This window comes from Streptomyces sp. NPDC033966 (assembly GCF_055575955.1).
In genome coordinates, this window is the sequence record NZ_JBVIRQ010000003.1 from 337,923 (window position 1) to 561,187 (window position 223,265).

The window sequence follows — 223,265 nt, forward strand, 5'->3', positions numbered from 1 at the left end:
GCACCCGGTACGACAACCCGCTCTTCCTCGGCATCACCTTCGAGGACTTCACCCCGGGCTACGACACCAACTCCGCGGTGCTCTTCCCCGAGACCATCGCCGTCCGCGAGGCCCCCGAGCGCTTCACCTGGGGCGGTATCTTCTGCGACCGCGAGGCGGCCCGCTACCGCAAGGTCACCGCGGCGGCCGTCGACATCCTCGGCATCGAGCTGCCCGAGGACATCGCCCGCATGGTCGAGGACCAGGAGCGCTGCGAGAAGGCCTTCGTCCTGTGGGACATGGTCCACGACCGCACCCACAGCCACGGCGACCTGCCGTTCGACCCCTTCATGATCAAGCAGCGCCAGCCGTTCTGGATGTACGGCCTGGAGGAGCTGCGCTGCGACCTCACCGCCTTCAAGGAGGCCGTGAAGCTGGAGTCCGAGGGCAACGAGCACGGCCGTGACGTGCAGTACGCCGTCCTCTTCGACCGGATGTTCCGCTTCCCCGTCTCCGGCGACCGCAACCGCAACTACGACGGCGTCGGCGGCCAGCTGCTCTTCGCGTACCTCCACAAGCACGACGTCGTGCGCTGGACGGACAACAAGCTGAAGATCGACTGGATGCGCGCCCCGCAGGTCACCAACCAGCTGTGCGCCGAGATCGAGGACCTCTACCGCGCGGGCATCGACCGCCCGAAGCTGGTCCACTGGTTCAAGGCCTACGAGCTGGTCTCCACCTACCTCGCCCCGCACCCGGGCTCCAAGTGGGCCAAGGGCCCCGACGCCCTGGACCTGACGCAGCCGCCGCGCAAGCTCGTGGACGACGTGCTTCCCGACGAGTTTCCCCTCAGCATGTTCTACGAGGCCCTCGCCAAGAAGCTCAAGGGTGTGATCGCCTCCACCAAGGGAATCACCCCGGCGAACGCGGACGACACCGAGCGGGCCGCCGCGTGAGCGACCGCGCACAGGAGGCTGTACGGATGAACGGCAATGGGACGCTCCATGGAGCGGTCGTGGCGGTGGCCGGGGCCGGCGGCCCCGCCGGCCGGGCCGCGCTGATGCGGCTCGCCGAGGCGGGGGCCACGGTCGTGGCCTCCGACGCCGACGCGGCGCGGCTGGCGGAGGCCGTCGACGCCGCCCGCTACGCCCACGGCGGCGCCACCGTCACCGGTGACACCGTCGACCTGCTCGACCTGGAGGCCACCAAGGCCTGGGCCGAGCGCACCGAGAAGGAGTTCGGCCGGATCGACGGCCTGGTCCACCTGGTCGGCGGCTGGCGCGGCAGCAAGACCTTCACCGACGTGGACCTCGCGGACTGGGACTTCCTGGAGAAGCTCCTCATCCGCACCGTCCAGCACACCTCCCTCGCCTTCCACGACGGGCTGCTGCGCAGCGACCGCGGACGTTACGTGCTGATCAGCCAGTCCGGCGCGCACAAGCCGGTCGCCAACAACGCCGCGTACAACGCCGGCAAGGCGGCCGCCGAGGCCTGGACCCTGTCCATGGCGGACTCGTTCCGCAAGGCCGGGGGCGAGGACGGGCCGCAGGCCGCTGCTGCGATCCTGGTGATCAAGGCACTGGTGCACGACGCGATGCGCGCCGAGCGTCCCAATGCGAAGTTCGCGGGCTTCACCGACGTCAAGGAGCTGGCCGAGGCCATCGCCGGCGTCTGGGAGCGGCCCGCCTCCGAAGTGAACGGACAGCGTCTGTGGCTCACTCCACAACCGTGAAGACCGATGCCCGCCGCCACCACGATCCGGCGGTCCGCGGTTTCGCGAGCGACAACTACGCGGGGGTGCATCCGGAGATCCTGGAGGCCGTCGCGCTCGCCAACGGCGGCCACCAGGTCGCCTACGGCGAGGACGAGTACACCGAGCACCTGCAGAAGGTCATCCGCAGCCACTTCGGTCCGTACGCGGAGGCCTTCCCGGTCTTCAACGGCACCGGCGCGAACGTCACCGCCCTCCAGGCGATGACCGACCGCTGGGGCGCCGTGATCTGCGCCAAGTCCGCCCACATCAACGTGGACGAGGGCGGCGCGCCGGAGCGGATGGCGGGCCTCAAGCTGCTCGCCGTGCCCACCCCGGACGGGAAGCTCACCCCCGAGCTGATCGACCAGGAGGCCTGGGGCTTCGAGGACGAGCACCGGGCCATGCCCCAGGTCGTCTCGATCACCCAGAACACCGAGCTCGGCACGGTCTACACCCCGGACGAGATCAGGGCGATCTGCGAGCACGCCCACGGCCTCGGCATGAAGGTGCACCTCGACGGTGCCCGGATAGCCAACGCCGCGGCCTCGCTCGACGTGCCGATGCGCACCTTCACCAACGCGGTGGGCGTCGACGTGCTGTCCTACGGCGGCACCAAGAACGGCATGATGTTCGGCGAGGCGGTGGTCGTGGTGAACCCGGACGCCGTCCGGCAGATGAAGCACATCCGCAAGATGTCGATGCAGCTCGCCTCCAAGATGCGCTTCGTGTCGGTGCAGCTGGAGGCCCTGCTCGCGAAGGACCTGTGGCTGCGCAACGCCCGCCAGGCCAACGCGATGGCGCAGCGGCTCGCGGCCGGTGTGCGGGAGACCGACGGGGTGGAGATCCTCTACCCGGTGCAGGCCAACGCCGTCTTCGCGAAGCTGCCGCACGAGGTGTCGCGCCGGCTCCAGCAGCGGTACCGCTTCTACTTCTGGGACGAGGCCGCCGGCCACGTCCGCTGGATGTGCGGCTACGACACCCGGGAAGAGGACGTGGACGGCTTCCTCCAGGCGCTCAAGGAGGAGCTGTCCCGCTAGCGGGGGCCTCTCCAAAAATGAATAGATATGCCTCCGACCGTAAAACTATTGATCTACGGTCGGAGGCATGCCTATGCTCCCGCCCATGCAGCTCATCCAACAGAACCCTGATATTCATGCCTACTTGGCCTCTGACGAGGCCATAGACCACTGGCATCCCCTGGTGCAGGAGACCGCCGAGGCCCTCTGGTCCGTCACCGGCGACGCATACTCATACGCCAAGGCGGCCTTCGAATTCGTCCGGGACACCATCCCGCACTCGGCCGACTCCGGGGACCCGCGCGTCTCCTGGCGCGCCTCCGACGTGCTGAGCACCCGCAACGGCATCTGCTACGCCAAGTCCCACGCCCTCGCCGCCCTGCTGCGCGCCCAGGGCATCCCCGCCGCCCTCTGCTACCAGCTCCTCGGCGAGGACGACGGTACGGGCCTGGTCGTCCACGGGCTCGTCGCCGTCCGGCTGCCCGGCGCCGAGACCTGGTCCCGGATCGACCCGCGCGGCAACAAGCCCGGCGTGGACGCGCGGTTCGACCTCGACCGGGAGCGGCTCGCCTTCCCGGTCCGCCCGGAGCTCGGCGAGATCGACTACCCCGAGCTCCACGCCTCCCCGCACCCCGCCGCGCTCAAGGCGCTCCAGGAGTCCGCGGACCGGCCGGAGCTGTGGCGGAAGCTTCCGACGGCTCTGTGACCCCCTCGGCCGGTACGGGCTTCCGTGCCGCCACCAGCGCGTGCAGCGCGGCAGCCGCGAGCTGCAGTACGGCGATCCCGAGCAGCAGCGTCCACGGCGGCGCGGCGGCGGCCAGCCCCACCAGGGCGGCGCCCGTCGAAGCCGCCGTGATCTTCAGCCCCGCCCCCAGCGTGAACACCTGCGGCCGCACCGCAGCCGGGGCGTGCTCCGAGCGGATCCGCAGCGTGGCCGTCAGCAGCGGCCCGTCGCAGAAGCCGGCCACCGCGAACGCCGCCGCCGTCAGCGCCACCGACGGCGTGAACGCCGCCACCGCGAGGGCCGCCCCGGTCCCCGCCATGCCCCAGCGGGCCAGCCGGCCCGGCGCCACACCCGTCATCCGGCCCAGCGTCAGGGACCCGGCCAGCGCGCCCGCCGCGAAGGCCGTCATCAGCACCCCGCCCGCGCCCGGACTGCCGAGCCCCGTCGCCAGCAGCACCGAGGTGGTGGTCAGCGACCCGATGCCCACGAAGGCCAGGGTGGTCGCCGAGGTGATGGCCCTCAGCTCCCGGACCCGCCACAGGGCCGCCAGCCCCGCCCCCAGCCCGGCGCGGGGTCCGTCCGGGGAGCGGCCCGCGCCCGGGTCCGCGTACGGGTCCGTGTACGGCAGGGACGCGGCCAGCAGCGCCGCCAGCGCCGCCGAAGCCGCCAGTACCGCCATCGCCGGCCCGGCCGAGAGCAGCGCCCCGACCACGCTGACCGCCGCCGGGGCCGTCACCGCCGCCGCGTTGTAGGTGGAGGCGTCCCATCCGTACGCCCGGTCCCGCGCGGGGCCCGCCGGCAGCAGCCCCGCGACCAGGCTGGAGAGCCCGCCGGTCACCACCGGCCCGCAGGTCCCGCCGAGCACCGCCACCGCGAGCACCACCGGTACCGGGGCCCGCCCCAGCAGCACCGACAGCGCCGCCACCGCCACGGTGAACCCCGCCAGCGCGCCCGCGTAGAACAGCCGGGGCCGCCGGGCCCGGGCCGCGGCGGTCCCCGCCAGCGGCGCGGCCAGCACGTGCGGCGCCAGCCAGGCGGTCAGCACGAACGCCCCGTGGGCCGCGCTGCCGGTGCGTTCCACGGCCAGCAGCACCACCGCCATGCCCATGCCCTCGGACGCGAAGCGCGCGGCCAGCGCAGCCGCCAGATACCGCCCGAACCCGCCCATCTGCGAACCCCCTCCGCGCCGGGTGACGTGTCGAACGGACAAGACGCTACGTCAGACGGGTGCAGGACGGCTGGAAGAATACGGGGCCCGTATCAGTTGGCCTCGCGCTCCTTGACCTGCGCGGCCGTCGGGGCGGTGCCGCCGAGGTGGGCCGGGAGCCACCACGAGTCCTCGGAGCCCTGCGGCTTGGCCGGGTAGGCGCTCTGCGCCGCGTCCAGCAGCTCCTGCACGCGCTCGCGCAGGCGGCGGGTGATCGCGCCCGCGAACTGGTCCTTCGGCGCCTCGATGGGCTCGCCGACGCGCATGGTCACCGGGATGTGGCTGCGCTTGAGGTTCTTCGGGCGGCCCTTGGTCCACAGCCGCTGCGTGCCCCACAGGGCCACCGGGATCAGCGGGACCCCGGCCTCCTGGGCCATGCGCGCCGCACCCGACTTGAAGCTCTTGAGGGTGAACGACTGGGAGATCGTCGCCTCCGGGAACACCCCGATGATCTCGCCGGAGCGCAGCGAGTCCAGCGCGTGCTGGTAGGCGGTCTCGCCCTGCTGGCGGTCCACCGGGATGTGCTTCATCGCGCGCATCAGCGGGCCCGAGACCTTGTGCCGGAACACCGACTCCTTGGCCATGAAGCGGACCAGGCGCTTCTGCGGGCGCGCGGTCAGGCCGGCGAAGATGAAGTCGAGGTATCCGATGTGGTTCGACACCAGGACGGCCCCGCCCTTGCGCGGGATGTTCTCGGTGCCCTTCATGTCGATCCGGATGTCCAGCGCACGGAAGAGGGTGTGCGCGGCACCGATCACCGGGGGGTATACGAGCTCAGCCATGATGGGGAGACCCCGCTTTCTGCCTGGGGAGGTGCTCCCGGCCGGAAGTTACGGCAGCGTAGGTACGCGGCCATGGGGATCGTGCCCCAAACGCGGCCCGCTGGCCAGCCCAGACGCTCACAGCGGGCGAGATTCTCGTCACGCGGGGAATGCCGCGCGCCGGACGGATGCTCGGATCAGGGTACGTACATGCGAACAGGGCGGACGGGAGCGGGTGTGCGCGGGCACGGAGAAGGAACGCGGGCGCCGGGCGGGCAGGGGCCCCTCGGCGCCGCCGAGCTGGGCCGGGAGCCGGGGGAGCGGGCCAGCCTGGTCCAGTTCTCGACCGCTTTCTGCCAGCCCTGCCGGGCCACCCGCAGGATCCTCGCCGAAGTCGCCGAAATGGTGGACGGCGTCGAGCACATCGAAATCGACGCCGAGCGCAACCTCGAACTCGTGCGCGCCCTCGCCATCGAGAAGACCCCCACCGTCCTCGTCCTGGACGCCGCCGGGCGCGTGGTCCGGCGCGCGGCCGGGATGCCGCGCAAGGCGGACGTGATCGCGGCTCTGGGGGCTGCGCTGTGACGGACGCGCCGGTGCGCGCACCCGCACGCAGCGTGACGCGTCTGACATCTGCCCGCTGCGGCTTGACTGTGTACGCGTGAGATCGCCACGCTGGCCGCATGCGGTATGAACTCCTGCTTCACGGGCGGCTCCACGTGGACCTCGTCCGCCATGCGAGCGCGCGCTGTCGGGACAGCTGAAGGCCCCCGTCCAGGCCCACCGGCCCCCGGTCCCCCTAGCGCGCCCGCGACCCCGCGGCAGAAGGAAGCATTCCCATGACGGCCCCGACGGCCCCGCCCGTATCCCTCGGCTCCGCCGACGACCCCCTGCCCGGCTCTCCCGAACTGCTCCGCTCCGTCTTCCGGCGGCACGCCGCGGGCGTCGCGGTGATCACCGCCGAGACCGGGGGCCGGCCCGCCGGTTTCACCGCGACCTCGCTCAACTCCGTCTCCGCGGACCCGCCGCTGCTCTCGTTCACCATCGGCACCGGCGCCTCCAGCTGGCCGGCGGTGCGCGACAGCGATCACCTCGGCGTCCACATACTCGGCGAGCACCAGCGGGAGCTGGCCGGCCTCTTCGCGCGCAGCGGAGCCGACCGCTTCGGGGCCCAGACCGAGTGGGCCCCGGGGCCGCACGGCGTGCCGCTGCTCGGCGGGGTGCTGGCGTGGATGGTGTGCCGGGTGGTGGCGCGGGTGCCCGCCGGGGCGCACCGGGTGGTCATCGCCGAGGCGGTTGCGGGGGACCCGGCCGGGGAGGGCCGCCCCCTGCTGTACCACCAGGGGCGCTTCAACGCGTTGCGGGACTGAATCGTCCCTGCTGGGGCGGGTTCGGGCGGCGTTGGACAGATCACAGTTCAGCGGCCTTGCAACCGGGGAAGACCCACTGTGTACTGACGAGTAACATTCCCTTCGGAGCGCGGGCCGCCCCGACCGGGACCCGCCCTACAAGGCGCCTATGCTGCCTGCACAAGGCGGTTTCAGAAAAAGACGATGCGGTAGGAGAGCCGGCGTGAGCCTGAGGATCGTTGTCTGTGTGAAGTACGTGCCCGACGCCACCGGTGACCGGCACTTCGCCGATGACCTGACCGTCGACCGCGACGACGTCGACGGTCTGCTGTCGGAGCTCGACGAGTACGCCGTCGAGCAGGCGCTGCAGATCGCCGACGAGGCGGACGACGCCGAGATCACCGTCCTGACGGTGGGCCCCGAGGACGCCAAGGACGCGCTGCGCAAGGCGCTGTCGATGGGCGCCGACAAGGCCGTCCACGTCGAGGACGACGACCTGCACGGCACCGACGTCATCGGTACCTCGCTGGTCCTCGCGAAGGCGATCGAGAAGGCCGGCTACGACCTGGTCATCACCGGCATGGCGTCGACCGACGGCACCATGGGTGTCCTCCCGGCGATCCTGGCCGAGCGCCTGGGCGTCCCGCAGGTCACCCTGCTCTCCGAGGTCAAGGTCGAGGACGGCACCGTCACGGGCCGCCGCGACGGCGACTCCGCGAGCGAGCAGCTGGAGGCCTCCCTCCCGGCCGTCGTCTCGGTGACGGACCAGTCGGGCGAGGCCCGCTACCCGTCCTTCAAGGGCATCATGGCCGCCAAGAAGAAGCCGGTGGAGTCCTGGGACCTGTCGGACCTGGACCTGGAGGCCGAAGAGGTCGGCCTCGAGGGCGCCTACACCGCGGTCGACTCCGCGGCCCAGCGTCCGGCCCGCACCGCCGGCACGATCGTCAAGGACGAGGGCGAGGGCGGCAAGCAGCTGGCCGAGTTCCTGGCCGGCCAGAAGTTCATCTAAGGACTTCGGTCACCCCTCTCAAGCCCCCAGACACTTCGCAACAGCAGGAGAGCAGTCACCATGGCTGAAGTTCTCGTCTACGTCGACCACGTGGACGGTGCCGTCCGCAAGCCCACCCTCGAGCTGCTGACGCTGGCCCGCCGCGTCGGCGAGCCCGTCGCCGTCGCCCTGGGCGCCGGTGCCGAGGCCACCGCCGCCGTGCTCGCCGAGCACGGTGCCGTCAAGGTCCTCACCGCCGACGCCCCCGAGTTCGCCGAGTACCTCGTCGTACCGAAGGTGGACGCGCTGCAGGCCGCGTACGACTCTGTGTCCGCCGCCGGCTCCCTCGCCGCCGTGCTCGTCCCGTCCTCCGCCGAGGGCAAGGAGATCGCCGCGCGCCTCGCCGTGCGCATCGGCTCCGGCATCATCACCGACGCCATCGACCTGGAGGCCGGTGACGAGGGTCCGGTCGCGACGCAGGCCGCCTTCGCCGCGTCGTTCACCACCAAGTCCCGCGTGTCCAAGGGCACCCCGGTCATCACCGTGAAGCCGAACTCGGCCCCGGTCGAGGCCGCCCCGGCCGCCGGCGCCGTCGAGGCGCTCGCCGTCACCTTCGGCGCCCTGGCCACCGGCACCAAGGTCGTCTCCCGCACCCCGCGCGAGTCGACCGGCCGCCCGGAGCTGACCGAGGCCGCGATCGTGGTCTCCGGCGGCCGCGGCGTCAACGGCGCCGAGAACTTCGCGATCATCGAGGCGCTCGCGGACTCCCTCGGTGCCGCCGTCGGCGCCTCGCGCGCCGCCGTCGACGCCGGCTGGTACCCGCACTCCAACCAGGTCGGCCAGACCGGCAAGTCGGTCTCCCCGCAGCTGTACATCGCCTCCGGCATCTCCGGCGCGATCCAGCACCGGGCCGGCATGCAGACCTCGAAGACCATCGTGGCCATCAACAAGGACGCCGAGGCCCCGATCTTCGACCTGGTCGACTACGGCGTGGTCGGCGACCTCTTCGAGGTCGTCCCGCAGCTGACGGGCGAGATCAAGGCGCGCAAGGGCTAAATCCCGCGCCCGGTCGCTGACCTGCGCATCTCTTGGCCTACGGGGCCGTGTGGTGATTGTCACCGCACGGCCCCGAGTCGTTTGTCCCACGCGGTGGAGGGACCATTGACTGAGCGGAACGCCGTGACTAAATTCTGCTATGCGGATCTAAGCTTCCGTGAAGCGGAAAAGAGGAGAGTGGCACGATGGGTCAGCAGGAGAAGGTGGCGACGAGCCTCGCAGGCGCGGTCAGCGAGGGCATCAGCGCCTCCCTCGCGCCGGTGGACGCGGAACTCGCGCGCCACTACCCGGGCGACCCCGGCACCCGTCAGCCCATCCACACCGTCTACGTCCCCGGTGACGTCTTCGCCGCCGACACCATCCGCTCCTGGGGCGACCAGGCCCTCGCGGCCATGGACGAGCACGCCCCGGACGCCGCCACCTTCGCCAAGGTACTCGGCATCTCCGACGAGCTGGCCGTACCGGTCTACGACCGCGTCCGCGCCAAGCTCGCCACCGAGCCCATCGAGGACCTCCGCGTCGACTTCGAGGACGGCTTCGGCGTCCGCTCCGACGAGGAGGAGGACCAGGCCGCGGCCCGCGCCGCCCGCCTGATCTCCGAGGCCTACTCCAACGGCACCAACGCCCCCTACATGGGCATCCGCATGAAGTGCATGGAGTCCAACGTCCGCGACCGCGGCATCCGCACCACCGACGTCTTCCTCTCCGGCCTGCTCGCCCACGGCGGTCTCCCGGAGAACCTGGTCCTGACCCTCCCCAAGGTCACCTACGCCGAGCAGGTCACCGCGTTCGTCGAGCTGCTGGAGGCCTTCGAGACCGCCCGCGGCCTGCGCACGGGCCGCATCGGCTTCGAGATCCAGATCGAGACCAGCCAGTCCATCCTGGCCTCCGACGGCACCGCCACCGTGGCCCGGATGATCGAGGCCTCCAAGGGCCGCGCCACCGGCCTGCACTACGGCACCTTCGACTACAGCGCCTGCGTCGGCGTCTCCGCCGCCTACCAGGCCAGCGACCACCCCGCCGCCGACCACGCGAAGGCGATCATGCAGGTGGCCGCGGCGGGCACCGGCGTACGCGTCTCCGACGGCTCGACGAACGTGCTGCCCATCGGCACCACCGAGAAGGTCCACGAGGGCTGGAAGCTGCACTACGGCCTCACCCGCCGCGCCCTGGCCCGCGCCTACTACCAGGGCTGGGACATGCACCCGGCGCACCTGCCGACCCGCTACGCGGCCGTCTTCACCTTCTACCGCGAGGGCCTGGAGGCCGCCGCCGCGCGCCTGAAGGCGTACGTGGCCAAGATCGAGGGCGACGTCATGGACGAGCCGGCCACCGCCAAGGCCCTGGCCGGCTACCTGGTCCGCGGCCTCGACTGCGGCGCCGTCGGCACGGACGAGGTCACCGCCCTCACCGGCCTGACCCGCGCCGAACTGGACGCCTTCGCCATCCCGCGCCGCTCGGCGACCCTGACGGCGACCGCCTGATCCACACGTCCCCGCACGGCCCGGCCCGGGATCACCCGAGCCGGGCCGTCGGCGCGTGCGGGGTCGGCAGGACCCAGCAGCGCAGGGTGCCGTCGTCCCCGGAGGAGGCCAGCAGGCTCCCGTCGGGGGAGAAGGCGACGCCCCGGACGGCGCCGGTGTGGCCGGTCAGCGGCAGGTCGGTGGCGGCCCTGCCCGATGCCGGGTCCCAGAGCTGTACGGTGCCGTCCGCGCCGGCGGTGGCGAGCCGGTGCCCTCGCGGGGAGAACGCGAGCTCGTACACCGGGCCGGCGTGCCCGGAGAGGCGGTGGGCGGAGGCGGCGGGGGCGAGGACGTCCCACAGCAGGACGTCCCCGTCGGCGTCGCCGGTGGCCAGCACGCCGCCGTCGGGTGAGAAGGCCAGGGTGCCGACGCTGCTCAGGTGGCCGTACAGCTCCAGGCAGGACCCTTCCGGGTCGGCCGGATCCCACAGCACCACCCGCTCGCCCATCGCGGCGGCCAGCATGCCTTCGCCCGGAGCCGCGGCGAGGGCGAACACGTCCGACACCCCGTGCGGCACGTGCCCGAGAAGACCGAGGCCGCTGGAGGTGTTCAGGACCAGAACCCGGCCCTCCGCCCCGATCACGGCCACCTGCCCGGTGGCGGGGGCACGGAACGCGACGTGCTCCACCAGGGACACGGGACGTCCGGCCGGCATGCCCGGGGTCCACAGCTTGGCCGCCCCGCCATCGGCGGGGAAGTCCAGCCCCCACGGGAACGTACCGGTCGGCGAGGGCAGGCTCTCGGACAGCATGAGGCGTGACGCCGGATCCCAGGTGAGGATCCGGCCGTTCTTGGCGCGGACCAGGAGACGGCTGCCGTCCGGGGCGAAGGCCAGCCTGCGCAGAGCGACTCCGTTCATGCTCGACAAGGGAGGCAGGGCCACGGCCTGATGCTTGCGCAGGGCGGTGTCGAGGGCACGTGCCGCGAGCGGCGGAGAGGACGAGGGCGCCGCGTGCGGTTCGTCGTGGTACACGACCAGAGTGTCGGCCTCGCCGCAGAGGGCGATCATGCGGCCGTCGGGGGACATGGCCAATCGGTCGAACGGGCCTTTGTGCTCCGCCAGGGGCGGGCCCAACAGGGCTCCGGTCGAAGGTTCCCACAGTCGTACGGTGCCGTGGTCACTCATGGTGGCCAGCAGGCGGCCGTCCAGGGAGAAGGCCATGGTGGCCCCGCTGCCGGCCGCTTCGGCAAGTCTGCACGCGACTGTGCCGGTCGCGGTGTCCCACAGCAGGGTTTCGCCGCCGTAGGTCGTGGCCAACAGGGCGCCGTCGGGGGAGAACGCGGCCCCGACCGGTCCATCGATGTCATCGATGAGGGGTCTGCCGACGCGCCCACCCGTCGTGGGATCCCACAGGCGCAGCGTCTGCGTGGTCCTGAGCGCGGCCAGGACACTGCCGTCGGGGCGGCAGACCATTGCCTCGATCTCGCCGATCAGAGGTGATCCGACGGGCTCCCCTGCCGCCGTGTCCCACCACTGGACGATCTCGTCATCGGCCGTGACCAATGTCCGGCCGTCCGCCGCGAAGACGACCACGTCGACGGAGCCGCGGTGGCCGGCCAAGGGCGGCCCTGCCCGCTTCAGGGTCGCGGTTTCCCACAGAGTCACCGTGCCCTCGCAGTCTCCGACGGCGAGGAGGTGGCCGCGGGGGGAGAACGCCAGCGAGAAGGCGAGGGGTCTGTCTTGGATATCGCTGACGAGGACTCCTCTGAGGGGATCCCACAGTTGGACCACTGGCTCGGCGTCGTCCGCCCCGGATACGGCGAGGAACCGTCCGTCGGGGGAGAAGGCCGCGCACCAGCTGTTGTCCGCCCGCATGGTGAGCACGTGGGCCAGCGTGAAGCGGGGCTCGTTGACGGGGACGGGCAAGTGCGCCTTCGCGACGGGCTCATGTACCCGGGAGCCCCGGACCGGCGCCAGGGCGGCCAGGCCGCGCCAGCGGCGGCGCCAGGGTTCCAGCTCGGGGGAGTTGTGGGGCGGGACGGGCCGTTCCTGCCCGAACTCGTCGTAGGAGAGGAGGATCCGGACCAGGCCCATCAGGTTGTCCAGCCTCGGAAGGCAGTCCCCTCGGAACGCGTCGCTCTGCGTGGCGACCGGAAGCCGGATCCCGGTCTTGGACTTCGCCGCACGCGCGGCCAGTTCGCGGTACGACCGGTGGCCGCGGTCGAGTCGCAGGCGGCGTAAGTCCGCCGCGAACGACTTCAGTTCTTCGTCGAATGCACGCACACCGTTCATCACCGCACAGGTTAGGGCCGGGCGGGGTGCGCCGCCGGACGATTCCGGACAGTGCCGGTCAGCGACGGTGTCCGGCACTGTCCGGCAGCGGTCCGGGTTCGTTCGGCGGGGGCGGTGCGCGGGCGCGGACGGCGCTGGAATCGGGGCATGACCACACCCCCGGACACCGATCCGCCCCTGCTGACCCTGCACGCCGCCGTCGTCCTGCTCGGCGCCGTGCTCGCCGGCTTCGTCACCGGCGCTCTGAGTCACCTCGGCGGGGTGCCGGCCGCGCTCGCGGTGCTCGCCGGGCTCACCGCCGCCGGCGGGGCCGTGCCCGTGCTGCGGACGCTCATCCGCTGACCGGCGGCAGTTCGCCCGAGCCGCGGGGGATGAGGCGGGTGGGGAGTTCGATGCGGGTCGGGGGGAGGGGGGTGCCCGCCAGGCGCTGGAAGAGGCGGTCCGTGGCCACCCGGCCCAGGGCCGCCGGGTCCTGCGCGACCACCGTGACGCCCGGGCGCAGCAGGTCGGCGAGCTCGAAGTCGTCGAAGCCGACCAGCGCCACCGGCCGGGGCAGCGCCGCGAGGACCCGTACGACCGTGACGGTGACCCGGTTGTTGCCGGCGAAGACGGCGGTGACCGGCTCCGGGCCCGCCAGCATCGCGCCGGCCGCCGCCGCCACCCGTTCGGGGGAGGTGGAGCCCAGGGAGACCCAGTCCCCGGACACCGGCAGGCCGGCCGCCCCCATCGCCTCGCGGTAGCCGCACAGGCGCTCCGTCGCCGTGTGGATGCGGGGGTGGTCGCCGATGAACCCGATCCTGCGGTGCCCGGCCGCGATCAGGTGCGCCACCCCGTCCCGGGCGCCGCCGAAGCTGTCCGACAGGACGACGTCCGCCTCGATCCCGCCCGCCGGGCGGTCCACGAACACGGTGGCCACCCCCGCCCGGATCTCGGGTTCCAGGTAACGGTGGTCGTCCCCGGCGGGGATCACGATCAGCCCGTCCACCCGGCGGGCGCACAGCGCGAGCGCCAACTCCCGCTCGCGGTCCGGGTCCTCGGCGCTGGAGCCGTTGATGAGCAGGGCGCCGTGGGTGCGCGCCACCTCCTCCACCGCCCGGTTGAGCGGACCGTAGAAGGGGTCGGCGAGGTCCTCCAGGACCAGGCCCACGGTGGCGGTGCGCCCCTTGCGGAGCACCCGCGCGCTGTCGTTGCGCCGGAAGCCGAGCTCCTCGATGGCCTCCTGCACCCGCCGCTCGGTGTCCGGGGTCACCCCCGGCTCGCCGTTGACGACCCGCGAGACCGTCTTCAGGCCGACGCCCGCCCGGGCCGCCACGTCCTTCATGGTGGGCCGGTTGCCGTAGCGGGGCTCGGACGGGTGGCGGGTCTGCGGCACGGCGGGGAAACCTCCGGAGGCGGCGGGCGGCGGGCGGTGCGGAAGGGCTCCGGCACCGGCGGTGATCTCGGCTCCGCCCCCGAGCATAAGCACTCGACCGGCGGGCGGGTTTCCATGGCAGGGTGGGGCGGGCAAGCCATCGGGGGGCTTCGGAGGCGAGCCACAGGGAGAGGGGTAGACGTGATTGTCTGGATCAACGGCACTTTCGGTGCCGGGAAGACCAGCACGGCCCGTGAACTGGCCGGACTCCTTCCGGACAGCAGCCTGTACGACCCGGAGCTCATCGGCGACGCCCTGCGCCGGCTGCTGCCGCCCAAACGCCTCGCCGAGGTAGACGACTACCAGGACCTCCCGAGCTGGCGGCGGCTGGTCGTGGACACGGCGGCGGCGATGCTGGCGGAGCTGGGCGGGGTCCTGGTCGTGCCGATGACGCTGCTGCGGCAGGAGTACCGCGACGAGATCTTCGGCGGCCTCGCGGCGCGCCGGATCCCCGTGCGGCACGTATTGCTCGCCCCGGAGGAAACGATCCTGCGGGAACGCATCGCCACCCGTCGGGAACCGGGGGCGCCCGAGGTGGTGGACGTACGGGTCCGCCAGTGGGCGTACGACCACATCCCGGCGTACCAGCAGGCACTGGGCTGGCTCAGTGCCGACGCGCACCTCGTCGACAACGGGCGCCTGACGGTCCGGGAGACGGCGCAGCGCATCGCCGACGCCGTACGCACCGGCACGGCGCCGGTCTGCGACATCGTGCAGACCCCGGAGCCGACGCGGGAGACGGTGGCGGCGGGGGTGCTGCTCTTCGACGACCGGGACCGGGTCCTCCTGGTGGATCCGACGTACAAGCCGGGCTGGGAGTTCCCGGGCGGGGTGGTCGAACCGGGCGAGGCCCCGGCACGGGCCGGCGTACGGGAGGTCGCGGAGGAGCTCGGCCTGACGCTGGAGCAGGTGCCCGGCCTGCTCGTGGTCGACTGGGAGCCGCCCCGCTCCCCGGCGTACGGCGGGCTGCGGCTGCTGTTCGACGGCGGACGGCTGTCGGAGCCGGAGATCGCGCGGCTGCGGCTGCCCGGCCCGGAACTGCGGGCCTGGCGCTTCGTCACCGAGTCCGAGGCCGCCGGCCTCCTGCCGCCGCAGCGCCGTGAACGGCTGCGCTGGGCCCTGCGCGCCCGCGAGCGCGGAAACCCGCTCTACCTGGAGTCGGGCCGCCCCACCCCGTGACGCGCCCGGACCCCGGTGCCGCGCACCGGGGTCCCGCCGTGCCCGGGGCCGTGCTCAGACCGCGGCCGCCCGCGCCGCCTCGTGGAGCACCTTCGCGGTGTCCTCGGTCCAGGGGTCGCCGTGGCCGAAGCAGGCCACGGAGGGGGCGAGGGCGGCCAGCCGGCCGAAGGAGGCGACGGCCTCGGCCCGGTCGACGTTGAAGACGCCCAGCATCACCTGGCCGACCCCCGCCACGCAGTCCCCCGTGAACAGGACGCCGTGCTCGGGCAGGTGCACGCCGATGCTGCCCGGCGTGTGCCCCGGGGCGTGGACCACCACCGCCCCGCCGCCGAAGTCCAGCACCTCGCCGTCCTCGAGCTCCCGGTCGACCCGGGTCGGCGGGGCCTCGGGGACCGTTATCCCGTGCGCGTAGAGCGGGACTTCCCAGTCCAGCAGCACCGGCTCGGGAACCGGCTGCTCGCCGCGCACCACCGGCGCGTCCAGCCGGTGCGCCAGCACCCGCGCGCCCCAGCGGACGGCGAGTTCACCGGCGGCGCCGACGTGGTCGCGGTGGCAGTGCGTCAGGACGATCCGCTCCAGCCGCTCGGGCTCCAGCCCGAGGGAACGTATCGCCTCCTCGATGCCGTCGGCGGAGCCGGCGTGCCCGGCGTCGATCAGGGTGAGGGCCCCGCCGTCCTGCCAGAGGTAGGCCTGGCCGATGGCGAAGTTCAGCATGTGGAGCCGGTCCGGGATGACTTCAACGAGATCCATGACGGCGACCGTAGACGCCCGGGCCTGCCCCGGGGACCCGTCTTCGCCGGGAGCGGAGTACGCCCAGGGCGGAGTGCGCCCTGGGCGTACGGATGGGGCTTCCCGAGGACAGGCGTCAGGCGGTCAGACGCTCTTGGACGCCGCGTAGTTCACCAGGAACAGGGCCTCGGCGACCGACAGCCGCTCCAGCTCCTCCGGGGAGACGCTCTCGTTCACCGCGTGGATCTGCGCCTCCGGCTCGCTCAGCCCGATCAGCAGCATCTCCGCCTCCGGGTACAGGGACGTCAGCGTGTTGCACAGCGGGATGGACCCGCCCATGCCGCTGATCTGCATCTCCTGGCCGTTGTACGCCTCGCTGAGGGCCGCCGCCATCGACGCGTACGCCGGGCTGCCGGTGTCCGCCTGGAAGGGCTGGCCCTGGCCGACGACCTCCAGCTCCAGCCTCGCCTTCCAGGGGGTGTGCGCCACCAGGTGCGCCTCCAGCAGCTTGATGGCCTCGGTGGTGTCCACGCCCGGCGGCACGCGCAGGCTGATCAGCGCGCCCGCGCTCGCGTGCACCGAGGGGGTCGCGCCGACCACCGGCGGGCAGTCGATGCCGAGCACGGTGACGGCGGGCCGGGCCCACAGCCGGTCGGCGATGGTGCCCTCACCGATCAGCTCGACGCCGTCCAGCACCTTCGCGTCGGCGCGGAAGTCGGCCTCCGGGTACTGCAGGCCCTCCCACACCGCGTCCGAGGCGAGACCGTCGACGGTCGTCGAACCGTCCTCGGAGCGCAGCGAGTCCAGCAGGCGGATCAGTGCGGCGAGCGCGTCGGGGGCGACACCGCCGAACATGCCCGAGTGCAGGTTGCCGCCCAGGGTGTCGAGCTTGACCTTGATCAGGGTCATCCCGCGCAGGGTGGCCGTCACCGTCGGCAGGCCGAGGCGGAAGTTGCCCGCGTCGCCGATGACGATGGTGTCGGCGGCCAGCAGCTCCGGGTTGGCCTCGGCGTACTGCTGGAGCCCGCCGGTGCCCTGTTCCTCCGAACCTTCGACGATCACCTTCACGTTCACCGGCACCCCGCCGTTGGCCTTCAGGGCGCGCAGCGCGAGCAGGTGCATGATGAAGCCGCCCTTGCAGTCCGCGGCACCGCGCCCGTACCAGCGGCCGTCGCGCTCGGTCAGCTCGAAGGCCGGGGAGATCCAGGCGGCGTCGTCCAGCGGCGGCTGCACGTCGTAGTGCGCGTACAGCAGAACGGTCGGGGCGCCCTCGGGGCCGGGCAGGAACCCGTACACGGACTGGGTGCCGTCCGGGGTGTCGAGCAGCGCCACGTCCTGGAAGCCCTCGGCGCGCAGGGCGTCGGCCACCCAGTTCGCGGCGGCCTGGCTCTCGCTCTGCGGGAACTGGGCCCAGTCCGCGACCGACTGGAAGGCCACCAGCTCGGTCAGCTCCGCCTTGGCGCGGGGCATGAGCGAGGCGACGGTCTCGGCGATCGGATTCTGGGACATGGGCACGCTCCTCGTGGGTGCGACGTTGTTGTGGGTGCCGGGGTACGGCGAATGCAAGGCGAAAGACTGTCACGATCCTCGCACAGAGGGACGAGGCGGCGGCTCGCCGTAGGATTTCCACGGCATCGGAGCAACCGGGTGATCAGGAGCAGCAGCACATCGTGAGCAGCGACGACGACGTGAACGGCGCAAGCGCAGAGCAGGCCGCTCGGGGGGCGGACGAGGGGACCCCGGCGGAGACGGCCGGGGAGACGGCCGGGGAGACGGCCGGGGGGACGGCCGGGGAGACGGCTGAAGGGGCGGCCGCCGAGAGCCCCGCGGAAGGCGCGGCGGCAGGCGCGGCGGAGGTGTGGGACGTCGTCGTGGTCGGCGCCGGACCGGCCGGGGCGTCGGCGGCGTACGCCGCGGCCTCGGCGGGCCGCAGCGTCCTGCTGCTGGAGAAGGCGGAGCTGCCCCGGTACAAGACCTGTGGCGGCGGCATCATCGGCCCCTCGCGCGACGCCCTCCCGCCGGGCTTCACGCTGCCCCTCAAGGACCGCATCCACGCCGTCACCTTCTCCCTGAACGGCAGGCTGGCCCGGACCCGGCGCTCGAAGAACATGCTGTTCGGGCTCATCAACCGGCCCGAGTTCGATGCGGCGCTGGTCGCGGAGGCCGAGAAGGCCGGCGCCACCCTGCGCACGGGCACGGCCGTGTCCCGGGTCGAGCAGCACGGCGCGGCCGTGCCGGACCGGCGTACGGTCGCCGTGGTGCTCGCGGACGGCGAGACCGTCCTGGCCCGCGCCGTGGTCGGCGCCGACGGCAGCGCCAGCCGGATCGGCGCCCACGTCGGCGTGGAGATGGACCAGGTGGACCTCGGCCTGGAGGCGGAGATCCCGGTACCGGAGACGGTGGCCGAGGACTGGAAGGGCCGCGTCCTGATCGACTGGGGCCCGATGCCCGGCAGTTACGGCTGGGTCTTCCCCAAGGGCGACACGCTCACCGTCGGGGTCATCTCGGCGAAGGGCGAGGGCGCCGCGACCAAGCGGTACCTCGACGACTTCATCGCCCGGCTGGGCCTGGCCGGCTTCGAACCGGCCGTCTCCTCCGGCCACCTGACCCGCTGCCGCAAGCCCGATTCCCCGCTCTCGCGCGGCCGGGTGCTCGTGGCCGGTGACGCGGCCGGCCTGCTGGAGCCGTGGACGCGGGAGGGCATCTCCTTCGCGCTGCGCTCGGGACGGCTCGCGGGGGAGTGGGCGGTCAAGGTCTCCGAGGCCCAGGACGCGGTGGACGCGCGCCGCCAGGCGCTCAACTACGCCTTCGCGGTCAAGGCCGGGCTGGGCGTGGAAATGGCGGTCGGCAAGCGGATGCTGACCGTCTTCGAGTCCCGGCCGGGGCTGTTCCACGCGGCGCTCACGGGCCTGCGGCCGGCCTGGACGGCCTTCGCCCGCATCACCCGGGGCTCGATGACGCTGCCCGATCTGGTCCGTACGTACCCGCTGGCGCGCAAGGCCCTGCACCTGCTGGACGACCGTCAGGCGCGCGGCCGCCGCGGGTAGCGGGGGGATTTACGACGAGCCGAGCGCCGGTTCCCGCGGGGGCCGGCGCTTCGCCGTACCCGGGGGCGGGAGGCGGGGCGGGGCGGGCCGGCGGGGGAGTACCGGGGGCCGGTCAGCGGGACACGGTGATGCGGAAGACGGGGTGGTCCCCGGCGGCCGCCCGGAGCTCGGAGTCGGTCGACCTGGCGGTGACGCCCTGGAAGAACCGGTTGACCTCCCAGCCCCACTTCTCCAGGTAGGCGCGCAGCACGGCGGCCTTCTCCGCCGGGTCGGTCAGCTCCTCGGCGGTGAAGGTGCGGACCTTGCGGCCGACGCGCAGCTCGCCCCCGCCCGCCACGCGCATGTTGCGGACCCACTGGGAGTGGCCGCGGGCCGAGACGAGGTACTGCTCGCCCTCGTAGGGGTGCGGGTTGACGGGGATGCGCTGCATCTTGCCGGAGGTGCGGCCGCGCACCGACAGCTCGGCCGTGCCGGCCAGGCTGATGCCGAGGCGGGCGAGCCTGCCGAAGAGGGCGTTGACGCGGACGTCGAAGCGGCTGACCTGGGCGTAGTAGGGGGTGGGCGCGTTCATGGTGGCCTCCGGGATGCGAAATTCCGAGAGCACTGCTCTCGCTTGAGATCAGTGTGCACGGATCGCTGCACCAAAACAAGAGCAGTGCTCTCTCAATGGATCGGCGCTCCTGTTTTTGTGCACTGCTCCAAAGGCATGGCACACTGATCCGCATGAGCACCGTGCGAGGGGCCAGGGAACGGGCCCGTACCGAGGTCACCGCCGCCATCAAGGACGAGGCGCGCCGCATGCTCGCGGCCGAGGGCGCCGCCAAACTCTCGCTGCGCGCCGTCGCCCGCGAGCTGGGCATGGTCTCCTCCGCCCTCTACCGCTACTTCCCCAGCCGCGACGACCTGCTCACCGCGCTGATCATCGACGCCTACGACGGCCTCGGCGCCGCCGCCGAGGCCGCCGACGCCACGGCCCTCGCCGCCGGCTCCGCGCCCCGCGCCCGCTGGACGGCGGTCTGCGGGACGGTCCGCACCTGGGCACTGGCCCACCCGCACGAGTACGCCCTCGTCTACGGCTCGCCGGTCCCGGGCTACAGCGCCCCCCGCGACACCGTCGGCCCCGCCTCCCGCGTGGCCAACGTCCTCATCGGCATCCTCCGCACCGCCTACGAGGGCCGCGGCATCGCCCTGCCGCCCCTGCCCGACGCCCTGCGCCCCGAAGCCCAGCGGATGACCGCCGACTTCGCCGAAGGCCTGCCCCCGGCGGTGACGGCCGCCCTGGTCGCGGCCTGCGCACAGCTCGTCGGCCTGGTCTCCTTCGAGCTGTTCGGCCAGTTCGACAACGTCGTCGAGGAGCGGGAGGCCTTCTTCGCCCACGCCGCCGGGCAGCTGGCGCACTCGGTCGGACTGTCCGCCGTGTGACCGGGCCGCGGTGACGAGTCGCTTGTCTGTTCCTCATACCGATCCGGGTGGTTCGGCTTTCACCGGATTGCCGCGCGTCTAGTGTTCCTCGGGTCCCCGCTCCCGCCGCAGCCGGAGGAACAGCCGTGGCTCCCGCCCGCGTACTGAAGGCCCTGTACGCCGTCGCCGTGATCGGGCTGCTCGCCGCACCGGCGCCGGCCGTACCCGCCTCCGCGAGACAGACGGAGCCGGCCCCGGCTCCCGCTCCCCGGATGCCCGGCGTGCGCGGCCTGGAGATCGGTGTCCCCGCCTACGTCGGGGCCGACGGCCCGATGCTGACCGCCGTCACCGCCACCACCCCCGCCCCCTCCGTGGTCGTCCTCAACCCCGGCAACGGCGATGCCCCCTTCGACGGTCCCTGGCGGGCCCGCGCCGACGCCCTGCGCGCCGGCACCACCGCCACCGGCGAGAAGACCAAGGTCCTCGGCTACGTCCACACCGACCACGGCAACCGGGACCTCGAGGCCGTCAAGGCCTCCGTGGACAACTACCTGAAGCCCGCGGGAGGAAGCGGAGGCCGGCTCCACGTCGACGGCATCTTCTTCGACGTCGTCAGTCGCGACTGCGGCCCCGGCAACGCCACCCGCGACCACTACGCCGCCCTGCGCCGCTACGTCCAGGACACCATGCGCGCCACGGACCCGGACGCGGACGACCTCGTCGTCGACAACCCCGGCACCGCCATCGCCGACTGCTACCTCGAACCGGGCCACCGCACCGCCGACGTCTTCGTCACCTACGAGGACACGTACGCGGCGTACACCGCGGGCGGCTGGCAGGGGAACGTGTACGACGCCCACGGCGGCTACCGCCCGGGCACCGAACTCGACCCGAGCGGCACCGCGTTCTGGCACCTCGTCCACGAGGTCCCGGACACCGCCGCGATGCGCGCCGCGCTGCGCACCGCCTTCGGCCGCGGCGCCGGGTACGCCTACGCGACGAGCGCGGGCATGCCCAACCCCTGGAACGCCAGCCCCTCCTGGAAGTACCGGCCCCAGACCGCCTACGCGGCCACCCTGGGCGGGCCGGACCCGTCCGGCTGACCGGTCCGGCTGACCGGTCCGGCTGACCCGTCCGGCTGACCCGTCCGGCCGGCCGGTCCGGCCGGCCCGGCCACCGCTACCGGCGGGCGTCCGGGGCAGCGAAGGGGCCGTCGGGCGCGAAGGCGCGGGCGGCGAAGCGGGTGCCGATGAGGCGGTGGGTCTCCGGGGCCGGGTGGAGGCCGTCGGGGAGGGGGAGTTCGGCGAAGTCGGCCCCGCCGTAGAGGCCGAGCCCGTCCAGGTGGTGCAGGTTCGGGTCGTCGGCGGCGCGCTCCCGCACGATGCGGGCCAGCTCCTCCCGGACGACCTTGAGGGTCAGCTTGCCCGCGGCCACCTCCGCCGGGTCTCCCGCGGCCCTGAACCGGAGCCTGCCGTCGGCGAGTTCGGAGAAGTCGGGGGCGCTGGGCCCCGGGGTGTCCTCGTGGACCGGGCAGAGGATCGGTGAGACGACCAGCAGCGGGGTGGCGGGGTGGCCCTCGCGCACGGTGTCGAGGAAGCCGTGGACGGCGGGGCCGAAGGCGCGCAGCCGCATCAGGTCGTGGTTGACCAGGTTGATGCCGATCTTGATGCTGATCAGGTCGGCCGGGGTGTCCCGCAGGACCCGGGCGGTGAACGGGTCGAGCAGGGCGCTGCCGCTCAGACCGAGGTTCACCAGCTCCACCCCGCCGAGGGAGGCGGCGAGCGCGGGCCAGGTCGTGGTGGGGCTCGCCGCGTCGGAGCCGTGGCTGATCGAACTGCCGTGGTGCAGCCACACCCTGCGGCCCGGGTCCGGGGCGGGCTCGACGGGAGCGTCGGTCCGCAGGGCCACGAGCTCGGTGACCTCGTTGTGCGGCAGCCAGATCTCCACGTCCTTGACCCGGTCGGGCAGGCCGGAGAAGCGGACCGTGCCGACCGGGCCGGGGATCCGCTCCGCCGATCCGGTGGCCATGTCGACCACCATGACGTGCCCGCCGGTCACCGTGCCCTGGCCGGCGGGCCGGCCGTCGACCAGCAGGTCGTACACGCCGTCGGGACGCGGCGGGGCTCCCCGGTAGGCCATTTTGGTGCGCACGGCGTCCAGTTCGACGGCCGTCGCCCGGGTGCGGAACACCAGCCGCACCCCGGAGGGCTGCGCCTCGGCCATGGCGAGCTGCCCGTCGGCGCACTGTGCGCGGGCCCGGGCGGGCAGCCGGTGCGGCAGCAGCCCGAGCGCGGTGCGTTCCACCTCCAGGGCGCCGCGCAGGAAGCGCTCTTCGACCGGGGTGGTGATCCAGTCGGCGGAGTCCGGGGAGTCCGGGGAGTCCGGGGAGGCGGGGGTGCTCATGGTGCCCACCCTGCCAAGCCGCTCGCTCCCCCGCACGCCCATTTCCGCCGGAAGCCCGCCGCCGGTGGCGCACCGTCAGATGCCCGCCGTCTCCTGCCACAGCCGCGCCAGGGACTCGTCCCCGCGTACGCCGGGACCGGAGAGCGGGGCCCGGTTCCACAGGGCCGCGTACAGCCAGGACGCCTCCCCGGTCACCTCGCAGTGCGGCTCCTCGCCGGTGTCGCCCCGCACCGTACGGGCCGGCTCCTTCGACAGGTGGACCGTCCACACCGCACCCGTGTCCGCGGCCCGCACCCGCAGCACCCGGGGTTCCTCTGTCCGCACCCGGCTGCTCGGCCGGGCGTGGAAGCCGCTCAGCAGCTCGTCCACCCCGTCCTCCGCGAACTCCGGGGCCACCTCCGAGAAGGCGATCCCCCGCGCCGACTCGGCGTCGAAGCGGTGCACGGTCGTCTCGTGCGCCTGCCGCCGGGCCCAGAACGCCAGCGGCGACGGCGGCGCCGTCGGCAGGAAGGTGAAGCAGGCCAGCCCCTCCGGCGCCTCCGCCAGGGTCCGGACCAGCTCCGCGTGCCCCTCCCGGAACCAGGCCAGCAGCTCTGCCCCCGCCAGTTCCGGCGGCTCCGGGAACGGCACCCGCTCCACCAGGCCGTCCCGCACGAACCCGGCGGCCCAGCGGTGCACCGCACCGGTGTGCCGCAGCAGGTCGGCGACCCGCCACTCGGGACAGGTGGGCACCAGGGCGTCCGTGCCCGCCTGCTCGGCCTGATCGGCGAGCAGCTCGCCCTCGCGGGCCAGGGTCTCCACATATTCGGTGATCTTCATGCCGCGAGTCTGCCAGCCGCCCCCGACAATGGGAGGGTGGACCGGGAACTCCCGCCGCACGGGGACTCGCCGCACGGCGAGCTCTTCCCGCGCGAGCGCGCCGAGATCGCACCCGGCGCCGTGCACCTGCCCGACTGGCTCGGGCCCCGGCGCCAGCGGGAGCTGCTCGCCGCCTGCCGGGAGTGGGCCCGCCCGCCCGCAGGACTGCGCACCGTACGCACCCCCGGAGGCGGGACGATGACCGCCCGGCAGGTGTGCCTGGGCCTGCACTGGTACCCGTACGCCTACGCGCGCACCGCCGTCGACGGGGACGGGGCGCCGGTCAAGCCGATGCCCGCGTGGCTGGCCGAGCTGGGACGGCGGGCCGTCACCGCCGCGTACGGGACGCCCCCGCCACCCGCGGAGGCGTACGACATCGCCCTGGTCAACTTCTACGACGGCGACTCCAGGATGGGCATGCACCGCGACGCCGAGGAGCGGTCGGCGGCCCCGGTGGTCTCGCTCAGCCTGGGCGACTCCTGCCTCTTCCGCTTCGGCAACACCACCTCGCGGGGCCGCCCGTACCGGGACGTCGAGCTGCGCAGCGGGGACCTGTTCGTCTTCGGCGGCCCGAGCCGGCTCGCCTACCACGGGGTGCCCAAGGTGCTGCCCGGCACCGCCCCGCCGGAGCTGGGCCTGACGGGGCGCCTCAACATCACCCTGAGGGTCGGCGGCCTCGACCCGTAGGCCAGGGCGGGAGGTGCCGCCCGATCATGCGAGGATCCCTTCATGAACGGCAACGGGGCCCCGCTGGGGGCGGGGGACGAGAGCACGGCGTCGGCGGCGTCCGCGAGAACCAGGCTGGAGCGCGGCCGCGGTGCACTGGGCCCGGCGCTGGAGCTCGTCCACACCGGCCGGGCCCCGACCCGGGCGGTGCTCACGGCCGAGCTCGGCGTCACGCGTGCCACCGCCGGAGCCGTTGCCGCCGAGCTGGAGGCGCTCGGCCTGATCCGCGTCGACTCCCGCCCCGGTGGCGCCGGCGGTACCCAGGGCCGGCCCTCGCACCGGCTCGCCGTCGACGAGAACGGCCCCGTGGTCCTGGCCGCGCAGGTCCACCCCGACGGGTTCCGGGCCGCGCTGGTCGGCCTCGGCGGGCGCATCGTGGCCACCGCACCCGGCAAGCTCACCGTCTCCGCGGACCCCGCGCAGGTGCTCGGCGCGGTGGTCGACGCGGGCGCCCGGCTGCTGGCCGAGTCCGGGCGGCGCTGCGTCGGCGCGGGCCTCGCGGTGCCCTCGGCGGTCGCGGAGCCCGAGGGGACGGCCCTGAACCCGCTGCACCTGGCCTGGCCGCCCGGCTCCCCGGTACGGGCCATCTTCGCCGAGCGCGTGAAGGCGGCCGGCATCGACGGCCCGGCCCTGACCGGGAACGACGTCAACCTCGCCGCGCTCGCCGAGCACCGGCACGGCGCGGGCCGCAGCGCCCAGCACCTGCTCTGTGTGGCCACCGGACACCGCGGGGTGGGCGGGGCGCTGGTGCTCGACGGCCGGCTGCACAGCGGCAGCGCGGGCCTGGCCCTGGAGGTCGGCCACCTCACCGTCAACCCCGAGGGGCGGGCCTGCCACTGCGGCAGCCGGGGCTGCCTGGACGTGGAGGCCGACCCGCTCGCCTTCCTCACCGCGGCCGGCCGCACGCCCGGCCCCGAGGTGTCGCTGCTGGCGCAGGCCCGCGACCTGCTGCGCGCCGAGTACGCGCAGCCGTCGGTCCGGGCCGCCGCCGAGGAGCTCATCGACCGGCTCGGCCTGGGCCTCGCGGGCCTGGTCAACATCCTGAACCCGGACCGGATCATCCTCGGCGGACTGCACCGGGAGCTGCTGTACGCCGACCCGGAGCGGCTGCGCGCGGTGGTCGCCGACCGCAGCCTGTGGGGCCGCAGCGGGGGCGTGCCGATCCTGCCGTGCACCCTCGACCACAACAGCCTGGTCGGGGCGGCGGAGCTGGCGTGGCAGCCCGTGCTGGACGACCCGCTGGGGGCGCTGGGCGCGGCGGCCTGAGCCGCGGACCGCGGACCCGGGGCGGGCCCGCGGGGGAGTCAGCCGGGCCTGGCGCCGGCCGTGACCGACGCCGGCACGCCGGTCACGACGGCCTGTGCGTCGACGGCGGCGAGCACCGGGCGCGCGGGTTTCCGTACGGTCTTCTTCACGCCGATACTGACCGTGCGCGCGGGCGCCGCCGGTGCGGGGGTGGCCCGCATGGAGAACCAGACCACCTTGCCGGGCCCGTCCGGCCGGTGCCGGGCCCCCCAGGCCTCGCTGACCGCCTCGACGAGCGCCAGGCCGCGCCCGCAGGTCTCCAGGTCATCGGCGACCCGGCGGACGGGCAGCCGTGGATCGCTGTCGTGGACGGAGACGGTCAGCCGCCCCAGGCGGAGTTCGATCTCGACCGTGCACACCTTGTCCGGCTGCGCATGGCGGTGGACGTTGCTGAGCAGCTCCGTCACGCCGAGCGCAGCCCGGTCTATGAGCGGGTCGAGCTGCCAGTGGCGCAGTTGCGCGGAGATGATTCTGCGGACCTGACCGATCCGCGCTGGCAGGGCCTGCAGTTCGACGACGCAGTGCCTGCGGGAATGACTGATCACGGCTGCGACTCCCCGACATCATTGTTACGGGTGCTGCACCCTCGGTGACGCAATCACCAGGGTCACCCACAGTGGCGCCGCTTGCAACCGAACGCCCGGGGATGCGACCGAAAGCGATCCGCATGGAAACCCAAAGTAATCATTTGTGCAGGTGAGGGGGGTACATTTCGAAAGGAGGGGGCTTTGGAAACGACAAAGGAGCAAGGCGCATGAGCACCACCGGCACCACCGGTACACCGGCTTCGAACACGGCCGGAAGTACGCCGGCGACGACGGTCGACATCGACCGCAGCGACGCCGACTACCGGGCCTGGCTCAAGGAAGCCGTGCGCAAGGTCCAGGCGGACGCCAACCGCTCCGCCGACACGCACCTGCTGCGCTTCCCGCTGCCCGAGGCGTGGGGCATCGACCTCTACCTGAAGGACGAGTCCACCCACCCGACGGGCTCCCTCAAGCACCGCCTCGCCCGCTCGCTGTTCCTCTACGCCCTCTGCAACGGCTGGATCCGCCCCGGCCGCCCGGTCATCGAGGCCTCCAGCGGCTCCACCGCGGTCTCCGAGGCGTACTTCGCGAAGCTGATCGGCGTCCCGTTCATCGCGGTCATGCCGAGGACCACGAGCCCGGAGAAGTGCCGGCTCATCGAATTCCACGGCGGCGAATGCCACTTCGTCGACGACTCGATGAAGATGTACGAGGAGTCCGCCGACCTGGCCGCCCGCACCGGCGGCCACTACATGGACCAGTTCACCTACGCCGAGCGCGCCACCGACTGGCGCGGCAACAACAACATCGCCGAGTCGATGTACCAGCAGCTGCGCCTGGAGCGCTACCCCGAACCCGCGTGGATCGTGGCGACGGCCGGCACCGGCGGCACCTCCGCCACCATCGCCCGCTACGTCCACTACATGCAGCACGACACCCGGATCTGCGTCCCGGACCCGGAGAACTCCTGTTTCTTCGACGGCTGGACCAACCACGACCCGCACGCGAGCAGCGACTGCGGCTCGCGCATCGAGGGCATCGGCCGCCCCCGGATGGAGCCGAGCTTCGTGCCCGGTGCCATAGACCGGATGATGAAGGTGCCGGACGCGGCGTCCGTCGCCGCCTGCCGCGCCCTCGAACAGGCCATCGGGCGCAAGGCGGGCGGCTCCACCGGCACCGGGCTGTGGAGCGCCTTGAAGATCGTCTCCGAGATGGTGGCGGAGGGCCGCAAGGGCAGCGTCGTGACCCTGCTCTGCGATCCGGGCGACCGCTACCTCGACAAGTACTACTCGGACGAGTGGCTGGCGGCCCAGGGCCTCGACATCGCCCCGTACGCCAAGACGGTCCAGACCCTGCTGGAGACCGGCGAGTGGCGCGAGCCCGAGGCCTGATCCGCGAGACCCCCCTAGGGGGCGGTGCGCGCCGCGAGGCGGAGGTCCAGGGCCCGCACGGCCGTACGGAAGGAACGGCCGAGGCCCGGGCGGGCCGCGGCCAGCGCCAGCCGGAAGGGGGCCGGGCCGTCGGCGGCGAAGGTCCAGCGGACGAGGGTCCCGGCGGCCTCAGGCCCCGGGGCCAGCAGCCACTCCTCCACGAGGGCGCTCACGCCGGGCGCGTTGGTCTCGTCGACCCGGTAGGCGTAGCGCAGCCCGGGGTCGGCGGCCACCACCGTCTCCCGGAAGCGGACCCCGCCCATCAGCCGTATCTCCCGGCCCGCCCCGCCCCCGGTCGGCCGGGCCAGTGTGACCGCGCGGAACCAGGCGGGCCAGCCCGTCACCTCGTCCGCGAGCGCCCGGTACACGGCGTCCGGCGGGGCCGCGGCGCGGACCGTGAAGGCCAGCCGGGCCGGGGCTTCGGCTATGAAGTCCAGCCCCACGGGGCGGAGTCGGCGGGCCATGGCGTTACCCCCTGGGGTGCGTGTGCGGCGCGGCGCGGATGCGCGGCGCCACCATAGTTGACCAACCGTCAGATGTCCCCGCCGGCCGGCGGATCAGCACTCCGCCGGCAGCGCCGGCAGGTCCTCCGCGAACAGCAGGGTGAGCTCGTCCGTACTCGGGTCGGCCAGCTGCGCGACCCGGCCCGCGTGCCGCTCCACCATCGCCTCGAAGGTCTGGCGCGCGGTCCGGCCGTTGCCGAAGGCCGGGCCCTTGGGCAGCTCCGTGAAGTACTTCAGCAGCGCCTCCCCGGTACCCTCGCCGAGCCGGTACTCGTGCTCCTCCGCCTGCTGTTCCACGATCCGCAGCAGCTCCTGCGGGCCGTAGTCCCCGAAGGTGATGGTGCGGGAGAACCGCGAGGCCACCCCCGGGTTGACCGTCAGGAAGCGCTCCATCTCCGCCGTGTACCCGGCGACGATCACCACCACCGCGTCCCGGTGGTCCTCCATCAGCTTCACCAGCGTGTCGATCGCCTCGCGCCCGAAGTCGCGGCCCGAGTCCTCCGGGGCCAGCGCGTACGCCTCGTCGATGAAGAGCACACCGCCCCGCGCCCGGTCGAAGGCCTCCTGCGTACGGATCGCCGTGGACCCGATGTGCTCGCCGACCAGGTCCACCCTCGACACCTCGACCAGGTGGCCGCGCTCCAGCACCCCGAGGGAGGCCAGGATCTCCCCGTAGAGGCGGGCGACCGTGGTCTTGCCCGTGCCGGGGGAGCCCGTGAAGACCAGGTGCCGGCGGACCGAAGCCGCCTTCAGACCCGCCTGCCGCCGCCTGCGCCCTACCTCGATCATGTCGGTGAGGGCCCGTACCTCGCGCTTGACGCTGTCCAGCCCGACCAGCGCGTCGAGCTGCCCCAGCACCTCGCCCGAGCCCCGGGCGGCCGCCGCGGCCGCCCCCGCGGCCGGGTCCGCGGCCGACGCGGCGGGGCTCCCGGCCGGGTCCGGCCCGTCCTCGGCCCGGGAGGCCGGCACCCGGTCCGCCGCATGCCCGGCGGGGCCCCGCCCGGCCGTTGCCGTACGCGGACCCGTGCTCCCCGGCCGCGCCCCCGCGAGCACGCCGTCCGCCGCCCGCGCCGCCGGGCCCGTACCGCCCTCGTCGCCGGTGCACCCCTCGGCCAGCGGGCCGTCCTCCGCGAACTCGTAGCCCCCGCGCGCGCAGCGCTCGGTATGACACCGGGTGAGGGTGGTGCGGCAGCCGTCGATGACGTGGAAGCCGAAACCGGAACTGCCCGTCACCCGGCAGGACGTGAAGCTTCCCCGGCCGCCCGCCGACACGTAGAACCCGGCCTCGGCGGCGGAGGTGACCGTGCACCGCTCCAGGACCGGATCGGCGCCCTTGGTGACGATCACGCCCGTCTGCACGGCGTCGATGGTGCAGTTGGCGAGGGCCCCGCCGCTGCCGTGGTCGCGGAACCACGCCCCGGTGCCCGCCTCCCGGATCCGGCAGTCGTCGAGCTGCGCGCTCGCCCCGTCGCTCACCGAGACGGCCGTGTTGCGCACCTGCGAGAGGTCGCTGTCGACCACGTCCACCCGGGAGCCCCGGTCCAGTACGAACAGCGCGTCCGGCACGTCGTGCAGCCGGCAGGAGTCCAGCGAAGCCGTGGCCCCGTCGCTGACCCACACCGCCGGATAGTCGCCCGTACTGTCGTGGATCTCGCAGGCCTCGGCATCGACCCGGGTCCCCGGATCCCACACCGACAGGCCGTTGCGCCCGAACCGGCGCACCGTGGTGCGGCTGAGGGTGAGCACCGAACGGGAGCGCAGGTCGACGGCGTTCTCCGGGATGTCGTGGATGTCGCAGCCGGCGAGCGTCAGCACCGCGTCCGTGTCGAGGGTGACCCCGTCGGCGGACGTGCGGTGCACCGAGCAGTCGGTCAGGCGGGCCGCGGCCCGCGCGGCGATCTGCACACCGGCGCCCTTGACCTCGTACACCTCGCAGCCCAGCGCCTCCAGCCCCGATCCCTCACCGGTGACCGCGATGCCCGCGCCGACGGCGTGGTGGATCCGGCAGCGTTCCAGGCGCGGGTGCCCGCCGCGCACCGAGACCCCGGCCTGCCCGGCGACGACCACCTCGCACTCCTCGAACACCCCGCCGCCGCCGTCCAGGACGGAGATCCCGATCCCGGCCGGATTCTCCACCGTGCACCGGCGCACCAGGGGCCGGGCCCCGCCGCGCACCTCGATGCCGGACGCCGAACGGGTGTGCACGCGCAGGTGGGTGAGCTCGGGCGAGCCCTCCTCGACCAGCAGCGCCGGCGCCGCCCGGTCCGCCCCCTCCAGGTACAGGTCCTGGACCACGGCCGAGGCGCGCACGGTCAGCGCGACCCCGTCGAGCGGGGCGATGCGCACCGACCCGGCCACCGCCCCCTCGGGCCCGCGCAGGGTTACGGCATGACGCAGGATCAGGTTCTCCCGGTAGGTGCCGGGGGCGATGGACAGCACGTCCCCGTCGCCCGCCGCGGCGAGCGCGGCGGTCAGCGTCGGATACTCCCCGGAACGCCGCCGCCACCGCGAGGTCCCGCCGTGCGTCACCTGGACCGTGCCCTGAGCCATCGTGCTGTCGTGCCCCCACCCTGGTATTCGCGCTGCCGGACCTGCGGAAGCGACTGAAGAGACTGGAGCGACCCGGCCTCCGGCTCCACGGTAGCGCGCGAGGGGCCGGTGAGTGGCCAGGTCAGCTGCCCGCGCCCGCCCGGCCCCAGTCCGGTCCCGCCGCCGCCCAGGCCCGGTCCAGACGCGTGTACCGCCGATGCATGAGCCGGCGTACGACCAGCCGCCGGACCGTCTCCGCCAGCGCCGCCGCGGTGAGCGCGGCGGCCAGGCCCGCGGCACCCGCGTGGAACGAGGCGGCGGTGGGGTCGAGCGGCTGCCCCACCAGCCGGCCCCGGATGTCGGTCCATATCCGGAACCGGTCGCCGGCCCGCGGCGGTTCCTCCGCCGCCGGGACCGTGCCCTCGTGGCTGCTGCCGTCGGGCGCGGTCCAGGAGGCCACGATCCGCGTCCGCTCGGGCGCCTGCCGCTGCGCCGACGGATCGGCGGCCGCGCCCGGCGCGGGCCGGACCACCACCGCCGGGACCAGGTACCGCTCGTGCCGCTGCTCGCGCGCGGCCCGCTGCAAGGTGCCGTCCACCTGGAGGCCCGCCACCCAGCCGACGGCCGGGGCCACCAGCAGTACGCACACCAGCGCGGCGAACGCCACCCACGCCTCGAAGAGATCGGTCGGCCTGCGCAGCGGATTGCGCCGCCAACGCCACACACCCATTGCTGTCCGCACGGTCCGGCTCCCCCTGCCCCATGCCCGGTCTACGTCTTCGTCTGCCGTCCTGAATGCTCCAACGGCCCCGCGCGGCCCGTTGGTTCCAGTGGACGCCACGAGCCCCTCGAAGGTGTCATTCCGTCTGCCCGCCGTGGTCAGCGGCGGGGTCGGGGACCTCCGGGTGCGGCGGCCGCGGTCACTCCAGGACGCGTACCTCGTCGCCCACCCGGACGGTGCCCGTGACGACCGGCACCAGCTGGCGCCCGAAGGCCAGCGACTTCCCGATCCGCCGGTGCCTGGCCAGGGTCTTCAGCGGTTCCCGCCCGCGCTCCGACGTCAGCTGGTCGGTGGTGGTCACGATGCAGCGGCCGCATTCGCGCACCCCGCGGAAGACCGCGTCGCCGATCGCGATGCGCCGCCAGCCGTCCTCGGCCCAGGCCGCGGCGGGGCCGCCGACCACCAGATTGGGCCGGAAGCGGTTCATGGGCAGCGGGCCCTCCTCCGGGTGGTCGCCCTGGGCGATCAGCTCGTTGAGGGCGTCCAGCGAGGAGCTGGTGGCCAGCAGCAGGGGGTAGGCGTCGGCGAGGCTGACGGTCTCCCCGGGCAGGGCGTAGTCGGGGTCCACCGGCCTGCGGACGGCCGGGTCGTCCATGTGCACGAGGCGCGCGGGCTGGCCGAGGTAGGCGGTGAACCACTCGGCGGCGGCGGACGCCGCGACCACCGTCTCGATCTTCTTGCCGAAGAGCACGACCGGCTCCAGCGGGCCGGGCTCCGGCACCTCCACGACGAGACCGGGCATGCCCGGCCCCGACAGCTCGATCCGCCCGCCCGGCAGCGGCCGCGCCGAGGCCAACGCCAGCCGCGCCTGCTGGCGTTGGGTGATGACCGCGCCCGTCGTGTCGACCACGGCCCAGCGGCGGTCCCCGGCCGGTCCCCAGGGCTCAACGACGATCTCGTCGGGAGCGGTCCCCGCCACCGACTTGACGGGATGGACGTGGAGGGACTGGATGTACAAGTTCGACATGGGGGCATTGTGACAGCTGCCCCCGCCGGCCCCCCCCCAACGGCCGTGCGCACGGCACACGGTGTGCGGGCCGCCGGCGTCACCGCCGGCGGCCCGCACACGGCCCGGCGGCGTCAGTAGGCGCGCTGCTGGTACTGGCGGCCGTACGGGTCCTCGTACGAGGGAACGCCCGCCGCGGACGCCACCGGCGCCATGGCCGGGTTCATCGGCGCCATGGGCGCCATGGGCGCCATCGGACGCGGGGCCGCCGGGCGCATGGCCTCGTACCCGGTGCCCATGGCGGCCGGACGCGGCTGCTGGTACTGCGGCTGCGGCACGTACCCGGCCCGGGCCGCGACCTGCTGCTGCGGGATGTACGGGGCGGGCGCGTGCTGAAGCGGAACCGGCATCTGCTGCGGCTGCGGCGCGGCCTGCTGCGGATACCCGTAGCCGTACGAGGGCGCCGGCAGCTGCGGCGCCGCGGGCGGCAGGGCGGGCATGGACGAGGCGAGGGCCGGCAGGAAACCACCGCTCGAATAACCGGCACTGGGGGAGTCGTAGGCGGCCGGAACGCGGATCGGGGCGATCTGCGGAGTGCCCCGCTCTGCGACGAGGGAGTCGTAGATGGGGGTGTCCGGGAAGGAGGGCGCGGAGTAGTAACCGCCGCCATAAGTGGAGCGGGGGGAGGTCATGGGAGACAAGTTAAGCCCACGACTTCACCGGGTCCATAGCCAGGTGTCGCCAACACCGCGCTGACCTGCATATTCCCAGGTCAGCGCCACAGCTTTCACTTGACGTTCACGTGCACGATTCGTCACTTCCGCCCCGTCTTGCTGCTACTCGTACTCGCCGGTTGGCCTTTGCACGCACTTCGCGCTGACGCACCGTCACAACGCGGTGACCTTGGATGACGTCTCCTCAGCTGGCGGAATTCCCCGTTCCTTCCGTCCGTCCGGTTTCAGGCGTCGCTCGGGCGGGCATAGGTACGGCCCTTCCAGGCGGCTCCGCGCCCCCGGTAGTGCTGGACGGCCGAGTCGACGGTCATCAGCAGGTAGAGCAGCGCGGTGAGCGGCAGCAGCGGGGCGAGCACGGCCGACTGCCGGTAGTAGCGCAGCATCGGCAGGTAGGTCCCCGCCATCAGCAGCCAGGCGAGCCCCCCGGCCCAGGCCGTGGCGGTGCTCCCGGCCGAGGGCGGACCCGCCAGCCCCGCGAACAGGGCCGCCGGCGGGACCAGGTACACCAGCGCCAGCCCCGCCACCGTCCCGGCCAGCAGCAGCGGCTGGTGGCGCAGCTGGGCGTACGCACTGCGGGACACCATCCGCCACAGGTCCCCGAGGGCGGGGTACGGGCGCACGCTGTCCACCCGCTCCGCCAGCCCCAGCCAGATCCGCCCGCCGGAGCCCTGGACGGCGCGCGCGAGGGACACGTCGTCGATGACGGCCTGCCGGATCGAGTCCGGGATCCCGGCGCGGACGGCCGCGCCGGTCCGCAGCAGCACGCAGCCGCCGGCCGCCGCGGCCGTCCGGGAGCCGGGGCGGTTGATCCGGCGGAAGGGGTACAGCTGTGCGAAGAAGTACACGAAGGCGGGCACGACGAGCCGCTCCCAGAAGCCGGCCACGCGCAGCCGGGCCATCTGGGAGACGAGGTCGAGGCCGGCGCTGGTCGCGGCGGCGACCAGCTCGCGCAGGCTGTCGGGCTCGTGCGCGATGTCGGCGTCGGTGAGCAGCAGGTACTCGGGCCCCGGGCCCGCGGCGGTGCGGGCGTGGGTGATGCCGTGGCGCAGCGCCCAGAGCTTGCCGGTCCAGCCGGGCAGGGGGTCCCCGGGGGTCACGACGGTGAGGGGGAGGCCGGGCTGCTCGGCGGCCAGGCGGCGGGCGAGCGCCGCCGTGCCGTCGGTGCTGCCGTCGTCCACCAGGACGATCCGGGCCTCGCCGGGATAGTCCTGGGCGAGGAGCGAGGGCAGGCTCAGCGGGAGCACCTCGGCCTCGTCCCTGGCCGGGACCACGATCGCGACGGAGGGCCAGTGGGCGGGGGCGGTGCGCGGGGGGAGGCGGACGTCGGTGCGCCAGAACATGCCCTGGGCGAGGGTCAGCCAGAGCCAGGCGGCGAGGGACGCGCAGGCGGCGATGAGGAGGCCCATGGCGGCAGTGTGGCCGAAGCGGCGGGGGCGTGTCCCGGTCTTCCGGGCGAGTCGGGGCGCGCGTCGGGAGTGCGCCGGCGGAGAGCGCGGAGGGCAGGGGGCGGGCCGGGGGGCAGGCCGGGGACAAGCCGGGGGTGGGCCGGGGGTGGGCCGGGGGTGGGCCGGGGGCGGGCCGGGGGTGGGCGGGGGACAAGCCGGGGGTGGGCCGGGGGTGGGCCGGGGGCGGGCCGGGGGCGGGCCGGGGACAAGCCGGGGGTGGGCCGGGGGCGGGCCGGGGACAAGCCGGGGGTGGGCCGGGGCAAGCCGGGGGGTGGGCCCGGGGCGGGCCGGGGAACAGGCCGGGGGCGGGCAGGGGAGGGTTCCGCGGGGCGGGGGATCGCGGGCGGGACGGGTACGTCGACTAAGGTGACCGGGTGAAGATCGCGCTCATGGACTCGGGAATCGGCCTCCTCGCTGCGGCCGCCGCGACGCGTCGGCTCCGGCCCGACGCCGATCTGCTGCTGTCCTCCGACCCCGACGGGATGCCCTGGGGGCCCCGTACGCCCGCCGACCTCACCGAGCGTGCCCGCACCGTGGCCCGGGCCGCCGCGGCCCTCGGCCCCGACGCGCTGATCGTGGCCTGCAACACCGCCTCCGTGCACTCCCTGGACACCCTGCGGGCCGATCTGGAGCCCGGCATCCCCGTCATCGGCACCGTCCCGGCGATCAAGCCCGCCGCGGCCGCCGGCGGCCGGGTGGCCATCTGGGCCACCCCCGCCACCACGGGCAGCCCGTACCAGCGCGGACTGATCCGCGACTTCGCCGCCGGGGCGCGCGTCACCGAGGTGCCCTGCCCCGGGCTCGCCGACGCCGTCGAGCACGGTGACGAGGACGCCGTCGCCCGTACCGTCGCCGCCGCCGCGGCACTGACCCCGGCCGACGTCACGGACGTGGTCCTCGGCTGCACCCACTACGAGCTCGTCGAGGAGTCCATCCGGGCCGCCCTCGCCGCCCGCACCGGGGGAGCGGAGCTCACGTACCACGGCTCCGCCGAGGCCGTGGCCGTACAGGCGCTGCGCCGCATCGGCCTCGAACCCGCGCCCGGGCTGCCCCGCACCGGCGGGCTGACCGTGCTGCACAGCGGGCGGACCTCCACGCTGTCCGACGCCGCCCTCGGCTACGCCGAAGGCCGGCTGCTCGCGGAGCGGGAGCAGGCCCACCAGCACTGATGCGGCGGGCGGCGAAAGGCGGTTACGCGGCCCGGCCCGGGCTCGCATACTGGGCCCGTGATTGCCTATGCCAAGCACCTTCCCGCCGGGGTGATACCGGCAAGCGATGTGCGGACATGGGGCGTTGAGGAGTCCGAGCGCTGGCGCAAGGCCCGGACCCCGGTCATCTTCGCCCCTGTTGCGGGGAGTTGGATCCTCGCTGTCCTGGTGACCGTCTCACTCGTGCTGATCCTCCGCGACGGGGGACCGGCCGGTCCGGTGGGCACGGCGTGGCGGTTCTATCCGGCGGCCGTGCTGCTGGTGGCCCTGCCCCTCTGGTACCGGTTCCTGCCCGGCGCGGCAGCGCCGGCCGCCGCCGTGCTGGCGGCGGAATCGGCCGCCGCGCTCTCCCGGGGTCCCGGGGCCGCCCTCGTGTGCCTGTCCGCCGCGTGGGCGCTGGCCGGGGCGCTGCTGCGGCTGCGGTCCCGGCGCGCACAGGAGCGGCTGGCCCTCGACGCCGCCGGGACGGCCCGCTTCCCGCTCCCCGACAGGCTGCCGCCCGGGCAGGAGCGGCGCGGGAACACCCGGATCATCGTCGGGGGCCTGCTCTGCCTCCTCGCCGCCGGGATCCTCGTGGACGGCCTGGTCGAGGACCTCGGGACCGCTCCCGGCGGCCTCCCCTACGACGCGGTCGGCCAGCAGCGCGTGGCCCTGGTCCTGCTGGTGCTCGGGAGCACCCTCCTGGGCCGGGGCTGGGCCGCCGACCTGGCCACCCGGCGGCTGTACGCCGACGACCAGCCCGTGCTGGTCGTCGGCGTACGGATCTCCCCCTCGGGGCACTTCTGGCTGCTGCCCGACGCCGACGACACGGCGGGCCGGCCGCTGCTCTGCTACCGCCCCGGCGAGCGGGACACCCTCAGCAGCGCGCGGCTGCTGGCCGCGGGTACGCAGGGCCTGCCGCGGGGCGGGCTGCACGACGTCGACGCCCGCGCCGAACCCTTCGAGGCGCTGCTGCACGGGGTGCCGCGCGAGGGGGCCGAGGTCGTGCTGGAGTACGCCGTGCACCAGGACCACGGCGGCATCTCCTGCCAGGTCACGGGCGCCCCCCTGCTGCCCCGCCGACGGCACGGGCTGGGCCCCTGGAGCCCGGCCGGGGTGTCCTACCGGGAGGCGACGCGCGGCAGCCGGCAGCGGGAGGAGGAACGCCGCCGGGAGGCCGAACGGCTCCGGAGGCAGGCCGACCGCCGGAAGGACGCCAAGCGGGCCACGGCCACCGGGACCGCCGGTACGACCGCGGCCGGCTGCGGCGGAGGCGGCGGAAGCTGCGGCGGCGACGGCTGCGGGGGAGGCGGCTGCGGAGGCTGCGGCTGCGGCTGACCCCCGGGGGCGGGACCGGCCGTGCTCAGCCCGCCTCCGCCTCCGCCTCCGCCTGGGCCTCCGCCTCCGCCCCGGCCAGCCGCCGGGCCAGGGCGCGCAGCGCGTCGGCGTCCAGTACCCGGCCGCCGAAGCCGGGCAGCGGTACGTGCAGCGGACCCGTCCACCGCTCCGGGACCGCCGCCTGCCCGTACACCGCGCCGGCCAGGGTCCCGGTCACGGCGGCGACCGTGTCGGTGTCCCCGCCCAGGTCCACGGCGGCCCGTACGGCCCCGGCGAACCCGGTGGTCGTGCGCAGCGCCCACACCGCCGAGCCCAGGCAGGGCCACACCGCCCCGTTGAACTCGGTGGCCAGGCCGGGGTGCCAGTCGGGGGCGAGGACGCGGGCGTACCGGTCGCGGTGGTCGGGGTGCACCGCGCCCAGCGCCCCCGGGAGCGCGGCCAGCGGATCGCCGCCGTCCAGGGCCACCCGCACCAGCTCGTGCAGCAGTGCGGTGCCCTCCCAGGCGGCCCGGTCGCCGTGGGTGAGGGCCGCGATCCGCCGGGCGGCGTCCATGGTGGCCTCCCGTCCGGCGGGCGCGAAGTACACCGCCGAACCGGCGGCCCGCATCAGGGAACCGTTGCCCGCCGCCCGCACGTTGTCCTGGAAGTGACAGGCGGCGGCCAGGTCCCACGGCAGGCCGTTGGTCAGCACGTCCTCGGTCTGGAGTCCGATGTCCTTGGGCTGTCCGGCGGCCCACCGCTGGAACCGCCCGAAGACGTCGGGGAGTTCGAGGCCGCCGTGCTCCAGCAGGGACTCGGCGACGAGGACCGCCATCTGCGTGTCGTCCGTCGCCTCCCCCGGATCCCAGCCGCCGCCCCCGCACATTTCCTCGCCCCGCGCGCTCAGCAGGCCCGCGGGCCCGAACTCGTACGGGGCCCCCAGCGCGTCCCCCGCGGCCGAGCCCAGCAGGGCTCCCACGGCCCGGTCCAGCCGGCTGACCGTCACGGGGTCCGCGTCCCCTCGGGGCACACGGCGGCCAGCAGGCCCAGCGCGAAGCCGTCGAGGTCGTCGAGCCCGGCCGCGGCCGATGTGCTGGGGGCGCCCGCCAGCAGGTGCGGGATCGCCCCGTGCAGCGCGAGGGTCAGGGCGCGGGTCTGCTCCGGCCCGGCCGGGAGGCCGGCTCCGGCCAGCAGGGCCCGGTGCGCGGCGAAGTCGCCGGAGGCGATCGGGTCCAGCAGCTCGGCCAGCCAGGGCCGCCGGGTGGCTTCGGTCTGGAGCTCCAGGTAGGCCAGCACGCGCGGCCGCCCCGGCCCGGCCACGTTCCGCAGCAGCCCGGCCAGCAGTGCCGCCAGGCCCGCCCGGTCCGAAGGCCCCGGACCGGCGCCCGCCAGGGTGGCGGCCACGGCCCGGTACTGCTCCAGGCAGCGTTCGGCCACGGCCCGCAGCAACGCGTCGCGGCTCGGGAAGTAGTTCTTGGCCGTGCCCAGCGGCACTTCGGCGGCGGCGTCGACGGCCCGGTGGGTGAGCCTGCGCCCACCCGCCTCGGCCAGCACCGCGACGGCCGCGTCGCGCAGCCGGTCCCTCCGGTCCTGATTCACCTTGCCAGGATAACCACAACCGTGGTACCACGGATGCGGTACCACGATTGTGGTGGTGCGGTGGTGGTGGCGGTTCTGCTTCGTCCGACGGATCGAGGGCACGTCATGGCAGACGACCGGTACGGCGAGAACAGCAGGAAGACGGACGACGGGAGCGGCACCCCCGGCACGGCCGTGGTCGTCGGCGCGGGCGTCGGCGGGCTCGCCACCGCCATCGGGCTCCGCCGCGCCGGCTGGTCCGTACGCGTCCTGGAGGGCCGTACCGCCCTGGAGCGGTACGGCACCGCCTTCGGCATCCACCCCACCGCCCAGTCCGCCCTGGACCGGCTCGGCCTCGGCGAAGCCCTCCGCGCGCGGGCCCTCCCGTACCGCCGGGCCCACATCCGGCGCCCGGACGGCAGGGTGCTCGCCGCCCTCCCCCTCGACCGCGTCGAACGCAAGGCCGGCCGCCCCGAACTGCTCGTCGCCCGGCCCCATCTGATCGACGCGCTGCTCGCCGGACTCGGCCGGCTCGGCGGCGCGGACGTCGAATACGGCCGGCGGCTCACCGACCCCCCGCACCCTCGACGCCGACCTCGTCGTCGGCGCCGACGGGATCAACAGCGCCGTCCGTACCGCCCACTTCGGCACCCGCAGCCGGGTGTGCGCCGTCGGCACCGTCGCCTGGATCGGCATCGCCGGCTTCGAGACCGGGATCCACGGGGAGACCTGGGGTGACGGCCGCTTCTTCGGGATGACCCCCGTCGAGCCGGGCCGCACCAACTGGTACGCCGCCGTCCCCGGCGCCACCACCGCCGGCGAACTGCGGGCCGCCTTCGCGGGCTGGCACGACCCGGTCCCGCGCGTGCTCGCCGAGACCGACCCCGCGAGCTGGATCCGGTACGAGATGCGCCACCTCCACCCGGCGCTGCCCGCCTTCGTCACCGCCGGCCAGATCGCCCTCGTCGGCGACGCGGCACACGCCATGACCCCCAACCTCGGCCAGGGCGCCTGCACCGCCCTCCTCGACGCCGAGGCCCTCACCCGCGCCGTCGCCGCCCACGGCCGTACGGGCCTGCCCGCGGCCCTGCGCGCCTACGACGCGGAGCGCCGCCGCAGCGCGCAGCGGGTGGCCCTCGGTTCCAGGACCCTGCACCGCTTCGTGACCACTCGCCGTCCGGCCCTCCGCGACGCCCTGACCGGCCTCCTCCCCGCGTAGGCCGGCGACACCGGCGGCCGCCGTTTGGGCGGACCGGGCGCGGGCAGGCGCAGCAGTGCGAGGGCGATGCGCCGAGTGGCGCAGAGGTGGTGGCGCAGATGCGGAACCTGGGTACGCTGCTGCTCATGACGGGTCACCCCCCAGGCCCCCTCTGGACGGGCCGGGCTTCCAACCGTGCGCAGTGGCTGCTGGCCGCAGTCGGGGCGGCCTGCCTGGCGTTGGGGGTGGAGCTGGCCGTCGACTACGCCTGGACCGCCGGGTTCGTCCCGCTGCTGATGTCCGTGATCGGCTGCCTCGCGGTCGGGCTGCTCATCCTCTACGGCACCCTCGCCTTCGTGCACGTGGCGGTCACCGTCGACGCGGAGGCGATGGAAGTGCGCTGCGGCCACATCGGACTGCCCCGCCGCAAGATCCGCCTCGCGGAGGTCGTCTCCGCCGAGTTCTGCCCCCGCATCACCCCCCAGCAGTGGGGCGGCTGGGGCTACCGCTGGCGTCCCGAGAAGGGCACCGCCGTCATCGTCCGGCGCGGCGAGGGCCTGGAGCTGCGGCTCGGCGACGGCAGGCTGTTCACGGTCACCGTCGACGACGCCGAGAACGCCGTCCGGGTCATCCGCACCCACCTGCGCGCCCTCGCGCGGTAGGGCGCGGCGCCTCCTTACCGGCCCTTGGGGCGCGGGGACGTACACTCCGCCAGATGAGCAGCAGTGTCACCCGCGCCGCCGAGAGCGAGCCCTCGCAGCCCGCCGGACGAGCGGCGGCCGTCGCCCCGTCCGAAGCCGCCGCCTCCCCGCGTCAGGGGGAACACAAGGCCGCCTGGCTGGTGCGCTCCGCCCTGGCCGCGGCCGCCGGGGTGCTGCTCTACCTCAGCTTCCCGCCCCGCCCCCTGTGGTGGCTGGCCCCCTTCGCCCTCGCCCTGCTCGCCGGCTGCCTGCGCGGCCGCCGGGCCCGGGCCGGCTTCGGGCTCGGCTTCCTGTTCGGGCTCGGCTTCCTGCTGCCGCTCCTCGTGTGGACCAGCGAGGGCGTCGGCCCGGTCCCCTGGATCGCCCTCGTCACCCTCGAAGCCCTCCTCATCGGCCTCACCTGCCTCGGCATCGCCCTCGTCGGCCGGCTGCCCGGATGGCCCCTGTGGGCCGCCGCCGTCTGGATCGCCGGCGAGGCCCTGCGCGCCCGGGCCCCCTTCGGCGGCTTCTCCTGGGGCAAGCTCGCCTTCGGGCAGGCCGACGGCGTCTTCACCCCGCTCGCCGCCGTCGGCGGCACCCCGCTGCTCTCCTTCGGCGTCGCCCTGTGCGGCTTCGGCCTCTACGAGGTCCTGCGCACCTCCCGCCGCGACCCCCGGCGCGGTGCCGCCGCCCTCGCCGCGCTCGCCGTCGCCGCACCGGTCGGCGCGGGCCTCGCGGCCCGCCCGCTGGTCTCCGGCGCCGCCCAGGACGGCACGGCCGTGGCCGCCGTCATCCAGGGCAACGTGCCGCGCGCCGGGTTCGACTTCAACGCCCAGCGCCGCCAGGTCCTCGACAACCACGCGAACCGCACGATCCAACTCGCCGAGGACGTCAAGGCCGGCCGCGTTCCCAGGCCGGACTTCGTCCTGTGGCCGGAGAACTCCTCCGACATCGACCCCTTCACCCAGCCCGACGCCCACGCCGTCATCGACAACGCGGTCAAGGCCGTGGGCGTGCCCACCGCGATCGGCTCCGTACTGGCACCCGAGACCGGGCCGCTGCGCAACACGATGATCCTGTGGGACCCGGTCAAGGGCCCCACCGACACCTACGACAAGCGCAAGATCCAGCCCTTCGGCGAGCGCATGCCGATGCGCTCCTTCGTCCGGCTCTTCAGCTCCGACGTGGACCGGGTCCGCCGTGACTTCGGCCCCGGCAAGGAGCCCGGCGTCTTCGACATGGCGGGCACCGGCGTCGGCATGGTCACCTGCTACGAGGCCGCCTTCGACGACGCCGTCCGCTCCACCGTGCGGGCCGGCGCCCAGGTCATCGCGGTGCCCAGCAACAACGCCACCTTCGGCCGGACCCAGATGACCTACCAGCAGCTGGCCATGGACCGGATCCGCGCCGTCGAGCACAGCCGCACCGTCCTCGTGCCCGTCACCAGCGGGGTCAGCGCCGTCATCCAGCCCGACGGGAAGGTCACGCAGCAGACGGAGATGTTCACCGCCGACGCCCTCGTCGCCGAGATCCCGCTGCGCGCCGGGCAGACCCCGGCCACCCGCCTGGGCCCGCTGCCGGAGTACGCGCTGCTCCTCGTCGCCGCGGGCGGGCTCGGCCTGGTGCTGACCCGCAGGGTTCGCGCCCGCCGGGCCGCATGACGACGGCTGCCGCGGCCGGCCCCCGTAGGGTCGGGGCATGACCACACCCGAGTACATCCGTGAGATCAGGGCGAGCGGCGCGGGCCACCGGCTGCTCCTGCTGCCCGGCGTCACCGCGGTCGTCGTCGACGACCGGGGCCGGCTGCTGCTCGGGCGCCGTGCCGACACCGGGAAGTGGTCCCTGGTCGGCGGGATAGCCGAGCCGGGCGAACAGCCCGCCGAGACGGCGGTGCGCGAGGTGTACGAGGAGACGGCCGTACGGTGCGTCCCCGAACGGGTGGTCCTCGTCCAGATGCTCGAACCCATCACCTACCCGAACGGCGACGTCTGCCAGTTCCAGGACATCACCTTCCGCTGCCGGGCCACCGGCGGAGAGCCCCGCTCCGCCGACGGGGAGCTGCTGGAGGTGGCCTGGTTCGCACCGGACGCCCTGCCACCGCTGGAGGCCTTCGCCCTGGACCGCATCCGGCGCTCCCTGACGGAGGAGCCGGCCTGGTTCGAAGCCCCGGGCGGGACCGACTAGTCGGCCGCCTCGCGGTACAGCTTCAAGGCCGCGGTGCCCATGACCGCGCTGTAGGAGACGTCCGGGACCGTGCCGCCGCCCTCGTGGCCGCCCAGCACCCCGGCCAGCGCGCCGCCCGCCAGCCAGGGGCTGCCGCTGGTGCCGCCGCTGAGGCCGGGGCAGTCGATCCGGCGCTGCGTGGCGGAGAACAGGCCCGTCGCGTTCGAACAGCGCAGCGGGGCCTCCTCGGTGCCGGGGTAGCCGACGACGGTCACCGTCACGTCCCCCGCCTGCCCGGCGGCGGCGACCGGGAAGCCGCCGACCACGTCCTCCACGTTCCCCGTCCGCGCGCCGTCCGCCGGGGCGACCGTCGCGAAGGCGATGTCCGCGTCCGGATCCTCCCCCCGGGTCCAGGCCGGGGCCGTGTACACCCCGGTGACCCGCCACAGCCCGTACGGGGCCTCCCCGTCCCGGTAGCCCGGGGCGAAGACCGTGCTGTCCGGGTGGCCCAGGCAGTGCGCGGCGGTGGCGATCACGTCGCGGCCGGCGCTGCGCACCACGGAGGCGGTGCAGAAGTGCCCGCCGTCCGTGCCGCCCGCGAACAGCGCGCCCACCCGGGCCGCCGTCGCGTCGGCGTCGGCGCGCACGGTCACGCCCGGCGGGGGCAGTGCCTCGGCCTCGGGGAGGTCCAGGCTCAGCAGGGCGGCCACCGAGGTCAGCGCGAGCGGGATCCGCGCCGCCCGCCGGGCGCGGGCGCGGGAGCGGGGGCGGCCGGCCGGTCGGGGAAGGGTGCGAGGGATCATGCGTCCGAGCCTTCCCGGCGAAACTGTGCCCGGAGCCCGGTGTCGCGTATGAATCAGCTGTGAATGTGTCGGAAACCCCGAAGACGGGCCGGTCCCCGGCGGGCGGCTTCGGCGGAAGGTACCGGTCTATGGACGCCACGGCGGACTTCCGGACCGGCTGTTGTGCACCGCGGTGCGTGAGCGCGGGGCCCGCCCGCCCCTAGCCTCGCCGCAGGAGCACGAACGAGGGGCGGTACCGAGTGAACTGGCTCATCCACGACTACCGCGAGAGCGATCTCGCGGCGGTGGTCCATCTCATAGACACCACGGCCGAACTGGGCCAGGAGTCCGTCTTCTCGCTCGCCGAGTGCATCAGCGCCCTCACCGACCGGCAGCCCTGCGTCGTCGCCGTCCACCAGGGCGTCCCGATCGGCGCGGCCCTCGCCTGCGTCACCGGCGAGCGGGCCTGGGTGATGCGGATCGCCATCGCCTCCGGCTGGCGCGGCCGGGGCCTGGCCAGCGCCCTCCTCGTCGAACTGGAACGGCGCCTGATCGCCGCCCGCGTCGGCCGGATCGCCTACGTCCTGCCCGAGGAGGACCTGCTCGGCGAGGGCCTGCTCAACGCCGGCTACACCCGGCAGCCCGCCGTCGCCTACTTCGAGAAGACCGAGCCCCTGCACGGGCCGGCGGCAGGCCTCCTCGACGACCTCGGCGGCCGCTTCCTGCCCAACGACCTGTGGGCCAAGGTCGCCGGCATGGAGAAGGAGAAGGAGCTCATCGAACGGCGCGTGGTCCTCCCGCTCGCCGAACCGGAGCGGGCCGCCGCGCACGGCGTCCGGCCGCCGCGCGCGATCACCCTCTTCGGGCCGCCCGGCACCGGCAAGACCACCTTCGCCCGCGCCATCGCCTCCCGGCTGGGCTGGCCCTTCGTGGAGCTACTGCCCTCCCGCCTCGCCGACGGGGGCAACCTCGCCGCCGCGCTGCGCGTCGCCTTCGCCCGGATCGCCGAGCTGGAGCGGGTCCTCGTCTTCATCGACGAGGTCGAGGAGATCGCGCCCGTACGCACCGAGCCGGCGCAGCCGGGCGGCATCCACGGCGTCACGAACGAGCTGCTCAAGCTGATCCCCGGCTTCCGGGAGGGCGACGAGCGGCTGCTGGTCTGCGCGACCAACTCCATCCGCTCCCTCGACCCGGCCTTCCTGCGGCCCGGCCGCTTCGACTACCTGATCCCCATCGGCACCCCCGACGCCGGCGCGCGCGCCGCGATCTGGTCGCGCTACACGGCCGGGCGGACCGGCGTGGACGTGGCGGCACTGGTGGCGGCGACCGAGCTGTTCACCCCGGCCGACATCGAGCACGCCGCGCGGACCGCCGCGCAGGTGTCCTTCGAACGGGACCTGGAAGCGGTGGGCGCGCGCGGTGCGGCGGCCGCGCAGCTCGGCGCCACCACGGAGGACTACCTGGCGGCCGTGGCACAGTGCAGGCCGACGGTCACCCCCGCGATGACCGGGGAGTTCCAGGCCGACATCACCGCCCACGCGCGCTTCTAGACCTCCGGACCGGGAGCCGTCCGGCGCCGTCCCGCCGGACGCTCCCCACGGACACCGCCCCCCGGTTGCGGCGGGGGGCGGGAACGCGAAAACGGCCCGCGGCCGCTCCCCGGAGCGGCCGCGGGCCTCCCGCGCGGACCCGGCACCCGTCCGGGACGGCCACGTTCCGTCGGGTGTCGCGTGCCGGGCACGGGCCGCGACGAGGAGGACGGCGCCCCGCCGCACTCCCGCGTCGACGTCGACGGCGGACGTGCCGTGAGCGGGCTCCCCGCTACCGGGGGCACCGGTAGGTGAACTCGGCCGCCGCCGTCCGCTCGACGGGCGAGATCAGCTGGAGCTCGGCCCGCGCCGGGTAGCTGCCCGTGCCCTGGAAGGTCCACAGCAGGTGCAGCGTGGCCTCCTTCCGCCCGGCGGGCACCCGTTCCGTGAGCTCCTCCGACCGGGTGCCGTCGCTGCGGACCCAGCGGTAGGTGAGGGTCCCGGGGCGCCCGTCGGTGCGTACGACGGCCACCACATCGGCGGCCGCGCCGCACTCGGGACCCCGCGGGTCGGTGGACACCGCCACCTCCCGCACCTCGACCGCCGGCCCGAACCGCTGCCAGGCCAGGTAGCCGAGCACCGCGGCCAGCACCACGGCCGCCAGGGTGTAGCGGCGCCAGCGCCCGCCGCGCCGCGCGGGCGGCCGCGGCCCGGGCGGCGGCCCCGGCACCACGGGGAACGGCGGGGCCATGGCCGCCGTCACCCCCGGCCCGAACCGCAGCACGGAACCCTCGACCCGGTCGGGCGCGGCGTCCGCCGGGGGCGGCGGGCCGCTGAACCAGTGGCTGCCGAGCACGGTGGCGCTGTACTCGTCGTCGGCGGGGTCCTGCGGGACACGGGGATCGCTCATCGCGGGACCTCCTGGTCCTGGCAGCGGTACAGCAGTGCGGAGGCGGCGGCCGAACCGTTCGCGGCGGCCGGCTTGGTGGTGACCCGGACCCCGCCGTAGCAGCCGTGGCCGCGGCTGAAGTCGTGCGCCTGGACCACGGGGGCAAGGGAGCCGGCCTGGACGACGACGGTGTCGGTGCCGTCGGGCACGGAGTACGCGCCCGGCGAGCCGCCGAGGAACCACTCCAGTACGACGGTGACGGGTCCGCTGCCCTGGGCCGCCAGCGAGACGGTCGCCTCGCCCCGGTAGACCCCGGGCTTGAGGTCGACGCCGAGCTTGGTCACCCGGAGCGTGGGGGAGGGCGTCGGGGTCGGCGAGTGGCTGACCGTCGGCTTCGGCGTCGGGCTCGGCGACGGGCTCCGGCTCGCCGAGTGCGAAGGGGTCGGGGTCGGGGTGGGCACCGGGGGCGCCGAGGCGCTCGGCGACGCCGACGCGGAAGGGCTCGCGGACGGCGAGTGCGAGGCGGTCGGCCCGGGCGCGGGCGACGCGGGTCCCGGCGTGGCCGGGTTCGTCGTGGCGAAGTCGCTGAGCGCCGAGGCCCCCGGCGGGGTACCGGCGCCCGCGTCCGTCGTGAGCACCAGCACCGCTCCCAGCACCAGCGCCAGGCCCGTCGCCAGCCAGCCGCCGCGCCCCGGCGCCCAGCCGGAGCCGCCGCCGACCGAGGTGGTGGCCACCGCCGTGGTGCCCGCCGCCGCGCCGGCCGCCGAGGGGAACAGCAGCGGCAGCAGGGCCGCCAGCGCGGCGAGCTTGCGCTGTCCGCGCTCCTCCCACTGGGGCCCGTACGCGGCCACCGCCACCGCTTCCAGCTCGGCCACGAACGCCTCGGCGTTCTCCGGGCGCTGCTCCGGCCGCTTGGCCAGACCCCGCCGGATGAGCGGGCGCACCGGCTCGGGGGCCTCGGTCTCCGGGACCGGGGCCTCGATGTGCTGGACGGCGAGCTCGGCGAAGCTCGCCCCGTCGTACGGCTTGCGGCCGGTCAGGAACTCGAAGAAGGTCGCGGTCGCCGCGTACACGTCGGCCGTCGGCGAGGCCGGCTGCCCCTGCCACTGCTCGGGCGCCATGTAGGCGGGCGTGCCCGCCACCCCCGGGGTGGTGCCGCGGCCCGCCGCGATCCCGAAGTCCACCAGCTTGGAGGAGCCGTCGGGCGCGACCAGCACGTTCTCCGGCTTGTAGTCCCGGTGCACGACACCCGCCCGGTGGGCCGCGGCCAGCCCGAGCAGGGAGCCCTTCAGTACGACCAGCGCGGCCTCGGCGTCCGCCCGGCCCGACTCCCGCAGCACGGCGCGCAGGGAGATCCCGTCGACCAGTTCCATCACGATCGCCGCGCCGGACGGGGCCTCCACGTATTCGTACAGCCCCACCACGTACGGCGACACGAGCCCGCCCAGCAGCCGGGCCTCGGCGCGGAACTCCCGGACGAAGGCGGGGTCCTCGCGCATCCGGTCGCTGAGGTACTTCACCGCGACGGCCGTGCCCGTGGCGTCGTGGAGCGCGAGCACGACCCGGCCGCTGCCGCCCGCGCCGAGCTCACGCACCTCGGTGTAACCGGGTACCGTCCAGCCGTTGCCCATCATGCGCCCCCGTCCGTGGCGTCACCGGCCGCCCGCGGGGCGGCCGGCCGGTCGTCCCCCGACCGGCCACCTCCTGGGACACTTTTCCGCCACGGCCGGTTCCCAATCCGGCGCGCGTCCCGGATGCCGGTCAGGCCGCCGCCGACACCGCCCCGATCATCGTGTGCAGCCGGTCGGCGGCGGCCCGTCCGAAGGCCGGGTCGTTGATGTGGGTGTCGTAGTCGTGGAGCCGGGCCGCACTGCCCCGCAGCCCCTCGCGCAGCGCCGAGAACAGCGCCTGGTCCGCACGCGGGTCGTGGTACGGGCCGCCCGGCGCCCCGAGCGTGGACAGCCCGCGCAGCGGGACGCAGACCGCCGTCGGCCCGGTCGCCGCGCGCAGCTTCGCGGCGACCCGCCGCCCGAGCTCCGCGCACTCCGACTCGGTCGTGCGGATCACCGTGATCGAGGGGTTGTGGACGCGGACGCGGCGGTAGCGGGCCCGTTCGGGCAGGGTCTCCAGCGGCCCGAACTTCACCATGTCCAGCGCCCCCAGGCTCACCACCTGCGGAACCCCGGCCCGCCCGGCCGCGCTGAGCCGGTCGGGGCCGGCGGTCAGGATGCCCCCGCACAGGTCGTCGGCGAGCTCGCTCAGGGTCAGGTCCAGCACCCCCGCGAACACCCCCTGCCCGGCGAGGGTCTCCAGGGTGCGGCCGCCCGCGCCGCTGACGTGGAAGACCAGGACCTCGTACCCCAGCTCCTCCAGCCGCTCGCGGGCCGCGTCCACGCCGATCGTGGTCACCCCCGCCATGCTCGCCGCCACCAGCGGGCGCGAGCCCGAGCCCAGGCGGGCCGGGCGGCTGCCGTCCAGCGCGGCGCGCGCGAACCCCTTCGCCATCCCGGCGACGGCCTCCACGGCATTGGCCAGCACCGGGGCCGAGACGCTGTTTATCCCGGCGATGTCCACCACGCTGTACATCATGGTGATGTCCGCCGAGCCCACGTACGGGGACACGTCCCCGGACGCCATCGACGAGACCATCACCTTCGGCACGCCCAGGGGCAGCGCCCGCATCGCCCGGGTGGCGATGGAGGTCCCGCCGCTGCCCCCGATGGCGAGCACGCCGTGCAGCCGGCCCTCGGCGTGCAGGCGTAACAGGGTCGCCTCGGCGCCCCGGGCCATCGTGGTCACGGCCGCGCCACGGTCGGCGGCCGCGCGCAGTTCCGACAGTTCCGTGCCCGCCGCCCGTGCCACCGCTGCGCGCGGCACGTCGGCGGGCAGCCGGGGTTCTCCCATGATCCCCGTGTCCACCAGCACCACTTCGACGCCGGCGCGCAGCAGCCTCTCGCGCAGCCAGCCGTACTCGACACCCTTGGTGTCCAGGGTTCCCACCAGCACGACGTTCGTCATATGTGCAATGTCCACGCAGGTGGGGTTTGTTGGCAAGTAAAGGTCAGGTCAATCCGCCAATAGCATCAACAATCGCTCCAGAAACGGAATTTGACCGACAATCAGCTTGTTCCGTGCGATCGGAGGAGTGAACCAGGACACCCGGTCCAGCTCGGGGAACTCGCGCTCCACCCCCGAGTGCGGGGGCCACTCCATCGTGAAGGTGCCCGGCACCGTCAGCGCCGGGTCCAGGTCCGCCTCCACCGCCCACACGGTCACGAGCTTCCCGCTGCTCAGCCGGACGTCCCCCAGCGGCAGGTAGTCCCCGTCCGGCGGGGGCACCCCCAGCTCCTCCGTGAACTCCCGGCGGGCCGCGTCCCGGGGCGTCTCGTCCGGCCCGTACTCGCCCTTCGGGATCGCCCAGCCCCCGGCGTCCCGCCCGGCCCACAGCGGACCGCCCATGTGGCCGAGCAGCACCTCCACCCCGTGCTCCGCGGTCCGGCGGAACAACAGCAGGCCGGCGCTCCGCCTGTACCTCTTCGCATCCGTCACGGGGGCCATACATGCCCCGCCGGAGCCCCGCTCAGTGATCGGCCGTCCGCAATCGGCCACCCGGGGCGGGCCGTCAGTGCGCGTGCGGCCCCTCGCGGTGCACCGGACCGTGGGCGTCCGCGCAGTGCGGGTCCGCGCCCCCAGGGTCCTCGCCCGGCCGGCCCACCGACAGCAGGGCGTCCTGGACGTGGTCCACCTGGAGGGTGGTGTGCGTGATCCCGTACTCCTTCGCCAGCAGCAGTTCCAGCTCCCGGCGCACCGCGTGGCAGTCGCCCGCGGGCTCCACCAGCACGTGCGCGGACAGGGCCGCCTGCCCGGAGGTGATCGTCCAGATGTGCAGGTCGTGCACCTCGGTCACCGGCACGTGGGCCACCAGCCGGTCGCCGACCGCGTCCGGGTCCACGTGCGCCGGCGCGGCCTCCAGGAAGATCCGCCCCGACTCCCGCACCAGCCCGTAGCCCGCCTTGACCATCAGCAGCACCACCACGAGCGTGGCGATCGCGTCGGCCTGCACGAAACCGGTCGTGAGCACGATCAGACCGGACACCGCCGTCCCGATGAAGGCGAACAGGTCGTTCAGGATGTGCTGGTAGGCGCCCTCCACGGCCAGCGAGGACCGGTTCGCCCGCGAGATGCACCAGGCCGCGCCGACGTTCACCACGATCCCCGCCAGCGCCGTCACCAGCACCAGCCCGCCCTCGACCGGCGGCGGGTCCAGCAGCCGCCGCACCGCCTCGTACGCCAGCCACACCGCCAGCAGGAGCAGGGTCAGCCCGTTGGCCTGCGCGGAGAGTATCTCCGCCCGCTTGAGGCCGTACGTGAACCCGCCCCGCGCCGGACGTGCCGCCAGCCGCATCGCGATCAGCGCGAGGACGATCGAGACGGCGTCCGTCAGCATGTGCGCGGCGTCGGAGATCAGGGCCAGCGAGTGGGCCATCACGCCGATGACCACCTCGACGGCCATGAACCCGCCGATCAGGGCGAGCGCGATCGCCAGCCAGCGGCGGTCGGCGTCCGGGTCCACGCCGTGGCTGTGCCCGCCGGGACCGTGGCCGTGCCCGTCGTGCCCGTGCCCGGCGTGGTCCGCCCCGGTGTGCTCGTGCGCGTGGTCGTGGTCGTGCCGGCTCATGGCTTCCCCCGTTTGTTCGGTTCCGACGCGTGAAGTGAAGCGCACCGCGACGAGATCGGCAAAGGCTGCAACGGGGACCGTTGTCATTCCCCATAAGAACCCTCTGACCTGCGGCGATGCCGCTTCTGCCGGTTGCGGCGGTTCATGGGAAAATCTGTTCATGGTCCAGCGGCCCGGTGCGGCGACCGCGCCCGAACTCGTCCTGGAAACCGCCATGGGCTCCACCGAGATGAGCCCGGGCCGGAGCTACCGCGTCGGCCGCGACCCCCTGTGCGAGATCTGCCTCGACGACGACCGCGTCTCCTGGCACCACGCCGTCCTGCGCCCCGAAGGCGACCACTGGACCCTGGCGGACGAGGGCAGCACCAACGGCACCTGGGCCGACGGCCACCGCGTCCACGAATGGGCCGTCGGCCCCGGCAGCGAACTGCGCTTCGGCAGCGCCCAGGACGGCCCCCGCGCCCTCCTCAGCAGCCGTACGCCCCCCAGGGCCGCCGCCTCCCGCCCCTCCCGGGTCGCCGACCCGGCCATGACCGGAACCTTCCGCAGCCCCACCAGCGTCCGTCCGCTGCCCGCCCGGACCACCGTCCGCATCGGCCGCGACCCGGGCAACGACCTCGTCATCGACGACCTCGTCGTCTCCCGCAGGCACGCCGAACTGCGCGCCCTCGCCGACGGCACGTACGAGATCGCCGACCTCGGCAGCCACAACGGCACCTACCTCAACGGCGCCCCCGTCGACGTGGCCCCCGTGGCCGACGGCGACATCGTCGGCATCGGCCACAGCGCCTTCTGCCTCGTCGGCGACCAGCTCCAGGAGTACACCGACACCGGCGAGGTCTCCCTCGACGTCCAGGACCTCGCCGTCGCCGTCGACCACGGCCGCAAGACCCTCCTCGACCACGTCTCCTTCCCCGTCGGCACCAGATGCCTGCTCGCCGTCGTCGGCCCCAGCGGCGCCGGGAAGTCCACCCTCCTCGGAGCACTCACCGGACTGCGCCCCGCCGACCACGGCACCGTCCTCTACGACGGCCGCGACCTCTACCGCGACTACGCCGAACTGCGCTCCCGCATCGGGCTCGTCCCCCAGGACGACATCCTGCACGCCCAGCTCACCGTCCGCCGCGCCCTCGCCTACGCCGCCGAACTGCGCTTCCCCCAGGACACCGGCAGGGCCGAACGCCTCGCCCGGGTCGACGAGGTCATCGGCGAACTCGGCCTGGAGCAGCGCGCCGACCAGCCCATCCACAGCCTCTCCGGCGGCCAGCGCAAACGGGTCTCCGTCGCCCTGGAACTGCTGACCAAGCCCTCCCTGCTCTTCCTCGACGAACCCACCTCCGGCCTCGACCCCGGCATGGACCGCTCCGTCATGCACATGCTGCGCAGCCTCGCCGACGACGGCCGCACCGTCATCGTCGTCACCCACAGCGTCCTCAGCCTCGACGTCTGCGACCGGCTCCTCGTCCTCGCCCCCGGCGGCCGCGTCGCCTGGTACGGGCCGCCCGGGGAGACCCTCGGCTTCTTCGGCTTCGACCAGTGGCCCGAGGCCTTCGAAGCCTTCGAGAACCAGCGCGACCGCGACTGGGCCGGCCAGTACGAGGCCTCGCCCCAGCACCGCACGTACGTGGCGGGCCCCGGCAGCCGCCCCCGCGCCCCGGACGCCGCACCGCCCGGCCCGGCCGGCTTCGCCGACCCGCCGCCCCAGGCGCAGAGCCGGCGCGCCCAGCTCTCCACCCTGATCCGCCGCTACGCCACCGCCCTCAGCGCCGACCGCACCTTCCTCGCCATCATGGTGGCGCTGCCGTTCGTGATGGGCGCCATGGCCCGCGCCCTGGCCGGCAGCGCCCTCACCCAGGAGACCGCGATCAACGCTCTGCTCATCCTGTGCGTCGGCGGCGTACTGACGGGAGCCGCCAACGCGGTCCGCGAACTCGTCAAGGAACGCGTCATCTACCAGCGCGAACGCGCCGTCGGGCTGTCCAGGGGCGCCTACCTGATGTCCAAGGTGGCGGTCCTCGGCGCGATCACCGTGGCCCAGGCCGTCGTACTGACCCTCGTCGGCCTGTTCGGGGTGCGGCTCGGACCGCCCGGCTCCACCGGGGTCTTCCTGCCGCGGCTCGCCGAGATCACCCTGGCCGTCGCCCTGCTGTCCTTCACCGCCATGATGCTCGGCCTGCTGGTCTCCGCGCTGGTCAGGAAGGAGGAGGTCACCATGCCCCTGCTGGTCCTCCTCGCCATCGTGCAGGTGGTCTTCTGCGGGGCGCTGCTCCAGCTCGACGGCGTACCCGTCATCGGGCAGCTGGCCTGGCTGGTGCCCTCCCGCTGGGCGCTCGGCGCCATGGCCGGCACCATCGACCTCGGCCGGATCGTCCCCGGCACCCTCGCCGACGACCCCCTCTTCGCCCACTCCGCCGGGGTCTGGCTGCTGGACGTCGGCATGCTCGCGGCCCTCTCCGTGCTCTTCGGAGTGCTCGTCGCCCGGCTGCTGCGGCGCCACGAGCCCGCCGTGATGCGGAAGTAGGCCCCGGCGATGACCGACTCCCCGGAGCCCGCCGCCGGCTTCCGCCCCACCCACGTGGTCCCGCAGGACGGGCTGCCCGCCTGGGAGGCCCCCGACGTCTCCCGGCCCACCGCCGCCCTCGACCCCTTCCTCCCCGTCCGGCTGCTGTCCCGGCGCGGCGAATGGGGGGAGATCCTGTGCGCCAACGGCTGGTCCGCGTGGGTCGACGGACGGCTGCTCGTCGCGGTGCCCCGGCCCCCGCCGACCGCCGGCCGGCCCCTCGAACGGACCGAGGACCCCGAACCGCTCCTCACCCGGACGGCCGACGCCCTCGACCGCTACATGCGGGCCCTGCGGGAGACCGTCCCCGGAGCCGCCGACGACGGCTTCCGGCAGGCCGTACGCGGCCTGCGCGCCGGGATCGTGATCGACGGCGAGTCCGTCTGGCTGTACGAGGAGGCGGCGGGACGGTGGATGTACTCCGACGGCGGCCGTCCGGCCACCTACGCGGTCGTCTCGGAACCGGGAACCCCGCCCCCGCCCGCGCCGGAGCCGGTGCCGGAGCCCCAGCCGGGGGAGACGGACACCGGCGCGGTGGCCGCTGTACGGGAGGCACCCCACGAGCCCACCCGCGTCGCGGACCGCCCCGACGGGGGAGGGAGCCGATGACGGACGCCGGACAACACGCCGGGCGCGCCTCCGAGCTGACCGGTACGCGGTTCGCCGGCTACCTCGTCGAGGACGAGATCGGGCGCGGCGGGATGGCCGTCGTCTACCGCGCGCGGGACCTGCGCCTGGACCGGACCGTCGCGCTGAAGCTGCTGGCCCCCCAGCTCGCCCGCAACGACACCTTCCGGCAGCGCTTCGCCCACGAGTCGAAGGTGGCCGCGGCCATCGACCACCCGCACATCGTGCCCGTCTTCGAGGCCGGCGAGACGGACGGCATCCTCTACATCGCCATGCGCTACGTCGCCGGGCAGGACCTGAGGGCCCTGCTCGACCGCACGGGCCCGCTGCCCGTGGAGACGGCCGCCCGGATCGCCGGCCAGGTCGCCTCGGCGCTCGACGCCGCCCACGCCCACGACCTGGTCCACCGGGACGTGAAGCCCGGCAACATCCTCGTCGCCGAGGGGACCGACAGCGAGCACCCCGAGCACGTCTACCTCACGGACTTCGGCCTGACGAAGAAGTCCCTCTCGCTCACCGGGTTCACCAGCGTCGGACAGTTCGTCGGAACGCTGGACTACGTCGCGCCCGAGCAGATCGCCGGGAAACCGGTCGACGGGCGCTGCGACGTCTACAGCCTCGGCTGCGTGGTCCACGAGATGCTCACCGGCGGCCCGCCGTTCCGGCGCGAGGACGACATGGCCCTGCTCTGGGCCCACCAGTACGACCCCCCGCCCCCGCCGAGCGAGCGCCGCCCGGAGCTCCCGGCGGCGGTGGACGAGGCGCTGGCCAAGGCCCTCGCGAAGCAGCCCGAGGAACGGTGGGACACCTGTCTGGAGTTCACCGGCGCGCTGCGCCGGGCGGCCGCCGGCGCACCGGAGCCGGGCCCACCGGAGCCGGGCCCGCCGCCTCCGCCGCCGCGGTGGGCGCTCCCGGTGTTCCGGGGGCGTCAGGGCTCTTAGGGCCCGTCCGGCGGATCAGGGTCGGACAGGCCCTAGGGGACCCGGCCCGGGTGGCGCAGCGGGCGGGCCAGGAGGGCGCCGAGGAAGCCGGCCACCGCGCCCCACAGCAGCGCGAGGCCGGTCGTGCGCCAGAGGTACGGGGTGAGCTCGACCCGGCCGCCGAGCCCGGAGACGTCCCCGAGTCCCAGCAGCGACAGCCCGAACCGGGCCCGGACCCCGGCCAGCAGGCATACCGTCAGGGTGGCCAGGCCGAGCGCCACCGCCAGGTGCACCGCGTGCTGCCAGGGCCGCACCCGCGCGGGGGAGCGTACGGCGGCCAGCACGCCCGTGCCGAGCAGCGCGACGGCGGCCACCACGACCAGCCACCACGCCCGGGAGTCCCGCTGTGCGAGCGAGGCCACGTCGACCGTGGACGGCACGGGGCCGCGCAGGGCCTGGTCCAGCAGCGGCGGCACCGGCAGCCCGAACGGCCCCTCGGCCACGCCCTGCCAGGCGCCGCCGAAGCCCGTGGTCAGGGCCAGCCAGGCCAGGTTCGGCAGTCCGAGCAGCAGCACCGCGAGGGTGCGGGCCGCGTGCCCCTGGGTGCCGGCCGCCACCAGGCCGGCGCCGATGCCGAGGACCACGTACGCCAGGAGCAGGACGGCCGTCGCGTGGGCGGCCGGCCGCACCGCGGTGTGGAAGCGGAGCAGGCCGGGCGGGAGCGGGGTGCGGCGGGAGACCAGCAGGGCGATCAGCAACAGGCCCAGGAACCAGAGCAGCCCGTACAGCAGGGTGGGCCCGAGTGCGGCCCGGAAGCCCACCGTCGGGGCGGAGTCGAGCAGTTCGCCGATCTCCCCCAGCGGGGATTCCCCGGTGGACAGGCCGAAGGTCTGGCGGGCCAGGAGCGCGAACAGGGTGAGCAGGGCCAGCCACAGCACCGTCGGCCGGCCCGCGCGGGCGAGCAGTTCGCGGGTTCCGGCCACCGCGCGGTGGCGCAGCGGGCGCAGGAACAGGCACCCGGTGGTGAGCGCTCCGGCCAGGCTCACCGAGAGCGGGAGTACGGACAGGCTCGCGTCGGCTCCGGCCAGGAACCCGGCGTCACCGGAGACCTCGACCGAACCCCCGGCCGCCATCACGACGACCGCGGCGACCACCCGTGGGAACGCCCCGCCGGGCAGGTCGCCGGCGCCGGCGCAGGCCAGCCCGGCGGCGGCCACCGCGGTCATCACCGCGAAGCCCGCCACGACGGCGACGAGGGCGTCCCGCCAAGCCCTGGCGTGGGTACGGCTCACGTGGCCACGGTGGCATCCCCGGCTTGCGGTCACCACCTGGACGGCGCACACAATGGTCGGCAAGGGTGCCGGAAATCCCCGGTATTCCTGGTATTCGCGCCATTTCCCCGGATGCATCCGCCTGGGAAGAGGAGCCCGTGACCACCCAACCCTCCGGCGAGCGGCCGCCACAGCCGCCACGGCCGCCACAGCCATCGCAGCCGTCACAGCAGTCCAAGCCTTCGTCCGGGCGGCCCACCGGTCCGCCGTCCGGTCCGCTCTCGGGCGGCGGCGGAGAACCCCCGCCGCCTCCCCCCGGCGGGCCCGGCGTCGGGGAGCCGCCCCGGGGGCCCTGGTGGCGGTCGGTGCCCGGGCTGGCGACGGTCGCCGTGGCGCTCGCCGCGGTGGTCACCCTGGTGGTCGTACTGGCCAGGCCCGGCGGCGGGGGCGGCACCCCGCAGCGGGCCGCGGCCGAGGTGTTCCTCCAGCCGGCCGCCGAGCCCGGGCGGGACCCCTTCACGGATTCCAGCGCGGCGAAGCAGGCCACCCCGCCGCCCGACACGCGGCCGCAGGGTACGGCCACGCCCGCCGCGGCGACGGGCACCCGCAGCGTCAGCGGTTCCTCGCCCGGGCTCTACGGCGGCACGAAGGACGTCGCCAGCTGCGACGTGGAGAAGCAGATCTCCGCCCTGACCTCGCAGCCCGCCAAGAACGCCGCCTTCGCCTCGGCCCTCGGGCTCCGGCCGGCGGCCGTCGCCGGCCACCTGCGGGCCCTCACCCCCGTACAGCTGCGGGTCGACACCCGGGTCACCAACCACGGCTACCGCGACGGCCGGGCCACCCCCTACCAGGCCGTGCTCCAGGCCGGGACCGCCGTGCTGGTGGACGACCGCGGGGTGCCGAGGGTGCGCTGCGCCTGCGGGAACCCGCTGGGCCCGCCGGTGGCGCTGAAGGCCGATCCGAAGCGCTTCGGCCGGCCCTGGTCCTCGTACCGGCCGGCGGAGGTGGTGGTCGTCGCCCCGTCGGTGACGGTCGTGAACAAGTTCGTCATCTACGACCACCACGACCGCCGCTGGCTGGAACGCGACCGCGGCGCCGCTCCCCGGCCCGACAGGCCCGTCAAGCCTCCGGTCGGCCCGCCCGCCGTCTCCCCGCCCGCCGTCTCCCCGCCGGTGGTATCGCCCCCGGTCGTGTCCTCGCCGGTGGTATCGCCGCCGGAGGTCCTCCCCCCGCCGCTCGTCGTCACGCCGACCGAACCGCCCCAGCACCCGTCCCGGACGGCGCCCCCGACCCCCACCACCTCGCCGCACCCGACCCCGACCCCGGCCCCCACCCCGGCCGAAACGCCGACCGGCGCGCGGACCCCGGCGGACACCGGTTCCCCGACGGACAAGGGCACGCCTCCGGCCCCGGCCACGCCCACCACGCACCGGCCCGCCCTGACCGGCGACCGGACGACCGCCCCGGCGACCGTGTCGAGCCCGCCCCCGGCCACGCCGTCCCCCTGAGCCGTCAGCCCGTGCGCGGGACGGCCGTCACGCTCTCGCATGCCGTGTGCGGGGGAACAGTGAGACCCTGGCTGCATGGACCAGCGGGGACGGACCCCGGAGGTCGACTGGCCCGCGCGGCCCGACCTGAGCCTCGCGCTCAACCGGATGGGCACCTTCGACTGGGACCTCGACAGTGGGCGCCTGTATCTGGACGCCACCGCCCTCGAGGTCCTGGGCCTGCGCCCGGAGCAGTTCGACGGGACCCCCGCCGGACTGCGCCGCCGTGTCGTGCCCGGCGACGGGGCCCGGCTGGACGGCCGGGTGGAACGGGCCCTGAAGGACGGCCGCAGCCACTACGGGGCGTACTTCCGCACCCTGCGCGAGGACGGGCCACCGCGCTGGACCCACCTCCAGGGGCGCGTCCTGCGGGACCCGCACGGCCGCGCGTACCGGGTGATCGGCATCCTCCGCGACGCCGACCAGGACCCCGGGGAGCCGGGCGCCGCGGGGGAGCGGGACGAAGGACGGCGCCGGATGACCGGGGTCGTCGAGCGGACCACCGCGATCCTCGCGCACGCCCGCACCGTGAACGACGTGACCGACGTCCTCAAGGACCCCGAGGCCCTCGGCCACCTCGGAGCCGTCAGCGTCATGCTCGGCGTCGTCGACGGCGGCCGGATCCACCTGGTCGCGGAGGGCCGGCTCGGCTCGTACGTGCCCGAGATCGAGTACACCCGCATCGACGCGGAATTCCCGATGAGCGAGGCCGTACGGACCATGCAGCCGGTCTTCCTCGCATCGCGCGAGGAGTTCCAGCGGCGCTACCCGCTGCTGTGGCCGTACATCGAGCCGCTGGCCGTGCGCAGCGGGGTCTACCTGCCGCTGATCGCGCAGGGCCGGCCCGTCGGCGCGCTCGGGCTGCTGTACACCCGCGACGGGGACTTCGACGCGGAGGAGCGCAACCTGCTGGTGGCGCTCGGCAGCGGGATCGCGCAGGGACTCCAGCGGGCCATCCTCTTCGAGCAGGAGCACGACCTCGCCGAGGGCCTCCAGCGGGCCATGCTGCCCCGGGCGATCCCGGAGGTGCCGGGCGCGCTGATCGCCGTACGCTACCGGGCCGCCCGGGTCGGTCGGGAGATCGGCGGCGACTGGTACGACGTGGTCCCCCTCGGCGAAGGCCGGGTCGGGGTGACGATCGGCGACGTCGAGGGCCACGACACGGACGCGGCGGCCGTCATGGGGCAGCTGCGGATCGTGCTCCGCGCCTACGTGCTGGAGGGCCACACCCCCGGCACGGCGCTGGCGCGGGCCTCCGCCTTCCTCCGCGACCTGGCGACCGAGCGCTTCGCCACCTGCACCTACGCCGAACTGGACCTCAACACCGGGATGCTGCACATCGTGCGGGCCGGCCACCTCGACCCGGTCGTGCGGCGCGGGGACGGCAGCTGCCACCGGATCCAGGTGGTGGGCGGGCTCCCCCTCGGCCTGCCCCCGCGCGAGCAGCAGGGCAGCGGCTCCGGCTACCCCGTCACCACCCTCGAACTGCACCCCGGGGACACCCTGCTGCTGTGCACCGACGGCCTCGTCGAACGGCCCGGCGGCGACTCCGACACCGGGATGCGGGAGTTCATGGAGGCGGCCGCGCACGGCCCGGCCGACGTCGAGGAACTCGCCGACGTGCTGTGCGACCTCGTCGGGGACGCGGGCGGCGGGGACGACATGGCCCTGCTCCTGCTGCGCCGGCGCGGCACCCCCGCCCCGCGCGACGGCGGACCGCTGCGCCAGCGCCTGGTACCGGGCGACGCCGACGGCCCGGCGATGGCCCGGCACCTGATCCGGGCGGCGGTGGCCGCCTGGGGCGCCCGGGACCGGGCCGACGAGATCGAGCTGGCGGCGGACGAGCTGATGACCAACGCCCTCGTCCACACCGAGGGCGGCGGGCAGGTCGCCCTGCGGCTGACCGCCGCGGGCCGGATCCGGATCGAGGTCGAGGACGGGAGCAGCGCCCTGCCCCGCCGCCGGGAGGCCGACGACTGGGCGGTGTCCGGCCGCGGCCTGCTGCTGGTCGAACGGCTCGCGGACGCCTGGGGCGTGGAGCCCCGGGGTGCCGGTAAGTGCGTGTGGTGCGAGTTCGCCGTACCCGTCCCCGCCACCACTCCCCGGACGCGGGCGTAGTCAGACGGCCGCGTACGGGCCCTGAACGGCCTTCACGTTCTGCAGGGCCGACAGCCGGCGGACGAACAGCACCGCGAGGACGGCCGCGGCGACCGCCGTCAGGTCGGTGACGACCCCGAGCACCGAGACGTCGCGCAGGCCCTCGGGGGTCTCGGCGCGGACGTACAGCACGCCGAGGACCCGGTCGAGGAGCAGCGACAGGACCCACACGAGCCACCAGGACGTCACCGGAGCCGCGGAGAGGCGGCGGTACGAGCCGTCCGGCGCGAGCTGGACGCTCGCCTCCCAGGTCTGCTTCGCCACCCGGTACGGCAGGAAGAGATTGCCGACGGGCACGAACCAGGAGCCGATGGCCCAGCCGCTCGCCAGGGTGAAGGCGTCGGGGCGGAAGACCTGGCCGTTGACGCGCACCCGGTGGAACCAGATGACGAAGACCACGGCCGTGACGACCAGGGCCAGCCACTGGAGGGCCGCGGCGACGCCGGTCAGCAGGTCGGACAGGTCGAGCGTCCCGTCCGGGACCGAGGAGGGGTCCGCGGCGACGTCCCGCATCAGCGACCACGTGAACGCGTTGGCGGCGGCGGAGAAGAGGTTGATCACGGCTGCCGCGCAGAGCAGCACCGTCAGCGCGGTCGCCAGGCCCTGAGGGGAGCGCAGCTGCTGCACGGGCGGCGGGGGGAACGGGAAGGACTGGCCGGGGTACGGGGTTCCGGGAAGCGGAGGGCCGGCCGGGTACGGGGCCGCCCCGTGCGGCGGCTGCGGGCCGGGGCCCGGCGGTGGCGGCGGCGATCCGGGCGCGCTGAAGGACATGGTGCAGGACCCCCCACGGGACGTGCGGAAAATGCGGTGGTGGACGGGACACCGGCCGGTTCGAACGCCGGTCCGTCCGGGCAGCGCTGAACATATGTCAGTGCCGTGTCCCGCGTCCAAACCGCCCGTCGGCCCGTCGGTCCGTCGGCCCTCCGGCCGGCACCGGCCATCCCGGCCGGACACCGCCTACAGCGGTACCAGCGTGACCTCGGTGGCCTTCACGCTCGTCCACACCGGCGCGCCGTCGGCCACGCCGAGCTCGGCGGCGGCCTCCGGGGTGATCTCCGCGACCAGGTCGGGCGCCTGGGCCGAGGCGACGAGCACGCGCAGCCGGCTGCCGGCCGAGGTGACCTCCCGTACGGTGCCCGGCCAGACGTTGCGGGGGCTGCCACCCGGGCGGTCCCGGTGCAGGGACACCGCCTCCGGGGCGATGATCGCCAGGGCCTGGGTCCCCCGCGCCAGCGTCTCCGCCACCACCAGCCGGCCGCCTCCCGCGAGCACGAGCCCGTCGGCGGAGGCGGTGCCGGGCCAGGCGTTGCGGCCCAGCATCCGGGCCACCCACGGCGAGCGCGGATGCCGGGCGACCTCGGCGGGCGGCGCGTCCTGGAGGGTGCGCCCGTCGGCCAGTACGAGGACCCGGTCGGCCAGCGACACGGCCTCGACGGGGTCGTGCGTGACGATCAGGCAGACCCCGCCGAAGCCGGCCAGGTGCCGGCGCAGGGTGTGCCGTACGTGCGCCCGGGTCGTCTGGTCGAGGGCGGCGAGGGGCTCGTCGAGCAGCAGCAGCCGGGGCCGGGCGGCCAGCGCCCGGGCGAGGGCCACCCGCTGCGCCTGCCCGCCCGACAGCTGCGCGGGCCGGCGCTGGGCGAGGTGGCCCACCCCGAGCCGGTCCAGCCACAGCTGCGCCTCGCGGCGGGCCTCGGCGCGCCCGACCCGGCGGGCCCGGAGTCCGTACGCGGTGTTGGCCAGGGCGCTCAGGTGCGGGAACAGCGCCCCGTCCTGCGGGACCCAGGCCACCTGCCGCCGGTGCGGGGGCAGTGCGGTGACGTCGGTGTCCCCGAGCCGCAGCTCGGCGCGGGCGCGCGGGGTCAGGCCGAGCAGGGCGCGCAGCAGGGTGGTCTTGCCGGCGCCGTTCTCGCCCACCACGGCGATGGTGGTGCCGGGTCCCGCGTCGAGGGTGAGCTCGTTGAAGCCGGTGACCTCGGCGTGCAGGGGCCAGCGGCCGCCATCGGCCCGGGCCGGGGCGAGCTCGGGGCCGGGGGTCTCCTCGGGGACGGCGGGGGCGGGCGCTCCGGGCCCGGCGGCGGGGGCCTTCGCGGCCACGGGCGTGCCGGTCCAGCGGCCGCGCAGGGCGATGAGCACGCCCATGGCGATGGCGAGCAGCAGCAGCGACACCGAGGTGGCGGCCTCCGGCTGGTCCTGGAGCAGCAGGTAGACCTGGAGGGGCAGGGTCTGGGTGGTGCCCGGCAGGTTGCCGGCGAAGGTGATGGTCGCGCCGAACTCGCCGAGCGCGCGGGCCCAGGTGAGGGCGGCGCCGGCGATCAGGCCGGGGGCGACCATGGGCATGGTGACCGTGAAGAACACCCGGACCGGCGAGGCGCCCAGGGAGGCGGCGGTCTCCTCGTAGCTCTGCTTCAGCCCGCCGAGCGCCCCCTCCAGACTGATCACCAGGAAGGGCATGGCCACGAAGGTCGCCGCGGCGACCGCCCCGGAGGTGTGGAAGGGCAGTGTGACGCCGAAGGTGTCCTCCAGCCAGGGTCCGAGGAGTCCGCGCCGTCCGAAGCCGAGCAGCAGCGCGACACCGCCGACGGTCGGCGGCAGCACCATCGGCAGCAGGACCAGTGAGCGGACGAAGGACTTGCCCTTGAACTCGACCCGGGCCAGCAGCCAGGCGAGCGGCACGCCCAGGAACAGCGAGAGCCCGAGCGCCCACAGGGACACCACCAGCGAGAGCTTCAGGGCCGTGACCACACCGGGGCTGGTGAGGTGGGCGCCGAGTTCGCCCCACTGCGTACGGGTGAGGATGCCGATGAGCGGCAGCAGCAGGAACGCGACGGCGAGCAGCGCGGGGAGCGCCAGCGTCACGGGGGGCCGGGTGCGGGTGCGGAGTCTGCTCATGGGGTGATGGGGGTTCCTGGTCGGGGCCGGGGAGGGATCCTACGGAGCGTACGGGCGCGGCGCGGGCACCGGACACGCCGAAAGGGGCTGCCCGTCCCCCCGGACCGGGCAGCCCCCTTCGCAGCCGTGTCGGCTAGGCCCTCTGGAAACCGGCGTCCTGGAGGATCTTCTGCGCCTCGGGGCTGCTCAGCCAGGTGACGAACGCGGCGGCGGCCTCGGGGTTCTTGGACTGCTTGAGGGTGGCGGCCGGGTAGGAGGCGACGGCGTTCTGCTCGTCCGGGATGTCCACGGAGACGACCTTGTCACCGGACTTGACGGTGTCGGTCTTGTAGACGAGGCCGGCGTCGGCCTCGCCCAGCTCGACCTTGCTCAGGACGGCGCGGACGTTGGGCTCCTGGGAGACCGGCTTCACCTCGATCTTCTGGGCTTCGAGGATCTGCTTGCTGTAGCGGCCGACCGGGACCTCGGGCGCCGCGAGCACGACCTTGATCTTGGAGTCGGCGAGGTCCTTGAGCTCGTCGACCTTGAAGGGGTTGCCCTTGCCGGTGGCGATGACCAGGCGGTTCTTCGCGATGACGGTGGCGTCGTCGGTCTCGGCCTTCAGGCCGTCCATGGTCTTGGTGTCGGCGGTGACCAGCGCGTCGGCGGGGGCGCCCTGCTTGACCTGGGCGGCGAGCTCCTGGGAGCCGGCGAAGGAAAAGGTCACCTTGGTGCCGGGGTGGGACTTCTCGTAGGCGGCCTTCGCCGTGTTGAACACGTCGGTGAGGGAGGACGCGGCGAGCACGGTGAGGTTCGCGGCCTTGGCTCCGGCGGAGGCGGGCGCGGCGTCGTCCGCCTTCTTCTCGTCGCCGCTGCTGCCGCAGGCGGACAGGGGTACGAGCAGGGCGGCGGTGAGCGCGGCGGCGGCGATGCGGCGGGTGTTCGGGGTGGCGGACATGGGCGGGCGCTCCTCGGTCGGGTCGGCGGCCGGCCGGGTGCCGGAACCGCGCGGTGGTGACCCGCGCCGGTGACGGGCGGAGCGGGTGGGGCGAGCGGACGGGACGACCGGGTGGGTCGGGGCCGGGTCCGGGGATGGCCGGTGGGCCCGGCTCAGGCGCGGTCGACGTGCGCGCTGGTCGACTTCACGCGGGCGGTGGCCCGCACTGGCCGAGGGTGTAGAACTGCATGTGCGACAAGGTAGGGGGAACAAACCTGCATGTGCAATTCGTTTGGCTTGATCTCTGTCGCATATGCCATGGCCCTTGTGGTATCTGCCAAATCCGTTCCGCTTCGGGGCCGCCGGATCGCTAGAGTCGGGGCATGGCTGACTCAGGGACGGAGGGACCGTTGACCGGTACGAGGACCACGGCGACGGGGGCGGCCCCGCTGGAGACGGGGACCGCGCGGGTGGACGCCTGGATCTGGTCGGTCCGGCTCACCAAGACCCGGTCCGTGGCGGCGACGGCCTGCCGGGCGGGCCACGTGAAGGTCAACGGCGAACGGGCGAAGCCCGCGCAGCAGGTGCGCGCGGGCGACGAGGTGCGGCTCTTCCACGCGGGCCGCGAGCGGATCGTCGTGGTCCGGCGCCCCGTGACGAAGCGCGTCGGACCACCGGTCGCCGCCGAGTGCTACGTGGACAACAGTCCGCCGCCGCCGACCCCGGTGGAGGCGGCGGTGACGGGCATCCGCGACCGCGGCACGGGCCGCCCGACGAAGCGGGACCGCCGCGAGATGGAGAACCTCCGCGGCCGCTAGTGCTGTGGCCGGGAAGGTGTGCCGGGTCGCGGTGTCCGGTGCGGTGCATCGCAAGGCGGAGGGCCGCGGCTCGTACTGGACGTACGTGCGCGGTCCGGCAACGCGGCGAGGTGCCGTGCCGGGCGCCGCGACCGGGTGGACCTTTCCGGGCACGGCACCAGCCTCCGGCGGTGCGGGGGATTCCCGGCCGGGCCCGTCCCGGATGCCCCCGGGGCGCGGGCCCCACGGGATGTCCGCCGCGCGGACGCCCTCCGGTCCTCCTGCCCATCCGGGCCCGGCCTGGTGCCCGGCATCGGCCGTCCCCGGAGCCGCCGTCCGAGGTCAGAGGCCGCCCGGCCCCCCGGCGGGAGGGAGGGCCGGGCCCCGGGCCACCGGCGCGGGACGCCGGCCGGGGATGCCAGCGGGCGCCCGGGCCGGTGGGGTCAGGACTTGCGGTAGGCGTACGCCTCCTCGGCCGCCGTCGCCACCGCCTCCAGGGGGGCTCCCGCCGAGGCGGCCACCACCGCCGCCACCGCGCCCTCCAGGAACGGGGCGTCCACCAGGCGGGACCCGGGCGGGAGTTCCTCGTCCTCCAGGAGGGCCTTCACGGTCAGCACCGAACTGCCCAGGTCCACCAGCAGCGCGACCCCGGCCCCCCGGTCCACCGCCGACGCGGCCGCCGTGATCAGCTCCGCGCTCGTGCCGAGCCCGCCGTCGGCGGTGCCGCCCGCCGGGGCCACCGGGGCCACCGCCCCGCCCGCCGCGATGCCCCGCGCCAGTTCCGCCACCGCCTCCGCGACCCCGGCGCTGTGCGACACCAGCACGATCCCGACCAGCGCCCCGCCGCTCACGCGGCCGCCTCCGCCGCGTCGGCCAGCGCGCCCAGCAGCAGGGCGGCCGAGGTGGCTCCCGGGTCCTGGTGCCCGACGCTGCGCTCCCCGAGGTAGCTGGCGCGGCCCTTGCGGGCCAGTATCGGCACCGTCGCCAGCGCCCCGCCCTCCGCCGCGTCCCCGGCGGCACGGTAGGACGTACCCAGCGCCGCGACCCCGGGGACCAGCGCGTCCAGCATCGTCTTGTCACCCGGGACCGCCCCGCCCAGCCGGGCCACCGCCTCCACCCCCGCGTCCAGGGCCCCGCGCAGCTCCTCGTCGGAGACCTCGGCGGCCTCCCCGAGTTCCTTGCCGGTGCGCCGCAGCAGCGTCCCGTACAGCGGTCCGGACGCGCCGCCCACCGTGGAGATCAGGGTGCGGCCGGCCAGCTGGAGCAGTGCCCCGGGCGCGGCCTCCGGGCCGGCCCCGGCCAGCGCCGTACGCACGGCCGTGAAGCCCCGCAGCAGGTTGGCCCCGTGGTCGGCGTCCCCGATGGGGGAGTCGAGCTCGGTCAGCCGGTCCGCCTCCCGTTCCACGGCCGCCGCGGCGGCCTCCATCCAGCGCCGGAAGAACTCCGCGTCCCGCATCCCGTCTCCTCCGCCTTCCCGTACGTCCGCCACGCGCTCAGCAGCCCCAGCGCAGGGCGGCCGTCCGCACCGGCGCGTCCCACAGCCGCAGCAGCTCCTCGTCCGCCCGGCACACGGTCACCGAACAGCCTGCCATGTCCAGGGAAGTGACGTAGTTCCCGACGAGCGCCCGGGCCACCGGCACGCCCCGCGCGGCCAGGACCGCGGCCACCTCCGCGTGGAACCCGTACAGCTCCAGCAGCGGGGTCGCTCCCATCCCGTTGACCAGCAGCAGCACCGGACCGCCCAGTGGTCCCGTCTCCGCCAGGTCGTCCAGTACGGCTCCCACCGCCACCTCGGCGATCTCCCGCGAGGTCATCATGGCGTGCCGCTCCCGGCCGGGTTCGCCGTGGATCCCCACGCCCAACTCCAGCTCCCCGTCGGGGAGGTCGAAGGTCGGACTGCCCTTCGCGGGCGTGGTGCAGGCGCTGAGCGCCACCCCGAAACTGCGGGAGGAGTCGTTGACCCGCCGGGCGAGGGCGGCGACCCGCTCCAGCGGCGCCCCCTCCTCGGCGGCGGCTCCGGCGATCTTCTCCACGAACAGGGTCGCGCCCGTGCCGCGCCGCCCCGCCGTGTACAGGCTGTCGGTCACGGCGACGTCGTCGTCGACGAGCACCCGCTCCACCCGCAGGCCGTCCTCCTCCGCCAGCTCGGCGGCCATCTGGAAGTTCAGCACGTCCCCGGTGTAGTTCTTGACGACGAACAGCACCCCCTGCCCGGCGTCCACGGCACCGGCCGCGTGCAACATCTGGTCGGGTACCGGCGAGGTGAACACGGCGCCGGCGCAGGCGGCCGAGAGCATCCCGGGCCCCACGAACCCGGCGTGCAGCGGCTCGTGCCCGGACCCGCCCCCGGAAACCAGCCCGACCCGGCCGCCGGCCCGCGCGTCCCGCCGCAGGACGACCTGCCGCTCCACGTCGACGTCGAGCTCGGGGTGCGCGGCCGCCATGCCGCGCAGCGCGTCGGAGACCACGGTGTCGGGTGAGTTGATGAGCATCTTCACGGAAACCTCCCGGTGCGGTGGAGTCGTGTCCTGTGACCTGCTGCCGACGGTATGGCAGAGGGTCCCGCCGGGGTGGCGGAACGCGGACGCGGCGCGGGGGAGGGTCTTGCTTCAGGCGCCCTGTTCGCGCAGGCGGCGGCTCACCTCGCCGAGGCCGTCGGCGAGGGCGTCCAGCTGTTCGGGGGTGAGGACGTCCACGAGGGCCTCGCGGACCGCCGTGACGTGGCCGGGGGCGGCTTCCTCCAGGCGAGCGCGGCCCGCGTCCGTGAGGACGGCGAAGACGCCCCGGACGTCCGAGGGGCAGCTGCGGCGGCGGACCAGGCCGGCCTTCTCCATCTGGCCGACCTGGTAGGTCAGGCCGCTCTTGGAGTTGATCAGCCCGTTGGCGAGTTCCGTCATGCGCAGTTCCCGGTCGGGCGCCGCGGCGAGCCGCACGAGGATCTCGTACTGGGGGTGGGAGAGTCCGGAATCGTCCTTCAGCTGCTGGTCGAGCCGCCGGTTCACCAGGGCGGAGGCGGCCAGGAAGCCCCTCCAGGCCCGCATCTCGCGGTCGTCCAGCCATCTCGGTTCAGCCATGGCGCCAGGGTACACGAGTTGTTCGAATTTGAATCAATGGCTATGGTCGGGCTCAAGCAGGTTCGAATTTGAACCAATCCCCTCGGGCCGCCCGACCGGAAGGACCCCCCATGAGCAGCGCCACCGCCACCGCCACCGCGACCAAGACCGCCGCCGCCCCGGCCGCCCCCGCCGCCGACACCTCCTCCTACGACGCCGGACTGCTCCTGCTGCGCGTCGTCCTCGGCCTCACGGTGGCCGCCCACGGCACCCAGAAGCTCTTCGGCTGGTTCGGCGGCGGCGGGATCGGCGGCACCGGCCAGTTCTTCACCGCCAGCGGCTACCCGGCGGGTGACGCCATGGCCGCCCTCGCCGGCCTGACCGAGACCCTCGGCGGCCTCGGCCTCGCCCTCGGCCTGCTCACCCCGCTCGCCGGGGCGGCCGTCACCGGCACGATGATCAACGCCCTGGCCGTCCACGGCACCGGCGCCTTCTTCGCCCCGAAGGGCATGGAGTACGAGCTCCTGCTCGCCGTGGCCGCCGCCGCCCTCACCCTGGCCGGCCCCGGCCGCCACGCCGTCGACCGGCTGCTGTCCGTCCCCGCCCTGCGCACCCACCGCCTCGCCCTCGGCGCCCAGGCCCTCGCCCTCGGCGTGGTCCTCGCCGCCGTGACGCTCTTCGTCCGCAGCTAGTGCCGTGCCCGGCCGTGTCTTGGGGGCGGCCGGCCGCACCTCGCCGACGGTGGGGAGGACGCCCGCGCCGCCGCCCAGCCCCGGGCGGGCTGATTGACCCCCGGAGTTTGCGGGAAAAGCGGATGAATGACACAACCCATCGAAGACTACGCACTCATCGGCGACCTGATGACCTGCGCCCTGGTCGGCCGTGACGGGTCCATCGACTGGCTGTGCCTGCCGCACTTCGACTCCGCCGCCTGCTTCGCCGCCCTCCTCGGCAACAAGGAGAACGGCCACTGGCGCATCGCCCCGGCCGCCGCCGAGAACGGCGAACGGTGCACGCGGCGGGCCTACCTGGACGGCTCGCCGGTCCTGGAGTCGTACTGGGAGACCGACGAGGGCACCGTCAAGGTCGTCGACTTCATGCCTCAGCGCGACGAAGCGCCCGACGTGATGCGGATCGTCGAAGGGGTCTCCGGCCGGGTCACCGTCCGCAGCACCCTGCGGCTGCGCTTCGACTACGGCCACGTCGTCCCCTGGGTCCGGCGCAGCGAGGGCGACCGGGTCGCCGTCGCCGGACCCGACTCGGCCTGGTTCCGCAGCGAGCCGCCCGTACGGACCTGGGGCGAGGACCGCAGCACCCGCTCGGAGTTCACCGTCGGCCCCGGCGAGAAGGTCGCCTTCGTGCTGACCTGGCACGCCTCGCACGAGCCGCGCCCCGAGCCCGTCAACCCGTACGAGGCACTGGAGCAGAGCCTCGCCGACTGGCGGGAGTGGGCCGCCCAGTGCCGCTACGACGGCCCTTACAAGGAGGCCGTCACCCGGTCGCTGATCACCCTCAAGGCCCTCACCTTCGCCCCCACCGGCGGGATCGCCGCCGCCGCGACGACCTCCCTGCCCGAGGAGATCGGCGGCGTCCGCAACTGGGACTACCGCTACTGCTGGCTCCGCGACGCCACCCTCACCCTGGGCGCCCTGCTGTCCACCGGCTTCCTCGACGAGGCACGGGCCTGGCGGGCCTGGCTGCTGCGTGCCGTCGCGGGCGACCCGGCCGACCTGCAGATCATGTACGGCATCGCCGGCGAGCGCCGCATCCCCGAGACCGAACTGCCCTGGCTGCGCGGCTACGCCGGCTCCGCCCCGGTCCGGGTCGGCAACGCCGCCGTGGACCAGCTCCAGCTGGACGTGTACGGAGAGGTCCTCGACGCCCTGCACCTCGCGCGGGCCTCCGGGCTGGCCTCGGAACGGCACGCCTGGAAGATCCAGCTCGCCCTCCTCGACTTCCTGGAGCGCAACTGGCACCGCCCGGACGAGGGACTGTGGGAGGTGCGCGGCCCGCGCCGCCACTTCACCCACTCCAAGGTGATGGCCTGGGTCGCCGCCGACCGGGCCGTACGGACCCTGGAGAACGCCCCGCACCTGCCGGGCGACGTGGAGCGCTGGCGGGCCATGCGGGACGAGGTGCACCGCGACGTCTGCGACAAGGGCTACGACCCCGAGCGGGGCACGTTCACCCAGTACTACGGCTCCCGCGAGCTGGACGCGGCCACCCTGCTCATCCCCCGCGTCGGTTTCCTCCCGCCCGACGACCCCCGTGTGATCGGCACGGTCGACGCCGTCCGGGCGGAGCTGGGGAGCAGCGGCCTGGTCCGCCGCTACAGCACCGAAGGGCCTTCCGTCGACGGACTGCCCGGGGACGAGGGCACCTTCCTGGCCTGCTCGTTCTGGATGGCCGACGCCCTGCACATGACCGGCCGGACCAAGGAGGCCCGCGAGCTGTTCGAGAAGCTGCTGGCGGTGCGCAACGACGTGGGCCTGCTCGCCGAGGAGTACGACACCCGCACCGGGCGCCAGCTCGGCAACTTCCCGCAGGCGTTCAGCCACGTCGGCCTGGTCAACACCGCCATCGCCCTGTCCGGTACCGAAGCGGCCGGCTGACCCCGCGCACACGGGCGGGGGGCCGCCGCGAACCGCGACGGCCCCCCGGACGACCCGCCGGAACGGTCAGGCCGCCGGCTCGTCCTCCGTGCCGGGGATGCTGACCAGCCAGCGCGAGTCCTTGTGCGGCCGCAGGTACAGCGCCCAGTAGAGGGTGGCCACGGCGGTGATGCCACCGGTCCACAGCAGGTACTGGGTCTCCTGCTGGGTCAGGATGTACGCGAAGACGAGGATCAGCACGATCGGCACGGCCGGCCACAGCGGCATCCGCCAGGCGGCCTTCTCCCCGTGCGCCCCGCGCCGGCTGAACAGCGCGGCCACCGCGACCAGCAGGTACATGCCGGTCACCGACACGCCGGTCACCCCGTACAGGGTGTCGAGGTTGACGAAGCACATCGCCGCGCCCGGCAGGCCGACCAGCAGCGTGGCCACCCAGGGGGAGCCGAAGCGGCCCAGCCGCGACAGGCCGCGGTTGACCGGCTCGGGCCAGGCCTTGTCGCGGGCCGAGGCGAACAGCACCCGGGAGTTCTGGATGACCATCACGATGCCGGCGTTGACGATGGCCAGGGCCACGCAGAGGCTGACGAAGGTGCCGACGGCCGAGTTCGACCAGGCCGTCACCATCGCGCCGAGGTCGCCGGAGGTCAGCGCCTCCAGGTCCGGGGCGCCCACGGTGATCGCGATGACCGGGACCAGGATGACGGCGGAGGAGATCGCGAGGGTCGCGAGCACGGTCCGCGGGACGTTGCGGCGCGGCTGCTCCAGCTCCTCGGAGAGGTAGACCGCGGTGGAGAAGCCCTGGGTGACGAAGAGCGCGATCGCCAGCCCGGAGACCACCATCATGGCCGTCACCGTGGAGACGCCGCCGCCCTCGGCGGCCACCGAGCCGTGCACCAGGGCGTCGGCGCCCCGCTCGCTGTGGGCGAAGCCGAGCACGGCGACCAGCGCGGCGGCGACCACCTCCAGCACGAGGAAGACGCCCGTGATCCAGGCGTTGGCGCGCAGGTCCAGCAGACCGGCGAGGGTGGCGAGCAGCATCACGCCGGCGCCGGCCAGCGGAGCCGGTACGTCGATCACCGGGGAGAGGTAGTCGGCCGTACCCATGGCGATCACGGGCGGCACGATCATCACCACGAGCAGGGACAGCACGAAGACGAGCCAGCCGGCGAGCCGGCCCGCGAGGGTGGAGACCATGGCGTACTCGCCGCCGGCACTGGGGATGAGCGTGCCCAGCTCCGAGTAGCAGAAGGCCACGCCCACGCAGAGCAGCGAGCCGATGGCGATGGTGAGCGCGGTCCAGGTGCCGAGACCGGAGAAGAGGTCGGGCACGACGACGAAGAGGGTCGAGGCGGGCGTCACGCACGACAGCGTGAGCAGGGTCCCGCCGACGACGCCGATGGAACGCTTGAGCTTCTGCGGGATGGGGCCGGTGGCCGGGGCGAGGGCCTGTGGTGCGCTGATCGTGTCAGTCATCGGTGCGAGGTTCCGATCGGCAGTGCGGTGAAGGAGTACGGGAGCGGTATCGCCTCCGGGGCGGTGGTGGGCACTTCGTTCGAGTGGCTCCCGGGCCGCTATGCAAGCTCCACGAGATCCGCAGGTCAATAGCTGTTCACCTGCGGAATCCATCGTGGATCACCCCTCCGGCTACCCGATTCCGGTGTCAAGGCCGCGTAAATGTTGCCCGGCCGGGGTGTGCGGGAACCGCAGCGAGATCCAATGAATTTCCCTCCGCTTTGCCCAGGGCCAGGAGACCTCCCGAGCCGGCCGGGTGGGAGCCGGGCGGGAGGTGTGGATGGGCCTGGGGGCCTATGCCGCATGCGCCGGGATCGTCCCCGGGGCCGATGGGCGCCCGGCGGCGGGCCGCGAGAATTCCAGGCACGAGATCGCGACGGCAGTACGCGGTCGGCTTCAACCTCCAGAAGTACCAGCGCCCGGACGCCGACGGCCGCCCCCTTCCGCACCCCGTCGACACGGCCCTCGGCGCACTCCAGGACCAGGCCCTGTGCCCGTCGGCCGCCGGGGCCCGGACCCCCGCCCCCGCGCCGGTCCCCGACCCGCAGGACCCGTTCCTCCTCAAGAAGGCCGCCCGGGCGCTCCGTTAGCGGTGCGGGAGGCCAGCAGCAGGGCGATGTCGTCCGGGCGGTCCGGGGTCCGGGCCGCCTCGGCGACCAGCCGGTCGGCCGTCTCCGCCAGCGGGGACGGCCGGGCCGCGGCCAGCGCCGTCCGCAGCCGCTCCACCCCGTCGTCGATGTCCGCCCCCGGGGTCTCCACCAGCCCGTCCGTGTACAGGGCCAGAACCTCGGCGGGAGCCAGCGCCAGCTCCGTCACCGGGTACCGGGCCCCGGGGTCGACGCCGAGCACCACCCCGCCCGCCAGGTCCAGCACCTCCGCCCGGCCGTCGGCGTGCCGCAGCAGCGGCTGCGGGTGCCCGGCGCGGGCGGCCAGGGCGCGGCCGGAGCCCGGGTCCAGCAGGACGTAGCAGCAGCTGGCGAACTGGCCCGGGTCCAGGTCGATCAGCAGCTGGTTCGTGCCCCGCACCACCTGGTCCGGGGTGTTCCCGCTGAGCGCGAAGGCCCGTACGGCGCTGCGCAGTTGGCCCATGGTGGCGGCGGCCGCCACCCCGTGGCCCTGGACGTCCCCGATGACCAGCGCCAGCCGGCCCCCGTCCGTCTCGATGACGTCGTACCAGTCGCCGCCGACCTCCATGCCGTCCGTCCCGGGCAGGTACCGGCCCACCGTGGTCACCTCCTCCCGCACCGGCAACCGGTGCGGCAGCAGGGCCGCCTGGAGCCCCCGGGCCAGCGCCGCCTCGCTGTCGTAGCGCCGGGCCCGCTCCAGGGCCTGCGCGATCAGACCGGCCAGCGCCGTGAGGACCGTACGCTCCTCGGGACTGAAGCCGCGCCGCTCGTCGAAGCCGAGGATGCAGGAGCCGACCGGGCGGCCGGAGGCGATCAGCGGCAGGAAGGCGCGGGCCCCGACATCGGCGTCCAGCGGGATCCCCGGATAGGCCGCGGCCAGGTGTTCCATCGACTCGAAGAACAGCGGCCGGCCCGAGGTCAGGGTCTCCACCCCCGGCAGCCGCTCGTGGAGCGAGACCCCGTCGAAGCGGCTCAGGAACCCCTTGGGGAAACCCGTCTCCCAGGCGAGGTACAGGTGCCGTTCGTCGAGCATGTAGATGGCCAGCTGCCGGCCGCCGAACGCGGGCAGCAGCTCCTCGGTGACCACCGCCGACACCTGGCGCGCGGTGACCGCCTCGGTCAGCGCGATGGCCAGGGCCACCGGCCGGTACAGGGAGGAGGCCCGGTCCGCGGGCGAACCGAGTCCGGCGCCGGGCCGGGCCACCGACCCCGGCGCGTAGGCGGGCGGCTCGGCGGCCTCCAGGGTCACCGTCACCCCCGAGGGGCCCGGGAACAGGCCCACCGACAGCCACTCGGCGGCCGGTCCGGCCCCGGCCCCGGCGCCGGCCCCGGCGCCGGCCCCGGTGTCCGGACCGGCGGGCACCCGCCGGGCCGTGAAGCGCACGGGCTCGCCGGAGACGAACACCCCGCGGAAATGGTCCTCGTAGGCGGAATGGCCGAGCCAGGGCAGCACCTCCCACAGCGCGCGCCCGTGCAGCAGGGGCGCGGGACGCCCGAGCAACTCCTCGGCGGCGGTGTTGGCGAAGGCGACGGCACCCTGCCGGTCCACGGACAGCACCGCCGTCCCGAGCCGGTCCACGGCCTCCCGGGCCTCCTCCGCACCCGTCGCGGGCAAGGGCACGCACAACGGGTCGCCGTCCCACAGCACCGCCTCCCCGGCGGCGCGCAGCGCGTCCAGCTCCCCGGCCAGCCCGGCGGCGGCCTCCCGCAGCCGCTCCCGCTCAGCGGCCCCGAGCACCGCCCCCGGCGTCGCCGGCCGCAGCACCAGCAGCACCCCGAACCGCTCCGGCCCGGTGCCGACCGGCTCGTAGAACGACCCGAAGGGGAAGGGCAGCCCGGCCATCAGCTGGGGGAAGCGCCGCATCGCCGCCTCCGCGTCCGGCAGGTGCACCGACTGCCCGGTGCGGTACGCCTCGGCGACCGGGTACGGCCGGTTCACCTGCATCCGCCACCACGGCCGGAACAGCCGCCCCGGCAGGCCCGTGACCACCGCCATCCGCAGCAGCCCGTCCGTGCCCGAGCGCAGGTAGACCCCGCCCGCGTGACCGCCGACGGCCTCCACGGCAGCCACCGCCGCCCGCGCGAGCGCCCGGTTCCTGGCGACGGAGGCCGGGCCCACACCGTCCGCTCTCGCCGTCACACAGTCAGGATGCGCCCTCGGCCCCGGCGGCTGCACCCGTTCGCCCCGGGCCGCTCCCGCGGTACCCCCGGACCACCGCCGCCGCGGCGGCGAGCAGTACGAACGCCACCGTGCGCAGTGCCGCCCCCATGGCGTCGGTGAAGGCGGCCGCCTGCGCGGGATCCGCCGGGTTCCCGTGGAAGCGGGAGGCCAGCACCGTGCCGACCACCGCCACGCCCAGCGCCGCGCCGATCTCCCGGGCGGCGGTGTTCAGCCCCGAGCCCAGCCCCGCCTGGTGCGGCGGCAGCTGCGCGACCACCGTCAGGGTCAGCGGGGGTGCGCACAGCCCGGTCCCGACTGACAGCACCAGCAGGTAGCCGCCGTACACGGCGTACGGGGTGCCAGCGTCGGCGGTGGACACCAGCAGCAGCCCGGCCGCGATCAGGAGCAGCCCCGCCCCGACCGGCAGCCGGGGCCCGGTCCGCTCGGTGAGCCGCGCGCCCAGCCTGGGCACCACCGCCATGCCGACCGTGAGCGGGACGATCGCCAGCCCCGCCAGGGCCGGCGAGAAGCCCTTGGCGTACTGGAGGTACTGGGCGTTGACGAAGAAGAGGGAGAACAGCCCGAAGAAGGCGGCGCCGATGCCCAGCGTCCCCGCCCGCAGCCCGCGCGAGGCGAAGACCCGCGGGTCCAGCAGCGGGCGGGCGGCGCGCAGCGCGTACCCGGTGAAGACGGCCAGCAGCACCGCCCCGGCCCCGAAGGAGCCCAGGACGCGGACCGAGGACCAGCCGTACGAGGGCCCCTCGATGATCCCGTGGACCACCGAGAACAGCGCCCCGGCCAGGACCAGGGCCCCGAGCGGATCGACGGCCGCGTCGGCGCGCGAAGGAGTGCGCGGCACCGCGACGGCCACGGCGAGGGCGAGCAGCGCGCCCAGCGGGACGACCCCCCAGAACAGGGCCCGCCAGGTGAGGAACTCCCCGGCCAGGCCGCCGAACACGTTGCCCGCAAGGCCCCCGAGGCCGGCGGACAGCGTCCAGGTGGCCAGCGCCTGCCCGCGCCGCTCGGGCGGGGTCAAGTGGACCAGCACGGACATGGTGGCGGGCATGACCAGCGCCGCCCCGGCCCCGGACAGCCCGCGTCCGGCGATCAGCGCCGCCGGTCCGGCGGCGAGGGCGCTGAGCGCCGCGCCCGCGGAGAACAGTCCGAGTCCGGCCAGCAGCGCGCCCTTGCGGCCGTACCGGTCGCCCAGGGCCCCGGCCGGGATCAGCAGCGCGGCGAAGACGATCACGTACGCGTCGACCGTCCACAGCAGCTGGCCCGGGGCCGGGCGCAGGGTGGAGGCGGCGAGCTCGGGGATCAGCAGGTTCACGGCGGCGACCATGCCCTGCGCGACGAGCACGCAGGCGCACAGCACCAGCAGGGCGGGGCGGGACAGCCCGGGGCCGGACGGTCCGGGCGCGGTGGCCCCTTCCGTCCCGCGCGGGGACTCGGTCCGGGCCGGGGACGGTGTGCGGGCATGGCGGAGCACGGCTCCTCCTCGGAGTCGGTGAAGGGTGGTGGAAGGGGGCGGGGGAGGGCCGGTCGTCCGGCCCGATCGCCCCGGGAACCACCGTAGGGTTGGCCCCACCTGCTTTCCAGTGCAAGTTCTGCAAGGGATGAATGCGCGTGACGCAATCCGGATCCGGGCTGCCCGGGGTGGACCTCAACCTGCTCGTCGCCCTCGACGTCCTCCTGGAGGAGTCGAGCGTCTCCCGGGCCGCCGCCCGCCTGCACCTCTCCGAGCCCGCCATGAGCCGGACCCTGGGCCGGATCCGCAAGGCCCTCGGCGACCCCGTGCTCGTCCGTGCCGGGCGCACGATGGTCCCCACCCCGCACGCCCTCTCCGTCCAGGGGGAGGTACGGGCCGTGGTGGAACGCGCCCGCGCCCTGTTCCTCACGGGCGGCCGGGTGGACCTGGCGACCCTGACCCGCACCTTCACCGTCCTGGCCCACGACTCCTTCGCCGCCGCGTTCGGCGCCGCCCTCTTCCGGCGGACGGCCCGCGAGGCCCCGGGGGTGCGGCTGCGGTTCCTCTCCGAGAGCCACGTCGACCTCCCGATGCTCCGCGAAGGGGTCGCGGACCTGGAGTTCGGCGTCATCGACACCCGTTCGCCCGAGGTGCGCACCGAGCACCTCTTCGACGACCGCGTGCTCGGCGTCGTACGCAGTGGGCACCCGCTGCTGCGCGGGCCGGTCACCGCCCGCCGGTTCGCCGCCGGGGAGCACCTGACCGTGTCGCGGCGCGGCCGGCTGGAGGGGCCGGTCGACGAAGCCCTCGCGGAGCGGGGCCTGGCCCGCCGGGTGGTGGGCAGCATGGCCTCGTTCTCGGCCTCCCTCCTGGTGCTGCGCCAGACCGATCTGATCGGCCTGGCCGCCTCCCGGACCGCCCCGCAGACCGAAGCGCTCGGCCTCGTCACCTTCGAGGTCCCCCTGGAGCTGCCGCCGCTGCCGGTCGGGCTCGCCTGGCACCCCCGCCACGACGCGGACCCGGCGCACGTCTGGCTGCGCGCCTGCGCCCGCGAACTGCTGCCGGGCTGATCCGGAAGACACGGCACCGGGAAGCGGCGATGCGCCGAACGCCTCCCCCGAAGGGGGGAACAGGCCGCCGCGCACGCCGTCGTCCGCGCCCCCGCCGGGGAGGCATCCGGCATGCGACACCAGTACGACGACACGCACCCGGCACCCCGCGCGGCGTTCACGGCCGCCGACGCCTACACCCTCCGCACCGCACTCGACGCCCTCGGCGGGGTCCGCGACCTCGACACCCTCGACGTGGCCTGCGGGCACGGCGGCACCGCCGCACTGCTGGCGAGCGGCGGCGCCCGGCGCACCGTCGGCGTCGACAACTGCCCGGACCGGGTCCGCCGGGCCCGGGCTTCCGCGCCCCCGTCCACCCCCGTCGAGTACGTGGTCGCGGACGCCGCCGACATGCCGCAGCTCGGCCCCTTCGACCTGGCCACCGCCGTCTACGTGTTCAGCCACGCCCCCGACCGGGCGGCCCTGCACGCCATGTTCCGCGGCATCCGCGCCAACCTGCGCCCCGGAGGGCGGCTGCTGACGCTCGTGCGCAACCCGGGGGCGTACCCGCGGGTGGACTGGTCCCCGTACGGGATGCGCATCCTCGACCGGGTGCCGGACGGTGACGCCCCGCTGCTGAAGGCGCAGTTCCTGACCGAGCCCCCGCAGCACTTCGAGTACCGCGAATGGGCGCACGCCGACTTCGCCGAAGCCGCCGTCGACGCCGGCTTCAGCACCGTCGGCTGGCAGCCCTCCCGCACCCCGCCCGCCGACGCCGCGCGCGACGAGGCGTACTGGACGGCGTACCGCGCCTGGCCGGTCAGCTCGCTGATGACGTGCACCGCCTAGTCTCAGTCCTGGTCGGCGGTCTCCCCGACGAGCTCGACGATCCTGTCCAGGGCCGCCCGCCCCTCCGGGACCGGCAGCAGCGGGTACGCGTGCGGCATCCCCGGCTCCTCGTGCCACTCCACCCGCGCCCCGGCCGCGCCGGCCCGCCGCCGCAGCTCGTGGCTGTCGGTGGCCAGCACGTCCCGGGTCCCGGTGAACACCGTCAGCGGCGCCAGCCCCTCGAAGGAGCCGTGCAGCGGGCTCACCCGGGGGTCGTCCGTCGCGAGGGTCCCCGCGTACAGCCGTCCCGCCTCGGCCAGCCCGGCCCGGGCCAGCACCGGATCGGCCGCCTCCAGCGCGGCCTGGCCCGGGTGGCTCATGCTCAGGTCGAGCCAGGGGGAGATCAGCACGATCCGCGACGGCTGCGCCCCGGTCCGCTCCCGCAGCCGCTGCGCGGCGGCCAGCGCCAGCCCGGCGCCCGCGGAGTCCCCGATCAGCACCGTCCCGCCGGCGCCGCCGCTCTCGATCAGACCGCTCAGCAGATCCGCGGCCACGGGGACGTTCCGGTCGGCGGTACCGCGCGGGGCGAGCACGTACGCCGGGACGACCACCCGGGCCCGGGCCCGGGTCACCAGGGTCCGGATCAGCGACCAGTGCGGCCGGACCAGCTCGTCGATGTACGCGCCGCCGTGCACGTACAGCACCCGTGCCACGGGCTCCTGCCCGCGCGGCGAGGCGTCGTACACCGGCCAGGCCCCGACGAAGGTCCGCGACAGTTCCGCGACCCGGCCCAGCGAGCGCGGCGGCAGATGCGAGGCGGGCCTGCGGGCCGCCTGCGCGACCGCCGCCCGGACCGCCTCGGCGGTCGCGAACCGTCTTCGCCGCCCCGTCGCCACCAGTGCGGCCGAAAGCGCCCTGCTGCGCAGACTCGGCACGCCCCTCACCTCCCCTTTTCCCCGGTGAGGGACCATAGCGCGGCTCCCGCCCCCGGGCCCCATCCCCGTCCAGGGAGGAGCATAGGCGTGAAGCTGCGCTGTCGACCCGCTTAAGAAAGTCTCGATGGACTGATCACCGCGACGATCGGCAGATTGGTGTCCGTCACCAACGCCACCCGCGTCCCAGCGGGATCGGCAACACCCCCCTTCGCATGCCTGGAGCCACCGCCATGAAGGCACTCGTCAAGCACAAGGCCGAGCCCGGGCTGTGGCTCATGGACGTCCCCGAGCCCGAGTACGGCCCCGGCGACGTGCTGATCAAGGTGCTGCGGACCGGTATCTGCGGCACCGACCTGCACATCCGTGCCTGGGACGGCTGGGCGCAGGGCGCCGTCAAGACCCCGCTCGTGCTCGGCCACGAGTTCGTCGGCGAGGTCGCGGCGGTCGGCGCGGACGTCCGCGACATCGAGACCGGCGCCCTGGTCAGCGGCGAGGGCCACCTGGTGTGCGGCAAGTGCCGCAACTGCCTGGCCGGCCGCCGCCACCTGTGCCGCTCCACGATCGGGCTCGGGGTCGGCCGCGACGGCGCCTTCGCGGAGTACGTGGTGCTCCCCGCGCAGAACGTGTGGGTGCACCGGACGGCCGTGGACCTGGACGTGGCGGCCATCTTCGACCCCTTCGGCAACGCCGTGCACACCGCGCTGTCCTTCCCGCTGGTCGGCGAGGACGTGCTGATCACGGGCGCGGGCCCGATCGGCATCATGGCGGCGGCCGTCGCCAAGCACGCCGGCGCGCGCAGCGTGGTCATCACCGACGTCAGCCCCGAGCGGCTGGAGATCGCCCGCAAGGCGGGCGCCACGCTCGCGGTGAACGTCGCCGAGTCCTCCATCGCCGAGGCGCAGACGCGGCTGGGGCTGCGCGAGGGCTTCGACGTCGGCCTGGAGATGTCGGGCCGCGCGGAGGCGATGCGCGACATGATCGACAACATGACGCACGGCGGCAAGATCGCGATGCTCGGCCTGCCGGCCCAGGAGTTCCCGGTGGACTGGGCGAAGGTCGTCACCTCGATGATCACCATCAAGGGGATCTACGGACGCGAGATGTTCGAGACCTGGTACGCGATGACGGTGCTGCTGGAGGGCGGGCTCGACCTGTCCCCGGTCATCACCGGCCGCTACTCGCACCGCGACTTCCAGGCCGCCTTCGACGAGGCCGCGACCGCCCGCAGCGGCAAGATCATCCTCGACTGGACGGCGTAGGCCTCCGGCGGCCCACCCGGGTGGGCCCCGCTCCGGCCCCGGGGCGGGCCGGTAGCCCGGCTACCCGGCCGGGACCGGCCCCGGAACCCCCGGCGCCCCGAGCCCGGGCCGGGTTTCAGGCCCCGGCCGGGGCCGGGCCAGGTCCCCGGATCCGGGCCCGGATCCGAACCCTGATCCAGGCCTGAGGCCTGGGCCTGAGTCCAAGCCCTGTGCCTGAGTCCGAGGCCCGGGTCTGAGTCCGTGCCCCGGGTCCGTGCCCCGGGTCCGAGCCCTGGATCCGGGTCCGTGCCCCGGGTCCGAGCCCTGGATCCGGGTCCGTGCCCCGGGTCCGAGCCCTGGATCCGGGTCCGTGCCCCGGGTCCGGGATCCGCACCTGGACCTCGTCCGGACCCCGGACTCAAGCCCCCCGGGCCCGGACCCCGGGCTGGGTTCCGGGCAGGCCGCCTGCTGTTCGCCTGCGCGCCGACCCGGGTCCGAGCCCCGGATCCGGACCCGGAACCCGGACGCGGAACCGGACCCGGACCCGGAACCCGGATCCGAGCGGGGTCCGGACCCGAGCGGGGTCCGGACCCGAGCGGGGTCCGGGTTCCGGGTCCGGGGGCCGAGCCGTGGACCTGCACCGGGGCCGGAGGCAATGGCGCCTCGGCCACGTACCGCAGGACCCCCGCCCGCGGCACCGGCAGCCGCTACCGTCGTCCCGGGCGGGAGCCCGCCGCCGCAACCACAAGACCATCTCCCTCCGGGCCGGGCCCCGCACACCCTCCCCCCTCCGCGGGGCCCGGCCCCTCCTCCCCGTCCGCCGGACGGCGATCCGCACAAGGAGAAACCGAAGCCCATGTTCGAGTCCGTACGCGAAGACCTCCGCACCACCCTCGACGAGATCCGCGCAGCGGGCCTGCACAAGCCCGAGCGCGTCATCGGCACCCCGCAGAACGCCGCCGTCGCCGTCACCGCGGGCGGCGCCCCCGGCGAGGTGCTGAACTTCTGCGCCAACAACTACCTCGGGCTGGCCGACCACCCCGACGTGGTCGCCGCCGCCAAGGACGCCCTCGACCGCTGGGGCTACGGCATGGCCTCGGTCCGCTTCATCTGCGGCACCCAGGAGGTGCACAAGGAGCTGGAGGCCCGCCTGTCGGCCTTCCTCGGCCAGGAGGACACGATCCTCTACTCCTCCTGCTTCGACGCCAACGGCGGTGTCTTCGAGACCCTGCTCGGCGCCGAGGACGCCGTGATCTCCGACGCCCTCAACCACGCCTCGATCATCGACGGCATCCGCCTCTCCAAGGCCCGCCGCTTCCGCTACGCCAACCGCGACATGGCCGAGCTGGAGGCGCGCCTCAAGGAGGCCACCGAGGGCGGCGCCCGCCGCAAGCTCATCGTCACCGACGGCGTCTTCTCCATGGACGGCTACGTCGCCCCCCTCCAGGAGATCTGCGACCTCGCCGACCGCTACGACGCCATGGTCATGGTCGACGACTCGCACGCCGTCGGCTTCGTCGGCCCCGGCGGCCGCGGCACCCCCGAGCTGCACGGGGTCATGGACCGCGTCGACATCATCACCGGCACCCTCGGCAAGGCCCTCGGCGGCGCCTCCGGCGGCTACGTCGCCGCCCGCACCGAGATCGTCGAGCTGCTGCGCCAGCGCTCGCGCCCGTACCTCTTCTCCAACTCCCTCGCCCCGGTCATCGCCGCCGCCTCCCTGAAGGTCCTCGACCTGCTGGAGTCCGCCGGCGACCTGCGCGAGCGGCTCGCGGACAACACCAAGCTGTTCCGCACGAAGATGACCGAGGCCGGCTTCGAGATCCTGCCCGGCGACCACGCCATCGCCCCCGTCATGATCGGCGACGCCGCCGAGGCCGGCCGGATGGCGGAGCTGCTGCTGGAGCGCGGCGTGTACGTGATCGGCTTCTCGTACCCGGTCGTTCCGCTCGGCGCGGCCCGTATCCGCGTCCAGCTCTCGGCGGCCCACTCGACGGCCGACGTGGAGCGCGCGGTGGCCGCCTTCGTGGACGCCCGCGCGGCGCTTTCCGCTGCTCAGGGCTGACATCATGGGGGTGTGATCGACCCCCGCCGGCTGCGCGTCCTGCGGGCCGTGGCGGACCACCGTACGGTGACCGCCGCGGCCGCAGCGCTGTACCTCACCCCCTCCGCCGTCTCCCAGCAGCTCGCCGCGCTGGAACAGGAGACCGGCCACGCGCTGCTGACCCGCAGCGGCCGGGGCGTACGGCTCACCGCGGCCGGGGAGATCCTGCTGGGCCACGCCCACGAGGTGCTGGCCCAGCTGGAGCGCGCCGAGGCGGAACTCGCCGCCTACGCGGGCGGTTCCGCCGGCGAGGTCACGGTGGCGGCCTTCGCCACCGGCATCGCCGAGGTACTGGCCCCCGCCATCGCCCGCCTCGCCCTGGAACACCCGGGGATCCGGCTGCGGGTCCGGGACGCGGAGGGCGACCAGAGCCTGCCGCTGCTGCTCGACGGGGAGGCCGACCTGGCCCTCGCGGTGGAGTACCGGGGCGCTCCGGGCGCCGACGACGGGCGGCTGTCGGTGCTCCCGCTGTACGCGGAGCCCTTCGACGCGGTGCTGCCCGCCGGGCACCCGCTCGCCGGCCTGCCCGCCGTGGCGCTGGCGGACCTCTCCGACGCGGACTGGGTCGGCCAGTACCCGGGCAACCCCTGCTACGACGTGACCCTGCTGGCGTGCGAACTGGCCGGCTTCCAGCCGCGCTTCGTGCACTCCTCCGACGACTTCCGGGCGGTGACCGCCCTGGTCGGCGCGGGCGCGGGGGTGGCGCTGGTGCCGCGTTCCGCGCTGCGCGGCATGGACCTCAATGAGGTCCGGGTACGCCCGGTCGCGGGCCCGGCAGCCACCCGCCGGGTCTTCGCCGCCACCCGCCGCGGCGCCGAGTCCCACCCGCTGATCGCCCCGGTCCTGGCGGCGTTGACCCGCGAGGCCCAGCGGGTCCCGGCGCACTGAGAACGCCCCGGCCGAAACCCGCTACCCACCGGGCGGGCGGCCGTCCTACGGTGGCGCGATGACCATTCGGATGATCGTTCTCAACGGCGCGTCCAGCTCGGGGAAGTCCGGGATCGTGCGCTGCCTCCAGGCCGAACTGCCCGAGCCGTGGCTGGCGTACGGCTGCGACTCCTTCGTCGACTCACTGCCCGCGAGGATGCGGGAGTCCGCCGGGGGGATCGTGTTCGCCGAGGACGGCGGCGTGAGCGTCGGGGCGGAGTTCCGGGCGCTGGAGGCGGCCTGGATGGAGGGCATCGCGGCGATGGCCCGGGCCGGCGCCAGGATCGTCGTCGACGACGTCTTCCTCGGCGGTGCCGAGTCCCAGAAGCGCTGGCTGCGCGCCCTGGAGGGCCTGAAGGTGCTGTGGGTCGCCGTCCGGTGCGACCCCGAGGCCGCCGCGGGCCGGGAGATCGCCCGCGGTGACCGCACCCCGGGCATGGCCGCCTCCCAGGCGGCCGTGGTCCACGAGGGGGTCTCCTACGACCTGGAGGTGGACACCACGCACACCGAATCCATGGCCTGCGCCCGCACCATCGCCGCCCGTCTCGGCTAGGCCCTGTCCGGCGGATCACGGCGGATCACGGCGGATCACGGCCGGGCCGGCCTGGGGGCGGGTGCTGTCGCGCACCGCCCCTCACCGGCAGGCTGGTCCCCGCACCGGTTGGTATTCTCCCGGGATGGCCGCGCAGTCACCTCCACCGCTGACCCTGGAAGTCGCCCGGGACCTTCAGGACATGATCCGGGCCGACATCGGGCCGGGCCTGAGCGAGCGGGAACTCGACGCGGTCGAGGCGCGGTTCGGCTTCACCTTCTCGGTGGACCACAGGGTCTTCCTCTCCGCCGGCCTGCCGCACGGGTCACGGGGCTGGCCGGACTGGCGTGACGGAGACCCCGAGGAGCTGGCCGATCGGCTCTCCCAGCCGGTCGACGGCGTGCTCTTCGACGTCGAGCGCAACGGCTTCTGGCACCCTGCCTGGCCCCCGAGGCCCGCGCGGACGTCCGACGCCCTCCAGGTCGCGAGGTGCGCGCTGGCCGCCGTACCGCAGCTGGTCCCCGTCTACGGCCACCGCTACCTGCCGGGCACGGCGGGGGAGTGGGGACACCCCGTACTGTCCGTCCACCAGACCGACGTCATCCTGTACGGGAACGACCTCGCCGACTACGTACGGCACGAGTTCACCGGCCGGGCCGAAAGCCTCTCGGCCCGCTCGACCGTCGGCTTCTGGTCCTACTTCGTCGAAAGCGGTTCGGGCACCGACCCCACCGCGCCCACCCCGCACAGCCCCTACGCCACCAGTGCGCAGGAGGCCGTCGAGTACCTGCGGATGCTGGCGCTGGAGCGCCTGATCGGCCGACGGCACCACCCGCACCAACTGGTCGAGGCAGGACTCACGGCCCTGGTGCTCGACGTCGGGACGGAGTCGCTTCCGCTGCTCGCCGGCTTGTCGCGGGCCGAGTACGACCGTGCCGAAACGCTCTTCGACCAGGTGCTGGGCGAGTCGGGTCTGTCGGACGGTCTTCCCGTGGACGACACCGGCATCCCCTGGGAGGCGGCCCGCTGGGAACTCGTGCGCTGGTGGCTGCGGCTGATCGTGAACGGGAGCATGGCTCCCGGGGCCGGTGGTGACGTGATCACCTACGAAGGCTGGGGCGCGTTGGACCGGCCGCCGGCGCTCAAGCCGCTCGTCGACGAGGTCGACGCGCACAACAGCTGGGAGGCGGTACGGAGCGGCACGCGGGAGCAGCGGGCGGGGGCGATCGTCGCGGAGGCCGAGCGGCTGCTGGCGGGTCCCTGGCCGCCGCTCGGCTGAGGCGCGCCGGGGTGAGCGGACTTCCGCGGAAGGGAGCACGCGCGCTCTTGCCGTCCACCGGCCCGGCCTGATCCGGAAGACGTGGCTTAGCCGGCCCGCAGCGCCGCGAGGAGTCCGGTGCGCAGGAGCCGTACGGCCGGGGAGTGCCGGTCGCCGTGGGCGACGAGGCCGAGCCGGGCGTGCGTGGCCGCGTCGGTGAGCGGGACCGTGCGCAGGCCGGCGCCCTCGGCGGAGGAGGCGCTGAGGACGGCGACGCCCGCGCCGCGCTCGGCGAGGCGGAGCAGGGCGGCGGGGGAGCTGGCGTCGAGGTCCACGCGGGGGTCCAGGCCGAGCCGGCGGCAGGAGTCCTCGTAGGCGGCGCGGATGCCGGTGCCCCGGGAGAGGCAGAGGACCTTCTCGCCCCGGAGGCCGGCGAGCCGCAGTTCCGCCCGGTCGAGCGGGTGCCCGGCCGGCACGACGGCGGCGATGGGCTCGTCGATGACGACGTCCGCCTCCAGCCCGGGGGCCGCCTCGCCCGCGTAGCCGATCAGGGCCAGGTCGAGGGAGCCGGCGAGGACCTGGGCCTGGAGGACGTCGGAGTAGTCCTCGTGCAGGCTGAGTTCGATGCCGGGGTGGGTGCGGCCGAGGTCGGCGACGGTGTCCAGGAAGGGCGGGATCGAGCAGCCCGTGATCATGCCGAGCCGGACCCGGCCGCGGACGGCGTCGGCGAACTCCGCGGCGGTGTGCCGGATGGCGTCGAGGGTGGCGAGGGCGGTCTTCGCGAGGGGGAGGACGGCCTCGCCGGCCGGCGTGAGGCCCACCCGGCGCCCGCCGCGGTCGAGCAGCTGCTGCCCCAACTCGCGCTCCAGCTTCGCCACTTGGGTGCTGATGCCCGACTGGCTGACGTGCAGGCGATGGGCGGCGCCGGTGAAGGTGCCCTCGTCCACGACGGCGGCGAAGTAGCGCAGCTGATGCATCTCCATGTCCCGTGATGATAGGTGGCATCGGATCCATCTGTTGGACGGATGGCGAGGCCGGGAGGGAGGGTGGGGGCATGACGACGACGAAGAGCGCGCGAGAGCTTGCCGAGACCTACTTCACCGCCTGGGAGGCGGGCGACTTCGAGACCATGCGGGGGCTGCTGGCCGAGGACGTCGACTTCGTCGGGACGCTGGCGACGGCGTCGGGGGTGGAGGAGGCGCTGGCCGGACTGAGGGGGATGGGCCGGGTGCTGGAGCGGATCGACGTGAAGGCGCGGGTGGCGGAAGGCGACGAGGTCATCACCTGGTTCGACATGTGCACCACCATCGCGCCGCCGGAGCCCACGGCGAACTGGATGCACGTGGAGGACGGGAGGATCGCCCGGATCCGGGTCACCTTCGACCCGCGCAGGCAGCTGGCGGGGTTCGGGAAGCAGGGCTGAGCGGGGAGCCGGGAAGGGGCTCCGTCAGACCCGTACGACTTCCACGCCCGCGTCCCGGAAGGGCCGGGCGGCGGCTTCCGTCAGGGCGGTGTCCGTCACCAGGACGTCCACGGCGGAGGTGGCGCAGATACGGGCGAAGGCGCGGACGCCCAGCTTCGTGGAGTCCGCCGCGACGACCAGGCGGCGGGCCCGCTCGCAGAGCAGGGCGTTGACGGCGGCCTCGTCCTCGTGGCGGGTCGCCGCGCCGTCGGCCGGGTCGAAGGCGTCCACGCCGAGCACGGCGGTGTCCATCGACAGCTGACCGAGCGTCTGCTGCGCCAGCGGGCCGGTCAGTTCGTACGACTGGGGGCGGGCCACCCCGCCCGTGAGGACGATCTTGAACTGCGGCCGGATCACCAACTCGCCCGCGATGTTCAGGGCGTTGGTGACCACCGTGAGCGCGGGCGAACCGCCGGCCGGCGCGGCGAGGTCGGGGCGGGCCGCGAGGGCGCGGGCGACCTCCGTCGTGGTGGTGCCGCCCGTCAGGCCGATCACCTCGCCCGGCGCGATCAGGGCCGCGACGGCCTCACTGATCCGGCGCTTCTCGGCGGCCCGGCGGGAGGTGCGGTAGCGCAGGGGGAGCTCGTACGAGACCCCGTGCGGCACCGCCCCGCCGCGCGTGCGGACCAGCAGCTGCTGCTCGGCGAGCTGGTCGAGGTCGCGGCGGATGGTCGCGGCGGACACGCCGAGCGCCCCGGCGGCGGCCTCCACCTCCAGCCCGTCCCGCTCCACCAGCAGGTCCAGCAGTCTCTGCCAGCGTTCCTTGCGGGTCATGGCGCCCCTCCCTGTCGTCCCCCGGCGTGCCGCCGGGCCCCGCCGTCGAGATTAGCCCAGCGGATCACCCCGTAGGTGCTTGAAGTTGCGCGAAACGGCCCGATACCTTGCAGGAACACGCAGGGAAGTCCGGTCGGTTCGCAGCCGACGTACGCATCCAACGCGCAAGGAGCCCGCATGAGTCACGTCGCGTACGAGTTGGCCACGCAGCCCGACAGCTGGGAACGGGCCGCCGAACTGGCCCCGGCCCACCGGGCGGTGCTCCCGGGGCCCGGCGAGCGTACCGCCGTCATCGGCTGCGGGACCTCGTACTACATGGCACAGGCCGCCGCCGTCCTGCGCGAGGAGGCCGGGCACGGGGAGACGGACGCCTTCCCCGCCTCGGAGTTCCCCCGCCACCGCCGCTACGACCGGGTCGTCGCCCTCACCCGGTCCGGGACCACCACCGAGGTGCTGGACCTCCTGGCCGGACTGCGGGAGGCGGGGATCCCGACCACCGCCGTCATCGGGGACCCGGACACCCCGGTGACGACCCTCGCGGACGACCTCGTCGTACTGGACTTCGCCGACGAGCGGTCCGTCGTCCAGACCCGCTTCGCCACCACCGCCCTCACCCTGCTGCGGGCCCACATCGGCGACCACACCCCCTCCGTGGTCGCCGACGCCCGCACCGCCCTCGACCTGCCGCTGCCGGCCGGGCTGGAGATGCGCGGCCAGTTCACCTTCCTCGGGCGGGGCTGGAGCGTCGGCCTGGCCCACGAGGCCGCCCTGAAGATGCGCGAGGCCTCCCTGTCGTGGGCCGAGGCCTACCCCGCGATGGAGTACCGGCACGGCCCCGTCAGCGTCACCGGCCCCGGCTCCGTCACCTGGTCGCTGGGCGGCACCCCCGACGGGATCGCCGAGCAGGTCCTCGGGACCGGCGCCGCATGGGTGGACGGGGAACTCGACCCGCTCGCCGAGCTGGTCCGGGCGCAGCGCCTCGCCGTCGCCGTCGCGGTGCACCGGGGGCTGGACCCGGACGCGCCCCGCAACCTCACCCGCTCGGTGATCCTCACCGCGGGCGAGGGGGCGGTCCGATGAGCCTCGCCCCCGCCGGGACCCTCGTCGCCGAGGCGGCCACCGCCGGCGGCGCCGTCGCGGCCTTCAACATCATCACCCTGGAACACGCCGAAGCCGTGGTCGAGGGCGCCGAACGGGCCGGCCTGCCGGTGATCCTGCAACTCAGCGAGAACGCCGTGAAGTTCCGCCGAGGAGCCCTGCTGCCCATCGCCCGGGCCGCCGCGGCCTGCGCGGAGGCCGCCCGGGTGCCCGTCGGGCTCCACCTCGACCACGTCAAGAGCCCCGACCTGCTGCGGCAGGCCGCGGACGCCGGGTTCGGATCCGTGATGTACGACGCCGCGCACCTGCCTTACGCCGAGAACCTGGAGTCCACCCGGTCCGCCGCCGACTGGGCCCACGCCAACGGGCTGTGGATCGAAGCGGAACTGGGCGAGGTCGGCGGCAAGAACGGGGCCGCGCCGCTCGACCCGCACGCGCCGGGCGCCCGTACCGACCCGGACGAGGCGCGGCGGTTCGTCGCCGACTCCGGCGTCGACGCCCTGGCCGTGGCCATCGGCAGCAGCCACGCCATGACCACCCGGACCGCCTCCCTCGACCACGCCCTGCTGGCCCGGCTCGCCAAGACCCTGGACGTACCGCTGGTCCTGCACGGCTCCTCCGGCCTGCCCGACGGGGAACTCGCGGCGGCCGTGGCCGGCGGGATCCGCAAGGTCAACATCGGCACCGCCCTCAACCTGGCCATGACCGGTGCCATCCGCACCCACCTCACCCCGGCCGACCCCCGCCCCTACCTCACCGCCGCCCGCACGGCGATGGCGGCGACGGCCGAGGCGATGATCGCGGTCCTGGCCCGGCCCTGACCCGCGGAGCCGGAGGGGGAAATCCCACTGAGCGGGAGGACGGCACCGCCGCCGTTGAAGGTGCGGCGCCCGCGGTGCCGGGTCGGACGGTGAAGGCTTCGCCGTCCGGAGGGGGCACCGCACAGCGGGGGAGCGGCTGCTGAACGCCCCGCCCCGCCCGCCCCGCCGCGTGAGCTGCGTGCGAGTACCGGGAGTTCCACACGGAACTCCCGGCCCTTCCCAATTCCTGTAACGGGTTCTACTCTGACCGCCGCCACCACAGCGACCGGCAGTGCCGCCAGACCTCCGGAGGGGCCGTGCACCTCGAATACACGCCTGAGCAGCAGCAGTTGCGCGCCGAACTGCGCGCCTACTTCGCCGAGCTCGTGCCCGAGGACGTCTACGCCCGCTACGAGGACCCCGCCGCGCAGAAGCGCTTCTACCGGGAGACCATCCGCCGCCTCGGCGCGGACGGCCGGCTCGGCGTGGGCTGGCCGAAGGAGTACGGCGGCCGCGGCATGTCGGCCATGGACCAGTTCATCTTCTTCGACGAGGCCGCGCAGGCCGTCGTCCCGCTGCCGCTGATGGCGCTCAACACGGTCGGCCCCACCATCATGCAGTTCGGCACCGACGAGCAGAAGGCGTACTTCCTCCCCAGGATCCTCTCCGGGGAGATCGACTTCGCCATCGGCTACAGCGAGCCCGACGCCGGCACCGACCTGGCCGCCCTCAAGTGCAAGGCGGTCCGCGAGGGCGACGAGGAGACCGGCACCTACGTGGTCAACGGCCAGAAGATCTGGACCACCAACGGCGACACCGCCGACTGGGTCTGGCTCGCCGTCCGCACCGACCCGGACGCCCCCGCGCACAAGGGCATCACCATGCTGCTCGTGCCGACCTCCGACCCCGGCTACTCCTGCACCCTGATCAACACCCTGGCCTCGCACGACACCACCGCCAGCTACTACGAGGACGTCCGCGTCCCCGCGAACCGCCGCGTCGGGCAGGAGAACAAGGGCTGGCGCCTGATCACCAACCAGCTCAACCACGAGCGCGTCACCCTCGCGGCCCACGGCACCATGGCCATCCGCGCCCTGCACGACGTGCAGCGCTGGGCCGCCGCGACGAAGCTCGCCGACGGGCGCCGCGTCATCGACCTGTCCTGGGTGCGCGGCCGCCTCGCCCGCACCCACGCCCGCCTCGACGCGATGAAGCTGCTCAACTGGCAGATGGTGAACGCCGTCCAGTCGGGCACCCTCACCCCGCAGGACGCCTCCGCCGTCAAGGTGTACGGCTCGGAGGCGCGCAGGGACGCGTACGCCTGGCTGATGGAGGTGGTCGGCGCGGCCGGCTCCCTCAAGGACGGCTCGGCGGGCGCGGTGCTGCACGGCGAGCTGGAACGCGGCTACCGCAGCGCCGTGATCTTCACCTTCGGCGGCGGCAACAACGAGATCCAGCGCGAGATCATCTCCTGGATCGGCCTGGGCATGCCGAGGGTCCGCCGCTGAGGGCCTGTGACGCACACAACGACAGTTGGCACACAACAGCCGTTGTTGTCACCGGACATGCGTGCGAACGCTCAAGTCACGCTGCTGCAAGCGGTGCGGAGGCTGCGCGCCATGAACGCGGACGCCGAGGTCATCGCCATCCGGCGCTGACCGCAGGGCTTGTTCGTCGCTGCGCTCCTCGTCGGTACGGGCTCTGCGCGGCGCCGTCCCGGCACGGCTCCGCGGTCGGACTTCACGCCTCGGCCGGTGCATCCAGTCGGCAGTGGACGTCGACGATGCCCTCGACGGAGTGGGCGAGGCGTTCGGCCAGGCGGATCAGGTTGCCGTCGCGGACCTGGCCGGTCAGAGTGGCGATCCCCTGGGCCACGGTGACCTTGACCGCTTCGTGGGAGAGGGGGAAGAGGCGGTCGACGACGGTGCGGCGGATCTCGGTGGCGAGTTCCTCGTCGGTGCGGAGGAAGACCTTGAGGAGGTCGGCGCGGCTGACGATGCCCTTGAGGGTGCCGTTGGCGTCGACGACCGGGAGGCGCTTGATGTGCCGGTCGGCCATGAGGCGGGCGGCCTGAGGGAGGGTGGCGTCGGGGCGGATCGTGACGGCCGGGGTGGTCATCATGTTCTCGGCGCGGCTGGAGCCGGCCTTGGCAGTGTCGCCGAGGCGGCGCATCTGTTCGATCAGCCCCGGGCGGTGCTCGTGGAACTCTTCCTTGGGCAGGAGATCGGCTTCGGAGACCACGCCGACGACGCGGCCCTCGCCCTCGATGACGGGCAGGGCGGTCACCTTCCACCGCTCCATGGCGGTGGCGATGTCCTTGAAGCCGGTCGAGGGGGTGACGGCGATGACCTTGACGGTCATGACGTCTGCGACGGTGTACGGGGTGGAGGTCATGGCGGGGTCCTCAGCGTGCGTAGGCGAGCGGGGTGCCGCTGCCGTGAGGGGCGAACAGGTCAAGGAGCCGGGTGCGGGCGGAGTCGAGCCGGTCGGCGATGACCGCGCCCGCGGCGACGGCGACGGAGCGACCGACGGCCGAGTCCGCGTTGCACAGCTGGCGTACGGCCGCTGCGTCGAACTCCAGGGCCCGCACCTCGTGGGAGACGGTGGCGCCACCTGGTGGGAGTGGGCGAGCAGGGCCTCGCGGGCTTCCGGTGCCATCGCTTCGAGGAAGGTGTGCACGGTGCTCATGGAGTGCCTCCAACCCTTCGCATCCACCCTGCTCGGTGGGCCACCACGTCCGGGAGGGCCTCGCGGTGCACACCGGGGGGACCGTCCGGCCCCGGTCAGCGGACCAGGACGGCCTCCCCGGACTTGGGTACGACGGCCGTCCATTTCAGCTCGTGGTCGATGCGGTCCCGCAGGGTTTCGGCGGCGGTCTCCTCGCCGTGGACGAGGTAGGTGGTGTGCGGGGCCGGGGCGGCGCGCAGCCAGTCGATGATCTGGTCGGCGTCGGCGTGCGCGGAGAAGTGCGGGACATCGGCGACCTCGGCTCGTACGGGGACGTACTCGCCGAACATCTTGAGCGTGCGGGCGCCGTCCACGAGGTCGCGGGAGCGGGTGCCGGCGGCGGCGAAGCCGACGATGACCACGGCGTTGCGGGGGTCGGGCAGGATGCGGTGGACGTGGTGCAGGACGCGGCCACCGGTGGCCATGCCGGCGGAGGAGACGATGATCGCCGGCCCGGTGGAGTTGTTGATGTCGATCGACTCCTGGACGGTGCGGGCGGCCAGGAAGGGTTCCGGGCTGATCGCCGCCTCGCCCTGGGCGAGGACTTTCGAACGCATTTCCGCAGGCCGGGGGCGGTGGTTCCGGCTGCCCAAGGGCTGACCGGCAGTCGCTGCATGCTCGCGTGGCGCTGTGTTCGTAATGCGCACACTGTGGATGTATCAGCCGTCGGAAGGACGAACGGAATGGACAGGCAGCAAGAGGCTCCGCGGATCGTGGTGGGCGTCGACGGATCGCCCTCGTCGCAGGCCGCGCTGCGCTGGGCGGTCCGGTACGCGGGGCTGGTGGGCGGGCGAGTGGAGGCGGTCGCGGCATGGGACCTGCCCGGTGCCGCATCATGGTCGGCTCCAGCGGTGGACACCACGTTCGACGAGGAGGAGGCCGAGCGGCGTCTGGTCGAGGAGGTCCGCACGGTTCTCGGTGAGGACGGCGCTTCCTCAGTGCACCAGCGCCTGGTACGCGGCAATCCGGTAGACGTCCTGGTGGATGCGGCAGACGGCGCGGACATGCTGGTCGTGGGCAGCCGCGGTCGCGGCGGCTTCAGCCGAGCCCTGCTCGGTTCGGTGAGCCATCAGACGGCGCTCCACGCACCGTGCCCGATCACCATCGTCCGGGCGGACATCCCCGTCGAATAGCCCCCCTCGGGCCGGCGCATAACCTCACGGAATGCTGCAGAGCACGGCGGCCCTCATGCCGAGATGGGGGCGGTGAAATCCGCCTTGACGTCGACCACGCCCGGTACGGTACTGGCGGCGCGTACGACGACGTCTACCATCGCCGGGTCCGGCAGCGAACCGTTGAGGTAGGCGATGCCGTGGGCGACGTGGACGTGCACCTCGACCGGACCGTGCGCGTGGACATGCGCTTCGGCGGGACCGTGCGGGACCAGCTGGTACATGATCAGTTCGCGGACCTCGGCACCGATGTCCTCGTCCGGCCGCAGAAAGACCTTGAGCAGGTCGCCGCGGCTGACGACGCCGACGAGGCGGCCGTCGCCGTCGACCACGGGAAGACGCTTGAGGTGCCCGCGGGCCATCAGACGCGCCGCGGCGGGGATGGTGGCGTCCTTCGTGACGGTCACTGCCGGGCGGGTCATCAGCTGCTCGGCGGTCGTGTCGTGGGCCGTGTCGGTGCCTTGGGGCTTGAGCAGCAGGTCGGCTTCGGAGACGACGCCGACCACCTGTCCGTCATGGGCCAGGACGGGGAGCGCGCTGACGTTCCACATCCGCAGCTCTTCCACCATGTCCTTGAACGCGGTTCGTCGGTCGACAGAGATCACGGCGTGCGTCATGACGTCCTCGACGTTGCGCAGGTGCTTCATGGTCTTCCTCCTCGATGGGAGTGCCGGTACTCGCGATGGCGTGAAGGGCGACCCTTCCGTGGGCAGGGCTGTCCGGGGCCCGAGGAGGTCCGGCCGGCCCTGGTGGGCACCGCCCAGGGGTGATTCCATGGAAGTGCGGAAAGGGTCCTTGCGAGGATGCGGAGAAGCGGCCGAGCGCCGTGCACCGCACAATCGGGATCCGCGAGAAGCGGGCGGACCCTTTCCGCCCTTGCTGCGTGCCTCGCACGGCCGTTCACCGGCTTCCGCTCGTTCAGTCGTGGGCGATGACGGCCACGGGGGCTGCTGCGTGGTGCAGGACCGCATGGGCAGCCGAGCCCAGGTGTGCACCGAGGGGCGAGCGGCGCACATGGCGCCCCACGACGACGAGTCCCGCGCCCTGCGAGGCACGGACGAGATGTCCGGCCGCCGATCCCATGAAGACGTTCTGGCTGACGTTCACGTCGGGGAACTTGTGCTGCCAGGGCAGCAGCGTGTCGTCCACCATGTGCGCGACGCTCCTGCCGATGTCCCGTTCGTTGTCCGGGTCGAAGAAGGGGACGTAGCTGTAGGCGGCCGGCATCTTCCAGCCGTGGACGGCCCGCAGCGGGCAGTCGCGCCGGGCCGCCTCTTCGAAGGCGAAGGCGAGTACCCGGTCGCACGCTTCGTGAATGTCGACACCCACGACGACCTCGGCCGCGAATCCGGTGCCCGGGCCGTCCGGGTCGTCGGCGATGCGAACGAGGACGACCGGGGTGTCGGTCGCGACCACAGTGGACAGTGCCACGGAGCCGACGATGAATCCGGCCAGGCCGCCCAGGCCGCGCGATCCCAGAACCAGCAGCCCGGCGTCGGCGGCCTCGGCCGCGAGGGCGGCGGCCGGCCGTGCTGTCAGGCAGCGGGTGGTGATCTCGAGCTGCGGGTGGCGCCCGTGCAGCTCCTGCGCGGCTTCGGTCAGGGCCTGATCCGCCCAGCGGTCCACGTCTTGGCGGCCCAGGCCGGGGAACACCGGGTCCAGGGGCCAGTCAACGGCGTGCACGAGACGCAGCGGCACCTGCCGCAGGACGGCTTCCCGCGCGGCCCAGCGTGCTGCTGCCCGGCTCTCGTCGGAGCCGTCGACTCCGACGGTCACGTGGTTCTTCATGGCTCCCATTCCCTTCGTGCGGTCCGGCGTTCATCACCACGGCAGTGCGTGCCGGGCATGGTCCGCGTGGGTTGCCGTGCCGTCGGTGCGGGCGGTGACACGAGATGCCACCGCGACGACCCCGTCGAGCCGTTCGACGAGGCTGAGAAGTGCGGGGAGCTGACTCCGGCGCTCGACCTGTCCGTCCAGAGCGACGACGCCGTCCACCACGTGGACGTCGACGTCACCGGCCGGCACACCGAGCACGTCCGTGAGGACGTCGTCATCAGGTCCGCCACCTTGAGGTGCTTCATGAGGCCCTCCTGTTCCGCCGTGCCGGGCGAGGCTGATGTCCGGTGAGGGGTGTGCCTCCAACCATCCGCCGGTGACCGCTGGGGATCGAGGGCCGAACGGTCCCTCCAGGGGGCCGGTAGGGGACCGGGGCGCGGGGCCATGATGATGGGGGACCTTTGGTCCCGTCTGCGGCCCCGGGCGGCCCTCTTCCCAGAGAGTCGACGCTGCCAGCGTGGGGGGTGTCCCTCATCGGCTTCTCGGTTGGGAGGAATCGTGGAAAATACATTCCGCACTCCGGACAGCAGCTCGGTCACGGTCGGCGTGGACGGCTCGGAACCGGCGCGCGTCGCCGCTCTGTGGGCGGCCAAGGAAGCCGTCCGCCGAGACCGTCCCCTGCACATCGTCTACGGCGCCGACACCGACGGCAGGGCCTTGTACCTGTCGGCGGAGACCATTGAACGGGTCCGCGCCAATGGCCGGGCGCTCCTGGACGACACGGCGAAGGCCGTGTCGGCCGAGTACCCCGGGCTGAACGTGACCACCGAGTTCAGCCGCGCGGGCGCCGTCGACAGCCTGCACCGCGCCGGCGGGCTCCACGGCACGGTCGTGGTGGGCAACCGGGGCCTGGGCGGTTTCAACTCCCTCATGCTCGGCTCGGTCGGCCTGGGCACCGCGGCCGTCGCCAGGACGCCCGTCATCGTCGTCCGCGGCATCGACGGGTCCGAGGAGACCGGCACGGTCCTCGCGGCGATCCGCGATGAGCACGATCTCCTGATCGCCCGGTACGCCGCCAAGGAAGCAGAGCTGCACAAGGCCTCCTTGCGACTGCTGCACGTGTGGAACGTGCTCCAGTCCGTCGGCGAGGTGGTCAGCATGCTCGACGGCGTGGACGAGATCGCAGGCGGGCACGCAGAGACCCTGCGGGCTGTCGCGGACGTGGTCCGCGGCGAGTTCCCCGACCTGGACGTGCAGGCCGATGCGGAGAAGAGCGTCTCCGTGGCCGGCGTCCTGGTCGAGGCGTCCCGTCACGCGGACCTGCTCGTCATGGGCGGCCGCCGGGTTCCAGGGCCCCTCGGGCTCGCCCCCAACCTGGCCAAGGCCACGCACAGCCTGCTGCACCACTCCCACTGCCCCGTCCTCCTCGTCCCCCGGACCGGCAGCGACTTCGGGAGCCGGTCATGACCAGCCGCCGGGCAGGAGCCCATGACATCGTCGTGGGCATCGACCCGGGCCGGGACTGGCACCTTGCCCTGGCGTGGGCCGCCGACGAGGCGCTTCGGCGCCGGCTCCCGCTGCGCCTGGTGCTGGCGGTACCGCCCCAGCACGACACCCATCACGTCGATGACATCCCCGGCCAGACGGCCCTGAGACAGGCCGGATCGGACCGACTCGAACAAGCGTGCAACTGGGTACGTGACCGCCACCCCGAGGTGAGCGTCACCGGTGATCTGCTCGGCGGCTTCCCGGCCCCCGTCCTGGGTCGTGCGGCGCGGGACGCCCGCATGATCGTCCTCGGCTCCCGGCACCTGAGCCGCACCGCCGAGTTCTTCAGTGCCGGCTCGCTCGTGGTCCCCGTCACCGCCCAGGCCGATTGCCCGGTCGTCGTCGTGGGCGACGCCGAGCACATCAGCCAGCAGCCGCCCTATGTCGTCGCGGGTATCGACGGCAGCGCATCCGCCACTGCCGCGCTGGCCTTCGCCTTCGACGAGACCGACCTCCGCGGGGCGGCGCTGCGGGTCGTCTGCGTGCGGCAGCCGCCGCTCGTCATGCTGGACGACGAGGGGGTAGCGCTGCAGGCACAGCGCACCCTGCTCTCCGAAGCCACCGCCGGCCTGTCGGAGAAGTACCCGGACGTCCATGTGACGCACGAGGTCCTCACCGGCCACCCCGTCGAGCAACTGGCCCGGGCCGCCGAGCACGCCCTGGCCGTCGTCGTGGGCCGCCGTGGACGCGGCGGATACACCGGCATGCGGATCGGATCCGTCGTCCACGGCCTCCTGCACCGCGCGCAATGCCCGGTGATCACAGTTCCCACCGGCTGAGTCCGCGATGACCAGCCGCACGACCGACACGCCTGCCGGCTCCCCGGCCCCGACGGGGCTGACGCAGGCCGAGGCCGAACGCGTCGCCGCAGTGCCGGAGTCCCTGCCCGCCGTGGTCACCCCCGCCCTCGCCCTCGGGGCCCGCCGCACGGCGGCCCGGGGCGCCCTGGTCCGACGCCTGCCGGCGGTCGAGACGCTGGGCTCGCCACCGCGGCAGCCCTCGCGGCATTCGTCACCGCCCGGCTCCTGCGCGGCGCATTCCACAGAAAGGCATGACCATGAACGCACATTCACCTGCCGACGGGCACGGGATCCACGCCGAGGTGGGCGACCAGATCGTCGTCGGCGGCTTCAGCGTCGGAATGCCCGGCCGTGACGGAGAAGTCATCGCCCTGCACCATGAGGACGGCACCCCGCCGTACGACGTGCGCTGGTCCGACACCGGCCGTACCACCGTCTTCTTTCCCGGCCCGGACGCCCACGTCCGGCACCTGCACGACGAGACCGGCACGCCGCGGCACGAGGAGAGGCCGAACGGCGCAACTGCCTCCCAGTGAGTGGGAAGGCCAGGCTCTCCGGCCGGGGATACCGTGGAAGTGGTGGTCTTCTCGCCATCATTTCCGGCCGGAGGCGGGCATGCGCACAGGGGAACAGCCCACCGGGAGCGGTGTTCCCCGACTGCGGCTCGACGAACTGCTGGACGAGCTGCAGGCGCGGATCGACGAGGTCAGGGGTACGCGGGACCGGCTGAACGGTCTGCTCGAGGCCGTCATGTCCGTGGGCCGGGAACTCGACCTGCCGCAGGTGCTGCGCGGCATCGTCGAGGCCGCCGTGGTGCTCGTGGACGCCGAATACGGGGCCCTCGGAGTCATCGGGAACGACAAGAAGCTGGCCGAGTTCCTTCCCGTCGGTATCAGTGACGACCTCCGCGCACAGATCGGAGACCTGCCCTCCGGCCACGGCATCCTCGGCGAGCTGATCCGCCATCCCGAACCGCTGCGGCTGTCGGAGCTGTCCGAGCACCCCGCCTCTTACGGGTTCCCGGACCACCATCCGCCGATGCACTCCTTCCTCGGTGTCCCGATCCGGGTCCGTGAGGAGGTCTTCGGCAACCTCTACCTGACCGAGAAGCGAGGCGGAGCCGAATTCGACGCCGAGGACGAATCGGTCCTGTCCACCCTCGCCGTCGCGGCCGGCATCGCCATCGAGAACGCCCGGCTCTTCGAGGAGGTCCGGCTCCGCGAGCGCTGGCTGGAGGCCAGCTCCGACATCACCAGCGCCCTGCTCTCCGGAGCGCCCGAGGAGGAGGTCCTCAAGGGCATGCTGGAACGGGCCAAGGACATCACCGGCGCCGACATGGTCGTCTTCTACCTGCTCGGCTCCGCCGGTGAACTGCGCGGCTCCCTCGCGCTCGGGGAGGGGGCCGAGGCGCACCGCGGGATCGTCCTGCCCAGCACCCAGGGCACTCTCGCCGAGGCCGCGCTGACCCGCAACGGCCTCATCACGGTTCCCGACGTCGCGACCGACGAGCGCGTCACCGTGCAACCCGAGCGGTGGACGGGCTTCGGCCCGGCCGTGGCCGTCACCGTGGGCACCAAGGAAAAGCTCAGCGGCGTCCTGATGCTCGCCCGGCGGCACGGTCGCCCCGTGTTCGCCACCACGGAGGTCGCCCCGCTTCCGGGGTTCGCGGGCCAGGCCGCCCTCGCGTTGGAGCTCGCCGACCGGCGCCGCGACACCGAGCAGATGAGCCTGCTGGAGGACCACGACCGCATCGCCCGCGACCTGCACGACCTGGCCATCCAGCGCCTCTTCGCCACCGGCATGACCCTCCAGAGCGCCCAGCGTTTCGTCGACCACCCCCAGGCGTCCGAACGCCTCGCCCGCGCCGTGGACGACCTCGACGCCACCATCAAGATCATCCGCTCGACCATCTTCGGGCTCCGCGAGCACGACGCCCCCGGGCAGGCGTCCAAGCTGCGCTCCCGCGCTGTCCAGGCCCTGGACGAGGCGGCTGCGGCCCTCGGCTTCGCGCCGGCCCTCAGAATGGAGGGTCTGATCGACACCGACGTACCGGCGGCCGTCGCCGACGAGGTCCTCGCCGTGGTGGGGGAAGCTCTCACCAACGTCGCCCGCCATGCCGAGGCCACGCGCGTCGAGGTCTCGATCGTTGCGGCCGACGGGAACCTGACCCTCACCGTGACGGACGACGGCGTCGGCCTGCCCGAGCGCGGTCGGCGCAGCGGACTGCGGAACCTGGCAGAGCGTGCCGAAAGGCTGGGCGGCCGGATGGACGTCGCAGCGCGGGGCGACGGAGAGAGAGGCACTCGCCTGGAGTGGCGGGTACCCCTGGTCCCGCCCTCGCCGTGACCGTCGCCGGCGTTCCTACTGCTTCGCAGTCCCGATGTCGTGCTCGTGCACCCGGGCGGCGATCACGGCCGCCTGGACCCGCCGCTCCACGGCGAGCTTTCCCAGCAGCCGACCGTCACCCCGTGGCCGTGCGAAGGCACTGGGCAGCGACGGCGCCGTTCGGCTCCATCCGGACGTCCACGACACCCTCGACCGCGCGGACCGCCCGTGCGAGCAGGGGGACCAGGGCCCGGTCCCGCAGCGGGCCGCGCAGCGTGACGACGCCGTCTTGTACGGCGAAGCCCACGTTCACGCCGGGTGTCAGCTCGGTGAGCACGCTCTGGCGGATCTCCTCCTGTGCGGACGATCAGAGGAAGCTGCCGCTGCCGTAGGGCGCGTACAGATCGAGAAGGCGGACGCGGGCGGCCTGCAGCCGGTTGGCGAGGACCTGCCCGACCCAGCGGCCCAGGGCAGAGCCGAAAGCGGCGTCGGCGTCCATCAGCGTCGGTACGCGCTCCGCGTCGAACTCGTACGCGCGGACGGGGGTCATCGCTTCGGCGCCCAGACGCCAGGAGTACGGCTTGAAGAGCCAGGAGCAGCCGACCAGTTGGCCGGCGCCGAGGCTCTCGATGACGGCGGCGCGCCGCCCGGGCACACGGACGTCCAGGGTCACGGTGCCGGACCGGACGATCCAGAACCGGTCGGCGTGGCCACCTTCGCGGAAGAGACGGGTCCCTTCGTCGAAGTTGACCTCTTGGGCCGGTTCCATCAGACGCGAGCGGCAGCCGGCGGGCAGCGCCTCGGAGATACGGGTGGGTGAAGGGGTGCTCATGAACGGCCTCCTGTTCGGGTCCGTCCTCAGTCTTGGCCTTGCCACCGGTCCCGGGGATGGGCCCTGTGGCCCCGTCTGTGGGCCGACCGGCCCATGCCCAGGATTGGTGCAGCCGGAGATCCTGGCACCAGACGGCCGGCACGCGGCCATCGACCCCGTCCACCCGGTAGGTGCGCGATGTACTGGAATGGCCATGGCATGGGGGCCTGGGGATGGTTCGCCATGCCATGCCATGCCATGCCCCTGGGCCCGTGCCCCTTTGAGGAGCCGACAGCGGGCAAGGGCACCGGCGTCCCGCCCGCTTGACCAAGGATGCACACGATGAAGAGCGACCCGGCCTTCACGACCACCAGCTCGCCTGCCGTCAGCATGCCGGGACGACAGATGGAAGAGCTCAGCGCGGACGAGGCGCTGCAGTTGCTGGACACCGTCGAACTGGGCCGGATCGTGTTCACCCGCCACGCGCTGCCCGCCGTGCGTCCGGTCACCCACCTTCTCGACGCCGGCGACATCATCGTCCAGGTCCAGGACGGTTCGACGCTGGCAGCCTTGCTCGCGGCACAGGGGGATGCGGGCGTGGTCGTCGCGTACGAAGCCGACGTCATCGATCAAGGGGAACGCCTGGGGTGGAGCGTGGTCGCCACCGGCTACGCCACCGCCGTCACCGCCCACGACGAGGTCGAACGCTACGCGCATCTCCTGCAGCCTTGGGTCGAGGGCACCGCATCGGGCGCGATCCGTATCAGGCCCGACATCGTCACCGGCTTCCGTCTGCGAAGGAGCGGCACGTAATGGTCGGCCCACTCGCGCGCTTCACCTCCTTGCAGCCCTCCGCCCTGCACGATGTGACCACAGCCCGCGTGGAGTCCCGGAGGTGCCATGCCGAAGCACGGACGGCGCACTGCGATCCCGCCCCCCTTCCGCGGCTACCGGACGAGCTGGCTACGGGGCGACGTCCTGGCCGGGATCACGGTCGCCGCCTACCTGGTGCCGCAGGTCATGGCCTACGCGGGTGTGGCCGGCCTGCCGCCCGTCGTCGGCCTGTGGGCCGTCCTGCCGGCCATGCTCCTCTACGCCCTGAGCGGCACCTCGCGCCTGCTGTCCGTCGGACCGGAGTCGACAACCGCCCTCATGACCGCTGTGGCCGTGGGGCCGCTCGCAGCTGGTGACCCCACGCGCTACGCGGCGCTCGCCGCAGCCCTGGCCCTCGTCGTCGGCCTGCTCTGTCTGGTCGCATGGGCCGTCCGGCTCGGTTTCCTGGCCGACCTTCTCTCCAGGCCCGTGCTCATCGGCTACCTGGCCGGAGTCGCCTTCATCATGATCGTGGATCAGCTGCCCCGCCTGACCAGGACCAGTGGCAGCGGATCGGGGTTCTTCCCCCAGCTGCTCTCGTTCCTCCGCCACATCGGCGACCTGCACGGGCCCACGACCCTCATCGCCGCGGGCTGCCTGCTCCTGCTGTTCACCCTGCCCCTCCTGGGGCGGGCTCTGCCCGGACCACTCCTCGTCCTCGTCCTCGCCACGGCGGTGGTGGCGGTCTTCGCGCTGGACGAGGACCGGGGAATCGCCGTCATCGGCGCGGTCCCGACCGGCTTGCCGGGTTTCTCCCTGCCCCGGCTGACCGACCTCGCCGACCTGGTCCTGCCGGCTCTCGGCGTTCTGCTGGTCGGCTACACCGACGTCGTCCTGACCGCACGCGCCTTCGCCCGGCACGACGACCCGCACCCCCTGGACCCCAACCGCGAGCTGCTGGCCCTCGGCGCGGCGAACATCGGCGCCGGAGTCCTGCACGGCTTTCCGGTCAGCAGCAGTGCCAGCCGAACCGCCCTCGCGGATTCCTCGGAAGCCCGTACCCAGGCGTACTCGCTGGTCGGCGCCGCCTGCGTGTCCGCTGTCCTGCTCTTCCTCGGCCCACTGCTCGCCCACACCCCCTCCGCCGCCCTCGGCGCCATCGTGGTCTACGCCGCCGTACGCCTGGTCGAGGTCGGCGAGTTCCGCAGGCTGGCAGCCTTCCGCCGCCGCGAATTCCTGCTCGCCCTCGGCTGCGGTCTCGGCGTTCTCGCCCTCGGCATCCTGTACGGCGTGCTCCTCGCCGTGGCGCTCTCCGTCGCCGAACTGCTCACGAGGGTCGCCCGCCCCCACGATGCGGTCGAAGGCATGGTGCCCGGTCTGGCCGGCATGCACGGCATCGACGACTACCCGACCGCCCGCACCATTCCCGGCCTCCTCGTCTACCGCTACGACTCACCGTTGTTCTTCGCCAACGCCGAGGACTTCCGCCGCCGGGCGCTGGCCTCGGTCGCGGCCCAGGACGAGCCCGTGCACTGGTTCGTCCTGAACACCGAGGCCAACGTCGAGGTCGACATCACCGCCCTCGACGCCGTCGAGGCCCTGCGCTCCGAACTCGCCCGACAGGAGATCGTGTTCGCCCTCGCCCGCGTCAAGCAGGACCTGCGCCACCCCCTCGACGCCTACGGCCTGACGGCGAAGGTCGGCCCGGAGCGCATCTTCCCCACGCTTCCCACAGCCGTTGCCGCCTACCGGGACTGGCAACGCGCCACAGGCCGCGCTCCAGCCCCCTGAGCATGCCCGCGACCGGAGGCGCCATGGGCTCCGTCAAGGTCACCGTCGGCGGCGGTGGACTCACCGCCGCCTGACCGGCCGTTCGGCGACGCCGCGCACGGCAGCCGGCAGCCCCCGGCTCAGACCAGCTCGGGCTCCGGTTCGCGCCGCTGGGCCGGCACCCGGGCCGGCTCCGGCTGCCGGTCCCACAGCCTGGTGGTTCGTACGTAGCCGTAGACGACCGAAGCCGTGGCCAGGACGACCAGGGGCCCGAACACCCACGGGTGTCCGGCCATCTCCACCGACAGGTAGCGGTAGGACACCAGGAGCGCGGTGAAGACCGCGGCGCCGTGGCCGACGAGCAGGGTCGCCCGCCGGTCCCAGCCGCGGGCGAGCGCGCGCAGCGCCGCCTCGATCGTGAGGGTGAACACCACACCGGAGACGATGTCCGCCCCGTAGTGGTAGCCGAAGCCGAGCGTCGCGCCGAGCGTGGCGACCAGCCAGAAGGCGCCGAGGAAGCGCAGGGCCCAGGGACCCTTGCGGGAGTGGATGAAGATCGCGGTGGCCCAGGCCGTGTGCAGGCTGGGCATGCAGTTGCGCGGGGTGAACTCGTCGAAGGGCATCGGCTGCGGGATGCCGAGCGGCGGCGCGGTGTGCGGCCACAGGTTGGCCACCGCCCACTGCCCGCCGTCGACGCCGTAGGCGAGTATCGGTCCGACCACCGGGAAGATCATGTAGATGCCCGGCCCGAGCAGGCCTATGACCAGGAACGTGCGCACCAGGTGATGGGCCGGGAAGCGGCGCTCGGACGCCACGCCGCGCAGCTGGTACAGGGCGACGAGGACCGCGCCCACCGCGAGCTGGATGTAGACCCACTCGAGGACGTGGTGGCCGACCGGGCCGGTGGCCTCCACGATCCGGCCCGCCACCCACGAGGGGTTGCCGAGCGCGTGGTCGGCGGCCGCCACGTACTGGTCGAGCACCATCGGGCGGGTCTTCGAGGTGATCAGCAGCCAGGTGTAGCCGGTCTTGCGTCCGGCGACCAGCAGCAGGGCCAGGCCGACGCCCTTCAGCAGCAGGGCGCGTTCCGCTCCGGTGCGGCGCACGAGGGCGAAGACGGCACAGCCCAGGGTCACCCACAGGGCGCCGCTGCCGACCATGTTCTCGGCGTCGGCCGCCGACCGCACGAGCCAGAAGACCAGGTCGATGCCGATCGCGGCGCCGAGCGCGATGAACCGCTCCCGCCAGGTGAGCACGACCATCATCAGCGCCATGCTCGCGTACAGCACCGTCCCCGACCGGGGGGCGAAGACGACCTCTCGCGCCTGGCTGACGATCGGACCCGGCACGCCGTAATGGCGCGCGGCGATCTCCAGGGCGACCAGGAACCCGAGGCCCGTCAGGCCCACCGCGGCCCACAGGAGGGCGCGTGGCCGGCGCCGGTTCCCGGACGCGATTGCGCTGTTCGTGCGCGGAAGCGCTCGTGGTTCCTCAGATATCAATTTTCAGCCGATGTTCATATTTCAACCGGTCGGTATTAGCTCGAACATGTTAGCTGAGGGGGTCGCGCCGACCGGAAGGGTGAGCGATTCGGGATCCGGGATCGCCGGGCCGCCGGTTCTGTGCTGAGCTGGAGGGGTCCTCGGGCACCCGCGCCCCTGGGAGGCGCATGATGGCGCACCTCCGCCCCGGCGTTCCCGCGCCGGCCCGGCCCGGCGTCCTGCTGCCGCGGCGCGAGCTGGCTGCCGGCTGGACGCTGATGGTACTGATCGCCGTACTCGCCTGGGCGGTCACCGTCGGCCAGTCCCGGCGGATGGCGATGGAACCCGGCACCATGGGCATGGCGCCGCCGCTCTTCCTGGCGCTGTGGGTGGTCATGATGGCGGCGATGATGCTGCCCTCGGTGGCCCCCGTGGCCATCACCTGGGTCCGCGGGATCGGCCGCCACTCGGCGGGCCCCGCCCGGGTGCTGCGCATCGCCGGGTTCGTCAGCGGGTACCTGCTGGCCTGGACCGCCTTCGGGCTGCTGGTCTACGGGGTGCTGGCGGTGGCCGGGCACCTGGTCGAGGGCAGCCCCGCCACGGCGCGCTGGATCGGCGCCGGGGCCTTCCTCCTCGCGGGGATCCAGCAGTTCGGGCCGCTGAAGCGGGTCTGCCTGCGGCACTGCCGCAACCCGATGTTCCAGCTCGCCCGGTACTCGCGCTACCGGCGGTGGGCGAAGGACCTGCGGGTCGGCGCCCACCACGGCCTGTACTGCGTCGGCTGCTGCTGGGGCCTGATGATCGTGCTGATCCCGCTCGGGGTGATGAACGTGGCCGCGATGGCGGCCGTGGCCGTGGTGATCTTCCTGGAGAAGCTGTGGCGCCGGGGCCCCTGGCTGGCCCGCGCCGTAGGCATCGCCTTCCTCGTCCTCGCGGCGCTCGCCCCCTTCCAGGACTGGCTGCTCCCGGGCCTCCAGGACGCGCCGATGGGAGACACGGACCCGATGGGGGACATGGGTTTCATGGGGTGACCGTTTCGGAGGGGCGAGCACTTTGACGAACGCGCCGACGACGCCCAGCGCCAGGCGCTCCAGATGGTCTACGGGGGCCAGGCGGGCAGCTGGCCGGCCGAGACGGTGGCCAGGATGAACGCGGAGATGCGGGGGATGGACATCGCCCCCATCCGGATCGAGGTCGACGAGGACCCCGGCGGCTGGCGGGCCACGATCCCCGGCCGGGTCGAGGCCGCCGCGGCGGCCCTCACCGGTCCCACGACCCCGGAGGGCGCACGGGTCCAGTCGACGAATCTGCCCGGCTGCGAGACCGGTCCGGGTCAGGCCGCCACCTGGGGCCGCTCCACCGCCGACCGCGCCGACGCCTTCGGCTGCCACTGGAGCAGGGAAGGCCAGTCCAGCAAGCACATCACCTTCGGCTGGACCGGACCCGACGGGCAGGCCTGACCCCGGCACCGGGCCCGGCACGGCCGCCGCGGGGTGGTCTGTACCGCTATGCCCGTAATCCGGCCCGCTGCGCAAAGGTGAAACGCACGGTTATGAAGCCGCGCGGAGCCGCTGGAGGCCGAAAAACCACCCCTCCGTGGGACAGGATTCAGGTGCAGGAGCTGACGCCCTCCCAGCCGTAACACCCCACCTGACCAGGGGTTTCGGTGCAATTCCCACTACCCGCAGCGGGCTTCGCGCTGCCCTGGCGCGGGTGGGGGGACAGGGGACGGGCGGGCCCGAATCCGACCTTCCAGGAGACCCGACGTGTCCACCACCGCACCCGAAGCCTTCCTCGCCGACACCCACACAGGCCTGCCGATCCCGGCCGACCCGGAGTTCGCCTCCGCCGCCGACGAGCGCCGCCACCGCAAGCAGCGACTGGCCGCCGCCATGCGGCTGTTCGGCAAGGCGGGCTACGCCGAGGGGATCTCCGGCCACATCTCGGTCCGCGACCCCGAGGACCTGGACACCTTCTGGGTCAATCCGTTCGGCGTCTCCTTCAACCGCGTACGCGTGGCCGACCTGATCCGCGTCGACGCCGCCGGCCGCGTCGTCGACGGCACCGGCAAGGTCAACCCGAGCGCCTTCACCATCCACTCCAAGATCCACGAGCGTCCCGAGGCCAACGCCATCGCGCACGGCCACACCGTCCACGCCCGCGCCCTCGGCGCCCTGGAACGGCTCCTGGAGCCCTACGACCAGGAATCCGCCGCCTTCTACCAGGACCAGGTGCTGTACGGGGACTACGACGGCCCGGCCATCAAGATCGAGCACGGCCAGGACATCGCCGACCGCCTCGGCGCCAAGCGCGCCATGCTGCTGCGCCACCACGGCCTGATCACCGTGGGCGGCTCCCTGGAGGAGGCCGTCCACTGGTTCTTCACCTACGAGAGCTGCGCCCAGGTCCAGCTGCTGGCCCTCGCCGCCGGGCGGCCCGTCCCGATGTCCCACGAGCAGGCCCTGCTGGCCCGGGACGGCTTCGGAGACGAACAGCTCGGCCGCTACAGCTTCCAGATCATGTGGGACGAGATCACGGCCGAACAGCCGGACCTGCTCGACGAGTAGGACCGCCCGCGCCCCCACGCCCCCGGCCGCACCGGATCCCAGGAAGCAATCATGAGCTCAACTGCCTCACCGCGCGCGGAAGCGCGCACCATCCTCATCATCGTCGCGATCGTGCAGTTCGTGATCGGCGGCTGGTTCTCCTGGTCGGCGTCGCACGCCGCGCCCCGGGACCTGCCCGTGCTCGTCGTCGCCGCCCCCGGCGCCCCCCAGAGCGCCGAACAGCTCGCCGACCGGCTGCGCGAGGCCGCCCCCGGCGCGTACGCGGTCGAGACCGCCGCCGGCGTGGAGGAGGCCGACGCCGCCCTGCGCGACCGCAAGGCGTACGGGGCCCTGCTGCCCACCGCCGGCGGACTCGAACTGCGCCTGGCCTCCGCCGCCTCGCCCACCGTCGCCCAGACGCTGACCGGGCAGGCGCAGGAACTCGCCGGCGGCCCGGTGCGCGTCACCGACGTGGTCCCCGCCGACGCCGACGACCCGCACGGCGCGGGCCTGGCCATGGGCTTCCTGCCCCTGCTGATCACCGCCGTGATCGCCGCCCTGCTGTTCGTCCTCAAGGTGCGCGCAGCCGGCGCCAAGTTCCTCGGCGTCATCGGCTTCGCCGTCGCCTCCGGACTCCTCAGCTCCCTCATGCTGACGCACCTCAGCGGCGTGGCCCCCGGCAACTACTTCGTCAACGCCGGGATCGTGGCCCTGCTGGAGCTGGCCATGGTCTCCGTGATCACCGGGCTCGGCTCACTGATCGGCCCGCCCGGCATAGCCGTCGGCGCCGTCCTGATGTTCGTCGTCGGCAACCCGCTCTCCGGACTGGCCTCGGCCCCCGAGATGCTGCCCCAGCCGCTCGGCGCCATCGGCCAGTTCCTCCCGGCCGGCGCCGCCGCAACCCTGCTGCGCACCGCCGGCCCCTTCGACGGCGCCGGCGCGGCCGGCCCGGTCCTGGTGCTCGCCGTCTGGGCACTGATCGGCCTCGGCCTGCTCTACGCGAGCTCCCGCCGCCGTCCCGCCGCCACCCCCGCCGCGGCCGCCGAGCCGCAGCCCGCCGCCGCGCACTGACGGGCCCGCCCGCCCCTCCCGCCGACTCCTCTTCACGAAAGGCCGACCATGACCACCGACACGAACGACCGCCCGCCGACGCGCATCGGCCTGGTCGGCGGAGGGGCCGCGGCCGTCTGCCTGCTGGACCGGCTCTCCCGCACCCAGGGCCGCGGCCCGGGCTCGATCACCGTCTTCGAACCCTCGGGCGGCCTGTGGCGCGGCCGCGCCTACCAGCACGACGCCGACGCCGTCCTCACCAACATCATCCCGGCGGAGATGAGCGCCCGCACCGGCGCCCCCGACGACTTCCTCGACTGGCTGCGCGCCTGCGAACTCCCCTACGGCCAGGGCGACTACGCCGCCGACGGCTACTTCCCGCCGCGCCGGGTGTTCGGCAGCTACCTGGAACGCACCGCCGAGAACGCCGTCGGCGAGCTCTCCCTCGGCGGCTGGTCCGTGGACATCGTCCGCGACGCGGTCGTCGCCGCCCGCGAGGCGGGGGAGGAGGTGGTGCTGACCACCCGCGACGGCCGTACGCACACCTTCGACTACGTGATCTGCGCGGTCGGCGCCGGCCGCCCCGCCGACCACTACGAACTCACCGGCAGCGCGGGATACTTCGGGGACCCCTACCCGCTGCGCGACACGGTCGCCGCCATCCCCGCCGACGCGGACGTCACCGTCCTCGGCACCGGCCTCGCCGCCGTGGACACCGTGGTCACCCTCGCCGCCCACGGCCACCGCGGCCGGATCACCATGGCCTCCCGCAACGGCGCCCTCCCGGCCGTGCGGCAGCGGCCTGTCTTCCCCGAGATCAGGCACTTCACCCCCGCCGCCCTGCACGCCCGCGCCGCCGCCCGCCACGACGGCAGGCTCGCACTGGACGACGTACTGGAGCTGCTGGAGCGGGAGCTGGCCGAACACGGCGCCGACCCCTCGGCGGTGGTCGCCGAACTGACCTCCCTCGGCGGGGAATCCCCCCTGGAGCGGCTGCGCCGCCAGTACGACCGCATCGACGAGGCCGACACCGGCATGCGGGTCATGCAGCACGCCGTCCCCGAGAGCGGCCCCGACGCCTGGACCCTGTTGCGTACCGCCGACCAGGACTTCATCCGGGAGCACCACTACCGGGCCGTCATGAGCCTGTGCTGCCCGATGCCCCCGGCCAACGCCCGCAAACTGCTGGAACTGCACGAGAGCGGCGGGCTGCGCGTCCTGCGCGGCCTGTGGAACGTCAAGCCCCTGGCCGGCGCCGGGTTCCACATCGGGGCCGACGGCGGCGAGTACGAGAGCGACGTCGTCGTCAACGCCGTCAGCGCGCCCTCCCACCGGGTCCCCGCCCAGGCGCGCCCGTTCGTCGACTCCCTCGTCGAGGACGGCATCGGCGAGTACCACCCCTACGGCGGCCTGCACATCGAACCGTCCACCAGCCGGGCCGTCGGCGCGGGCCGCGCCCACCGCCGGATGCACGCGATCGGCGACATGGGCGCCGGGACGCTCTTCTTCACCTCCGGCATGCCCTCCGTCCTCGAACGGGCCGACGACATAGTCCGGGCGGTCGTCCAGGACATCACCGCCCAGTCCGCCACCGCCCCGTCCGCCACCGGCCCGTCCGCCACCCCCCAGGAGCAGCACGCGTGAACACGATCACCCGCAGGGACATCATGCGGGCCGCCATGACCACGGCCGTCGTCGTCGGCACCAGCGCCGCCGTCGCCCCGATCGTCCTGGCCGACCCCGCCCGCCCCGACGCCCCCGCCGGGACCGCGAGCGCCGCTGCCGGGCAGGGCCCGCTCCCGGGCGGCTTCGACGAGGTCTACCGGGGACGGCGCATCCAGGGCGGCCCCGTGGCCGTGCGCTACGCCTCCGCCCGGGGTGCCGCCGCCCCCGCCTCCGGGCCCGGCATCGAGATCAGCATCGACGGCCGCCCGCTGCACGTCATGCGCCGCGCCGACGGCAGCTACCTGAGCCTGGTCAACCACTACCAGTCCTTCCCCACGCCGCTGGAGGTGGCACGGGCGGCCGTCGACGAGATCGGCACCGCCCAGCTCTCGACGGCCCGGCTGCACCACCACTGACGTCCGACAGGTCGAGGAACGAGGAACAAGCACACGTGTACACGCGCAAGAACCAGAAGGACCTGGACGCCGGCGAGCGCGCGAGGTTCGTCGCGGCCCTCCTGGAGGTCAAACGACGCGGCGTCTACGACGAGTTCGTCCGGCTGCACGGCCAGTACTTCGTCTCCGACGGCGAGGGCGGGCAGCGGGTGGGGCACATGTCCCCCTCCTTCTTCCCCTGGCACCGCCAGTACCTGCTGGAGTTCGAACGCGCCCTCCAGCAGGTCGACCCGAAGGTGACCCTGCCCTACTGGGACTGGACCACCGACCAGTCGCCCCTCTCCGGCCCGTGGACCGACGACTTCCTCGGCGGCAACGGCCGCCCCGGCGACCACCGGGTGATGACCGGCCCGTTCGCCTTCGACCGGGGCGACTGGCCGGTGAACGTGGGCGTCACCGAGGAGAAGTACCTGATGCGCGACTTCGGCCGCCCCGCCGACCCGGTCGCCCTCCCCACGCCCGCCGAACTGGCCTGGGCGATCGACGACCCGGTGTACGACTCCGCCCCCTGGGACTCCACCTCCACCACCGCGGGCTTCCGCAACAAGGTCGAGGGCTGGACCGTCGGGGAGAAGGAGGGCTGGCACAACCACAACCGGGTCCACCTGTGGGTCGGCGGCCAGATGACCGGCGGGACCTCGCCCAACGACCCGGTCTTCTGGCTCCACCACACCTTCATCGACCTCATCTGGGCCCGCTGGCAGCGCGAGCACCCCGGCTCGGTCTACGAGCCGCGCCGGCCCCTGCCCGCCTCCGACCCCCAGCACGGCCGCGTCATCAGCCTCGACGAGCCGATGTCGCCGTGGCAGGTGCGGCCCTCGGAGCTGCTCGACCACACCCGCTTCTACCAGTACGCGCAGTGACGCGCCCCGCGCGCCCGCTGCCCACACCCCGTCACCACCACCGAGAAGGAACCGCCATGCGCCTGCGCACCACCGTCCCGGCCCTCGCCGCCGCAGCCCTGATCGCCCTCGCCGCCGCCCCCTCCGCCCAGGCGGCGGCCCCGGTCCCGGCTCCCGCCCCGGCCGCCACCTCCGCGGCCGCCCCCGCCCCAGCCGCCGCCGTCCCCGCCTTCGCGGGCCACACGTACGTCCTCACGCTCGACAACGGCGCCGTCCTGCGCAACTCCTACTCCGCCGACGGCACCACCCTCGACTGGACCGCCCTGGAAGGCCCGATGGCCGGCCGCAGCGGCCAGGAGCGGCTCTCCGTCCGCGCCGTGGGCGAGGGCCTCTATTTCGTCAACTGGGTCGAGGCCTCCGGCATGACCGTCAGCCACGTCATGGACCTCGGCCACGGCACCGTCAGCGTCTACTGGACGTACGCCACCCCCGACGGCGGCCGCGCCGGCGAGCTGCACACCGCGACGCTCGAGCGCGTCTCTTCTTGACCCGCACGGTGACGCGGGGCCGGCGCCACGGACGCCGGCCCCGCCCACCTCTGTCCACGGGGGGAACCGCCCATGCCCGCTCCACTCACCCAGACACCACGAACGCCCGCGGCGCCCGCACCCGCCGACGGGGAACTCGCGGGCGCCCTGCGCCCCCGCCACCTGACCATGCTGGCCCTCGGGGGCGTCATCGGGGCCGGGCTGTTCGTCGGCTCCGGGACCGGCCTGCGGATCGCGGGCCCGGCCATCATCCTGTCGTACGCGCTCGCCGCCGCCCTGGCCCTGCTGGTCATGCGGATGCTCGGCGAGATGGCCGCCGCCATGCCCGCCAGCGGCTCGTTCTCCGTCTACGCGGACCGGGCCCTCGGCCGCTGGGCCGGCTTCACCGCGGGCTGGCTGTACTGGGCGGTGACCGTCATCGCGATCGCCATCGAGCTGATCGCCGCCGCGACGATCCTGCACCAGTGGATGCCGGCCGTACCGCAGTGGGCGATCGCCCTCGTGGCACTGGCCGTCTTCACCCAGTCCAACATGCTCTCGGTCTCCTCGTTCGGGGAGGCCGAGTTCTGGTTCGCGGGCATCAAGGTCGCCGCCATCATCGCCTTCCTCGCCCTCGGCGTCGCCGCCCTGTGCGGGGCCGTGCCCGGGGTCGAGGCGCCCGGCATGGACAACCTGACCGGCCGCGGCGGCTTCCTCCCGCAAGGCTGGGACAGCGTCGTCGCCGGGCTGCTGACGGTGGTCTTCGCCTTCGGCGGCATGGAGGTCGTCACCATGGCCGCCGCCGAGTCCGGTGACCCCGCCCGCTCCGTCACCAAGGCCGTCAGCAGCGCGATCTGGCGGATCAGCCTCTTCTACCTCGGCTCCATGGCGGTGATCGTCACCCTGCTGCCCTGGGACGCGGCCACACCCGGCCGCAGCCCCTACGTCGCCGTGCTCGACCGGCTCGGGATCCCCGGCGCCGGGCGGCTGATCGAGGTCGTCGTCCTCATCGCCCTGCTGTCCGCCATGAACGCCAACCTGTACGGCGCCTCCCGCATGGCCCACTCGCTCGCCGCGCGCGGCGAGGCCCCCGCGGCCCTGCTGCGCACCTCCGCCCGGGGCGCGCCGCGGCCGGCCGTCGCCGCGTCGGCGGCCTTCGGTTTCGTCGCGATCGCCCTCGACCACCACTGGCCGGAGCGGATCCTGCCGTTCCTGGCCAAGGCCATGGGCGGTTCCATGCTGTACATGTGGCTGACCGTCGCGGCCGCCCATCTGGTGCTGCGCCGCCGGCTGGAGCGGGAGTCCCCGCACCTGCTGGTGGTGCGGATGCGCGGCTTCCCGTACCTGTCGTGGCTGGCGGCGGCCGGCATCGTGGCCGTGCTGGTGCTGATGGCCCTCGACCCGGAGGCGCGCGGCCAGCTCGGCTGGTCGACCCTGCTGGTCCTCGTACTCCTGGCGGTGGCCGGGGTACGGGCGCTGCGCGCGCGCCGGGACCGCGGCCCCGCGCGCTGAACGGCGAGCCCGGCCGGGAAGGTTCCCGGCCGGGCGTCCGGATGCTCGAAGGGGTGGTGATCAGGCCGAGAGCGGGCCGCAGTCCGTCTCGGTGGGCTCGTCCATGGGCAGCAGCCCGCTGGTGGCGATGAGGTAGCCGAGCTGGGCCCGGCTGCGGCTCTGCAGGGTGGCGGCGATCCGGCTGACGTGGGCGGCGACGGTCCGCCGGCTGGTGCCGAGCCGGCGCGCGATGGCCTCGTCCGTGTAGCCGGCGACCAGCAGGCGCATCACGGCCCGCTGGATCTCGTCGGCGATGTCGGGCTCCACGGTGCGCGATGCGCCGGGGTCGATGGTCGAACCCCGCTCCCAGGCCTCCTCGAAGACCTGCACGAGGAAGGAGACGATGGAGGGCTGCCTGATCTCCAGCACCGAGGTCCGGGCCTCGCCGGGGCCCGGGACGTAGGCGACGGCCCGGTCGATGACGATGAGGCGGTCGAAGACGTGGTCGAGGGTGCGGACCTCGCAGCCGGCCTCGGTGAGCCGCTCGATGTGGCGCAGCGTGGCCGCGTGGGTCCGGGCCGCGTGCGGGTAGAGGGTGCGGTGCCGGGCGGGGCCGCGGACGTGGTCGAGCCCGTCCAGGTCGTAGGAGACGCGCGAGCCGCCCGGCTGCACCGTCATCAGTTCCTCCCGGCACTCGCGGACCGCGTGCGCCAGCGTGGAGTGGACGACCTTCTCCCCGTCGATCGCGGTGGCCCAGCCGGTGTGTTCGCGCTTGGCTGCGGTGTAGATCGCGGCCACGGGCACGAAGCTGCCGGCGATGGCGTGCGCGTCCAGCCGCTGGCGCTCCAGCGACTGCTCGATGGGCCGGACCAGTTCGGCCTTGGCCACGTCGGGTGCCACGGGCACGAGGACGGACGGGTCGTCCGGCGGGGCGACGAGCAGCCCCATCCGCAGGAGACAGGCGGGTGCGCCCTCCCTGGGCGTACACCCCTTCACCACGGCCCGGCGGTAGACGGTCAGGCCCTCACCGCATACGCCGCCCCACGTGGCCGCAGAGTCGTCACGTTCACAACATTCCCCCGGGTACTGCCTTGCATGATCCTGCATGACCCAATTATGCACTTGGAAAAGTAGCCGGTATCGGTACGTAGGCTGTCAACATGGTGTCTTAACAAGGTATTGACCATGGAACCGGAGGTAACGGGCGTATGTCCAACGGATATGGGGCACTGACCGGCATCCTGGAGGAGTGGCGCGCCGCGTTCGGCGAGCGCCGCGTGGACGACGTCGTCGCCCTCTTCGCCGAGGACGCCCTCTTCCAGGGGCTGTCCCCCCGGCTGCTGAACGGCCGCGCGGAGATACGGACCTACTACGAGAACGTCCCGCCGGGCACCACGGCCGCCGTCGAGGTACTGCACTCACGCCCCCTCGCCGCCGAGGCCCTCGCCGGGTTCGCCACCGTCACCTTCCGGACACCCACCCCCGAGGACCCCGCCGGGACCCCGCTCCCCGTCCGCCTCTCGCTCATCGCCCAGCACGCCGGAGCCGGCTGGCGGATCCGCCAGTACCACGTCTCACGGCTGAGCTGAGTCCCGCCGGGGTAGGAACCCGGCGGGAGGCACCGATGAGCTACGAGGACGCCGACCCCGGGCTCTACGGCCCCGGGTCCGTCACCTGGCAGTGCCACGGCGACCCGGTCATGTGGATCGCCGGGGTCCGCGCGCTCTACCTCCAGGCCCTGCACCCGCGCGCCGTCCGCGGTGTTATGGAGAACTCCACCGCCTTCGAGAACGAGAGGGGCCCCGGCGACGCGTGGGGCCGCCTGCTGCGCACCGCCGACTTCGTCGGCACCCTCACCTACGGCACGGCCGAGGCCGCCGAACGGGCCGGGGCGCGGGTCCGCGCCGTCCACCGGAGACTGTCCGCCACCGACCCGGACACCGGGGAGCCCTTCCCCGTCGACGACCCCGCCCTCCTGCTGTGGGTGCACTGCGCCCAGATCGACAGCTTCCTGCACGTACTGCGCCGATCGGGCGTCCCCCTCACCCCGGCCCAGGCCGACCGGTACGTGGACGAGAACCGGACCAACGCCCGCCTCGTCGGACTCGACCCGGCCGCCGTGCCCGCCACCGCCGGGGCCCTCGCCGCGTACTTCGACGAGGTCCGCCCCTGCCTCGCCGCCGGCCCCGACGCACGCGCCGTCGAGGACTTCCTGCGCGCCCCGCCGGTCCCCCCGTACCTCGTCCCTGGCCGAAACCTGCTGTGGAGACCTCTCGTTGGGCTCGCCTACGGATCCCTGCCGGGCTGGGCGCACCAGCTGTACGGACACCCCGCACCACCCCCGCGCGCGGTCACCCGCCGCCTGCGTCTCACGGGTCGCGTGCTGCGCACCATTCCCGCAGGTCTACGCTGGCAGCTGCCTCCAGGTCACATCTTGAAAGCGATGCGCCGACTGGGCCCCGGCAGCCGCCCCTCCGCGTACACACTGCGAAAATCAGCGGCCATACTGGACCGGCCGGGGAGGGCGCGGCACGACGACGGGGGCGGCTTTAAGACATGGCGGAGTCCAGACTGATCCAGGGCCGGTACCGGTCACTCGATCTGATCGGGCGCGGCGGCATGGGCGAGGTGTGGCGCGCCCGCGACGAGTCGCTGGGCCGGCAGGTCGCGGTGAAGTGCCTCAAGCCGGTCGGCGCCGAACAGGACGCCCACTTCACCCAGGTCCTGCGAGAGCGCTTCCGGCGCGAGGCACGGGTCGCCGCCTCGCTCCAGCACCGGGGCGTCACCGTCGTGCACGACTTCGGCGACGACAGCGCCTCCGGCGGCCCCCTCTACCTGGTCATGGAACTCCTGGAGGGCCGCAACCTCAGCCAGCTCATGGAGGAGAACGAGGCGCGCCCGCTCCCCGTCGACGTGGTCCTCGACATCGCCGAGCAGATGGCCGCCGCCCTCGGCTACACCCACGACCAGGGCGTCGTCCACCGGGACCTCAAGCCCGCCAACATCATGCGGCTCACCGACGGCACGGTGAAGATCTGCGATTTCGGCATCGCCCGCCTGGCCCACGACATCGGCTTCACCGCCAAGCTGACCGGCGGCGGCATGGCCATGGGCACCCCGCACTACATGTCGCCCGAGCAGATCGCGGGCGGCGAGGTCGACCACCGCAGCGACCTCTACTCCCTCGGCTGCGTCCTCTACGAGATCGCCACCGGAGCCCCGCCCTTCGACCTCGGCGACTCCTGGTCCGTGCTGGTCGGCCACCGCGACACCGCGCCCGTACCGCTGCGCGACCACCGGCCCGAGCTGCCCGGCTACTTCGAGCAGCTCGTGCTGGACCTGCTGGCCAAGCGCCCCGAGGACCGCCCCGGCGACGCCCGCCACCTGCACCGCCGCCTGGTCGAGGCCCGGTTCGGCCCCGGCGGGCGGCCCGCCGCCCAGCCCCCGCTGCCCGCCTGGGCCGAGGGGATGACCGCCGGGCGCAAGGCCGGCGTGGACGCCCGCCCCGCCAGCGGGGAGTGGGCCCTGCTCACCGGCTCCTGGACGGCGGCCCGCCCGGCCCCGCCTGGTTCCGTCCCCGGATCCTTCCCCGGCTCCCTCCCTGCGTCCGGCGAACACCGCATCACCCGCCCCGCCCCCGCCGAGGACCCCCGGCTCACCGCCGCCTACGGGCTCGCGGTGCGCACCCCGGCCGCCGGGGAGCCCGACGCGCTCGCCGCCGGGCACACCCGCGCGTTCGCCCTCAGCCGCGCCGGCCGGCCCGAGGAGGCCCTCGCCGTCTACGTGGCCGTCGCCCAGGGGCGGGCCCGGGTGCTGGGCCCCGATCACGCCGAGACCCTCGCCGCCCGCCAGGAGGAGGCCTACGAACTGGGAAGGCTCGGCCGCCACGGAGAGGCGTACGAGATGTACCGCGCCGTCCTCGCCGCCCGCGTCCGCACCACCGGCCCGCTCCACCCCGACACCCTGCGCTGCCGCCACAGCCTCGCCTGCGCCCTGAGCGCCCTCGGCCGGCACGCCGAGGCCCACGCCACCGCCGCCGAGGTGGCGGCCGACCGCGCCGCCGTCCTCGGCGCCGAGCACACGGACACCCTGCAGAGCCGCTACGAGGCCGCGTACGCCCTCGGCCGGCTCGGCCGCTGGCAGGAGGCGCTCGGCGGCTTCCGGCAGGTCGCCGCCGCACGCGAGCGCGTACTCGGCCGCGACCACCCCGACGCCCTCGCCGCCCGCTACGAGACCGGCATCGCCCTCGGCCGCACCGGCCGCCCCGCCGAGGCCCTCGACATGTTCCGGTCCCTGGTCCGCGACCGCACCCGGGCCTACGGCGCCGCCGACCCGGAGACCCTGCGCGCCCGGCACGTCCTCGGGGTGAACCTGGGCCGCCTCGAACGCTGGGAGGAGGCCGTCACCGAGGCCCGCGAGGTGGGCCGGCTCCGCGCCAAGGCCCTCGGCGCCGAACACCCGGACACCCTGGTCAGCCGCCGGGAACTCGCCGTCGGCCTGGGCCGGCTCGGCCGCTGGGACGAGGCGCTTCCCATATACCGGGACCTCTCCGGCATCCGCGAACGCTCCCTCGGCGACGAGCACCCCGACACGGTCCTCGCCCACGCCGACGAGGCGCACTGTCTGGAGCGGCTCGGCCAGGTGTGCTACCAAGAGCCATGACCGCCAACTCAGGCTCCCGGGGCTTCGCGCAGGACGTGTACGACGCGGTGATCGTGGGAGGCGGCCACAACGGCCTCGTCGCCGCCGCCTACCTGGCCCGCGCCGGCCGCTCGGTACTGGTCCTCGAACGTCTCGGCCGCACCGGCGGGGCCGCCGTCTCCACCCGGCCCTTCGCGGGCGTCGACGCCAGACTCTCGCGCTACTCCTACCTCGTGTCGCTGCTCCCCGCGAAGATCGTCCGCGACCTGGGTCTGCGGTTCGAGGTACGCCGGCGCACGGTCTCCTCGTACACCCCCTTCGAGCGCGGCGGCCGCCCCGGGGGACTCCTCGTCGGCGGCGGCGAGGACCGCACCCGGGAGTCCTTCGCGGAACTGACCGGATCCGACCGGGAGTACGAGGCCTGGCGGGCCTTCTACGGGACCACCGGCCGGCTCGCCCGCAAGGTCTTCCCCACCCTCACCGAACCGTTGCCCACCCGCGCGGAACTGCGGGCCCGGATCGACGACGAGGCGGCCTGGCGGATGCTGTTCGAGGAGCCGCTCGGCCGGGCGGTGGAGGAGCGCTTCGCCGACGACCTGGTCCGGGGCGTGGTCCTCACCGACGGCCTCATCGGCACCTTCGCCGACGCCGACGACCCCTCACTCGTACAGAACCGCTGCTTCCTCTACCACGTCATCGGCGGCGGCACCGGCGACTGGGACGTGCCCGTCGGCGGCATGGGAGCCCTCACCGACGCGCTCGCCGAGGCCGCCCGGGCGGCCGGCGCGGAGATCGCGACCGGCCACGAGGCCCTGCGCATCCACACCGACGGCACCGCCCCTGCCGAGGTCACCTTCCGCACGGCGACGGGCGAGGGTGCCGTCGTCGGGCGCGACGTCCTGGTCAACGCCTCCCCGCGGGCCCTGGCCGAACTCCTCGGCGAGGACCCCCGCGACGGCGGCCCGGCCCCCGAGGGGGCCCAGTTCAAGGTCAACATGCTGCTGAGCCGGCTGCCCCGGCTGCGCGACACCTCCGTCGACCCCCGCGAGGCCTTCGGCGGCACCTTCCACATCGCCGAGGGCTACGAGCAGCTCAGGCGGGCCCACGGCGAGGCGGCCGCCGGGGAACTGCCGTCCGTCCCGCCCTCCGAGATCTACTGCCACTCGCTGGCCGACCCCTCGATCCTCGGGCCCGGACTCGCCGGGCAGGGCTACCAGACGCTCACCCTCTTCGGGCTGCACACCCCGGCCCGGCTCTTCGAGAAGGACAACCGGCAGGCCCGCGAGGTGCTGCTGACCGCCACCCTGGCCCAGCTGGACGCCCACCTGGCCGAGCCGCTCACCGACTGCCTGGCCTTCGACGGGGACGGCCGCCCCTGCATCGAGGCCAAGACCCCTCCGGACCTGGAGCGCGAACTGCGGCTGCCCGGCGGGCACATCTTCCACCGCGACCTGTCCTGGCCCTACGCGGACGGGCAGGAGGCGGGGCGCTGGGGCGTGGAGACCGCCCACCGCAACGTCCTGCTGTGCGGTGCGGGGGCGGTCCGCGGCGGCGGGGTCAGCGGCATCCCGGGGCACAACGCGGCGATGGCGGTCCTGGAGCGGCGCTGATCCCGCCGGGGCGGACGGGCCCGACCGGCGGCCTCAACGCCCCGGGCCGCGGCCCGCGTTCCCGGCCGGCTCGCCCGGAAGCCTGAAACCGTCGAAGAGGTCGTCCAGCGCGCGCCGCGTCGCGCTCGCGGGGGTGGCCCGGAAGGCGAGGTCGCGCGCGGCCACGGCCAGCGGGTGGGTGAGGGCGGCCACCCGGCCCATCCGGCGGGCCCGGATCCGGATGGCGTCGGTACGGGCGAGCCTGGCCCGGGTGTAGGCGGCGAGGGCGCCCGGTACGTCCGGCCCGCGGAGCAGGTGCGCCAGGACCACGGCGTCCTCGACGGCCTGGCAGCCGCCCTGGCCGAGGTTGGGCGTCATGGCGTGCGCGGCGTCCCCGATCCACGCGGTACGGCCGTCGTGCAGCCGGGGGAGCGGCGCGGCCAGGTCGTACAGGTCGTGCTGGAGCACCGCCTGCGGGTCGATCCGGTCCAGCAGGGCGGGGACCGGGTCGTGCCAGGTGCCGAACCGCCGCAGCAGCTCGGCGCGGACGTCCGCGGGCCGGTACCCCTCGGGGACGACGGCGGTGGCGTACAGGTAGACCCGCCCGTCGGCGAGCGGGACCGTCCCGAAGCGCTCGCACCGGCCCCAGGTCTCGGCCGCTTCGGCCGCTTCGGCCGCGGGGCCCGACGGGAGCACGGTCCGCCAGGCGGTCTCCCCGCTGTAGTGCAGGCCCGGGTGGTCCGGGAAGCGGCGGCGGCGCAGCGGGCTGTGGATGCCGTCGGCGGCGATCACGGCGTCGGCGGCGAGGTCCCCGGCGGCGGTACGGGCCACCGCGCGGCCGCCGTCCTCCTCGACGCCGGTGACCTCGGCCCCGTACACCAGCGCGCCCTCGGGCAGCGCCGCCGCCAGCGCGGCGGTGAGGTCCGCGCGGTGGACGGCGAGCGGGGGCCGGCCGTAGCGGGCGGCGAGCGCGGCGGTGTCGGCGCGGGCCAGCCGGGTGCCGCCGGGGCGGCGCACGCCCATCGAGGCCGGGACGGCGCGGCCCGCCGCGCGGGTGGCGTCGAAGCCGATGGCGTCGTAGGCGCGCAGGGCGTTGGGCGCGAGGACGATGCCCGCGCCGACGGCGGTCGGGACGGCCGCCCGCTCGCACACGGTGACCCGCCACCCCTGGCGGTGCAGGGCCAGGGCGGCGGTCAGACCGCCGATCCCGGCACCGGCGACGACGGCGTGGCGCTGGGTTTCGGGCATGGCACGGCCTCCTGCGTCTCAGGGAGCCTCTACAGCTGTAGAGGCCGCTCGCTCTGCACTCTACAGCTGTAGAGTGGGGCCATGTCCACCCCGGAAACCCCGCCCCCCGCCGCCGACCGCCGGACGCTGATCGCGGACACGGCCATCGCCCTCGTCGCCGCCGGCGGTCTGCGGGGCCTGACCCACCGGGCCGTCGACGGCGCCGCCGCGCTCCCGGCGGGCAGCACCTCGTACTACTTCCGTACGCGGACCGCGCTCATCGGCGCCTGCTACCGGCGGCTGGCCGAGCTGGACCTCGCCGACCTCGACGGCGCCGGGGCCGCCGGCCCGCCGCCGGCCCCGGCGGACCGGGACGCCGCCGCGCGGATGCTCGGGGCGCTGCTGCACGAGTGGCTGACGCGGGGGCGCGAACGGCAGCTGGCCCGCTTCGAACTCAGCCTGGAGGCCGCCCGGAACCCGGAACTGGAACCGGCGCTCCGGCAGGCGGGCCTCGCCGCCCGCGCCCGCGCCGCCGCGGTCCTCGCCGCCCTAGGCGCACCCCGGCCCGCGGAGTCCGCCGAACTCCTGGCCGCCTGGACCGACGGCCTGCTCTACGACCGCCTGGCGGGCGCCCTCGCCCACTCCCGCCCCGCCCCGGACCCGGCCGAACTGGCCGCCGCCGCCCGCCGGATGCTCGACGCCGTGCTCGCTCCCGCCTAGGATCCCGGCATGATCGCCGAACTGCAGTGCGTGGTACTCGACTGTCCAGAACCGCTCGAGCTGGCGCAGTTCTACGGGGAGTTGCTCGGCGGCGAGGTCAACCGGCCCGACCGGCGCTGGACCCTGGACGAGCACTGGGCCACGCTCCACACCCCGTCCGGGACGGTCCTCTGCTTCCAGCAGGTCACCGACCACCGCCCGCCGAAGTGGCCCGACCCCGCCCACCCCCAGCAGGCCCACCTGGACCTCGCGGTCCCCGACCTCGGCCGCGCCCAGGAGCAGGTGCTCGCCCTCGGCGCCGCCCTGCTCGACGACACCCGCGACGCCGAGGGGTGGCGCGTCTACGCCGACCCGGCGGGCCACCCGTTCTGCCTGATCCGGGAGGGGCAGTGAGCGCCCCGGCCCGACTCGTCCCGCTGATACGGCAGTTCGAGTTCGCCTCCACCCGGCTGTCCGGCCGGCTGGCGGGTCCCGTGACGGACAGCGGGGACGGCACGGAGACCCGGGTGGTGCCCCTGACCGACGAGGAGTACCTCTGGGAGCCGGTGGCGGACTGCTGGTCGGTCCGGCTCCGCACGCGGGGCCCGGGGGCGCGCGCGACGCTCCTGGCCGGCGCCCGCACCGGAGAGTGGGGCCGCGACGCCGCCTCGTACCCGCACCCCTGGCCGCCGCCCTTCACCACCCTCGCCTGGCGCCTGAGCCACCTCACGGAGATGCTGACCCTGCGCGCCGACCACACGGCCGGCACCCGGAGCCTCACCCGCGACGACCACCCCGTCACCGGCGACGCCGCCGGAGCCGTGGCCGCCTTCGCGAAGGCCGCCGACGCCTGGCGCGGGGCACTGCTGAGCGTCGACGACGCCGCGCTCGACACCGTGGGGTACTGCACCTACCCGCACGGCGGCGACGCGGAGGAGCCGTTCGTCGAGATCGCGTGGTGGGTCAACCAGGAGGTGCTCCACCACGGCGCCGAGATCGCCCTGCTCCGCGACCTCTACCGCGACCGCTGAGCCCAGGAGCCGGGTCGCCCGAAAAAACGGGTCGACCCGGACCCCGCCGGGACCTACCGTCGACCGGTATGAGCATCCTGCAGACCATCCACGACGTGCCCGTTCTGATCTGCGACCCCGAGGGCGAACCGATCGGGGGTGAACGGGACGTCCTGGACCTGGTGGGCAACGCCGCCTGGCAGGGCGCCCGGTGGGTGGTCGTGCCGGCCGGGCGCTTCGGCGAGGAGTTCTTCCGGCTGCGCACCCGGATCGCCGGGGACATCGTCCAGAAGTTCGTCACCTACCGCGTGGGCCTCGTCGTCCTCGGCGACATCTCCCGCCACACGGACGGCAGTGAGGCCCTGCGGGACTTCGTCCGCGAGTGCAACCGGGGCCGCCAGACCTGGTTCCTCGCCGACCTGGAGGAGCTGCGGGGGCGGCTGGAAAGCCTGGCCGCCTGAACCGGGGGCCGGTCAGTCCGCCGAGCGGGTCCAGCCCGCGGCCTCGATGCGGGACGCGTCCGCCGGTCGGTCCTCCGAGAAGAGGAGCCGGGCCGGTTCGGCCACCCGCAGGACGTCCACGTACACCCCGCGCCCCACGTACCGGCCGGCCGCCGCGTGGCGGAAACGGATCCGTACCTCGCGGCCGGCCGACCAGGCGGGCAGCGGGGCTTCGAGGCGGTGCCAGATGCGCCCCGACCAGCCGCCCGCCGAGCCCGCGGGCCACTCCTCGGGGGTGCCGCCGGTGCTGCGCACCGTGCTGAACGGGACGGGCTCCCAGGTGGTTCCGTCCGCCGAGGCCTCCAGGTGGAAGGCGCCCGCGCCGGGCACCGTGTCCCACCACACCGCACAGCGCAGCCTGGCGCGCGCCGTCGCGGGGGTCAGCGGGGGCAGGGTGAGGGTGCCCGAGCCGCCGGTCTCCATGCCGGAGAACCAGGCCGGGCCGCCGTGCTTCGTACGGACCGGCACGGCCCGTGCGAAGCGGTTGCCGGTGGCGACCCGGGGCGCGCTGCCGGCCCGCCAGGTCCGTACGGGGTGGACGGAGTTGCCGAGCAGGATCAGGAAGGAGTCGGTGGAGGGGTCCAGCACCAGGGAGGTACCGGTGAAGCCGGTGTGCCCGGCGGAGTGCGGGGTGGCCAGGGCGCCCATGTACCAGTGCTGGTAGAGCTCGAAGCCGAGGCCGTGGTCGTCGCCGGGGAAGGCGGTGTTGTAGTCGGTGAAGAGCAGCTCGACGGAGGCGGGGCGAAGGATGCGCTTGCCCGCGTAGACCCCGCCGTCGAGCAGGGCGCGGGAGAGGAGCGCGAGGTCCCAGGCGGTGCCGAACACCCCCGCGTGGCCCGCGACCCCGCCGAGGGCGTACGCGTTCTCGTCGTGGACCGCGCCCCACACCAGCCCCCGGTCCAGGCCCGACCAGGGCGGCCGCTGCACCTCGGTGGCGGCGGTGACCCGGCGCCAGGAGAGCGGCGGGTTGTACCGAGTGCGGTGCATGCCGAGCGGAGCGGTGATCTCGTCGCGGAGCAGGACGTCCAAAGTGCGGCCGGTGATCCGTTCCAGGAGCAGCTGCAGCGCGATGAGGTTGAGGTCCGAGTAGCGGTACACCGTCCCGGGGGTGTCCTGCGGCCGCACCGACCACAGCAGCCGCAGCTGTCCCTCGCGGGTGGATTCCTGGTAGAACGGCGCCCACGAGCGCAGCCCCGAGGTGTGCGTGAGCAGTTGGCGGACCGTGACGTCCTCCTTGCCGCCCCCGGTGAACTCCGGCAGGTACCGGTCCACCGGAGCCTCCAGTTCCAGCCGGCCCCGCTCCATCTGCTGCACCGCCAGGATGGAGGTGAACAGCTTGCTGAGGGAGGCCAGGTCGAAGACGGTGTCCTCGGCCATCGCGATCCGCTCGGCCGCCGGGAACTCCGCCGGCCGGTCGGTGCGGCCGTCGTAGTCCGCGTACCGCACCGCGTACCCCATCGCCCGGTGCAGGGCGACGGTCCGGCCGCGCCCCGCCAGCACCACGGCCCCGGCGTAGTACGGGTGCTCGGGGGAGGGGCCGAGGAAGCGCCGGGCCTCCTCCGCGACCCCCTCCAGGTGCCGCTCCAGCAGCCCGGCCTGCCGCGCCGATCCGTACCGCAGCCGCAGCCCCTGGAGGGCACGCCGCTCGGCCGCGCCGGCCGGCGGCCCCGGGAGCGCCGCGTGCAGCACCAGCACCCCGCCCAACGCCAGCAACCGCGCCCCGAGCCCCCGCCGACTGGGCCCCGCCCCCGCGTCCGCCGCTCCCGCGTACGCCCCCGTGACTCCCGCCATGACCGGCCCTCCTGTCCGCCGAACTGTCCACCGCCACCCGCACACCGCGAGCACCCGCAGGGGAGCGCCCACACCGCCCCCGGCCCACGGCACCCGGACGGGAGCATCCGCGCCAGCCCGGGCCCGCCCGCAGGCACCCGGCACGGAGCACCCGCGCGGAACCCGGCCCGCCCGCCGCAGGCGACCCGCAGGCGACCCGCGGGGGAGCACTCGTGTCCAACCCGGGCCCGCCGCAGGCGCTCCGCACGCTACTGGGTATCTGCCCGCCCGCCGGGGACCCTCCGCACCGGCCCGCCCGGAAGAATCTGACACAGCATCAGAAAATCTCTTCCCTCGGCCGCCACCCTGCGGCATCCTCACGCCCATGGAGACGGAGCTGAGCAAGAAACTGGGAGTCGAGCACGCCATCTTCGGCTTCACGCCCTTCCCGGCGGTCGCCGCGGCCATCACCCGCGCGGGCGGATTCGGCGTGCTCGGCGCCGTCCGCTACACCGCTCCCGACGACCTCAGGCGCGACCTCGACTGGATGCAGGAGCACACCGGGGGCAAGCCCTACGGCCTCGACGTCGTCATGCCCGCCAAGAAGGCCGTCGACGGCGTCAGCGAGGCCGACATCGAGGCGATGATCCCCGCCGGACACCGCGACTTCGTCCGCGACACCCTCGCCAAGCACCACGTACCCGAACTCGCCGAGGGCGAGGCCTCCGGCTGGCGGATCACCGGCTGGATGGAGCAGGTCGCCCGCAACCAGCTCGACGTCGCCTTCGACTACCCGGTCAAACTCCTGGCGAACGCCCTCGGTTCCCCGCCCGCCGACGTCATCGCCCGCGCCCACGACCACGACGTCCTCGTCGCCGCCCTCGCCGGCAGCGCCAAGCACGCCCGCCGCCACGCCGAAGCCGGCATCGACATCGTCGTCGCCCAGGGCTACGAGGCGGGCGGCCACACCGGCGACATCGCCACCATGGTCCTGGTCCCCGAGATCGCCGAGGCCGTCGCCCCGCTTCCCGTGCTCGCCGCCGGAGGCATCGGCAGCGGCGAGCAGATCGCCGCCGGACTCGCCCTCGGCGCCCAGGGCGTCTGGCTCGGCTCCCTCTGGCTCACCACCACCGAGGCGGACCTGCACTCCCGCGCCCTCACCGAGAAGCTCCTCGCGGCCGGCTCCGGGGACACCGTCCGCTCCCGCGCCCTCACCGGCAAACCCGCCCGCCAGCTGCGTACCGAGTGGACCGACGCCTGGGACGACCCGGAGGGGCCCGGCGCCCTCCCCATGCCGCTCCAGGGCCTGCTCGTCGCCGAGGCCGTCTCCCGGATCCAGAAGTACGAGGTCCAGCCGCTGCTCGGCACCCCCGTGGGCCAGATCGTCGGCCGGATGAACAGCGAGCGCAGCGTCCAGGCCGTGTTCGACGAGCTCACGAGCGGCTTCGAACGCGCCATCGACCGCATCAACCGTATCGCCGGCCGGTCCTGAGGAGTGAGAAGCAGCATGACGGACACGCAAGCGCTGCCCAACGGTTTCTGGGCGCAGGCGACCGCCGACCCGGCGCGCACCGTCCTCGTCACCCCCGAGGGCGAGGAGTGGTCCGCCGGCCGGCTGCACGCCGACGTCAACCGCCTCGTCCACGGCCTGCGCGCCGCCGGACTGGAGAAGGGGGACGCCTTCGCCGTAGTCCTGCCCAACGGCGTCGAGTTCTTCACCGCCTACCTCGCGGCCTCCCAGGCGGGCTTCTACCTGGTCCCCGTCAACCACCACCTCGTCGGCCCCGAGGTCGCCTGGATCGTCTCCGACTCCGGCGCCAAGGTCCTCATCGCCCACGAGCGCTTCGCCGCCACCGCCACCGCCGCCGCCGAACAGGCCGGACTCGCCGCCGGCCGCCGCTACGCCGTCGGAGCGGTCCCCGGCTTCCGCCCGTACGCCGAACTCCTCCACGGGCAGAGCGGCGAGCCGCCGGCCGACCGCACCCTCGGCTGGGTCATGAACTACACCTCCGGCACCACCGGCCGTCCCCGCGGCATCCGCCGCCCGCTGCCCGGCAAGCTCCCGGAGGAGACCTACCTCGGCGGATTCCTCGGCATCTTCGGGATCCGCCCCGCCGACGGCAACGTCCACCTGGTCTGCTCGCCGCTCTACCACACGGCCGTGCTCCAGTTCGCCGGCGCGTCCCTGCACATCGGGCACCCGCTGGTGCTGATGGACAAGTGGGGCCCTGAGGAGATGCTGCGCCTGATCGACCGCCACGCCTGCACCCACACGCACATGGTCCCCACCCAGTTCCACCGTCTCCTCGCGCTCCCGCAGGAGACGAAGGACGCCTACGACGTCTCCTCGATGCGGCACGCGATCCACGGCGCCGCCCCCTGCCCCGACCACGTCAAACGCGCGATGATCGACTGGTGGGGCCGGTGCGTGGAGGAGTACTACGCGGCCAGCGAGGGGGGCGGGGCCTTCGCCACCGCCGAGGACTGGCTGAAGAAGCCGGGCACGGTCGGCAGGGCCTGGCCGATCAGCGAGCTCGCGGTCTTCGACGACGACGGCAACCGGCTGCCCGCCGGGGAACTGGGCACCGTCTACATCAAGATGAACACCGGCGGCTTCAGCTACCACAAGGACGAGGGCAAGACCCGCAGGAACCGCATCGGGGACTTCTTCACCGTCGGAGACCTCGGCCTGCTCGACGAGGAGGGGTACCTCTTCCTCCGCGACCGCAAGATCGACATGATCATCTCGGGCGGGGTGAACATCTACCCGGCCGAGATCGAGTCCGCCCTGCTCACCCACCCGGCCGTCGCCGACGCCGCCGCCTTCGGCATCCCCCACGAATCCTGGGGCGAGGAGGTCAAGGCCGTCATCGAACCCGCCGACGGATTCGAGGCGGGCGACGCGCTGGCCGCCGAGATCCTGCACCACTGCGAACGGCAGCTCGCCGGCTACAAGCGGCCCAAGTCCGTCGACTTCGTCGAGACCATGCCCCGCGACCCCAACGGCAAGCTCTACAAGCGCCGGCTGCGCGACCCCTACTGGGAGGGACGCGAGCGCGCGGTATGACGGCGCCGGACCGGCCCCGGCGGCCCGCCGCCCCCGGGGGCCGGTCCGGACGGCCGGGAGCGGGCTCCATGTCCGCAACACGCCGATATTTCGTGAGAAGACCCACTCCAGGGCTCCGGATGCGCGCCTCGCGGCGCACCCCGGCGCCAGTTCTGGCAACTTGGCTGGCATGAGTACGGCAACGCGCAGATCCCCCCTGACCGACTGGACCCTCCTGGTCCCCGCGGTGGCGCTCGTCGCGCTCGTCCTCAGCTGGGGCCGCGACCTGCCCGGCTTCGCCGTCGCCCTGGTCGCCCTCTGCCTCGCGGGGGCGGTCCTCGCGGCCGTGCACCACGCCGAGGTCGTGGCCCACCGGGTCGGCGAACCCTTCGGCTCGCTGGTCCTCGCCGTCGCCGTCACCGTCATCGAAGTGGCCCTGATCGTCACCCTGATGGCCGATGGCGGCGACAAGACCGCCTCCCTCGCCAGGGACACCGTCTTCGCCGCCGTGATGATCACCTGCAACGGCATCGTCGGCCTGTCCCTGCTCGTCGGCGCCCTGCGCAACCGGGTCGCCGTCTTCAACGCCGAAGGCTCCGGGGCCGCGCTGGCCACCGTAGCGACCCTCGCCGTACTGAGCCTGGTGCTGCCGACCTTCACCACCAGCAAGCCCGGCCCCGAGTTCTCCTCCGCCCAGCTGACCTTCGCCGCGGTCGCCTCCCTCGCCCTCTACGGGCTGTTCATCGCCGTCCAGACGGTCCGCCACCGGGACTACTTCCTGCCCGTGGACACCGGGAGCGCCCGCCCGGGCTCCGGCAACGGCGACGACGACCACGCCGAACCGCCCACCGCCCGCGCGGCCCTCATCAGCCTCGGCCTGCTCTTCGCCGCCCTCGTCGCGGTCGTCGGCAACGCCAAGGCCGTCTCCCCGACCATCGAGAAGGGCGTCTCCGACGCCGGACTGCCCCACGCCGTCGTCGGCGTGATCATCGCCCTGCTCGTCCTGCTCCCCGAGACCCTCGCCGCCGTCCGGGCCGCCCGCCGCAACCGCGTCCAGACCAGCCTCAACCTGGCCTACGGCTCCGCCATCGCCAGCATCGGGCTGACCATCCCGGCCATCGCCCTCGCCTCCGTCTGGCTGACCGGGCCGCTGCTGCTGGGCCTGGCGCCGCTCCACATGGTGCTGCTCGCCCTGACCGTGGTCGTCAGCGCGCTGACGATCGTCCCGGGCCGCGCCACCCTGCTCCAGGGCGGCGTCCACCTCGTACTGCTCGCCGCCTACCTCTTCCTCGCCGTCAGCCCGTAGGGGTGGCCCCGGCCGGCGCAGCGATATTGACCTTGGAGCCGCGCCGGGGCGAGGATCGCGCTCATGACGGCAGTGCGGCACCAGACGGTCGACGGGCTCGTACGGGACAGCGCGCGGCGCGTCCCCGACCGGGTCGCCATCCGCTACCGGGAGCGGAGCTGGACGTACGGGGAACTCGACGCGGCCGTCTCCACCGGCGCTGCCGTACTGAGGCAGCGCTACGGGCTGGCCGCGGGGGACCGCGTCGCGGCCTTCGCCCACAACTCCGACGCCTACCTGATCGCGTTCCTCGCCTGCGCCCGGGCCGGCCTCACCCACGTCCCGGTCAACCAGAACCTCACCGGCGAGGACCTCGCGCACATCCTCGACGACTGCGCGAGCGCCCTGGTCCTCGCCGACCCGGACCTGACGGCGCGGGTTCCCGGAGGGCACCCCGTACGGGCGCTGCGCGACGCGCCGGGGTCCTTCCTGTCCGAGCTGGCCGAGCCGCTGGCGTACGGGTCCGCCGGGGAACCGGACGCCGTCGTGCAGCTCCTCTACACCTCGGGCACCACGGCCCTGCCCAAGGGCGCGATGATGACCCACCGGGCGCTGGCCCACGAGTACGAGAGCGCGATCGAGGCCCTGGACCTGGGGGAGGCCGACCGGCCCGTCCACTCGCTGCCGCTCTACCACTCGGCGCAGATGCACGTCTTCCTGCTGCCCTACCTTGCGGTCGGCGCGCACAACACGATCCTGGACGCGCTGGTGGCCGAGGAGGTCTTCGACCTGGTGGAGGCCGGCCGGGCCGACAGCCTCTTCGCGCCGCCCACGGTGTGGATCGCGCTGGCGAACCACCCGCAGTTCGGGCAGCGGGAGCTCGGCGCCCTGCGCAAGGCCTACTACGGGGCCTCGGTCATGCCGGTCCCGGTCCTGGAACGGCTGCGGGCCCGGCTGCCCGGGCTGGGCTTCTACAACTGCTTCGGGCAGAGCGAGATCGGCCCGCTGGCCACCGTTCTGGGGCCGGGTGAGCACGAGGGGCGGATGGACTCGTGCGGGCGCCCCGTGCGGCACGTGGAGGCCAGGGTCGTGGACGAGGACGGCGCGGACGTCCCCGACGGCACGGCGGGGGAGGTCGTCTACCGGTCCCCGCAGCTCTGCCTGGGCTACTGGAACGACCCCGAGGCCACCGGGAAGGCCTTCCGGGACGGCTGGTTCCGCTCCGGCGACCTCGCGGTACGGGACGCCGACGGGTACTTCACCGTGGTCGACCGGGTGAAGGACGTCATCAACTCGGGCGGGGTGCTCGTCGCGTCCCGGCAGGTGGAGGACGTGCTCTACACCCACCCCGGGGTGGCCGAGACGGCGGTCGTCGGGCTGCCCGACGAGCGGTGGATCGAGGCCGTCACGGCGGTGGTCGTACCCCGCGGGGAGGTCACCGAGGCGGAGCTGATGGCCTATGCCCGGGAGCGGCTCGCGCACTTCAAGGCGCCCAAGCGGGTGCTGTTCGTGGACGCCCTCCCGCGCAACGCCAGCGGCAAGATCCTCAAGCGCGAACTCCGCGACCGCTTCGGCACCGGCTGAGTCCCTCCGGCCGGTCACTCCCGGCCGGTCACTCCCGTCCCGGACCGTCGGCGTGTCCGTGTCCGTGCCCGTGGCCGTGTCCGTGCGGGTGCGCGGGCGGCAGGACCCCGGCGGCGCGCAGCCGGCGCAGGGTCAGGTGCTCGTGGACGAGGCGGCCGACCATGGCCCCGCCGTAGACCACGAAGCCGACGCCGACGAGCCAGGACTGCACGACCAGCAGCGTCCCGAAGGGCCCGTACGTGACGGCGTTCGAGGCGATCAGCGGAGAGAACACCAGCTGGGAGAAGGCGCGGAGGCCCAGCAGCCCGAGGCTGGTCGCCACCGCGCCGGGCAGCAGTGCCCGCCAGCGGACCCGGCCGCCCAGCAGGAGCCGCCCGGAGATCCAGAAGAACAGGCAGGTGCCGACGGTGTCGCTGACGGTGCCCACCACGCTGCCCGCCACGCTGTCGGACGGGGCCGGGATCCCCACCAGCAGCCCGAGGTAGCAGACCAGCAGCGCCAGCCACACGACGTGCCGCCACATGGTGTGCCAGCGGGCCGTGGGCAGGTCCCACACCTTCTCGTAGCCGGTCTGAACGGCGGAGCCGAAGGTCAGCCCGAACACCGCGAGGGCCGCCAGGCCGAAGGCGGTGGTCCGCTCCAGCGCCAGGTCCGCCGCCCCGAACAGCATCTCGACCCGGGCCCGCGAGGAGGCCGTCACCCCGAGCGCCTGGCCCAGCCAGCGGCCGAAGTTGGAACCGCTGCCCGGCGCGGCCGCCGCCACGACCACGAGCAGCGGCACCAGGGTGAGGAAGCCCAGGGCGGCGAAGCCCATGGCCCGGTGCATCAGCTCGATCTCCCGGCCCCGGCTCCAGGCCAGCCCGGCCGGGGAGCCCGAGAGCCGGACGTGGAGGCGCCGGAGGGTCGAGGTCACACCTGATCCCCTACCCGGACGGGCCCGGCCGTTCCCGCGAGCGGTGCCGAGATGGGTCCGAACGGGGGGTTTCGACCGCCCGTTGGCGTGGACCGGCCGCTCAGGAGGAGTGCGGCTCCCGGAGGTCCCTCACCCGCTTGATCTTGCCGACCGAGCGCTCCAGGCTCTCCGGTTCCACCACCTCGACGGCGACGGACACCCCCACGGACTCCTTGACCGCCCGCACCAGCTCCGCCGCCGCGGCCCGCCGCCTGTCTGCGCCGGCCTCCCGGCGCGCCTCCACCCGCACGGTGAGGGCGTCGAGACGGCCCTCCCGGGTCAGCCGCAGCTGGAAGTGCGGGGCGAGGCCCGCGATGCGCAGGAGTATCTCCTCGATCTGGGTCGGGTAGAGGTTCACCCCGCGCAGGATGATCATGTCGTCACTGCGGCCGGTCACCTTCTCCATCCGGCGGAAGGCCGGCCGGGCCGTCCCCGGCAGCAGCCGCGTCAGGTCCCGGGTGCGGTAGCGGATCACCGGCATGGCCTCCTTGGTGAGGGAGGTGAACACCAGCTCCCCGGGCTCCCCGTCCGGGAGCACCGCCCCGGTCAGCGGATCGACGACCTCGGGGTAGAAGTGGTCCTCCCAGATGTGCAGGCCGTCCTTGTGCGAGGCGAACTCCTGGGCGACGCCCGGCCCGATCACCTCGGACAGGCCGTATATGTCCACGGCGTCGATGTCCAGCCGGTCCTCGATCTCCCGGCGCATCTCCTCGGTCCAGGGCTCGGCGCCGAAGACCCCGGTGCGCAGCGAGGTCCGGCGCGGGTCGATGCCCTGGCGCTCCATCTCGTCCAGCAGGGCCAGCATGTAGGAGGGGGTCACCATGATGACCTCGGGGCGGAAGTCCTGGATCAGTCTGACCTGGCGGTCCGTCATGCCCCCGGAGGCGGGGACCACCGTGCACCCCAGCCGCTCCGCCCCGTAGTGCGCGCCCAGGCCCCCGGTGAACAGGCCGTACCCGTACGCGACGTGCACGATGTGCCCCGGCCGGGCGCCCGCCGCGCGCAGTGACCGGGCCACGACGTCGGCCCAGGTGGCGAGGTCCCCGTCCGTGTAGCCCACCACCGTGGGGCGGCCCGTGGTGCCGCTGGAGGCGTGGATGCGGCGCACGTCCGCGCGCGGTACGGCGAACATCCCGAAGGGGTACTGGTCCCGGAGGTCCGCCTTGGTGGTGAGCGGGAAGAGGGACAGGTCGGCCAGCGAGCGGCAGTCGTCGGGATGGACCCCCGCCTTGTCGAAGGCCTGCCGGTAGAAGGCCACGCGGTCGTAGGCCCGGTGCAGGGTCGCCCGCAGCCGCTTCAGCTGGAGGGCCGCCAGCTCGTCGGGGCTCAGCCGCTCGCCTTCGTCCTGGCAGTCCCCGAGGTCTTCGAGACCCGCACGCGCCGTCATAGCCGTCACCCCATCGCCATCGTCATCGTCGTCGAGAGTCGTACCGCCAAAGGCCAACCGAACGTTCATTCGGTAGATTGCCGGACCCTGCCGGGTAAATCAATGACTCGAACGAGTGATCGTCTGATCTGATGGCGCGCATGCCTGTATTCACCACCTATGACGGAACCGAACTCGCCTACCACGTCGAGGGCGAGGGCGAACCGCTCGTCTGCCTCCCCGGCGGCCCGATGCGCGCCTCCCGGTACCTGGGCGACCTCGGCGGGCTCTCCGCCGGCCGCCGGCTCATCCTCCTCGACCTGCGCGGCACCGGCGACTCGGCGACACCGGCCGACGGGTCCACGTACCGCGTCGACCACCAGGTCGCCGACGTCGAGGCGCTCCGCGGCCACCTGGGCCTGGAGCGCATGGACGTCCTGGCCCACTCCGCCGCCGGCAACCTCGCCCTGCTGCACGCCGCCGCGCACCCCGGCCGCGTCCGCCGCCTGGTCCTCGTGACCCCGACCGCCTGGGCCGTGGACCTCGGGCCGACCCCCGAGCAGAGCCTGGAAGCGGTCCGGTCCCGGGCGGGCCGGGAGCCCTACGACACGGCCATCGCCGCCTACGAGCGGATGTGGGCGGCCGGCGGTGACCCCTCCCCGGAGGACCGGCGCCAGGCGATGGTCCTCGCCTACGGCCGCTGGGACGAGCGGGCGCGCGCCCACCTCGCCGCGAGCGACCACGAGCGCAACCAGGCCGCCGCCCTCGCCTTCGCCGGCCCCGGGGCGTTCGACCCGCCCGCCACCCGCGCGGCGCTCCGCCGGTTCGACGGCGAGGCGCTGGTCCTGGCGGGGGAGCTGGACGGCTACCCCACCGTCGCCGTCGCCGCCGAACTCGCCGGGCTGCTGCCGCGCGCGACCGCAGACGTCCAGCGGGACGCCGCGCACTTCCCGTGGCTCGACGACGCCGACTGGTTCGCGGCCCGCGTGGAACGCTTCCTGTCCACCGGCGCCTGACTCCGGCGCGTCACGGCCCGCGGGTGCTGTAACCCACCCCGCCGAGCCACTGCGCCAGCGGAGCCTCCGGGCGGTCGGCCCGTACTCCGGCCGCCCGCCACGGAGCGTCGGCCAGGAACTCCCCGGCCAGCCGGTCGGCGAGCACCGCCGGCTCCTCGGCGGTCACCTCCCGGACGGTGCCGTAGCGGCCGACCGTCGCCCAGCGGCCTTCCTCGTTCTGCCGGACGCGCTCGAAGAAGAGCCGGACCTCGCCCGGCGAGCCCGGGTCCGACCAGACCCGCGGGGCCTCGCAGGACCAGCGCTCCTGCCATGCCCCGGCGGCGCCCAGCGCCTCGCCCAGCAGCCGCGCCACCGTCAGGGCGGGCCACTCCCAGCTGAAGTCGCGGGAGGCCCGCACGAGCTCGGCGTCGTACTGCGCGGCGTCGAACCAGTCGGTGCCCATGGAGGGCAGATCGTCCGCCATGCTGTGCCACTCCCAGGTCACGACTCCGTCCTCGCGCCGGATCGTCACCTCGTAGGCGTCGTGACAGCCGCACGACTTGTGCGCCATCGTGACCCGCCGAGGCCGCTCGACCGCCTCCAGGCCGCCGCCGGGCAGCAGCCACCCGCGCGGATCCCCGAAGACGACGTCGACGTCGTCACCAAAGGGGTCATCGCCGTCTATGAGCGGGCGGAACTCGAGGTCTTCGTAGGACAGCGCGGGCTCCGGGCTGTTGACGCGGATGCCGAAGCGGCGCAGGTGTACTCGCATGCCTCCAGCCTGCTGGCCCGGGGTCCGGGAAACCAACCGGGTTTCTCAGTGCGCCGCGTCGGCCTCCGTGGCCACCGCCTTCGCCCAGCGGTAGTCCGCCTTGCCGCTCGGGGAGCGCTGCACCGCCGGCGTGATCACCAGCTGGCGCGGGATCTTGTAGCCGGCCAGCCGCGTCCGGCAGTGCCGCTGGATCTCCTCCAGCGTCGGCTCCGGCGCACCCTCCCGCACCTGCACCACGGCGGCCACGTGGTTGCCCCACGTCGGGTCCGGGACACCGGCCACCAGTGCGTCGTACACGTCCGGATGCGACTTCAGAGCCTGCTCGACCTCCTCCGGGTAGACCTTCTCGCCGCCGGTGTTGATGCACTGCGAGCCGCGCCCCAGCACGGTGACGATGCCCTCCTCGTCGACCGTCGCCATGTCGCCGAGCAGCACCCAGCGTTCGGCGCCCTTCTGGAAGAAGGTCTCCGCCGTCTTCACGGGGTCGTTGTAGTAGCCGAGGGGCACGTGTCCGCGCTGGGCGAGCCGGCCGGGGACGCCGACCGCCACCGGCTCGTGCGTCACCGGGTCCACTACCTGCGTACGGTCGTTGACCTGGAGGCGGAAACCCTTCTCCGGGCCGGAGTCCTCCGTGGCCCTGCCGTTGGAACCGGACTCGGACGAGCCGAAGTTGTTCAGCAGCACCACGTTCGGCACCAGCCGCTGGAACTCCGCGCGGACGGTCTCCGACATGATCGCCCCCGAGGAGGAGACGCTGAACAGCGAGGACAGGTCCGTCCCCTTGAGCGGGCCGTTCAGCGCGTCGATCAGCGGCCGCAGCATCGCGTCGCCGACCAGCGAGACGCTCGACACCTTCTCCTTCTCTATGGTGCGCAGCACCTCCTCGGGCGCGTACTTGCGGTGGATCACCACCCGCTGGCCGTAGTTGAAGGCGATGAACGAGGTCAGCGTCGAGGTGCCGTGCATCAGCGGGGGAGCGGGGAAGAAGGTGAGCCCGGCGCCGCGCGCCGCGACCCGCTCGGCCAGCTCCTCCGGCCGCTTCACCGGCTCGCCCGAGGGCTCCCCGCCGAACAGCCCCGCGAAGAACAGGTCCTCGGCCCGCCACATGACCCCCTTGGGCATGCCGGTGGTGCCGCCGGTGTAGATGATGAACAGGTCGTCGGGGCTGCGCTCGGGGAAGCCGCGCTCCGGGGACCCGGCCGCCTCGGCGTCCTCGTACGCAACGGGCGCGACCGCCGGCGCCGGCGCACCCGCCGGGGCCGTGCCGACCCGGACCAGGTGGCGCAGCCCCGTCGTCTGCGGCAGCGCGGCCGCCACCCGCTCCGTGAACTCGCCCTCGAAGACGAGCGCGGCGAGGTCGGCGTCGTTGTAGAGGTAGACCAGCTCCTCCTCCACGTACCGGTAGTTGACGTTCACCGGCACCAGGCGGGCCTTGAGGCAGGCCAGCACGGTCTGGAGGTACTCGATCCCGTTGTAGAGGTGCAGCCCCACGTGCTCGCCGGGGCGCAGCCCGCTGTCCAGCAGGTGGTGTCCCACGCGGTTCGCCGCCGCGTCCAGCTCCGCGTACGTCAGGCGGCGCTCGGCGCCGGTCCCGGGGTGGTCCACGTACACCAGCGCCTCGCGGTCCGGGACCACGTCCACGACCGACTCGAACAGGTCGGCAAGGTTGTACTCCACCGTTCCTCCTGACCCGAAAGTGCTCACGGCTGGGCTGCTCGGCGGTCATTAGAGCGCCGCCCGGTCCAAGTGGGAAGGGCGCAGGCCAAGAAATCTGACTGGGTGTCAGAAAACTATTGAACTGCACCCGGCCCTCCTGCAACCTGTTCTAGGTCTTGAGACGGGAGGACGGCAATGGGTGGGACCGAACACCTGACCGTGGAACGCCGGGGCGCCACGCTGGTGCTCACCATGAACAGGCCGGAGGCGAAGAACGCGCTCTCGCTTCCCCTGCTGGTGGGCCTGTACGACGGCTGGCTGGAGGCGGATGCGGACGACACCGTCCGCTCGGTGGTCCTGACGGGCGCGGGCGGCGACTTCTGCGCGGGCATGGACCTCAAGGCGCTGGCCGGCCGGGGCATGGCGGGCGACCACTACCGGGACCGGCTGAAGGCCGACCCCGACCTGCACTGGAAGGCGATGCTCCGTCACCACCGGCCGCGCAAACCGGTGATCGCGGCGGTGGAGGGCTACTGCGTGGCGGGCGGCACCGAGATCCTCCAGGGCACGGACATCCGGGTCGCGGGCGCCGGGGCCACGTTCGGACTGTTCGAGGTCAAGCGCGGCCTGTTCCCGATCGGCGGCTCCACGGTCCGCCTGCCCCGGCAGGTCCCGCGCACGCACGCGCTGGAGATGCTGCTGACGGGGCGTCCGTACTCGGCGGAGGAGGCGGCGCGGATCGGGCTCGTGGGGAGGGTGGTGCCGGACGGGACGGCACTGGACGCCGCGCTGGAGACGGCGGAGCTGATCAACGCGTGCGGGCCGCTGGCGGTCGAGGCGGTGAAGGCCTCGGTGTACGAGGCCGCCGAGCTGACGGAGACGGAGGGCCTGGCCGCCGAACTGACCCGGGGCTGGCCGATCTTCGACACCGCCGACGCGAAGGAGGGCGCGCGGGCCTTCGCGGAGAAACGGCCGCCGGTCTACCGCCGAGCCTAGGCGCTGGCCGCGCGTGTACCGGACCCCTCGGGCCCCCACCCCGAGCCGCCCCGGGCCTGCGGCCGGGCCCTGCGCCGGGCCTGCGGCCGGGCCCTGCCCCGGACCCGCGTCCTGCCCCGGACCCGCGTCCTGCCCCGGACCCGCGTCCTGCGTCGGGCTTGCAGTCCGGGCCCTGCGTCGGGCTTGCGGTCCAGGCCCTGTCCCGGGCCTGCGGCCGCGTCCTGCCCCGGACCCGCGTCCTGCCCCGGGCCTGCGGCCGGGCCCTGCGCCGGGCCTGCGGTCCCGGTTCGTGCCGGGGTGACGGCCTGGTTGCCGCGCCGAGTCTGTGGCCTGGAACCCGTACGCGGCCCGTGGCCCAGAGCTCCTACGCGGCCCGTGGTCCCGGGCCGGACGGGGGCGTTGCCACGGCCGGGCCGTCCCGTCGTCAGAGGTTCCGTTCCGTACCGCGTCGATCCCCCCCCCCCCCCCCCGAGAATCGGAGAGCCAACCATGACAGCCGTGTCCCCGCCCGAGGTGCTGCGTGCGCCCCTCGTCGTCGAGTTCCCCTTCACCCGGTCCCTCGGGCCCGTGCAGAGCGCCTTCCTCACCGGGCTCCGGGAGGGCGTCGTGCTCGGCGTCAAGACCTCCGACGGGCGGGTCATGGTGCCGCCCGCCGAGTACGACCCCGTCACCGCCGAGGAGATCCGGGAGCTCGTCGAGGTCGCCCCCACCGGGACCGTCACCACCTGGGCCTGGAACGGCGAACCCCGCCCCCAGCAGCCCCTCGGCACCCCGTTCGCCTGGGTGCTCGTGCGGCTCGACGGCGCCGACACCGCGATCCTGCACGCCCTCGACGCCCCCGGCCCGGAGGCCGTGTCCACCGGGATGCGGGTGCGCGTCCGCTGGGCCGCCGAGCGCACCGGGGCCATCACCGACATCGCCTGCTTCGAGCCGTACGAGGGCCGGGAAGAGGGCGGAGCCGGCCCGCACGACGGGGTGTTCGCCGACCCCGTCACCGGCATCGTCGCCGAGGCCCGCCTCGACTACACCTACAGCCCCGGCCGCGCCCAGACCGCCTACATCAACGCCCTCTCCGAACGGCGCACCGTCGGCGAGCGCTGCCCCTCCTGCCACAAGGTCTACGTCCCCCCGCGCGGCGCGTGCCCCACCTGCGGGGTGGCCACCACCGACCGGGTCGAGGTCGGTCCCGCCGGCACCGTCACCACCTTCTGCATCGTCAACATCAAGGCGCGCAACCTCGACATCGAGGTCCCCTACGTCTACGCCCACATCGCCCTCGACGGCGCCGGCCTCGCCCTCCACGGCCGGATCGGCGGCATCCCGTACGACCAGGTCCGCATGGGCCTGCGCGTAGAGCCGGTGTGGACCGACGGCGGCCGCCACCCCGACCACTACCGCCCCACCGGCGAGCCGGACGCGGACTACGACGCGTACAAGGAGCTCCTCTGATGCCCAGGAACACCCGCCACGCGCGCGAGGTGGCCGTCGTCGCCTTCGCCCAGAGCGACCACCTGCGCCGCACCGACGAACTCAGCGAAGTCGAGATGGTGATGCCCGTCCTGCACCAGGTGCTGGCCGCCACCGGGCTCAAGGCGGGCGAGATCGGCTTCACCTGCTCCGGCTCCAGCGACTACCTCGCCGGCCGGGCCTTCTCCTTCACCATGACCCTCGACGGGGTCGGTGCCTGGCCGCCGATCTCCGAGTCGCACGTCGAGATGGACGGCGCCTGGGCGCTCTACGAGGCCTGGGTCAAGATCCAGACCGGCGAGGCCGACACCGCGCTCGTCTACGCGTACGGGAAGTCCTCGCCCGGGTCCGTACGCGACGTCCTCACCCGGCAGCTCGACCCGTACTACCTCGCCCCCCTGTGGCCCGACTCGGTGGCCCTGGCCGCCCTCCAGGCGCAGGCGCTGATCGACGCGGGGGAGACCGACGAGCGCGCGCTCGCCGGGATCGGCGCCCGCAGCCGGGCCGCCGCCGGGTCCAACCCGCACGCCCAGCTCAGCGGCCCCGTCCCGCAGGGCGGCTACCAGGTCCGGCCGCTGCGTACGGGCGACTGCCCGCCCGTCGGGGACGGCGCGGCCGCCGTCGTCCTGGCCGCGGGCGACACCGCGCGCAGGCTGTGCGAACGGCCCGCCTGGATCACCGGCATCGACCACCGCATCGAGGCGCACGGCCTCGGACTGCGCGACCTGACCGACTCGCCGTCCACCCGGACCGCCGCCGAGCACGCCGGGGTCTTCGACGCCCCCGTCGACACGGCGGAACTGCACGCGCCGTTCTCCTCCCAGGAGGTCGTGCTCCGCAAGGCGCTCGGACTCGGTGACGCCGTGTCCGTCAATCCCTCGGGCGGGGCGCTCGCCGCGAACCCGATGATGGCCGCCGGCCTGATCCGGATCGGCGAGGCGGCCGCCCGCATCCACCGCGGCGAGTCCCGCCGGGCCGTCGCGCACGCCACCTCCGGCCCCTGCCTCCAGCAGAACCTGGTCGCCGTCCTGGAAGGGGACCGAGCATGAGCGCACCGGGCAAGGAGCCCGTGGCCGTCGTCGGGATCGGCCAGACCAAGCACGTCGCCGCCCGGCACGACGTCTCCATCGCCGGCCTGGTCCGCGAGGCCGCCGCCCGCGCCCTCGCCGACGCGGAGCTGACCTGGGCCGACGTCGACGCGGTCGTCATCGGCAAGGCACCCGACTTCTTCGAGGGCGTCATGATGCCGGAGCTCTACCTGGCCGACGCCCTCGGCGCGGTCGGCAAACCGATGCTCCGCGTCCACACCGCCGGGTCCGTCGGCGGGTCCACCGCCCTGGTCGCCGCCAACCTGGTCGCGGCCCGCGTCCACCGCACCGTCCTGACCCTGGCCTTCGAGAAGCAGTCCGAGTCCAACGCCATGTGGGGCCTGTCGTTGCCCGTCCCCTTCCAGCAGCCGCTGCTGGCCGGCGCGGGCGGCTTCTTCGCCCCCCACGTCCGCGCGTACATGCGGCGCACCGGCGCCCCCGACTCCGTGGGCTCGCTCGTCGCGTACAAGGACCGGCGCAACGCGCTGAAGAACCCGTACGCGCACCTGCACGAGCACGGCATCACCCTGGAGAAGGTCCAGGCCTCGCCGATGCTCTGGGACCCGATCCGGTACTCCGAGACCTGCCCGTCCTCGGACGGGGCCTGCGCGATGGTCCTCACCGACCGTGCGGGCGCGGCCCGTTCGCCGAAACCGCCCGCCTGGGTGCACGGCGGGGCGATGCGCAGCGAGCCGACGCTCTTCGCGGGCAAGGACTTCGTCTCGCCGCAGGCCGGGAAGGACTGCGCGGCCGACGTCTACCGCCAGGCCGGGATCACCGACCCGCGCCGGGAGATCGACGCGGTCGAGATGTACGTGCCGTTCTCCTGGTACGAGCCGATGTGGCTGGAGAACCTGGGCTTCGCGCAGGAAGGCGAGGGCTGGAAGCTCACCGAGGCGGGGGTGACCGAACTGGACGGCGACCTCCCCGTGAACCCCTCCGGCGGGGTGCTGTCCACCAACCCGATCGGGGCCTCGGGCATGATCCGCTTCGCGGAGGCGGCCCTCCAGGTCCGCGGCCAGGCCGGGGAGCACCAGGTCCCGGGCGCCCGGCGGGCGCTGGGACACGCCTACGGCGGCGGCGCGCAGTTCTTCGCGATGTGGCTCGTGGGCGCGGAGCCGCCGCGCTCCTGACCGGGGCCGGTGTGCCGGACCGGCCGCGGGTGACGCCCGCGGCCTGTGCGGCGCCCGCCCAGCTCGCTACCCTGGGCCCCCGCACGACGACATACCGTACCGGGAGGAGCACGCACGTGGCGGAGAGCACGATTTCGCGGCCCGTGGCCGGCTGGGGCAGGCCCGAGCTCGATCTCAGCGGGGCCGACTGGCAGTCCGGCAGCCGGGGGGTGGGCGGCGTCCAGATCGCCTTCGTGGAGGGGTTCATCGCGATGCGCAACGGCGAGCGCCCCGACGGCCCCTCGCTGGTCTTCGCACCGCGCGAGTGGCGCAAGTTCGTCCTGGGGACGCGGGGCGGACGCTTCGGCCCGAGCTGAGCCGTCGCCGCCCGGCTCAGGCCGGGCGGGCGGTCAGCCGCAGGGCGACCTGGAGCTCGTGCTCCCCGGACACCGTGCCGAGGTGCTCGCCGGCGAAGGCCTCCTCCAGTACGGCGCGGACCGCGCGCACCGGATCGGCGGCGCCGTCCAGCTCGGCGGTCACGGGACCGGCCGTCCGGGCCCGCGGGCTCGCGCCGGGCGCCCGGCGGCGGACGTCCACCGTCGCCGACCAGATGCTCGGAGCGGCCGCGGCCGCGGCCGCGGCCGCCGGCTCCGGGACCGGCGGGGCCATCCCGGGGAACGCCTCCGCCAGGACGCCGAGGACGGCCTCGGCGCCCGCCCGGTCGCAGTGACTGACCAGTACGTTCACTTCCGCCTCGGCGGCCCGTGCCGCGTCCACCCGCGCCGGATCGGCCGCCGGGCCCGCACCCGTCCCGGTACGGGAGGCCACGCCGGGCGCGCGGCCGTGCTCGTCCACCATGGCACCCGCGTCCGGGAGCAGCGCGCCGCGCCGCTCCGGGGCGTCGTGCCCGCGGTTCGTGTTCATCGTTCGCCTCCAGGTCGGGGTGCGGCCCCGCGCGGAGCCCCAGGGGTGCCCGCAGAGCGGCTCCGTCCGACTCGCGGGGCAGGAGGGACTTTGCGGATACCCCGGGGCCGCACCGCTGACAGGCACGTCCGGTGCCTCCCCCTGCGGCTGTCCACGGACGGCCGCCCCAAACCCGCCCGGCCGGATCCGGGCGAGCGGACCGCCCCCCCCCGGAACAGAAGATCGGATTCTTTCCCGATAGTGGGATCCATCGGCTCGTGCGCGGGCGTACGCTGATCTCCCGAGCCGGCCTGGGGGGTACGAGCCATGACGGAACGCCGGACCCGCACACGGCGCACACTCTTCGAACGCGAAGCCGAACTCCTCGCCGTGGACGAGGCTCTGGACCGGCTCACCGGAGCCGGCCCCGATACCGGCGGCGGCCTCCTCGCCCTCTCCGGCCCGGCCGGACTCGGCAAGACCACCCTCCTCGCCGAAGTGCGCCGCCGCGCCCTCGCCCGCTCCTGCACCCTCCTCGCCGCACGCGGCGGCGAACAGGAGCAGACCCAGCCCTTCCACGTCGCCCGGCAGCTCATCCAGCCCCAGCTGGCCGGCCGCCCCGAGGCCGAACTCCGGGCCGCGCTCGGCAGCTGGTACGCCATCGTCGGACCCGCCCTCGGCCTGTGCGCCCCCGCCCAGGGCGCCCCGCCCGACCCGCAGGGCCTGCGCGACGGGCTCGACTGGGTCCTGACCCACCTCACCGTCCAGCGGCCCCCCGTCGTCCTCGTCCTGGACGACGCCCACTGGGCCGACCCGGAGTCCCTCGGCTGGCTCGCCGGCTTCGCCCCGCGCGCCGAACACCTCCCCCTGCTCCTCGTCACCGCCTACCGCCCCGACGAACTCCCCGCACACGCCGAGGCCTTCCGCACGCTGCCCGGCCGTGCCGGACAACGCCCCCTGAGCCTCGCCCCGCTCAGCGCGGACGCCGTCTCCACCCTGGTCCGCGAGACCGTCGGCGCCCACGCCGAGGAGGCCTTCTGCCGCGAGGCCTGGGCCGTGACCACCGGCAACCCCTTCGAAGCCGTCGAACTCACCGCCAAGGTCCGCGCCAAGGGACTCGACCCCGTCGAGGCCAGCGCCCCGCTGCTGCGCGACCTCGCCGCCGCCCAGCGCGGCAGCGGGCTCGTCGCCCGCCTGCACAGCCTCGGCCCCTCCACCGTCCGCTTCGCCTGGGCCTGCGCCGTCCTCGGCACCGCCATCCCGCGGCGGATCGCCGCCCGCGTCGCGGTACTCGGCGCGGAGGAGGCCGCCGACGCCACCGTCCGGCTCCGCGACGCCCGCATCCTCTCCGCCCCGCCGGCCGAGGCCGCACCCGGCGAAGAGGACGGAGCGGGACTGGAGTTCGTGCACCCGCTCATCGCCACCGCCATATACCGGGCCATCCCCGACGCCCTGCGCGTCGCCCTGCACGGCAAGGCCGCCGCGGCCGTGGTGGACGCCGGGCTCGGCTCCTCCGCGGCCGCCCGCCACCTGCTGGAGACCCAGCCCGAGAACGACCCCTGGGTGGTGCGCACCCTGCGCGAGGCCGCCGCCGAGAACCTCCGGGCCGGCGCCCCCGAAGCCGCCCGCCGCCAGCTCGCCCGCGCCCTGGAGGAACCCCCGGACTTCGACGAACGCGCCGCCGTCCTCTACGAACTGGGCTGCGCCTCCCTGCTCACCGAACCCGCCAACACCGTCAACCACCTGCGCGCCGCCCTCGCCGAACCCTTCGACGACCCCGCGCTGCGCCAGGGCATCGTCATCCGGCTCGCCCAGGTCCTCGCCCACAGCGACCACCTCGCCGCCGCCTCCGAGCTCCTCGGCCGTGAGATCCCGCTCACCCACGACGCCCGCGCCCGGCTGCGCCTGCAGTCCGAGCAGTTCATGTGGGACGCCTTCAACGCCGCCGAACCCGACTCCCCGGCCCGCTCGCGCCGCCTGACCCGGCTCGCCGACCGCCTCCCCGGCCGCGACCTCACCGAGCGGTACGTCATCGGACTGCGCGCCTGGGACGCCTGCCTGCGCGGCGAACCCCTCGACGTGGTCCTCCACCACGCCGACCGGGTCCTGCGCGAGCCCTTCAGCTGGGCCCACGAGGACCGCGGCTTCGAGGTCCCCGTGCTCGCCGCCATGGTCCACATGTACGCCGACCGGCCCGGGCGCGCCGAGGAGCTCTTCGAGGAGGGCACCGCCGAGTTCGAACGCCAGGGCTGGCACGGCGCCCACCTGTCCTTCGCGTACAGCCTCCGCGCCTACATCCGCTACCGCCGCGGACGGCTCGTCGAGGCCGAGGAACTGGCCCGGGCCGGACTGCGCCTCGCCGAGCGCGTGGGCCGCCGTACGCCCGTGCACTGGTACGCCATCGCCATCCTCCTCACCACCCTCGTCGCCCGGGGCCGGGTCGACGAGGCGTGGGGCCTGGCACGGGAGCACGAGTACGGGGAGCCCTTCCCCGCCGCCGTGGTCTTCCCCGACTCGCAGACCGTGTACGCCGAACTGCTGCTGGCCGGCGGCGACCGGAAGGCTGCCGCCGCCGAACTGGAGGCCGTCGAGCGGCGCCTGACCCCGCGCGGCATCCAGAACCCGGCCTGGTGCCCCTGGCGGCTGCTCCTGGCCCGCGCCGTCGCCCCCGAGGACCCCGCCAGGGCCCGCGCCCTGACGGCCGAGGCCGTACGCCGCGCCCGCGCCTTCGGCGCGCCCTCCGCCATCGGCCAGGCCCTGCGCGTCGCGGCGGAGGTGGCCGCCCCGCAGGACCGCGCCGGCCTGCTGCGCGAGGCCGTCGCCCTGCTGGAGGACTCCCCGGCCGCCTACGAACTGGCCCGGACGCTGGCCGCGCTGGGCACCGAACTCCAGGACCCCGGGCTGCTCGCCCGCGCCCACCTCACCAGCCGCGAATGCGGCGCCGGCGCCCTGGAGGCGAGCACGGCCCAGGCCCTGGCATCGTTCGCCCAGCGCGCAAGCTGAGTCCCCGGAAGCCCGAGCGGGAAGGGTGAACGCCATGGATCACCTCACCTGGCTCCACGTCTTCCGGCACGAGGCCGCCGCCTTCGACAAGGCGGTCCGCCGGGCAGCCGACGGCGGGCGCGAGGCACCCCCCGTGCCCTCCTGCCCCGGATGGTCGGTCGCGGACCTCGTCGGGCACCTCGGCAGCGTCCAGCGCTACCTCACCCACATCCTCCGGGAACGGCTCGCCGAGCCCTGCGACCCCACCGACCCGGAGCTCTACGCCCTCCCCGCCGACCCGGCCGTACGGGCGGCCTGGCCGATGCCGGACCGGACCCCGCACCGCGGGCCCGTCCCCGAGGAGCTCTTCGACTGGTCGGCGGCGGCCGCCCGGGACCTGGTGGCGCTCCTGCGCGAACTGGGACCGGACGTACCGGTGTGGACCTGGTCGGCGGACGGGGACCGCACCAGCGGCTTCTGGACCCGCATGCAGACCATCGAACAGGCCGTCCACCGCTGGGACGCCGAAGCCGTCACGACGGCGTACCCGACCGCCTTCGCGCCCGCCCTCGCGGTGGCAGCCGTCACCCACACCTTCGAGGTGATGGCCCCCGCCCGGCGCGGCTGGAAACCGGCCCCGCCCGGAACGGGCGAACGCTACCGCTTCCGCCGCACCGACGCCCCCGGGACCTGGACCGTCGAGTTCAGCGGCGACCGCGTACTCCTCGCACGGGACGACACCGCCCCCGTCCACGTCGAGGCGGCGGGGACCGCCTCCGACCTGATGCTCTTCCTCTGGCAGCGGCCCCCCGCCGAGGAACTGCACGTCACCGGTGACGCCGCACTGCTGGAGCACTGGTTCGCCCTCGTCCCGCCCGCCTGAACGGGACCACCGGCGACTACCCCCGCAGCGCCGCGACCGCCGCCAGCTCGGCCGGCCCGAGCGGCGGCCCGGCCAGCTGCGCCCGGCGCGGTCCCAGCAGGGCCGCCAGCAGCACCGGCGGCGTGAACAGCCGGGTGGCGGGCCGCTCCAGGGTCATCACGTCGGTCACCGCCCGGGCCACCCGCCCGTTGCCGGTGCTCGTGCGCATCAGCCGCCGCACGTAGGCGGCGGCGGCCCGCTCGGCCGCCGTCGGGCCGTTCTCGGTCGCACCGGGGTAGAAGACGTCGTTCCCCGTGGACAGCGCCCAGGCGGCGGCCACCGGCCCGGCGAGGGCCTTCTGCGCGCGGGCGGCGAGCCGCTCGTCGGACAGGCCGTACCGGGCGACGGTGGCCCGCAGGGCGAGCGCGCTCTGCGCGGCCACCGACATCCCGTGCCCGTAGACCGGGTTGTAGGCGGCGACCGCGTCCCCGAGCACCAGGAACCCCGCGGGCAGCGCGGCCTTCTCGTAGTGGTGCCTGCGGTTGACGGTCGTACGGGTGAGCACCACGTCCGTCAGCGGCTCCGCCCCGGAGATCAGCTCGCTCACGATCGGGTGCCGCAGCGCCCGGGCGAAGTCCCCGAAGGCCTCCGGGTCCGTGCTGGGTTCGCCCCCGCGCGTCCCCGACAGGGTGACGAGCCAGCGGTCCCCCTCGATCGGGACCAGGGTCGCGGACCGGCCGGGACCGGCCTGGCGGGGATCGGCCTGGACGTTCACGACGACCGGGAAGGTGTTCCCGAGGTCCTTCGGGGCCCGGAAGATCCGGCTGGCGTAGACGAGCCCGGGGTCGACCGTCCGTACGGCGGCCCCGGGCACGCCGAACTCCTCCAGCCACAGCGGCGTGCGCGAGGCCCGGCCGGCGGCGTCCACCACCAGGTCCGCGTCCAGGACCCGTTCCACGGAGTCCTCCCCGCGCACCCGGACCCCGGTGACGCGCCGGGCGTCCCCCGTCAGGCCCAGTACCGCGGTGCGGTCGGCGACGGTGACGTTCGGGAGCGCCGCCACGGCCCGGCGGACGTGCCAGTCGAGCAGGTCGCGGCTGGCGATGAGCACGTAGTGGGACTCCCGCGCCCAGCGGCGGAACCAGCCCTCGGGGGAGAAGCCGACCATGTTCGTGGGCAGCGAGATCCGGTGGGCGCCGTCCTTCCGCAGCGCCCCGACGGTGCCGGGCAGCAGGGCGTCGATGGCCGCCGCCCCGCCGGACCACAGCAGGTGCGCGTGGTGGGCCTGCGGGAGCCCCTTGCGGGGGAACGGCCCGTCGGGCAGCGCGTCCCGCTCGACGACGACGACCTCACCGGAGCCGGAGCCGGAGCCGGAGCCCGCGCCGGCGAGCGCGGCGGCCGTGAGCATGCCGGCCAGGCTGCCCCCGATGACGACCGAGGTGTGCCGGCCGGGCGACCGCGGTGAACTGCTCATGACCTCACGCTCTCTGGGTGGTCTGACGGCCCGGACCGGGCGCGGAAGGAGGAGACGGCTGTGGACCGGCGCAGGGCCTTGGCCACCGCGACCAGGTCCGGCGCCGCCGCCGGGCCCGGTTCCGGAGCGTCCGCGGCCTCGGCCACGGCGCCGCCGCGCAGGGCCGCGACCGCCGCGACCACGGCCACCGCCTCGGCGGTCGCCGCCGCCCGCTCCGGCGCCTCGCCCCGTGCCCGGGCCTCGGCGAGCGCCCGTTCGCGGATCCCGGGGTCCATGTACGGCTGGAGCCGCAGCAGCCCGTCGCTGATCTGGGTCCTGCGGTGGACCAGCCGGCGGCTGATGGGAGAGCGCCGGGGCAGCCGCATCGACGCGGTCTCCAGGTCCGCCAGCTCCCGCGTGAACGGGGCCAGGCACCGGTAGTGGTAGTAGTCGGTGCAGAGCCCCTGGAGGGCCTGGCCCGCGTGGGGGAGGATGAACCCCACGGCGATGAACAGGGCGCACACGGAGGCGATGGGCGGGGCCACGTACGTGCTGAGCCAGTCCAGGTCGCGGCCGTTCCAGCGGGCGAACACCGCCGTGAGCTTCACGGTGTCGTAGCAGAGGTTCAGGATGAACCCGATGACCAGGAGCACCAGGCCGGCGCGCAGCCAGCCCGCGACCTCGCGCAGCCAGGACCAGGTGACGACGGCGGTGATGGCGCAGGCGGTGGTGTGGGCCCCCAGGTAGAGCATGATGTGCTCGCGCATCCAGGGGGTGTTGGCGTAGTACGTGTCCAGGTCCCGCAGCCGTTCGACCGGTACTTCGGCGAACGCGAAGGTGATCCACAGTCCGGCCACCACGGCCGAGTAGACGACGCCGATGGTCCAGCTGGTCCGGCGCACCCGCCGGGGATCGCCGCCCCGCCAGTGGATGATCATGATCAGGCAGGAGGCGCAGAACATCGTGAGCAGCGTGTAGACCAGCGGCGCCGCGAAGTTGCTGACGCCCGTCGCGCTGTTCAGCAGCACGAGGGTCTTCGGCCGGCCGAAGTAGAAGACGGCCGATGCCAGCAGGAGCAGCCCGCCGACCGAGCGCACGTTGGGGTCGATCCGCCAGAACCTCATCATGACCGGGAGGCGGATCGCGAAGGCCAGGGTGAGGATCGCCGCCGGTATGAGGTACGGGATGTAGTACTTGTCCGAGGTCACCGTCAACCGATCGGTCCGCGGTAGCCCAGGGCGTTGCCTATCCGGCCGGCGACGTCGCTGCGGCGGGCGGCCCCGGCCGCGTCGCCGCCGGCAAGCCACGGCCGGCACCGGTCCCCGAGCATCAGCCCGAAGCTCTCGGCATCGATCTCCTGCGCGTCCTCGTAGTGGGACCGCGCGGCGACACTGGCGTACGTCAGGTCCGAGGCGTCGGGCAGGGCGCGCGCGGCGTCCGCCGCCCCGCCCCCGTGGCCGGTGCAGTGGCCGGCCTTCATGTGCCACAGCTCGTGCCCGAGGATGACCAGTTGGTGGTCGGGCGTCGTGTACTTCTCCACCACGACGATGTCGTAGTCCTCCATGTTCAGCCACAGGCCCGAGGTGGTCAGTCCGGACGGGAAGCGCTCGAAGCGCAGCACGATCGGGCGGCCGCCGCGGGTGCGGCTCATGGCGTCGCACAGGGCGCGGAAGAGGGTCTGCGGCTCGACCGGCACCTCCAGGTCGAGCGAGGAGGTGAGGACGGTGCACAGCTTGCGCATCGAACGGGACAGGTTCACCGGGCCACCTCGGAGGAGAGAATTCCGGTGATCATGCCCAGCAGCAGCGTCTCCTGCGTGCGGGTGAGGGCTGCTCTTCCCCGGGTGGAGATGGAGACCAGCCCGTACTGGTTCGTGAGGTCGGCCATCAAGTCGCCCGATCGGTAGTTGAGGGATTCGACCGCGGGCCACAGGGCCCTGTTCACCGCCTGGGCCGGCGTGTCCGTCAGGAAGGTGATGTCACGGCCGAAGAAGGCCGCGAACTCCTCGCAGTGCCGCAGGTGCGCCGGTCTCCCGCCCGACACCAGGTCACCGACCCACCGGGGATCGGCGCCGATCGCCCCGGCGATCTCCGCGACCGCGTACGGCTGTCCCCGGGTGTCGCGCGAGACGGCGTACAGGAAGGCCGCGCGACGGCGGACCGTCTCCTCGGTCTCCTCGGGCGTGGGGTCGGCGAACTCCTCGCCGCGCAGCAGCGCCGCCGTCACCTCCACGGGGACGCCGGTCCGCTCGGAGAGGGACACCGCGTCGAGGATCTCGTCCACGTCCAGTCGTCTCTCCGCGGCGAGCGCCCGGATCCGGGCGAGCGTCGTGGTGAGGGCAAGCGGCGGACCGCCAACGGGGACAGTCATCTGTCTGTACTCCCATACGTCCGAAGGGCAGATCCGTCTGCGCACCGGGGACGACGGTAGGTCCCCCCGGGCCACAAGATCCCCAGCACCGAACCGATCGTTGTCGAATCGAAAACGATCGATGACCGGACACGGGGACGCACAGCAAGATACAGCCAGTGCGACGGCCTGTGGCGGGAAAGGACGCATGCCCGCAGCTCATCGCACCTGCCCGCCCCACAGGTAAGGAGTACGTGGGCCACCCGCCCCATACCCGCAGGTCCGACAGCCCGGACCGGCCCCCGGCCCGGCCTCCGGGCGCCCGCCCACACCGGCGCCCGGCCCCTCCCGGGACCCCTCCGGCGCCCCCTCCCGCCGCCGCCGCGCCCCGGTGCGCCGGGAGGGAGCCCCCGGCGCCGGAAAACCCGCGCGGCCACGTACCATGGCGGCATGTCCTTCCTCCGCCGCCACCGCGCCGCCACACCCGCGGGCCCGGACTTCGACGTCCTGGCCATGGACCCGGGGGACTGGCCGGGCAACCTCGGGGCCGGGCTGCTGCCCGCGCCCGACGGCAGCTGCCAGGGCGTCTTCCTCCGCTACGACCTGTTCGGCGGCCGCGGCCCCGCGATGATCATCGGGAACCTCCCCGAGGGATCCCCGGCGCGCGAGCTCGCCGAGGGCCAGGTCCCCTTCGAGGTGGCCCAGCTCCTCGACGCCCTGGAGAACGACGAGGACGTCGAGGTCACCGGGACCGAGGACTGCCCCGTCATGCAGGGCGACAACCTCCTCATCGTCCGCAAGGTCAAGCTCTCCGAGGGCCGGATCTCCTGCGTGCAGTTCGACCGCAGCGACAACGTCCTCGTGACGATCGCCAGCTGGGACCGCCCGATCACCGACGACCTCTACGCGCTGCTGAAGCCGCTCCCCGCCGAGCTCTTCCAGCAGGGCTGACCGCCCCGGAGCCGTCAGGCCGAGTCCGCGATGTCGTTCGCGGCGACATAGCCGAACGTCATCGCGGGCCCGATCGTCGATCCGGCCCCCGCGTAGCTGTGGCCCATCACCGCGGCGCTCGCGTTGCCCGCCGCCCACAGGCCCCGGATCACCGATCCGTCCGCCCGCAGCGCCCGCGCCCGGGCGTCCGTGACGATGCCGCCCTTGGTGCCCAGGTCGCCCGGGACGATCCTGAACGCGTAGAACGGCGGCGCCCAGACCGGGGCCAGGCACGAGTTCGGCACCACGTTCGGATCCGTGTAGTAGTGGTCGTACGCCGTGTCCCCCCGGTGGAAGTCCGCGTCGTTCCCGCTCCACGCCTGTGCGTTGAAGCGGTTCAGCGTCGCCCGCAGCGCGGCCGCCGGCACCCCGATCTGCCCGGCGAGCGCGTCCCAGGTCCACGCCTTCCTCGCCGCCCCCGACTCGAACCACGCGTCCGGGAAGGGCAGCGTCGGCAGGATGTCCTTGAACAGGTACCGGTTGCGGTAGTTCTGGTCCACGATCAGCCACGCCGGGATGTGCGAGCCCGTCGCGCCCCGGTCCTTCTCGTACATCACGTGCACCACGTCGCTGTACGGAGCGGCCTCGTTCACGAACCGGGTCCCCGCCCGGTTGACGATCAGACCGCCCGGCAGGGTCCGCTCCGCCAGGCAGAAGTACGGCTCCCCGGGCAGCGGGATCGACGGCCCCCACCAGGCGTCCTCCATCAACGCCAGTGCCGCGCCCGCCCGTTGCCCGGCCCGGATCCCGTCCCCGGTGTTCTCCTTCGCGCCGACCGACCACTCCGTGCCGATCGGCTGCTGCTGGTACTGGGCCCGCATCTGCGCGTTGTGCTCGAAGCCGCCGGAGCCGATCACCACACCCCTGCGGGCCCGTACGACGCCCCGTACGCCCTCCTTCTCCACCACCACCCCGGTGACCGCGCCGCCCTCCTGGACCAGGTCGACCAGCGGGCTGTTCAGCCACACCGGCGCCCCCGCCCGCATCAGCCCGGCCCGCAGCCCGGCGGCCAGCGCCTGGCCCATCGTCAGCGGCTTCTGCCCGAGCAGGGCCGCCTTCGTACCGCGCGCCAGGCACTCCGTCGACACCGCGAGCCCCTTCGCGGTGACCGCCGCGAGGTTGAGCCACTTGTAGTCCTGGCTGAACACCACCATCCCGGCAGGCACCGCCATGTACGCCGGGTTCAGGTGCGCCAGTTCGGCGCCCAGTACGTTGCCGTCGATCTGGTCGGGCTCGACGGAGCGGCCGTTCGGCAGCCCGCCGGGCAGGTTCGGGTAGTAGTCGCTGTAGCCGTCCATGAAGCGGAACCGCAGCGGGCTGTTCGCCATCACGAAGTCCAGCATCCGGGGGCCGTTGTCCAGGAACGCCCGCTGCCGGTCGGCCGGCACCTCCGGCCCCACCACCGCCGACAGGTACGCCGCCGCCTTCTCCGGGGTGTCCGGTACCCCCGCGCCCAGGATCACCGAGTTGTTCGGCAGCCAGATCCCCGCGCCGGAGCGCGCCGCGGAACCGCCGAACGTCGGCGCCTTCTCCACCACCAGCACGCTCAGCCCCCGCTTGGTGGCGGTCAGGGCGGCCGTCATCCCCGCCGCCCCCGAGCCGACCACGACGACGTCGTACTCGCCCAGCGTGCTCTCGGCGGCCCGGGCGGCCGCACCCGGCAGCACGGCGGCGGCGAGCATCCCGGCCCCCGTACCGGCGAGGACCGCCCGGCGGGAGGGGGTGGCGGGACGCGGTCGGCCGGGAGTCTCGGTCACGGGCTCGGTCACGGGCATGGCCTCGGTCATGGACGGGCTCCAGCGGGGTGGGAGGACGGGACGGCGGCTCCGGCACTTCTGATGCCGAGTCAGAGAAACTGTTCGCGGGATCATGTGAAGTCAAGTCACGCGCGCCCACAACCGCACCGACCCCGGACAGGCCGAATCCCGTGCCCCGCACACTGGGTGTGCGGCGCACGGGATCCGTACGGGCCGGACGGGTGGGCGGTCAGCGCGTGCCGACCGCCGCCCGGACCGCTCTACGGGCCATTCCCGCGTCGTCGTGCAGTCGGCGCAGCAGAAGGCGCTGCTCCTCCCCGGAGGAAAGTGCGCCCGCGGGCAGCGGCTGGGCCGGAGCCGACGCCAGCATGGAGCGCTGCACGGCCGTCTCGCACATCCGGATCTCCCGCGTCAGCACCAGCATCAGGTTGACCAGGAAGGCGTCCCGTGCCGCCGGGCCGGCCGACTGCGCCAGCCGGCTGATCTGGCCGCGCGCCGCCGGGGCGTCGCCCAGGACCGTCCACAGCGTGGCCAGGTCGTAGCCGGGCAGGTACCAGCCGGCGTGCTCCCAGTCGAGGAGGACCGGGCCGGCCGGGGACAGCAGCAGGTTCGACAGCAGCGCGTCCCCGTGGTTGAACTGCCACTGGATGCCCGCCGGCCGCAGCCCGTGCAGCAGCTTCTGCAGGTCGCCGAAGTCCCGGTCGGTCAGCAGCCCCAGCTCGTGGTCACGCGAGATCCGCCGTACGTAGTCCACCGGATGCCCGAACAGGTCGGCCGGCGGCCGCCACTGGTTCACCCGGCACACCGCTCCCAGCGCGGCCCGTACGTCGGCCCGCGGCGGCGCCTCCACCGGGTGCCGCTGGAGCGCGGCGACCCGGCCCGCCATCCGCTCCACCACCAGTACGCAGTTCTCCGGGTCCGCGGCGATCAGCCGGGGTACGCGGACCGGCGGGCGGTGCCGGACGAAGGTCCGGTACGTCCCTATTTCGTGCCGGTACCGCTCGCGCCACTCGGGCGAGTGGTCCAGTAAAACCTTCGCCACCGCGGTCATCCGTCCGGTCGTCCCCACCAGGAGGACCGAACGGCCGCTGCGCCGCAGGACCTGGACCGGTGCGAACTCCGGACAGATGCGCTGCACCGACGCGAGCGCGGTGCGCAGCTGCGCGCCCTGCGGACCGGAGAGGTCGATCCTTCCGCTGAGCGGCTGCGGTCCGCCGCCCGGCATCCGCCGCGCCCGTACGGCGCCCTGCGCCGGTACCGGCTGGCGGCCGGGTTCGAGGTAGGAGCCGCCCCCCGCCTGGAGGGTGCGGTGCTGGCGGACCGGGGCGGACACGGAGGACGTTGCTGCGTACATGGCGTTTACGGTTCCCTTCGTGCGCCGACGAGTGCGTACGCCGCCCCGCCGGATCCCGTACTTCACCCTGGGGAGTTCCGCCGGTGAACCGGGTCGGGGAGGCGCATTCCTACCTGACACCCGCCCGCAGGTGGCGAACCACGGGGCGGCGGGTGGCGAACCCTGGCGAATAGTCGCTGGGCATCTGACGGGCAGCTACTGTCAACTCAGCCGAGAACCTGGGGGCTTGACGTGAGCAAAGGTCCAAACACCCGTCTGAACGACCTGTTCGGCCTGGCCGGCTGGTCGAAGGGCGAACTCGCGAGGATGGTGAACCGGCAGGCGGCCGCGATGGGCCACCACCAGCTGGCCACCGACACCTCGCGGGTGCGGCGCTGGATCGACATGGGGGAGACCCCGCGCGAACCGGTGCCCACGGTACTGGCAGCACTGTTCACCGAGCGGCTCGGTCGTGTCGTGACCATCGAGGACCTCGGGTTCGTACGGCAGCGGCGCACCACCAAACGGCAGCCGGACGGGGTTCAGGAGAACCCCGACGGAGTGCCCTGGGCGCCCGAACGCACAGCCGCGGTCCTCACCGAATTCACGGGAATGGACCTCATGCTCAACCGTCGCGGCCTGATGGGCGCGGGAGCCGCGCTCACCGCCGGCTCAGCCCTCAGCAACGCCATGTACGACTGGCTGCACACCGAGCCCGCCGGCGCCGAGAACGCGAAGACATTCGGAGACCCCTACCAGGCCGATCCGGCGGGCTACGACCGTTACGAGGCCGCGCCCATCGGCTCCCAGGAGATCGAGGCGCTGGAGCGGTCCGTCGAGGTCTTCCGGGCCTGGGACGCCTCCAGAGGCGGCGGGCTCCAGCGCAAGGCCGTCGTGGGCCAGTTGAACGAGGTCGGCGGCATGCTCGCCTACCACCACCCGGACCACCTCCAGCGCAGGCTGTGGGGGGTGGCGGCCAACCTGGCGGTGCTGGCGGGCTGGATGTCGCACGACGTGGGCCTCGAACCGACCGCGCAGAAGTACTTCGTCATCGCCGCGCACGCGGCCCGCGAGGGCGGCGACCGGCCCCGCGCCGGCGAGGCCCTGTCCCGCGCCGCCCGCCAGATGGTCCACCTGGGCAAGCCGAACGAGGCCCTGGACCTGATGAAACTGGCGCAGTCCGGCTCCGGCGAGCAGACCCTGCCGCGCACCCGCGCCATGCTGCACACCATCGAGGCCTGGGCCCAGGCCGCCATGGGCAAGGGCCAGGCCATGCGCCGCACCCTGGGCGAGGCCGAGGACCTCTTCGTGTCCGACAAGGGCGACGTACCGCCGCCCTCCTGGATGCAGCACTTCGACGAGGCCGACCTGCACGGCATGCAGGCCCTCGCGTACCGCACCCTCGCCGACCACGACGCCACGGCGGCGCCCATCGCGGCACGGCACGCGCGGGAGGCGCTGCGGCTGCGCGGCGACGGCTACCAGCGCTCGCAGATCTTCGACTACATCTCCATGGCGTCAGCCTGCTTCATCGCCGACGACCCGGAGCAGGCGGACCGCTACGCCCGGCTCGCCCTGGTCTCGATGAACGAGACCTCCTCGCACCGGACTTGGGACCGCCTCCGCGAGATGTACCGGCTGACCGGCCAGTACGCCGGGTACGCGGGCATCGAGGACCTGCGCGAGGAGATCAAGCTGGCCCTCCCCAACAGCCCCGCCCCCGTCGCACGCGGAGCGGAGGTCTAGGGGGCAAGGTGTGGCCGCGGGCCGGACGGGCAGGCGGGGGGCCGGAATCGACAGCGAAGGAGGGGCCGCGCCTCACCGGCGCGGCCCCTGGCATTCCCTGACTTCCCTACCGTCGTCAGCCGCCGATCCGGGCGACCAGGACGCAGGCGTCGTCCTCGCGCTCGCTCTCGCCGAACTCCTCCGTGACCATGCGTACGCAGTCCCGCGCCGACCGGGCCTCCGAGAACCGCGGCGCGAGCGCCAGCAGCCGCTCGGTCCCGTCCGCCCGGCTGAACTCGATGCTCCGCGGGGTCAGTCCGTCCGTGTGCAGCACGAGTACGTCGCCCAGCTCGAGCCGTTCCTCGGCCTGCCCGTACACGGCCCCCGAGGTGGCCCCGAGCAGCACCCCCTCCGGGGGTTGCAGGGCCCGGCCCTGGCCGCGCCGGAAGAGCAGGGGCGCGGGGTGTCCGGCCTGGGCCCAGGAGAGCACCCGGCGCGCGGGGTCGTAACGGCAGCAGACGGCCGAGCCGAGGGCCGGCTGCACGGAGGTCTCCAGCAACTGGTTGAGCCAGCCCATCAGCGGGCCGGGCTCGATCCCGGCCATGGCCATCCCGCGCAGGGCGCCGAGCATCATCGCCATCCCGGAGGTGGCGCTCACGCCGTGCCCGGTCAGGTCGCCGACCGTCAGCAGGGAGCGTCCGTCGGGCAGTTCGAGGGCGTCGTACCAGTCGCCGCCGATCAGCGCGCTGGTCGCGGAGGGCAGGTAGTGCGCGGCCACGTCCATCGTGCCCGCGTTCTCGTGCGGGAACCGCAGGGAGCCGCGCCACGGGGGGAGCACGGCTTCCTGCAGCTCGACCGCCAGCCGGTGTTCGGTCTGCGCGATCTCCCGCTGGCGCTGGAGCGAGTCCCGTGACTCGCGCACTGCCCGCTGGCTCCGGCGCAGTTCACTCACGTCCCGCAGCACGGCCCACATGGAGGCCGTGCAGCCGTCGGAGTCGAGCACCGGCTCGCCCCTCATGTGCAGCGTCCGGACCCGCCCGTCGGCGCGGACGATGCGGAACTCGCCGTCTATCGGCTTGCCGTCGACCAGGCAGTCCGTGACCATCGCGGTCATCAGGGGCTGGTCCTCCGAGAACAGGGTGGAACCCAGTTCGTCGAGCGGCAGCGCGCCCGCCTCGGGCGGCCGCCCGAAGATCTGGAAGAGCTCCTCGGACCAGGTGACCTCGTCCGTCAGCAGGTTCCACTCGGCGCTGCCGACGCGGGTCTGCCGGTCCTCATGGGCGGCCTCGGGGGCCGCCGGGGGGAGTTCGGCGGGCGGCTCGGGAGCGGGCGGCAGCCCCTCCTTGAGCTGGCCCAAGTGCTGGCCCAGGTCGTCGAGGTGGTGCACGGCGAGGTCGCACAGCGCGCGCTGCCAGCGGCCCTGGGCGTCGTCGTCGTCCACGACGGTGTCGCGGCGCACCGCGTCCACCTCACCGCGCAGCCGGCGGGTCTGCGAGATCAGTGCGTCCACCGATCCCGGCTCGGGCGGCTGCGCGGGACGGTCCGCGTACAGGTGGGACGGCATGATGACTCCGATGCAGGCGCGGCGATACAGACGCGGCTCGGCCAGGTCCCGGAGGACGACCGGTGACGGCTGTGGACCGACTACGACTGTGGCACAGCCGCAGAGTGCCTGTAAGGCGTTTGGCAACATCCGTAACGGTCTTGCTCGGGGCATATGCCGAAGGCCTCCCGGTTACCTCCCGTCCGTACGAACATTTCCGGTCAGCCGTAGTTGTCGTTCCTGCGCCGTTCCTGCCCGCTCCGGGCCGTGTTCACGCCGTGTCCGGCCGGAGTCCACCGCTCCGTCACACCGTCAGCGGCACCGGGTGGATCTCGTCGGCGGGGTGTCCCGCGCGCTCGTGGATCCGGCGGACGGCATCCGCCGAGGGGGCCTCGGACAGGCAGTAGACCTCGCCGGAGGCGGGGTCCGCCCAAGCGCGCTCGAACTGCACCTTCTCGTCCGACTGGATCGCCAGATCCGCCCGGTGGGCGGCCATCAGCTCGTCCGCCGTGATGCCCTTCATGCCGTGGTGCACATCCATGTACTTGGCCACCGCGGACACCTCCTCACGTGTCGCGACGTGTACGGGTCTGCTTCCATCGTGCGCCCGCGGCCGGAAAAGGGCCCTCCGGTGGGCCGCGGTCGATCGTACGGCCGAGGTGTACGAGCCGTCCGCACCCCGGATCCCGTCCGCCACCGCGGTCGCCGGCCCGTCAGGGGCACCACTCGAACGAAGGACCCCGTTCCGCACCGCCCTTCCCACCTCTCCCGGTGATCGCTACCCTACGTGTCGGTAATGAGCCGGGGGAGGGTCCGTTTCCGCGGACCATCGGGAGCGTGGGGGACTTGACCGGATGACCGAACAGAGCAGCGCGCCGACGGGGCGCAGCCGCCGCTCCTTCCTGACCCACCTGGTCGCCGCGCCCACACTGGCCCTGGTCACCCGGGCCGGGGCCGACCTGCTCGCCCCCCAGGCCGCGCACGCCGTCATACCGACCCTGCCGGCCATCGCCGACATCGTGGACCTGGGCGACCTGTTCATCCTGGCCGGCGCCCCCACCTCGGCACTGCTGGCGCTCGCCGTGGAGACGGACGGCACCATCCGCTTCCGGCTGCCGCGCGAGGAGGTCGGCCAGGGCCTCACCACCGCCGTGGCCATGCTGGTGGCGGAGGAGCTGGACGCGCCGCTGGACACGGTCCGGGTGGAACTGGACGACGCCCGCCCCGAGCTGCTGTTCAACCAGCTCACCGGCTCCTCCAACTCGATCCGCTCGCTGTACGGGCCGGTCCGCCAGTGCGCCGCCGCCGCGCGGGCCCGCCTGGTCGCCGCGGCCGCCGCGCGCTGGGGCCTCCCGGCCGCCACGCTGACCACCGCGAACGGCGCCGTACGGGCCCCCGACGGCCGCACCGCGGGCTACGGCGACCTCTCCGCGGCCGCCGCCGCGCCCGGCCTGCCCGTGCTGGGCGCCTCCCCGAAACCGGCCGCGGAGCACGCCCTCATCGGCACCCCGACCCGGCGGATCGACGCCCGCGCCATGGTCACCGGCGCCCAGAAGTACACCCTCGACCTCGACGTACCAGGCGCCAAGCCCTGCGTGGTGCGCCGCCCGCCCTCCCTCGGCGGCACCGTCCGCGCCGTCACCAACCTCGCGGCGGTCCGGGCCATGCCGGGCGTCCTGGACGTGGTGACCGTCAAGACCGGCGTCGCCGTCGTCGCGGAAACGTTCGGGCAGGCCCTCACGGCCAAGGCCGCCCTCACCGTCGACTGGGGCCCGGGCCCGGCCGACCAGCTCTCGGACGCGCAGATCCGTACGAAGCTGCGCGCCGCCACCCCGCCGCTGCTGGTGCCGCCGCTGCTCACCCCGTACGTGGACGCCGAGTTCGACTTCGCCTTCGTCAGCCACGCCCCGATGGAGACCAACTCCGCCGTCGCCGACGTCCGCGACGGCGGTGCCGAGATCTGGTCCGGGCTCAAGTCCCCCATCGTCGCGCGGCAGACCATCGCCGCCGAGCTCGGACTCCCACTGGACAAGGTGAAGGTGCACGTGGTCCAGGCCGGCGGCTCCTTCGGCCGGCGGCTGTTCTTCGACGCGGCCCTGGAGGCCGCCCGGATCTCCCAGGCCTGCCGCCGCCCGGTGAAGCTCATGTGGACCCGCGTGGACGACACCCGGCACGGCCGGATGCGTCCCGCCACCCACCACCGGATCCGGGCCACCCACCTGCTCGGCGAGGTCCTCAGCTTCGAGCACCGGGTGGCCGCCGCCGAGACCGACTTCCGGCACGGCCTCGGCGAGATCATCACCGCCACCGCCGCGAGCCTGCCCTCCGGCATCGGCAACGCCACCCTCGCCCAGACCCTGTTCCTCACCACGGTGAAGTCCCCGTACCACTTCGGGCTGACCACCCAGGCCCTGACCGAGGTGCCGACCGGCATCCCCACCGGGTCCTGGCGCTCGGTGTACTCGGCCAACACCCGGGGCGCCGAGGAGATCATGGTGGACGAACTCGCCGCGGCCACCGGCAAGGACCCGTACCGCTTCCGGCGCACCTTCCTCAAGACCGACGCCCAGCGCGCCGTCCTCGACAAGGCCGCCGAGGAAGGGCAGTGGGGGCGCGCCATGCCGGCCGGCTGCGCGCAGGGCATCGCCTTCCACGAGGAGTACAAGTCCCGCACCGCCTGCCTGGTGGAGATCGACACCCGCGACCCGGAGCGGGTCCGCGTCACCAAGGCGGTCATCGCCGTCGACGTCGGCCTGCCCGTCAACCCGCGCGGACTGGAGGCCCAGATGATCGGCGGTCTCACCGACGCGATCTCCACCACCCTGCGGGCCGGGCTGCACCTGGACAAGGGGCTTCCGCTGGAGGGCAGTTACGGCCAGTTCCACTGGGCGCAGCAGCGGGACACCCCGCGTGACGTACGGGTCTTCGTGCTCCCGGCCACCGGCACGGAGCCGGGCGGCGCGGGCGAGCTCGGGGTGCCCGCCGCCGTGGGCGCCATCGCCAACGCCTGGGCGCGGGCCACCGGTTCCAAGCCCCGCAGCTTCCCCCTCGACTTCGACGTCGACTTCACCCCCTACCCGCGCTGACCGCTGGAGTACGCCGCCGTGCCTCTGCACACCTTCGTAGTCAACGGCCGGAGCGTCACCGTCGACGCCCCGGACGACCTGCCCCTGCTGTGGGTGCTCCGCGACATGCTGGGCGTCACCGGCCCCAAGTACGGCTGCGGGGTGGACGTCTGCAAGGCCTGCACCAGCCACCTCGACGGCGTCGACGTCCGCCCGTGCGTGGTGCCCGTGTCCGCCTGCGCGGGCAAGCGGGTCACCACCATCGAGGGGCTGGCCGACGGGGACCGGCTGCACCCGGTCCAGGAGGCCTGGCTCGAACAGGACGTCGCCCAGTGCGGCTTCTGCCAGCCCGGGCAGATCATGGCCGCCGTGGCGCTGCTGAAGCGCACCAGCCGGCCGACGGACGAGGACATCGACGCCATCGCCAACATCTGCCGCTGCGGCACCTACTTCCGCATCCGCGAGGCCATCCGCGCGGCGGCCGCCAGGATGTGACGGCCGCCGCGCGCGGCGGACCCGCCCGGCACCGGGTAGTCGTAGGCCAGGTCGGCAGCTGCGTACACGGCCGTCTCCTTCCGTCGGGCGGCCGCCGGGTTCGGGAAGATCGCGCGGCGGCCGGCCCGATCACCATCGGCTGCTGTTCACCCCGGGGACCGCGGTGATCGACGTGCCGTACCTGCTGGAGTCGGCCCGGCAGGGGGAGCCGCGGGCGCGGTGACCCCGGCGGGGGAGGGGGCCTGGGCCGCCGCGTGGGCCAGGGCCAGTTCCACCACGTGCGCCGGGTCCGAGAGCGCGCGGCCGGTGAGCCGCTCCAGGCGGCGCAGCCGGTTCGAGACGGTGTTGCGGTGGCAGTACAGCCGCTGGGCGGCGTGCGTGGTCGAGCCCTGGCAGGCCAGCCACGTGCCCAGTGTGGTCAGCAGCAGCCGGGCGTCCTCCGCGGGCAGCTCCAGCACCGGCCCCAGCACCACCCGCCGCAGCCGGGCGGCGAGCTCGGGATCGGCCGCCACCAGCGCCGCCGGGAGCCGCTCGTCCAGCAGGGCGGCACCGGGCACGGCGGACGGCGGGGTGGTGCGCAGGGCGAGGACCGCCAGCCGGCGCGCCCCGGCCAGCTCGGCCGGGGTCCCCACCACCGGGCTGATCCCGGCGCGCACGGCGAGCGGGGCCAGCAGCGCCCGCACGGACTCCAGCGGCTGGTGGCCCAGATCGGCGAGGCCCGTCTCCCCGTCGGCCCGGACCCGCCAGAGCAGCCGGAGGGAGCCGGGCCCCGAACCCGGTCCGCCGTCCGGCCGGGACGGGCCGCCCGCGCCGGCCGGCCCGAGCGCGACCACCGCGAAGCGCCCCCGCTCCGGCAGCCCCAGCTGCGCCGCCGCCTCCGCCACCGGGCCCGAGCCGTCGAACAGCGCGTCCAGCAGGGCGGTCCGGCGTTCGCGTTCGCGCCCGCCCCGCTCCGCCTCGGCCAGCCGGTACGCCTCCGAGGCGGCCTCCGTCATCTGGTCCAGTACGTCCCACAGCGCGCCCGCCCCCGGCAGCAGCCGCGGCAGCGCCGCCCGGTCGTGCGCGGCCACCGCCTCGGTCAGGCTCTGCCACAGCAGCCGCCCGCCGTACCGGTAGGTCCGCCGCAGCGAGTCGAGCGGCAGCCCCTGCCCGGCGCGCAGGGCGCCGGTGGCCCGGGCGCCGGCCAGCTCGACGGGCAGCCCCCGGGAGCTGCGGACCAGGCCCTCGACGGCCTGGTGGAGGGTGTGGTGGATCCGCTCGCGCAGCTCGGCCCGCCCGGTCAGGGCGGCGTAGGCGGGATCCTCGGTCAGCGTCCGGTCGGTGAGCCGGTCCGCCGCGACGGCGATCCGGCGGCTCAGGTCCTCGCGTATCTCCTCGATGATCCGGTCCATGACGGGCAGGGTGGCACGGGAGACGGCGCCGTGGGGAGGCTTCGGAGCCCTGCGGTCCGGTCCGCCGGTCCATGCGGAGTACTGTGGATGCAGTGCTCACGGGCACACGCCCATGCCTCCGCGACCCCCGGGAACGCCCATGCGCCAGAATCCGCAGCGCCGAGCCGCACTCCTCGACGCCGCCATCGAGGTCCTGGCCCGCGAGGGCTCCCGCGGCCTGACCCTGCGCGCCGTGGACGCGGAGGCCGGGGTGCCGACCGGCACCGCCTCCAACTACTTCGCCAACCGGGGCCAGCTGCTGGTGCAGATACTGCACCGCACCCGCGAACGCCTCACCCCCGAACCCGGGGAACTGGCCGGCCCCCTCGACACCAAGGTGCTGCTCGGCCGCCTCCTCGGGCGGATCCGCCGCGAGCGCAGCGTCCACACCGCCGTGCTGGAGCTGCGCCTGGAGGCCACCCGCAGGCCGGAGCTCCAGGCGGAGCTGTCCGCCTTCCTCGCCGCCGAGCTGGAGGAGAACATCGGCTGGCACCTGGACGCGGGCCTGCCCGGGGACCGGGCGGGCGTGGCACTGGTCTACTTCGCGATGCAGGGCCTGATCGTGGACGACCTCACCATCCCCGCCCTGCTCGAAGCCCACCCCGTGGACGACCTCCTCGGGGTGATGGTGGAGCGTCTGCTCCCGCAGCGGCCCGCCGGCTGACTACCGTGGCGGCGGGGAAGCGTCCGAAAACGGGGTCGAACAGGCGCTAGGACGGGTGTTCGGCGGGGTGCGGCGGGTGCCGGATTTACAGTCTTGATCAAAAACGAACGGGTTCCGGCCAAGGTGTCGTGCGCTACCGCGCATGTTCCAGCGGAAAATGCCAGAACCCCCGTCCACAGTGTGGAACTTGAGTAAGTTCCCTCCTGTCACGCCGTACGACCGTGCGACCAGCACGTCCGGCCGGGAGGGGAGCCCGCGTGCCCGGGATCGACGAATGCCTGCTCGAAGCCATGGCCCTGCCCGGTGCGCGGGGCGCCGCGCTCGTCGACTGGAGCAGCGGACTGGCCCTGGGCACCGCCGGGGACTCGCCCGTCGGCGACCACGAGACCACGGCCGCCGAGACCGCGGAACTGGCCCGGGCAGCAGCCGAGTACGAGTCCTTCGCACCCGGACCGGACGACGCGGGCGCCCCCGGCCCGCCCGTGGAGGACCTGATCGTCACCACGCGCACCGGCTACCACGTGCTCCGCTTCGTCGAGACCAGCTTCGACAGCAGCATCTTCCTGCACCTGTGGCTCGACCGCACCGACGGCAACCTCGCCCTCGCCCGGCACCGACTCCGCGCCCTCGCCGAAGGACTGGTCCTGAGATGACCGCCGCCACCGCCGCCACCGCGGTCTCCCCGCTGCTCACCCGGCTCGCCGCCGAGCGCGCCACCGGCGCCCTGCTGCGCGACCGGGGCACCCTCTTCCTGGAGGACGGCCGCGTCGTGCACGCCGAGAGCCCCTCCACCCCGGGCCTCGACGTCCTGCTCACCACCGGCGGGGGCCTCGCCCCCGAGCGCTGGACCGAGGCCGTGAACGAGGCCGGCGCCCGCCGCCAGGTCGGCCGCTTCCTCGTGGACAACGGCCGGCTGGCCGGCGGCGAACTGGAGATCTGCCACCTCGCGGCCATCTTCGACGCGGCGTTCTTCGCGCTCTCCCCCGGCAGCGGCCCCTCGCGGTTCCGCCGCGGCGCCACCCACTGGATCGGCTCCGTCCGCTCCGTCCCGGCGGCCGCGGTGGAACGGGAGACCTGCCGCCGCCGCGAACTGCTGGACTCGGTGTGGCCCTACCCGCTGCTCGACATATGCCCGGTGGTGCCGCGCCCGGCCGCGCCCGGCCAGACCGTCACCGCCCGCCAGCGGATCCTGCTCGAACAGGCGGACGGCGTACGGACGCCGGCCGACCTCGCGTGGGTGCTGGGCCGGCCGGCCTTCCACACCCTGCTGGAGGTGCGAAGACTCGCAGCGGCCGGCCTCGTCGAGACCCCGCACCCGGCCGCGCCGGTTCCCGCGCCGCCGCCCGCACCCCTGCCCGACTGGATGACCCAGGCCCAACCCCCGGACGTGGCACTGCTCCGCCGGTTACGCGACGCACTGGAGGCAAGCCTGTGAGGCTCCCGCTCCGACCGGTTCTGCGAGCCGACCGCTCCGAGCGCAGGCAGCCCGAGGAGAGGAAGGCCGACATGAGCCCGCCCATGGTGCCCGCCGAGGCCGAAGCCGACATACTCGCCGAGCTCCGGCGGCTGCGAGCCCGCGTCCCCCAGCTCACCGGGGTCCTCGCCGCCAGCGCCGACGGCCTGGTGCTCGCCCAGGAGAGCGCGGCCGGCGAGGCCGAGTCCCTCGCGGCCCTGACCGCGGCCGCCCTCGGCGTGGCCCAGCGGCTCAGCGACTGCACCGGGCAGGGCGGCTTCCGCGAGCTGCTCGTACGCGGCGAGCACGGATACGTCGCCACCTACGCCGCGGGGGACGCGGCCGTCCTCACCCTGATCGCCGAACCGCGCGTCAACGTCGGCCGCCTCCACCTGGAGGCCCGGCGCTCCACCCTGCACATCACCGAGCTCATAGACCACAGCCTCGGCCGCCGCGGCGCCGAGGCGCCGGCCGCCGGCGCAGCGCCCCCGGGCCGTGATGCGGACCGTTCCTGACCTTCTTCGACAGTAAACAGGCAGTACGCCACAGCAAATCATCCGGCCCGTACGGTACGGGCCACTGCGGAAAGAGGAAGAATCCCATGATCAATGTGGAGACCGCTCTCAAGGAAGCCGCCGGCATCGAGGGTACCCTCGGCGCGGCCCTCGTCGACTACGGCAGCGGCATGCCCCTCGGTACCGTCGGCGGGAGCAAGGACCTGGACCTGGCGGTGGCCGCGGCGGGCAACACGGACGTGGTCCGGGCCAAGGTCCGGACGATGGAGATGCTCGGCCTGAAGGACGAGATCGAGGACATCCTGATCACACTCGGCAACCAGTACCACCTGATCAGGCTGCTGAAGGGGCGCAGCGGCGAGGGGTTCTTCCTCTACCTCGCGCTCGACCGCAGCCGGGCGAACCTCGCGATGGCCCGGCTCCAGCTGAAGAAGATCGAAGCCGACCTGGACATCTGACAGCGGCCCCGGGGCCGTGACGGCACGGTGGCGGGCGGCGGAATTCTTTGCCGTCCGCCCCGGCGGACCTGGGGATATGTCCGAGATGGGCGGACTTTATCATCCTGTTACAGAGTAAGATGCTGTAATCAGCTGATCTTCAAACCCGCCGATAAAGCCAAAAACGCTGGAGAACCCGTCACCCATGCCCCCGCGCCTGAGCATCGTCGTACCCGTCTACAACGTCGAGCTCTATCTCGACGAGTGCCTGGAATCCATAGCAGCTCAGACGTTCGCCGACTTCGAGGTCGTGATCGTCGATGACGGGTCCACCGACACCAGTGCGGTGATCGCCAAGGCCTTCGCTGAGCGTGACAAGCGCTTCCGGGTGGTCCTCCAGGAGAACGCCGGCCTCGGCGCCGCACGGAACGTCGGCTTCCGTCACGCGACGCCGGGCAGCGAGTACATCGCGTTCGTCGACAGCGACGACACGATGCCGACGTACGCCTACCAGCGGATGATCGACTCCCTCGACGAGACCGGCTCGGACTTCGCCGCCGGCAACGTCACCCGCTTCCGGTCCGTCGGCATGCAGCAGTCGTGGGGCCACCGGGTCGCATTCGCGAACGACCGGCCCAAGACCCACATCTCGAAGTTCCCGGCGCTGGTCACCGACCGCACCGCGTGGAACAAGGTCTACCGCCGCAGCTTCTGGGAGGAGCACGGCTTCCAGTACCCGGAGGGCATCCTCTACGAGGACGCCCCCGTCAGCGTCCCCGCGCACTACTTCGCCGAGAGCGTCGACGTCATCAGCGACGTCGTCTACCACTGGCGGGTCCGCGAGACCGGCGAGCGCTCCATCACCCAGCGCTCCACCGACCCGGTCTCCGTCATCGACCGCGTCACCTCGGTCCGCCTGGTCCGCGAGGCCCTGCTCGCCAAGTCCGGCGAGAAGTACGCCCGCTACCTGCGCGACTACGACCACAACGTGCTCAGCGAGGAACTGCCCCTCATCTACAAGTACGTCGGCGAGGGCGGCCCCGACTTCCGCGCCGCCTTCGTCAAGGAGGTCGGCGGCCTCATCCGGGAGATCGGCACCGAGCCGTGGTCCGAGCTGACGGTCGCCGACCGGCTCAAGGCCTACCTGGCCCGGGAGGGCCGCGTCGAGGAGTTCATCGCCCTCACGCGCCACCAGAGCGACTTCAGCTACAGCGTCCCGGTCAAGGGACTGGCCCGCCCGCAGGCCGACTACCCCTTCCTCAAGGCGCCGGTACCGCCCAAGCTGCTGACCCTCGGCACGCGCGAGCGCCGCGTCGTCAGCCGCCTGGAGCAGGCGGTCTGGAGCGATGGCAAGCTCTACCTGCGCGGCTACGCCCTGCCCGGGCACATGGGCGCCGAGAGCCGCCTCGGCTCGCGCAAGATGCTGGTCTTCCGCGAGCAGGGCAAGCGCCGCCGCACCGTCGTCAGCGCCCGCACCGTCGCCTCCCCGATGGCCACGGTGAACACCCCGCACCTCGCCCTGCGGCACGCCGACTGGGCCGGCTTCACCGCCGTCGTCGACCCCACGGTCTTCCAGTCGGGCGGCAAGTGGCAGGACGGGATATGGACCACCTCCATCGCCGTCACCGGGGCCGGAGGACTGCACCGCGCCCGCCTCAAGGGCGGCGAGCACGACAGCGGCATGGCCCCGCCGGCCCACTGGGTCACGCCCGACGTCCGCATCATGCCGACCGTCGCGGGCTCCCTCACCGTCCACGTCGAGGTGGTCCGGGCCCGGGTCCTGGACGTCCGCCGCGGTGACGGCACCCTGGAACTCGCCGGCGAGCTCGCCGCCGAGGTCGGCACCGGCGCCACCCTGCACGCCCAGCACACCCGCACCGGCACCGTCGTCAGCGTCCCGCTGACCACCGGAGCCGCCGCGGCCGGCGGCCGGAGCGCCTTCACGGCGGTCGTCCCGCTCGCCGAGCTGGCCGCCGTCCCGGCCGCCGAGTCGAAGCCCGGCGTCTGGACCCCCGAGCCGTGGGAGCTCTCGGTGGTCCGCGCCGACGGCACCCGCCACCCCCTGGCCCACGACGAGCGCGGCGGCTTCAACGGCCTCGTCGCACCGCTGCCCGGCACCGCGGGGGAGCGCGCCGTCTTCGCCAAGCGCGGGACCACCGGACACCTCGTCCTCTCGGTCCAGCCCTCCCCGCCGCTGGTCGACACCGTCACCGCGCGCGACGGCACCCTGACCCTGGGCGGCGTCTTCCACGCCCCGGAGGCCCACGCCGACGAGGCGTACGAACTGGTCTTCCACGACCAGCACGGCACGGAGTTCTGCTACCCCGTCACCCGTGACGGCGACCGCTTCGAAGCCTCCTTCGAGCCCGTGCTGCCCGAGCCGTACGCCGGCCGCACCACCATCCCGGCGGGCCGCTGGTGGCCCACCCTGCGCCCCGTCGCCGAGGGCGGCACCACCGCGGGCCTCCTCGGCGTCGACCGCGGCGCGCCCGTCCAGCTGATCGCGCCCGCCGTGAACTCCGGCCCGTACCCCGTCACGGTCCTGGGCCGCCGGATGCGCGTCGAGTCACGCCTGCGCGACCGGATGGTCCTGGTCAGCGACCCGCTGCTGAGCCCGCACGACCGCTCCCGCTACGCGCAGCGCATCGCCCGCGACGAGACCTACCCGGCCCAGCGCCGGCTGCCGGTCAAGGACATGGTCGTCTACGACACCTTCCAGGGCCACGCCGCCGGCGACTCCCCCCGCGCCATCCACGAGGAACTCGTGCGCCGGGGCGAGAAGCTGGACCACGTGTGGCTGGTCCGCGACGGCCGGGCCGAGGTCCCGCCGACCGCCCGCGCCGTCCAGTACGACAGCCTGGAGGCCTGGGAGGTCCTGGCCCGCGCCCGGTACTACGTCGTCAACGACAGCGTGCCGTCGCACTTCCTGCGCCGCCCGGGCCAGACCGTCGTACAGACCTGGCACGGGACGCCGATCAAGCAGATCGGCTACGACTACACGCACGACTACTACACCAGCCCCGAGGTCCTGGAGGGCCTGGAGCACGACAGCGCCCAGTGGACGCTGCTCGCCTCCCCGGGTTCGTACGCCACGCCCGTCCTCCAGCGCGCCCTCGGCTACAAGGGCGAGGTCATCGAGGTCGGCAGCCCGCGCACGGACGCCCTCGTGCGTCCGGACGCCGAGCGGATCGCGGAGGTCCGGCGGCGGCTCGGCCTGCCGGAGGGCAAGAAGGTCGTCCTCTACCTGCCCACCTGGCGCGAGAACCGCGAAGGGTTCTCCGGCGGTTACAAGCTCGACCTGCGCATCGACCTGGACGCGGCCCGCCGCGAGCTGGGCGAGGACCACGTCCTGCTGGTCCGGGGCCACTACCGGGTGAACGAGCAGCTCCGCGACGGCGTGCGCGACGGCTTCGTCGTCGACGTCTCGCGCTGGCCCGACACCACCGATCTGCTGCTCGTCGCCGACGTCCTGATCTCGGACTACTCCTCCGCGCTCTTCGACTTCGCGCTGACCGACCGGCCGATCCTGCTGTTCACGTACGACCTGGAGCACTACCGCGACACCCTGCGCGGCTTCACCTTCGACCTGGAGGAGAAGGCCCCCGGCCCGCTGCTGGCGGATTCGGCGAGCCTGATCGCGGCCGTGCGCGACGCGGACGCCCTGGGCGCCGAGTACGCCGACGCGCGGGCCGCGTTCCGCGCGGAGTTCTGCGACCTCGACAACGGCCGGGCGGCCGAGCGGGTCGTCGACCGCATGCTCGGGATGTAGCCCTCACGGGTGAACGTACGGACCGGTCCCGCGCCCCCCGATGAGTTTCGGGCGCGGGACCGGTCTGTATGTGAGGGACGGCGCTCCAGCCCCCCCCGCACCCAACCGCCCGGAGGCAGTCATGACCACCAAGGGTTTCACCACGTGCCTGTGGTTCGACGGCGAGGCGGAAGCCGCCGCCGACTACTACCTGTCCGTCTTCAAGGACGGCCGGATCCTGCGGACCGGCCGCTACACCGAGGCGGGCCCGGGCCCGGCCGGGTCGGTGCTGGTCGTGGAGTTCGAGATCAACGGCCAGAAGTTCGTGGCGCTGAACGGCGGCCCCGAGTTCCACTTCACCGAGGCCGTCTCCTTCCAGATCCACTGCTCCGACGAGCAGGAGGCGGACTACTACTACGACACGATGACCGGCGACGGCGGCCAGGAGTCCGCCTGCGGCTGGGTCAAGGACAGGTTCGGCCTCTCCTGGCAGGTCATCCCGCCCGGCGCCATCGACCTGATCAGCGACGAGGACCCGGGCCGCGCCGCCCGTGCCACGGCCGCCATGCTCCGCATGAAGAAGCTGGACGTGGCCGAGATGCGGCGGGCGGCGGACGCGGGTTAGAGCCGGAGGCGGATCAGCGCACGCGCGGGACGTGCTGCGTCACGCAGTGGACGCCCCCGCCGCCCCAGGCGAGGTTGCGGGCCGGGGCGCCGACCACCTGGCGGCCCGGGAAGAGCGCGGCGAACTGGGCGAGCGCCAGGGCGTCGGCCGGTTCGCCCGCGGTCGGCACGACGACGTTGCCGCTGGTCTCGTAGAAGTTGGTGTAGCTGAACGTCCGCACCATCAGCCCGTTGTGCCGGAACTGCGGCTGGTGGTGCATCTCCACCGTCTGGAAGGGCCGCCCGCAGGCGTCGGTGGCGGCGTCCAGCACCGCCTTGTTGGCGGCCATCCGGTCGTGGTTGGGGTCGGCGGGGTCGGGCTGGGTGTGCAGCAGCAGCCTGGCCGGGCCGAGGTAGGCGGCGACGAGGTCGACGTGCCCGTTGGTGATGTCGTCGCCGGCCAGGCCGTACGGCAGCCAGATCACCTTGCGCGCGCCGTACGAGGCCAGCAGCGCGGCCTCGATCTGCGCGCGGGTCATGCCCGGGTTGCGGTTGGGGTGGAGGAGGCACTCCTCGGTGGTGATGAGGGTGCCCTGGCCGTCGGTGATGACGGATCCGCCCTCCAGGACCATGTCCACGGGCTGCCGGGGGACGTCCAGGTACCCGCAGACACCGACGGGCAGGAAGTCGTCCTTGTCGTACGGGTACTTCCCGCCCCAGCCGTTGAAGCCGAAGTCCAGGCCGGCCGAGCGGGTCCGCGCGTCGTTCACGGTGAAGACGGGGCCGGTGTCGCGGGCCCAGCAGTCGTTGACGGGGTACTCGGTGACGGTGACCGAGCTGCCGCACCGGGCCCGGGCCTGCGCCGCCTGGCCCGGTTCGGCGACCATCACGACCGGTTCGAAGCGGGCGATGGCCTGGGCGATGCCCGCTATCTCGCCCTGGACCTCGCCGAGCAGTCCGCCCCACCCGACGTTCCTGTCCCACGGCCAGGCCATGACGCAGGCGGAGTGCGGCTCCCATTCGGCGGGGGCGTGGTGCCGCTCGCCGCCCAGGGCCTGCTGCGCGTCCTCGGCGAACGCGGGGACCGGGCCGCCCAAGAGGGGGTACGCGGCGGCGGCGAGGGCGGCGGCGCCGAAACCGCGCCGGCTCATGCGTGGCAGGGGCATGACATTTCTCCTTCTGCTGGTGGTGGTGGGGAGGGGGAGGGGGGAGGGGGAGGGGGGAGGGGGAGGGCCCGGCGGGTGTCCGGCGGTGGCCCGCCGGACACCCGCCCGGGTCAGGGGGTTCCGGTGGCGGGTGCGCCGGCGGGCGCCGCCGCGGCCCGGTCCTCGTGGGCTCGCGCCGCCCGCAGCGTGTCCTGCGGCTTCTTGACGGCGAGGTAGAGGAGACCGGCGGTGATCACCGCTCCGGTGCCCAGCAGGCCGGCCCAGATCTGGTACCAGGGGGCTCCCGGCGGGGCCAGGACCGCGCGCGGCCAGCAGACGTTGGCCACCTCGAAGGCGGTCCAGAGCACGGCCAGGACGTTGAGGAAGGTGCCCTTGCGGCCGAGCCGGACGTGCCCGGACGGTACCCACGTACCGCGCAGCCGGGCGATCAGCGCGGCCAGGCTCACCAGGAAGAAGGGCAGGAAGGTGGCCGCGGTCCCGAAGGCGATGAGGCTGCCGATGGCGGTGGCGTTCAGGCCGAGCAGCAGGCCGGTGCAGGAGACCAGGGTGGAGGCGATCAGGCCGCCGATGGGGGCCTGGCGCCGGTTGACCCGGCGGACCTGCCGGGAGAAGGGGAACACCCCGTCCCGGGCCAGCGAGTACACCCCGCGGGCGGCGCCGCCCTGGGAGGCCATGGCGCAGGCGAGGAAGCCGACCAGGACCACCGCGACGAAGGGCTTGTCGGACCAGGAGCCGAAGGCCGTGACCACGGCGGTGGTCACCGGGTCGAGGTCCTCGCCGGCGACGACGGCCCGCGGGTCGGGGTGGGCCAGGGCGACCGCCATCGCGTTGAGGATGACGACCAGGCCGACGCTGAGCAGGGCCCACCACATGGCGCGCGGCACCTGGCGCCCGGCGTCCTTGGTCTCCTCGGCGGTCGAGACGCAGGCGTCGAACCCGATGAAGCCCCAGCCGGCGACGGCGAGGACGGCCAGGAAGGCCATCGCGGTCGACCCGCCGGACAGCTCCTCGGCGCCGAGCGTCTCCGTGAACATCGAGAAGCCGTGCTCGCGGAAGAACAGCAGCAGGGTGAAGCCGACGAGCACGGAGGCGACGGCCTCGGCGGCGATGCCGAGCGAGACGAACCAGCTCAGGATCCGGATGCCGTACGCGTTGACCAGCATGCAGGCCACCAGGATCCCGGCGGCGACCGCGACCAGGGCGCCCGGTGAGGGGACCGCCCCGACGAGGGCGAAGACCCAGGGGGCCGCCAGGTACGCCACGGTGGTGTTGCCGAACATCACCGCGAACTGCCAGACCCAGCCGCTCATCCAGCCGAACGACGGACCCAGCAGCCGCCGGCCCCACTGGTAGGGGCCGCCGGCCAGCGGCCACTGCGATGCCAGCTCCGAGTAGACGTTGACCACCAGGCACTGCCCGAGCAGGACGATCGGCAGCGCCCACACCCAGGCGGGCCCGGCGATCATCGTGCCGACCATCGAGACGGCGTAGAGGGCGACCACGGGCGAGACCACGGCGAAGCCCATGGCGATGTTCCCGAGGACGCCGAGGCTGCGGTTCAGCTCCTGCTCGTAGCCCAGGTCGCTCAGGCGGGCGGCGTCGGAGTCCCCCGGCAGGTCCGGGCCGGGGGCGAGGGGGGAAAGGTCTGGCATGCGCACCTCTGGAGGCGGGGGAGCGCCGGCGCCCGCACCCGGGCGGGCCCGGAGTGCTCCGGAACGTAAATCTAACCTTGTTAGGTATCGGGAATGCGGGGACCTTAACCCGGCCCGGACCTCTTGGGAACCCCTCCCTCCCGGTAACCTGGCGGCGGAGAACGAGGGGGGAACACCGTGGGCCGACCCAACCAGCCGCTGCTCAACCGCGGGATCATCGCGCGCGCGGCCCTGGGCCTCCTCGACGAGGAAGGCCCCCAGGCCCTGAAGATGCGCACCCTCGCCGACCGCCTCGGCGTGCGCGGCGCCTCGCTCTACCACCACGTCGCCTCCAAGGACGACGTACTCGACGCGGTCTCGGAGCTGATCAACGAAGAGATCGACCTGAGCCCGCTCGACGATCCGCGGTGGCGCGAGGGGATCGCCGCGTACGCCCGGGGCTACCGGCAGGTCTACCTCCGCCACCCGAACGCGATCGCCCCGGCGGCCCGGCGCCAGGTCGCGGCCGACAAGGCGCTGCGCGGCTACGACGCGCTGCTCGCCGCGCTCGTCCGGGCCGGCTGCGCCCCGGCCCGGGCGGCCGAGGCCGCCGCCGCCGTCGACTACCTGGTCCTCGGCTCGGCGCTGGAGACCTTCACGGCGGGATTCGGCCGGGCCCCGGCCGACTACCGCCCCGACTACCCGGCCCTGGCCGACGCGCTCACCGGCGCGGCCGCGACGGGCTCCGGCCTGGCCGCGCTCGACGACCGCGGCTTCGAGCTCGGCCTCGGCCTCCTCCTGGACGGCCTCGCCGCCCAGCTCGACACCTAGGCCCTGTCCGGGCGATCTTCGTGGATCAGCACACGCTTCCCCCAGCTACCGCTGGGAGGAGCCCCAGGCGCTGGACGTACTTGCGCGGACCGACAACGAGGCGAGGTGCGGTGCCTGGGGGCCCCTCCCAGCGTTAGCTGGGGGAGGCGTGGGGCCCGCGAAGACCGCCCGGACAGGGCCTAGGCGAACCGGGCCAGCAGGGCCGGGAGGGCGGTGCCGATCGGCTCGCGGACCAGTTCGTCCGCCAGCGGGTCGTACGGGGTCTCCTCCGCGTTGACGATGATCAGCCGCGCTCCCGCCTCCGCCGCCATCCCGGCGAGCGAGGCGGCCGGCTGGACCTGGAGGGTCGACCCGGCCGCGATGAAGACCTGGCACCCCTTGGCCACGGCCACGGCCCGCGCGAGCACCTCGGGGTCCAGGCGCTCGCCGAACATCACCGTCGCCGTCTTCAGGATCCCGCCGCAGGCCAGGCAGGCGGGATCCGGCTCCCCGGCGGCCACCCGGGCCAGTGCCTCGTCCATGCCCGACCGGGCGTGGCAGCGGGTGCAGAGCACCTCCCGCGACGTCCCGTGCAGCTCGAACACCTTCCGAGCCGGCATTCCGGCGAGCTGGTGCAGGCCGTCCACGTTCTGCGTGATCACCCGTACCGGGGTGCCGGACCGCTCCAGCTCGGCCACCGCCAGGTGCGCCGCGTTCGGCCGGGGAGAGAGGGACCAGAGCTCGGAGCGCATCAGCCAGGACCGGCGGCGGATCTCCGGGTCGGCCATGTAGTACTCGTACGTCACGAGCTTCTCGGCCTCGGGGTCACGCCGCCACAGCCCCTGCGGGCCCCGGTAGTCCGGAATCCCGGAATCGGTCGACATCCCGGCCCCACTGAACACTGCGACGAGCGGCTTCCCCATGCGCCGACCCTACGCAGAACCGCCGGGGCGCGGCGAACGGATTAACGTCCCGGCCCGCCCCGCCCCCGGTCCCGCCCCCGGTCCCCGGCCGCGCGGGGCCGGTCGGCGCAGGGGGAGGGGCGTTTCTGCGGTGAATCTCCACGTCCACCGGAGTGAGCTCGCGCCGCGCCCCTGACCGCCGGCGGTGGCGGGCGGCTACAAACCGGACATGACGCACATCCCGTACCGCCCGGGCGCCCTGCTGCTCGTACTGTCCGCCGCACTGTTCCCCCTCGTCGCGTCGGCGGCCCCGGCAGCCGCCCTCGCCGACCCGGTGCCGCGATGGTCCCTCCACCACCACGGTCACCACCACCACACCGCCGAGGAGATCACCGGATTCCTCACCGCCTTCTACGGGGAGCACGGCCCCTCCGCGCGGGACCGCAGCCAGCGGATCTCGCCGCAGCTGAAGGAGAAACAGGCCCACAGCCCGGACGCCGACGTCGTGCTCTGCGCCCAGGGCGTCCCGCGGGACATCGCCGTCGGCCCGGCCACCGTGGCACAGGCGGCGGGCGTCGGCTGGGCCACGGTCACCACCACCTGGGACTCCGGCGTCACCGACACCTTCACCGCGTACGTCCGCCTCGACTCCCGGCCGATCGCGCTCGACGACGTGATCTGCGCGGGCTGATCACTATCGTGGGGGAGTGAACACGACCACCACCGTCCTCTACTGCCACGACCCGCTGCACGAACGCCGGGCCGACGCCCACTTCGCGGCCGAGGCCCGGCAGTTGCGCGCAGCCGGCGGGTCCGTGGCGCTCGTCGGCCACGACGCCCTGCTCGCCGGGGACGCCGGGCGGGCCGTGGCCCGGGTCCCCGCCGGTGCCGGAGCCGTCTGGTACCGGGGCTGGATGGTCCCCGCCGAGCGGTACGCCGACCTCGACGCGGCCCTGCGGGGACGCGGCGCCCGGCTGGCCGTCACCCCCGAGGCCTACCGGCGGGCCCATGAACTCCCCGGCTGGTACGAGACGTTCGCCGCGCTCACCCCCGCCAGCCGCTGGCTGCCCGCCGCGCCGGGCGAGACCCCGGACGGGGAACGGCTCGCGGCCGTCGCCGCCGCCCTCCCGGCCGGGGCGGGCATCGTCAAGGACTACGTGAAGTCCCGCAAGCACGAGTGGCACGAGGCCTGCCACCTCCCCGACCTCGCCGACCGCCCCGCCGTGCACCGCGTGGTGAGCCGGTTCGTCGAACTCCAGGACGAGTTCCTCGCGGGCGGGATCGTCCTGCGCGCCTTCGAGCGCTTCACCGGTCCTGAGGTCCGCGTCTGGTGGCGCGACGGGGAACCCCGGCTGGTGACCCCCCACCCGGACCACCCCGGGCCCGCCGCCGTACTGCCCGGCACCGCCCTCGAACCGGTCCGGTCCGCCGTCGGGGCGCTCGGCTGCCGCTTCGTCACCACCGACCTGGCGCTGCGCGAGGACGGGGTCTGGCGGGTCGTCGAGGTGGGTGACGGCCAGGTCAGCGACCTGCACCGGGCGGTCGACCCGGCGGCCCTCGCCGAGCTGCTGACGGCCGGTTAGCGCTCCTGCGCACGTCCCCGGCGTTCTGGTACAACACCGCCCATGACGGGATTCGAGATCACCGGCGCGAGCGCCGCCGACATGGAACTGCTGCGCACCTGGGCGGACCTGGAGGGCTGGAACCCGGGGGACAGCGACCGCTTCGCCTTCGCGGTCGCCGACCCGGACGGCTTCCTGGTCGGGCGCCGGGACGGTGAGCCGGTGGCCTGCATCTCCGCCGTGCGCTACGGCGCCGGGTTCGGTTTCATCGGCTTCTACATCGCCCGGCCCGACGTACGCGGCCAGGGCTACGGCATCCGGCTGTGGCAGGCCGGGACGGACCGGCTCCGGGGGCGGCTCGTCGGACTCGACGGGGTGGTCGACCAGCAGGACAACTACCGCAAGTCCGGCTTCCGTTCCGCCTGGACCAACATGCGCTACGAGGGCGTGCCCCGGGCCGCCGGGGCGGGCGCGGCCGACGCGGACGGCGGCGTGGAGATCGTGGACGCGGCCTCGCTGCCCTTCGCCCGGCTCGCCTCCTACGACCGCCGCTTCTTCCCGGAGCAGCGGGACGCCTTCCTCGCCGCCTGGACCTCGCTGCCGGGCAGGACCGCGCTCGCGGCCGTCCGGGACGGCCGGATCGAGGGCCTCGGCGTGGTCCGCCCGTGCAGCGGAGCCTCCCGGATCGGCCCGCTCTACGCCGCCGCCCCGGAGGTGGCCGCCGCCCTCGTCCGGCGGCTCGCCGGGCACGCCCCCCGCGGGGAGGTGGCCGTGGACGTGCCCGACGCGAATCCGGCGGCGGCGGCGGTGGCCGCCGGCCTGGGGCTGGCCCCGTCGTTCGAGACGGCCCGCATGTACACGGGCCCCGCGCCGGACGTCGAGCTGGCCGGGCTGTACGGGGTCACCAGTCTCGAACTGGGCTGAGGGGCCCGGCCCGATCCGGAGGACACGGGTCATGGCCGGACGGCGGTCGCACGGCGCCGCCCGGCCGGGCCCGGGGCCGGAGCCCTCAGATGCCGAAGAGCACCCCGGTGGTGCTGCGCAGCCCGCAGGGGTTGCCGAAGGTGTACGTGTAGCTCAGCCGCCGGCCCTGCCACACGCCCTCGGCGGTGACGGTCACCGGGTTCCACTCCCGGGTGCACGCGGTGTCCGGGCGGGGAGCGGCGAGGGCGTCCAGTGAGGCCCCGGTGGCCCGCAGTTCGGCGCAGGCCGCCGCCGGGTCGGGGTGCGTGCCGCCCGGCCGCGGCGCGCACACGAGCGTCGCCGCGCGCAGTACCGTCCCGTTGACGGTGTCCTCCCCGGCCGTCACGCTGACCACGAGCGCGGACGGCGAGTACAGGCTCTGCGTTCCGGCCGGCGCAGCGTCCGCGGCCCCGGTCCCGGCCAGCGCGGTGACGGCGGTGAGGGCCATTGCTCCGGAAGCCAGTCCCAGACTCCTGGTGATGGACCGCATTTCGAACACTCCTCGGGTCGGCGTTTCGGATAACGGACGGGAGTCTTGCCGATCCGGAGCGTGAACGCCCGTTCGTACCGCCATTTCTCGTCACCGATCGTGAGCGCATGAGTGCAGTCCGCAGCGGTCTCCGTCCGCCCGCCGCCGCCGTGACCTGTGAAGGAGGGATTCCGGGAAACGGCCGAACACGCCTCCCCGAAAGGTTTGGCGCGCCCCTCAGCGGCTCGCCCCCGAACGTGGGGAGTAGAGGTCGAGGAGCCGGGTGCGGGTCTGGTGGAGCCGGACGGCGAGGACCCGCCCGACCCAGTGCCCGATCGCGGAGCCGAAGGCGGGATCGGCGTCCATCAGCATCCGGACGGTCGCCCCGTCGAACTCGTAGGCGCGCACCGGGGTCATGGCCTCGGCGCTCAGCTGCCACACGTACGGCGGGAACAGCCACGACCAGCCCACGAGCTCCCCGGGGCCGAGGCTCTCGACGGGCGCGGGGGTGCGGCGGCCGGGCAGCGGGATCTCCAGGGTCACGGTGCCGGAGCGCACGATCCAGAAGGTCTGGGCCGGCCTGCCCTCGTCGAAGAGCTGCGCGCCCTCGGGGAAGTTGACCTCACTGGCGTGCGACATCAGCCGGCCGCGGTGCTCGGCCGACAGGACGGCGGCGATCCGGATGGGGGAAGGTGTGCTCACGACGGCCTCCGATCACGACCCCCCACAAGCCTCTGGTCTCCCCAGTGTCGCCGACGCGGGCCCGGATCAGGGCATGCCGCGGTACGGGAACGGTCGGTCGTCCGCCGCCCACCGAGGGTGGCGGACGACGGGCCGGGTTGCCCCGGAGTGTCGCCCGCACCCCGGCGGAAGAAACCCCTCCGGTGGCTGCCGGGGCCTACTCCTCGGCATTGGCCTCCAGGCAGGCCAGCTCCATCGCGTCGAGCACCGCCTCGTGGCTGCGCCCGCTCAGCTCCGCGACGTTCTCGATCTGCGCCGTCGCCCAGGCGGCCAGCGTCATCACCAGCACCCGCAGTCCGTCCGTGCCGTGGTCGTCGAGGATCGCGTCGGCGACCGTCATGGCGTCCTCGGGCACCTGTTCCGGCGGCTCCAGCCCGGCGAGACCGCGCAGCATCGCCAGGGTGCGGCGGGAGATCTCCGGCGTGATCCTCGCCAGCCGCATGTCCTCGTCGTCGTCCATCAGCCCCACCCTCCGTTGCCGGCCTGCCCCTCAGGGCACGGTAGAGGCGCGGGTCCCCGCGCGGGGCGGTTTTGGCCAGGCGGCCGGGTGTGAAGGGATGGCCCACGTTTGCCGGAATTGACGCCTCCGCGTCCGAGGGTCCGGGCCGGGGCGGTCCCACGCCTTCCGCCCTGTGCGACCGGCCGGTAACTTGTCGGCCGCAGCCGCCCGGAGCGGGCGGCCGGAGCGGGCGGGAGAGAGATGAAGAGCCTCGTACGGGTGCTGCTGAGCGTGCTGTTCCTGGCGGCCGGAGCACTGCCGGCCGCCGCGGCCCCCGCGCCGCCCCCGGCCGCCGCGGCCCCCGTGTCGCCCCCGGCCGCCCCGGCCACGCCGGCCGCCCCGGCGGCCGGCACCGCCTGGACGCCCCCGCTCTCCACCCGGGGCCGCTACGTCGTCGACGCCCGGGGCGAGCGCTTCCGGCTGCGCTCCGGCAACTGGGACGGCGCCCAGGGCTCCTGGAACGGCTCCGGCGACCCCGCGGACCCCGCCACCCACCACAGCGGCCAGGACTCCCACGGCATCCCCCTCGGCCTCGACCGGGTCCCGATACCCGCGCTGCTCGCCGACTTCCGCGCCCTCGGGCTCAACAGTGTCCGGCTGCCCTTCTCCAACGAGATGCTCCGCACCGGCACCCCCGTCCCCGACGCGGCCGTCGCCGCCAACCCGGCCCTGCGCGGCCGCACCCCGCTCCAGGTCTTCGACGCCGTCGTCGCCGCCCTGACCGACGCGGGCTTCGCCGTCATCCTCAACAACCACACCGGGACCACCCGCTGGTGCTGCGGCCTCGACGGCAACGAGCGCTGGAACAGCGGCCGTTCCACCGCCCAGTGGGCCGACGACTGGGTGGCCGTCGCCCGCCGCTACCGCGACAACCCGCGCGTGGTCGGAGCCGACCTCTACAACGAGGTCCGCCGCGACACCTGGGACGACCCCAACTGGGGCCTCGGTGACGGCCACGACTGGCAGGCCGCCTCGCAGGAGGCGGCCGACCGGATCCTCACCGAGGCCAACCCGGACCTGCTCATCGTCGTCGAGGGCATCAACTGGACCGGCATCCCCCTCGACGGGTTCCCCCACGAGCGCCCCACCCTCACCCCCGTGCGCACCCTCTCGCACACCCTGGTCGTCTCCGGCAAGCTCGTGTACTCGGCCCACTTCTACGGGTACACCGGCCCCCGCCACAGCGGCGCGACCGGACTCGGCGAGACCCACGACCCCCGCTACCAGGACATGACCCGGGCCCAGCTCGAACAGACCCTCTACGACCAGGCCTTCTTCGTCTCCGCCGAGACCGGCACCCACTTCACCGCCCCCGTCTGGATCAGCGAGTTCGGCACCGGGGCGGACGAGACCGGCACCGCCCCGCGCGCCTGGTTCCAGAACCTCACCTCCTACCTGGCCGGCTCCGACGCCGACTTCGCGTACTGGCCGCTCGTCGGCTGGAGCACCACCGCCCAGGGCGTCCCGGGCGGCGACAGCTGGGCCCTGCTCCGCTACGACTCCACGGGCCGCCGCACCGGAGTCCTCGACCCCGCCGACTGGCGCACCGCCCCCTTGACCGCCCTGACCGGCGCCCCCGGCCGTACCGGGCCCGTCCCCGCCGCCCCGGCCTGGTACCAGCTCAGCACCGACCACCGGGACCACAACGCCTCCCTGCGCACCCGCGCCGCCGGGGACTGGGACAGCGGCGCCCGCAAGGCCGTCTGCCCGGACGGCGCCCGGCTGGCCGGCCTCGGCCACACCGGCGGGCGCGGCCTGTGCACCACCTCTGACCTGCGGGCCCCGGCCGGCGGCCACACGGTGGTCCGCGACGAGGCGTACGTCCCGCCGGGCGGCGACTGGGCCACCGGCTACACGAAACTCCAGTGCCCGGCGGGACAGTTCCTGATCGGGTACAGCCTGCGCGGCGAGCGGGTCTCCGCCGGCCTGTGCGCCCCGGCCCGGACGCCCCTCCCGGCGGGCGCCGGACGCACCCTCTGGTTCGACCGGGGCGACGACCGCCCGGCGGGAGCCGGCGGCGGCGACTTCGCCCGGGGCCACTACAAGGGCCAGTGCGCGTCCACCGAGTACGCGGCGGGCATCGCCTTCACCGCCCGGGTCGGTTCACGGCCCTCGCCGGCGGCCCTGCTGTGCCGCCCGCTGCCCTGAGGGCCGTCCCGCGGATCAGGCCATGTCCTCCAGCAGGGCGGGGAGTTCACGCATGTCGGTGAAGACCACCGTGCCCGGGCCCGCGAGCGAGGCCGCCGGGGTGAGCCCGCCCGCGTAGCCCAGCGAGCGCATGCCCGCCGCGCGCGCCGCCCGGACGCCGGGGAGGCTGTCCTCGACGACCACGCACGCCGCCGGTTCGACGCCCATCCGCCGGGCCGCGTACAGGAACACGTCCGGGGCGGGCTTGCCCCGCGGGACCTCGGTGGCGCTGTGGATGCGGCCCGCGAACCGCTCGTACAGGCCCGTACGGCCGAGCGTGTGCCGCATCTTCTCGTGGGAACCGCTGGACGCGACGCAGGTCGCCAGGGAGATCCGGTCCAGGGCCTCGGGCAGCCCCTCGACGGGCGAGAGCCCCGCGTCCACCGCCTCGGCGTGCAGGACCGCGAAGCGCTCGTCCCACTCCCGGGCGGTCGCGGCCCCCAGCCGGTCGGCGACCTGCTCCCGCACGTACGCGCTGGAGCGGCCCATGAACCGTTCGACGACTTCGGCCTCGGTCAGCGGCCAGCCCAGCTCGGCGCCGAGGGCCACTTGTACGCGGGCCGCGATGGGCTCGCTGTCGACGAGTACGCCGTCGCAGTCGAATATCACCAGGCGGACGGGCTCAGTTGAAACGATCATGCGGGAAGGGTAGGCGACGGCCCCGCCCCGCGGCCGGCACGCCCGTGGTGCACGTGCTCCAGCACCTGCCGGAGCAGGGCGGTGACGTGCTCGTCGTGCAGCTCGTAGACCACGCTGCGCCCGTCGCGCCGCCCGGCCACCAGGTCGAGGTGGCGCAGCAGGCGCAGGTGGTTGGAGACGGTGGGCTGGCCGAGGCCGAGGGCCTCGGCCAGCTCTCCGACCGAGCAGGGCGCGTACAGCAGCCGGGCCAGGATGCGGATGCGGGCGGGTGAGGCGAGGCCCTGCATGACCTCCGCGACCGCGGCCGCGTCGGGCTCGGTGAGCGTGGGTTCCACGGCTGGTTCCATGGGGCCACCTTAGATCGGGAGATCAGGACGTACACACGTCTATATATTTTGATGTGCTGATATATTGATGCCATGAACGACATGATGCGTGACGTCATGCGTGACGTGGCGAAGAAGGCCGGAGAGCGCGCGGAGCTGGTCAGCGCCCTGCTCGCCCTCACCGTCTACCTCACCGGGCTGATCCTCCAGCTGACCGGCAACGGCGGCCCCGCCGCCCAGGGGCTCTTCGTGACGGCCTACGTCTTCGGCGGGTCCTTCACCCTCCGCGAGGCGGTCGCCACCCTGCGCGAGGGCCGCTTCCAGGTCGACTTCCTGATGCTCGTCGCCGCGGCCGGGGCCGCCGCGATCGGCCGCTGGGAGGAGGGCGCCGTCCTCCTGGTCCTCTTCAGCCTCGGCCACGCCCTGGAGGAGTACGCCATGGGCCGCGCCCGGCGTTCCGTCGAGGCCCTCGGCGCCCTCGCCCCCCGCACCGCCCTCGTCCGGCGCGACGGCGCCGCGGAGCCCGTCGAGGTGCCCGTCGGGGAGCTGGCCGTCGGGGACACCGTCCTGGTACGCCCGCACACCCGGGTCCCGGCCGACGGGTTCGTCGCCGCCGGCGGCAGTAGCGTCGACCAGTCACCGATCACCGGCGAGAGCGTCCCCGCCGACAAGACCCCGGTGGCCGACCGGGCCGCCGCCCTCGCCGACCCCGCCGGCACCGACCCCGGCAGCCGCGTCTACGCCGGCACCGTCAACGGCTCCGGCTCCCTCGACGTCGTCGTCACCCGCCTCGCCGCCGACAACACCCTCGCCCGCGTGGTCCGGATGGTCCAGGACGCCGAGGAGCGCACCTCGCCCACCCAGCGGTTCACCGACCGCTTCCAGAAGGTCTTCGTCCCCGGGGTCCTCGTCCTCGTCGCCGCCCTGCTGGCATTCGGCGCCCTCTCCGGCGAGCCCTTCACCGACACCTTCTACCGCGCCATGGCCGTCCTCGTCGCCGCCAGCCCGTGCGCCCTCGCGATCGCCACCCCTGCCGCCGTCCTCAGCGCCGTGGGCCGTGCCGCCCGCGGGGGAGTGCTCGTCAAGGGCGGGGCGCCGCTGGAGGAGTTCGGCCGCCTGAGCACCCTCGCCTTCGACAAGACCGGCACCCTCACCGAGGGCCGCCCCCGCCTCACCGAGGTCGAGGCCGCCGACGGAGCCGGCCGCGAGGAACTGCTGCGCACGGCCCTCGCCGCCCAGCGCCTCAGCGACCACCCCCTCGCCCAGGCCGTCGTACGGGACGCGCCGGCCCTGCTGGCGGGCACCCGGGCCGACCCGGCCGCCGCGACCCCGGAAGCCGTCAACCTCCGCGCCGTCATCGGCCGCGGGGTCAGCGCCGAACTCGACGGCGAGGCCGTCCACATCGGCAGCCTCTCCTACGCCGACACCCTCGCCGGGCCGCCCGTACCCCCCGCCCTGCGCGAGCGCACGGAGGAGCTCGCCCGGACCGGCCGCACCACGATGCTGGTCCGCCGGGGCGACCGCTGGCTCGGCACCCTCGGCCTGATGGACGCCCCCCGCCCGGAGGCCGCCGCGACCGTCGCCGCCCTGCGCGCGCTCGGGGTGACCCGCACCGTGATGCTCTCCGGCGACGACCAGCGCGTGGCCGACGCCGTGGCGCGCGAGGTCGGCATGGACGAGGCCCTCGGCGGCCTGATGCCGCAGGACAAGGTCACCGAGGTGGCCCGGCTGCGCCGCACCGCCCGTACGGCCATGATCGGCGACGGGGTCAACGACGCCCCCGCCATGGCCGGGGCCACGGTGGGAGTGGCCATGGGCGCGGCCGGCTCGGCGGTCGCCCTGGAAACGGCCGACATCGCCCTGATGTCCGACGACCTGCGCCGCCTCCCCTTCGTCACCGGCCTCAGCCGCCGTGCGAGCCGGATCATCCGGCAGAACCTGTGGCTGAGCCTGGGCATCGTCGCCGTCCTCGTCCCGGCCACCGCGCTCGGCCTGGGCATCGGCCCGGCCGTCCTGGTCCACGAGGGCTCCACCCTGGTCGTCGTCGCCAACGCCCTGCGCCTGCTGCGGCACCGGGACCCCGCCGAGGGCAGCTGACGACACCCGCAAGGGCCTCCGCCGGTCAGGCGGAGGCCCTTGCGCGGCCGCGCCGGACGTGCCGTGCGAGAGCGAAGACCGGGCCCGGGACGAGCGGCGCACCGGCCGCTACCCACAGCGCCGACGCGCCGGCCCGGTAGTCGTGCACGGCTCCGACGAGGAGCACCGAGCGGGCGAGAACCCCGAAGGCCGGGATCGCGGTACTGATGTGGCGGCTCATGGCGGCAAGGTCACCGACGGCCCCCGGGGCCCCGCCCACCGGGGGCCTCCACCTCCAGGAATCGCCGCCCCCTCGGGCCGCGGTACAGCAGGCACTCCCAGCCGTGCCGCTCCAGCTCCGCCGCGCAGGCCTTCAGCCGGTCCTGCTCCTCACCGGCCGCGCCCCCGCCGGGCGGACCGGCCCAGGTGACCTCCACCCGGTCCGCGCCGCCCGTCACCCGGTAGCCGGTCCGGGTGCGCCGGCCCCCGGCGTCCACCGCCGACGGCGGGAAACCCGCCGCCTCCAGTACGAGGGCCACCGCGCGCGGCACCAGCCGCAGCTCCCAGGGGGCCGGCGCCCCCGCCCCGCCCGCGAGCAGCCGGCGGATCTGCAACAGCCCCTCGTACGCCGTGCGCACCTCGGCGGCCCGGTCCGCGCCGGACGCCTCGGGGCCGTCGCCGGTCGCGGGCTCGAAGCCCTGGGGTCGCGTCTCCACCGCCGTCCTCCACCGTCTGAGTACCCCGTGCCGGGCGGACTGAGTATCCGCCCCGATCCACCGCCGCGGCGCCGCTGCTGGAATGAACGCATGAACACCCCGGCACCCGAAACCCCCCGCCCGCGCCTCGGGCACGTGACCGCCGCCGGCTCCGCGCTCGCGGTCGCGCTGGTCCCGCTCGTGGTCGGCGTGCTGATCGCCAAGGGCGTCGCCGCCGACCCGCACGCCCCCGTCAACGCCCTGATCACCGGCGGCGGCCAGCGTGCCGGGCTGCCCCGCGCCGAGTGGAGCCGGCGCGGGCACGGCGCGGTGCGCCGGCTGCGGACGGTCCGACGGGGCACCGCCCGGCGCTGCGCGGCCGTCCGCGACCGCCGCCTGACCCTCAGGAGACCAGCGGCTCCTGGAGCTCGGTGACCCACCCCTCCGGGTCCTCCGGGCAGGCCAGCGCCAGCTCACGGGCGTAGCCGGCCGAGCGGTGGCCGTGCGCGTCGATCCACCGGGCCAGGGCCTGCGCCGTCGGCAGCACTCCGTCCATCGCCCCCCGGTGCACCACGGTCGCCGCCCGCTCGACCCCGGGCAGCTCGACGATCCGCACCCCGGCCCCGAGGTCCTCGGCGCGGACCGCCGGCGCCACCGGGAGCCCGGCGTGCACCAGGACCGATCCGGGCTCGCCGCCCGGAGCCTCCTCGTAGTAGGCCAGACCCGGACCGGCCGGAACCACCCCGGCGGTCTCGACGCGGCGGCACAGGTCCTCGTACAGAGGACCGATGACCGGCCCGATGTCCTGCGGGGCGTAGCTCGCGGCCACCCCGCTCAGTTCGGCCAGCCGTACCGGCGGCAGGCTCTTCACGACGATCTCGTCCGCGGACATGGTTCCCTCGCTCTCGATGGTCCGGAGCCTCGTCTCGACCTGGACCAGCCGGGCCGCCGCCTCGGCAGCGGCGGTCTCCAGTTCCGCCCGGCGCAGCCGCAGCATCCCGCGCAGCTCCTCCGTGCCGACCTTCTCGTCGAGCACCGCTCCCACCTGTTCCAGGCTGAAGCCGAGCTCCTTGAGCGCGATGACGCGGTTGAGGCGGGCCAGTTGGACCGCCTCGTACGAGCGGTAGCCGGTCAGGGGGTCGACACGGGCGGGGCGCAGCAGTCCGAGCGCGTCGTAGTGGCGCAGCATGCGGACCGAAACCCGGCCGTGCTTGGCGAAGTCTCCGATGGTGAACATGACGCCTCCAAGTGCACGGCCTGACACGGTGTGAGGGTCAAGTCTGCCCGGCCGGGGGATCCGGTCCGGTCAGCGGCCGTACTGGCGTACGCACAGGTCCACGATCGACGGCGGGACCGCGCCCTCCGCCGCCTCGCACAGCTCCTCGCCGCGCGGCGGACGCGGCACGCGCACCGCGGGCGGTTCGGGGGGCCGGGCGTGCCGGGGTGCGGCGGGCTTCGCGGGGCGCTGCGCGGGCGGGCGGGCCCGGTGGACGGGCGGCGGCACCCGAGGCGGCGGCGGGGCCGCCGCCTCGGGCTCCGGGAGCTCGCCCAGCGGCAGGGACGGCTCCGGCGGCGGACCGTGGGCGTGGGGCGCGCCGGTGACGTCGGGGGCGTCCGGCGCCTCCGGAGCGTCCGCGGGCGGTACGGAGCCCCGCGCCGGGCCCGGGCGGCCGGACTCCGGGCCCACGGACACGCAGCCGGCGCTCGCGAGGAGCGCGAGGAGGGAGAGGGGCAGGGCGGCCCGGCGTAACTGCATCCGACCACCATGCCGCAGTCCGGGGCCGCGCGGATCCGGCGGCTCACGCGTCCGGGTGACGGGGGAGACCGGACCGGTCGTTGCCGAATCGATCCTTCGGGAGGCGGCCGGGAACCGCCCCGGCGGTCGCAGAATGGGCGGGAACGCGATCGGCACGGCACGGCAGTGCGGGCGACGGGGGAGGCGCGACCCCCGGGGTCTGGTGCCGCCGTGCCGCGTTCACCTTCCGCCCGCCTGCCGTACGGAGTGCCGAGCATGACCGAACCAGCCGCGTCCAGCGTTCCCGATCCCACCCCGGCTCCCGATCCCACCCCGGCGCCTGATCCCATCCCGGCTCCCGATCCCACCCCGGCGCCTGATCCCATCCCGGCTCCCGATCCCACCCCGGCGCCTGATCCCACCCCGGCTCCCGAGCAGGCTCCCCCGGCGCGGAGCCCCCTCAAGGGATGGGCGGCCGTGGCGGCCGTCTCCCTCGGGATCTTCTGCCTGATCACCTCCGAACTGCTGCCCATCGGCCTGCTCACCCCCGTCGGCGCCGACCTCGGGGTCTCCGACGGCACCGCCGGGCTGATGGTCACCGTCCCCGGGCTCGTCGCGGGCTTCTGCGCACCCCTCGTCACCGTCGGTGCCGCCCGGACGGACCGGCGGCACGTGCTGTGCGTGCTGATCGCCCTGATGGCCGCCGCCAACCTCGCCGCCGCGTTCGCCCCGGACTTCACGGTGGTCCTGGCCGCCCGCCTGCTCGTCGGCATCAGCGTCGGCGGATTCTGGGCCATCGCGGGCGGGCTCGCCGTCCGGCTGGTCCCCGCGCACCACGCCGGCCGGGCCACGGCCCTGATCTTCGGCGGGGTCCCGACCGCCTCCGTGCTCGGCGTCCCCGCCGGGACCCTCCTCGGCGAACTCGGCGGCTGGCGCACCGCCTTCGGCGCCGTCGGCGTCCTCGGCGCCCTCACCGCCGCCGCCCTGCTCCTGCTGCTCCCCGCGCTGCCCCCGTCCGGGCCCGTCACCCTCCGCGAACTGCCGGCCCTGCTGCGCCGCAACCGCGGGGTCCGGGCCGGGGTCATCGTCACCTTCCTGGTGGTGGCCGGCCAGTTCGCCGCGTACACCTTCGTGCGGCCCGTCCTGAGGGACGTCTCCGGCGTCGAATCCGGCCTGGTCAGCACCCTGCTCCTGGGCTACGGCCTCGCCGGGGTCGCGGGCAACTTCCTGGCCGGGCCGCGCGACGCCCGCCGTACGCTGCTCACCGTCAGCGCCACCCTCACCGCCGTACTGGCGCTGATCGCCGTCGTGCCGGGAGCCGTCGCCGGGACCGTGCTGCTGCTGGTCTGGGGCCTGGTCCACGGCGGGGTCTCCGTCAGCCTGCAGCGCTGGATGCTCCAGGCCGCGCCGCGGGCCGCCGAGGCGGCCTCCTCCCTGATGGTGGCCATGTTCAACTTCGCCATCGCGGCGGGCGCCCTCGCGGGCGGGCTCGTGGTGGACGGCGTCTCCGTGCCGGCGGCCCCGCTCACCGGCGCGGCGCTGATGCTGGCGGCGGCCCTCACGGTGGCGGTCACCTCCCGCCGGGACCGGGGCCGGGACCGGGGCCGGAACCGGGACGGGGACCCCGTCGGCGGGGTCCCGGACCACCGGCCGGCCGCCTCCGCCCCCCTCGCCGATCCGGCGCCGGAGCAGAACGGATGGATGGGGCGGAACGGACACCCGGCTTGACGAAGCGGTCGCGGACGGAAAGAGTCCGCTCAAGAGCCATCGAACGAGCCGCACTTCGGAGAAGTCCTACATGCCGATATCCGCCCGCGCCCCGTTGACCGTGCCGGCCCCGGGGGCGGGCGCGGCCCCCGCCGCCCGGCGGCGCAGGGCCTGACCGGCTGGACGGGGGCCGGTTCCGCACCGCCGCACCGGCCCCCTGTCCGCGCCCGGAGACAACCGTGTCCCCACACCCCGATGAGAACGGGCCCGAGCCCGACGACCACCACTTCGTACGTCCCTACGTCGCCGTGTCCGACGACCCCCACGGTCAGGCGTACCCCGACTGGCCGACGCTGCCGGAGTCGCTGGAGGAGACGACGCAGCCGCTGCCGCGCGTCCCGCCCGCGCCGCCGGCCCACCCCGTGGCCCCGCATCCCGGGCACGCGCCCGAGCGTCGGGGGAGCCGGCTCGCGCCGGCCGCCCTCGCGCTGCTGGCGCTGGCCGGGGCGGGCACGCTGGTCTTCCTGCTGAGCGGGTCCGAACCGGAGTCCCCGCCCCCGGGATCGGCCCGCCCCGACCTGGCCCTGCCCGCGCTGCCCGCCCGCAGCCCGGGCGCCGGGGACGCGGAGGTGCGCAGCCAGACGGCCACCGGGAAGCCCTCGGCCTCCGCCAGCCGGTCTCCCTCCGCGCCCCCGTCATCGGCGGTGCCGGGGACCGGCTCCCCGACCCCCGGCAAGCCCGCCAAGCAGTCGGGCTCCTCCGGGACGCTGCGTCCGGGAGACAAGGGGCCCGAGGTCAGCGCCCTCCAGGAGCGGCTGTACGGGCAGGGGTTCACGTACGTCCGGGTGACCGGGGTCTACGACGGGCAGACCAAGCGCGGCGTCGCGCAGCTCCAGCGGGACCGGGACATCAAGGGCGACCCCAGTGGCGTCTACGGCCCCGCCACCCAGGCGGCCTTCGGCTGAGGCCGCGCCCGCCCCGGACGGGGGGCCGGGGCCGGTCCGGGTCACCGCCCGCCGGAGACCCGCAGCACCGCTCCCGTCGTGTACGAGGAGTCCCCGGACAGCAGCCAGGCGATGGCCCCGGCGACCTCCTCCGGCTGCCCGGGGCGCCCCAGCGGGATCCCGGCCGCCGCCCTGGCCGGGCGGTCCGGGTCGCCCATCGTCGCGTGCATGTCGGTCTCGATGATCCCCGGCGCGACCCCGTTGACGCGGATGCGGTCCGGGCCCAGCTCCTTGGACAGGCCCAGGGTGAGCGCGTCCACGGCCGCCTTCGTGGCCGCGTAGTGGACGTAGTCCCCGGGGCTGCCCAGCGTCGCGGCCGCCGAGGAGACGTTCACGATGGCCCCGCCGCCGGCCGCCGCCATGTCCCGGGCCGCCCGCCGGCAGCAGAGCAGGTACCCGAGCAGGTTCACCTCCACCACCCGCCGCAGGTCCTCGGTCCGGGCATCGGCGAGCCGGCCCAGCGGGCCGGTCACCCCGGCGTTGTTCACCAGCCCGGTGACCGGGCCCAGTTCCGCCCCCGCGGTGTCGAAGAGCCGCTCCACCGCGTCCTCCCGCGAGGTGTCCCCGCGTACGGTCACGCACCGCCCGCCCGCCGCCCGCACGCGCTCCGCGGTGGCCTCGGCCGCCGCCCCGTCGCGCGCGTAGCCGAGCACCAGGTCGTGTCCCTCGGCGGCGAGGCGCACACAGGTCGCGGCGCCGATGCCGCGGCTGCCTCCGGTGACGACGGTGACGGGGCGACGCGGCATGTGAACCTCCTTGCGGGGAACGGCGGATGCCGTCCGGGCGGCGCAGGCTAACACCCAGAAATCCGCTGGACCAGCGGAAATGGCGGAGCCGAGAGTGGCCGGGAAGTCCGAGCCCGTCCCCCCGTCCCAGGAGGCGCCGATGTCCACCCTGCGTGTCACCGTCGAAGAGCTGACCGTCCACGACCACCCCGATGCCGACGCGCTGGAGCTGGCCCAGGTGGGCCTCTACCGCGCCGTCGTCGCCAAGGGCGCCTACCGCACCGGCGACCTGGCCCTCTACATACCCGAACAGGCCGTCCTTCCGGCGGCCTTGATCGAGGAGCTGGGACTGACGGGCCGGCTGGCCGGCGGCTCCAAGGACCGGGTCAAGGCGGTCCGGCTGCGCGGGGAGCTCTCGCAGGGCCTGGTCTGCCGGCCCCGCGCCCTGGCCGGCGTGGACCTGGCCCTCGCGGCCGAGGAGGGCACCGACTTCGCGGAGGCGCTGGGCATCGTGAAGTGGTCGCCGCCCGTCCCCACGACGATGGCCGGAGAGGCCGAGGCCGCGCCCGACCTGCTGCCGTGGGTGGACATCGAGAACCTCCAGCGCTACCCGGGGATCTTCGAGGAGGGGGAGCGCGTCGTCCTGACGGAGAAACTCCACGGCACGGCCTGCCTGCTGACCTACGTGGCAGGGGAGGGGCGGGTCCTGGTCTCCTCCAAGGGGGTCGGCGCCAAGGGGCTGGCCCTCAGGGAGGACGAGCGCAACGTCTACTGGCGCGCGGTGCGCGGCCACCGCGTGGCGGAGGTCGCGGCCCGGCTGGCCGAACGGCTGGGCGCGAGCCGGATCGGCGTCTTCGGCGAGGTGTACGGGGCCGGGGTGCAGGACCTGGCGTACGGGGTCCCGGCCGCGACGGCCGACGCGCCGCCCGGATACGCCGTCTTCGACGTGTCCGCCGAGATCGACGGCCAGGTGCGCTGGCTGGACCCGGAGGAGGTGTTCCGGGACGGCGAACTCCCGCTCGTACCCCGGCTCTTCGAGGGACCGTACGCCCTGGACGCGGTACTGGAGCTGGCGACCGGCCGGGAGACGGTCTCCGGGCGGAACCTGCACCTGCGCGAGGGGGTCGTCATCCGGTCGGCCGCCGAGCGGTACAGCCCCGTGACCGGCGGGCGGGCCATCGCGAAGGCGGTCAGCCCGGCCTACCTGACGCGCAAGGGCGGCACCGAGTACGAGTGACCGGGCGGCGTTGCGCTCGGCGGTACGGGCGGCGTTCCGTGGTGGGATGGGGAAGGGGTGATTTCCACCGGTTCGGGTAGACGGAGAGGCCGCATCCATGTCGCAGGACACCGAAGGCACCATGCGGGCCATGGCGTACGGGACGTACGGCGGGACGGAGGTGCTCGCCGAGACCCGGCTGCCCGTGCCCAAGGTCGCCCCCGGCGAGGTCCTCGTCCGGGTCCGCTGCGCGGCGGTCAACCCGGTCGACTGGAAGATCATGTCGGGCGGGCTCGACGGCCTCATGGACGCCGTGTTCCCCGTCGTCCCGGGCTGGGACGTGTCCGGCACCGTCGAGCGCGTCGGCATCGACGCCCCCGAGTTCGCGGTGGGCGACGAGGTCATGGGGTACGCGCGCAAGGACTGGGTGCACGGCGGCACCTTCGCCGAGTTCGTCAGCGTCCCCGTACGCTGCCTCGCGGCCAAGCCCGTCTCGCTCGACTGGCGGCAGGCGGCGGGCCTGCCGCTGGCCGGCCTCACCGCGTACCAGCTGCTGACCCGCCTCGGCGCGGGCGGCGGCGACACGGTCCTCGTCCACGGGGCGGCGGGCGGCGTCGGCTCCCTCGGCGTCCAGATCGCCGCCGCCCTCGGCGCCCGGGTCATCGGCACCGCCTCCCCGCGCAACCACGACCGGCTGCGCGGCCTCGGCTGCGAACCCGTCGCCTACGGGGACGGCCTGACGGAACGCGTCCGCGCCCTCGCCCCCGAGGGCGTCACCGTCGTCGCCGACTTCGTCGGGGGCGTCCTCGACGTCACCCGCGCCGTCCTCGCCGAGGGCGGACGCCACGCGTCCATCGCCGACCACACGGTCCTGGGGGCGGGCGGCCAGTGGATCTGGGTCCGCCCCGACTCCGCGGACCTCGCCGCCCTGGGCCGCCTCGCCGACGAGGGCCGTCTGGAGGTCACGGTCGCCGAGACCTTCCCGCTCGCCGAACTCGGGGCCGCCTTCGCCCTCAACCAGGAGGGCCACACGGCGGGCAAGATCGTCATCGAGGTGTGAGACCGGCCGGGCGGCCGCCCCTCAGGGCAGGTCCGGCACCTCGCCCGACGCCGCCCACCCGACCTCCACCCCCGGCAGGGCCGCCGCCCACGGCGCGGCCAGGGCCGACAGGGCGGCGGCGTCCGGCGGGGTCGGGCCCAGGCCCACCGCGTAGCGGGCCAGGGCGCCGGTCCGCTCGAACGGGCGGGGCCAGGCATGGGCGTCCGGGAGCCCGGCGAGCAGGGCGCGCATCCGGCCCCGCGTCCGGCCCAGCCGCTCCTCGAACTCCCCGGCCGCACCGGCCCGTACGGTCACCACGGCCCACGCCGCGTGCCGCCGGTGCAGCGGCGCCGGCGCCGTCAGCCGGCCGAGGTCCTCCGGATCCGCCTCCAGCACCTCCCACGCCCGGTACAGCTCCCGGACCAGCAGGTCCCGCATCCCGGGCCCCACCTGCGCGGTGCAGCTGCGCACCGGCGCGCACGGCGTCAGGACCGTCACCGGATCCGGCGACGGAGACGGGGAGCGGCCCACCCCCTGCGACGGAAGCAGGGACACCGGCTCGCTCCAGTCCCAGGCGGCCCAGGTCCCGAAGAACTCCCGCCTCAGCGCGGCGGGGGAGAGGTCACCGGCCTCCCGGACGGTCCGCGCCGCCAGGACCGCCCAGGCCAGCCCCGGCAGCCCCCCGAACGGCGCCGAGTCCAGCCCGCGCGCCCGCGCCCAGGCCTTCACCTCCCGCGCCAGCCCGGCGAAGGCGGCGTGCGCCGCGCCCACGGACTCCCGTACCGCGTCGGCGTCGTCGAGCGCGCTCAGCGCCACCGCCGCCGCCTCGCCCAGCTCCGCCCGCCGGGCCACGGCCCGCTCCGGGTCCAGCGCCCCGGCGCCGACCAGCACCAGGTCCACGTCCAGCCCGGACGCGTGCAGCCGCAGGCCCGGCACCCGGGCACCCGTCACCTCCCGCAGCCGCCGCGCCCCCGGCAGCGCGGCCGCCACCCGCGCCCGCACCCCGGCGGCGTCCGCCGGCCCGGGCAGCACGGCCACCAGGTCCAGATCGGCCCCCGGCAGCGCGCAGCCCATGCGGCGCGAACCCGCCGGCCGCACCAGGCCCCCGGGCAGCGCCGCCGCGATCCGCGCCGCCAGCTCCTCCGCGGCACCCGGTGCCTCGTCGCGCACGGCCGGGGCCTGCGGCCGGGGCAGCCGCACCGCGCCGGTGCCCAGCTCCACCACCGCCCGCACCCGCACCGGCCCGTCCCCGCGCCGCGACAGCACCGCCAGCTCCCCGACCCGGGCCGTACGCCCGTCCCGCCCGAGGCGCTCGGCGAACTCCCGCTCCGCCCGCCGCGGATCAGCACTGCGGCCCAGCGTCAGGTGCGGGGTCCAGCCCTCCGCGCGCCCCCGGCAGCCCGGGAACCGGTCGGCCAGGGCGCGGCGCAGCTCCTGCCACGGCGCGTCACCGGCCGGGCCCGCCGCCGGGTCCAGCCAGAGCGTGGCGTCGTCCCGGTGCCCGAAGGAGTGCACCCCTTCCAGGCGGGCGGTGAACGGCCCGGTGCCCGCCGCGACCTCCGCCAGCAGTGGCAGCGCCTCCCCGAAGGAGGACTCCGGCACGAAGCCGAAGAGCAGGTTCACGTGCGCCGGCCAGCGGTCGGCCTCCGGGTCGTGCGCCCGGCGCAGCTCCCCGACCACCGGGTCGTGCGGAGCCAGCCACGCCACGGCCGTCCGGGCCGTCGCCGGTACGCCGCACCGCGCGGCCCCCGGCTCCGCAGCCGCGTCCGGAGCCGCGTACTCCACGGTGGCCTCCACCCCGAAGTGGTCGGAGACGAACAGCCCGTCCGGCCCCGGAACGTCACCCCGCAGCCCCGCGGACCGCACCCGGGCGCCGTCCGACGGGCGCAGCAGGATGCGGTCCAGCCGGGCCGCACGCCCCGTCAGAGAGCCCACCGCCGCCAGCGGATTGACCCCTGGGTCGAAGGTCGGGGTGTCGTCCCCCGGCCCGTGCACCTCGGTCCACGCGTCCCGCAGCCCCAGCGCGGCGGCCGGGCCCACGTCCCCGGACCGGCCGTCGTTGAAGTCGCCGAGCAGCGCGACCCCGGCGTCGATCCCGCCCAGCCCCTCGGCGAGGCGCGCGAGTTCCAGCTCCCGCCGGCCGGCCCCGTCCTCGGTGTGGTCGCTGGTCAGGTGCGTGGCGGCGACGACCAGCGGGCCGCCCGCGGTGTCCACGGTGACGGCGGTGACCGCCTTGTGCGGGCGCAGGCCGTGCAGCCCCGCCTCCCGTACCGGCAGCCGGCTCAGCACCAGCAGCCCGTTGTCCGCGACGTCCGTACCCCGCGGATCGGTGCCCAGGGTGTACCCGGCCCGCACCCACGGCTCGGCCAGCAGCAGTTCCAGCAGCGCCGGTTCGACCTCCTGGAGGGCGATCACGTCGGCGTCGGCCGCCGCCAGGTCCGCCAGCAGCATCGGCCTGCGCCGGGCGGTGGCGATGCGCGGGGCGTCGTACCGGTCCCACAGGGTGTTCCAGGTCAGCAGCCGCAGGCTCGCCGGAGGGCGCGCGGCCGGCCCGGCCTGCACGGGCCGCCAGCCGCCCGCCGCCGGGTCCCAGGCGTGCGGGGTGCGGGCGGTGAAGAACGGGGCGCTGAGCAGCCGTTGCTCCCGCACCCGTCCGGCGGGCGTCGAGTCGATCCGGTCGACCCCGGTGGCCCGGTCCCAGACCAGTTCCCCGTCCGCCTCCACGAACAGCACCCGGTGCCAGGGGATGTCGCCCCCGGGCACGAAGGAGGGCAGCGGTACCCGCTTGGGCGCGGCCCTGCGTTGCAGCAGGCCGAGGGTGAACCGCGCGGGGTCGAACCGGGGGTCCCAGCGGACCTGGTGGTAGAGCTGCTCACTGGTGCGCATCAGACGTCGTCCCCCTCGTCGGCGTCCCGGAGGGAGCCCGTCGTGTCCTCGATCGTGCCGGCCGACCCGACGTACCGGGTGCGGTGCGCCCGGCCGGGGTACGGCGGGCTGAACCGGCGCAGCTGCGCGGCCAGTACGGCCTCCGGCACGGGGTGCGGGCGCACGGCGTTGCGCCGCGCCAGCTCCGCCTCCCCGACCAGCGCCACCACCTGGGTGACCAGTGCGTCACGGCGGCGCGCGACCGTACCGGCCAGGCCGCGCTGCTGCTCGGTGAGGGAGGTGGCGTCCCACACCACCGTGCCCCCGGCGGCCAGCGCCCGGTCCAGCCGCTCCAGGCCCTCGCGCAGCACTTCCGGATTGGCCCGCTGGTCGGCGCGCGCCCCGCGGGCCTCGCGCAGGTCGTCCAGGGCGATGTACGCGTCCACCCCGGGCAGGGTCCGGGCGAAGGTGCTCTTCCCGCTGCCCGAGGGCCCGCACAGCTGCACCAGGCGCGGGTACGCCGACCCGTCCCGCCAGCGCCAGGTGGCGGCCACCGCCTCCTCGGCCGTGGAGAGCGAGCCCCGCCCGAACGCCTCGCGGGCCTCGGCCCAGCAGCGGTCGGCGGCGTCCGCGTCCAGCCCGTCGAGGGCCTCGCGCAGTCCGGTCCGCAGCCCGCCGAGCGGGTCCGGGCCGAGCAGGCCGGCCTCCTCGGCGCACAGCGCCGACCACTCGGCGCACTCCAGCTCCCCGGCCGTCGCCGGGAGCCCCGCGGCCAGCGCGTGCAGCACCCCGAGGTCGGCGGCCGCCGCCATCCGCACCAGCCCGGCCCGCCGCTCCTCCTCCGGGAACGGCCGCCGCAGCGCCGGGTACAGCCCGGCCAGGTCGGCCACCCGGCGCGCCGTACGCATCCCGAGCGGTCCCGCCGCGAGCCGCGCCCCGAGGGCGGCCCGGGGCTCCCGGTGGAGCGCGGCGGCCAGTACGCCGGCCAGCCGGGCCTCCCCGGTGCGGCCCGCCCCGTCGAGCCGGGCGGTGACCTCGGCTACGGCCCGCTCCGCCACCGCGTCGGCCGGCTCCGGCATCCCGAGGGCGGCGAGCAGCCCGGCAGGGTCCGGCTCGGAGCCGGAGCGGACCGCCCACAGCGGAGCGGCCGTGCCCAGCCCGTTGGGCACGACGGGCGCGTACATCCAGTGCGTGTCGGTCCGCACGTGCCCGCCCCGCACCCATTTGGCCACGTACCGCCCGAAGTCCGCGCGGTCGAAGCCCGCCGTCGTCCGGACGACGTAGCCCTCCTGGCGGGTGGTGTCGACCCGCAGCCTGCGCAGCGCCCGCTCGTCGTAGACCCCGCGCCACAGGACGCGCGGCGCGGGTACGCCGAGCCGGCCGAGGAAGCGCAGCGTGCGGTCCCAGTCGAGGCAGTGGTCGCCGTCCCATACCGAGAACCCGTAGAACCAGCTGTCGAGTTCCTCGTAGGCGAGCGAGTGGCGGGCGTACACGTTCTCCCCGCACACCCGCCATCCGTCGGGTATCGCGGCGCCGATCCGGCCCTGGAGCCCCTTGACCCAGGCGCGGGAGGGGTGGTGGGCGGAGTCGAGGGAGCGGGCGTGCAGCCCGTCGGCGTACAGGGTGGTGTTCTCCCCGTCGAGCTTCTCGGTGACGACCACCTCGCGTCCGGCCAGCGCCGACGTGCCCCCGACGCGCACGTCGTCCGCCGTGGCACCGGGGGACCACGGCAGGTGCGCCGTGCGGGGGTAGTGCGTACGCATGATCGACTCCGGCTCGGGGTGACGGGGATCAGGTCACTCTAGGTATCCGGAGGCGACGCATCCACCCATATTCGGCCCGCTGGGCCTACCGGCACATGGCGACGATGGCCGGGTCCACCACCCCGTGGGCGGCCTCGCACAGCCGGCTCATGTCGTACGGGCGCTGCGGCGCGGGGCGGGGCGCCGGGCGCGCGGGCTGCCGTTTGCGGGGCTTCGGGGCGGGGGCGGGGGCGCGGTGCGCCGGCCGGGCGGGCCGGTCGGGGGAGGCGCGGCGGGGCGGGCGGTCGTCGGAGCGCGGCGCGGGCCGGCGCGGGGCGGCGGGCGGCGGCGCATCGGCCGGCGCGGCGGGGGCGGCCGCCTCGACGGGCGGCGCGGGCACCTCCACCGGATCGGGGGCCGGCCCCAGCGGCCGGCCCTCCACGACCGGCTGCCGGGGCGCCCACGCGGTCCGGGCCGGCGCGGGCCCGGGCGCCCCGTCCGGCGCCCGGACGGTCACGCATCCGGTGGCCGCCGCCAGCACGGCGAGCAGCAGGGACAGGGACAGCGGCAGGGTCCGGCGCGACGGCATCCGCCCACCCTGCCGCAACCGGGCGCCGATGGTCGCGCCCGCTCACACGGACGGGTGAGCGTACGTGGTCGGACCAGCCGCTTTCACACCACCGGTCCGCAGGACGGACCGTAGCAAGATCGACATAACGCGGCAATAAGCAGGTATGGCGCGGGCAAAGGGGAACCGGCGGGAGGCGGGGGAACCGCCGTAACCCGGCGGCCCGGCCCGCTGTTGCACAGGCGTCTGGTCCACCCACGGTGAACGGAGTACCGATGCCGCAGCTGACCGACGACCCCGGACGGGCGGGCACCTGGATGACCCCGGCGGAGTACGGGGCCTCGCGCGCCGCCCTCTGGACCGGAGCGACCGTCCTCGTCACCGACGCCGACGGGCGGGTCCTCGTCCAGACCGTCGACTACCGCCCCGACCGGCTGCTCCCCGGCGGCGCGGTGGACGCCGGGGAGTCGCCCGCGGCGGCCGCGGCCCGCGAGATGCGCGAGGAGCTCGGCGTCGACGGCCACTACCCGCGCGGGCTCGCCGTGGACTGGATCCCCGCCGACGCGCCCGGGATCCCGCCCGAGATGCGCTTCCCCGGCGAGATCCTGCACGTCTACGACGGCGGCACCTGGACCCCCGAGCGCATCCGGTCCGTCCGCCTGCCCGCCCAGGAGATCACCGGCATCGACTTCGCCGAGCCCGCCGACCTGCCCGCCCTGATGGACCCGGGCGACGCCCGCCGCGCCCTGTCCGCCCTCCGCGCCCGGATCAACGGCTCCGGCCCCGCCCTGCTGGAGGACGGCCGCCCCACCATCCCCACCGCCCTGGACCGCCTCGGGGTCCTGCGCAGCCGTCGTACCCCCCAGCACGGCACCTGGCACCCGGGCCCCGTCCCCGCCCACCTGCCCGTGAGGGACCACCACGGCTGGCTCTTCGCCCCCGACGGCCGTGTGCTGCTGCTCGTGGCCCGTGCCACCGGCGCCGCGCACCTGCCCGCCCCCCGGGCGGAACCCGCCGTCGGGGCGCTGCCGCTCGGCTACCGGTACGCCGACCGGGGCGCCCTGGCCCGTACGGCGGCTCGGCTCGCCTCGGTGTCCCCGGCCGCGGACCCGGCGTACGCCCGGCTGCTGGCCACCCCCGAGCAGGTACGGGAGCTCAGCGACTGGGGCCCGGCCGGGCGGGACGAGCTCGCCGCCGTGCACGCGGCCCGCGCCCAGCTCGGCCTGCCCGCCGCGCTGCGCACCCCGCCCGCGGAACTCCCCGAGCAGGGGCTGCGCTGGTGAGGGCCCCGGCCCGCCGACGCCCGGCCCGCCAATGCCGGGCGCGCGGCGGCCGGTCCCGCAGCATGGGGCCATGACCGACAGCGTGATCGACTACACCGTGTACATCCAGGCAGACCCCGCCCGCGTCTGGCAGGCCCTCACCGCCCCGGCGTACACCCGCCGCTACTGGGACCTGACCTTCGAGACGGACTGGGCGGTGGGCTCCACGATGGACTGGGTCGAGCGCGGGACCCGCACCAGCGACCCCGAACAGGTGGTGCTCGAATGCGTCCCGGACCGCCGGCTCTCCTACACCTGGCACACCTTCAGCACCCAGTGGGCGGCCGCCGTCGGGATCGGCGAGGAACTGCGGGCGGAGCTGGCGGCCGAACCGCGTACGAGGGTGACGTACGAGATCGAGCCGGTCGGGGACACCCTCGCCCGGCTCACCGTCCGCCACGAGGGGTTCACCCCGGGCGGCACCCTCATCGGCATGTGCTCCGCCGCCTGGCCGATGATCGTCTCCAGCATCAAGACCCTCCTGGAGACCGGCGCACCGCTGCCCGAGCCCGAGCCGGGCAGGCCCGGCTCAGGGGAGTGACCAGATCCGGGTCGTCACGAGGTAGAACACGAGCACCCAGAACGCCATCACCACCGCGACGATCCCGAGTCCGATGAGGTTGGTCCGCGCCGGGGGCTCGTTCGCCGACGGCCGCAGCCACCGCCTGAGCAGCGGGTTCACGTAATGCGGCATCGTGAGGAAGCTCATGATGAAGCTCGACAGCAGGTTGCCCACCAGCAGTCCGAGCCACAGCGGCATCTTCAGCGGCGACAGGGCGAGCGTCAGCAGCACCACGGTCGGGTAGAGGCCGACCCAGACCGCGACGGAGGTCTTGGTCTCCGAGGGCGGCGGTGCCTCCCTGCCGTTCTCCGCGAACGCGAACCAGCTGCCGAAGGAGTTGTCGATGGTGTGCAGCTTGAACTCGCTGAACTTCCGGCCCTCGGCGAGCACCTCCTGCCGCTCGGCCGAGGTCAGCCAGGCGTCGAGGTGCTCGGCGTTGTCGTAGCGGTACAGGGTGGTCCAGTCCTCCTGGAGGCCCTCGACCGGGCGGAAGACCTCGCTGCCCCGGTAGCCCTCGAACTTGCTCTCCTCGTGGCTCATGCGGCGCTGCCAGGCGAGGAATTCGTCGACCTGGCCCGGGTGGACGCGGTGGGTGACCACGACGGTCACCAGCGGGTCCGTCGGCTGCGAGCCGCCGCTGATGACCTGCTGGGTCGCGGGGCCGTCGAAGTACTCCTCACCGGCGTCGAGGAGCCGCTGCCGCGTGGCCCCGTTCATCCACGCCTGGAGGTGGGCGATCGAGTCGAACCGGTAGACGATCACCCAGTCGGGCTGGAGCGGCGTCGGCGGGGAGATCTCGGCGCCGAGGTACCCGGGGTAGTCCGCAGCCGCCGAGTTGACCCCGTTCTGCCACTCCTCGTACTCCCGCTCCTTCCCGGGCAGCACCTTCCGGCCGATGATCACCGTGGCCGAGGCGTCCGCCCGCGCCCCGGTGCTCATCGTCCCGGACCCGTCGACGCCGGACTGCTCTCACCCAGCCGGCTGTAGATCCGCTCCGGGGTCAGGGGAAGTTCGCGGAAGCGGACCCCGGTCGCGTCGCGGAGCGCGTTCGCCAGGGCCGGGGCCACCGGGTTGATGCAGCACTCCGCCATCCCCTTCGAGTGCATGGCCCCGACCGAGTCCGCCGAGCTCACGAAGAGGACCTCGGTGCGCGGGGCGTCGGCGTAGGTGGGTATGCGGTAGTTGCGCAGGTTCGGGTTGGCCACGGCGCCGCCCGCGTCGACGATGAAGTTCTCGGTCAGCGCGAACCCGATCCCCTGCGTGACGCCGCCGTCGACCTGGCCCCGGACCTGCTCGGGGTTGATCAGCACGCCGGCGTCGGCCGCCTGCACGCTGTAGAGGATCCGGATCTCGCCGGTCACCGGGTGCACGGCGATGCGGAACCCCTGCGTATTGGAGGTCACGCTGCGCGGTGAGCCGTACGCCTTGCGGGCCGCCGTGAACCGGATGCCGCGGGCCCGGGCCAGGGCGACGAGCTCGGCCAGCGGGACGCGGTCGTCGCCGCAGACGACGTGGTCGTCGTCCACCGTGCACATCACCACGTGCACGCCCGTGTGCGCGGCGGCGAACTCCACGATCCGGTCGCGCACCGCGTTGGCCGCCCGCAGCACCGCGTTGCCCGCGACGAACAGCCCGGCACTGGCGAAGGCGCCGGTGTCGAACCCCGTGCGGTCGGTGTCGGACTGCACCAGGCGGATCCGCGACGGTGTCGTGCCCAGCTGGCCGGCCGCGATCTGGACGTGTGCGGTGGAGGTTCCCTCGCCGAACTCGACCGTTCCGACGGCCAGTTCGTAGACGAGGTCGTCGCCGAGGGTGACCCAGGCCTCGGAGATGTGCTCGGTCGGGGGCGCCGTCTCGTGCAGCGAGCTCGCCACGCCGGTCCCGACGAGCCACCCGGGGCCGGGTGCCGGCTGGTCGGCCGTCCGGGCCAGGGCGCCCGCCACCAGGTCGATGCACTTGCCGAGCCCGTCCTCGTTGAACATCACGTCGTCGGGGCCGTCGTGCATCGCGACGAGCGGGTCGCCGGGCCGCACGATGTTGCGGCGCCGCAGCTCCAGCGGGTCCATGTGCAGGGCCAGTGCCAGCTCGTCCATCGCCGACTCCACGGCGAAGGCCGGCTGGGTCATCCCGTAGCCGCGCAGCGCCCCGCTGGGAACGGTGTTGGTGTAGACGGAGTAGGCGTCGTACTTCTTGTTCGGGCAGCGGTACATCATGACGGCGGCGCCGCCGGCGTACAGGGTCTCGCCGCCGTGGTTGCCGTACGCGCCGGTGTTGGACATGTTGCGCACCTGGAAGGCGGTCAGCGTGCCGTCGGCCTTCGCGCCGAGCCTGACCGTCAGCTTCATCGGGTGCCGGGGCGAGGCGGTGGTGAACTCCTCCTCGCGCGTGAACTCGTAACAGACGGGACGCCCGGTGTCGATCGCGGCCAGCGCGGCCAGGTCCTCCGAGACGACCTCCTGCTTGCCGCCGAACCCGCCGCCCACCCGCTTGCAGAACACCCGCACCTGGTCGGGGCGGAGCGCGAACAGGTACTCCAGTTTGACCTTCGCGATCGACGGGGACTGGGAGCTGGTGCGCACGTTCAGACGGCCGTCCTCCATCCAGGCGATCGAGCCGTGGGTCTCCAGGTGGGCGTGCTGCACCCGCGGGGAGGAGTACGTGCCCTCGTGGACGACGTCGGCCGCCGCGAACCCGGCCTCGACGTCGCCGATGTGCGAATGGATCTCCAGCAGCAGGTTGTGGACGCTGTCACGGACGAACGGGTCCTCGGAGCCGTGCAGTTGCGGCGCGCCGTCGGCCATGGCCTCCTCGGGGTCGAACACCGCCGGCAGCACCTCGTACTCCACGGCCGTCTTCCGGCAGCCCTCCTCCGCCGCGCCGGGCGTCTCGGCCAGGACCGCCACGACGCGCTGGCCGACGAAGCGGACGGTGTCGTCGAGGATGTACGTGTCGTCCGGATCGACGAGGTGGTCGGTGTGGATCGCCGTGGTGAAGCGCCTGCGGGGGACGTCCTCCCAGGAGTAGACGCGGAGCACGCCGGGGACCGCGAGCGCGGCGCTCTTGTCGACGGAGACGATCCGGGCGTGGGCGTGCGGCGAGTGCAGCACCTTGAGGTGCAGCATGCCCTCCATACGGGTGTCCATCGTGAACTCGGCGCGGCCGGTCACCACGTCCTCGGCCGCCGGGGCGCCGACGCTCTTCCCGACCGCCCTGCCCGGCGCGGCCGTCTCCACGTGCGCGACGCCCTTCACCGCGTCCTCGATGGCGCGGTAGCCGGTGCAGCGGCACAGGTTGCCCTTCAGGGCCCTGGGCAGGTCCGCCTTCTGGGCCTCGGTGAAGGTGGCCGAGGTCATGATCATCCCGGCGGTGCAGAAGCCGCACTGGAAGCCCGGGGCGTCGCGGAACCGCCGCTGGACCGGGTGCAGGTCGCCCGGTGAACCGAGCCCCTCGATGGTGGTCACCGCACGGCCTTCCGCGCGGAAGGCGGGGGTGATGCAGCTGTGCACGGGGACGCCGTCCAGCCAGACCGTGCAGGCGCCGCAGTCGCCGGCGTCGCAGCCCTTCTTGACGCCGAAGTGGCCGAGGGAGCGGAGGAAGGTGCGCAGGCACTGGCCGGGAGCGGGCTCCTGCTCGAAGTCCCTGCCGTTGACGAGGTAGGTCATGCCGGGCCCCCGGTGACGAGTTCGCGCCGGATCTCTTCGGCGAAGTGCCGTGTCAGGTGCCTCCGGTGGTCGGGGGTCCCGTTGGGGTCGGCGAACCAGACGTCGCCGGGGATGGCGTCGATGCTCTGCCGCAGGGTCAGGGCGTCGGGCATGTGGTCGAAGGCGAACCGCACGGGCCGGGTGGTGCCGGCGGTCACGGTGAGCAGCAGGTTGTCCGTCCCGGGGGCGTGCGTACCGATCAGGAACACCGTCGAGCGGCCCAGCCGGGTCAGGGTGAAGCGGCGGTGCGCGGCGCGCTTGCCGAGGGCGTGCGCCGGGACGTCGATCCGGCGCAGCAGCTCCCCGGGGGCGAGCACGTTGCGGTTGTTCCCGGTCACGAAGTCGAGGGCGTCGACGGTGCGCACCGACCCGTCGGCGGCCCACAGCTCGTACCGGGCCTCCAGGGCGACCGTGAGCGTGATCATCGGGCCGGCCGGGAGGGACATGCAGATGTTGCCGCCGACCGTGGCGGCGTTCCAGACCTTGAAGGAGGACAGGAACGCCTCGCAGGCCGTCGGGATCAGTCCGGCCGCGGTCCACTCGGGCGGCGGCCGGAACGCGTACAGGTCGCGGACGGTGCAGGTCGCGCCGATCTCCAGCCCGGCGTCACCGGGGACGAGGGGCTCCCAGGGCAGCGCCGTCAGGTCGATCAGGCGCCGCAGGTGCGGCTGCTCCGCCGAGTACAGCCACGTCCCGCCGGCGAGCCAGGCGTCGCCCTCGCGCCAGACCGCGCCCGGGTGGCCCGAGGGGCGGCGGACGACTTCGGTGATGGTGTGGAGATCCATGGGGACCGGTCCCCCTCACGACGGAGATCGCGGACGGTCACCCGCGGGGGCGGTGGGCCGCGGCATCGGCGTTCGGACGCCGCGGCCGGATCTCCCGGGAACGGGAGGACGGCCGGCGGGCGCGGAGATCCTTTTTCAGGATAGGGCGGCGGGGGACGCCCCGCCACGCCGGCCCGGGTTCCCCGGGCAGCCCTCCCCGGCCGGTGTTCCCCGGCCGGAATTTCTTGATCGGCAGGCGGGTTCGCGTGTATGGACCACACACATCAGGAGGCGTGACAGGCATGACACTTGAACACCACCGCGTCGTCATCACCGCGGCGGGGCGCGACTTCGGGCGGACGCTCGCCCTCACCTTCGCCGCACGGGGCGCCGAGGTCCACCTCTCCGCCCGTACCGAGGAGGGCGCCCGGCGGGTCCGCGAGGAGATCATCGCCCAGGGGCACGACGCCGCCCGGATCCACGCCTACGCCTGCGACCTCACGGACCCCGCCTCCGTACGCGACTTCGCCGGGGCCGTGGCCGCCCGCGCGGGCCACATCGACGTCCTGGTCAACAACGGCTCCCGCTACCAGCACGGGACGGACCTGCTCTCCGCCTCCGACGAGGCCGTCGTCGACACCCTCGCCTCCGGAGCCACCGGCACGGTGCTGGTGACCAAGGCCTTCCTCCCGCTGCTCCTGAAGTCCGGGAAGCCGGACATCGTGACCATGGTCTCCAGCTGCGGCGAGGCCGGGCACCAGCGCTCCGACGCGCACGACGCCTTCTACGCGGCCAAGAGCGCCCAGGCCGGGTTCACCGAAAGCCTCTCCCGCCGGCTGCGCGGCCAGGGCGTCCGCGTGATCTCCCTCTACCCCCCGGACTTCGACAACCACGATCCGCTGTCGCCGGCCTGGGAGAACGCCCCGCGCACCGCGCGGGACCCGCTCACCGCCCAGTCCCTGGTGGACTGCGTCTTCTTCGCCATCGGCCAGCCCCGCGACTGCTTCATCAAGTCCTTCCACTTCGAGCAGGCCGTCACCGGCCCGGCCCACTGACCCCACCCCCCGCCCCGGGCCCGCGCGGGACGGTCGTGTGGAATATGTGCCATGGGTAGCCCAGGACACCAGATACGCCGAGCGCCGTCGGCCGGCCCGACGGCCACGGTCCGGCCGCCGGAGCAGGCCGCCGCCACCGACCGGTGGCGGTACGCCCGCCACCTCGACCGGCTCGCCGCCGCCGGGGCGGCCGGCGTGGCGGGCGAGGCCGCGGTGCTGGCCGAGGTGCTGCGCGACCCCGACCCGGTGATGGCGCAGAGCGCGGTGGTGACCCACCTGGACCGCCGGGCCGTACGGCTGCTGCCGGGCGCCGCGTTCCACGACTGGGCCCGCGCCCTGCACCGCGTACTCGACGGCCACGCGTTCCCGGCCCGGCGGCTGCGCGAGTGGACCCTGCTGAAGGCCGTCGAGGCGGGCGGGGAGTGGTCGCGCGCGGAACTGGCCGCCGCCTCCGACTGGTGCCAGCGCACCGCGGCCCGGCCCCCGGCCCCGGACGAGGCGCTGGCCCTGCTGGCGGTCTCCGGGCGGACCCGGCGCGTTCGCAACGCCGCGGCCCGGATACTGGACCGGCGCGCCACCTCCTGAGCCGGAACGATCAAGGCAACGGGTTCTCGCCATAACCCTGTTCGGGGGTTTAGGGTCTGCGTACCCTGCCGGGTATCAGAGTTGGACCGATGCCGTTCCGCTGGAGGATGACTCTCTGTGTCGCACGTTTCGCAGGCCCCCGTCAGCAACCCCGACGCCGGGTCGCCCGAACCGCCCGCACCGCCCGCACCCAAGGCGTTCAGCGAGGTGGAGGGCTGGTTCTCGGCGTATGACCAGGTCCTCTTCGACTGGTTCCTGACCCGCCAGAACGAGGCCGCGCCGGTGGCGGGCGACATCCTGGAACTGGGCGCCTTCATGGGCAAGAGCGCGATCTTCCTCGCCGGATACCTCCGCGGGGGAGAGGAGTTCACGGTCTGCGACCTCTTCGACTCGCCGGCCCCCGACGACTCCAACGGCGAGGAGGTGCAGGGCTCGTACCCCAGCCTCACCCGCCGCGGGTTCGAGACGAACTACCTCGCCTTCCACGAGACGCTCCCCACCGTCATCCAGGCCCCGACCTCCGTCGTGGCCGAAAAGGTGCGCCCCGGGAGCTGCCGCTTCGTCCACGTCGACGCCTCCCACCTCCACGAGCACGTCGTCCAGGACATAGCCTCCTCGCGGATCGTCGCCACCCCGGACGCCGTGGTGGTGTTCGACGACTACCGATCCGCCCACTGCCCCGGCGTCGCCGCAGCCGTCTGGGCCGCCGTGGCCACCGGCGAGCTGCACCCGATCGCCGTGTCCGCCTCGAAGCTGTACGCGACCTGGGGCGACCCGGCGCCCTGGCAGGAGGCGCTGCGCACCTGGCTGGAGGGCCGCACCGACCTGTGGCACGGCGAGGACATCATCGACGGCAAGCCGCTGGTGCGCATCGGTGACGAGGGAGTCTCGGCGCCGCCCGCCCCGCAGCTGCTGCACCCGCCGGCCCCCGAGCCCGCCCCGGCCCCGCCCGCCCCGAAGCCCGCGCCCCGGCCGGGGGTGCGCTGGCGCAGGCTCGCCAAGGACCTGCTCCCGCCGGTGGTCACCCGCGCGATAGTGGCCCGGCGGCGGCGCGCCCGGGCCTGACCCGGGCCTGACCCGCCCCGTGAGCCGGTGTCCGGCGGGAACCCCGCCGGACAGCGGGTCACGGGTCCGCCGGACGGCCCGGGACCCGGGTCTCAGAGGCCCTTGCGCACCCGGGCGGCGCGGCGGGCCTCGGCGGCCTGGCGCGCCTCGATCGTCTTGCGGGACTCCTTGCCCCGGCCCGGGCGGGTGCCCAGGCCCCGGAAGCCGAGCTCCGTGCCGCTCGGGCGGCCCTTGGCGTCGGTCGGCAGGGCCCCGGACAGCGGGACCCCGGAGGGCCTCTTCGCGCCGGTGATCCGGCTCAGCGAGGCCTCGCCGGAGCGCACCTGCGTGATGGTGGGCCGGATCTTGGCGTCGGCCATCAGGCGCACCATGTCGCGCCGCTGGTTGGGGGTCACCAGGGTGACCACCTTGCCGGACTCGCCCGCCCGTGCGGTGCGGCCGCCGCGGTGCAGGTAGTCCTTGCTGTCCGCCGGCGGGTCCACGTTGACCACGAGGTCGAGGTCGTCGATGTGGATGCCCCGGGCGGCCACGTTCGTCGCGACCAGGACCGTGATCAGGCCGTCCTTGAACTGGCCGAGGGTCTTGGTGCGCTGCGGCTGGGACTTGCCGCTGTGCAGCCCCTCCGCCCGTACGCCCATGGCCCGCAGGTGCTTCACGAACTGGTCCACGCCGTGCTTGGTGTCCAGGAACATGATGACCCGGCCCTCGCGGGCCGCGATCTCGGTCGCCGCCGAGACCTTGTCCGCCGCGTGGATGTGCAGCACGTGGTGGTCCATCGTGCCGACCGACGCCGACTGCGGGTCCACGGAGTGCGAGACGGGGTCCTTCAGGTACCGGCGCACGAGCTGGTCGACGTTGCGGTCCAGAGTGGCCGAGAACAGCATCCGCTGCCCGTCGTGGTGCACCTGGTCCAGGATCTCCGTGACCTGCGGCATGAAGCCCATGTCGCACATCTGGTCGGCCTCGTCCAGCACCGTGATCCGCACCCGCTCCAGGTGCACGTCACGGCGTCCCACCAGGTCGCTGAGGCGGCCGGGGGTGGCGACCACGACCTCCGCGCCGGTGCGCAGCGCGCTGGTCTGGCGGCCGATGGAGAGCCCGCCGACGACGGTGGCCATGCGCAGCTCCAGGGCCTGCGCGTACGGGGTCAGCGCCTCGGTCACCTGCTGGGCCAGCTCGCGCGTCGGTACGAGGACCAGGGCGAGCGGCCGCTTGGGGTCGGCCTTGCGCCCGGCCGTGCGGGCCAGCAGGGCCAGTCCGAAGGCGAGGGTCTTGCCGGAGCCGGTACGGCCGCGGCCGAGGATGTCGCGTCCCGCGAGGGAGTTGGGCAGGGTGGCCGCCTGGATCGGGAAGGGTTCCCGCACCTCCTGCTCGGCCATGGTCCTCACCAGCTCAGCGGGCAGCCCGAGTTCGTCGAACGAGGCCACCGGGGGCAGCGCCGGGGTGGTGGTCCGCGGCATGGCGAACTCGCCCTGGGGGCCGAGGGTCCGGGGGGCCTTGCCGGCTCCCTTGGCACCCTTGGCTCCCGGCTTGGAGCCTGCCTTCGCCCCGGCCTTGATGCCGAAACGCCCGTGAGCTGACGGGTTCTTCATGCAGAACCTTCCGTGAGGAGAGTGAGGCGGGCGGGGGCCGCGGCGGTGGGAACGGCGACGAGCCGGGGTCCGTACCCCTCGGTACGGTCCCCGGCTCGTCGTACGCGTCCGCACCGGGCGCCGCCGCCCCGCGCCTCAAGTTTCCCGGCCATTTTACCAGCCGGTCACCGGCCGGGCCTGGGGTCGAGCTCCCCGGAGCGCACCCGGGCGAGGTGGGCCCGCATCTCGACCGCCGCCCGGCCGAACCAGTCGGCGATCACGGCGGTCTCGTCGGGGGTGTACTCGGCGAACACGGCGGCGAGCCGGTCGTAGAAGGGCTGGTAGGTGGCGATGACCCGGGCGGCGGCCTCGGGGTCGGCCACCACCCGTACCCGGCGGCGGTCGGCGGGGTCGGGCTGCCGGCGGGCGTACCCGGCCTTCTCCAGCCGGTTGAGCACGCCGGTGACGGCGCCGGTGGTGAGGTTCACCAGCCCGGCGAGGTCGCCGGCCGAGAGGGGCTTGTCGCAGGCGGCCAGGATGTGGGCGAGGCAGGTCAGGTCGGTGACGTTGATCCCGAGGAGCTGGGCCACCTCCTGCTGGCCGACGAGGCCGAGGGCCACGTACTGGTCCATGCGTGCGATCGCCTCCCCGGCCGTGGCCGCGGGGCGGGGCTTGCCGTGCACCGACACTCTCCTTAGTATCTAAGTTACTTAGCTCGTGAGATAAATGATCCTGCTCCGAGCGTACTGCCGCCTGCCCATCGAGGGGGAATCATGAGTGCCCACGGCGACGTCGACCTCGGCCACACCGTGGCCGGCTGGACCGGAACCACCCTGGCCCTGCTGGGCTGCGCCGGAGCGGGCGCCGCCCTGTGCGCCGCCTGGACCCCGGGCGTCTGGCTGGGCCTCGGCCTGGTCGTGGCGGCGGGACTGGTCACCTGGCTGCTCCACCTCGCCGGCTGGGGCAAGCCCAGCGGCCCCCGCCCGCGCGAGGACTGGGACTGGCGCGTCCGGGACGACGGCGCCCGGACGGGACACGCCGACTGCCTGGGCTGCCGGGCGGGCGGCCCGCGCCGCGCGGCGGCGGCCTCCGCGGGCCGCCCGGCCCTCGGCGGCCCGTCCGCCGACCCGCTGCCCGTCGGGGACGGCGGCGCCTGAACCGCCCCGGTTGGCCGCGTCCGGAGTGTGGCGTGCGGGACGGGTGGGCAGTATCGAGACGGCCGCGTATGCGGCCCCAGCGGAACGTTGAGAAGGATCAGTACCGATGGCAACTGGCACCGTGAAGTGGTTCAACTCGGAGAAGGGGTTCGGCTTCATCCAGCAGGACGACGGCGGCCCCGACGTGTTCGTGCACTTCTCCGCCATCCAGGGCAGCGGCTTCAAGTCCCTGGAGGAGAACGCCCGGGTCGCGTACGACGTCACCCAGGGCCCCAAGGGGCCCCAGGCGGAGAACGTGGTCCCCGAATAGCGCCGGCCGCCCCGCGGTTCCCGTCGCCGGGAGCCCCCGCCGGTCACCCGGCGGGGGCTCCCGCACGACGGGCCCCGGTCAGTCCGCCGGGCCCTCCGGCGCTTCCCCGGCCTCCCGCACGGTGATGGCCGAAACCGGGCAGGCGCGCGCGGCCTCCCGGACCAGCGGGCTCCCGTGGCCGTCCTCGCGGCCCGCGAGCACCTCGCTGAAACCGTCGTCGTCCTGGGTGAAGACCTGCGGCGCGGTCAGCACGCACTGGCCGGCGCCGATGCACACGTCCTGGTCCACGGAGATCCGCACGCCGCTCACCACGTCACGGGCAGTTCGAGCATGCCCTGGATGGTGTCGCCGGGCTTGAAGGGGATCCGGTCCGGATCGGCCGCCAGGCGCAGTCCCGGCAGCCGCTCGAACAGGGTCCCGAGGGCGATCTCCATCTCGGCGCGCGCCAGGTTCTGGCCCAGGCACTGGTGGATGCCGAAACCGAAGGCCAGGTGGTGGCGGGTCGGCCGGTGCCAGTCGAGCGCGTCGGGGTCGGCGAAGACCGCTTCGTCGCGGTTGATGACCGAGGTGGAGAAGACCACCCCGTCGTCCGGCCGGATGGTCACCCCGCCGACCTCGATCTCCCGCGTGGCCACCCGCAGCATCCCGTCCGCGATGGACAGGTACCGCATCAGCTCCTCCACCGCCTCCGGCATCAGGGTGGGGTCGGACCGCAGCTCGGCCAGCTGCTCCGGGTGCCGCAGCAGGGTGAAGGTGCCCAGCGAGATCATGTTCGCCGTGGTCTCGTGCCCCGCGATCAGCAGGATCCCGGCCAGCGACACGAGTTCCTCGACGTCGGTCTCGCCCGCCGCCAGCCGGGTCGAGACCAGCTCGTCCAGCAGCCCGTCACCCGGATCGGTGCGCTTGCGCCGGATCAGGGCCTCCAGATAGGCGTCCAGCCGGTCCCGGGCCTCCTCCACGTCGGCGGTCGAGGGACCGCGCAGCAGCCGCCGCGACTGCTCCTCGAAGAAGTCGTGGTCCTCGTACGGGACCCCGAGGAGGGCGCAGATCACCATGGACGGCACCGGCAGCGCGAAGTCGCCCACCAGCTCGGCCCCCGGTCCCCGGGCCGTCATCGCGTCGATCAGCCGGTCCACGGTCTCCTGGATCCGGGGGCGCAGGGCGGCCGTCCGCTTGACCGAGAAGCTCGGGATCAGCATCCGCCGCTGCGTGTTGTGCTCGGGGTCGTCCACCCCGAGCAGGGCCGTCCGCCGGTTCTGCAGCCCCTTGAACCGGGCGGTGGGGGCGGGGAAGGCCTCGTTGGTGCGGTCGGTCGACAGCCGGCCGTCGGAGAGCAGGGCGCGCGCCTCGGCGTGGCCGGTGACCACCCATACGGAGCGGCCGTCGAAGAGGGTGACGCGGGAGAGCGGCCGGCTCTCCCGCAGTGGCTGGTAGGCGGCCGGCGGGTGGTAGGGGCAGGTTCGGTCCTGCGGGAAGGCAACGGCATCGGACATGGAAAGCAACACCTCGCAAGCGATGGTTCCGTCTCGCCGGACTCCATTACATGCCTGAGGCACCTATCCCACCTATGCCACTTTCGGCCAGCCTGCCCGGGTTCACCCGCCGGGCCGCGCGGAGCCGGCGGAGCTACAGGTGCGCGTCCAGGAAGGCGCGCAGCTCCGCCCGCCCCATCGGGCCCGCGTGCGTCGCCACGGCCTCGCCGGACCGCAGCAGCACCACCGTCGGGGCACCCGCCACCCCGTAGCGCCGCACCTGTCCGGGACAGCGGGTGATGTCGGCGCGCACGGCGGTGAACCGCGCGCCGTACTCCGGGCCCCCGGCCAGCTCCGCGACGAGGGAGTCCATCTCCCGGCAGGCCTCGACGGCCTTGGGCCAGGTGCCGGTGAAATAGGCCAGGACCGGCCCCGGCGCCATCCCGGTGATGAAGTCGAATTCCTGGTCCTCCAGCGGCCGGTGTACCCGACTGGCCATGGGTGGTGCTCCTCGGTTCGCGTACGACGTGACCGCCAGCCTATGGGGTGCCCGTGGCCCCCCGCGGATCCCCCGTGGATCACGAGGGCCCGTTGTCAGTGGCGGCTGTGAAGCTGGACGCATGGACGACAGCATGCCGCGCCGCCGTGTCTACGGAGCCGACCACGAAGACCCCGACCCGGGCCCGCGCACCGGCCACGCCTACGGCGAGCTCGTGGGCGGCCCCCTCGACGGGCTCCTCCTCGACGTCACCGGCTGGGGCGCCGACCGGCTGGCCGAAGAAGCGCGCCTGCCGACCGAGATAGGCCGCTACGGGGCGGGCGGCCGCGCCCACTACCGCCGCCGGTCCTCGGACCCCGGCCGCTGGGACTGGGCGGGCGACAGCCGGTAGCCGCCCCGGGCGGTGGTGAGCCCCCGGACCGCCGACGTGTGACCGGGGGCTCCGCCCCTTTCTTCGGCCGCCGGGGCCCGGCCGGATGCGGCGGGGAGGCGCCCGGTGGCCGGTTCCGCGGAACCTCCGAAGAATTTTCCGGGGAGCTGTCGATCCGGGCGCCTCCCGTTCGACGCAGAGGTGAGAGGCGGGGGAGAGGCCCCCGCCCCCACGACCGAGGAGTCACCATGCCGCGCTTCCTGACGCTGATCCGCATCGACGAGCAGAAGCTGACCCCCGAAACCCCCTTCCCGGCCGGCTTCGAGGAGCGCATGGGCGCCCTGATGGAGGAGATCACCAAGGCCGGGGTGATGCTCGACACCGCCGGCCTGCTCCCCACCTCCGAAGGCACCCGCGTCACCTGGTCGGGCGGGAGGACCAGCTTCACCGACGGCCCCTTCACCGAGACCAAGGAAGTCGTCGGCGGCTACGCCTTCCTCCAGTGCAAGGACAAGGCCGAGGCCCTCGAATGGACCAGGCGGTTCCTGGAGACCCACCCGGCGGAATGGACCGTCGGCGCCGAGGTCCGCGAAGTACAGGAGATGTGACCCGGCCGCGGCCCGCGCCGGGTGCCGCGTTTGCCCCGCACCGTCGCGGCTGCTCTGATGGGTGGCCGTGACGGCAGTGAGCGCGGCCCGGGCGGTCGAAGCGGTGTTCAGGATCGAGTCCGCGCGGGTCATCGCCGGTGTCACCCGCATCGTGCGGGACGTCGGGATCGCCGAGGAGATCGCACAGGACGCCCTGGTCGCCGCCCTGGAACAGTGGCCGCGGGACGGGGTGCCCGACCGGCCCGGTGCCTGGCTCATGGCCACCGCGAAGCACCGGGCCGTCGACCTCGTCCGCCGCAAGGAGACCTACGCGCGCAAGCTCGCCGAGGTCGGCCGCACCCTGGAGGACGTACCGCCGCCGCCCGAACCGCCGGAACCGGACGACATCGACGACGACCTGCTGCGCCTGGTCTTCACCGCCTGCCACCCGGTGCTGGGCACCGACGCGCGCATCGCGCTCACCCTGCGCCTGGTGGCCGGCCTCACCACCCAGGAGATCGCCCGCGCCTTCCTCACCTCCGAACCCACCGTCGCCCAGCGCGTCGTCCGGGCCAAGCGGACCCTCGCCAAGGCCCGGGTGCCCTTCGAGGTCCCCTGCGGAGCCGACCGCGAACAGCGCCTGGCCTCCGTGCTGGAGGTCATCTACCTCGTCTTCAACGAGGGCTACTCGGCCACCGCCGGCGAAGACCTGCTGCGCCCCGCCCTCTGCGAGGACGGCCTGCGCCTGGCCCGCGTACTGGCCGCGCTGATGCCGGACGAGCCCGAGGTCCACGGACTCGCCGCGCTGCTGGAGTTCCAGGCCTCCCGCACGGCCACCCGCACCGGCCCCGACGGCGAGCCCGTACTGCTCGCCGACCAGAACCGGGCCAGGTGGAACCGGCTGCTCATCCGGCGCGGAGTCGAATCCCTGCACCGGGCGGGCAGCGGCCCCTACGCCCTCCAGGCCGCCATCGCCGGCTGCCACGCGGCCGCCGTGCGCTACGAGGACACCGACTGGCAGGCCATCGCCACCCTCTACGGGAGGCTCGCCGAGCAGCTCCCGTCCCCGGTGGTCGAGCTGAACCGGGCGGTCGCCGTCTCCATGGCCGAAGGCCCCGGAGCGGCCCTGCCGCTCGTCGACTCCCTCGCCCGGGAGCCCGCCCTGCGCTCCTACCACCTGCTGCCGAGCGTACGCGGGGACCTGCTGGAGCGGCTCGGGCGCGGTCCCGAGGCCCGCGCCGAGTTCGAGAGGGCGGCCGCCCTCACCCGCAACGCCCGCGAACGGGACCTGCTGCTGGCCCGAGCCGCCGCCCTCCAGGAGCTCAGCCCCTGACGCGCGCCGCCCGCTGCTCGGAGCGGCGCGGCGCCGTGAGCGCGACGGGCCTGCGGAAGCCGCCGGTGCGCGCGACGCTCTGCACGGTGAGCCTCAGCGCCTCCTGGAAGTCGCCCATCGTGCGGCGCGCGGCCGGGGTGTCCACGTACAGCGAGTTCATGTGCAGCCCGTCCGAGTCCCGCTGGAACCACGAGCAGGTCCCGTTGGCCCGCGCCGACCACACGTGCGTGGCGGGCCGCCACTCGTCGTGCCGGTCGGCGCCCCGGCAGCGGCGCATGTCGATGTACGAGAAGAAGTTCACCGGGTACGGCCAGGAACGGCCGGCGAACTCCTCGGGCGCCAGCAGCTGCCAGGCCCGCACGAACGGCACGTCGAGGTGGCGCATCATCTCGCTGAACCCCGCCCGCACCTCGCCCATGACCTGGCCGAAGTCCTTGCCCGGCGAGGCGTCGAACTCGATCGGCAGGGTGTTGACGAACCAGCCCACCGAGTCGTTCCAGTCCTCGCGCCCGCGTTCGCTGACGGGCATGAACCCCCGGTACACCCCGGGCCCGCCCGCCTCGCGCAGACACACGCCCACCGATCCGAGCAGCCCCATGAACGGCTTCCCGCCCGCCTGCCCGCACACCTTCTCGAAGACCTCGGTCTCGGCGGCGTCCAGCAGCGTCGACGCCTCGTTGACGATCGGGTACATCCGGTCCGGCTCCACGCCCAGGTCCAGCGGGAAACGGGGGAAGAACTCCCCGCCCCGGGCCGTGAACGACTTCCAGTAGCCGAGGCGCTCGTCGTCCGCCCCGATCGACAGGTAGCGGCGGCGCTGGGCGTCGGCGAAGTCCAGGTAGCTGGGCGCGGGCGGCAGCACGGGCTCCTCACCGCGCCGCAGCGCCTCGTAGCAGGTCAGCACGTCGTGGACGACGACCGGCATCGACATGCCGTCGCAGACGATGTGGTCGAAGGCGAGGTACACCGTCGCGGACTCCGGGCGCAGTACCGCGCCCATCGTGAACAGCGGCCACGCCAGGGTGTCGATGCTGCGGGTGAACCGCTCCGAGAGGAACTCGCGCTGCCGCTCCACGTCGTCGAACTCGCCGACGTGGCGGGCCTCCAGGGAGAGCACCTCGGGCGCCAGGGGCTCGCAGGACAGCTCCCCGGCCAGCCGCCGGAACTCGCAGCGCAGCACCTCGTGCCGGCGTACGAAGGCCAGCAGGGCCCCGGCCAGGGCCGGTTCGTCCAGGGCTCCCTCGATCTCGAAGGTGACGGCCACCCAGGACGCCATGGGGTCGTCGTCCGCGCGGCTCTCCTCGGCGACGGTGAAGTGCTTGTCCTGGTTGAAGGACGCCTTCTTGCCCTCCTCGTCACCCCGGTCCGGTCCCTGTGGTCCGGTGGCGGCCCGCAACCGCCACTCGACCAGGCGCCCCGGCTCCATGTGGTGCATCTGCAGAGGAAACTGCCGCATTACGTCATCCCTTCGCCCCCCGGTTCAGCCCCTAGCCCCTAACGACACCCGGGCCGCGGAAGTGACGCCCGAACCCCCGGCGCCGGTCGGGACGGTGAACGCGGCGGGGTCTAGGCCGGGTCTGCCGGGTCGTCGGCGTCGTCGCGCCGGACCTCGATGCGGTCGGCGGCCAGGTCGACCGCGACGCGGTGCTCCATGCCCAGTGCCTCCAGGAACTTCTGCGGCAGCTGCACCCGGCCGGTGCGGTCCAGCATCACGTACTCGCGCTCGCTGACCGACTCCGTGCCGTGCTCGTCGGTCACCGTGCGGCGCAGCACCTCGCTGCTGGTGCGGCCGTCGCGGATCGCCACCGTACGGCGGACCTCGCCCGCCACCATAGGGTCGTGGGTCACGATGACCACGGTCGCGCCCAGCTCCCGGTTCACGGTGCGGAAGGCCTCGAAGACGGCCGCACCGGTCTCGGAGTCCAGCTCGCCGGTCGGCTCGTCGGCGAGCAGCACCGCCGGTTCGTTGGCCATGGCCACGGCGATGGCCACCCGCTGCTGCTGGCCGCCGGACAGCTCGGCCGGGCGGCGCCCGCCGAGGTCGCCGATCTCCAGCGCCTCCAGCAGCTCCGCGACCCGGGCCGACTGCCGGGCCCGGGCGCCGCGCCCGCTGCCCTTCAACTGCATGGGCAACGCTATGTTCTGAGCTGCCGTCAGGAACGGCAGCAGATTGCGCGCGGTCTGCTGCCAGACGAACCCCACCGTCTCGCGCCGGTAGCGCAGCCGGTCCCGCGCGGACATCTCCAGCAGGTCGTAGCCGCCGACGGTGGCGGTGCCGGCGGTGGGCACGTCGAGCCCCGCGAGGATGTTCAGCAGGGTGGACTTGCCGCTGCCGGAGGCCCCGACCAGCGCCACCAGGTCGCCCTGGGCCACCGTCAGCTCCAGCCCCTGCAGGGCCTGCACCTCGACGCCGTCGCTGGTGAAGATGCGTACCAGGCGGTCGCAGGCGATCGCCGTGCCCTCGGCGTGCCGGCGCGGTGCGGCGGCCGCCAGGGCCTGGCGCCGCAGTTCCTCGTACGTGGGCGCTTCGGTGTTCAACGTCGGTCTCCCGCTCTCAACTCGGTGGTGATCTGACGCCGGCCGTTCACCGCCGCCTCCGCGAGCACGGCCGCGGCCACCAGCCCCGCCAGGCCCAGCGCCTGTACGAGCACCGGCCGCAGCCCCAGCCCCAGCCCGGCCGGCACGGTGGCGCCGACCAGCGTCGACAGGTCGACCGACGGGCCCAGCAGGGCGATCGCGGCGACCGCCGTCAGGGCACCGCCCACCGGAGCCGCCAGTACCTGCGGCAGCGACTCCGTCAGTACGAGCACCACGCCCTGCCGGGGGCGCAGGCCCATGGTCCGCAGCCTGGCCAGCAGCGCGGCCCGCTCCGGGGCGGCCCGTACCAGGGTCAGCAGCACGGACAGCAGCGCGAAGCCGGCCGCCGCGGCCAGGGAGGTCCAGAACAGCTGCCCCGCCGCGTGCTGGAGCGGGTCGCCGGCGAGTTTCGCGGAGACCGCCGCGCTGGTGTGCACGAAGGTCCGCTCGGCGACGGGGGCCGGCGTGTGGGCGCGGACCAGCCCGCGCAGCCGCTCCTCGTCGACCGGGCCCAGGGCGAACCAGTGGTTGGGGTGCGCCGCCTCCGGTACGCGGGGGAGGACCGCCCAGGCCGGCAGCACCATCACCGCCGCCTCCACGGACGGCTCCGCCGGGGTGCCCTCGACCAGGCCGACCGGCCGCGTCCGCAGTTCCATACCGCCCGCGACGCGGACCCGGAGCTCGCCCCCGGAGTCCTTCCCGGTGAGGTTCTTGCTGATCAGCACCGGAACGGGAGCGTCCGCACCGCCGCCCCCGGCGAGCCGGGCGGGGTCGAACCGACCCCGGCCGGCGGCCTCGGACAGCGCGGCGTAGGCCGCCGGATCGGCGACCACCGCCCTGACCCGGGTGCCGGTCAGGTCCTCCGACATCAGCAAGGCGTCCCGGTCGGTCCACACCCCGAGGGAGCTCCGTACTCCGGGCAGCGCGTCCGCCGCCCGCAGGAACTCCGGTGTCAGCACGTCCCTGGGCGGGGCCGACACATGGGCGTCGCCCCCGACATCGCCCCGCGCCGCCTGCAGCCGGGCCCCGTCCACGGAAGCCAGCACGGCCGACCCGAACCCGCCCGTGGTCACCGCCAGCAGCAGAGCGACGAGGGGCAGTACGGAGGGACGCGCGCCCCCGGAGTTCCCCCGGGCCGCGCGCGCCAGCCCGAGGAAGCCGGTCAGGCCGCGCCCGCGCCCCGCCGCCCGGGCCGCCAGCCGCGCCAGCGGCGGCAGGATCCGGGCCAGCAGCAGCCCTCCGCACAGCGCGAGCAGCAGCGGGGCCGCGACGAGCAGCGGGTCCAGCCCCGCCCCGGCCGGGGCGACCCCGCGCCGGCGGACCTCGGCCACGGCGGCCGCGGTGGCGGCGAGGACCAGCAGCTCCGCCACCAGCCTGCGCCGGGGCGCGGCCGCGCGTCGCGCCGACAGCAGCACGAACGCCCGTACCGGGAAGGCCAGCAGGGCCGCCAGGGCGACGGCCCCCGCCGCGAGCAGGCCGGGTGCCGTCCGCGGGGTCGGCAGCAGCAGGACGCCGAGGGCCGCGGCGAGCACGGCGGCGGGCAGCACGGTGACGGCCGCCTCGCCCAGCAGCCGGCGCAGGAGGCCGGCTCGGGACCCGCCCCTGGCCAGCAGCAGGGCCAGTTCGGCCTCCCGCCGGTCGCCGGTGAGCCCGGCGGCCAGGCAGAACACCACCAGGGCGACGCCCGCCACCGCGGCCGGCCCGATCGCGGCCAGGGGTGCGGCGGCCTGCCGGCGGGCTTCGGCGGCGGCGAACAGCTTCGGCAGTTCGGAGGTGATCAGGATGTCCGGGTGGCCGGACTCGGTGATCAGCCGGTTGGCCGTGGGACCGGCCACGTACGAGGAGATCTGCCCGGCGACCTCGGGCAGCCGGTCGGCCCGCAGGGAGCCGATGTCCACCGGCAGCCTCCAGAAGTCCGTCGCGCGGGTTCCCCAGCCCGCCAGCCGGCCGATCCCCTCGGGGCCGACCAGGGCGGACGCGTCCCACCAGGACTTCTCCTGCTTCGTGTCCCACTTGAGGCAGGCCTGCACGAGGCAGGTGTCGCCGGTGTCGCTCCAGTAGGCGTCGGCGGCGTCGGCCGGGGCGAACAGGCCGACGACCTCGACGCTCATCGGCGGGGCGATGGCCGAGGAGCCCTCCAGGACCGAGCCCACCTTGGCGCCGATGCTGTCGGCCGTGCTCTTGGCCAGGGCGACCGGGACGGTTCCCTCGCCGCCGCCGGACGGCCAGCGCCCCTCGACCAGCCGGCTGTGGGAGGCGATCTGGGGCAGGTGCAGCAGGTCCAGGTTGGGCGCGATGTCCGACGGCCGGGCGAGCCCGGGGCCCGTCAGGGGGCGCGAGTCCTTCGCGCGCACCCCGTACACGGGGCCGGAGCCGGCCAGGCGGTATCCAGGTCCGACGGCGGAGCGCAGGGCGGCCAGCGTGGATTCCAGGGCGGCCGCGGGGTCCCCGTGCTCCGGGGTCCGGGCGGTGGCGGCGAGGCTGGTCTCGCCCGGGCCCTGCTCGGCCAGATAGGAGCGCAGGGCCCGGTCGGCGCCCCGGTCGAGGGAGCGCGGCAGCGCGGTGGCCAGCAGGACGGAGACGAAGACCAGCACGGCCGACAGGAGCGCTGCCAGCGGCGCGGCGCGCAGCCGCGTCCGCACCCAGCCGGCCCCGCCGCCCCTGGGCGCGGGGGTACGGGGAGCGGTGGTCGGGCCGGTCATATCTCCTCCACGTGGCGCAGACGGGCGGCGGCGCCCCGGGACGTGCGGTCGCCGCGGCCGCCGAGCACCGCGGACAGCAGAGGCAGCGCCGCGATGGCGGCCGCCAGCAGCAGCGTCCGCAGGCCCGGCAGGTCCACCAGGACCCCCGGCACCGGGCGCTGCGCGGCGGGGGTGAGCACCATCAGCGGCACCGTCAGGTGCACGATGGCCGCGCCCACCGCCAGTCCCACCCCGGTCCCGAGCACGACGAGGACCAGGCCCTCGGCGGCCGCCGCCCGGGCCGGGCCCCGCCGGGGGGCTCCGAGGGCCAGCAGGATCGCGGACTCCCGGGCCCGCCGGCGCGCGGCCGCCGCCCAGGAGGCTGCGAAGCCGATGGCGGCCAGCACGGCGCAGGACAGGGCCAGGGCGGCCAGCGCGATGCGGGGGCCGGCGCTCAGCGGGTCGTCCAGCAGCCCGGCGGCCACCTCCTCGCGCAGCAGCAGCCGGTGGGAGCCGGCGCCGGCGCGCAGTTCGGCGGCGGCCCGCGCGGGCGCGGGGTCCGAGGCGGACGCCGCGGGCAGCCACCACTCCTCGGCGGGGGGCAGGGCCCGGCCGTCGGTGGCCGCGAGCAGCCGCCCGGCGGTGGCCACGTCGACGGCCACGGCCCGGTCGCCGGACGCGGGCAGCGCCCCGACGGCGGCGGTGATCCGCACCGGGAGGGTGGCCGAGCCGAGCAGCACCGGGATCCGGTCGCCGACCTCGGCCCCGACCGCGGTCAGATAGGCGCGGGTGGCGATGCCCGGCAGCTCGGCGGCGGCCGGCCCGCCGGCGCTGAGGCTCAGGTCGTAGCCGCGCAGCGGGGCCCCCGCGTACCGCAGCCGCAGCAGCGCCCCGTCGGCCGGCAGCAGCCGGGCGGCCCGGGCGTCCCCCTCCAGGAGCGGGGCCACCAGGTTCCAGGCGGGCGCGGCGGCCTGGACGGGGACGGCCGGGCCGCCCGGCTCCGCCGTGACCGAGACCCGGCTCAGCGCCACCTCCGCGTCGACCGCCGACGCGGCGTCCGGCCGGGCGGACCAGCCGGCATCGGACCCGTACGACAGGGCGAGCCCCGCGATGGACAGGGGTTCGGCGGCCGCTCCGAGCGGGGCCCCGGCCAGCGCCGCGACGTCCACGGAGAGGGTGCCCTCGCCGTTCTCCGGCAGCGGCTGCATCGGCGCCCGGTAGGTCAGCCCGAACCGGTCGCGCAGCAGTACGCCCAGCCGGGCGCCGCCGCTCGCGCCGGATGCCCGTACCGACACGCCGAGGTCGATCCGCTGCGGCCGGCCCGGCAGCGCGATCCCGGCGCCGCCCGGGGCGTCGACCGCCAGCGGGGTGAACAGTTCCCCCATCGGCCGACCGTCCCGCAGGTCGGCCCGCAGCGGCACCCGCCGCGCGACGGCGGGGGCGTCCAGCGCCAGCAGCTCCCCGGTGGACCCGTCCGGCAGCCCGTGTTCGGAGCGGACCACGGGGAGCGCCCGGGCCCCGCCCGGCAGGGACGCGTACCGGCCGGCCCGCCCGGGGGCGGCCAGCTCGCTGCCCGTGACGCGCAGGCCCCCGGCGGTGGCGAACTCCGCCTGGTCGCGCTGCGAGGCGGACCAGGCGGTGTGCTGGCCGAGGGCGAGCACCCCGCTGGACACCGAGAGCACCAGCAGCAGGACCGGTCCGGTGGCCCGGCCCGGGCGCCGGGCGAGCTGCCAGCCCACGAGCGCCGGGCCGAGCCCGCGGCCCCGGGCGGCGATCCGGCCCCCGAGCCGTGCGGCGAACGGCAGCAGCCGCAGCACGAGGAGGGTGCCCGCGCACAGGGCCAGGGTGGGCGCGGCCACCAGGACCGGGTCGACGCCGAGTCGGCCGCCCGGCCCGGTGGCGCCCCCGCTGTAGCGGTCGAGCTGGCGGTACGCGAGGACGGCCAGCGCCACCACCGCGAGGTCCAGGCCGGAGCGCGCCGCCCTCGACACCACGGCCGCACGGCGGCCGGCCTTGCGCAGCGCGGCCGCCGCGGCCCCGCGCAGCACGGAGGGCAGGGAGGTCAGCAGGACGCATCCGAGCGCGCAGCCCGCCGCCGTGGGCCACAGCAGCCAGGCCCCGCCGGTCTCGACGGGGGCCTTGGCCAGCGGCCCGTAGTGGTTCGCGAGGCGCAGCAGCGGTGGGGTGAGCAGCGGGGCCAGGACAGCGGAGGGCAGGGCCAGCACCAGTGCCTCGGCCGCCGACAGCAGCCCGAGCCGGCGGCGGGAGGCGCCGCGCGAGGTGAGCAGGACCCGTTCGGGCTCCTGGCGCTCGGTCAGCAGGTGGGCGACCAGCAGCAGGGCGGCCCCGGCCAGGACGGCCAGCTGGAGCGCCCCGACCAGCAGGGTGGAGCGGGCCACCAGCCGTCCCGTCTCCAGGACCGCGGTGTAGTCCTTGAGCGCGGTGGTGACCGTGAGCCCGGCGGGGCCCTTGGCGTCGGTCTCCGGTGCCAGGCGGCGGAGCCTGTCGATGTCGGCGGCGCGGGCGGCGCGGAAGTCGGGGGTCAGCAGCGTGGCGCGGCTGTTCTGGACCAGGGCGCCGCCGGTGAAGGCGGAGTCGTGGACGAGCAGCGGCCCGTAGCTGGTGAAGGAGCCGACCCGTACCTCGCGGCCGCCGAGCGGATCGAGCCGCCAGTACGGGGAGTCCGGCTCGGACGCCCGGTAGACGCCGGTGACGAGCACGCTCAGCGGCGCCCCGCCGTAGCGGTCCTCCAGCCGTACCTCGGCCGGCAGCGCCTGCGGGCTCACCCCGAGCCGGTTCAGCGCGGCCTCGGGCACGGCCACCGGGACCCGCCCGGGGCGCTCCCCGACGGCCTCGGGCCACTGGCCCGCGAGGAGCCGTACGCGGCCGGGGTCGAGGGCGGCGAGCAGGGTGAGGTCCGGTTCCCGGCCGGGGGTGCGGGGGCCCGGCAGCCCGTACGAGCGGCTGCGCGCCACGTTCTCGACGCCGACGGGCAGGCTCCCGAACAGGCCCTCCGCGAAGCTCCGTACGGCCGCGTCGTCGCCGGCCCGGGCGGTCACCGCGTGCTCGCCCGTGAGGACGACGGCGGTGTTCGACCGGCCGGCGGTGCCGGTCAGCGCCTGTCGCAGGCCGGCGTCCCCGACGCCCCGGGTGAAGGCCAGCAGCGCGGTCAGCGTGGTCGTGGTGATGAGAGCGGTCAGCAACACGGCGGCGGCGAGCGGCAGTCGCCCGCGCAGCCGGCGCACGACGAAGCCGATCATGTGCCTGTTCCTTCCCCCGAACCGGACCTGGGGCACCGGATAGCGGACGATGTTGTCAGATCCGGTCTTGGAGAGGAAGGGACTTGCGTGATTGATGTGACGGATGAGCAAATTCGGACGCGAAGGTAGCGAACAGCACCGGCCGAGGGGGAGCCCACCATGACGCAGCAACCGGACCGAGAGCCCGCGGCGGAGGGTGCAGACACCGCGGACGCCGTGCCGCCCATGATGGCGGTACGCGACCTGCGCAGGAGCTTCGGCACCGGGGCGAACGCCGTACACGCCCTGCGCGGGGTCTCGTTCGAGGCGCGGCGCGGCGAACTCACCGCGCTCAAAGGCCGGTCGGGCTCCGGCAAGACCACCCTGCTCAACCTGGTCGGCGGCCTCGACACCCCGAGCGGCGGCACCGTCGAACTCGACGGCACCGACCTCTCCACCCTCGACGAGAACGGCCTGCTCGCGCTGCGCCGCGACCGGATCGGCTTCGTGTTCCAGTCGTTCGGACTGATCCCCGTGCTCACCGCCGCCGAGAACGTCGGCGTCCCCATGCGCATGCGTAAGGTCCCGGCCCGGCAGCGCGAGGAACGCGTCCGCACCCTGCTGGCCCTGGTCGGCCTCGCCGAACACGCCGAACAGCGCCCCGGGGAGCTCTCCGGCGGTCAGCAGCAGCGCGTCGCCCTGGCCCGCGCGCTCGCCAACGAACCCGCCCTGATCATCGCCGACGAGCCCACCGGCCAGCTGGACTCCGAGACGGGCCGCTCCATCATGCGGCTGCTGCGCGCGGTCGTCCGCAGCGAGGGCGTCACGGCCCTGGTCGCCACCCACGATCCACAGCTGATGGAACTCGCCGACCGGGTGGTCGAGTTGCGCGACGGCCGGGTCGTCGAGCCGGCCGCGGCCGAGCGCTGACCGGCGGCAGCGGGGCCCGTACCCGGTCCCAGAGCTCCAGCAGCAGGCGCACCGACCGCGAGGCGGCGGCCAGCTCCCAGCCGCGGCCGCCACGGCACCACCGCTCCAGGACGTCGAGCAGGGCCGAATCGCAGAACTCGACCTCCGCCGCGTGGAGGACGAGGCGGCGGACGCCGAGAGCGGCGGCCCCGTCGAGGAGGACGCGCAGCGGGGCGCAGCTGTAGTGGTCGAACTCCCCGGCCAGGCTGACGGAGAGGACCCCGTCGCGGACCGTGGAGCGGATGCGGGGGAGCGGCGGGCCGTTCACGCCCCTCCAACGGGCCGCGCCCGGGACGGGAACCGGCGGCCCGCCGCCATTCACCCGCGTGGCCGTGGGGCGCGGCCGCCCCGGGCGGGTGGCCATGACGGACAGTGGGGCGCGTGGATGCCGATGCGGAACTGGATCTGGACGAGATCGTCGACGCGCTGTACCTGCCCCACCCGGCCGGGTTCACGGCGGCGCGGGACGCGGCGGCGGCCCGGGTGAAGGAGGCCGGGGACCCGGCGGCGGCCAAGCGGATCGCGGCGCTGCGGCGGCCGACGCTCGCGGCCTGGGCGTCCAACACGCTGGTACGGGCGAAACCCGACGAGACCGAGCAGTTCCTCCAGCTCGGGCAGACCCTGCGGGCGGCGCACCGCTCCCTGGACGGGGATCGGCTGCGCGACCTCTCGCACCAGCAGCACGTGGTGATCGGGGCGCTCGCGCGGGAGGCCGCGCGGCTGGCCGAGGAGGCGGGGACCCCGGTCTCCGAGGCGGTGGTCCGGGAGCTGGAGAGGATCCTGCACGCCGTCCTGGCCGACCCCGACGCGGCCCGGGAGTGGGCCTCGGGCCGGCTCGTACGGGCCCCCGCGCCGGTGTCGGAGTTCCCGGCGGTCGACCCGGACGCGGCGCCGTCGCCCCCCGGCCCCCCGGCGCGGCCCGAACCCGAACCCGAACCGGAACCCGAACCGGAGCCGGTGGCGCCCGGGCCCGAGCCCGTCGTCGACCCCGCCCGCGCGGCCCGGCTCGCCGCGGCCCGGGCCGCCGCCGAGGACGCGGCGTGGGCCGTCTCCGCCCGAGAGGAGGAACTGCGCATGGCGGAGGAGGCCCGGCAGCACGCAGTGGCCCGCGCGGCCGACGCCGACGCCGCCGTCGAGCGCCTGCTGGGGGAGGCCGAACAGGCGCGGGCCGCGCGGGACGCGGCGTACGCGGCGGTGTCCGAGGCGGAGGCCCGCCACCGCGAGGCCGACCGCGCGGCCCGCGCGGCGCGCCTCGCGGCGGCCTCGGCCCAACGCCGCCTGCGCCGCCTGTAGGCCGTGCCCCACGGATCAGGCCGGGCCCGTGGTGCCCGGCGCCGCGCCACCGCCGGTCACCCCGGCCGGAGCCGGGGCCGGGGCCTGGGCCGGGACGCCGGCGCGCGGGGCCGCGCGGCCCGCCACCGGCATCAGCTGGCCCGTCGCCGCGAGGGCGAGGCGGGAGAACAGCGTGCCCGAGAAGCCGAACAGGAGGGCGATCGCCAGCGCGATCGGCCGGGCGGGCGCGCCCCAGGAGTTGTCCAGGAAGACCTGGCCCAGCAGGTTCAGCTCGGGGTCGGCGAGCATCCGCACCAGCAGCAGCCCGCCCGGCGCGGCCAGCGCGCCGCCGACCGGCGCCAGCACGAGGACCCCCCAGGA

206 protein-coding genes and 2 pseudogenes (2 of these 208 cut by a window edge) are annotated in these 223,265 nt (G+C 74.4%); 114 read left to right on the plus strand and 94 right to left on the minus strand.

Going from position 1 to position 223,265, the window contains the following annotated elements; translation table 11 throughout:
* From ACZ518_RS10480 to ACZ518_RS10495, 4 genes are all read left to right on the plus strand, one after another.
* Positions 1–935, plus strand: the 3' portion of a protein-coding gene (locus ACZ518_RS10480; RefSeq protein WP_469112624.1) for a DUF6421 family protein. It extends 472 nt beyond the left edge of the window; only the last 935 of its 1,407 coding nucleotides appear in the window; its start codon lies off the left edge, out of view; it ends in the stop codon at positions 933–935.
* Between the two features lie 26 nt (positions 936–961).
* On the plus strand, positions 962–1,711 hold the full coding sequence (locus tag ACZ518_RS10485) for an SDR family NAD(P)-dependent oxidoreductase (protein ID WP_469112625.1): 750 nt from the start codon (positions 962–964) through the stop codon (positions 1,709–1,711).
* Entirely contained in the window at positions 1,708–2,769 is a 1,062-nt protein-coding gene (locus ACZ518_RS10490; RefSeq protein ID WP_469112626.1) for a threonine aldolase family protein, read from the plus strand. The genes ACZ518_RS10485 and ACZ518_RS10490 overlap by 4 nt, the downstream gene beginning before the upstream one ends.
* Positions 2,770–2,854: 85 nt before the next feature.
* Entirely contained in the window at positions 2,855–3,454 is a 600-nt protein-coding gene (locus ACZ518_RS10495; protein ID WP_469112627.1) for a transglutaminase-like domain-containing protein, read from the plus strand.
* Here ACZ518_RS10495 and ACZ518_RS10500 read toward each other — a convergent pair.
* Together ACZ518_RS10500 and ACZ518_RS10505 are read right to left on the minus strand one after the other, a co-directional pair.
* Positions 3,390–4,640 carry an MFS transporter gene (locus tag ACZ518_RS10500; protein ID WP_469112628.1) on the minus strand — a complete coding sequence of 417 codons (1,251 nt, stop codon included), beginning with the start codon at positions 4,638–4,640 and terminating at the stop codon, positions 3,390–3,392. The genes ACZ518_RS10495 and ACZ518_RS10500 overlap by 65 nt on opposite strands.
* 92 nt (positions 4,641–4,732) lie before the next feature.
* On the minus strand, positions 4,733–5,461 hold the full coding sequence (locus tag ACZ518_RS10505) for a lysophospholipid acyltransferase family protein (protein WP_405982063.1): 729 nt from the start codon (positions 5,459–5,461) through the stop codon (positions 4,733–4,735).
* A gap of 189 nt (positions 5,462–5,650) precedes the next feature.
* Here ACZ518_RS10505 and ACZ518_RS10510 point away from each other — a divergent pair, with 189 nt between their 5' ends.
* From ACZ518_RS10510 to ACZ518_RS10530, 5 genes are all read left to right on the plus strand, one after another.
* On the plus strand, positions 5,651–6,025 hold the full coding sequence (locus tag ACZ518_RS10510) for a TlpA family protein disulfide reductase (RefSeq protein ID WP_469112629.1): 375 nt from the start codon (positions 5,651–5,653) through the stop codon (positions 6,023–6,025).
* Between the two features lie 254 nt (positions 6,026–6,279).
* On the plus strand, positions 6,280–6,810 hold the full coding sequence (locus ACZ518_RS10515) for a flavin reductase family protein (RefSeq protein ID WP_469112630.1): 531 nt from the start codon (positions 6,280–6,282) through the stop codon (positions 6,808–6,810).
* Positions 6,811–7,012: 202 nt separating this feature from the next.
* Positions 7,013–7,798, plus strand: a complete 786-nt coding sequence (locus ACZ518_RS10520) for an electron transfer flavoprotein subunit beta/FixA family protein (protein ID WP_401242371.1) — start codon at positions 7,013–7,015, stop codon at positions 7,796–7,798.
* A gap of 60 nt (positions 7,799–7,858) precedes the next feature.
* Complete coding sequence (locus ACZ518_RS10525) at positions 7,859–8,833, plus strand: electron transfer flavoprotein subunit alpha/FixB family protein (RefSeq protein WP_469112631.1); 975 nt, start codon at positions 7,859–7,861, stop codon at positions 8,831–8,833.
* 185 nt (positions 8,834–9,018) lie between these two features.
* Complete coding sequence (locus tag ACZ518_RS10530; protein WP_469112632.1) at positions 9,019–10,317, plus strand: DUF6986 family protein; 1,299 nt, start codon at positions 9,019–9,021, stop codon at positions 10,315–10,317.
* A gap of 31 nt (positions 10,318–10,348) precedes the next feature.
* Here the strand turns inward: ACZ518_RS10530 and ACZ518_RS10535 are convergent, their stop codons facing one another.
* Positions 10,349–12,589, minus strand: a complete 2,241-nt coding sequence (locus ACZ518_RS10535) for a WD40 repeat domain-containing protein (RefSeq protein WP_469112633.1) — start codon at positions 12,587–12,589, stop codon at positions 10,349–10,351.
* A 147-nt stretch (positions 12,590–12,736) separates the two neighbouring features.
* Here ACZ518_RS10535 and ACZ518_RS10540 point away from each other — a divergent pair, with 147 nt between their 5' ends.
* A complete protein-coding gene (locus ACZ518_RS10540; RefSeq protein WP_469112634.1) occupies positions 12,737–12,931 on the plus strand; it encodes a hypothetical protein in 195 nt (64 codons plus the stop codon).
* Here the strand turns inward: ACZ518_RS10540 and ACZ518_RS10545 are convergent.
* A complete protein-coding gene (locus ACZ518_RS10545) occupies positions 12,921–13,910 on the minus strand; it encodes a LacI family DNA-binding transcriptional regulator (RefSeq protein WP_469112945.1) in 990 nt (329 codons plus the stop codon). The two genes, ACZ518_RS10540 and ACZ518_RS10545, sit on opposite strands and share 11 nt — an antisense overlap.
* A gap of 231 nt (positions 13,911–14,141) precedes the next feature.
* On the opposite strand from ACZ518_RS10545, the gene ACZ518_RS10550 reads away from it, so the two are divergent.
* Entirely contained in the window at positions 14,142–15,179 is a 1,038-nt protein-coding gene (locus tag ACZ518_RS10550) for an NUDIX hydrolase (protein WP_469112635.1), read from the plus strand.
* Between the two features lie 54 nt (positions 15,180–15,233).
* Here ACZ518_RS10550 and ACZ518_RS10555 read toward each other — a convergent pair whose 3' ends face one another.
* Together ACZ518_RS10555 and ACZ518_RS10560 are read right to left on the minus strand one after the other, a co-directional pair.
* On the minus strand, positions 15,234–15,929 hold the full coding sequence (locus ACZ518_RS10555) for an MBL fold metallo-hydrolase (protein WP_469112636.1): 696 nt from the start codon (positions 15,927–15,929) through the stop codon (positions 15,234–15,236).
* A 123-nt stretch (positions 15,930–16,052) separates the two neighbouring features.
* Positions 16,053–17,417, minus strand: coding sequence for a M20/M25/M40 family metallo-hydrolase (locus ACZ518_RS10560; protein ID WP_469112637.1), 1,365 nt, complete (start codon positions 17,415–17,417; stop codon positions 16,053–16,055).
* A gap of 347 nt (positions 17,418–17,764) precedes the next feature.
* Between ACZ518_RS10560 and ACZ518_RS10565 the strand changes: the two genes are divergently transcribed.
* A complete protein-coding gene (locus ACZ518_RS10565; RefSeq protein ID WP_469112946.1) occupies positions 17,765–18,955 on the plus strand; it encodes a geranylgeranyl reductase family protein in 1,191 nt (396 codons plus the stop codon).
* A 112-nt stretch (positions 18,956–19,067) separates the two neighbouring features.
* Here ACZ518_RS10565 and ACZ518_RS10570 read toward each other — a convergent pair whose 3' ends face one another.
* Positions 19,068–19,526, minus strand: coding sequence for a nitroreductase/quinone reductase family protein (locus ACZ518_RS10570; protein WP_469112638.1), 459 nt, complete (start codon positions 19,524–19,526; stop codon positions 19,068–19,070).
* 152 nt (positions 19,527–19,678) lie between these two features.
* Between ACZ518_RS10570 and ACZ518_RS10575 the strand changes: the two genes are divergently transcribed.
* Both ACZ518_RS10575 and ACZ518_RS10580 read left to right on the plus strand, forming a co-directional pair.
* A complete protein-coding gene (locus tag ACZ518_RS10575; protein ID WP_469112639.1) occupies positions 19,679–20,377 on the plus strand; it encodes a TetR/AcrR family transcriptional regulator in 699 nt (232 codons plus the stop codon).
* 125 nt (positions 20,378–20,502) lie between these two features.
* A complete protein-coding gene (locus ACZ518_RS10580) occupies positions 20,503–21,459 on the plus strand; it encodes a spherulation-specific family 4 protein (protein ID WP_469112640.1) in 957 nt (318 codons plus the stop codon).
* A gap of 76 nt (positions 21,460–21,535) precedes the next feature.
* Here ACZ518_RS10580 and ACZ518_RS10585 read toward each other — a convergent pair whose 3' ends face one another.
* Both ACZ518_RS10585 and ACZ518_RS10590 read right to left on the minus strand, forming a co-directional pair.
* Positions 21,536–22,759 (minus strand): GDSL-type esterase/lipase family protein, encoded by a 1,224-nt coding sequence (locus ACZ518_RS10585; RefSeq protein ID WP_469112641.1) that lies wholly within the window; start codon positions 22,757–22,759, stop codon positions 21,536–21,538.
* A gap of 75 nt (positions 22,760–22,834) precedes the next feature.
* Positions 22,835–23,578, minus strand: coding sequence for a maleylpyruvate isomerase family mycothiol-dependent enzyme (locus tag ACZ518_RS10590; RefSeq protein ID WP_469112642.1), 744 nt, complete (start codon positions 23,576–23,578; stop codon positions 22,835–22,837).
* Between the two features lie 36 nt (positions 23,579–23,614).
* Between ACZ518_RS10590 and ACZ518_RS10595 the strand changes: the two genes are divergently transcribed.
* Together ACZ518_RS10595 and ACZ518_RS10600 are read left to right on the plus strand one after the other, a co-directional pair.
* The gene (locus tag ACZ518_RS10595; RefSeq protein ID WP_469112643.1) at positions 23,615–24,304 is read left to right on the plus strand and encodes an alpha-ketoglutarate-dependent dioxygenase AlkB family protein; all 690 of its coding nucleotides are present in this window, start codon (positions 23,615–23,617) and stop codon (positions 24,302–24,304) included.
* A gap of 42 nt (positions 24,305–24,346) precedes the next feature.
* A complete protein-coding gene (locus ACZ518_RS10600; protein WP_469112644.1) occupies positions 24,347–25,609 on the plus strand; it encodes an ROK family protein in 1,263 nt (420 codons plus the stop codon).
* Between the two features lie 38 nt (positions 25,610–25,647).
* On the opposite strand, the gene ACZ518_RS10605 is transcribed toward ACZ518_RS10600, so the two are convergent.
* Entirely contained in the window at positions 25,648–26,193 is a 546-nt protein-coding gene (locus tag ACZ518_RS10605) for an ATP-binding protein (RefSeq protein WP_469112645.1), read from the minus strand.
* A gap of 209 nt (positions 26,194–26,402) precedes the next feature.
* Between ACZ518_RS10605 and cds1 the strand changes: the two genes are divergently transcribed.
* Entirely contained in the window at positions 26,403–27,566 is a 1,164-nt protein-coding gene (cds1, locus tag ACZ518_RS10610; RefSeq protein ID WP_469112646.1) for an L-cysteine desulfhydrase Cds1, read from the plus strand.
* Positions 27,567–27,580: 14 nt separating this feature from the next.
* Here cds1 and ACZ518_RS10615 read toward each other — a convergent pair whose 3' ends face one another.
* The 6 genes from ACZ518_RS10615 to ACZ518_RS10640 all read right to left on the minus strand — a co-directional run bounded on the left by ACZ518_RS10615 (position 27,581) and on the right by ACZ518_RS10640 (position 34,504).
* Positions 27,581–28,069 carry an SRPBCC family protein gene (locus ACZ518_RS10615; RefSeq protein WP_469112647.1) on the minus strand — a complete coding sequence of 163 codons (489 nt, stop codon included), beginning with the start codon at positions 28,067–28,069 and terminating at the stop codon, positions 27,581–27,583.
* 93 nt (positions 28,070–28,162) lie between these two features.
* Positions 28,163–30,658, minus strand: a complete 2,496-nt coding sequence (locus ACZ518_RS10620) for a right-handed parallel beta-helix repeat-containing protein (RefSeq protein WP_469112648.1) — start codon at positions 30,656–30,658, stop codon at positions 28,163–28,165.
* A 121-nt stretch (positions 30,659–30,779) separates the two neighbouring features.
* Positions 30,780–31,379, minus strand: coding sequence for an Rv1733c family protein (locus ACZ518_RS10625; RefSeq protein ID WP_469112649.1), 600 nt, complete (start codon positions 31,377–31,379; stop codon positions 30,780–30,782).
* 178 nt (positions 31,380–31,557) lie between these two features.
* Positions 31,558–32,385, minus strand: coding sequence for an MOSC domain-containing protein (locus ACZ518_RS10630; protein ID WP_469112650.1), 828 nt, complete (start codon positions 32,383–32,385; stop codon positions 31,558–31,560).
* A 113-nt stretch (positions 32,386–32,498) separates the two neighbouring features.
* Positions 32,499–33,056 (minus strand): DUF6643 family protein, encoded by a 558-nt coding sequence (locus ACZ518_RS10635; RefSeq protein ID WP_469112651.1) that lies wholly within the window; start codon positions 33,054–33,056, stop codon positions 32,499–32,501.
* 266 nt (positions 33,057–33,322) lie between these two features.
* A complete protein-coding gene (locus ACZ518_RS10640) occupies positions 33,323–34,504 on the minus strand; it encodes a glycosyltransferase (RefSeq protein WP_469112652.1) in 1,182 nt (393 codons plus the stop codon).
* Between the two features lie 413 nt (positions 34,505–34,917).
* Between ACZ518_RS10640 and ACZ518_RS10645 the strand changes: the two genes are divergently transcribed.
* Positions 34,918–35,712 (plus strand): glutamate racemase, encoded by a 795-nt coding sequence (locus ACZ518_RS10645; protein ID WP_469112653.1) that lies wholly within the window; start codon positions 34,918–34,920, stop codon positions 35,710–35,712.
* A gap of 207 nt (positions 35,713–35,919) precedes the next feature.
* Complete coding sequence (locus ACZ518_RS10650) at positions 35,920–37,068, plus strand: hypothetical protein (protein ID WP_469112654.1); 1,149 nt, start codon at positions 35,920–35,922, stop codon at positions 37,066–37,068.
* Positions 37,069–37,093: 25 nt separating this feature from the next.
* Here the strand turns inward: ACZ518_RS10650 and ACZ518_RS10655 are convergent, their stop codons facing one another.
* The gene (locus ACZ518_RS10655; protein WP_469112655.1) at positions 37,094–38,053 is read right to left on the minus strand and encodes an ADP-ribosylglycohydrolase family protein; all 960 of its coding nucleotides are present in this window, start codon (positions 38,051–38,053) and stop codon (positions 37,094–37,096) included.
* On the minus strand, positions 38,050–38,646 hold the full coding sequence (locus tag ACZ518_RS10660; RefSeq protein ID WP_469112656.1) for a TetR/AcrR family transcriptional regulator: 597 nt from the start codon (positions 38,644–38,646) through the stop codon (positions 38,050–38,052). The genes ACZ518_RS10655 and ACZ518_RS10660 overlap by 4 nt, the downstream gene beginning before the upstream one ends.
* 105 nt (positions 38,647–38,751) lie before the next feature.
* Between ACZ518_RS10660 and ACZ518_RS10665 the strand changes: the two are divergent.
* The 4 genes and pseudogenes from ACZ518_RS10665 to ACZ518_RS10680 all read left to right on the plus strand — a co-directional run bounded on the left by ACZ518_RS10665 (position 38,752) and on the right by ACZ518_RS10680 (position 42,687).
* A pseudogene (locus ACZ518_RS10665) lies at positions 38,752–39,844 on the plus strand (FAD-dependent oxidoreductase).
* Positions 39,845–39,969: 125 nt separating this feature from the next.
* Positions 39,970–40,485, plus strand: coding sequence for a hypothetical protein (locus tag ACZ518_RS10670; protein WP_469112657.1), 516 nt, complete (start codon positions 39,970–39,972; stop codon positions 40,483–40,485).
* 53 nt (positions 40,486–40,538) lie between these two features.
* On the plus strand, positions 40,539–42,164 hold the full coding sequence (gene lnt / locus ACZ518_RS10675) for an apolipoprotein N-acyltransferase (protein ID WP_469112658.1): 1,626 nt from the start codon (positions 40,539–40,541) through the stop codon (positions 42,162–42,164).
* 37 nt (positions 42,165–42,201) lie between these two features.
* Positions 42,202–42,687 (plus strand): NUDIX hydrolase, encoded by a 486-nt coding sequence (locus tag ACZ518_RS10680; RefSeq protein WP_469112659.1) that lies wholly within the window; start codon positions 42,202–42,204, stop codon positions 42,685–42,687.
* Here ACZ518_RS10680 and ACZ518_RS10685 read toward each other — a convergent pair.
* The gene (locus tag ACZ518_RS10685) at positions 42,684–43,469 is read right to left on the minus strand and encodes a trypsin-like serine peptidase (protein WP_469112660.1); all 786 of its coding nucleotides are present in this window, start codon (positions 43,467–43,469) and stop codon (positions 42,684–42,686) included. The two genes, ACZ518_RS10680 and ACZ518_RS10685, sit on opposite strands and share 4 nt — an antisense overlap.
* A 239-nt stretch (positions 43,470–43,708) precedes the next feature.
* Between ACZ518_RS10685 and ACZ518_RS10690 the strand changes: the two genes are divergently transcribed.
* Positions 43,709–44,998, plus strand: coding sequence for an ATP-binding protein (locus ACZ518_RS10690; RefSeq protein WP_469112661.1), 1,290 nt, complete (start codon positions 43,709–43,711; stop codon positions 44,996–44,998).
* A gap of 271 nt (positions 44,999–45,269) precedes the next feature.
* Here ACZ518_RS10690 and ACZ518_RS10695 read toward each other — a convergent pair whose 3' ends face one another.
* The 5 genes from ACZ518_RS10695 to ACZ518_RS10715 form a co-directional block, all read right to left on the minus strand.
* Positions 45,270–45,887, minus strand: coding sequence for a hypothetical protein (locus ACZ518_RS10695; RefSeq protein ID WP_469112662.1), 618 nt, complete (start codon positions 45,885–45,887; stop codon positions 45,270–45,272).
* Positions 45,884–47,500, minus strand: a complete 1,617-nt coding sequence (locus ACZ518_RS10700) for a serine/threonine-protein kinase (RefSeq protein WP_469112663.1) — start codon at positions 47,498–47,500, stop codon at positions 45,884–45,886. The genes ACZ518_RS10695 and ACZ518_RS10700 overlap by 4 nt, the downstream gene beginning before the upstream one ends.
* 127 nt (positions 47,501–47,627) lie before the next feature.
* The gene (locus ACZ518_RS10705; RefSeq protein WP_469112664.1) at positions 47,628–48,884 is read right to left on the minus strand and encodes a Tm-1-like ATP-binding domain-containing protein; all 1,257 of its coding nucleotides are present in this window, start codon (positions 48,882–48,884) and stop codon (positions 47,628–47,630) included.
* A gap of 48 nt (positions 48,885–48,932) precedes the next feature.
* Positions 48,933–49,415, minus strand: a complete 483-nt coding sequence (locus ACZ518_RS10710; protein ID WP_469112665.1) for an NUDIX hydrolase — start codon at positions 49,413–49,415, stop codon at positions 48,933–48,935.
* A 73-nt stretch (positions 49,416–49,488) separates the two neighbouring features.
* A complete protein-coding gene (locus tag ACZ518_RS10715; protein ID WP_469112666.1) occupies positions 49,489–50,544 on the minus strand; it encodes a cation diffusion facilitator family transporter in 1,056 nt (351 codons plus the stop codon).
* A 160-nt stretch (positions 50,545–50,704) separates the two neighbouring features.
* Here ACZ518_RS10715 and ACZ518_RS10720 point away from each other — a divergent pair, with 160 nt between their 5' ends.
* From ACZ518_RS10720 to ACZ518_RS10730, 3 genes are read left to right on the plus strand one after another with little or no spacing between them, the layout of a single operon-like run.
* Positions 50,705–53,065 carry an FHA domain-containing protein gene (locus ACZ518_RS10720; RefSeq protein ID WP_469112667.1) on the plus strand — a complete coding sequence of 787 codons (2,361 nt, stop codon included), beginning with the start codon at positions 50,705–50,707 and terminating at the stop codon, positions 53,063–53,065.
* Between the two features lie 9 nt (positions 53,066–53,074).
* A complete protein-coding gene (locus ACZ518_RS10725; protein WP_469112668.1) occupies positions 53,075–53,713 on the plus strand; it encodes a hypothetical protein in 639 nt (212 codons plus the stop codon).
* The gene (locus tag ACZ518_RS10730) at positions 53,710–54,672 is read left to right on the plus strand and encodes a serine/threonine-protein kinase (RefSeq protein ID WP_469112669.1); all 963 of its coding nucleotides are present in this window, start codon (positions 53,710–53,712) and stop codon (positions 54,670–54,672) included. Before ACZ518_RS10725 ends, ACZ518_RS10730 begins: the two co-directional genes overlap by 4 nt.
* Before the next feature lie 32 nt (positions 54,673–54,704).
* Here ACZ518_RS10730 and ACZ518_RS10735 read toward each other — a convergent pair whose 3' ends face one another.
* Entirely contained in the window at positions 54,705–55,943 is a 1,239-nt protein-coding gene (locus ACZ518_RS10735; protein WP_469112670.1) for a streptophobe family protein, read from the minus strand.
* Positions 55,944–56,287: 344 nt separating this feature from the next.
* Between ACZ518_RS10735 and ACZ518_RS10740 the strand changes: the two genes are divergently transcribed.
* Positions 56,288–57,430, plus strand: a complete 1,143-nt coding sequence (locus ACZ518_RS10740; RefSeq protein ID WP_469112671.1) for a DUF6777 domain-containing protein — start codon at positions 56,288–56,290, stop codon at positions 57,428–57,430.
* Positions 57,431–57,505: 75 nt separating this feature from the next.
* A complete protein-coding gene (locus ACZ518_RS10745; RefSeq protein ID WP_469112672.1) occupies positions 57,506–59,587 on the plus strand; it encodes a SpoIIE family protein phosphatase in 2,082 nt (693 codons plus the stop codon).
* On the opposite strand, the gene ACZ518_RS10750 is transcribed toward ACZ518_RS10745, so the two are convergent.
* The 3 genes from ACZ518_RS10750 to modA form a co-directional block, all read right to left on the minus strand.
* A complete protein-coding gene (locus tag ACZ518_RS10750; protein ID WP_469112673.1) occupies positions 59,588–60,253 on the minus strand; it encodes a DUF4328 domain-containing protein in 666 nt (221 codons plus the stop codon).
* A 330-nt stretch (positions 60,254–60,583) separates the two neighbouring features.
* The gene (locus ACZ518_RS10755; RefSeq protein ID WP_469112674.1) at positions 60,584–62,515 is read right to left on the minus strand and encodes an ABC transporter permease; all 1,932 of its coding nucleotides are present in this window, start codon (positions 62,513–62,515) and stop codon (positions 60,584–60,586) included.
* Positions 62,516–62,648: 133 nt separating this feature from the next.
* Positions 62,649–63,452, minus strand: a complete 804-nt coding sequence (gene modA / locus ACZ518_RS10760) for a molybdate ABC transporter substrate-binding protein (RefSeq protein WP_469112675.1) — start codon at positions 63,450–63,452, stop codon at positions 62,649–62,651.
* Between the two features lie 362 nt (positions 63,453–63,814).
* Here modA and ACZ518_RS10765 point away from each other — a divergent pair, with 362 nt between their 5' ends.
* Positions 63,815–64,249, plus strand: a complete 435-nt coding sequence (locus tag ACZ518_RS10765; RefSeq protein ID WP_469112676.1) for an RNA-binding S4 domain-containing protein — start codon at positions 63,815–63,817, stop codon at positions 64,247–64,249.
* 422 nt (positions 64,250–64,671) lie between these two features.
* Here ACZ518_RS10765 and ACZ518_RS10770 read toward each other — a convergent pair whose 3' ends face one another.
* The 4 genes from ACZ518_RS10770 to ACZ518_RS10785 form a co-directional block, all read right to left on the minus strand.
* Positions 64,672–65,079, minus strand: coding sequence for a PTS-dependent dihydroxyacetone kinase phosphotransferase subunit DhaM (locus ACZ518_RS10770; protein ID WP_469112677.1), 408 nt, complete (start codon positions 65,077–65,079; stop codon positions 64,672–64,674).
* Positions 65,076–65,684: a dihydroxyacetone kinase subunit DhaL gene (dhaL, locus tag ACZ518_RS10775; protein WP_469112678.1), complete on the minus strand. Its 609-nt coding sequence runs from the start codon at positions 65,682–65,684 to the stop codon at positions 65,076–65,078. Before dhaL ends, ACZ518_RS10770 begins: the two co-directional genes overlap by 4 nt.
* Positions 65,685–65,721: 37 nt before the next feature.
* On the minus strand, positions 65,722–66,720 hold the full coding sequence (dhaK, locus tag ACZ518_RS10780; protein ID WP_469112947.1) for a dihydroxyacetone kinase subunit DhaK: 999 nt from the start codon (positions 66,718–66,720) through the stop codon (positions 65,722–65,724).
* A 117-nt stretch (positions 66,721–66,837) separates the two neighbouring features.
* Positions 66,838–67,302, minus strand: a complete 465-nt coding sequence (locus ACZ518_RS10785; protein WP_469112679.1) for a MarR family winged helix-turn-helix transcriptional regulator — start codon at positions 67,300–67,302, stop codon at positions 66,838–66,840.
* 110 nt (positions 67,303–67,412) lie between these two features.
* On the opposite strand from ACZ518_RS10785, the gene ACZ518_RS10790 reads away from it, so the two are divergent.
* Positions 67,413–67,973, plus strand: a complete 561-nt coding sequence (locus ACZ518_RS10790; RefSeq protein WP_469112680.1) for a DoxX family membrane protein — start codon at positions 67,413–67,415, stop codon at positions 67,971–67,973.
* A gap of 126 nt (positions 67,974–68,099) precedes the next feature.
* Positions 68,100–69,893, plus strand: a complete 1,794-nt coding sequence (locus tag ACZ518_RS10795) for a glycoside hydrolase family 15 protein (protein WP_469112681.1) — start codon at positions 68,100–68,102, stop codon at positions 69,891–69,893.
* Positions 69,894–69,959: 66 nt separating this feature from the next.
* Here ACZ518_RS10795 and ACZ518_RS10800 read toward each other — a convergent pair whose 3' ends face one another.
* A complete protein-coding gene (locus ACZ518_RS10800; protein WP_469112682.1) occupies positions 69,960–71,366 on the minus strand; it encodes an APC family permease in 1,407 nt (468 codons plus the stop codon).
* Between the two features lie 368 nt (positions 71,367–71,734).
* Here ACZ518_RS10800 and ACZ518_RS10805 point away from each other — a divergent pair, with 368 nt between their 5' ends.
* Complete coding sequence (locus ACZ518_RS10805) at positions 71,735–71,995, plus strand: hypothetical protein (protein WP_469112683.1); 261 nt, start codon at positions 71,735–71,737, stop codon at positions 71,993–71,995.
* Here ACZ518_RS10805 and ACZ518_RS10810 read toward each other — a convergent pair.
* Together ACZ518_RS10810 and ACZ518_RS10815 are read right to left on the minus strand one after the other, a co-directional pair.
* Positions 71,967–74,171: a PP2C family protein-serine/threonine phosphatase gene (locus ACZ518_RS10810; protein ID WP_469112684.1), complete on the minus strand. Its 2,205-nt coding sequence runs from the start codon at positions 74,169–74,171 to the stop codon at positions 71,967–71,969. The two genes, ACZ518_RS10805 and ACZ518_RS10810, sit on opposite strands and share 29 nt — an antisense overlap.
* Before the next feature lie 4 nt (positions 74,172–74,175).
* Positions 74,176–75,588, minus strand: a complete 1,413-nt coding sequence (locus ACZ518_RS10815; RefSeq protein WP_469112948.1) for an MFS transporter — start codon at positions 75,586–75,588, stop codon at positions 74,176–74,178.
* 224 nt (positions 75,589–75,812) lie between these two features.
* On the opposite strand from ACZ518_RS10815, the gene ACZ518_RS10820 reads away from it, so the two are divergent.
* Both ACZ518_RS10820 and ACZ518_RS10825 read left to right on the plus strand, forming a co-directional pair.
* On the plus strand, positions 75,813–76,730 hold the full coding sequence (locus ACZ518_RS10820; protein WP_469112685.1) for a LysR family transcriptional regulator: 918 nt from the start codon (positions 75,813–75,815) through the stop codon (positions 76,728–76,730).
* Positions 76,731–76,841: 111 nt separating this feature from the next.
* The gene (locus ACZ518_RS10825; protein WP_469112686.1) at positions 76,842–77,558 is read left to right on the plus strand and encodes a class I SAM-dependent methyltransferase; all 717 of its coding nucleotides are present in this window, start codon (positions 76,842–76,844) and stop codon (positions 77,556–77,558) included.
* 2 nt (positions 77,559–77,560) lie between these two features.
* Here ACZ518_RS10825 and ACZ518_RS10830 read toward each other — a convergent pair whose 3' ends face one another.
* Positions 77,561–78,472, minus strand: coding sequence for an alpha/beta hydrolase fold domain-containing protein (locus ACZ518_RS10830; protein WP_469112687.1), 912 nt, complete (start codon positions 78,470–78,472; stop codon positions 77,561–77,563).
* A 230-nt stretch (positions 78,473–78,702) separates the two neighbouring features.
* Between ACZ518_RS10830 and tdh the strand changes: the two genes are divergently transcribed.
* The 5 genes from tdh (at position 78,703) to ACZ518_RS10855 (ending at position 84,552) form a co-directional block, all read left to right on the plus strand.
* A complete protein-coding gene (tdh, locus tag ACZ518_RS10835) occupies positions 78,703–79,731 on the plus strand; it encodes an L-threonine 3-dehydrogenase (protein WP_469112949.1) in 1,029 nt (342 codons plus the stop codon).
* A gap of 835 nt (positions 79,732–80,566) precedes the next feature.
* Complete coding sequence (locus ACZ518_RS10840) at positions 80,567–81,775, plus strand: glycine C-acetyltransferase (RefSeq protein WP_469112688.1); 1,209 nt, start codon at positions 80,567–80,569, stop codon at positions 81,773–81,775.
* A 12-nt stretch (positions 81,776–81,787) separates the two neighbouring features.
* Positions 81,788–82,702, plus strand: coding sequence for a LysR family transcriptional regulator (locus tag ACZ518_RS10845; RefSeq protein ID WP_469112689.1), 915 nt, complete (start codon positions 81,788–81,790; stop codon positions 82,700–82,702).
* A 58-nt stretch (positions 82,703–82,760) separates the two neighbouring features.
* Complete coding sequence (cpt, locus tag ACZ518_RS10850) at positions 82,761–83,294, plus strand: chloramphenicol phosphotransferase CPT (protein ID WP_469112690.1); 534 nt, start codon at positions 82,761–82,763, stop codon at positions 83,292–83,294.
* A gap of 124 nt (positions 83,295–83,418) precedes the next feature.
* On the plus strand, positions 83,419–84,552 hold the full coding sequence (locus tag ACZ518_RS10855) for an SMI1/KNR4 family protein (protein ID WP_469112691.1): 1,134 nt from the start codon (positions 83,419–83,421) through the stop codon (positions 84,550–84,552).
* A gap of 86 nt (positions 84,553–84,638) precedes the next feature.
* Here the strand turns inward: ACZ518_RS10855 and ACZ518_RS10860 are convergent, their stop codons facing one another.
* Complete coding sequence (locus ACZ518_RS10860; protein ID WP_469112692.1) at positions 84,639–85,514, minus strand: LysR family transcriptional regulator; 876 nt, start codon at positions 85,512–85,514, stop codon at positions 84,639–84,641.
* A 71-nt stretch (positions 85,515–85,585) separates the two neighbouring features.
* On the opposite strand from ACZ518_RS10860, the gene ACZ518_RS10865 reads away from it, so the two are divergent.
* Positions 85,586–85,954 (plus strand): nuclear transport factor 2 family protein, encoded by a 369-nt coding sequence (locus ACZ518_RS10865; protein WP_469112693.1) that lies wholly within the window; start codon positions 85,586–85,588, stop codon positions 85,952–85,954.
* A 24-nt stretch (positions 85,955–85,978) separates the two neighbouring features.
* Here ACZ518_RS10865 and ACZ518_RS10870 read toward each other — a convergent pair whose 3' ends face one another.
* Positions 85,979–86,767, minus strand: a complete 789-nt coding sequence (locus tag ACZ518_RS10870; protein ID WP_469112694.1) for a DeoR/GlpR family DNA-binding transcription regulator — start codon at positions 86,765–86,767, stop codon at positions 85,979–85,981.
* A 177-nt stretch (positions 86,768–86,944) separates the two neighbouring features.
* Here ACZ518_RS10870 and ACZ518_RS10875 point away from each other — a divergent pair, with 177 nt between their 5' ends.
* From ACZ518_RS10875 to ACZ518_RS10885, 3 genes are all read left to right on the plus strand, one after another.
* Positions 86,945–87,847, plus strand: a complete 903-nt coding sequence (locus ACZ518_RS10875) for an SIS domain-containing protein (protein ID WP_469112695.1) — start codon at positions 86,945–86,947, stop codon at positions 87,845–87,847.
* Positions 87,844–88,686, plus strand: coding sequence for a class II fructose-bisphosphate aldolase (locus ACZ518_RS10880; protein WP_469112696.1), 843 nt, complete (start codon positions 87,844–87,846; stop codon positions 88,684–88,686). Before ACZ518_RS10875 ends, ACZ518_RS10880 begins: the two co-directional genes overlap by 4 nt.
* A 296-nt stretch (positions 88,687–88,982) precedes the next feature.
* Positions 88,983–90,173: an acyl-CoA dehydrogenase family protein gene (locus ACZ518_RS10885; protein ID WP_469112697.1), complete on the plus strand. Its 1,191-nt coding sequence runs from the start codon at positions 88,983–88,985 to the stop codon at positions 90,171–90,173.
* Between the two features lie 232 nt (positions 90,174–90,405).
* Here the strand turns inward: ACZ518_RS10885 and ACZ518_RS10890 are convergent, their stop codons facing one another.
* The 3 genes from ACZ518_RS10890 to ACZ518_RS10900 form a co-directional block, all read right to left on the minus strand.
* Positions 90,406–91,059, minus strand: a complete 654-nt coding sequence (locus tag ACZ518_RS10890) for a CBS domain-containing protein (protein WP_469112698.1) — start codon at positions 91,057–91,059, stop codon at positions 90,406–90,408.
* 10 nt (positions 91,060–91,069) lie between these two features.
* The gene (locus ACZ518_RS10895) at positions 91,070–91,255 is read right to left on the minus strand and encodes a hypothetical protein (protein ID WP_469112699.1); all 186 of its coding nucleotides are present in this window, start codon (positions 91,253–91,255) and stop codon (positions 91,070–91,072) included.
* Positions 91,256–91,448: 193 nt separating this feature from the next.
* On the minus strand, positions 91,449–91,949 hold the full coding sequence (locus ACZ518_RS10900; protein ID WP_469112700.1) for an MBL fold metallo-hydrolase RNA specificity domain-containing protein: 501 nt from the start codon (positions 91,947–91,949) through the stop codon (positions 91,449–91,451).
* A 126-nt stretch (positions 91,950–92,075) separates the two neighbouring features.
* Between ACZ518_RS10900 and ACZ518_RS10905 the strand changes: the two genes are divergently transcribed.
* Positions 92,076–92,525 (plus strand): universal stress protein, encoded by a 450-nt coding sequence (locus ACZ518_RS10905; RefSeq protein WP_469112701.1) that lies wholly within the window; start codon positions 92,076–92,078, stop codon positions 92,523–92,525.
* 53 nt (positions 92,526–92,578) lie between these two features.
* On the opposite strand, the gene ACZ518_RS10910 is transcribed toward ACZ518_RS10905, so the two are convergent.
* The 3 genes from ACZ518_RS10910 to ACZ518_RS10920 all read right to left on the minus strand — a co-directional run bounded on the left by ACZ518_RS10910 (position 92,579) and on the right by ACZ518_RS10920 (position 94,598).
* Positions 92,579–93,211, minus strand: a complete 633-nt coding sequence (locus ACZ518_RS10910; RefSeq protein WP_469112702.1) for a CBS domain-containing protein — start codon at positions 93,209–93,211, stop codon at positions 92,579–92,581.
* A 271-nt stretch (positions 93,212–93,482) separates the two neighbouring features.
* The gene (locus ACZ518_RS10915; RefSeq protein WP_469112703.1) at positions 93,483–94,352 is read right to left on the minus strand and encodes a universal stress protein; all 870 of its coding nucleotides are present in this window, start codon (positions 94,350–94,352) and stop codon (positions 93,483–93,485) included.
* Positions 94,353–94,385: 33 nt separating this feature from the next.
* On the minus strand, positions 94,386–94,598 hold the full coding sequence (locus ACZ518_RS10920) for a BON domain-containing protein (RefSeq protein WP_469112704.1): 213 nt from the start codon (positions 94,596–94,598) through the stop codon (positions 94,386–94,388).
* A gap of 300 nt (positions 94,599–94,898) precedes the next feature.
* On the opposite strand from ACZ518_RS10920, the gene ACZ518_RS10925 reads away from it, so the two are divergent.
* The 4 genes from ACZ518_RS10925 to ACZ518_RS10940 all read left to right on the plus strand — a co-directional run bounded on the left by ACZ518_RS10925 (position 94,899) and on the right by ACZ518_RS10940 (position 99,034).
* On the plus strand, positions 94,899–95,807 hold the full coding sequence (locus tag ACZ518_RS10925; protein ID WP_469112705.1) for a universal stress protein: 909 nt from the start codon (positions 94,899–94,901) through the stop codon (positions 95,805–95,807).
* Positions 95,804–96,667 (plus strand): universal stress protein, encoded by an 864-nt coding sequence (locus ACZ518_RS10930; protein WP_469112706.1) that lies wholly within the window; start codon positions 95,804–95,806, stop codon positions 96,665–96,667. The genes ACZ518_RS10925 and ACZ518_RS10930 overlap by 4 nt, the downstream gene beginning before the upstream one ends.
* 278 nt (positions 96,668–96,945) lie before the next feature.
* The gene (locus ACZ518_RS10935; RefSeq protein WP_469112707.1) at positions 96,946–97,224 is read left to right on the plus strand and encodes a DUF1918 domain-containing protein; all 279 of its coding nucleotides are present in this window, start codon (positions 96,946–96,948) and stop codon (positions 97,222–97,224) included.
* A gap of 79 nt (positions 97,225–97,303) precedes the next feature.
* Positions 97,304–99,034, plus strand: a complete 1,731-nt coding sequence (locus ACZ518_RS10940; RefSeq protein ID WP_469112708.1) for a sensor histidine kinase — start codon at positions 97,304–97,306, stop codon at positions 99,032–99,034.
* Between the two features lie 115 nt (positions 99,035–99,149).
* Here ACZ518_RS10940 and ACZ518_RS10945 read toward each other — a convergent pair whose 3' ends face one another.
* Positions 99,150–99,362 carry a hypothetical protein gene (locus tag ACZ518_RS10945; protein ID WP_469112950.1) on the minus strand — a complete coding sequence of 71 codons (213 nt, stop codon included), beginning with the start codon at positions 99,360–99,362 and terminating at the stop codon, positions 99,150–99,152.
* 18 nt (positions 99,363–99,380) lie between these two features.
* Complete coding sequence (locus tag ACZ518_RS10950) at positions 99,381–99,845, minus strand: Crp/Fnr family transcriptional regulator (RefSeq protein WP_469112709.1); 465 nt, start codon at positions 99,843–99,845, stop codon at positions 99,381–99,383.
* Positions 99,846–100,166: 321 nt separating this feature from the next.
* Here ACZ518_RS10950 and ACZ518_RS10955 point away from each other — a divergent pair, with 321 nt between their 5' ends.
* Positions 100,167–100,637 (plus strand): pyridoxamine 5'-phosphate oxidase family protein, encoded by a 471-nt coding sequence (locus tag ACZ518_RS10955; RefSeq protein WP_469112710.1) that lies wholly within the window; start codon positions 100,167–100,169, stop codon positions 100,635–100,637.
* 87 nt (positions 100,638–100,724) lie between these two features.
* Positions 100,725–102,428, plus strand: a complete 1,704-nt coding sequence (locus tag ACZ518_RS10960) for a SulP family inorganic anion transporter (protein WP_469112711.1) — start codon at positions 100,725–100,727, stop codon at positions 102,426–102,428.
* 119 nt (positions 102,429–102,547) lie between these two features.
* Here the strand turns inward: ACZ518_RS10960 and ACZ518_RS10965 are convergent, their stop codons facing one another.
* Complete coding sequence (locus ACZ518_RS10965) at positions 102,548–103,909, minus strand: phosphatase PAP2 family protein (RefSeq protein WP_469112712.1); 1,362 nt, start codon at positions 103,907–103,909, stop codon at positions 102,548–102,550.
* A 170-nt stretch (positions 103,910–104,079) separates the two neighbouring features.
* Here ACZ518_RS10965 and ACZ518_RS10970 point away from each other — a divergent pair, with 170 nt between their 5' ends.
* The 9 genes and pseudogenes from ACZ518_RS10970 (at position 104,080) to ACZ518_RS11010 (ending at position 112,485) form a co-directional block, all read left to right on the plus strand.
* A complete protein-coding gene (locus ACZ518_RS10970) occupies positions 104,080–104,919 on the plus strand; it encodes a DUF2182 domain-containing protein (RefSeq protein ID WP_469112951.1) in 840 nt (279 codons plus the stop codon).
* Between the two features lie 24 nt (positions 104,920–104,943).
* Positions 104,944–105,348: pseudogene (locus ACZ518_RS10975) on the plus strand (DUF1326 domain-containing protein); the annotation flags it as partial.
* Between the two features lie 306 nt (positions 105,349–105,654).
* Positions 105,655–106,455, plus strand: a complete 801-nt coding sequence (locus tag ACZ518_RS10980) for a class II aldolase/adducin family protein (protein WP_469112713.1) — start codon at positions 105,655–105,657, stop codon at positions 106,453–106,455.
* Positions 106,456–106,506: 51 nt separating this feature from the next.
* A complete protein-coding gene (locus tag ACZ518_RS10985) occupies positions 106,507–107,505 on the plus strand; it encodes an ABC transporter permease (protein WP_469112714.1) in 999 nt (332 codons plus the stop codon).
* 48 nt (positions 107,506–107,553) lie between these two features.
* Positions 107,554–109,128 (plus strand): FAD/NAD(P)-binding protein, encoded by a 1,575-nt coding sequence (locus ACZ518_RS10990; RefSeq protein ID WP_469112715.1) that lies wholly within the window; start codon positions 107,554–107,556, stop codon positions 109,126–109,128.
* Positions 109,125–109,565 carry a tyrosinase family oxidase copper chaperone gene (locus ACZ518_RS10995; RefSeq protein ID WP_469112716.1) on the plus strand — a complete coding sequence of 147 codons (441 nt, stop codon included), beginning with the start codon at positions 109,125–109,127 and terminating at the stop codon, positions 109,563–109,565. The genes ACZ518_RS10990 and ACZ518_RS10995 overlap by 4 nt, the downstream gene beginning before the upstream one ends.
* Positions 109,566–109,600: 35 nt before the next feature.
* On the plus strand, positions 109,601–110,467 hold the full coding sequence (locus tag ACZ518_RS11000) for a tyrosinase family protein (RefSeq protein WP_469112717.1): 867 nt from the start codon (positions 109,601–109,603) through the stop codon (positions 110,465–110,467).
* A gap of 56 nt (positions 110,468–110,523) precedes the next feature.
* Positions 110,524–110,994, plus strand: coding sequence for a MoaF-related domain-containing protein (locus ACZ518_RS11005; protein WP_469112718.1), 471 nt, complete (start codon positions 110,524–110,526; stop codon positions 110,992–110,994).
* Positions 110,995–111,066: 72 nt separating this feature from the next.
* Entirely contained in the window at positions 111,067–112,485 is a 1,419-nt protein-coding gene (locus ACZ518_RS11010; protein ID WP_469112719.1) for an amino acid permease, read from the plus strand.
* Between the two features lie 60 nt (positions 112,486–112,545).
* Here the strand turns inward: ACZ518_RS11010 and ACZ518_RS11015 are convergent, their stop codons facing one another.
* A complete protein-coding gene (locus ACZ518_RS11015; protein WP_469112720.1) occupies positions 112,546–113,412 on the minus strand; it encodes a helix-turn-helix transcriptional regulator in 867 nt (288 codons plus the stop codon).
* A 260-nt stretch (positions 113,413–113,672) separates the two neighbouring features.
* Here ACZ518_RS11015 and ACZ518_RS11020 point away from each other — a divergent pair, with 260 nt between their 5' ends.
* From ACZ518_RS11020 to ACZ518_RS11035, 4 genes are read left to right on the plus strand one after another with little or no spacing between them, the layout of a single operon-like run.
* Positions 113,673–114,053, plus strand: coding sequence for an SgcJ/EcaC family oxidoreductase (locus ACZ518_RS11020; RefSeq protein WP_469112721.1), 381 nt, complete (start codon positions 113,673–113,675; stop codon positions 114,051–114,053).
* 35 nt (positions 114,054–114,088) lie between these two features.
* On the plus strand, positions 114,089–115,039 hold the full coding sequence (locus ACZ518_RS11025) for an oxygenase MpaB family protein (RefSeq protein WP_469112722.1): 951 nt from the start codon (positions 114,089–114,091) through the stop codon (positions 115,037–115,039).
* A complete protein-coding gene (locus tag ACZ518_RS11030) occupies positions 115,021–117,126 on the plus strand; it encodes a serine/threonine-protein kinase (RefSeq protein ID WP_469112723.1) in 2,106 nt (701 codons plus the stop codon). The genes ACZ518_RS11025 and ACZ518_RS11030 overlap by 19 nt, the downstream gene beginning before the upstream one ends.
* Positions 117,123–118,715 carry a phytoene desaturase family protein gene (locus tag ACZ518_RS11035; protein WP_469112724.1) on the plus strand — a complete coding sequence of 531 codons (1,593 nt, stop codon included), beginning with the start codon at positions 117,123–117,125 and terminating at the stop codon, positions 118,713–118,715. The genes ACZ518_RS11030 and ACZ518_RS11035 overlap by 4 nt, the downstream gene beginning before the upstream one ends.
* 33 nt (positions 118,716–118,748) lie before the next feature.
* Here the strand turns inward: ACZ518_RS11035 and ACZ518_RS11040 are convergent, their stop codons facing one another.
* On the minus strand, positions 118,749–119,942 hold the full coding sequence (locus ACZ518_RS11040) for an FAD-dependent monooxygenase (RefSeq protein WP_469112725.1): 1,194 nt from the start codon (positions 119,940–119,942) through the stop codon (positions 118,749–118,751).
* 81 nt (positions 119,943–120,023) lie between these two features.
* On the opposite strand from ACZ518_RS11040, the gene ACZ518_RS11045 reads away from it, so the two are divergent.
* The 4 genes from ACZ518_RS11045 (at position 120,024) to ACZ518_RS11060 (ending at position 122,091) form a co-directional block, all read left to right on the plus strand.
* Positions 120,024–120,641, plus strand: a complete 618-nt coding sequence (locus ACZ518_RS11045; protein WP_469112726.1) for a TetR/AcrR family transcriptional regulator — start codon at positions 120,024–120,026, stop codon at positions 120,639–120,641.
* 9 nt (positions 120,642–120,650) lie between these two features.
* On the plus strand, positions 120,651–121,034 hold the full coding sequence (locus ACZ518_RS11050) for a VOC family protein (RefSeq protein ID WP_469112727.1): 384 nt from the start codon (positions 120,651–120,653) through the stop codon (positions 121,032–121,034).
* Complete coding sequence (locus ACZ518_RS11055) at positions 121,031–121,651, plus strand: DinB family protein (RefSeq protein WP_469112728.1); 621 nt, start codon at positions 121,031–121,033, stop codon at positions 121,649–121,651. The genes ACZ518_RS11050 and ACZ518_RS11055 overlap by 4 nt, the downstream gene beginning before the upstream one ends.
* Before the next feature lie 68 nt (positions 121,652–121,719).
* Positions 121,720–122,091 (plus strand): DUF4180 domain-containing protein, encoded by a 372-nt coding sequence (locus tag ACZ518_RS11060; protein ID WP_469112729.1) that lies wholly within the window; start codon positions 121,720–121,722, stop codon positions 122,089–122,091.
* Between the two features lie 12 nt (positions 122,092–122,103).
* Here ACZ518_RS11060 and ACZ518_RS11065 read toward each other — a convergent pair whose 3' ends face one another.
* Positions 122,104–123,921, minus strand: coding sequence for a serine hydrolase domain-containing protein (locus tag ACZ518_RS11065; protein ID WP_469112730.1), 1,818 nt, complete (start codon positions 123,919–123,921; stop codon positions 122,104–122,106).
* 364 nt (positions 123,922–124,285) lie between these two features.
* On the opposite strand from ACZ518_RS11065, the gene ACZ518_RS11070 reads away from it, so the two are divergent.
* From ACZ518_RS11070 to ACZ518_RS11085, 4 genes are all read left to right on the plus strand, one after another.
* Entirely contained in the window at positions 124,286–125,392 is a 1,107-nt protein-coding gene (locus tag ACZ518_RS11070; RefSeq protein WP_469112731.1) for a nitronate monooxygenase, read from the plus strand.
* Between the two features lie 15 nt (positions 125,393–125,407).
* Positions 125,408–126,967, plus strand: coding sequence for an acyl-CoA synthetase (locus ACZ518_RS11075; protein WP_469112732.1), 1,560 nt, complete (start codon positions 125,408–125,410; stop codon positions 126,965–126,967).
* A gap of 169 nt (positions 126,968–127,136) precedes the next feature.
* Positions 127,137–128,252: a calcium:cation antiporter gene (locus tag ACZ518_RS11080; RefSeq protein ID WP_469112733.1), complete on the plus strand. Its 1,116-nt coding sequence runs from the start codon at positions 127,137–127,139 to the stop codon at positions 128,250–128,252.
* A gap of 63 nt (positions 128,253–128,315) precedes the next feature.
* Positions 128,316–129,815, plus strand: coding sequence for a fatty acyl-CoA synthetase (locus ACZ518_RS11085; protein ID WP_469112734.1), 1,500 nt, complete (start codon positions 128,316–128,318; stop codon positions 129,813–129,815).
* A 28-nt stretch (positions 129,816–129,843) separates the two neighbouring features.
* On the opposite strand, the gene ACZ518_RS11090 is transcribed toward ACZ518_RS11085, so the two are convergent.
* Complete coding sequence (locus ACZ518_RS11090) at positions 129,844–130,728, minus strand: YhjD/YihY/BrkB family envelope integrity protein (protein ID WP_469112735.1); 885 nt, start codon at positions 130,726–130,728, stop codon at positions 129,844–129,846.
* A 100-nt stretch (positions 130,729–130,828) separates the two neighbouring features.
* Positions 130,829–132,154 carry a phenylacetate--CoA ligase PaaK gene (gene paaK / locus ACZ518_RS11095; RefSeq protein WP_469112736.1) on the minus strand — a complete coding sequence of 442 codons (1,326 nt, stop codon included), beginning with the start codon at positions 132,152–132,154 and terminating at the stop codon, positions 130,829–130,831.
* Positions 132,155–132,294: 140 nt separating this feature from the next.
* On the opposite strand from paaK, the gene ACZ518_RS11100 reads away from it, so the two are divergent.
* Entirely contained in the window at positions 132,295–133,149 is an 855-nt protein-coding gene (locus tag ACZ518_RS11100; protein ID WP_469112737.1) for an alpha/beta fold hydrolase, read from the plus strand.
* A gap of 10 nt (positions 133,150–133,159) precedes the next feature.
* Here the strand turns inward: ACZ518_RS11100 and ACZ518_RS11105 are convergent, their stop codons facing one another.
* Positions 133,160–133,900 (minus strand): hypothetical protein, encoded by a 741-nt coding sequence (locus tag ACZ518_RS11105; protein ID WP_469112738.1) that lies wholly within the window; start codon positions 133,898–133,900, stop codon positions 133,160–133,162.
* Positions 133,901–133,945: 45 nt separating this feature from the next.
* Entirely contained in the window at positions 133,946–135,577 is a 1,632-nt protein-coding gene (locus ACZ518_RS11110; RefSeq protein ID WP_469112739.1) for an acyl-CoA synthetase, read from the minus strand.
* A 174-nt stretch (positions 135,578–135,751) separates the two neighbouring features.
* Between ACZ518_RS11110 and ACZ518_RS11115 the strand changes: the two genes are divergently transcribed.
* The 5 genes from ACZ518_RS11115 to ACZ518_RS11135 all read left to right on the plus strand — a co-directional run bounded on the left by ACZ518_RS11115 (position 135,752) and on the right by ACZ518_RS11135 (position 140,596).
* The gene (locus ACZ518_RS11115) at positions 135,752–136,552 is read left to right on the plus strand and encodes a crotonase/enoyl-CoA hydratase family protein (protein ID WP_469112740.1); all 801 of its coding nucleotides are present in this window, start codon (positions 135,752–135,754) and stop codon (positions 136,550–136,552) included.
* Positions 136,553–137,041: 489 nt separating this feature from the next.
* A complete protein-coding gene (locus ACZ518_RS11120) occupies positions 137,042–138,001 on the plus strand; it encodes a Zn-ribbon domain-containing OB-fold protein (protein WP_469112741.1) in 960 nt (319 codons plus the stop codon).
* Positions 138,001–139,068, plus strand: coding sequence for a thiolase domain-containing protein (locus ACZ518_RS11125; RefSeq protein WP_469112742.1), 1,068 nt, complete (start codon positions 138,001–138,003; stop codon positions 139,066–139,068). Before ACZ518_RS11120 ends, ACZ518_RS11125 begins: the two co-directional genes overlap by 1 nt.
* Positions 139,065–140,240, plus strand: coding sequence for a thiolase domain-containing protein (locus tag ACZ518_RS11130; RefSeq protein WP_469112743.1), 1,176 nt, complete (start codon positions 139,065–139,067; stop codon positions 140,238–140,240). The genes ACZ518_RS11125 and ACZ518_RS11130 overlap by 4 nt, the downstream gene beginning before the upstream one ends.
* Before the next feature lie 116 nt (positions 140,241–140,356).
* Positions 140,357–140,596, plus strand: coding sequence for a DUF397 domain-containing protein (locus ACZ518_RS11135; protein WP_469112744.1), 240 nt, complete (start codon positions 140,357–140,359; stop codon positions 140,594–140,596).
* A gap of 16 nt (positions 140,597–140,612) precedes the next feature.
* On the opposite strand, the gene ACZ518_RS11140 is transcribed toward ACZ518_RS11135, so the two are convergent.
* Positions 140,613–141,143: a hypothetical protein gene (locus ACZ518_RS11140; protein WP_469112745.1), complete on the minus strand. Its 531-nt coding sequence runs from the start codon at positions 141,141–141,143 to the stop codon at positions 140,613–140,615.
* A gap of 306 nt (positions 141,144–141,449) precedes the next feature.
* Between ACZ518_RS11140 and ACZ518_RS11145 the strand changes: the two genes are divergently transcribed.
* Both ACZ518_RS11145 and ACZ518_RS11150 read left to right on the plus strand, forming a co-directional pair.
* Positions 141,450–144,125, plus strand: coding sequence for an ATP-binding protein (locus ACZ518_RS11145; protein WP_469112746.1), 2,676 nt, complete (start codon positions 141,450–141,452; stop codon positions 144,123–144,125).
* Positions 144,126–144,159: 34 nt separating this feature from the next.
* Positions 144,160–144,987: a maleylpyruvate isomerase N-terminal domain-containing protein gene (locus tag ACZ518_RS11150; RefSeq protein ID WP_469112747.1), complete on the plus strand. Its 828-nt coding sequence runs from the start codon at positions 144,160–144,162 to the stop codon at positions 144,985–144,987.
* A 16-nt stretch (positions 144,988–145,003) separates the two neighbouring features.
* Here ACZ518_RS11150 and ACZ518_RS11155 read toward each other — a convergent pair whose 3' ends face one another.
* The 4 genes from ACZ518_RS11155 to ACZ518_RS11170 are packed head-to-tail and all read right to left on the minus strand — an operon-like array spanning position 145,004 to position 148,789.
* Entirely contained in the window at positions 145,004–146,440 is a 1,437-nt protein-coding gene (locus ACZ518_RS11155; protein WP_469112748.1) for a pyridine nucleotide-disulfide oxidoreductase, read from the minus strand.
* Positions 146,437–147,627 (minus strand): MAB_1171c family putative transporter, encoded by a 1,191-nt coding sequence (locus tag ACZ518_RS11160; RefSeq protein ID WP_469112749.1) that lies wholly within the window; start codon positions 147,625–147,627, stop codon positions 146,437–146,439. The genes ACZ518_RS11155 and ACZ518_RS11160 overlap by 4 nt, the downstream gene beginning before the upstream one ends.
* Positions 147,628–147,629: 2 nt before the next feature.
* On the minus strand, positions 147,630–148,160 hold the full coding sequence (locus ACZ518_RS11165) for a toxin-antitoxin system, toxin component (protein ID WP_469112952.1): 531 nt from the start codon (positions 148,158–148,160) through the stop codon (positions 147,630–147,632).
* A 14-nt stretch (positions 148,161–148,174) separates the two neighbouring features.
* The gene (locus ACZ518_RS11170; RefSeq protein WP_469112750.1) at positions 148,175–148,789 is read right to left on the minus strand and encodes a hypothetical protein; all 615 of its coding nucleotides are present in this window, start codon (positions 148,787–148,789) and stop codon (positions 148,175–148,177) included.
* Between the two features lie 429 nt (positions 148,790–149,218).
* Between ACZ518_RS11170 and ACZ518_RS11175 the strand changes: the two genes are divergently transcribed.
* Positions 149,219–149,719: a hypothetical protein gene (locus tag ACZ518_RS11175; protein ID WP_469112751.1), complete on the plus strand. Its 501-nt coding sequence runs from the start codon at positions 149,219–149,221 to the stop codon at positions 149,717–149,719.
* A 14-nt stretch (positions 149,720–149,733) separates the two neighbouring features.
* Here the strand turns inward: ACZ518_RS11175 and kstD are convergent, their stop codons facing one another.
* Positions 149,734–151,440 carry a 3-oxosteroid 1-dehydrogenase gene (gene kstD / locus ACZ518_RS11180; RefSeq protein ID WP_469112953.1) on the minus strand — a complete coding sequence of 569 codons (1,707 nt, stop codon included), beginning with the start codon at positions 151,438–151,440 and terminating at the stop codon, positions 149,734–149,736.
* A gap of 304 nt (positions 151,441–151,744) precedes the next feature.
* On the minus strand, positions 151,745–152,869 hold the full coding sequence (locus tag ACZ518_RS11185; protein ID WP_469112752.1) for an aminoglycoside phosphotransferase family protein: 1,125 nt from the start codon (positions 152,867–152,869) through the stop codon (positions 151,745–151,747).
* Between the two features lie 231 nt (positions 152,870–153,100).
* Here ACZ518_RS11185 and ACZ518_RS11190 point away from each other — a divergent pair, with 231 nt between their 5' ends.
* A complete protein-coding gene (locus ACZ518_RS11190) occupies positions 153,101–154,594 on the plus strand; it encodes a DNA-binding protein NsdB (protein WP_469112753.1) in 1,494 nt (497 codons plus the stop codon).
* Positions 154,595–154,709: 115 nt separating this feature from the next.
* Here ACZ518_RS11190 and ACZ518_RS11195 read toward each other — a convergent pair whose 3' ends face one another.
* Positions 154,710–156,137, minus strand: coding sequence for a PP2C family protein-serine/threonine phosphatase (locus ACZ518_RS11195; protein ID WP_469112754.1), 1,428 nt, complete (start codon positions 156,135–156,137; stop codon positions 154,710–154,712).
* Between the two features lie 283 nt (positions 156,138–156,420).
* On the minus strand, positions 156,421–156,669 hold the full coding sequence (locus tag ACZ518_RS11200) for an SCO4226 family nickel-binding protein (protein ID WP_469112755.1): 249 nt from the start codon (positions 156,667–156,669) through the stop codon (positions 156,421–156,423).
* Between the two features lie 301 nt (positions 156,670–156,970).
* On the opposite strand from ACZ518_RS11200, the gene ACZ518_RS11205 reads away from it, so the two are divergent.
* Positions 156,971–159,202 carry a xanthine dehydrogenase family protein molybdopterin-binding subunit gene (locus ACZ518_RS11205; protein ID WP_469112756.1) on the plus strand — a complete coding sequence of 744 codons (2,232 nt, stop codon included), beginning with the start codon at positions 156,971–156,973 and terminating at the stop codon, positions 159,200–159,202.
* 18 nt (positions 159,203–159,220) lie between these two features.
* Positions 159,221–159,676: a (2Fe-2S)-binding protein gene (locus ACZ518_RS11210; protein WP_469112757.1), complete on the plus strand. Its 456-nt coding sequence runs from the start codon at positions 159,221–159,223 to the stop codon at positions 159,674–159,676.
* 146 nt (positions 159,677–159,822) lie between these two features.
* Here the strand turns inward: ACZ518_RS11210 and ACZ518_RS11215 are convergent, their stop codons facing one another.
* On the minus strand, positions 159,823–161,067 hold the full coding sequence (locus ACZ518_RS11215) for an RsbRD N-terminal domain-containing protein (protein WP_469112758.1): 1,245 nt from the start codon (positions 161,065–161,067) through the stop codon (positions 159,823–159,825).
* A 139-nt stretch (positions 161,068–161,206) separates the two neighbouring features.
* Here ACZ518_RS11215 and ACZ518_RS11220 point away from each other — a divergent pair, with 139 nt between their 5' ends.
* From ACZ518_RS11220 to ACZ518_RS11250, 7 genes are all read left to right on the plus strand, one after another.
* Positions 161,207–161,770, plus strand: a complete 564-nt coding sequence (locus ACZ518_RS11220) for a TetR/AcrR family transcriptional regulator (RefSeq protein WP_469112759.1) — start codon at positions 161,207–161,209, stop codon at positions 161,768–161,770.
* A gap of 257 nt (positions 161,771–162,027) precedes the next feature.
* A complete protein-coding gene (locus tag ACZ518_RS11225) occupies positions 162,028–162,423 on the plus strand; it encodes a hypothetical protein (RefSeq protein WP_469112760.1) in 396 nt (131 codons plus the stop codon).
* Positions 162,420–163,205 (plus strand): transcriptional regulator, encoded by a 786-nt coding sequence (locus tag ACZ518_RS11230; RefSeq protein WP_469112761.1) that lies wholly within the window; start codon positions 162,420–162,422, stop codon positions 163,203–163,205. The genes ACZ518_RS11225 and ACZ518_RS11230 overlap by 4 nt, the downstream gene beginning before the upstream one ends.
* Positions 163,206–163,276: 71 nt before the next feature.
* Positions 163,277–163,738, plus strand: a complete 462-nt coding sequence (locus tag ACZ518_RS11235; protein ID WP_469112762.1) for a roadblock/LC7 domain-containing protein — start codon at positions 163,277–163,279, stop codon at positions 163,736–163,738.
* A gap of 86 nt (positions 163,739–163,824) precedes the next feature.
* On the plus strand, positions 163,825–164,196 hold the full coding sequence (locus ACZ518_RS11240; RefSeq protein WP_469112763.1) for a hypothetical protein: 372 nt from the start codon (positions 163,825–163,827) through the stop codon (positions 164,194–164,196).
* 184 nt (positions 164,197–164,380) lie between these two features.
* Positions 164,381–167,944 (plus strand): bifunctional glycosyltransferase/CDP-glycerol:glycerophosphate glycerophosphotransferase, encoded by a 3,564-nt coding sequence (locus tag ACZ518_RS11245; protein ID WP_469112764.1) that lies wholly within the window; start codon positions 164,381–164,383, stop codon positions 167,942–167,944.
* Between the two features lie 121 nt (positions 167,945–168,065).
* Positions 168,066–168,548, plus strand: a complete 483-nt coding sequence (locus ACZ518_RS11250) for a VOC family protein (protein ID WP_469112765.1) — start codon at positions 168,066–168,068, stop codon at positions 168,546–168,548.
* Positions 168,549–168,561: 13 nt separating this feature from the next.
* Here the strand turns inward: ACZ518_RS11250 and ACZ518_RS11255 are convergent, their stop codons facing one another.
* Positions 168,562–169,692, minus strand: a complete 1,131-nt coding sequence (locus ACZ518_RS11255; protein WP_469112766.1) for an agmatine deiminase family protein — start codon at positions 169,690–169,692, stop codon at positions 168,562–168,564.
* A gap of 110 nt (positions 169,693–169,802) precedes the next feature.
* Positions 169,803–171,344, minus strand: coding sequence for an APC family permease (locus ACZ518_RS11260; protein ID WP_469112767.1), 1,542 nt, complete (start codon positions 171,342–171,344; stop codon positions 169,803–169,805).
* Positions 171,345–171,521: 177 nt separating this feature from the next.
* Between ACZ518_RS11260 and ACZ518_RS11265 the strand changes: the two genes are divergently transcribed.
* On the plus strand, positions 171,522–172,154 hold the full coding sequence (locus ACZ518_RS11265; RefSeq protein WP_469112768.1) for a TetR/AcrR family transcriptional regulator: 633 nt from the start codon (positions 171,522–171,524) through the stop codon (positions 172,152–172,154).
* A gap of 179 nt (positions 172,155–172,333) precedes the next feature.
* Here ACZ518_RS11265 and ACZ518_RS11270 read toward each other — a convergent pair whose 3' ends face one another.
* The gene (locus tag ACZ518_RS11270) at positions 172,334–173,056 is read right to left on the minus strand and encodes an SIR2 family NAD-dependent protein deacylase (RefSeq protein ID WP_469112769.1); all 723 of its coding nucleotides are present in this window, start codon (positions 173,054–173,056) and stop codon (positions 172,334–172,336) included.
* Between the two features lie 208 nt (positions 173,057–173,264).
* Between ACZ518_RS11270 and ACZ518_RS11275 the strand changes: the two genes are divergently transcribed.
* From ACZ518_RS11275 to ACZ518_RS11285, 3 genes are read left to right on the plus strand one after another with little or no spacing between them, the layout of a single operon-like run.
* Entirely contained in the window at positions 173,265–173,726 is a 462-nt protein-coding gene (locus tag ACZ518_RS11275; protein WP_469112770.1) for a hypothetical protein, read from the plus strand.
* 16 nt (positions 173,727–173,742) lie between these two features.
* Entirely contained in the window at positions 173,743–174,618 is an 876-nt protein-coding gene (locus tag ACZ518_RS11280) for an ATP-grasp domain-containing protein (protein WP_469112771.1), read from the plus strand.
* A 42-nt stretch (positions 174,619–174,660) separates the two neighbouring features.
* Positions 174,661–175,521, plus strand: a complete 861-nt coding sequence (locus ACZ518_RS11285) for a GNAT family N-acetyltransferase (protein ID WP_469112772.1) — start codon at positions 174,661–174,663, stop codon at positions 175,519–175,521.
* A gap of 85 nt (positions 175,522–175,606) precedes the next feature.
* On the opposite strand, the gene ACZ518_RS11290 is transcribed toward ACZ518_RS11285, so the two are convergent.
* From ACZ518_RS11290 to ACZ518_RS11300, 3 genes are all read right to left on the minus strand, one after another.
* Positions 175,607–176,050, minus strand: coding sequence for an SSI family serine proteinase inhibitor (locus ACZ518_RS11290; RefSeq protein WP_469112773.1), 444 nt, complete (start codon positions 176,048–176,050; stop codon positions 175,607–175,609).
* Positions 176,051–176,266: 216 nt separating this feature from the next.
* Positions 176,267–176,731: a Crp/Fnr family transcriptional regulator gene (locus ACZ518_RS11295; protein WP_469112774.1), complete on the minus strand. Its 465-nt coding sequence runs from the start codon at positions 176,729–176,731 to the stop codon at positions 176,267–176,269.
* A gap of 196 nt (positions 176,732–176,927) precedes the next feature.
* Complete coding sequence (locus tag ACZ518_RS11300) at positions 176,928–177,230, minus strand: hypothetical protein (RefSeq protein ID WP_007262440.1); 303 nt, start codon at positions 177,228–177,230, stop codon at positions 176,928–176,930.
* Positions 177,231–177,470: 240 nt separating this feature from the next.
* Between ACZ518_RS11300 and ACZ518_RS11305 the strand changes: the two genes are divergently transcribed.
* Complete coding sequence (locus ACZ518_RS11305) at positions 177,471–179,417, plus strand: glycoside hydrolase family 5 protein (protein WP_469112775.1); 1,947 nt, start codon at positions 177,471–177,473, stop codon at positions 179,415–179,417.
* A gap of 15 nt (positions 179,418–179,432) precedes the next feature.
* On the opposite strand, the gene ACZ518_RS11310 is transcribed toward ACZ518_RS11305, so the two are convergent.
* A complete protein-coding gene (locus ACZ518_RS11310; RefSeq protein ID WP_469112776.1) occupies positions 179,433–180,095 on the minus strand; it encodes an HAD family hydrolase in 663 nt (220 codons plus the stop codon).
* The gene (locus ACZ518_RS11315; protein WP_469112777.1) at positions 180,092–180,442 is read right to left on the minus strand and encodes an ArsR/SmtB family transcription factor; all 351 of its coding nucleotides are present in this window, start codon (positions 180,440–180,442) and stop codon (positions 180,092–180,094) included. The genes ACZ518_RS11310 and ACZ518_RS11315 overlap by 4 nt, the downstream gene beginning before the upstream one ends.
* Before the next feature lie 72 nt (positions 180,443–180,514).
* Here ACZ518_RS11315 and ACZ518_RS11320 point away from each other — a divergent pair, with 72 nt between their 5' ends.
* Entirely contained in the window at positions 180,515–182,518 is a 2,004-nt protein-coding gene (locus ACZ518_RS11320; RefSeq protein ID WP_469112778.1) for a heavy metal translocating P-type ATPase, read from the plus strand.
* Positions 182,519–182,543: 25 nt separating this feature from the next.
* Here ACZ518_RS11320 and ACZ518_RS11325 read toward each other — a convergent pair whose 3' ends face one another.
* Positions 182,544–182,738: a hypothetical protein gene (locus tag ACZ518_RS11325; RefSeq protein WP_469112779.1), complete on the minus strand. Its 195-nt coding sequence runs from the start codon at positions 182,736–182,738 to the stop codon at positions 182,544–182,546.
* 10 nt (positions 182,739–182,748) lie between these two features.
* Positions 182,749–183,213, minus strand: a complete 465-nt coding sequence (locus ACZ518_RS11330) for a hypothetical protein (RefSeq protein ID WP_469112780.1) — start codon at positions 183,211–183,213, stop codon at positions 182,749–182,751.
* Between the two features lie 90 nt (positions 183,214–183,303).
* Here ACZ518_RS11330 and ACZ518_RS11335 point away from each other — a divergent pair, with 90 nt between their 5' ends.
* On the plus strand, positions 183,304–183,627 hold the full coding sequence (locus ACZ518_RS11335) for a hypothetical protein (protein WP_469112781.1): 324 nt from the start codon (positions 183,304–183,306) through the stop codon (positions 183,625–183,627).
* On the opposite strand, the gene ACZ518_RS11340 is transcribed toward ACZ518_RS11335, so the two are convergent.
* Positions 183,596–184,429 (minus strand): MerR family transcriptional regulator, encoded by an 834-nt coding sequence (locus tag ACZ518_RS11340; protein WP_469112782.1) that lies wholly within the window; start codon positions 184,427–184,429, stop codon positions 183,596–183,598. The genes ACZ518_RS11335 and ACZ518_RS11340 overlap by 32 nt on opposite strands.
* Positions 184,430–184,498: 69 nt before the next feature.
* Entirely contained in the window at positions 184,499–184,948 is a 450-nt protein-coding gene (locus tag ACZ518_RS11345; RefSeq protein WP_469112783.1) for a hypothetical protein, read from the minus strand.
* Positions 184,949–185,404: 456 nt separating this feature from the next.
* Here ACZ518_RS11345 and ACZ518_RS11350 point away from each other — a divergent pair, with 456 nt between their 5' ends.
* Positions 185,405–186,655, plus strand: a complete 1,251-nt coding sequence (locus ACZ518_RS11350) for an MFS transporter (RefSeq protein WP_469112784.1) — start codon at positions 185,405–185,407, stop codon at positions 186,653–186,655.
* 218 nt (positions 186,656–186,873) lie between these two features.
* A complete protein-coding gene (locus tag ACZ518_RS11355) occupies positions 186,874–187,599 on the plus strand; it encodes a peptidoglycan-binding domain-containing protein (protein WP_469112785.1) in 726 nt (241 codons plus the stop codon).
* A 41-nt stretch (positions 187,600–187,640) separates the two neighbouring features.
* On the opposite strand, the gene ACZ518_RS11360 is transcribed toward ACZ518_RS11355, so the two are convergent.
* Positions 187,641–188,384: an SDR family NAD(P)-dependent oxidoreductase gene (locus ACZ518_RS11360; RefSeq protein ID WP_469112786.1), complete on the minus strand. Its 744-nt coding sequence runs from the start codon at positions 188,382–188,384 to the stop codon at positions 187,641–187,643.
* A gap of 139 nt (positions 188,385–188,523) precedes the next feature.
* Between ACZ518_RS11360 and ACZ518_RS11365 the strand changes: the two genes are divergently transcribed.
* Together ACZ518_RS11365 and ACZ518_RS11370 are read left to right on the plus strand one after the other, a co-directional pair.
* Positions 188,524–189,600, plus strand: coding sequence for an RNA ligase (ATP) (locus ACZ518_RS11365; RefSeq protein ID WP_469112787.1), 1,077 nt, complete (start codon positions 188,524–188,526; stop codon positions 189,598–189,600).
* A gap of 121 nt (positions 189,601–189,721) precedes the next feature.
* The gene (locus ACZ518_RS11370; protein ID WP_469112954.1) at positions 189,722–190,639 is read left to right on the plus strand and encodes an NADP-dependent oxidoreductase; all 918 of its coding nucleotides are present in this window, start codon (positions 189,722–189,724) and stop codon (positions 190,637–190,639) included.
* Between the two features lie 21 nt (positions 190,640–190,660).
* On the opposite strand, the gene ACZ518_RS11375 is transcribed toward ACZ518_RS11370, so the two are convergent.
* From ACZ518_RS11375 to ACZ518_RS11385, 3 genes are all read right to left on the minus strand, one after another.
* The gene (locus ACZ518_RS11375) at positions 190,661–193,504 is read right to left on the minus strand and encodes a poly(A) polymerase (RefSeq protein WP_469112788.1); all 2,844 of its coding nucleotides are present in this window, start codon (positions 193,502–193,504) and stop codon (positions 190,661–190,663) included.
* Positions 193,504–195,246 carry an RNA ligase family protein gene (locus tag ACZ518_RS11380; protein ID WP_469112789.1) on the minus strand — a complete coding sequence of 581 codons (1,743 nt, stop codon included), beginning with the start codon at positions 195,244–195,246 and terminating at the stop codon, positions 193,504–193,506. Before ACZ518_RS11380 ends, ACZ518_RS11375 begins: the two co-directional genes overlap by 1 nt.
* An 85-nt stretch (positions 195,247–195,331) precedes the next feature.
* Positions 195,332–195,814, minus strand: coding sequence for a hypothetical protein (locus ACZ518_RS11385; RefSeq protein WP_469112790.1), 483 nt, complete (start codon positions 195,812–195,814; stop codon positions 195,332–195,334).
* Positions 195,815–196,068: 254 nt separating this feature from the next.
* Between ACZ518_RS11385 and ACZ518_RS11390 the strand changes: the two genes are divergently transcribed.
* Together ACZ518_RS11390 and ACZ518_RS11395 are read left to right on the plus strand one after the other, a co-directional pair.
* Positions 196,069–197,076 carry an NUDIX domain-containing protein gene (locus ACZ518_RS11390; protein WP_469112791.1) on the plus strand — a complete coding sequence of 336 codons (1,008 nt, stop codon included), beginning with the start codon at positions 196,069–196,071 and terminating at the stop codon, positions 197,074–197,076.
* Between the two features lie 70 nt (positions 197,077–197,146).
* Positions 197,147–197,656: an SRPBCC family protein gene (locus ACZ518_RS11395; protein WP_469112792.1), complete on the plus strand. Its 510-nt coding sequence runs from the start codon at positions 197,147–197,149 to the stop codon at positions 197,654–197,656.
* Here ACZ518_RS11395 and ACZ518_RS11400 read toward each other — a convergent pair.
* From ACZ518_RS11400 to ACZ518_RS11410, 3 genes are read right to left on the minus strand one after another with little or no spacing between them, the layout of a single operon-like run.
* Entirely contained in the window at positions 197,645–198,616 is a 972-nt protein-coding gene (locus tag ACZ518_RS11400; RefSeq protein WP_469112793.1) for an antibiotic biosynthesis monooxygenase, read from the minus strand. The genes ACZ518_RS11395 and ACZ518_RS11400 overlap by 12 nt on opposite strands.
* Entirely contained in the window at positions 198,613–201,339 is a 2,727-nt protein-coding gene (locus ACZ518_RS11405) for a molybdopterin-dependent oxidoreductase (RefSeq protein WP_469112794.1), read from the minus strand. The genes ACZ518_RS11400 and ACZ518_RS11405 overlap by 4 nt, the downstream gene beginning before the upstream one ends.
* On the minus strand, positions 201,336–202,163 hold the full coding sequence (locus ACZ518_RS11410) for an FAD binding domain-containing protein (protein ID WP_469112795.1): 828 nt from the start codon (positions 202,161–202,163) through the stop codon (positions 201,336–201,338). The genes ACZ518_RS11405 and ACZ518_RS11410 overlap by 4 nt, the downstream gene beginning before the upstream one ends.
* A 281-nt stretch (positions 202,164–202,444) precedes the next feature.
* Between ACZ518_RS11410 and ACZ518_RS11415 the strand changes: the two genes are divergently transcribed.
* The 3 genes from ACZ518_RS11415 (at position 202,445) to ACZ518_RS11425 (ending at position 204,847) form a co-directional block, all read left to right on the plus strand.
* Positions 202,445–203,197, plus strand: coding sequence for an SDR family oxidoreductase (locus tag ACZ518_RS11415; RefSeq protein WP_469112796.1), 753 nt, complete (start codon positions 202,445–202,447; stop codon positions 203,195–203,197).
* 51 nt (positions 203,198–203,248) lie between these two features.
* Positions 203,249–203,782: a hypothetical protein gene (locus tag ACZ518_RS11420; RefSeq protein ID WP_469112797.1), complete on the plus strand. Its 534-nt coding sequence runs from the start codon at positions 203,249–203,251 to the stop codon at positions 203,780–203,782.
* 207 nt (positions 203,783–203,989) lie between these two features.
* A complete protein-coding gene (locus ACZ518_RS11425; protein WP_469112955.1) occupies positions 203,990–204,847 on the plus strand; it encodes a class I SAM-dependent methyltransferase in 858 nt (285 codons plus the stop codon).
* A 92-nt stretch (positions 204,848–204,939) separates the two neighbouring features.
* On the opposite strand, the gene ACZ518_RS11430 is transcribed toward ACZ518_RS11425, so the two are convergent.
* On the minus strand, positions 204,940–206,439 hold the full coding sequence (locus tag ACZ518_RS11430; protein WP_469112798.1) for a DEAD/DEAH box helicase: 1,500 nt from the start codon (positions 206,437–206,439) through the stop codon (positions 204,940–204,942).
* Between the two features lie 164 nt (positions 206,440–206,603).
* Complete coding sequence (locus ACZ518_RS11435) at positions 206,604–207,101, minus strand: MarR family transcriptional regulator (protein ID WP_469112799.1); 498 nt, start codon at positions 207,099–207,101, stop codon at positions 206,604–206,606.
* Positions 207,102–207,191: 90 nt separating this feature from the next.
* On the opposite strand from ACZ518_RS11435, the gene ACZ518_RS11440 reads away from it, so the two are divergent.
* Together ACZ518_RS11440 and ACZ518_RS11445 are read left to right on the plus strand one after the other, a co-directional pair.
* A complete protein-coding gene (locus ACZ518_RS11440; RefSeq protein ID WP_469112800.1) occupies positions 207,192–207,575 on the plus strand; it encodes an HGxxPAAW family protein in 384 nt (127 codons plus the stop codon).
* Positions 207,576–207,681: 106 nt separating this feature from the next.
* The gene (locus tag ACZ518_RS11445) at positions 207,682–207,885 is read left to right on the plus strand and encodes a cold-shock protein (protein ID WP_469112801.1); all 204 of its coding nucleotides are present in this window, start codon (positions 207,682–207,684) and stop codon (positions 207,883–207,885) included.
* A gap of 78 nt (positions 207,886–207,963) precedes the next feature.
* On the opposite strand, the gene ACZ518_RS11450 is transcribed toward ACZ518_RS11445, so the two are convergent.
* From ACZ518_RS11450 to ACZ518_RS11460, 3 genes are all read right to left on the minus strand, one after another.
* Complete coding sequence (locus tag ACZ518_RS11450) at positions 207,964–208,185, minus strand: ferredoxin (RefSeq protein ID WP_469112802.1); 222 nt, start codon at positions 208,183–208,185, stop codon at positions 207,964–207,966.
* Between the two features lie 5 nt (positions 208,186–208,190).
* Positions 208,191–209,378, minus strand: a complete 1,188-nt coding sequence (locus tag ACZ518_RS11455) for a cytochrome P450 (protein ID WP_469112803.1) — start codon at positions 209,376–209,378, stop codon at positions 208,191–208,193.
* 133 nt (positions 209,379–209,511) lie between these two features.
* Positions 209,512–209,856: a thioredoxin family protein gene (locus ACZ518_RS11460; protein ID WP_469112804.1), complete on the minus strand. Its 345-nt coding sequence runs from the start codon at positions 209,854–209,856 to the stop codon at positions 209,512–209,514.
* A gap of 121 nt (positions 209,857–209,977) precedes the next feature.
* Between ACZ518_RS11460 and ACZ518_RS11465 the strand changes: the two genes are divergently transcribed.
* The 3 genes from ACZ518_RS11465 to ACZ518_RS11475 all read left to right on the plus strand — a co-directional run bounded on the left by ACZ518_RS11465 (position 209,978) and on the right by ACZ518_RS11475 (position 212,146).
* On the plus strand, positions 209,978–210,247 hold the full coding sequence (locus ACZ518_RS11465) for a hypothetical protein (protein WP_469112805.1): 270 nt from the start codon (positions 209,978–209,980) through the stop codon (positions 210,245–210,247).
* Positions 210,248–210,474: 227 nt separating this feature from the next.
* Complete coding sequence (locus ACZ518_RS11470) at positions 210,475–210,834, plus strand: YciI family protein (RefSeq protein WP_469112806.1); 360 nt, start codon at positions 210,475–210,477, stop codon at positions 210,832–210,834.
* A gap of 76 nt (positions 210,835–210,910) precedes the next feature.
* Positions 210,911–212,146, plus strand: a complete 1,236-nt coding sequence (locus ACZ518_RS11475; RefSeq protein WP_469112956.1) for an RNA polymerase sigma factor — start codon at positions 210,911–210,913, stop codon at positions 212,144–212,146.
* Here the strand turns inward: ACZ518_RS11475 and ACZ518_RS11480 are convergent.
* The 4 genes from ACZ518_RS11480 to ACZ518_RS11495 form a co-directional block, all read right to left on the minus strand.
* Complete coding sequence (locus ACZ518_RS11480; RefSeq protein ID WP_469112807.1) at positions 212,136–213,602, minus strand: condensation domain-containing protein; 1,467 nt, start codon at positions 213,600–213,602, stop codon at positions 212,136–212,138. The two genes, ACZ518_RS11475 and ACZ518_RS11480, sit on opposite strands and share 11 nt — an antisense overlap.
* Positions 213,603–213,712: 110 nt before the next feature.
* Positions 213,713–214,684 (minus strand): ABC transporter ATP-binding protein, encoded by a 972-nt coding sequence (locus tag ACZ518_RS11485; protein ID WP_469112808.1) that lies wholly within the window; start codon positions 214,682–214,684, stop codon positions 213,713–213,715.
* On the minus strand, positions 214,681–217,425 hold the full coding sequence (locus ACZ518_RS11490) for a hypothetical protein (RefSeq protein ID WP_469112809.1): 2,745 nt from the start codon (positions 217,423–217,425) through the stop codon (positions 214,681–214,683). The genes ACZ518_RS11485 and ACZ518_RS11490 overlap by 4 nt, the downstream gene beginning before the upstream one ends.
* Positions 217,422–220,664, minus strand: coding sequence for an FtsX-like permease family protein (locus ACZ518_RS11495; protein ID WP_469112810.1), 3,243 nt, complete (start codon positions 220,662–220,664; stop codon positions 217,422–217,424). The genes ACZ518_RS11490 and ACZ518_RS11495 overlap by 4 nt, the downstream gene beginning before the upstream one ends.
* A 159-nt stretch (positions 220,665–220,823) precedes the next feature.
* Between ACZ518_RS11495 and ACZ518_RS11500 the strand changes: the two genes are divergently transcribed.
* Complete coding sequence (locus ACZ518_RS11500) at positions 220,824–221,573, plus strand: ABC transporter ATP-binding protein (protein ID WP_469112811.1); 750 nt, start codon at positions 220,824–220,826, stop codon at positions 221,571–221,573.
* On the opposite strand, the gene ACZ518_RS11505 is transcribed toward ACZ518_RS11500, so the two are convergent.
* Entirely contained in the window at positions 221,467–221,976 is a 510-nt protein-coding gene (locus ACZ518_RS11505) for an STAS domain-containing protein (protein ID WP_469112812.1), read from the minus strand. The two genes, ACZ518_RS11500 and ACZ518_RS11505, sit on opposite strands and share 107 nt — an antisense overlap.
* A gap of 17 nt (positions 221,977–221,993) precedes the next feature.
* On the opposite strand from ACZ518_RS11505, the gene ACZ518_RS11510 reads away from it, so the two are divergent.
* The gene (locus tag ACZ518_RS11510) at positions 221,994–222,905 is read left to right on the plus strand and encodes a hypothetical protein (RefSeq protein ID WP_469112813.1); all 912 of its coding nucleotides are present in this window, start codon (positions 221,994–221,996) and stop codon (positions 222,903–222,905) included.
* Positions 222,906–222,920: 15 nt separating this feature from the next.
* On the opposite strand, the gene ACZ518_RS11515 is transcribed toward ACZ518_RS11510, so the two are convergent.
* A protein-coding gene (locus tag ACZ518_RS11515; RefSeq protein WP_469112814.1) for a hypothetical protein crosses the window boundary here: on the minus strand, positions 222,921–223,265 show its 3' end. It continues 699 nt past the right edge of the window; 345 of the gene's 1,044 nt are visible here — the last part of the coding sequence; the start codon falls outside the window, past its right edge; its stop codon occupies positions 222,921–222,923.

Bases quoted from the DNA above. Each gene is read 5' to 3' on its own strand.
- ACZ518_RS10485 (WP_469112625.1), top strand. From the start codon at position 962: ATGAACGGCAATGGGACGCTCCATGGAGCGGTCGTGGCGGTGGCCGGG.
- ACZ518_RS10495 (WP_469112627.1), top strand. From the start codon at position 2,855: ATGCAGCTCATCCAACAGAACCCTGATATTCATGCCTACTTGGCCTCT.
- ACZ518_RS10500 (WP_469112628.1), bottom strand. From the start codon at position 4,640: ATGGGCGGGTTCGGGCGGTATCTGGCGGCTGCGCTGGCCGCGCGCTTC.
- ACZ518_RS10505 (WP_405982063.1), bottom strand. From the start codon at position 5,461: ATGGCTGAGCTCGTATACCCCCCGGTGATCGGTGCCGCGCACACCCTC.
- ACZ518_RS10510 (WP_469112629.1), top strand. From the start codon at position 5,651: ATGCGAACAGGGCGGACGGGAGCGGGTGTGCGCGGGCACGGAGAAGGA.
- ACZ518_RS10515 (WP_469112630.1), top strand. From the start codon at position 6,280: ATGACGGCCCCGACGGCCCCGCCCGTATCCCTCGGCTCCGCCGACGAC.
- ACZ518_RS10525 (WP_469112631.1), top strand. From the start codon at position 7,859: ATGGCTGAAGTTCTCGTCTACGTCGACCACGTGGACGGTGCCGTCCGC.
- ACZ518_RS10530 (WP_469112632.1), top strand. From the start codon at position 9,019: ATGGGTCAGCAGGAGAAGGTGGCGACGAGCCTCGCAGGCGCGGTCAGC.
- ACZ518_RS10535 (WP_469112633.1), bottom strand. From the start codon at position 12,589: ATGAACGGTGTGCGTGCATTCGACGAAGAACTGAAGTCGTTCGCGGCG.
- ACZ518_RS10540 (WP_469112634.1), top strand. From the start codon at position 12,737: ATGACCACACCCCCGGACACCGATCCGCCCCTGCTGACCCTGCACGCC.
- ACZ518_RS10545 (WP_469112945.1), bottom strand. From the start codon at position 13,910: ATGAAGGACGTGGCGGCCCGGGCGGGCGTCGGCCTGAAGACGGTCTCG.
- ACZ518_RS10555 (WP_469112636.1), bottom strand. From the start codon at position 15,929: ATGGATCTCGTTGAAGTCATCCCGGACCGGCTCCACATGCTGAACTTC.
- ACZ518_RS10560 (WP_469112637.1), bottom strand. From the start codon at position 17,417: ATGTCCCAGAATCCGATCGCCGAGACCGTCGCCTCGCTCATGCCCCGC.
- ACZ518_RS10570 (WP_469112638.1), bottom strand. From the start codon at position 19,526: ATGAACGCGCCCACCCCCTACTACGCCCAGGTCAGCCGCTTCGACGTC.
- ACZ518_RS10575 (WP_469112639.1), top strand. From the start codon at position 19,679: ATGAGCACCGTGCGAGGGGCCAGGGAACGGGCCCGTACCGAGGTCACC.
- ACZ518_RS10585 (WP_469112641.1), bottom strand. From the start codon at position 22,759: ATGAGCACCCCCGCCTCCCCGGACTCCCCGGACTCCCCGGACTCCGCC.
- ACZ518_RS10590 (WP_469112642.1), bottom strand. From the start codon at position 23,578: ATGAAGATCACCGAATATGTGGAGACCCTGGCCCGCGAGGGCGAGCTG.
- ACZ518_RS10600 (WP_469112644.1), top strand. From the start codon at position 24,347: ATGAACGGCAACGGGGCCCCGCTGGGGGCGGGGGACGAGAGCACGGCG.
- cds1 (WP_469112646.1), top strand. From the start codon at position 26,403: ATGAGCACCACCGGCACCACCGGTACACCGGCTTCGAACACGGCCGGA.
- ACZ518_RS10615 (WP_469112647.1), bottom strand. From the start codon at position 28,069: ATGGCCCGCCGACTCCGCCCCGTGGGGCTGGACTTCATAGCCGAAGCC.
- ACZ518_RS10620 (WP_469112648.1), bottom strand. From the start codon at position 30,658: ATGGCTCAGGGCACGGTCCAGGTGACGCACGGCGGGACCTCGCGGTGG.
- ACZ518_RS10630 (WP_469112650.1), bottom strand. From the start codon at position 32,385: ATGTCGAACTTGTACATCCAGTCCCTCCACGTCCATCCCGTCAAGTCG.
- ACZ518_RS10635 (WP_469112651.1), bottom strand. From the start codon at position 33,056: ATGACCTCCCCCCGCTCCACTTATGGCGGCGGTTACTACTCCGCGCCC.
- ACZ518_RS10640 (WP_469112652.1), bottom strand. From the start codon at position 34,504: ATGGGCCTCCTCATCGCCGCCTGCGCGTCCCTCGCCGCCTGGCTCTGG.
- ACZ518_RS10670 (WP_469112657.1), top strand. From the start codon at position 39,970: ATGACGGGTCACCCCCCAGGCCCCCTCTGGACGGGCCGGGCTTCCAAC.
- lnt (WP_469112658.1), top strand. From the start codon at position 40,539: ATGAGCAGCAGTGTCACCCGCGCCGCCGAGAGCGAGCCCTCGCAGCCC.
- ACZ518_RS10680 (WP_469112659.1), top strand. From the start codon at position 42,202: ATGACCACACCCGAGTACATCCGTGAGATCAGGGCGAGCGGCGCGGGC.
- ACZ518_RS10685 (WP_469112660.1), bottom strand. From the start codon at position 43,469: ATGATCCCTCGCACCCTTCCCCGACCGGCCGGCCGCCCCCGCTCCCGC.
- ACZ518_RS10695 (WP_469112662.1), bottom strand. From the start codon at position 45,887: ATGAGCGATCCCCGTGTCCCGCAGGACCCCGCCGACGACGAGTACAGC.
- ACZ518_RS10700 (WP_469112663.1), bottom strand. From the start codon at position 47,500: ATGATGGGCAACGGCTGGACGGTACCCGGTTACACCGAGGTGCGTGAG.
- ACZ518_RS10705 (WP_469112664.1), bottom strand. From the start codon at position 48,884: ATGACGAACGTCGTGCTGGTGGGAACCCTGGACACCAAGGGTGTCGAG.
- ACZ518_RS10715 (WP_469112666.1), bottom strand. From the start codon at position 50,544: ATGAGCCGGCACGACCACGACCACGCGCACGAGCACACCGGGGCGGAC.
- ACZ518_RS10720 (WP_469112667.1), top strand. From the start codon at position 50,705: ATGGTCCAGCGGCCCGGTGCGGCGACCGCGCCCGAACTCGTCCTGGAA.
- ACZ518_RS10725 (WP_469112668.1), top strand. From the start codon at position 53,075: ATGACCGACTCCCCGGAGCCCGCCGCCGGCTTCCGCCCCACCCACGTG.
- ACZ518_RS10730 (WP_469112669.1), top strand. From the start codon at position 53,710: ATGACGGACGCCGGACAACACGCCGGGCGCGCCTCCGAGCTGACCGGT.
- ACZ518_RS10745 (WP_469112672.1), top strand. From the start codon at position 57,506: ATGGACCAGCGGGGACGGACCCCGGAGGTCGACTGGCCCGCGCGGCCC.
- ACZ518_RS10755 (WP_469112674.1), bottom strand. From the start codon at position 62,515: ATGAGCAGACTCCGCACCCGCACCCGGCCCCCCGTGACGCTGGCGCTC.
- modA (WP_469112675.1), bottom strand. From the start codon at position 63,452: ATGTCCGCCACCCCGAACACCCGCCGCATCGCCGCCGCCGCGCTCACC.
- ACZ518_RS10765 (WP_469112676.1), top strand. From the start codon at position 63,815: ATGGCTGACTCAGGGACGGAGGGACCGTTGACCGGTACGAGGACCACG.
- dhaL (WP_469112678.1), bottom strand. From the start codon at position 65,684: ATGCGGGACGCGGAGTTCTTCCGGCGCTGGATGGAGGCCGCCGCGGCG.
- dhaK (WP_469112947.1), bottom strand. From the start codon at position 66,720: ATGCTCATCAACTCACCCGACACCGTGGTCTCCGACGCGCTGCGCGGC.
- ACZ518_RS10785 (WP_469112679.1), bottom strand. From the start codon at position 67,302: ATGGCTGAACCGAGATGGCTGGACGACCGCGAGATGCGGGCCTGGAGG.
- ACZ518_RS10790 (WP_469112680.1), top strand. From the start codon at position 67,413: ATGAGCAGCGCCACCGCCACCGCCACCGCGACCAAGACCGCCGCCGCC.
- ACZ518_RS10795 (WP_469112681.1), top strand. From the start codon at position 68,100: ATGACACAACCCATCGAAGACTACGCACTCATCGGCGACCTGATGACC.
- ACZ518_RS10800 (WP_469112682.1), bottom strand. From the start codon at position 71,366: ATGACTGACACGATCAGCGCACCACAGGCCCTCGCCCCGGCCACCGGC.
- ACZ518_RS10805 (WP_469112683.1), top strand. From the start codon at position 71,735: ATGGGCGCCCGGCGGCGGGCCGCGAGAATTCCAGGCACGAGATCGCGA.
- ACZ518_RS10820 (WP_469112685.1), top strand. From the start codon at position 75,813: ATGCGCGTGACGCAATCCGGATCCGGGCTGCCCGGGGTGGACCTCAAC.
- ACZ518_RS10825 (WP_469112686.1), top strand. From the start codon at position 76,842: ATGCGACACCAGTACGACGACACGCACCCGGCACCCCGCGCGGCGTTC.
- tdh (WP_469112949.1), top strand. From the start codon at position 78,703: ATGAAGGCACTCGTCAAGCACAAGGCCGAGCCCGGGCTGTGGCTCATG.
- ACZ518_RS10840 (WP_469112688.1), top strand. From the start codon at position 80,567: ATGTTCGAGTCCGTACGCGAAGACCTCCGCACCACCCTCGACGAGATC.
- cpt (WP_469112690.1), top strand. From the start codon at position 82,761: ATGACCATTCGGATGATCGTTCTCAACGGCGCGTCCAGCTCGGGGAAG.
- ACZ518_RS10855 (WP_469112691.1), top strand. From the start codon at position 83,419: ATGGCCGCGCAGTCACCTCCACCGCTGACCCTGGAAGTCGCCCGGGAC.
- ACZ518_RS10860 (WP_469112692.1), bottom strand. From the start codon at position 85,514: ATGGAGATGCATCAGCTGCGCTACTTCGCCGCCGTCGTGGACGAGGGC.
- ACZ518_RS10865 (WP_469112693.1), top strand. From the start codon at position 85,586: ATGACGACGACGAAGAGCGCGCGAGAGCTTGCCGAGACCTACTTCACC.
- ACZ518_RS10870 (WP_469112694.1), bottom strand. From the start codon at position 86,767: ATGACCCGCAAGGAACGCTGGCAGAGACTGCTGGACCTGCTGGTGGAG.
- ACZ518_RS10875 (WP_469112695.1), top strand. From the start codon at position 86,945: ATGAGTCACGTCGCGTACGAGTTGGCCACGCAGCCCGACAGCTGGGAA.
- ACZ518_RS10880 (WP_469112696.1), top strand. From the start codon at position 87,844: ATGAGCCTCGCCCCCGCCGGGACCCTCGTCGCCGAGGCGGCCACCGCC.
- ACZ518_RS10890 (WP_469112698.1), bottom strand. From the start codon at position 91,059: ATGACCTCCACCCCGTACACCGTCGCAGACGTCATGACCGTCAAGGTC.
- ACZ518_RS10900 (WP_469112700.1), bottom strand. From the start codon at position 91,949: ATGCGTTCGAAAGTCCTCGCCCAGGGCGAGGCGGCGATCAGCCCGGAA.
- ACZ518_RS10905 (WP_469112701.1), top strand. From the start codon at position 92,076: ATGGACAGGCAGCAAGAGGCTCCGCGGATCGTGGTGGGCGTCGACGGA.
- ACZ518_RS10910 (WP_469112702.1), bottom strand. From the start codon at position 93,211: ATGAAGCACCTGCGCAACGTCGAGGACGTCATGACGCACGCCGTGATC.
- ACZ518_RS10915 (WP_469112703.1), bottom strand. From the start codon at position 94,352: ATGAAGAACCACGTGACCGTCGGAGTCGACGGCTCCGACGAGAGCCGG.
- ACZ518_RS10930 (WP_469112706.1), top strand. From the start codon at position 95,804: ATGACCAGCCGCCGGGCAGGAGCCCATGACATCGTCGTGGGCATCGAC.
- ACZ518_RS10935 (WP_469112707.1), top strand. From the start codon at position 96,946: ATGAACGCACATTCACCTGCCGACGGGCACGGGATCCACGCCGAGGTG.
- ACZ518_RS10940 (WP_469112708.1), top strand. From the start codon at position 97,304: ATGCGCACAGGGGAACAGCCCACCGGGAGCGGTGTTCCCCGACTGCGG.
- ACZ518_RS10950 (WP_469112709.1), bottom strand. From the start codon at position 99,845: ATGAGCACCCCTTCACCCACCCGTATCTCCGAGGCGCTGCCCGCCGGC.
- ACZ518_RS10955 (WP_469112710.1), top strand. From the start codon at position 100,167: ATGAAGAGCGACCCGGCCTTCACGACCACCAGCTCGCCTGCCGTCAGC.
- ACZ518_RS10960 (WP_469112711.1), top strand. From the start codon at position 100,725: ATGCCGAAGCACGGACGGCGCACTGCGATCCCGCCCCCCTTCCGCGGC.
- ACZ518_RS10970 (WP_469112951.1), top strand. From the start codon at position 104,080: ATGGCGCACCTCCGCCCCGGCGTTCCCGCGCCGGCCCGGCCCGGCGTC.
- ACZ518_RS10985 (WP_469112714.1), top strand. From the start codon at position 106,507: ATGAGCTCAACTGCCTCACCGCGCGCGGAAGCGCGCACCATCCTCATC.
- ACZ518_RS10990 (WP_469112715.1), top strand. From the start codon at position 107,554: ATGACCACCGACACGAACGACCGCCCGCCGACGCGCATCGGCCTGGTC.
- ACZ518_RS11005 (WP_469112718.1), top strand. From the start codon at position 110,524: ATGCGCCTGCGCACCACCGTCCCGGCCCTCGCCGCCGCAGCCCTGATC.
- ACZ518_RS11010 (WP_469112719.1), top strand. From the start codon at position 111,067: ATGCCCGCTCCACTCACCCAGACACCACGAACGCCCGCGGCGCCCGCA.
- ACZ518_RS11015 (WP_469112720.1), bottom strand. From the start codon at position 113,412: ATGGGGCTGCTCGTCGCCCCGCCGGACGACCCGTCCGTCCTCGTGCCC.
- ACZ518_RS11020 (WP_469112721.1), top strand. From the start codon at position 113,673: ATGTCCAACGGATATGGGGCACTGACCGGCATCCTGGAGGAGTGGCGC.
- ACZ518_RS11025 (WP_469112722.1), top strand. From the start codon at position 114,089: ATGAGCTACGAGGACGCCGACCCCGGGCTCTACGGCCCCGGGTCCGTC.
- ACZ518_RS11030 (WP_469112723.1), top strand. From the start codon at position 115,021: ATGGCGGAGTCCAGACTGATCCAGGGCCGGTACCGGTCACTCGATCTG.
- ACZ518_RS11035 (WP_469112724.1), top strand. From the start codon at position 117,123: ATGACCGCCAACTCAGGCTCCCGGGGCTTCGCGCAGGACGTGTACGAC.
- ACZ518_RS11040 (WP_469112725.1), bottom strand. From the start codon at position 119,942: ATGCCCGAAACCCAGCGCCACGCCGTCGTCGCCGGTGCCGGGATCGGC.
- ACZ518_RS11045 (WP_469112726.1), top strand. From the start codon at position 120,024: ATGTCCACCCCGGAAACCCCGCCCCCCGCCGCCGACCGCCGGACGCTG.
- ACZ518_RS11050 (WP_469112727.1), top strand. From the start codon at position 120,651: ATGATCGCCGAACTGCAGTGCGTGGTACTCGACTGTCCAGAACCGCTC.
- ACZ518_RS11060 (WP_469112729.1), top strand. From the start codon at position 121,720: ATGAGCATCCTGCAGACCATCCACGACGTGCCCGTTCTGATCTGCGAC.
- ACZ518_RS11065 (WP_469112730.1), bottom strand. From the start codon at position 123,921: ATGGCGGGAGTCACGGGGGCGTACGCGGGAGCGGCGGACGCGGGGGCG.
- ACZ518_RS11070 (WP_469112731.1), top strand. From the start codon at position 124,286: ATGGAGACGGAGCTGAGCAAGAAACTGGGAGTCGAGCACGCCATCTTC.
- ACZ518_RS11075 (WP_469112732.1), top strand. From the start codon at position 125,408: ATGACGGACACGCAAGCGCTGCCCAACGGTTTCTGGGCGCAGGCGACC.
- ACZ518_RS11080 (WP_469112733.1), top strand. From the start codon at position 127,137: ATGAGTACGGCAACGCGCAGATCCCCCCTGACCGACTGGACCCTCCTG.
- ACZ518_RS11085 (WP_469112734.1), top strand. From the start codon at position 128,316: ATGACGGCAGTGCGGCACCAGACGGTCGACGGGCTCGTACGGGACAGC.
- paaK (WP_469112736.1), bottom strand. From the start codon at position 132,154: ATGACGGCGCGTGCGGGTCTCGAAGACCTCGGGGACTGCCAGGACGAA.
- ACZ518_RS11100 (WP_469112737.1), top strand. From the start codon at position 132,295: ATGCCTGTATTCACCACCTATGACGGAACCGAACTCGCCTACCACGTC.
- ACZ518_RS11105 (WP_469112738.1), bottom strand. From the start codon at position 133,900: ATGCGAGTACACCTGCGCCGCTTCGGCATCCGCGTCAACAGCCCGGAG.
- ACZ518_RS11115 (WP_469112740.1), top strand. From the start codon at position 135,752: ATGGGTGGGACCGAACACCTGACCGTGGAACGCCGGGGCGCCACGCTG.
- ACZ518_RS11120 (WP_469112741.1), top strand. From the start codon at position 137,042: ATGACAGCCGTGTCCCCGCCCGAGGTGCTGCGTGCGCCCCTCGTCGTC.
- ACZ518_RS11125 (WP_469112742.1), top strand. From the start codon at position 138,001: ATGCCCAGGAACACCCGCCACGCGCGCGAGGTGGCCGTCGTCGCCTTC.
- ACZ518_RS11130 (WP_469112743.1), top strand. From the start codon at position 139,065: ATGAGCGCACCGGGCAAGGAGCCCGTGGCCGTCGTCGGGATCGGCCAG.
- ACZ518_RS11140 (WP_469112745.1), bottom strand. From the start codon at position 141,143: ATGAACACGAACCGCGGGCACGACGCCCCGGAGCGGCGCGGCGCGCTG.
- ACZ518_RS11145 (WP_469112746.1), top strand. From the start codon at position 141,450: ATGACGGAACGCCGGACCCGCACACGGCGCACACTCTTCGAACGCGAA.
- ACZ518_RS11150 (WP_469112747.1), top strand. From the start codon at position 144,160: ATGGATCACCTCACCTGGCTCCACGTCTTCCGGCACGAGGCCGCCGCC.
- ACZ518_RS11155 (WP_469112748.1), bottom strand. From the start codon at position 146,440: ATGAGCAGTTCACCGCGGTCGCCCGGCCGGCACACCTCGGTCGTCATC.
- ACZ518_RS11165 (WP_469112952.1), bottom strand. From the start codon at position 148,160: ATGCGCAAGCTGTGCACCGTCCTCACCTCCTCGCTCGACCTGGAGGTG.
- ACZ518_RS11170 (WP_469112750.1), bottom strand. From the start codon at position 148,789: ATGACTGTCCCCGTTGGCGGTCCGCCGCTTGCCCTCACCACGACGCTC.
- ACZ518_RS11175 (WP_469112751.1), top strand. From the start codon at position 149,219: ATGTCCTTCCTCCGCCGCCACCGCGCCGCCACACCCGCGGGCCCGGAC.
- kstD (WP_469112953.1), bottom strand. From the start codon at position 151,440: ATGCTCGCCGCCGCCGTGCTGCCGGGTGCGGCCGCCCGGGCCGCCGAG.
- ACZ518_RS11185 (WP_469112752.1), bottom strand. From the start codon at position 152,869: ATGTACGCAGCAACGTCCTCCGTGTCCGCCCCGGTCCGCCAGCACCGC.
- ACZ518_RS11195 (WP_469112754.1), bottom strand. From the start codon at position 156,137: ATGCCGTCCCACCTGTACGCGGACCGTCCCGCGCAGCCGCCCGAGCCG.
- ACZ518_RS11205 (WP_469112756.1), top strand. From the start codon at position 156,971: ATGACCGAACAGAGCAGCGCGCCGACGGGGCGCAGCCGCCGCTCCTTC.
- ACZ518_RS11215 (WP_469112758.1), bottom strand. From the start codon at position 161,067: ATGGACCGGATCATCGAGGAGATACGCGAGGACCTGAGCCGCCGGATC.
- ACZ518_RS11220 (WP_469112759.1), top strand. From the start codon at position 161,207: ATGCGCCAGAATCCGCAGCGCCGAGCCGCACTCCTCGACGCCGCCATC.
- ACZ518_RS11230 (WP_469112761.1), top strand. From the start codon at position 162,420: ATGACCGCCGCCACCGCCGCCACCGCGGTCTCCCCGCTGCTCACCCGG.
- ACZ518_RS11235 (WP_469112762.1), top strand. From the start codon at position 163,277: ATGAGCCCGCCCATGGTGCCCGCCGAGGCCGAAGCCGACATACTCGCC.
- ACZ518_RS11240 (WP_469112763.1), top strand. From the start codon at position 163,825: ATGATCAATGTGGAGACCGCTCTCAAGGAAGCCGCCGGCATCGAGGGT.
- ACZ518_RS11245 (WP_469112764.1), top strand. From the start codon at position 164,381: ATGCCCCCGCGCCTGAGCATCGTCGTACCCGTCTACAACGTCGAGCTC.
- ACZ518_RS11250 (WP_469112765.1), top strand. From the start codon at position 168,066: ATGACCACCAAGGGTTTCACCACGTGCCTGTGGTTCGACGGCGAGGCG.
- ACZ518_RS11255 (WP_469112766.1), bottom strand. From the start codon at position 169,692: ATGCCCCTGCCACGCATGAGCCGGCGCGGTTTCGGCGCCGCCGCCCTC.
- ACZ518_RS11260 (WP_469112767.1), bottom strand. From the start codon at position 171,344: ATGCCAGACCTTTCCCCCCTCGCCCCCGGCCCGGACCTGCCGGGGGAC.
- ACZ518_RS11270 (WP_469112769.1), bottom strand. From the start codon at position 173,056: ATGGGGAAGCCGCTCGTCGCAGTGTTCAGTGGGGCCGGGATGTCGACC.
- ACZ518_RS11275 (WP_469112770.1), top strand. From the start codon at position 173,265: ATGACGCACATCCCGTACCGCCCGGGCGCCCTGCTGCTCGTACTGTCC.
- ACZ518_RS11285 (WP_469112772.1), top strand. From the start codon at position 174,661: ATGACGGGATTCGAGATCACCGGCGCGAGCGCCGCCGACATGGAACTG.
- ACZ518_RS11290 (WP_469112773.1), bottom strand. From the start codon at position 176,050: ATGCGGTCCATCACCAGGAGTCTGGGACTGGCTTCCGGAGCAATGGCC.
- ACZ518_RS11300 (WP_007262440.1), bottom strand. From the start codon at position 177,230: ATGGACGACGACGAGGACATGCGGCTGGCGAGGATCACGCCGGAGATC.
- ACZ518_RS11305 (WP_469112775.1), top strand. From the start codon at position 177,471: ATGAAGAGCCTCGTACGGGTGCTGCTGAGCGTGCTGTTCCTGGCGGCC.
- ACZ518_RS11310 (WP_469112776.1), bottom strand. From the start codon at position 180,095: ATGATCGTTTCAACTGAGCCCGTCCGCCTGGTGATATTCGACTGCGAC.
- ACZ518_RS11315 (WP_469112777.1), bottom strand. From the start codon at position 180,442: ATGGAACCAGCCGTGGAACCCACGCTCACCGAGCCCGACGCGGCCGCG.
- ACZ518_RS11320 (WP_469112778.1), top strand. From the start codon at position 180,515: ATGAACGACATGATGCGTGACGTCATGCGTGACGTGGCGAAGAAGGCC.
- ACZ518_RS11325 (WP_469112779.1), bottom strand. From the start codon at position 182,738: ATGAGCCGCCACATCAGTACCGCGATCCCGGCCTTCGGGGTTCTCGCC.
- ACZ518_RS11335 (WP_469112781.1), top strand. From the start codon at position 183,304: ATGAACACCCCGGCACCCGAAACCCCCCGCCCGCGCCTCGGGCACGTG.
- ACZ518_RS11340 (WP_469112782.1), bottom strand. From the start codon at position 184,429: ATGTTCACCATCGGAGACTTCGCCAAGCACGGCCGGGTTTCGGTCCGC.
- ACZ518_RS11345 (WP_469112783.1), bottom strand. From the start codon at position 184,948: ATGCAGTTACGCCGGGCCGCCCTGCCCCTCTCCCTCCTCGCGCTCCTC.
- ACZ518_RS11360 (WP_469112786.1), bottom strand. From the start codon at position 188,384: ATGCCGCGTCGCCCCGTCACCGTCGTCACCGGAGGCAGCCGCGGCATC.
- ACZ518_RS11365 (WP_469112787.1), top strand. From the start codon at position 188,524: ATGTCCACCCTGCGTGTCACCGTCGAAGAGCTGACCGTCCACGACCAC.
- ACZ518_RS11370 (WP_469112954.1), top strand. From the start codon at position 189,722: ATGCGGGCCATGGCGTACGGGACGTACGGCGGGACGGAGGTGCTCGCC.
- ACZ518_RS11375 (WP_469112788.1), bottom strand. From the start codon at position 193,504: ATGCGCACCAGTGAGCAGCTCTACCACCAGGTCCGCTGGGACCCCCGG.
- ACZ518_RS11380 (WP_469112789.1), bottom strand. From the start codon at position 195,246: ATGCGTACGCACTACCCCCGCACGGCGCACCTGCCGTGGTCCCCCGGT.
- ACZ518_RS11385 (WP_469112790.1), bottom strand. From the start codon at position 195,814: ATGCCGTCGCGCCGGACCCTGCCGCTGTCCCTGTCCCTGCTGCTCGCC.
- ACZ518_RS11390 (WP_469112791.1), top strand. From the start codon at position 196,069: ATGCCGCAGCTGACCGACGACCCCGGACGGGCGGGCACCTGGATGACC.
- ACZ518_RS11395 (WP_469112792.1), top strand. From the start codon at position 197,147: ATGACCGACAGCGTGATCGACTACACCGTGTACATCCAGGCAGACCCC.
- ACZ518_RS11400 (WP_469112793.1), bottom strand. From the start codon at position 198,616: ATGAGCACCGGGGCGCGGGCGGACGCCTCGGCCACGGTGATCATCGGC.
- ACZ518_RS11405 (WP_469112794.1), bottom strand. From the start codon at position 201,339: ATGACCTACCTCGTCAACGGCAGGGACTTCGAGCAGGAGCCCGCTCCC.
- ACZ518_RS11410 (WP_469112795.1), bottom strand. From the start codon at position 202,163: ATGGATCTCCACACCATCACCGAAGTCGTCCGCCGCCCCTCGGGCCAC.
- ACZ518_RS11415 (WP_469112796.1), top strand. From the start codon at position 202,445: ATGACACTTGAACACCACCGCGTCGTCATCACCGCGGCGGGGCGCGAC.
- ACZ518_RS11420 (WP_469112797.1), top strand. From the start codon at position 203,249: ATGGGTAGCCCAGGACACCAGATACGCCGAGCGCCGTCGGCCGGCCCG.
- ACZ518_RS11430 (WP_469112798.1), bottom strand. From the start codon at position 206,439: ATGAAGAACCCGTCAGCTCACGGGCGTTTCGGCATCAAGGCCGGGGCG.
- ACZ518_RS11440 (WP_469112800.1), top strand. From the start codon at position 207,192: ATGAGTGCCCACGGCGACGTCGACCTCGGCCACACCGTGGCCGGCTGG.
- ACZ518_RS11445 (WP_469112801.1), top strand. From the start codon at position 207,682: ATGGCAACTGGCACCGTGAAGTGGTTCAACTCGGAGAAGGGGTTCGGC.
- ACZ518_RS11455 (WP_469112803.1), bottom strand. From the start codon at position 209,378: ATGTCCGATGCCGTTGCCTTCCCGCAGGACCGAACCTGCCCCTACCAC.
- ACZ518_RS11460 (WP_469112804.1), bottom strand. From the start codon at position 209,856: ATGGCCAGTCGGGTACACCGGCCGCTGGAGGACCAGGAATTCGACTTC.
- ACZ518_RS11465 (WP_469112805.1), top strand. From the start codon at position 209,978: ATGGACGACAGCATGCCGCGCCGCCGTGTCTACGGAGCCGACCACGAA.
- ACZ518_RS11470 (WP_469112806.1), top strand. From the start codon at position 210,475: ATGCCGCGCTTCCTGACGCTGATCCGCATCGACGAGCAGAAGCTGACC.
- ACZ518_RS11480 (WP_469112807.1), bottom strand. From the start codon at position 213,602: ATGCGGCAGTTTCCTCTGCAGATGCACCACATGGAGCCGGGGCGCCTG.
- ACZ518_RS11490 (WP_469112809.1), bottom strand. From the start codon at position 217,425: ATGACCGGCCCGACCACCGCTCCCCGTACCCCCGCGCCCAGGGGCGGC.
- ACZ518_RS11495 (WP_469112810.1), bottom strand. From the start codon at position 220,664: ATGATCGGCTTCGTCGTGCGCCGGCTGCGCGGGCGACTGCCGCTCGCC.
- ACZ518_RS11500 (WP_469112811.1), top strand. From the start codon at position 220,824: ATGACGCAGCAACCGGACCGAGAGCCCGCGGCGGAGGGTGCAGACACC.
- ACZ518_RS11505 (WP_469112812.1), bottom strand. From the start codon at position 221,976: ATGGCCACCCGCCCGGGGCGGCCGCGCCCCACGGCCACGCGGGTGAAT.